The organism is Rugamonas sp. FW305-51 (genome assembly GCF_058786935.1).
In genome coordinates this window covers 1-230,686 of the sequence record NZ_JBYSZG010000001.1, presented here as the reverse complement: position 1 = coordinate 230,686, position 230,686 = coordinate 1, and the positions used below count along the sequence as shown (strand labels likewise).

The 230,686-nt window shown below is 65.3% G+C and carries 193 protein-coding genes and 1 tRNA gene (1 of these 194 cut by a window edge); 119 read left to right on the top strand and 75 right to left on the bottom strand.

The window, feature by feature from the left end; translation table 11 throughout:
* From AC3WOS_RS00970 to AC3WOS_RS00870, 21 genes are all read left to right on the top strand, one after another.
* On the top strand, positions 1 to 258 hold the end of the coding sequence (locus tag AC3WOS_RS00970; protein WP_492713941.1) for a carboxyl transferase domain-containing protein. The gene continues 1,350 nt to the left of window position 1, outside the view; only the last 258 of its 1,608 coding nucleotides appear in the window; its start codon lies off the left edge, out of view; its stop codon occupies positions 256 to 258.
* A gap of 39 nt (positions 259 to 297) precedes the next feature.
* The gene (gene bioF, locus AC3WOS_RS00965; RefSeq protein ID WP_492713939.1) at positions 298 to 1,542 is read left to right on the top strand and encodes an 8-amino-7-oxononanoate synthase; all 1,245 of its coding nucleotides are present in this window, start codon (positions 298 to 300) and stop codon (positions 1,540 to 1,542) included.
* Between the two features lie 4 nt (positions 1,543 to 1,546).
* Positions 1,547 to 2,563, top strand: a complete 1,017-nt coding sequence (gene bioB, locus AC3WOS_RS00960) for a biotin synthase BioB (RefSeq protein WP_492713937.1) — start codon at positions 1,547 to 1,549, stop codon at positions 2,561 to 2,563.
* A gap of 23 nt (positions 2,564 to 2,586) precedes the next feature.
* Positions 2,587 to 4,602, top strand: a complete 2,016-nt coding sequence (locus AC3WOS_RS00955) for an acetyl/propionyl/methylcrotonyl-CoA carboxylase subunit alpha (RefSeq protein WP_492713935.1) — start codon at positions 2,587 to 2,589, stop codon at positions 4,600 to 4,602.
* A 14-nt stretch (positions 4,603 to 4,616) separates the two neighbouring features.
* Positions 4,617 to 5,522, top strand: a complete 906-nt coding sequence (locus AC3WOS_RS00950; protein ID WP_492713933.1) for a hydroxymethylglutaryl-CoA lyase — start codon at positions 4,617 to 4,619, stop codon at positions 5,520 to 5,522.
* Positions 5,523 to 5,564: 42 nt separating this feature from the next.
* Positions 5,565 to 7,178, top strand: a complete 1,614-nt coding sequence (locus AC3WOS_RS00945) for a class I adenylate-forming enzyme family protein (protein ID WP_492713931.1) — start codon at positions 5,565 to 5,567, stop codon at positions 7,176 to 7,178.
* 248 nt (positions 7,179 to 7,426) lie between these two features.
* Positions 7,427 to 8,266 carry a helix-turn-helix transcriptional regulator gene (locus AC3WOS_RS00940; protein ID WP_492713929.1) on the top strand — a complete coding sequence of 280 codons (840 nt, stop codon included), beginning with the start codon at positions 7,427 to 7,429 and terminating at the stop codon, positions 8,264 to 8,266.
* 2 nt (positions 8,267 to 8,268) lie between these two features.
* A complete protein-coding gene (locus AC3WOS_RS00935) occupies positions 8,269 to 8,916 on the top strand; it encodes a TetR/AcrR family transcriptional regulator (RefSeq protein ID WP_492713927.1) in 648 nt (215 codons plus the stop codon).
* Between the two features lie 155 nt (positions 8,917 to 9,071).
* The gene (locus AC3WOS_RS00930) at positions 9,072 to 10,256 is read left to right on the top strand and encodes an acetyl-CoA C-acyltransferase (protein WP_492713925.1); all 1,185 of its coding nucleotides are present in this window, start codon (positions 9,072 to 9,074) and stop codon (positions 10,254 to 10,256) included.
* A gap of 38 nt (positions 10,257 to 10,294) precedes the next feature.
* A complete protein-coding gene (locus AC3WOS_RS00925) occupies positions 10,295 to 11,851 on the top strand; it encodes a long-chain-fatty-acid--CoA ligase (protein ID WP_492713923.1) in 1,557 nt (518 codons plus the stop codon).
* An 84-nt stretch (positions 11,852 to 11,935) separates the two neighbouring features.
* Positions 11,936 to 12,760 carry a TIGR03084 family metal-binding protein gene (locus tag AC3WOS_RS00920; protein ID WP_492713921.1) on the top strand — a complete coding sequence of 275 codons (825 nt, stop codon included), beginning with the start codon at positions 11,936 to 11,938 and terminating at the stop codon, positions 12,758 to 12,760.
* A 24-nt stretch (positions 12,761 to 12,784) separates the two neighbouring features.
* Positions 12,785 to 13,642, top strand: a complete 858-nt coding sequence (locus AC3WOS_RS00915; protein WP_492713919.1) for a phosphatidylglycerol lysyltransferase domain-containing protein — start codon at positions 12,785 to 12,787, stop codon at positions 13,640 to 13,642.
* Positions 13,643 to 13,786: 144 nt separating this feature from the next.
* Positions 13,787 to 15,406, top strand: coding sequence for an acyl-CoA carboxylase subunit beta (locus AC3WOS_RS00910; RefSeq protein WP_492713917.1), 1,620 nt, complete (start codon positions 13,787 to 13,789; stop codon positions 15,404 to 15,406).
* 29 nt (positions 15,407 to 15,435) lie between these two features.
* Positions 15,436 to 16,590 carry an acyl-CoA dehydrogenase family protein gene (locus tag AC3WOS_RS00905; protein ID WP_492713915.1) on the top strand — a complete coding sequence of 385 codons (1,155 nt, stop codon included), beginning with the start codon at positions 15,436 to 15,438 and terminating at the stop codon, positions 16,588 to 16,590.
* Positions 16,591 to 16,620: 30 nt separating this feature from the next.
* The gene (locus AC3WOS_RS00900; RefSeq protein WP_492713913.1) at positions 16,621 to 18,618 is read left to right on the top strand and encodes an acetyl/propionyl/methylcrotonyl-CoA carboxylase subunit alpha; all 1,998 of its coding nucleotides are present in this window, start codon (positions 16,621 to 16,623) and stop codon (positions 18,616 to 18,618) included.
* Positions 18,619 to 18,651: 33 nt separating this feature from the next.
* Positions 18,652 to 19,428 carry an enoyl-CoA hydratase/isomerase family protein gene (locus tag AC3WOS_RS00895; RefSeq protein WP_492713911.1) on the top strand — a complete coding sequence of 259 codons (777 nt, stop codon included), beginning with the start codon at positions 18,652 to 18,654 and terminating at the stop codon, positions 19,426 to 19,428.
* Positions 19,429 to 19,439: 11 nt separating this feature from the next.
* Positions 19,440 to 21,245 (top strand): acyclic terpene utilization AtuA family protein, encoded by a 1,806-nt coding sequence (locus AC3WOS_RS00890; RefSeq protein ID WP_492713909.1) that lies wholly within the window; start codon positions 19,440 to 19,442, stop codon positions 21,243 to 21,245.
* A 33-nt stretch (positions 21,246 to 21,278) separates the two neighbouring features.
* Entirely contained in the window at positions 21,279 to 22,106 is an 828-nt protein-coding gene (locus AC3WOS_RS00885) for an SDR family oxidoreductase (protein ID WP_492713907.1), read from the top strand.
* A 1-nt stretch (position 22,107) separates the two neighbouring features.
* Positions 22,108 to 22,857, top strand: a complete 750-nt coding sequence (locus AC3WOS_RS00880) for an electron transfer flavoprotein subunit beta/FixA family protein (protein WP_492713905.1) — start codon at positions 22,108 to 22,110, stop codon at positions 22,855 to 22,857.
* Between the two features lie 51 nt (positions 22,858 to 22,908).
* Positions 22,909 to 23,085 carry a hypothetical protein gene (locus tag AC3WOS_RS00875; RefSeq protein WP_492713903.1) on the top strand — a complete coding sequence of 59 codons (177 nt, stop codon included), beginning with the start codon at positions 22,909 to 22,911 and terminating at the stop codon, positions 23,083 to 23,085.
* Positions 23,086 to 23,119: 34 nt separating this feature from the next.
* Positions 23,120 to 24,049 carry an electron transfer flavoprotein subunit alpha/FixB family protein gene (locus AC3WOS_RS00870; protein ID WP_492713901.1) on the top strand — a complete coding sequence of 310 codons (930 nt, stop codon included), beginning with the start codon at positions 23,120 to 23,122 and terminating at the stop codon, positions 24,047 to 24,049.
* 172 nt (positions 24,050 to 24,221) lie between these two features.
* On the opposite strand, the gene AC3WOS_RS00865 is transcribed toward AC3WOS_RS00870, so the two are convergent.
* Positions 24,222 to 24,518 (bottom strand): cache domain-containing protein, encoded by a 297-nt coding sequence (locus AC3WOS_RS00865; RefSeq protein WP_492713900.1) that lies wholly within the window; start codon positions 24,516 to 24,518, stop codon positions 24,222 to 24,224.
* A gap of 50 nt (positions 24,519 to 24,568) precedes the next feature.
* Between AC3WOS_RS00865 and AC3WOS_RS00860 the strand changes: the two genes are divergently transcribed.
* Positions 24,569 to 25,912, top strand: a complete 1,344-nt coding sequence (locus AC3WOS_RS00860) for a 3-hydroxyacyl-CoA dehydrogenase (protein WP_492713899.1) — start codon at positions 24,569 to 24,571, stop codon at positions 25,910 to 25,912.
* Between the two features lie 256 nt (positions 25,913 to 26,168).
* Positions 26,169 to 27,377 (top strand): porin, encoded by a 1,209-nt coding sequence (locus tag AC3WOS_RS00855; protein ID WP_492713898.1) that lies wholly within the window; start codon positions 26,169 to 26,171, stop codon positions 27,375 to 27,377.
* A gap of 221 nt (positions 27,378 to 27,598) precedes the next feature.
* Here the strand turns inward: AC3WOS_RS00855 and AC3WOS_RS00850 are convergent, their stop codons facing one another.
* Positions 27,599 to 28,504, bottom strand: coding sequence for a LysR family transcriptional regulator (locus AC3WOS_RS00850; protein ID WP_492713897.1), 906 nt, complete (start codon positions 28,502 to 28,504; stop codon positions 27,599 to 27,601).
* Positions 28,505 to 28,779: 275 nt separating this feature from the next.
* Between AC3WOS_RS00850 and AC3WOS_RS00845 the strand changes: the two genes are divergently transcribed.
* The 7 genes from AC3WOS_RS00845 (at position 28,780) to AC3WOS_RS00815 (ending at position 35,465) form a co-directional block, all read left to right on the top strand.
* Complete coding sequence (locus tag AC3WOS_RS00845) at positions 28,780 to 29,970, top strand: CaiB/BaiF CoA transferase family protein (RefSeq protein ID WP_492713896.1); 1,191 nt, start codon at positions 28,780 to 28,782, stop codon at positions 29,968 to 29,970.
* A gap of 13 nt (positions 29,971 to 29,983) precedes the next feature.
* A complete protein-coding gene (locus AC3WOS_RS00840; protein WP_492713895.1) occupies positions 29,984 to 30,937 on the top strand; it encodes a hydroxymethylglutaryl-CoA lyase in 954 nt (317 codons plus the stop codon).
* Between the two features lie 10 nt (positions 30,938 to 30,947).
* The gene (locus AC3WOS_RS00835) at positions 30,948 to 31,334 is read left to right on the top strand and encodes a VOC family protein (protein WP_492713893.1); all 387 of its coding nucleotides are present in this window, start codon (positions 30,948 to 30,950) and stop codon (positions 31,332 to 31,334) included.
* Positions 31,335 to 31,383: 49 nt separating this feature from the next.
* Positions 31,384 to 32,706: a C4-dicarboxylate transporter DctA gene (dctA, locus tag AC3WOS_RS00830; RefSeq protein WP_492713892.1), complete on the top strand. Its 1,323-nt coding sequence runs from the start codon at positions 31,384 to 31,386 to the stop codon at positions 32,704 to 32,706.
* Positions 32,707 to 32,744: 38 nt separating this feature from the next.
* Positions 32,745 to 33,662 (top strand): NAD(P)-dependent oxidoreductase, encoded by a 918-nt coding sequence (locus tag AC3WOS_RS00825; protein ID WP_492713891.1) that lies wholly within the window; start codon positions 32,745 to 32,747, stop codon positions 33,660 to 33,662.
* 20 nt (positions 33,663 to 33,682) lie between these two features.
* On the top strand, positions 33,683 to 34,876 hold the full coding sequence (locus tag AC3WOS_RS00820) for a glycerate kinase (RefSeq protein WP_492713890.1): 1,194 nt from the start codon (positions 33,683 to 33,685) through the stop codon (positions 34,874 to 34,876).
* Between the two features lie 208 nt (positions 34,877 to 35,084).
* Positions 35,085 to 35,465, top strand: a complete 381-nt coding sequence (locus AC3WOS_RS00815; protein WP_492714006.1) for a VOC family protein — start codon at positions 35,085 to 35,087, stop codon at positions 35,463 to 35,465.
* Between the two features lie 433 nt (positions 35,466 to 35,898).
* Here the strand turns inward: AC3WOS_RS00815 and AC3WOS_RS00810 are convergent, their stop codons facing one another.
* The 10 genes from AC3WOS_RS00810 to AC3WOS_RS00765 form a co-directional block, all read right to left on the bottom strand.
* Positions 35,899 to 37,062 (bottom strand): MFS transporter, encoded by a 1,164-nt coding sequence (locus AC3WOS_RS00810; RefSeq protein WP_492713889.1) that lies wholly within the window; start codon positions 37,060 to 37,062, stop codon positions 35,899 to 35,901.
* Positions 37,063 to 37,184: 122 nt separating this feature from the next.
* Complete coding sequence (locus AC3WOS_RS00805; protein ID WP_492713888.1) at positions 37,185 to 38,363, bottom strand: CaiB/BaiF CoA transferase family protein; 1,179 nt, start codon at positions 38,361 to 38,363, stop codon at positions 37,185 to 37,187.
* A gap of 10 nt (positions 38,364 to 38,373) precedes the next feature.
* The gene (locus AC3WOS_RS00800) at positions 38,374 to 39,531 is read right to left on the bottom strand and encodes an acyl-CoA dehydrogenase family protein (RefSeq protein ID WP_492713886.1); all 1,158 of its coding nucleotides are present in this window, start codon (positions 39,529 to 39,531) and stop codon (positions 38,374 to 38,376) included.
* A 4-nt stretch (positions 39,532 to 39,535) separates the two neighbouring features.
* Complete coding sequence (locus AC3WOS_RS00795) at positions 39,536 to 40,396, bottom strand: HTD2 family dehydratase (protein WP_492713885.1); 861 nt, start codon at positions 40,394 to 40,396, stop codon at positions 39,536 to 39,538.
* 21 nt (positions 40,397 to 40,417) lie between these two features.
* Positions 40,418 to 41,245: an HpcH/HpaI aldolase/citrate lyase family protein gene (locus tag AC3WOS_RS00790; protein WP_492713883.1), complete on the bottom strand. Its 828-nt coding sequence runs from the start codon at positions 41,243 to 41,245 to the stop codon at positions 40,418 to 40,420.
* Between the two features lie 11 nt (positions 41,246 to 41,256).
* Positions 41,257 to 42,189, bottom strand: a complete 933-nt coding sequence (locus tag AC3WOS_RS00785; RefSeq protein ID WP_492713881.1) for an electron transfer flavoprotein subunit alpha/FixB family protein — start codon at positions 42,187 to 42,189, stop codon at positions 41,257 to 41,259.
* A complete protein-coding gene (locus AC3WOS_RS00780; protein ID WP_492713879.1) occupies positions 42,186 to 42,938 on the bottom strand; it encodes an electron transfer flavoprotein subunit beta/FixA family protein in 753 nt (250 codons plus the stop codon). The genes AC3WOS_RS00785 and AC3WOS_RS00780 overlap by 4 nt, the downstream gene beginning before the upstream one ends.
* A 15-nt stretch (positions 42,939 to 42,953) precedes the next feature.
* Positions 42,954 to 44,420: an aldehyde dehydrogenase gene (locus AC3WOS_RS00775; protein WP_492713877.1), complete on the bottom strand. Its 1,467-nt coding sequence runs from the start codon at positions 44,418 to 44,420 to the stop codon at positions 42,954 to 42,956.
* Between the two features lie 17 nt (positions 44,421 to 44,437).
* A complete protein-coding gene (locus AC3WOS_RS00770) occupies positions 44,438 to 45,037 on the bottom strand; it encodes a thiamine pyrophosphate-dependent enzyme (protein WP_492713875.1) in 600 nt (199 codons plus the stop codon).
* A complete protein-coding gene (locus AC3WOS_RS00765; RefSeq protein ID WP_492713873.1) occupies positions 45,022 to 45,552 on the bottom strand; it encodes a phosphonopyruvate decarboxylase in 531 nt (176 codons plus the stop codon). The genes AC3WOS_RS00770 and AC3WOS_RS00765 overlap by 16 nt, the downstream gene beginning before the upstream one ends.
* Positions 45,553 to 45,701: 149 nt before the next feature.
* Between AC3WOS_RS00765 and AC3WOS_RS00760 the strand changes: the two genes are divergently transcribed.
* The 4 genes from AC3WOS_RS00760 to mug all read left to right on the top strand — a co-directional run bounded on the left by AC3WOS_RS00760 (position 45,702) and on the right by mug (position 49,519).
* Positions 45,702 to 46,631, top strand: coding sequence for a LysR family transcriptional regulator (locus tag AC3WOS_RS00760; RefSeq protein ID WP_492713871.1), 930 nt, complete (start codon positions 45,702 to 45,704; stop codon positions 46,629 to 46,631).
* A 117-nt stretch (positions 46,632 to 46,748) separates the two neighbouring features.
* On the top strand, positions 46,749 to 48,098 hold the full coding sequence (locus tag AC3WOS_RS00755; RefSeq protein WP_492713869.1) for an MFS family transporter: 1,350 nt from the start codon (positions 46,749 to 46,751) through the stop codon (positions 48,096 to 48,098).
* A gap of 230 nt (positions 48,099 to 48,328) precedes the next feature.
* Positions 48,329 to 48,769 (top strand): FKBP-type peptidyl-prolyl cis-trans isomerase, encoded by a 441-nt coding sequence (locus AC3WOS_RS00750; protein WP_492713867.1) that lies wholly within the window; start codon positions 48,329 to 48,331, stop codon positions 48,767 to 48,769.
* A 237-nt stretch (positions 48,770 to 49,006) separates the two neighbouring features.
* Positions 49,007 to 49,519, top strand: coding sequence for a G/U mismatch-specific DNA glycosylase (mug, locus tag AC3WOS_RS00745; RefSeq protein WP_492713865.1), 513 nt, complete (start codon positions 49,007 to 49,009; stop codon positions 49,517 to 49,519).
* Here mug and AC3WOS_RS00740 read toward each other — a convergent pair.
* Positions 49,491 to 50,417 (bottom strand): LysR family transcriptional regulator, encoded by a 927-nt coding sequence (locus AC3WOS_RS00740; RefSeq protein WP_492713863.1) that lies wholly within the window; start codon positions 50,415 to 50,417, stop codon positions 49,491 to 49,493. The two genes, mug and AC3WOS_RS00740, sit on opposite strands and share 29 nt — an antisense overlap.
* A 101-nt stretch (positions 50,418 to 50,518) precedes the next feature.
* Between AC3WOS_RS00740 and AC3WOS_RS00735 the strand changes: the two genes are divergently transcribed.
* The 3 genes from AC3WOS_RS00735 (at position 50,519) to AC3WOS_RS00725 (ending at position 54,709) form a co-directional block, all read left to right on the top strand.
* The gene (locus AC3WOS_RS00735) at positions 50,519 to 51,724 is read left to right on the top strand and encodes an MFS transporter (protein ID WP_492713861.1); all 1,206 of its coding nucleotides are present in this window, start codon (positions 50,519 to 50,521) and stop codon (positions 51,722 to 51,724) included.
* Positions 51,725 to 51,746: 22 nt separating this feature from the next.
* Positions 51,747 to 52,757 (top strand): GlxA family transcriptional regulator, encoded by a 1,011-nt coding sequence (locus tag AC3WOS_RS00730; protein WP_492713859.1) that lies wholly within the window; start codon positions 51,747 to 51,749, stop codon positions 52,755 to 52,757.
* Positions 52,758 to 53,047: 290 nt separating this feature from the next.
* On the top strand, positions 53,048 to 54,709 hold the full coding sequence (locus AC3WOS_RS00725) for a methyl-accepting chemotaxis protein (protein ID WP_492713858.1): 1,662 nt from the start codon (positions 53,048 to 53,050) through the stop codon (positions 54,707 to 54,709).
* Here the strand turns inward: AC3WOS_RS00725 and AC3WOS_RS00720 are convergent.
* From AC3WOS_RS00720 to AC3WOS_RS00695, 6 genes are all read right to left on the bottom strand, one after another.
* A complete protein-coding gene (locus AC3WOS_RS00720; RefSeq protein WP_492713856.1) occupies positions 54,681 to 55,598 on the bottom strand; it encodes a LysR family transcriptional regulator in 918 nt (305 codons plus the stop codon). The genes AC3WOS_RS00725 and AC3WOS_RS00720 overlap by 29 nt on opposite strands.
* A gap of 106 nt (positions 55,599 to 55,704) precedes the next feature.
* Positions 55,705 to 56,214 (bottom strand): cupin domain-containing protein, encoded by a 510-nt coding sequence (locus AC3WOS_RS00715; RefSeq protein WP_492713855.1) that lies wholly within the window; start codon positions 56,212 to 56,214, stop codon positions 55,705 to 55,707.
* Between the two features lie 160 nt (positions 56,215 to 56,374).
* Positions 56,375 to 56,767, bottom strand: a complete 393-nt coding sequence (locus tag AC3WOS_RS00710; RefSeq protein WP_492713853.1) for a cupin domain-containing protein — start codon at positions 56,765 to 56,767, stop codon at positions 56,375 to 56,377.
* 248 nt (positions 56,768 to 57,015) lie between these two features.
* Positions 57,016 to 58,905: a TRAP transporter large permease gene (locus AC3WOS_RS00705; protein ID WP_492713852.1), complete on the bottom strand. Its 1,890-nt coding sequence runs from the start codon at positions 58,903 to 58,905 to the stop codon at positions 57,016 to 57,018.
* A 38-nt stretch (positions 58,906 to 58,943) separates the two neighbouring features.
* Positions 58,944 to 59,963: a TRAP transporter substrate-binding protein gene (locus tag AC3WOS_RS00700; RefSeq protein ID WP_492713850.1), complete on the bottom strand. Its 1,020-nt coding sequence runs from the start codon at positions 59,961 to 59,963 to the stop codon at positions 58,944 to 58,946.
* A 22-nt stretch (positions 59,964 to 59,985) separates the two neighbouring features.
* Complete coding sequence (locus AC3WOS_RS00695) at positions 59,986 to 61,089, bottom strand: mandelate racemase/muconate lactonizing enzyme family protein (protein WP_492713848.1); 1,104 nt, start codon at positions 61,087 to 61,089, stop codon at positions 59,986 to 59,988.
* Positions 61,090 to 61,299: 210 nt separating this feature from the next.
* Here AC3WOS_RS00695 and AC3WOS_RS00690 point away from each other — a divergent pair, with 210 nt between their 5' ends.
* Positions 61,300 to 62,031, top strand: coding sequence for a FadR/GntR family transcriptional regulator (locus AC3WOS_RS00690; RefSeq protein WP_492713847.1), 732 nt, complete (start codon positions 61,300 to 61,302; stop codon positions 62,029 to 62,031).
* Positions 62,032 to 62,042: 11 nt separating this feature from the next.
* On the opposite strand, the gene AC3WOS_RS00685 is transcribed toward AC3WOS_RS00690, so the two are convergent.
* The 4 genes from AC3WOS_RS00685 to AC3WOS_RS00670 all read right to left on the bottom strand — a co-directional run bounded on the left by AC3WOS_RS00685 (position 62,043) and on the right by AC3WOS_RS00670 (position 64,731).
* Positions 62,043 to 62,783 carry a DsbA family protein gene (locus AC3WOS_RS00685; protein ID WP_492713845.1) on the bottom strand — a complete coding sequence of 247 codons (741 nt, stop codon included), beginning with the start codon at positions 62,781 to 62,783 and terminating at the stop codon, positions 62,043 to 62,045.
* Positions 62,780 to 63,007, bottom strand: a complete 228-nt coding sequence (locus AC3WOS_RS00680) for a tautomerase family protein (RefSeq protein WP_492713843.1) — start codon at positions 63,005 to 63,007, stop codon at positions 62,780 to 62,782. The genes AC3WOS_RS00685 and AC3WOS_RS00680 overlap by 4 nt, the downstream gene beginning before the upstream one ends.
* Positions 63,008 to 63,047: 40 nt before the next feature.
* On the bottom strand, positions 63,048 to 63,908 hold the full coding sequence (locus AC3WOS_RS00675) for an oxidoreductase (RefSeq protein WP_492713842.1): 861 nt from the start codon (positions 63,906 to 63,908) through the stop codon (positions 63,048 to 63,050).
* 94 nt (positions 63,909 to 64,002) lie between these two features.
* Positions 64,003 to 64,731, bottom strand: a complete 729-nt coding sequence (locus AC3WOS_RS00670; protein ID WP_492713841.1) for an SDR family NAD(P)-dependent oxidoreductase — start codon at positions 64,729 to 64,731, stop codon at positions 64,003 to 64,005.
* Positions 64,732 to 65,039: 308 nt separating this feature from the next.
* Between AC3WOS_RS00670 and AC3WOS_RS00665 the strand changes: the two genes are divergently transcribed.
* From AC3WOS_RS00665 to AC3WOS_RS00640, 6 genes are all read left to right on the top strand, one after another.
* Positions 65,040 to 65,867: a substrate-binding periplasmic protein gene (locus tag AC3WOS_RS00665; protein ID WP_492713839.1), complete on the top strand. Its 828-nt coding sequence runs from the start codon at positions 65,040 to 65,042 to the stop codon at positions 65,865 to 65,867.
* A gap of 335 nt (positions 65,868 to 66,202) precedes the next feature.
* On the top strand, positions 66,203 to 67,549 hold the full coding sequence (gene gudD, locus AC3WOS_RS00660) for a glucarate dehydratase (RefSeq protein ID WP_492714005.1): 1,347 nt from the start codon (positions 66,203 to 66,205) through the stop codon (positions 67,547 to 67,549).
* 32 nt (positions 67,550 to 67,581) lie between these two features.
* On the top strand, positions 67,582 to 68,370 hold the full coding sequence (locus AC3WOS_RS00655; protein WP_492713837.1) for an aldolase/citrate lyase family protein: 789 nt from the start codon (positions 67,582 to 67,584) through the stop codon (positions 68,368 to 68,370).
* Positions 68,367 to 69,263, top strand: a complete 897-nt coding sequence (gene glxR / locus AC3WOS_RS00650) for a 2-hydroxy-3-oxopropionate reductase (protein WP_492713835.1) — start codon at positions 68,367 to 68,369, stop codon at positions 69,261 to 69,263. The genes AC3WOS_RS00655 and glxR overlap by 4 nt, the downstream gene beginning before the upstream one ends.
* Before the next feature lie 13 nt (positions 69,264 to 69,276).
* Positions 69,277 to 70,605 carry a glycerate kinase type-2 family protein gene (locus tag AC3WOS_RS00645; protein ID WP_492713834.1) on the top strand — a complete coding sequence of 443 codons (1,329 nt, stop codon included), beginning with the start codon at positions 69,277 to 69,279 and terminating at the stop codon, positions 70,603 to 70,605.
* 172 nt (positions 70,606 to 70,777) lie between these two features.
* Complete coding sequence (locus AC3WOS_RS00640; RefSeq protein WP_492713831.1) at positions 70,778 to 72,460, top strand: diguanylate cyclase domain-containing protein; 1,683 nt, start codon at positions 70,778 to 70,780, stop codon at positions 72,458 to 72,460.
* A 24-nt stretch (positions 72,461 to 72,484) separates the two neighbouring features.
* Here the strand turns inward: AC3WOS_RS00640 and AC3WOS_RS00635 are convergent, their stop codons facing one another.
* Positions 72,485 to 74,665, bottom strand: a complete 2,181-nt coding sequence (locus AC3WOS_RS00635; protein WP_492713829.1) for an O-linked N-acetylglucosamine transferase, SPINDLY family protein — start codon at positions 74,663 to 74,665, stop codon at positions 72,485 to 72,487.
* Positions 74,666 to 74,922: 257 nt separating this feature from the next.
* On the opposite strand from AC3WOS_RS00635, the gene AC3WOS_RS00630 reads away from it, so the two are divergent.
* Positions 74,923 to 75,507, top strand: a complete 585-nt coding sequence (locus tag AC3WOS_RS00630; protein ID WP_492713827.1) for a TetR/AcrR family transcriptional regulator — start codon at positions 74,923 to 74,925, stop codon at positions 75,505 to 75,507.
* A 62-nt stretch (positions 75,508 to 75,569) separates the two neighbouring features.
* Positions 75,570 to 76,853 carry an MFS transporter gene (locus AC3WOS_RS00625; protein ID WP_492713826.1) on the top strand — a complete coding sequence of 428 codons (1,284 nt, stop codon included), beginning with the start codon at positions 75,570 to 75,572 and terminating at the stop codon, positions 76,851 to 76,853.
* Positions 76,854 to 76,923: 70 nt separating this feature from the next.
* On the opposite strand, the gene AC3WOS_RS00620 is transcribed toward AC3WOS_RS00625, so the two are convergent.
* Positions 76,924 to 77,838 (bottom strand): LysR family transcriptional regulator, encoded by a 915-nt coding sequence (locus AC3WOS_RS00620; RefSeq protein ID WP_492713824.1) that lies wholly within the window; start codon positions 77,836 to 77,838, stop codon positions 76,924 to 76,926.
* Between the two features lie 114 nt (positions 77,839 to 77,952).
* Here AC3WOS_RS00620 and AC3WOS_RS00615 point away from each other — a divergent pair, with 114 nt between their 5' ends.
* The 6 genes from AC3WOS_RS00615 (at position 77,953) to AC3WOS_RS00590 (ending at position 86,107) form a co-directional block, all read left to right on the top strand.
* Complete coding sequence (locus tag AC3WOS_RS00615) at positions 77,953 to 79,041, top strand: tartrate dehydrogenase (protein ID WP_492713822.1); 1,089 nt, start codon at positions 77,953 to 77,955, stop codon at positions 79,039 to 79,041.
* Positions 79,042 to 79,151: 110 nt separating this feature from the next.
* The gene (dctA, locus tag AC3WOS_RS00610; protein ID WP_492713820.1) at positions 79,152 to 80,501 is read left to right on the top strand and encodes a C4-dicarboxylate transporter DctA; all 1,350 of its coding nucleotides are present in this window, start codon (positions 79,152 to 79,154) and stop codon (positions 80,499 to 80,501) included.
* A gap of 23 nt (positions 80,502 to 80,524) precedes the next feature.
* Positions 80,525 to 81,823, top strand: a complete 1,299-nt coding sequence (locus tag AC3WOS_RS00605; protein ID WP_492713819.1) for a glycerate kinase type-2 family protein — start codon at positions 80,525 to 80,527, stop codon at positions 81,821 to 81,823.
* A 26-nt stretch (positions 81,824 to 81,849) separates the two neighbouring features.
* Complete coding sequence (gene pyk, locus AC3WOS_RS00600) at positions 81,850 to 83,268, top strand: pyruvate kinase (RefSeq protein WP_492713818.1); 1,419 nt, start codon at positions 81,850 to 81,852, stop codon at positions 83,266 to 83,268.
* A gap of 73 nt (positions 83,269 to 83,341) precedes the next feature.
* Positions 83,342 to 84,421: a porin gene (locus AC3WOS_RS00595; RefSeq protein ID WP_492713817.1), complete on the top strand. Its 1,080-nt coding sequence runs from the start codon at positions 83,342 to 83,344 to the stop codon at positions 84,419 to 84,421.
* 75 nt (positions 84,422 to 84,496) lie between these two features.
* A complete protein-coding gene (locus AC3WOS_RS00590) occupies positions 84,497 to 86,107 on the top strand; it encodes a methyl-accepting chemotaxis protein (protein WP_492713815.1) in 1,611 nt (536 codons plus the stop codon).
* A 94-nt stretch (positions 86,108 to 86,201) separates the two neighbouring features.
* Here the strand turns inward: AC3WOS_RS00590 and AC3WOS_RS00585 are convergent, their stop codons facing one another.
* Both AC3WOS_RS00585 and AC3WOS_RS00580 read right to left on the bottom strand, forming a co-directional pair.
* Positions 86,202 to 86,339, bottom strand: coding sequence for a hypothetical protein (locus AC3WOS_RS00585; protein ID WP_492713814.1), 138 nt, complete (start codon positions 86,337 to 86,339; stop codon positions 86,202 to 86,204).
* A gap of 189 nt (positions 86,340 to 86,528) precedes the next feature.
* A complete protein-coding gene (locus AC3WOS_RS00580) occupies positions 86,529 to 86,933 on the bottom strand; it encodes a hypothetical protein (RefSeq protein WP_492713813.1) in 405 nt (134 codons plus the stop codon).
* Position 86,934: 1 nt separating this feature from the next.
* On the opposite strand from AC3WOS_RS00580, the gene AC3WOS_RS00575 reads away from it, so the two are divergent.
* Positions 86,935 to 87,114 carry a hypothetical protein gene (locus tag AC3WOS_RS00575; protein ID WP_492713811.1) on the top strand — a complete coding sequence of 60 codons (180 nt, stop codon included), beginning with the start codon at positions 86,935 to 86,937 and terminating at the stop codon, positions 87,112 to 87,114.
* 331 nt (positions 87,115 to 87,445) lie between these two features.
* Positions 87,446 to 90,001 carry an EAL domain-containing protein gene (locus AC3WOS_RS00570; protein ID WP_492713810.1) on the top strand — a complete coding sequence of 852 codons (2,556 nt, stop codon included), beginning with the start codon at positions 87,446 to 87,448 and terminating at the stop codon, positions 89,999 to 90,001.
* A gap of 31 nt (positions 90,002 to 90,032) precedes the next feature.
* Here the strand turns inward: AC3WOS_RS00570 and AC3WOS_RS00565 are convergent, their stop codons facing one another.
* Positions 90,033 to 91,274: a CaiB/BaiF CoA transferase family protein gene (locus tag AC3WOS_RS00565; protein WP_492713809.1), complete on the bottom strand. Its 1,242-nt coding sequence runs from the start codon at positions 91,272 to 91,274 to the stop codon at positions 90,033 to 90,035.
* A gap of 4 nt (positions 91,275 to 91,278) precedes the next feature.
* Entirely contained in the window at positions 91,279 to 92,457 is a 1,179-nt protein-coding gene (locus AC3WOS_RS00560) for an acyl-CoA dehydrogenase (RefSeq protein ID WP_492713807.1), read from the bottom strand.
* Between the two features lie 187 nt (positions 92,458 to 92,644).
* On the opposite strand from AC3WOS_RS00560, the gene AC3WOS_RS00555 reads away from it, so the two are divergent.
* Positions 92,645 to 93,550 (top strand): LysR substrate-binding domain-containing protein, encoded by a 906-nt coding sequence (locus AC3WOS_RS00555; RefSeq protein WP_492713806.1) that lies wholly within the window; start codon positions 92,645 to 92,647, stop codon positions 93,548 to 93,550.
* Positions 93,551 to 93,664: 114 nt separating this feature from the next.
* On the opposite strand, the gene AC3WOS_RS00550 is transcribed toward AC3WOS_RS00555, so the two are convergent.
* A complete protein-coding gene (locus AC3WOS_RS00550) occupies positions 93,665 to 94,696 on the bottom strand; it encodes a DUF2145 domain-containing protein (protein WP_492714004.1) in 1,032 nt (343 codons plus the stop codon).
* Positions 94,693 to 95,148 (bottom strand): hypothetical protein, encoded by a 456-nt coding sequence (locus tag AC3WOS_RS00545; RefSeq protein ID WP_492713804.1) that lies wholly within the window; start codon positions 95,146 to 95,148, stop codon positions 94,693 to 94,695. The genes AC3WOS_RS00550 and AC3WOS_RS00545 overlap by 4 nt, the downstream gene beginning before the upstream one ends.
* 256 nt (positions 95,149 to 95,404) lie before the next feature.
* Between AC3WOS_RS00545 and AC3WOS_RS00540 the strand changes: the two genes are divergently transcribed.
* From AC3WOS_RS00540 to AC3WOS_RS00495, 10 genes are all read left to right on the top strand, one after another.
* On the top strand, positions 95,405 to 96,211 hold the full coding sequence (locus AC3WOS_RS00540) for a ferritin-like domain-containing protein (RefSeq protein ID WP_492713802.1): 807 nt from the start codon (positions 95,405 to 95,407) through the stop codon (positions 96,209 to 96,211).
* Positions 96,212 to 96,422: 211 nt separating this feature from the next.
* Positions 96,423 to 96,980: an FxDxF family PEP-CTERM protein gene (locus AC3WOS_RS00535; RefSeq protein WP_492713800.1), complete on the top strand. Its 558-nt coding sequence runs from the start codon at positions 96,423 to 96,425 to the stop codon at positions 96,978 to 96,980.
* Between the two features lie 76 nt (positions 96,981 to 97,056).
* Complete coding sequence (locus tag AC3WOS_RS00530; RefSeq protein ID WP_492713798.1) at positions 97,057 to 97,635, top strand: FxDxF family PEP-CTERM protein; 579 nt, start codon at positions 97,057 to 97,059, stop codon at positions 97,633 to 97,635.
* Positions 97,636 to 97,941: 306 nt separating this feature from the next.
* Entirely contained in the window at positions 97,942 to 99,342 is a 1,401-nt protein-coding gene (gene bcaP / locus AC3WOS_RS00525) for a branched-chain amino acid transporter BcaP (RefSeq protein WP_492713796.1), read from the top strand.
* Positions 99,343 to 99,570: 228 nt separating this feature from the next.
* Positions 99,571 to 101,157 (top strand): putative bifunctional diguanylate cyclase/phosphodiesterase, encoded by a 1,587-nt coding sequence (locus tag AC3WOS_RS00520; protein WP_492713794.1) that lies wholly within the window; start codon positions 99,571 to 99,573, stop codon positions 101,155 to 101,157.
* 177 nt (positions 101,158 to 101,334) lie between these two features.
* Complete coding sequence (locus AC3WOS_RS00515; protein ID WP_492713792.1) at positions 101,335 to 101,865, top strand: PRC-barrel domain-containing protein; 531 nt, start codon at positions 101,335 to 101,337, stop codon at positions 101,863 to 101,865.
* Between the two features lie 75 nt (positions 101,866 to 101,940).
* On the top strand, positions 101,941 to 102,312 hold the full coding sequence (locus tag AC3WOS_RS00510) for a collagen-like protein (protein WP_492713791.1): 372 nt from the start codon (positions 101,941 to 101,943) through the stop codon (positions 102,310 to 102,312).
* Between the two features lie 252 nt (positions 102,313 to 102,564).
* On the top strand, positions 102,565 to 103,593 hold the full coding sequence (locus tag AC3WOS_RS00505; protein WP_492713789.1) for a sensor histidine kinase: 1,029 nt from the start codon (positions 102,565 to 102,567) through the stop codon (positions 103,591 to 103,593).
* Positions 103,590 to 104,009: a hypothetical protein gene (locus AC3WOS_RS00500; protein WP_492713787.1), complete on the top strand. Its 420-nt coding sequence runs from the start codon at positions 103,590 to 103,592 to the stop codon at positions 104,007 to 104,009. Before AC3WOS_RS00505 ends, AC3WOS_RS00500 begins: the two co-directional genes overlap by 4 nt.
* Positions 104,006 to 105,460 carry a DUF7125 family protein gene (locus tag AC3WOS_RS00495; protein WP_492713785.1) on the top strand — a complete coding sequence of 485 codons (1,455 nt, stop codon included), beginning with the start codon at positions 104,006 to 104,008 and terminating at the stop codon, positions 105,458 to 105,460. The genes AC3WOS_RS00500 and AC3WOS_RS00495 overlap by 4 nt, the downstream gene beginning before the upstream one ends.
* Before the next feature lie 96 nt (positions 105,461 to 105,556).
* Here AC3WOS_RS00495 and AC3WOS_RS00490 read toward each other — a convergent pair whose 3' ends face one another.
* From AC3WOS_RS00490 to AC3WOS_RS00465, 6 genes are all read right to left on the bottom strand, one after another.
* Positions 105,557 to 106,048 (bottom strand): FxDxF family PEP-CTERM protein, encoded by a 492-nt coding sequence (locus AC3WOS_RS00490; RefSeq protein ID WP_492713783.1) that lies wholly within the window; start codon positions 106,046 to 106,048, stop codon positions 105,557 to 105,559.
* A 424-nt stretch (positions 106,049 to 106,472) separates the two neighbouring features.
* Positions 106,473 to 107,243, bottom strand: coding sequence for a flagellar regulator YcgR PilZN domain-containing protein (locus AC3WOS_RS00485; protein ID WP_492713782.1), 771 nt, complete (start codon positions 107,241 to 107,243; stop codon positions 106,473 to 106,475).
* Between the two features lie 125 nt (positions 107,244 to 107,368).
* Positions 107,369 to 108,763: a multicopper oxidase family protein gene (locus AC3WOS_RS00480; RefSeq protein ID WP_492713780.1), complete on the bottom strand. Its 1,395-nt coding sequence runs from the start codon at positions 108,761 to 108,763 to the stop codon at positions 107,369 to 107,371.
* A 34-nt stretch (positions 108,764 to 108,797) separates the two neighbouring features.
* Positions 108,798 to 110,174 (bottom strand): TolC family protein, encoded by a 1,377-nt coding sequence (locus tag AC3WOS_RS00475; protein ID WP_492713778.1) that lies wholly within the window; start codon positions 110,172 to 110,174, stop codon positions 108,798 to 108,800.
* A 115-nt stretch (positions 110,175 to 110,289) separates the two neighbouring features.
* Complete coding sequence (locus AC3WOS_RS00470; protein WP_492713776.1) at positions 110,290 to 110,613, bottom strand: hypothetical protein; 324 nt, start codon at positions 110,611 to 110,613, stop codon at positions 110,290 to 110,292.
* Between the two features lie 137 nt (positions 110,614 to 110,750).
* A complete protein-coding gene (locus tag AC3WOS_RS00465; RefSeq protein WP_492713774.1) occupies positions 110,751 to 112,130 on the bottom strand; it encodes a helix-turn-helix domain-containing protein in 1,380 nt (459 codons plus the stop codon).
* A 341-nt stretch (positions 112,131 to 112,471) separates the two neighbouring features.
* Here AC3WOS_RS00465 and AC3WOS_RS00460 point away from each other — a divergent pair, with 341 nt between their 5' ends.
* A complete protein-coding gene (locus tag AC3WOS_RS00460; protein ID WP_492713772.1) occupies positions 112,472 to 115,336 on the top strand; it encodes a TonB-dependent receptor in 2,865 nt (954 codons plus the stop codon).
* A 164-nt stretch (positions 115,337 to 115,500) separates the two neighbouring features.
* Here the strand turns inward: AC3WOS_RS00460 and AC3WOS_RS00455 are convergent, their stop codons facing one another.
* Both AC3WOS_RS00455 and AC3WOS_RS00450 read right to left on the bottom strand, forming a co-directional pair.
* Positions 115,501 to 117,900 carry a TonB-dependent receptor plug domain-containing protein gene (locus tag AC3WOS_RS00455; RefSeq protein ID WP_492713770.1) on the bottom strand — a complete coding sequence of 800 codons (2,400 nt, stop codon included), beginning with the start codon at positions 117,898 to 117,900 and terminating at the stop codon, positions 115,501 to 115,503.
* A 342-nt stretch (positions 117,901 to 118,242) separates the two neighbouring features.
* Entirely contained in the window at positions 118,243 to 119,154 is a 912-nt protein-coding gene (locus AC3WOS_RS00450) for a LysR family transcriptional regulator (protein ID WP_492713768.1), read from the bottom strand.
* Positions 119,155 to 119,421: 267 nt separating this feature from the next.
* On the opposite strand from AC3WOS_RS00450, the gene AC3WOS_RS00445 reads away from it, so the two are divergent.
* The 5 genes from AC3WOS_RS00445 (at position 119,422) to AC3WOS_RS00425 (ending at position 128,886) form a co-directional block, all read left to right on the top strand.
* Positions 119,422 to 120,477 carry a DUF1338 domain-containing protein gene (locus AC3WOS_RS00445; RefSeq protein WP_492713766.1) on the top strand — a complete coding sequence of 352 codons (1,056 nt, stop codon included), beginning with the start codon at positions 119,422 to 119,424 and terminating at the stop codon, positions 120,475 to 120,477.
* On the top strand, positions 120,474 to 121,880 hold the full coding sequence (locus AC3WOS_RS00440; RefSeq protein ID WP_492713764.1) for an FAD-binding oxidoreductase: 1,407 nt from the start codon (positions 120,474 to 120,476) through the stop codon (positions 121,878 to 121,880). The genes AC3WOS_RS00445 and AC3WOS_RS00440 overlap by 4 nt, the downstream gene beginning before the upstream one ends.
* A gap of 75 nt (positions 121,881 to 121,955) precedes the next feature.
* Positions 121,956 to 123,437 carry an APC family permease gene (locus AC3WOS_RS00435; RefSeq protein ID WP_492713763.1) on the top strand — a complete coding sequence of 494 codons (1,482 nt, stop codon included), beginning with the start codon at positions 121,956 to 121,958 and terminating at the stop codon, positions 123,435 to 123,437.
* Positions 123,438 to 123,710: 273 nt separating this feature from the next.
* Positions 123,711 to 128,408, top strand: a complete 4,698-nt coding sequence (locus AC3WOS_RS00430; protein WP_492713761.1) for a CHASE domain-containing protein — start codon at positions 123,711 to 123,713, stop codon at positions 128,406 to 128,408.
* 49 nt (positions 128,409 to 128,457) lie between these two features.
* Entirely contained in the window at positions 128,458 to 128,886 is a 429-nt protein-coding gene (locus tag AC3WOS_RS00425; RefSeq protein WP_492713759.1) for a response regulator, read from the top strand.
* 6 nt (positions 128,887 to 128,892) lie between these two features.
* Here the strand turns inward: AC3WOS_RS00425 and AC3WOS_RS00420 are convergent, their stop codons facing one another.
* A complete protein-coding gene (locus AC3WOS_RS00420; protein ID WP_492713757.1) occupies positions 128,893 to 129,633 on the bottom strand; it encodes a DJ-1/PfpI family protein in 741 nt (246 codons plus the stop codon).
* A gap of 184 nt (positions 129,634 to 129,817) precedes the next feature.
* Here AC3WOS_RS00420 and AC3WOS_RS00415 point away from each other — a divergent pair, with 184 nt between their 5' ends.
* Genes AC3WOS_RS00415 through AC3WOS_RS00405 form a run of 3 tightly spaced genes read left to right on the top strand, consistent with a single transcriptional unit; the run spans position 129,818 to position 132,563 of the window.
* Positions 129,818 to 131,455 (top strand): tyrosinase family protein, encoded by a 1,638-nt coding sequence (locus AC3WOS_RS00415; protein WP_492713755.1) that lies wholly within the window; start codon positions 129,818 to 129,820, stop codon positions 131,453 to 131,455.
* Positions 131,456 to 131,511: 56 nt separating this feature from the next.
* Positions 131,512 to 131,934 (top strand): hypothetical protein, encoded by a 423-nt coding sequence (locus tag AC3WOS_RS00410; RefSeq protein ID WP_492713753.1) that lies wholly within the window; start codon positions 131,512 to 131,514, stop codon positions 131,932 to 131,934.
* A gap of 44 nt (positions 131,935 to 131,978) precedes the next feature.
* The gene (locus AC3WOS_RS00405) at positions 131,979 to 132,563 is read left to right on the top strand and encodes a hypothetical protein (protein WP_492713751.1); all 585 of its coding nucleotides are present in this window, start codon (positions 131,979 to 131,981) and stop codon (positions 132,561 to 132,563) included.
* 29 nt (positions 132,564 to 132,592) lie between these two features.
* Here the strand turns inward: AC3WOS_RS00405 and AC3WOS_RS00400 are convergent, their stop codons facing one another.
* Together AC3WOS_RS00400 and AC3WOS_RS00395 are read right to left on the bottom strand one after the other, a co-directional pair.
* A complete protein-coding gene (locus AC3WOS_RS00400; RefSeq protein WP_492713749.1) occupies positions 132,593 to 132,784 on the bottom strand; it encodes a hypothetical protein in 192 nt (63 codons plus the stop codon).
* A 194-nt stretch (positions 132,785 to 132,978) separates the two neighbouring features.
* Positions 132,979 to 134,553 (bottom strand): hypothetical protein, encoded by a 1,575-nt coding sequence (locus AC3WOS_RS00395; RefSeq protein ID WP_492713747.1) that lies wholly within the window; start codon positions 134,551 to 134,553, stop codon positions 132,979 to 132,981.
* A 274-nt stretch (positions 134,554 to 134,827) separates the two neighbouring features.
* Between AC3WOS_RS00395 and AC3WOS_RS00390 the strand changes: the two genes are divergently transcribed.
* Positions 134,828 to 134,914: transfer RNA gene (locus AC3WOS_RS00390), tRNA-Leu, on the top strand.
* A gap of 342 nt (positions 134,915 to 135,256) precedes the next feature.
* Complete coding sequence (locus AC3WOS_RS00385; RefSeq protein ID WP_492713745.1) at positions 135,257 to 135,829, top strand: FxDxF family PEP-CTERM protein; 573 nt, start codon at positions 135,257 to 135,259, stop codon at positions 135,827 to 135,829.
* A gap of 96 nt (positions 135,830 to 135,925) precedes the next feature.
* On the opposite strand, the gene AC3WOS_RS00380 is transcribed toward AC3WOS_RS00385, so the two are convergent.
* Together AC3WOS_RS00380 and AC3WOS_RS00375 are read right to left on the bottom strand one after the other, a co-directional pair.
* Complete coding sequence (locus AC3WOS_RS00380; protein ID WP_492713744.1) at positions 135,926 to 137,326, bottom strand: DUF1501 domain-containing protein; 1,401 nt, start codon at positions 137,324 to 137,326, stop codon at positions 135,926 to 135,928.
* Between the two features lie 9 nt (positions 137,327 to 137,335).
* Entirely contained in the window at positions 137,336 to 139,093 is a 1,758-nt protein-coding gene (locus AC3WOS_RS00375; protein ID WP_492713742.1) for a DUF1800 domain-containing protein, read from the bottom strand.
* A 314-nt stretch (positions 139,094 to 139,407) separates the two neighbouring features.
* Here AC3WOS_RS00375 and AC3WOS_RS00370 point away from each other — a divergent pair, with 314 nt between their 5' ends.
* Positions 139,408 to 139,920 (top strand): DUF2306 domain-containing protein, encoded by a 513-nt coding sequence (locus AC3WOS_RS00370; protein WP_492713740.1) that lies wholly within the window; start codon positions 139,408 to 139,410, stop codon positions 139,918 to 139,920.
* Positions 139,921 to 139,954: 34 nt separating this feature from the next.
* On the opposite strand, the gene AC3WOS_RS00365 is transcribed toward AC3WOS_RS00370, so the two are convergent.
* Positions 139,955 to 140,146: a hypothetical protein gene (locus tag AC3WOS_RS00365; protein WP_492713738.1), complete on the bottom strand. Its 192-nt coding sequence runs from the start codon at positions 140,144 to 140,146 to the stop codon at positions 139,955 to 139,957.
* 134 nt (positions 140,147 to 140,280) lie between these two features.
* A complete protein-coding gene (locus AC3WOS_RS00360; RefSeq protein ID WP_492713736.1) occupies positions 140,281 to 141,357 on the bottom strand; it encodes a serine endopeptidase in 1,077 nt (358 codons plus the stop codon).
* Between the two features lie 159 nt (positions 141,358 to 141,516).
* Here AC3WOS_RS00360 and AC3WOS_RS00355 point away from each other — a divergent pair, with 159 nt between their 5' ends.
* From AC3WOS_RS00355 to AC3WOS_RS00325, 7 genes are all read left to right on the top strand, one after another.
* The gene (locus tag AC3WOS_RS00355; protein WP_492713734.1) at positions 141,517 to 142,338 is read left to right on the top strand and encodes a substrate-binding periplasmic protein; all 822 of its coding nucleotides are present in this window, start codon (positions 141,517 to 141,519) and stop codon (positions 142,336 to 142,338) included.
* A 94-nt stretch (positions 142,339 to 142,432) separates the two neighbouring features.
* Positions 142,433 to 143,797 (top strand): prephenate-dependent tRNA uridine(34) hydroxylase TrhP, encoded by a 1,365-nt coding sequence (gene trhP / locus AC3WOS_RS00350; RefSeq protein WP_492713732.1) that lies wholly within the window; start codon positions 142,433 to 142,435, stop codon positions 143,795 to 143,797.
* 310 nt (positions 143,798 to 144,107) lie between these two features.
* A complete protein-coding gene (locus AC3WOS_RS00345; protein WP_492713730.1) occupies positions 144,108 to 145,784 on the top strand; it encodes a PAS domain S-box protein in 1,677 nt (558 codons plus the stop codon).
* Positions 145,784 to 147,109: a sensor histidine kinase gene (locus tag AC3WOS_RS00340; RefSeq protein ID WP_492713728.1), complete on the top strand. Its 1,326-nt coding sequence runs from the start codon at positions 145,784 to 145,786 to the stop codon at positions 147,107 to 147,109. The genes AC3WOS_RS00345 and AC3WOS_RS00340 overlap by 1 nt, the downstream gene beginning before the upstream one ends.
* A 3-nt stretch (positions 147,110 to 147,112) precedes the next feature.
* Complete coding sequence (locus AC3WOS_RS00335) at positions 147,113 to 148,672, top strand: sensor histidine kinase (RefSeq protein ID WP_492713726.1); 1,560 nt, start codon at positions 147,113 to 147,115, stop codon at positions 148,670 to 148,672.
* Positions 148,673 to 148,719: 47 nt separating this feature from the next.
* A complete protein-coding gene (locus tag AC3WOS_RS00330) occupies positions 148,720 to 149,697 on the top strand; it encodes a diguanylate cyclase domain-containing protein (protein WP_492713724.1) in 978 nt (325 codons plus the stop codon).
* Entirely contained in the window at positions 149,694 to 153,245 is a 3,552-nt protein-coding gene (locus AC3WOS_RS00325) for an EAL domain-containing protein (RefSeq protein WP_492713722.1), read from the top strand. Before AC3WOS_RS00330 ends, AC3WOS_RS00325 begins: the two co-directional genes overlap by 4 nt.
* A 55-nt stretch (positions 153,246 to 153,300) precedes the next feature.
* Here the strand turns inward: AC3WOS_RS00325 and AC3WOS_RS00320 are convergent, their stop codons facing one another.
* On the bottom strand, positions 153,301 to 154,218 hold the full coding sequence (locus tag AC3WOS_RS00320) for a collagen-binding domain-containing protein (protein WP_492713720.1): 918 nt from the start codon (positions 154,216 to 154,218) through the stop codon (positions 153,301 to 153,303).
* A gap of 271 nt (positions 154,219 to 154,489) precedes the next feature.
* Here AC3WOS_RS00320 and AC3WOS_RS00315 point away from each other — a divergent pair, with 271 nt between their 5' ends.
* The 3 genes from AC3WOS_RS00315 to AC3WOS_RS00305 are packed head-to-tail and all read left to right on the top strand — an operon-like array spanning position 154,490 to position 158,036.
* Positions 154,490 to 155,308 carry a hypothetical protein gene (locus AC3WOS_RS00315; RefSeq protein ID WP_492713718.1) on the top strand — a complete coding sequence of 273 codons (819 nt, stop codon included), beginning with the start codon at positions 154,490 to 154,492 and terminating at the stop codon, positions 155,306 to 155,308.
* 34 nt (positions 155,309 to 155,342) lie between these two features.
* On the top strand, positions 155,343 to 157,547 hold the full coding sequence (locus AC3WOS_RS00310; RefSeq protein WP_492713716.1) for a penicillin acylase family protein: 2,205 nt from the start codon (positions 155,343 to 155,345) through the stop codon (positions 157,545 to 157,547).
* A 24-nt stretch (positions 157,548 to 157,571) separates the two neighbouring features.
* The gene (locus tag AC3WOS_RS00305) at positions 157,572 to 158,036 is read left to right on the top strand and encodes a YbaK/EbsC family protein (protein ID WP_492713714.1); all 465 of its coding nucleotides are present in this window, start codon (positions 157,572 to 157,574) and stop codon (positions 158,034 to 158,036) included.
* A 248-nt stretch (positions 158,037 to 158,284) separates the two neighbouring features.
* Here AC3WOS_RS00305 and AC3WOS_RS00300 read toward each other — a convergent pair whose 3' ends face one another.
* Positions 158,285 to 159,472 carry a trans-sulfuration enzyme family protein gene (locus AC3WOS_RS00300; RefSeq protein ID WP_492713712.1) on the bottom strand — a complete coding sequence of 396 codons (1,188 nt, stop codon included), beginning with the start codon at positions 159,470 to 159,472 and terminating at the stop codon, positions 158,285 to 158,287.
* Positions 159,469 to 160,836 carry a pyridoxal-phosphate dependent enzyme gene (locus AC3WOS_RS00295; RefSeq protein ID WP_492713710.1) on the bottom strand — a complete coding sequence of 456 codons (1,368 nt, stop codon included), beginning with the start codon at positions 160,834 to 160,836 and terminating at the stop codon, positions 159,469 to 159,471. The genes AC3WOS_RS00300 and AC3WOS_RS00295 overlap by 4 nt, the downstream gene beginning before the upstream one ends.
* Positions 160,837 to 161,100: 264 nt before the next feature.
* On the opposite strand from AC3WOS_RS00295, the gene AC3WOS_RS00290 reads away from it, so the two are divergent.
* The 3 genes from AC3WOS_RS00290 (at position 161,101) to AC3WOS_RS00280 (ending at position 164,663) form a co-directional block, all read left to right on the top strand.
* A complete protein-coding gene (locus AC3WOS_RS00290; protein ID WP_492713708.1) occupies positions 161,101 to 161,652 on the top strand; it encodes a thymidine kinase in 552 nt (183 codons plus the stop codon).
* A gap of 37 nt (positions 161,653 to 161,689) precedes the next feature.
* Positions 161,690 to 162,226, top strand: coding sequence for a hypothetical protein (locus AC3WOS_RS00285; protein WP_492713706.1), 537 nt, complete (start codon positions 161,690 to 161,692; stop codon positions 162,224 to 162,226).
* 184 nt (positions 162,227 to 162,410) lie between these two features.
* Positions 162,411 to 164,663, top strand: coding sequence for a carboxy terminal-processing peptidase (locus AC3WOS_RS00280; RefSeq protein ID WP_492713704.1), 2,253 nt, complete (start codon positions 162,411 to 162,413; stop codon positions 164,661 to 164,663).
* Positions 164,664 to 164,862: 199 nt separating this feature from the next.
* On the opposite strand, the gene AC3WOS_RS00275 is transcribed toward AC3WOS_RS00280, so the two are convergent.
* Both AC3WOS_RS00275 and AC3WOS_RS00270 read right to left on the bottom strand, forming a co-directional pair.
* Entirely contained in the window at positions 164,863 to 167,181 is a 2,319-nt protein-coding gene (locus tag AC3WOS_RS00275) for a PAS domain S-box protein (protein ID WP_492713702.1), read from the bottom strand.
* A gap of 193 nt (positions 167,182 to 167,374) precedes the next feature.
* Positions 167,375 to 168,277 carry a LysR substrate-binding domain-containing protein gene (locus tag AC3WOS_RS00270; protein ID WP_492713700.1) on the bottom strand — a complete coding sequence of 301 codons (903 nt, stop codon included), beginning with the start codon at positions 168,275 to 168,277 and terminating at the stop codon, positions 167,375 to 167,377.
* Between the two features lie 299 nt (positions 168,278 to 168,576).
* Between AC3WOS_RS00270 and AC3WOS_RS00265 the strand changes: the two genes are divergently transcribed.
* The 5 genes from AC3WOS_RS00265 (at position 168,577) to AC3WOS_RS00245 (ending at position 177,200) form a co-directional block, all read left to right on the top strand.
* The gene (locus tag AC3WOS_RS00265) at positions 168,577 to 170,262 is read left to right on the top strand and encodes a DUF1302 domain-containing protein (protein ID WP_492713699.1); all 1,686 of its coding nucleotides are present in this window, start codon (positions 168,577 to 168,579) and stop codon (positions 170,260 to 170,262) included.
* Between the two features lie 20 nt (positions 170,263 to 170,282).
* Complete coding sequence (locus AC3WOS_RS00260; protein ID WP_492713697.1) at positions 170,283 to 171,641, top strand: DUF1329 domain-containing protein; 1,359 nt, start codon at positions 170,283 to 170,285, stop codon at positions 171,639 to 171,641.
* 259 nt (positions 171,642 to 171,900) lie between these two features.
* Complete coding sequence (locus AC3WOS_RS00255; RefSeq protein WP_492713696.1) at positions 171,901 to 173,037, top strand: WD40/YVTN/BNR-like repeat-containing protein; 1,137 nt, start codon at positions 171,901 to 171,903, stop codon at positions 173,035 to 173,037.
* The gene (locus tag AC3WOS_RS00250) at positions 173,034 to 175,460 is read left to right on the top strand and encodes an efflux RND transporter permease subunit (protein ID WP_492713694.1); all 2,427 of its coding nucleotides are present in this window, start codon (positions 173,034 to 173,036) and stop codon (positions 175,458 to 175,460) included. Before AC3WOS_RS00255 ends, AC3WOS_RS00250 begins: the two co-directional genes overlap by 4 nt.
* Positions 175,461 to 175,532: 72 nt before the next feature.
* Positions 175,533 to 177,200: a sigma 54-interacting transcriptional regulator gene (locus AC3WOS_RS00245; RefSeq protein ID WP_492713693.1), complete on the top strand. Its 1,668-nt coding sequence runs from the start codon at positions 175,533 to 175,535 to the stop codon at positions 177,198 to 177,200.
* Between the two features lie 144 nt (positions 177,201 to 177,344).
* On the opposite strand, the gene AC3WOS_RS00240 is transcribed toward AC3WOS_RS00245, so the two are convergent.
* The 7 genes from AC3WOS_RS00240 to AC3WOS_RS00210 form a co-directional block, all read right to left on the bottom strand.
* On the bottom strand, positions 177,345 to 177,980 hold the full coding sequence (locus AC3WOS_RS00240; protein ID WP_492713691.1) for a hypothetical protein: 636 nt from the start codon (positions 177,978 to 177,980) through the stop codon (positions 177,345 to 177,347).
* Positions 177,981 to 178,077: 97 nt separating this feature from the next.
* On the bottom strand, positions 178,078 to 178,518 hold the full coding sequence (locus AC3WOS_RS00235; RefSeq protein ID WP_492713689.1) for a hypothetical protein: 441 nt from the start codon (positions 178,516 to 178,518) through the stop codon (positions 178,078 to 178,080).
* Between the two features lie 490 nt (positions 178,519 to 179,008).
* Positions 179,009 to 179,818, bottom strand: coding sequence for a DUF5677 domain-containing protein (locus tag AC3WOS_RS00230; RefSeq protein WP_492713687.1), 810 nt, complete (start codon positions 179,816 to 179,818; stop codon positions 179,009 to 179,011).
* Positions 179,819 to 180,134: 316 nt separating this feature from the next.
* Complete coding sequence (locus AC3WOS_RS00225) at positions 180,135 to 180,389, bottom strand: hypothetical protein (RefSeq protein ID WP_492713685.1); 255 nt, start codon at positions 180,387 to 180,389, stop codon at positions 180,135 to 180,137.
* 53 nt (positions 180,390 to 180,442) lie between these two features.
* Entirely contained in the window at positions 180,443 to 180,982 is a 540-nt protein-coding gene (locus tag AC3WOS_RS00220) for a hypothetical protein (protein WP_492713683.1), read from the bottom strand.
* Between the two features lie 121 nt (positions 180,983 to 181,103).
* On the bottom strand, positions 181,104 to 182,126 hold the full coding sequence (locus AC3WOS_RS00215; RefSeq protein ID WP_492713681.1) for a hypothetical protein: 1,023 nt from the start codon (positions 182,124 to 182,126) through the stop codon (positions 181,104 to 181,106).
* Between the two features lie 433 nt (positions 182,127 to 182,559).
* Positions 182,560 to 183,737, bottom strand: a protein-coding gene (locus AC3WOS_RS00210; RefSeq protein WP_492713679.1) for an IS3 family transposase whose coding sequence is annotated in 2 segments (ribosomal slippage) — positions 182,560 to 183,491 and positions 183,491 to 183,737 — 1,179 coding nt in all. Because the reading frame shifts where the segments join, the coding sequence is not laid out codon by codon here.
* Positions 183,738 to 184,102: 365 nt separating this feature from the next.
* Between AC3WOS_RS00210 and AC3WOS_RS00205 the strand changes: the two genes are divergently transcribed.
* Complete coding sequence (locus AC3WOS_RS00205) at positions 184,103 to 185,152, top strand: threonine ammonia-lyase (protein WP_492713677.1); 1,050 nt, start codon at positions 184,103 to 184,105, stop codon at positions 185,150 to 185,152.
* A 103-nt stretch (positions 185,153 to 185,255) separates the two neighbouring features.
* On the opposite strand, the gene AC3WOS_RS00200 is transcribed toward AC3WOS_RS00205, so the two are convergent.
* The 3 genes from AC3WOS_RS00200 to AC3WOS_RS00190 form a co-directional block, all read right to left on the bottom strand.
* On the bottom strand, positions 185,256 to 185,534 hold the full coding sequence (locus AC3WOS_RS00200) for a hypothetical protein (RefSeq protein WP_492713675.1): 279 nt from the start codon (positions 185,532 to 185,534) through the stop codon (positions 185,256 to 185,258).
* A 177-nt stretch (positions 185,535 to 185,711) separates the two neighbouring features.
* Positions 185,712 to 186,464, bottom strand: coding sequence for a hypothetical protein (locus tag AC3WOS_RS00195; protein WP_492713673.1), 753 nt, complete (start codon positions 186,462 to 186,464; stop codon positions 185,712 to 185,714).
* A gap of 126 nt (positions 186,465 to 186,590) precedes the next feature.
* Positions 186,591 to 187,082, bottom strand: a complete 492-nt coding sequence (locus tag AC3WOS_RS00190; RefSeq protein ID WP_492713671.1) for a VOC family protein — start codon at positions 187,080 to 187,082, stop codon at positions 186,591 to 186,593.
* 325 nt (positions 187,083 to 187,407) lie between these two features.
* Here AC3WOS_RS00190 and AC3WOS_RS00185 point away from each other — a divergent pair, with 325 nt between their 5' ends.
* The 23 genes from AC3WOS_RS00185 (at position 187,408) to AC3WOS_RS00075 (ending at position 212,638) form a co-directional block, all read left to right on the top strand.
* Positions 187,408 to 187,542 carry a hypothetical protein gene (locus AC3WOS_RS00185; RefSeq protein WP_492713669.1) on the top strand — a complete coding sequence of 45 codons (135 nt, stop codon included), beginning with the start codon at positions 187,408 to 187,410 and terminating at the stop codon, positions 187,540 to 187,542.
* A 22-nt stretch (positions 187,543 to 187,564) separates the two neighbouring features.
* Complete coding sequence (locus tag AC3WOS_RS00180) at positions 187,565 to 187,885, top strand: 2Fe-2S iron-sulfur cluster binding domain-containing protein (protein ID WP_492714003.1); 321 nt, start codon at positions 187,565 to 187,567, stop codon at positions 187,883 to 187,885.
* Positions 187,886 to 187,919: 34 nt separating this feature from the next.
* Positions 187,920 to 188,855 carry a catechol 2,3-dioxygenase gene (locus AC3WOS_RS00175; RefSeq protein ID WP_492713667.1) on the top strand — a complete coding sequence of 312 codons (936 nt, stop codon included), beginning with the start codon at positions 187,920 to 187,922 and terminating at the stop codon, positions 188,853 to 188,855.
* Between the two features lie 10 nt (positions 188,856 to 188,865).
* Positions 188,866 to 189,153: a phenol hydroxylase subunit gene (locus AC3WOS_RS00170; protein WP_492713665.1), complete on the top strand. Its 288-nt coding sequence runs from the start codon at positions 188,866 to 188,868 to the stop codon at positions 189,151 to 189,153.
* Positions 189,154 to 189,174: 21 nt separating this feature from the next.
* A complete protein-coding gene (locus tag AC3WOS_RS00165) occupies positions 189,175 to 190,167 on the top strand; it encodes an aromatic/alkene monooxygenase hydroxylase subunit beta (RefSeq protein WP_492713663.1) in 993 nt (330 codons plus the stop codon).
* A 9-nt stretch (positions 190,168 to 190,176) separates the two neighbouring features.
* Positions 190,177 to 190,446, top strand: a complete 270-nt coding sequence (locus AC3WOS_RS00160; protein ID WP_492713661.1) for an MmoB/DmpM family protein — start codon at positions 190,177 to 190,179, stop codon at positions 190,444 to 190,446.
* Between the two features lie 11 nt (positions 190,447 to 190,457).
* Positions 190,458 to 191,975, top strand: coding sequence for a YHS domain-containing protein (locus tag AC3WOS_RS00155; protein ID WP_492713659.1), 1,518 nt, complete (start codon positions 190,458 to 190,460; stop codon positions 191,973 to 191,975).
* 79 nt (positions 191,976 to 192,054) lie between these two features.
* The gene (locus AC3WOS_RS00150) at positions 192,055 to 192,411 is read left to right on the top strand and encodes a phenol hydroxylase subunit P4 (RefSeq protein WP_492713658.1); all 357 of its coding nucleotides are present in this window, start codon (positions 192,055 to 192,057) and stop codon (positions 192,409 to 192,411) included.
* Between the two features lie 9 nt (positions 192,412 to 192,420).
* On the top strand, positions 192,421 to 193,479 hold the full coding sequence (locus AC3WOS_RS00145) for an NADH:ubiquinone reductase (Na(+)-transporting) subunit F (protein ID WP_492713656.1): 1,059 nt from the start codon (positions 192,421 to 192,423) through the stop codon (positions 193,477 to 193,479).
* Positions 193,480 to 193,659: 180 nt separating this feature from the next.
* A complete protein-coding gene (locus AC3WOS_RS00140; RefSeq protein ID WP_492713654.1) occupies positions 193,660 to 195,120 on the top strand; it encodes a 2-hydroxymuconic semialdehyde dehydrogenase in 1,461 nt (486 codons plus the stop codon).
* Positions 195,121 to 195,127: 7 nt separating this feature from the next.
* The gene (dmpE, locus tag AC3WOS_RS00135; RefSeq protein ID WP_492713652.1) at positions 195,128 to 195,925 is read left to right on the top strand and encodes a 2-oxopent-4-enoate hydratase; all 798 of its coding nucleotides are present in this window, start codon (positions 195,128 to 195,130) and stop codon (positions 195,923 to 195,925) included.
* Positions 195,922 to 196,725, top strand: coding sequence for a 2-oxo-3-hexenedioate decarboxylase (dmpH, locus tag AC3WOS_RS00130; protein ID WP_492713651.1), 804 nt, complete (start codon positions 195,922 to 195,924; stop codon positions 196,723 to 196,725). Before dmpE ends, dmpH begins: the two co-directional genes overlap by 4 nt.
* A gap of 28 nt (positions 196,726 to 196,753) precedes the next feature.
* The gene (locus AC3WOS_RS00125) at positions 196,754 to 196,954 is read left to right on the top strand and encodes a tautomerase family protein (protein WP_492713650.1); all 201 of its coding nucleotides are present in this window, start codon (positions 196,754 to 196,756) and stop codon (positions 196,952 to 196,954) included.
* Entirely contained in the window at positions 196,951 to 197,865 is a 915-nt protein-coding gene (locus AC3WOS_RS00120; RefSeq protein WP_492713649.1) for an acetaldehyde dehydrogenase (acetylating), read from the top strand. The genes AC3WOS_RS00125 and AC3WOS_RS00120 overlap by 4 nt, the downstream gene beginning before the upstream one ends.
* The gene (gene dmpG / locus AC3WOS_RS00115) at positions 197,865 to 198,920 is read left to right on the top strand and encodes a 4-hydroxy-2-oxovalerate aldolase (protein WP_492713648.1); all 1,056 of its coding nucleotides are present in this window, start codon (positions 197,865 to 197,867) and stop codon (positions 198,918 to 198,920) included. The genes AC3WOS_RS00120 and dmpG overlap by 1 nt, the downstream gene beginning before the upstream one ends.
* Before the next feature lie 150 nt (positions 198,921 to 199,070).
* Positions 199,071 to 200,729, top strand: coding sequence for a methyl-accepting chemotaxis protein (locus tag AC3WOS_RS00110; protein ID WP_492713647.1), 1,659 nt, complete (start codon positions 199,071 to 199,073; stop codon positions 200,727 to 200,729).
* 374 nt (positions 200,730 to 201,103) lie between these two features.
* Complete coding sequence (ppc, locus tag AC3WOS_RS00105; protein ID WP_492713646.1) at positions 201,104 to 203,854, top strand: phosphoenolpyruvate carboxylase; 2,751 nt, start codon at positions 201,104 to 201,106, stop codon at positions 203,852 to 203,854.
* Between the two features lie 68 nt (positions 203,855 to 203,922).
* Positions 203,923 to 204,939, top strand: coding sequence for a type I glyceraldehyde-3-phosphate dehydrogenase (gene gap / locus AC3WOS_RS00100; RefSeq protein WP_492713644.1), 1,017 nt, complete (start codon positions 203,923 to 203,925; stop codon positions 204,937 to 204,939).
* Between the two features lie 35 nt (positions 204,940 to 204,974).
* Positions 204,975 to 206,438 (top strand): pyruvate kinase, encoded by a 1,464-nt coding sequence (pyk, locus tag AC3WOS_RS00095; protein ID WP_492713643.1) that lies wholly within the window; start codon positions 204,975 to 204,977, stop codon positions 206,436 to 206,438.
* A 14-nt stretch (positions 206,439 to 206,452) separates the two neighbouring features.
* The gene (gene eno / locus AC3WOS_RS00090) at positions 206,453 to 207,736 is read left to right on the top strand and encodes a phosphopyruvate hydratase (RefSeq protein ID WP_492713642.1); all 1,284 of its coding nucleotides are present in this window, start codon (positions 206,453 to 206,455) and stop codon (positions 207,734 to 207,736) included.
* 150 nt (positions 207,737 to 207,886) lie between these two features.
* Positions 207,887 to 210,025: a gluconolaconase gene (locus tag AC3WOS_RS00085; protein ID WP_492713641.1), complete on the top strand. Its 2,139-nt coding sequence runs from the start codon at positions 207,887 to 207,889 to the stop codon at positions 210,023 to 210,025.
* Between the two features lie 272 nt (positions 210,026 to 210,297).
* On the top strand, positions 210,298 to 211,488 hold the full coding sequence (locus AC3WOS_RS00080) for an acyl-CoA dehydrogenase family protein (RefSeq protein WP_492713640.1): 1,191 nt from the start codon (positions 210,298 to 210,300) through the stop codon (positions 211,486 to 211,488).
* Between the two features lie 10 nt (positions 211,489 to 211,498).
* Entirely contained in the window at positions 211,499 to 212,638 is a 1,140-nt protein-coding gene (locus AC3WOS_RS00075; RefSeq protein ID WP_492713639.1) for an acyl-CoA dehydrogenase family protein, read from the top strand.
* A 69-nt stretch (positions 212,639 to 212,707) separates the two neighbouring features.
* Here the strand turns inward: AC3WOS_RS00075 and AC3WOS_RS00070 are convergent, their stop codons facing one another.
* The 14 genes from AC3WOS_RS00070 to AC3WOS_RS00005 form a co-directional block, all read right to left on the bottom strand.
* The gene (locus tag AC3WOS_RS00070) at positions 212,708 to 213,655 is read right to left on the bottom strand and encodes a diguanylate cyclase domain-containing protein (protein WP_492713638.1); all 948 of its coding nucleotides are present in this window, start codon (positions 213,653 to 213,655) and stop codon (positions 212,708 to 212,710) included.
* Positions 213,652 to 218,187, bottom strand: coding sequence for a PAS domain-containing protein (locus tag AC3WOS_RS00065; RefSeq protein WP_492713637.1), 4,536 nt, complete (start codon positions 218,185 to 218,187; stop codon positions 213,652 to 213,654). Before AC3WOS_RS00065 ends, AC3WOS_RS00070 begins: the two co-directional genes overlap by 4 nt.
* 223 nt (positions 218,188 to 218,410) lie before the next feature.
* Entirely contained in the window at positions 218,411 to 219,481 is a 1,071-nt protein-coding gene (locus tag AC3WOS_RS00060) for a phosphotransferase (protein WP_492713636.1), read from the bottom strand.
* Between the two features lie 107 nt (positions 219,482 to 219,588).
* On the bottom strand, positions 219,589 to 220,158 hold the full coding sequence (locus tag AC3WOS_RS00055; RefSeq protein ID WP_492713635.1) for a prepilin-type N-terminal cleavage/methylation domain-containing protein: 570 nt from the start codon (positions 220,156 to 220,158) through the stop codon (positions 219,589 to 219,591).
* A 1,196-nt stretch (positions 220,159 to 221,354) separates the two neighbouring features.
* Positions 221,355 to 222,059 carry a hypothetical protein gene (locus AC3WOS_RS00050; RefSeq protein WP_492713634.1) on the bottom strand — a complete coding sequence of 235 codons (705 nt, stop codon included), beginning with the start codon at positions 222,057 to 222,059 and terminating at the stop codon, positions 221,355 to 221,357.
* A complete protein-coding gene (locus AC3WOS_RS00045; RefSeq protein ID WP_492714002.1) occupies positions 222,059 to 222,814 on the bottom strand; it encodes an ABC transporter permease in 756 nt (251 codons plus the stop codon). The genes AC3WOS_RS00050 and AC3WOS_RS00045 overlap by 1 nt, the downstream gene beginning before the upstream one ends.
* Positions 222,815 to 222,816: 2 nt before the next feature.
* Complete coding sequence (locus AC3WOS_RS00040) at positions 222,817 to 223,518, bottom strand: prepilin-type N-terminal cleavage/methylation domain-containing protein (protein ID WP_492713633.1); 702 nt, start codon at positions 223,516 to 223,518, stop codon at positions 222,817 to 222,819.
* Positions 223,519 to 223,522: 4 nt separating this feature from the next.
* A complete protein-coding gene (locus AC3WOS_RS00035; RefSeq protein WP_492713632.1) occupies positions 223,523 to 224,254 on the bottom strand; it encodes a hypothetical protein in 732 nt (243 codons plus the stop codon).
* A complete protein-coding gene (locus tag AC3WOS_RS00030) occupies positions 224,223 to 224,669 on the bottom strand; it encodes a hypothetical protein (RefSeq protein ID WP_492713631.1) in 447 nt (148 codons plus the stop codon). The genes AC3WOS_RS00035 and AC3WOS_RS00030 overlap by 32 nt, the downstream gene beginning before the upstream one ends.
* Entirely contained in the window at positions 224,666 to 225,346 is a 681-nt protein-coding gene (locus AC3WOS_RS00025; protein ID WP_492713630.1) for a hypothetical protein, read from the bottom strand. The genes AC3WOS_RS00030 and AC3WOS_RS00025 overlap by 4 nt, the downstream gene beginning before the upstream one ends.
* Complete coding sequence (locus AC3WOS_RS00020) at positions 225,346 to 226,911, bottom strand: hypothetical protein (RefSeq protein ID WP_492713629.1); 1,566 nt, start codon at positions 226,909 to 226,911, stop codon at positions 225,346 to 225,348. The genes AC3WOS_RS00025 and AC3WOS_RS00020 overlap by 1 nt, the downstream gene beginning before the upstream one ends.
* A 7-nt stretch (positions 226,912 to 226,918) precedes the next feature.
* Positions 226,919 to 228,121 (bottom strand): type II secretion system F family protein, encoded by a 1,203-nt coding sequence (locus tag AC3WOS_RS00015; protein WP_492713628.1) that lies wholly within the window; start codon positions 228,119 to 228,121, stop codon positions 226,919 to 226,921.
* On the bottom strand, positions 228,121 to 229,842 hold the full coding sequence (locus AC3WOS_RS00010; protein ID WP_492713627.1) for a GspE/PulE family protein: 1,722 nt from the start codon (positions 229,840 to 229,842) through the stop codon (positions 228,121 to 228,123). Before AC3WOS_RS00010 ends, AC3WOS_RS00015 begins: the two co-directional genes overlap by 1 nt.
* A gap of 39 nt (positions 229,843 to 229,881) precedes the next feature.
* The coding region (locus AC3WOS_RS00005) for a tetratricopeptide repeat protein (protein ID WP_492713626.1) at positions 229,882 to 230,686 on the bottom strand (805 nt) is incomplete at its 5' end.

Below are 230,686 nucleotides of genomic sequence, written 5' to 3'. Positions count from 1 at the left end.
GCCGGCGTGCTGGCGACGGTCAAGCGCGACGGCATCGAGGGGCGCGGCGGCAACTGGTCGGCGCAGGAGGAGGAGGCGTTCAAGGCGCCGATCCGGGCCCAGTATGAGCATCAGGGCCATCCGTATTACGCTTCCGCGCGGTTGTGGGACGACGGTGTGATCGACCCGGCCGATACCCGCATGGTGCTGGGACTGGGCTTGAGCGCCACGCTGAACGCGGTGGTCCCGGAGACGAAATTCGGCGTCTTCAGGATGTGATGTTGCCACGCGCCAGTGCATATGAGGAGGACCGGTACCATGAATCTGCTAGATGGAGTGGAACGTGAATTGCACGCGATCGATGCGCGCGGGCTGCGCCGCCAACGCCGCATCGCGGAAACGCCATGCGGACCGCATGTCACGGTGAGCGGCGGCGCGGGCGGGCATGGCGCCGGGAACGGCGGCCTCGACCTGCTGGCCTTCTGCAGCAACGACTATCTGGGCCTGGCCGATCATCCGCGCGTGGTGGCTGCGCTGCTCGAAGGAGCGCAACTGTACGGGGCCGGCAGTGGTGCGTCGGCATTGGTCAGCGGGCACTACCGGTCGCACGCGGCGCTCGAGGAGCGATTGGCCGCGTTCCTGGCGCCCCACCTGTGCGCGCCGCGTGCGCTGACCTTTTGCAGCGGCTACATGGCCAATCTGGCGGTGCTGTCGACGCTGGGCGGCAGCGACGCCGCCATCTTTTCGGAGGCGCTGAACCACGCGTCGCTGATCGACGGCACGCGCCTGGCGCGCGCCCGCGTCCAGGTCTATCCGCACGCCGATACGGACGCGCTGGAAAAACTGCTGGCGGCCAGCACGGCGGAACGCAAGATCGTGGTGACCGACAGTGTCTTCTCGATGGATGGCGACATCGCGCCGCTGCGGCAATTGCTGGCATTGTGCGAACAGCATGGCGTCTGGCTGGTGGTCGACGACGCGCATGGCTTTGGCGTGCTGGGTGCACATGGCCGGGGGGCGCTCGAACATTTCGCGCTGCGCTCGCCCAACCTGGTGTATATGGGAACCTTGTCCAAAGCAGCCGGCGTGGCGGGCGCTTTCGTGGCCGCGCACGAGAGCGTGATCGAATTGCTGCTGCAGCGCGCGCGCACCTACATTTTTACGACCGGCGCACCACCGGCGCTGGCCCACGCGCTGCTGGCCAGCCTTGCCATCATCGAAGGCGAGGAAGGGGCCGCGCGGCGCGCCCAGTTGCAGGCGCTGGTGCGGCAATTGCAGGATGGCTTGCGCCTGCAAGGCTGGCAGCACAAGAGTTCGCAGACCGCCATACAGCCGCTCGTCATCGGCGCAAACCATGACGCGTTGGCCGTGTCGGCGGCACTGTATGAGCACGGACTATGGGTTCCCGCGATCCGTCCGCCGACGGTGCCTGCGGGTACCGCACGGTTGCGCGTGACCTTGTCGGCCGCGCACACCACCGGTGATGTGGCGCGGCTGGTCCAGGCTTTGAACATGCTCAACAACACCGCCGCCGTCACCGGCACCCAACCCACGAGAGGATAGTTCCATGTCGCCGCAAACCGTTACCTTCCATACCATTTCGCGCCTCGCGCCGGGCCGGTCGGATCCATGGCCGCTCGATGACGTCGCCGCGCTGCTGGATTTGCCGTTCACGGAGCTGCTGTTCCGGGCGCAACAGGTGCATCGTGCACACTTCGATCCGCAAGAGGTCGAGCTGGCCACGCTCATGTCGATCAAGACCGGCGGTTGCCCCGAAGACTGCGCCTATTGCCCGCAGGCGGCGCGTTACGACACCGGCGTCGAAGCGCAAAAGATCTTGCCGCTTCATACCGTGCTGGCCGCGGCGCAAGCGGCCAAGGCCAGCGGCGCGACGCGCTTTTGCATGGGCGCGGCCTGGCGCGCACCCAAGGACCGTGATCTCGATCTGGTGGAGACCATGGTGCGCGAAGTGAAGGCGCTGGGCCTGGAGACCTGCGTGACGCTCGGCATGCTGGCCGAGGGCCAGGCGGAACGGCTCAAGCATGCCGGCCTCGATTACTACAACCATAACCTCGATACGGCGCCCGATCACTATAACAACATCATCACCACGCGCGATTACCAGCACCGTCTCGATACGCTCGATCGCGTGCGCAAAGCCGGCATCAAGGTGTGCAGCGGCGGCATCGTCGGCATGGGGGAATCGCGCCGCCAGCGCGCCGCCCTGATCGCCCAGCTGGCCAATATGGATCCCTATCCGGATTCGGTGCCGGTCAATAACCTGGTGCAGGTCGAGGGTACGCCATTGTATGGCGCCGAACCGATCGATCCGCTGGAATTCGTGCGCACCATCGCCGTGGCGCGCATCACGATGCCAAAGGCCCGCGTGCGCTTGTCGGCCGGCCGCCGCGAGATGGGCGAGGCGGTGCAGGCGATGTGCTTTGCCGCCGGCGCCAATTCGATCTTTTACGGCGATAAGCTGCTGACCACGGGCAATCCGGAAGTTGAAGCAGACCGGACGCTGCTGGAAAAGCTGGGCATGCGCACCCGCCACACGGTACAGCACGCGAAGTGCGAGCCTTAAGTTCAATTCAACAAGGAGTCAAATTGTTCACCAAGATTTTGATTGCAAACCGGGGCGAGATCGCGTGCCGTGTCGCCGCCACCGCCCGCCGCATGGGCGTCAAGACTGTCGCGGTCTATTCGGAGGCGGACGCCGGCGCCAGGCATGTCGCCGTCTGTGACGAGGCCGTTCTGATCGGGCCCGCGCCGGCCAAGGAAAGCTATCTGCGGGCCGATAAGATCATCGAAGTCGCGCTGGCGACGGGCGCGCAGGCGATCCATCCCGGCTATGGTTTCCTGTCTGAAAACGCGGACTTCGCCGAGGCGTGTGCCGCCGCCGGGCTGGTCTTCATTGGCCCGCCGGCGTCGGCGATCCGCGCCATGGGGTCGAAGTCGGCCGCCAAGTCCTTGATGGAAGGCGCCGGGGTGCCGCTGGTGCCCGGCTACCACGGTGCGGTCCAGGACGCCGGCTTTCTGCAGGAGCAGGCCGACGCCATCGGCTATCCGGTGCTGTTGAAGGCCAGCGCCGGCGGTGGCGGCAAGGGCATGCGCATTGTCGAGCGCAGCGGCGATTTCAAGGCCGCGCTGGCATCGTGCAAGCGCGAAGCGATCAACAGCTTTGGCGACGACAAGGTGCTGGTCGAAAAATACCTGACCCGCCCGCGTCATATCGAGATCCAGGTGTTTGCCGACACGACGGGCGCATGCGTGTACCTGTTCGAACGCGACTGTTCGGTACAGCGCCGCCATCAGAAAGTGCTGGAAGAGGCGCCGGCGCCGGGCATGACGGAAGAGCGCCGTGGCGCCATGGGTGCGGCGGCGGTGGCCGCCGCCAAGGCGGTCGGCTACGTCGGCGCCGGCACGGTGGAATTCATTGCCAACCAGGATGGTTCGTTCTATTTCATGGAAATGAATACGCGCCTGCAGGTGGAGCATCCGGTAACGGAAATGATCGCCGGGGTTGATCTGGTCGAGTGGCAATTGCGGGTGGCGGGGGGCGAAGCCTTGCCCTGCCGCCAGGAAGCGCTGGCAATCCATGGCCACGCGCTCGAAGCGCGCATTTACGCGGAAAATCCGGAAAAGGGCTTTCTGCCGTCGATCGGCACGCTGCGCCATCTGCACACGCCGGCGGCCGTCAGTTTTGAGCTTGGCCAGCATGATGCAAACGGCGAGCCGGCTGCGGTGCGTATCGATTCCGGCGTGCGTGAAGGCGACGAGATTTCGCCGTTCTACGACCCCATGATCGCCAAGCTGATCGTCTGGGGCCGCGACCGGCACGAAGCGCTGGCACGGATGGCGCAGGCCTTGTCGGAATTCCAGGTGGTCGGCCTTGCCACCAACATCGCCTTCCTGCAGCGCCTGGTCGGCAGCAAGCCGTTCAGCCAGGCCGAGCTCGATACGGGCTTGATCGAACGCCATCATGCCGCCCTGTTTCCGCCCGTTCCGCCGCCGCCCTTGCCGGTGCTGGGGCTGGCCGCTGCCGCGTTGCTGCAGGCCGAGCAGGCAGCGGCGGGCAGCGACGACGATCCCTGGAGCGCCACCGATGGTTGGCGCCTGAATGGCGCGCTGCTGCGCAAGCTGGAATACGCCGATGACACGGGCGCGCACGCCGTCACGGTGGGCTACCTCGAGCACGGCTGGTCGGTGGCGAGCGGCGGATTGACGGCCACGATGGCCCTGATTGAACGCGGCAGCAAGCACATCGCGCTGAAATTGGATGGCGCAACGGCGCGCGGCACAGTCATCCGCGATGGCGACATGTTCCACGTTTTCGCCGATGGCGCCCATTACCCGCTGCGCTACAACGATCCGCTGGCCCATGCCGGCGATGCGGAAACCGAAGGCGGCCGTCTGACGGCGCCGATGCCGGGCAAGATCGTCGCCATCCTGGTCGGCAAGGGAAGTACCGTGGAGCGGGGCGCGCCGCTGTTGATCATGGAGGCGATGAAGATGGAACACACCATCGCCGCGCCCGCCAACGGCACCGTGGAAGAGTTGCTGTACGAAATCGGCGACCAGGTGGGCGAGGGTGCGCAGATGCTCGCCTTCAAAGCGGCTTGAACGGGGAGTACGGCATGGGATTGCCCGACAAGGTCAGCATCGTGGAAGTGGGCCCGCGCGACGGCTTGCAGAACGAGCAACAATTGATACCCGCCGCGCTCAAGATCGCGCTGGTCGAGCGGCTGGTCGAGGCGGGCGTCCGCCATATCGAGGCGGCGTCGTTTGTCTCGCCGCGCTGGGTGCCGCAAATGGCCACTTCGGCCGAAGTCATGGCCGGCATCCGGCGCAAGGCTGGCGTGGTGTACTCGGCGTTGACGCCCAACATGCAGGGCTACCAGGACGCGGTGGCGGCAAACTGTCAGGAGGTGGTGATTTTCGGCTCGGCCTCGGAAGCTTTTTCGCAAAAGAACATCAACTGTTCGATCGCCGAATCCATCGAGCGCTTCCGTGACGTGGCCGAGGCGGCCCGGCGCGACCACATCCGTCTGCGCGGCAGTATCAGTTGCGCCTTCGGTTGTCCGTATCAGGGGGCGGTGACGGCGCAGGACGTTGCCGACGTGGTGCGCCGTCTGGCCGAGCTTGGCTGTGACGACATCGATATCGCAGACACGATAGGTGCCGGCACGCCGCGCCACGTGCAGCAAGTGATGGATGTTGTCGCGCGCGCCTTCCCGATCGCGCACCTGTCCGGCCATTTCCATGACACCTATGGCCAGGCGCTGGCCAATATTTATGCGGCGATGGAGGTAGGCGTCACGGTGTTCCACGCGTCGGTGGCGGGCCTGGGCGGCTGTCCCTACGCCAAAGGCGCCACCGGCAATGTCGCCACCGAGGACGTGCTATACATGATGCAAGGGCTGGGCGTGGAAACAGGAATCGACCTCGGGCAGGTAGTCGATGCGGGCCGCTTCATCTCGCAACATCTGGGGCGCGAGGTGGGGAGCCGCGCAGGAAGGGCCATCGCCGCCAAGCGGATCTAAACGCACGCCAGGAACTAGCCATAAATCGAACAGGAGACTTGAATGATGAATAATAAAAATCCGCCACCGGAGCTGCCAGGCGCAAGCGACGCCGCCATTCCGGCCGATACCGTTGGCCAGTTACTGTCGGCGGCAGCGTCCCGGCATGGCGAGCGCACCGCGTACATCGACCAAGGCCAGGCTTACTCCTTCCGCGACGTCGAAGCGGCCGCGGACGCGTTCGCGGCCCGGCTCACCGGCCTGGGCGTGAAAAAAGGCGAGCGCCTGGCCGTGATCGCATTGAACCAGATCGAATGGGTGGTCGCGTTCTTCGCCGCTGCGCGTGTCGGGGCCGTCATTGTCGGATTGAACGTGCGCTACCGGGAAACCGAGCTTGATCACATGCTGGGGGACAGCAAGGCAAGCGTGATGATTTCTCTGGCCGACTATGGCGGCTTCGATTATCAGGCCTACTTCGCGGGCCGCCGCGACAAATTGCCGCAGCTGCGCCACCATGTGCTGGTCGGCGCCCCGGGGGAAGAGGGGCGCCCGGCGTTCCGCGCCGGCGAGGGCTGCGGGGCGGCATGGTCCGCGGCGTCTCCGGCGCCCGCGTCCGGCGCTGCCGTCGCACCGGACGACATGTTGATGATCATCTATACGTCCGGAACGACCGGCTTGCCCAAGGGGGTAGGGCTGTCGCACCGCTCCGCGCTGCAGGCGTCCCGGGCGCAGGCGCGCCACATCGGCGCCGTGCCGGACGACCTGATTCAGCTGGCCAATCCACTCAACCATGTCGGCGGCATCACCTGTGGCATCCTGACGTTCCTGATCGGCGGCGGATGTTGCGAACTGGTCCCCGTGTTCAAATCCGACACGGTCATCGAGATGATGTCGCGCCATCCGCCGACCGTCATCAGCGGCGTTCCCACCATGTTGACACTGCTGATGATGCATCCTCGCATCGGGACCGTGGACCTGCAACGGGTCCGGCTCATCTTCACCGGTGGCGCCAACGCGGACGAAGCGCTGTTGGGGCGACTCGGCGAGATGGTCCCCAATGCGCGGCTGATGAACCTGTACGGCTTGACGGAATCGTCGGGCGCCATCGTCATGACGCCCTGGGACGCGCAGCAGGAGGAATTGCTGCATTCCATCGGCAAGCCGCTGGAGGGCGCCGAGGTCAGAATCGCGCTGGCCGATGGGCGTCCTGCCCAAGCCGGCGAACCGGGCGAACTTTGGCTGCGCGGCCTGGGCGTGGTCGGCTGCTATCTCGATGCGGGTCGGGACGGCGGCACCTTCGACTGCGATGGCTGGCTGCATACGGGCGATCTGGGCTATGTCGATGGGCGTGGCTATGTCTACTTGCTCGGGCGATCCAAGGACATGTACATCCAGGGGGGATTCAATGTCTACCCAGCGGAGACGGAAGGCGTGATTTGCAACTATCCCGGCGTGGTGCAGGTGGCCGGCATCGGCGTGCCCGACCCGGTGCTGGGCGAAATCGGGCGGTATTACGTGGTGCGAAAACCAGGCGGTACCTGCTCGGAGCAGGACATCATCGATTACTGCAAGCAGCGCCTGGCCGACTACAAGGTGCCGCGGCAGGTCGTGTTCCGGGACGCGTTGCCGCAGACGCCCGCCGGCAAGGTGCAGAAATCCGTCCTGCGCGGGGAGTAGCGCCGATACCACATGGAACCTATCAAGCACTTGCTTGATATAGGCCTTGTATATTATCTATGCCGTACTGGCGAGTGATAAGATATTTCAATCTACCAAGCACTTGCTTAGTAATTGAGCCTGTGTCAATCTGTTTGATAGGCACTGGGAACCTGGCAATTTGCGGCGGGCAAATTGGCCAGGATAAAAAGCGGAGACAAGTCGCGACGGTGGGCAGGGCGCCACGGCGCGATGGCAAGGAGAACGACATGATGCAGGGAGAGCGGCTGAAAAGCGCGCAAACAATGGCAATATCTGCTGAGCAGGCGGAACGGATGATGCTGATCACGTGCGGGCGCGTCGCCTACATCGGCCTGCTGGGGCGCCCGCAAGTGCGGGAGTTCGGGGCGTTGACGGTGTACGTCTCGCTGAGCGCGCCATTCCAGATCCAGGTTGGCGAGCGCCCCTGGGAGAGCGCCGAAATGTATGTGGTGGCGCCCGATACGCCCCATCGCATCACCACCAGCGACCGTCTCATCGGCCTGATCCTGGTGGAAACAGAGACCATCGCGCTTGCCTCCTTGCCCGCGTGGCTGCAGCCCAGTGGCGATGCAAGCCAATGCTTGCCGGGCCTGGCACAGGTGCGCAACGCCTTTCATCGATTGTGCAACAAGCAAGTGCACATCGCCACGATCCAGGAAGATTTCGACGGCTATTTCTTCGGCCAGCAATTCGTGGCCCGCAAGCTCGACGCGCGCATGGCGGTGGTGGTCGATCGCATCAGGCACGATCCCTGCGGATTGATCGGCGCGGAAGAATGCGCAAAACTGGTGGACCTGTCGTTTTCCCGCTTCCTGCACCTGTTCAGGGAGGAGGTCGGCACCACGTTCCGTAGTTTCCGGGCCTGGAAGCGGGCCCGTAGCTTCCTGTGGTACGTCAATACCGCTGCCAGCCTGACGGACGTCGCGCTCGATATCGGCTATCCCGATTCGTCGCACTTCAGCCATACAGTGCGCCGGTACTGGGGCTTGACGCCCAAGGATATCCTGGCTGGCTCGCGCCGCCTGGCCGTCATCCACCATAATTTTGAGCCGGTCGTCGCGGCGTGAGCATGAAAAGCGACTACACGACGGACGGGCCGGAAGCGACGCCTGCAAGCGGGCCCACCACCCGGCGCGGGCGCGGCAAGCGGGCGTCGGACACGACGATTCCGCGCGATCGCATCCTGCATGCCGCGGCCCGGTTGTTCCACGAGCGCGGTTACCAGGGCACCAAGGTGCGCGATATCGCGGAAGCGGTCGGTATCCTGTCCGGCAGCCTGTTCTATCACTTCCGCTCCAAGGATGAGATGCTGTTCGAGATCATGCGCGAAACGGCCCTCAGCCTGTGCCTGCGCGCGGAGGATGTCGTGCAGCGGACCGGGGATCCGGCCGGCCGCCTGCAACAGATCATCGATATGGAACTCGAGTGGATGGTCAGTGACGTCAAGAAGGATTATCTTGCCGTGCTGGTATTCGAATGGCGCGAAGTGCCGGAACCGCTGAAGGCGGAATTCACCCGCCTGCGGACGCGCTACAACGGGATTTGGCTGGACGCGCTGTCGGACTATGCCCGCCTGTGTCCCTTGCGTATTCCCGTCGATGCGGCCGCGCGCATCCTGCACGGTGCGCTGATGGGCGCCATGACCTGGTTCCGCGCCTCGGGCCGTTACAGCGCGCCGGAATTTCGCGACATGCTGCTCAAGCTCATCGTGGCGTGATCGGCAGCGGGTGCGTCCGGTGCGGCGGCACCATTGAGCCCGCGGCGCAGCTAATTGGCACAAGATTGTCGCTTCCTCAGCTGTTAACCTGATGCATGAACGTGCTTGTCAGCGCGCTAGTCATAACGATCAGGTCTAATAGAGGAGTCAACAACATGAATGAAGCCGTCATTGTCGCCACGGCGCGTACCCCCATCGGCCGCGCTTTCCGCGGCGCGCTGAACAATACAAAGTCCCCGACCTTGCTGGGGCATGCGATTCAGCATGCGGTCAAGCGGGCCGGCATCGACGGTGCCGACGTCGATGACCTGGTGATGGGCACCGTGTTGGCGGCGGGCACCGCCGGCATGAACCTGGCCCGCTACGCCGGTATCGCGGCGGGCCTGCCGCTAAGCGTGCCCGGACAAACCATGGACCGCCAGTGCTCGTCCGGTCTGATGGCCATTGCGACGGCGGCGAAACAGATCATTGTCGATGGCATGCGGATTGTGGTCGCGGGCGGCCATGAGAACATCTCGGCGGTGCAGGGCCGCTATATGGAATGGGCCGCCGCGGAAGCCGATCCTATGGTCCTGCGACAAGCCGTGCATGCCTACATGCCGATGTTGCAGACGGCCGAATTTGTCGCGAAAAAATACGGCATTTCCCGCGAAGCGCAGGACGCGTACGCGCTCGCCTCGCAACAGCGCACGGCGCTGGCGCAGCAACTCGGCCGGTTTGACGATGAAATCGTGCCGATCACCACCGACATGGCCATCCAGGACAAGGAAACCAAGGCGTTGTCGTACCAGACGGTGACGTTGGCGCGGGACGAAGGGAACCGTCCCGAGACGACGCTGGCCAGCTTGCTGGCATTGAAACCGGTCATCGAAGGCGGTTCTGTCACCGGCGGCAATGCCAGCCAGTTGTCCGACGGCGCGTCGGCCTGCGTGATGATGGATCGCCGCACGGCCGAGCGCAAGGGCCTCAATCCGCTGGGTATCTACCGTGGCATGGCGGTGGCCGGCTGCGCGCCGGAGGAAATGGGTATCGGCCCGATTTATGCGATTCCGAAACTGCTCAAGCAGCACGGATTGACGGTGGACGACATCGGCCTGTGGGAATTGAACGAAGCCTTCGCATGCCAGGCCTTGTATTGCCGCGACCAGCTCGGCATCGACCCGGAAAAGTACAACGTCAATGGTGGCGGTATCTCGATCGGCCATCCCTACGGCATGACGGGCGCGCGCCTGGTGGGCCATGTGCTGCTCGAGGGCAAGCGCCGGAACGTGAAGTACGCGGTGGTCGCCATGTGCGTGGGCGGCGGCATGGGTGCCGCCGGACTGTTCGAGATCGTCTGAGCGCGAAAGTCGGGGAGAAAATGATGAATTTCACAACATTGAACGATATCCTGCCCTATCACGTTGCCACTCGGCCCGATGCGACGGCAATCGGCACCGACGACCGTCATGTCAGCTTTCGCGCGCTGGAGCAGTGCGTCAACCGCATCGGCAATCGCTTGCGGGAACTGGGGGTGCGGCCCGGCGACCGCGTCGCCTGCCTGACCAAGCATCACACCGAGTGCCTGATGCTGTTGCTGGCGGCATGCAAGATCGGCGCGGTCTGCATGCCCGTAAACTGGCGCCTGTCAGCGCCGGAAGTCGAATATGTCGTCAATAACGGCGAAGCGCGCTTCCTGATGGTGGACGCGGCCTTCCTGCCGGTGGTCGGGCAAGCGCAATTGCCGGGCGTGCTGCAAACAGTCTGTACCGAGCAGGACGCGAGCGGCCTGCCAGGCTTTGCATCCTGGTATGGCGGGGCCGATGCCAGCCTGGAGGCGGTGCCGGCCGAGCCCGGCGAAACGGCGTTGCAACTCTATTCCTCGGGCACGACGGGTTTTCCGAAGGGGGTGGAGTTATCGCATCGCGCGCTGCTATCGACCTGCCGCACCTGCGCCGACGCGTGGCAGTTCGACGGCGCCGGTATCTTCGGCAATCCCTTGCCTACCTTCCATGTCGCCGGCATCGCCATGCTGTTGCTGCCCTTGTATGCCGGCGGGCGCACCGTGGCTTTTGCGGAATTCGATCCGTCCGCCTTCATCGCCAGTATCGGACGCCACGGTATCAGCCATACATTCGTGGTGCCGGCCATGTTGCAGTTCATGTTGAACGCCCCCAACGTGGCCGAAGGCAAGTTCGAGGGCTTGCGCCAGATCGCTTACGGCGGTTCGCCCATCAGTGAACGGCTGCTGCAGGACGCGATGCGGGTATTTCAGTGCGGCTTCCTGCAAGTCTATGGCCTGACCGAAGTGGCGGGGCCGGCCACCTTCCTGCGGTCGGAAGACCACGAGCCGGGCGGGCCGCGCGCCTATCTGTTGCGTTCGGCCGGCCAAGCGGTCGGGGGCGGACAGTTGCGTATCGTCGACCCGGCCACGCTGGCCGATGCACCGGATGGCGAGGTGGGGGAGATCTGGATCCAGTCCATCCGCAACTTCAACGGCTATTGGCGCAACCCGGAAGCGACGGCCGAAGCGTTCCCGCATGGGCGCGACGCGGCGGGAGGATGGTTCCGCTCGGGCGATATCGGTTACCTGAAGGACGGTTACCTGTTCATCCATGACCGGGTCAAGGACATGATCATCTCCGGTGGGGAAAATATCTATCCGGCCGAAGTCGAGAACATCATCATGCAACATCCGGCCGTGGCCGATTGCGCGGTGTTCGCCGTCCCTGACGACAAATGGGGCGAGGCCGTCAAAGCGGCCGTGGTCGTGCGTGCGGGGCAAGCACTGGAGGCGCAGGAATTGATTGCCTTCGTGCGGGAGCGGATGGCCCATTACAAATGTCCGAAAACCGTGGACTTCGCCGAGACCCTGCCGCGCAACCCGACCGGGAAGCTGCTGAAGCGGGTGTTGCGCCAGCCCTATTGGGAGGGGCGCGACAAGCTTGTCAGCTGAGGCTGTCGAGCCGCCGTCTCCAGGGCAGTCGCGCTCGACGCGATGCGATTGCCCTCTTTTTTGATTACCGACCCGAGGAACGACATGCAAGACGTATGTGCTGATCTGCTAGAGGAATACCAGGGACTGGACGCGCTGGCGGCCCGATTGACGTCGCAGCAATGGCAAACCAGGACCGCCTTCCACGACTGGACGCCGTGGGATGAAATCGCTCACTTGTGCCTGTTCGATGAAACCGGTTTGCTGGCCGCCACCGATGGCAATGCATTTGCCGCCGATGCGCGCGCGCTGACGGCAGCGCTCGCGAACGGCCGGCAGTTCAGCGAGCTGGCCCGGGAAAAATATCAGGCGCTGGATGGACCGGCCCTGCTGGCGCACTGGCGCGGCCGCTACACGGCGCTGGTGGCGACGCTGGCGGCGTTGGATACGCGCGCGCGCTTGCCCTGGTATGGACCGACCATGAGCGCCCGTTCGTTTGCTACCGCCCGCATGATGGAAACCTGGGCCCACGGGCAGGATGTGTTTGACGCCATGGGCGTGCGGCGCCAGCCATCGCACCGGCTGAAACACATCGCCCATATCGGCGTGACGACGTTTGGCTGGACCTTTGTCAACCGCAAGCTCGCCGTGCCGGAGCCGGCGCCATACGTGGAACTGAGCGCGCCCGGCGACGAGACCTGGACCTGGAACGAGCCATCGACGGCCAATGCCGTGCGCGGCAGTGCGGAAGATTTCTGCCTGGTCGTGACGCAGCGTCGCAACGCCCTTGACACGGCGCTGCAGGTCAGCGGTGACGCGGCCGCGCAATGGCTGGCCATCGCCCAATGTTTCGCCGGGCCGCCGGCCACGCCGCCCGCGCCGGGTACGCGTGGCGTGCGCTGCGAGGGCGCAAATGCCAATGCGGTATAGGCGGCGGCCATGAGCGACGAAGGCTTGCCGCTGACGCTGGCGTTGTGCGGGGAAATCGAGCCCCGTTTGCGCGCGCTGCGCGCCGCCTGCGGCGACCAGGCGCTGTCGGACTATGCATTTTCCAACCTGTATCTGTTCCGGCATGCGCACGCCTACCGCTATCTGCCCGGCGCGCTGCCTTGCATCAAGGGCATCACCTATGACGGCGCCAGCCACCTGTTGCCGCTGTTCGATCCGGGGCAGGCGACGGCGGACCAGCTGGCCGAGCTCCTTTGCGGGCATGACTGCCTGTTCCCCGTCGCGGAACCGCTGCTCGCCTGCCTGGACCCTGGCCGCTTCTGCTGGAGCGATCTGGCCGCCGACGCGGACTACGTCTATCCGGCCGAGAATTTCCGCAGCTATCGCGGGGAGCTGCTGCGCAAGAAGCGCAACCTGATGCGGCAATTGTTGGCGACCAGCACTATCGTTGCGCGGCCGATGACGGACGACACCGTCGGGGACGCGCTGGCGGTGCTGGACGCCTGGCTGCGCGACAAGGACAAACACGCCGGCGACGCCGACGACAGCGCCTGCCGGGAAGCGCTCCGGCAGCATGCTCAGCATGGCCTGGAGGGCCAGGTCTATTATGCGGATGGGGTGCCGGCCGGATTTTTCCTGGCACAGCCATTCTCGCCGGCCGTTGCCGTGATGCGCTTTGCCAAGGGCAACGACGCCTACAAGGGCATCTACCAGTACATGTTCCATCACTATTGCATCAGCCGCCCCGGGCTGCAATGGCTGAACTTCGAACAAGACCTCGGCATGGCGAATTTCCGTCAAACCAAGCGCTCCTACCAGCCTTCGGCCATGTTGCGCAAATTCCGCGTCCGCTTGCGCGCCTGATTGCCGCCCCGGGCAAGCTACCAGCCACTTTACGCAAGACGCCCGGCGTCCCCGCGAGTAACTTACACCTACACCGCAAAACACCGCGCGACGCGCCTTGCGTGTAGCGCATTTGCGTTCCGGCCCACTTACATCAGATAAAACATGGCTATCATAGAAACCAATATTGCCACCGGTAGCGAGACCTTCCAGTCCAACCGTAGCGGCATGCTGTCCCTGCTGGGAAAAGTTCGTGAGCTCGAAGAGCGCACGCGTCAGGCTTCGGCGGCGTCGAAAGCACGCTTTGAAAAGCGCGCACAATTGCTCCCCCGCGAGCGCTTGTCACTGCTGCTGGACCATGGAACGCCGTTCCTGGAATTGTCGACCTTGGCCGGCTATTGCATGGACAACGCGGATCCCGATAAGAGCGTGGCCGGCGGCGGCGTGATCGCGGGCATCGGTTATGTCTCCGGTGTGCGCTGCATGGTGTGCGCTTCCGATTCCGGCATCGAGGCCGGCGCCTTGCAGCCCAAGGGCCTCGATAAGCAGTTGCGCGCCCAGGAGCTGGCGCTGGACAACAAGCTGCCCTATATCCAGCTGGTCGAAAGCGCGGGCGCCAACCTGATGGCGTACCGGGTCGAAGAGTTCGTGCGTGGCGGCAACCTGTTCCGCAACCTTGCCCGTCTGTCCGCCGCCGGCCTGCCGGTGGTGACGGTGACGCACGGTTCGTCCACCGCGGGCGGCGCCTACCAGACTGGCTTGTCGGACTACATCATCATGGTGCGGGGCCGCTCGCGGGCCTTCCTGGCCGGGCCGCCGCTGCTGCGCGCCGCGACGGGCGAGATTGCCACCGAAGAGGAGCTGGGCGGGGCGGAGATGCATACCGGGATTTCCGGCCTGGGCGACTACCTTGCCGAGGACGATCGCGATGCCTTGCGCATCGCGCGCGAGATCATGGCGAAAATCGAGTGGAACCGCGGTGTGCCGCAGGCCACGCCGCCGGCCATCAAGCCGCCGCGCTACGCCGCCGAAGAACTGCTCGGTGTGATGGCCATGGACCACAGGCGTCCGGCCGATATGAAGGAAGTGATCGCCCGTATCGTCGACGACTCCGATTTCCTGGAATTCGGCGAGCGCTATGGCTCGGCCACGGTGTGCGGCCATGCCATGCTGGACGGCCACCCGATCGGTATCATCACCAACAATGGGCCGATCAACCCGGCCGGCGCGGCCAAGGCCACCCACTTCATCCAGGCCTGCTGCCAGGCCCAGGTGCCCATCCTGTACCTGAACAATACCACCGGCTTCATGGTCGGCCGCAGCTACGAGGAAGCGGGCAGCATCAAGCACGGTTCCAAGATGATACAGGCGGTCACCAATGCCACCGTGCCGCAGATCACGATCTATTGCGGGGCCTCGTTCGGTGCCGGCAACTACGGCATGTGCGGCCGCGGCTTCCATCCACGCTTCTGCTTCTCCTGGCCCAATGCCAAGACGGCCGTGATGGGCGGCGAGCAGGCGGCGCAGACCATGTTGATCGTCACGGAAGCGGCGATGAAACGCAAGGGCGAAGTCGACCACGACAAGCTCGAATCGCTGCGGCGCAAGATCGTGGACAATTTCGACCGCCAGATGGACGTGTTCACCACCAGCGCCCATGTGCTCGATGACGGCGTCATCGATCCGCGCGACACGCGTTCTATCCTGTCCTACGTGTTGTCGATCTGCCGCGAGGCGAAAGCGCGCGAACCTCACGCGATGCAGTTCTCCGTCGCCCGTCCCTGAGTTGCGGCGCCCTACAGGAGTTCATTCAGATGAAACTTACTCAGGAACATGAGGAAATTCGCCGCACCCTGCAGCGCTTCATCGCCCAGGAAGTCAATCCCTACGTGGACGAGTGGGAGCAGGCCGAGCTCTTTCCCGCGCACCGGCTGTTCAAGAAAATGGGCGATCTGGGCCTGCTCGGATTGACCAAGCCGGTCGAATTCGGCGGCATGGGCCTGGACTTGTCCTATGGCGCCGTGCTGGCCGAGACGCTGGGGGAAGTCGATTGCGCCGGCATCCCGCTGGCCATCGGCGTGCAGACGGACATGGCGACTCCTGCCCTGGCCGAGCGCGGCTCCGACGCGTTGCGCCGGGAATTCCTGATGCCGGCCATCGCCGGGGACATGGTCGCTTGCCTCGGCGTGTCGGAAACCGGTAGCGGTTCGGACGTGGCATCGCTGAAGACCACGGCGCGCAAGGATGGCGGCGATTACATCATCAGCGGCGGAAAGATGTGGATCACCAACGGCACGCAGGCCGATTTCTGCGTGGTGCTGGCCAATACGTCCGACGGCGCCCCGCATCGCAACAAGTCGCTGATCGTGGTGCCGATGCGGACGCGCGGCGTCGAGGTGGCCGGCAAAATCCGCAAGATCGGCATGCATGCCTCCGATACCGCGCAACTGTTCTTTGACGAAGTCCGGGTACCGCAGCGCTACCGCATAGGCGAAGAAGGCAAGGGATTCATCTATCAGATGGAACAGTTCCAGGCCGAGCGGATCTGGGGCGCCATGAATGCCGTCGGCGTGCTGTCCCAGGTGATCGAGCGGACCATAACCTATGCCCGCGAACGCAAGGCCTTTGGCCGCTCTATCCTCGATAACCAGTGGGTGCAGTTCAAGCTGGCCGAATACAAGACGGAAGTGGAGGCGTTACGCGCGCTATCGCACCGCGCAATCGGGATGGTCACGCAAGGGCAGGATGCCACCGAACTGGCTTCCATGGCCAAGCTCAAGGCGGGGCGTCTGATGCGCGAGGTCACCGACGGCTGCCTGCAGTTCTGGGGCGGAATGGGATTTGCCTGGGAGAGCCGCGTCTCGCGCGCCTATCGCGATGGCCGTCTGCCTTCCATCGGCGGCGGCGCGGACGAAATAATGATGCAGATTATTTCCAAGTCGATGGGCACTTTTCCCAAAAATAACTGACGTATCACTAGGAAGCTGAACAACTACACCATGACTACCACTTCCCAATACCACAAGATCCTGATCGCCAACCGCGGCGAAATCGCGCTGCGCATCATGCGCACGGCCAAATCCATGGGATACCGCACCGTCGCCGTGTTTTCGGCCGCCGACCGGACCAGCCGCCACGTGCGCGAAGCCGACCAGGCGGTCTATATCGGCGAGGCGCTGCCGGCGCAGTCTTACCTGAACATTCCTGCCATTATCGAGGCCGCGCGCGTCAGCGGCGCCGACGCGGTCCATCCCGGCTACGGTTTCCTGGCCGAGAATGAAGACTTCGCCATGGCTTGCCGCGATGCCGGCCTGGTCTTTATCGGCCCTACGCCGGAAGCCATCGTCGCCATGGGCAACAAGGCTGGCGCCAAGAACCTGATGATCGAGGCCGGCGTGCCATGTATTCCAGGCTACCAGGGCGACGACCAGGGCGAGGAGCGCCTGTGCGCCGAGGCCGGAAAGACCGGCTACCCTGTCATGATCAAGGCCACCGCCGGCGGCGGCGGGCGCGGCATGCGCCTGGTCTCCCGGGCGGAAGACTTCCTGGCGGCCCTGCGCAGTGCGAAATCCGAAGCGCAAAGCGCATTCGGCAACGCGGAAGTGATCCTTGAGCGCGCCATCATCAATCCGCGCCATATCGAGATCCAGGTGTTCGCCGACCGCTTCGGCAATGCCATCCACCTTGGCGAACGGGACTGTTCTGTCCAGCGCCGCCATCAAAAGGTGGTGGAAGAAGCGCCGTCGCCCGCGGTCGATGCCGGCCTGCGAGCGCGCATGGGGGCCACCGCGGTCAACGCCGTCAAGGCGATACGCTACGAAGGCGCCGGCACGCTGGAATTCCTGCTCGACACGGACGGCAATTACTATTTCATGGAAATGAATACCCGCCTGCAGGTTGAACACCCCGTGACGGAAGCCATTACCGGCCTCGATCTGGTCGAACTTCAGCTCCGCGTGGCGGCCGGTGAAGCGCTGCCGCTGGCGCAGGAGGATGTGCGCCTGCGCGGCCATGCGATCGAGGTGCGCCTGTGCGCGGAAGATGCCGGCGCGGGCTTCATGCCGCAGAGCGGCACCATGAGCCTGTGGCGGATGCCGGCCACCATCCGGGCCGAGCATGGCCTGGAATCCGGCTCCGAGATTTCCCCTTACTACGATTCCATGATCGCCAAGCTGATCAGCTTTGGCGGTTCGCGCGACGAGGCGCGCCGCAAACTGCTGGCGGCACTGGAAGACACCGTGGCGCTCGGTGTGAAGACCAATCAGAAATTCCTCGCCAGCTGCCTGGCACACCCGGTATTTGCGGCCGGGGGGGCGACCACCGCCTTCATCGGCGACCATGGCGCCGCCTTGCTGCAGCCCGATGCAGCGCAGGATGCGCGCGCCCACGCGCTGGCCGTGGCCCTGCTGTACGCCACCGCCAGCGCGCCCGAGGGCACGCGCGCCAGCGACATTGCGCACCGCCTGCCGATCGCGTTCCGCCTGCAGACCGGGGCTGGCGACTGTGTCGCCAGCCTGCGCAACCTGGGCGAGCTGTGCTACGCGGTGGACATGGGCGAGCACCGCTTCGAATTGCAGATCGTGGCGCTGGACGCCGCGCATGCCCGCATCGCGTGCAATGGTCTGGTGGAGGGGATGGTATTCAAGCGCCTGGGCAACGAGTTGCTGCTGCAATACCAGGGTGCGGCCTATCGCGTCCAGGACACCACCCACGTGGCGCAAGCGCGCCAGGGCGAAGGCGGCGGCGACGGCAAGATACGCGCCGCGATGAATGGCCGCGTGGTGGCGGTGCACGTCGCCGAAGGCGAGATGGTCAAGGCCGGGCAGCCGGTGGTCACGCTGGACGCCATGAAAATGGAACACGTCCACGCGGCGCCCGTGGCCGGCTGCATCAAGGCCTTGCACGTCGTCATGGGCGACCAAGTGACGGCTTACCGCGTGGTGGCGGAAGTCGAAGTCGAGGTCGAAGCGGCCCAGCCCTCGGTAGCGAACGGCTGAGCTATGAATATCGAATCAGTAAAGGAGAGACAAATGGACAACCCGGCAGTGCTGCTGGAAAAACGGGGATCGGCATACTGGATCACCCTGAACCGGCCAGACAAGCGCAATGCGATCAACCAGGATGTCATCGACGGCGTCTGCGCCGGCCTGAGCCAGGCCCACGGGGATCCGGAAGTGCGGGTCATCGTGTTGACCGGCAACGGCGAGAAGGCCTTCTGCGCGGGCGCGGACCTGCAGCCGGGCAAGGGCTTCGCGTTCGATTATGCCAGGCCGACCACCCCGTACGCGGACCTGCTGCGGCAGGCGAAGAACGCAACGCTGCCGATCGTGGCCCGCATCAACGGCGCCTGCCTGGCCGGCGGCATGGGCTTGCTGTGCATCGCCGACATGGCGGTGGCCGCCGACACGGCCATGTTCGGCTTGCCCGAGGTCAAGGTCGGGGTGTTTCCCATGCAGGTGCTGAGCTTGCTGCAAGACCTGGCGCCCCAGCGCATCGTCAGGGAGTGGTGCATCACCGGCGAACCGTTCGACGCGGCCACCGCGCTGGCGCACGGACTGGTCAACCATGTTGTGCCGGCAGCCGAACTCGATGCCCGGACCAACTGGTTGCTCGATCGCATACTGGACAAATCGCCGACGGCTATCCGCCGCGGCAAGTACGCGATGCGGGCACTGGCGGCCATGTCGTTCGACGAGGGCATCGCCTTTACGGAAAGCCAGATTGCGCTGCTGCCGCAGACCGAGGATGGCAGGGAAGGACTGGCCGCCTTTAATGAAAAACGCAAGCCGGTATGGACCGGCCGCTAAGGGGAGCGACAATGACTAATGCAATCGACAAGGTAGTCCGGATCGGCGGGGCGTCCGGCTTCTGGGGCGACAGTTCGGTCGGCGCACCGCAACTGGTGCAGGGCGCGGACATCGATTACCTGGTGTTCGACTACCTGGCCGAACTGACCATGGCCATTCTTGCTTCGGCGCGCAGCAAAAAGCCCGAACTGGGCTACGCGACCGATTTCGTCGACGTCGCCATGAAGAATGTGCTGGCCGAGGTGGCGGCACGGGGTATCAAGGTGGTCACCAACGCGGGCGGCATCAACCCTCAAGGCTGCGCGGACGCGCTGGCCCGTCTGGCCCAGGAAATGGACGTGAAATTGAAGATCGCCGTGGTCGAAGGCGACGATGTGAGCGCGCTGCTGCCGGCCCTGCGCGAGGCCGGCCAGACCGATATGTTCACCGGCGAGGCGCTGCCAGCGCGCATCCTGAGCGCCAACGCCTATCTGGGCGCTTTCCCGGTGGCGCAAGCGCTGGCCGCGGGCGCGGACGTGGTCATTACCGGACGCTGCGTCGACAGCGCGGTGACGCTGGGCCCGTTGATCCATGAATTCGGCTGGCGCGAAACTGACTACGACCTGCTGGCGGCGGGCAGCCTGGCCGGCCATATCATCGAGTGCGGCTGCCAGGCCACCGGCGGCCTGCATACCGACTGGGAAGCGGTGCCCGACTGGGCCAATATCGGCTATCCAGTGATTGAATGTAGCGCCGATGGCAGCGTGGTGGTCACCAAACCGAAAGGAACCGGCGGCAGGGTGATCGAGGCGGCCGTTGCGGAACAGATCCTGTACGAGATCGGCGATCCCGGCGCCTACGTCCTGCCGGACGTCGTGTGCGACTTCCGCCAGGTGCGGGTCACCCAGCAAGGGGAAGACCGCGTGGCGGTGTCGGGCGCCCGTGGCTTCGCGCCGACCAGCTCGTACAAGGTGTCGGCCACGTACATGGACGGCTACCGCAGCAACGGCACCATGGTCATCGTCGGCATCGACGCCGTCGCCAAGGCCAGGCGCACCGGGCAAGCCATCATCGAACGCACCCGGGCCATGTTCGAGAAGGCCGGCCTGTCGGACTACAGCGCCACGCACGTCGAAGTGATCGGGGCGGAAAGCCTGTATGGCCCGCACGCGCGCACGACCAAGGCGCGCGAAGTGATGATGCGGGTCGCGGTCAACCATCCAATGAAGCCGGCGCTGGAGATCTTTGCGCGGGAAATCGCGCCGGCCGGCACGTCGTGGGCACCGGGAACCACCGGGCCCGCGCTGTCCCGCCCATCGGCCTCGCCGCTGATCAAGCAGTTTGCCTTTACGCTGCTCAAATACAAGGTTCCCGTCAACATCGTCATGGACGGTGAAACGCGGCCGGTGCGCATCGCGGTGGAGGGCGGCTACCAGCCGCAGGCCATGGGGGCGGATGCGGAGCCGACGCCGGCCGCACCGGCGCCGGCCGTGCCGGACGCCGTGCTGGTGCCCCTGATTAAGCTGGCCTATGCGCGCAGCGGCGACAAGGGCAACATCTCCAATATCGGCGTCATCGCGCGCAAGCCGGAATACCTGCCCTTGATCCTGGACCAGGTGACGCCAGCGGTGGTCGGCCAATACTTTGCCCACCTGGTGTCGGGCAAGGTGCTGCGCTATCTCGTTCCGGGTCTCAATGCCTGCAATTTCATGCTGTACGAGGCATTGGACGGTGGTGGAACCGCATCGATGCGCATGGACCCGCTGGGCAAGGGCATGGGGCAGATGTTGCTCGATCTGCCGGTGCCGGTGCCCCGTAGCTTGGCCGCGACACTCTGAAACACACGATAACGATGAAATTGGGAGAGAACTGTGCAACTTGATTTTGACTTCGCCGGCAAGCACGTGGTGGTGTTCGGCGGAACCACCGGCATCAACTTCGGCATCGCCCAGGCGTTCGCCAGGCAGGGCGCCGCCGTCACGGTGGCGAGCCGCAAGCAGGAAAACGTGGATGCGGCTTGTGCCGAACTGCGCAAATTCGGCGCGCCCGTCTTCGGCGCCAGCGCCGACGTGCGCGATTTCGAGGCCGTCGGCCAGGCCCTGGACGAGGCCGTGCAGCGGCTGGGGCCCATCGATGTGCTGGTGTCGGGCGCGGCCGGCAACTTCCTGTGTGAAGCGAAAGACATGTCGGCCAACGGTTTTCGCGTGGTCATCGACATCGACCTGGTGGGCTCGTTCCACGTCTTGCGCCAGGCCTACCGCCACCTGCGTAAGCCGGGAGCTGCGGTCATCAACATCACGGCGCCGCAATCGTTTATCCCGATGCGTTACCAGGCGCATGCGGGCGCGGCGAAAGCGGGGATAGACCAGCTGACCCGCACACTGGCGCTGGAGTGGGGCATCGACGGCATTCGGATCAATTCGATTTCGCCCGGGCCGATCGATGGCACCGAGGGCTTCCGTAAATTGATGGCCAACGATGCCCAGCAGCGCGAGCGCGCGGTGGAGGCGGTCCCGTTGAAGCGCATCGGTACGCTCGACGATATTGCCAACCTGGCGCTGTTCCTCGGTTCGCCTTATGCCGGCTATATCTCCGGCGCCCTGATTCCGTGCGATGGCGGGGGCGCGCTGGAAAGCGTGAAGCCGCCGCTGGAAGCGGCCGGCGCGGCGCTGGCGCGCCAGGCCAGGGGGGAGGCTTGAGATGAAGATCATGGTCCCTGTCAAACGCGTCGTCGATTTCAACGTCAAGCTACGGGTGAAAGCCGACGGCACCGGGGTGGAACTGGCCAACATCAAGATGGCGATCAACCCATTCGATGAGATTGCAGTGGAGGAAGCCACCCGCCTCAAAGAGCGCGGCGCGGCGGCCGAAGTGGTGGCGGTGTCCTGTGGCGTGGCGCAGTGCCAGGAAACGCTGCGCACGGCGATGGCGATCGGTGCCGACCGCGGCATCCTGGTCGAGAGCGACGCCGAGCTGCAACCGCTGGCCGTGGCCAAGCTGCTGAAGGCAGTGGCGGCCAAGGAACAGCCGCAACTGATTATCCTCGGCAAGCAAGCCGTCGACGACGATTGCAATCAGACCGGACAGATGTTGGCGGCGCTGCTGGGCTGGCCGCAGGCCACCTTTGCATCGCAGTTGTCCATCGAAGGGGACAAGGCGCTCGTCACGCGCGAGGTCGATGGCGGCCTCGAGACCGTGTCGCTCACCTTGCCGGCCGTGATCACCACGGACCTGCGGCTGAACGAGCCGCGCTATGTGACGCTGCCGAACATCATGAAGGCGAAGAAGAAGGCGCTGGAAACCGTCACGCCGGCCATGCTCGGCGTCGACGTGGCGGCGCGCATCCAGACCCTCAAGGTGAGCGAGCCGCCAGCCCGCGCCGCCGGGATCAGGGTGCCCGATGTCCCCGCCTTGCTCGACAAGCTCAGGAACGATGCCAAGGTCATTTAAACCACCAGCGTAGCCGCATCGGGCGACCGGCATCCGGCTCAGGAGTCCACCATGGATAAGCAACGCATCCGTCAACTCATACGTGCCTGGATGGCGCAGCGCAGGGACCATCCCGAACCGCTGCCGTCGCTGGAGCAAATCCGTCGCGCCGTGGGCTGGGCTGAAGAGGACCGGCCCGAAGATTGTACGGCCGAGTCCCCGATTGCCCTGGCACCGGTCGCGGCTTGAATCTCCCGCTCAACCTGAACCTTTATTTCACGTCATGAAAACACTCGTAATTGCAGAACACGACAACGCCTCCCTGAAAGGCTGCACGCTCAATACCGTCACCGCCGCGACCCAGTGTGGCGCGGAGGTCCATGTGCTGGTGGCCGGCCATCATGCCGGCACCGTCGCCGAGGCCGCCTCGCGCATCACCGGCGTGGCCAAAGTCCTGGTGGCCGATGCGGCCCACCTGGCCGACGGCATGGCTGAAAACATGGCGGCGCAAATCGTCGCCATCGCCGGCCATTACTCGCACATCCTGGCGCCTGCCACCGCCTACGGCAAGAATTTCCTGCCGCGGGTGGCCGCCTTGCTCGACGTCGGGCAAGTGTCCGACATCACCCGGGTGGTGAGCGCCGATACGTTTGAACGGCCGATATACGCCGGCAATGCGATCGCCACCGTTCGCTCGGCCGAGTCCGTCAAGGTCATCACGGTCCGCACGACCGGCTTCGATGCCGCGTCCGAAGACGGCAAGGCGACGGTGGAGGCGATCGCCGCGGTGCCGGACTGCGGCGGAGCGGCGCTGACGTCGCGGCAATTGACACGCTCCGAGCGTCCCGAACTGAGCGCCGCCAAGACGATCGTCGCCGGCGGACGCGGCATGGGTTCCGGCGACGCTTTCAAGATCCTCGAGCCGTTGGCGGACAAGTTGGGCGCCGCGATGGGGGCGTCCCGGGCCGCGGTCGATGCGGGTTTCGTGCCGAACGACTGGCAGGTTGGACAGACCGGCAAGATCGTGGCGCCACAGCTGTACATCGCGGTGGGCATTTCCGGCGCGATCCAGCATTTGGCCGGGATGAAGGATTCGAAGACCATCGTGGCGATCAACAAAGATCCAGAAGCCCCCATTTTTGCGGTGGCCGACTACGGTATCGTCGGCGACCTGTTCGACATTGTGCCGCAATTGGCGGCCGCTTTACCTTGAATCGCAGGGAACTGAAAACATGACTATCGTCGCGCACTTTTTATTTTGCACCGCAACGCAGAAATGGCCACCGCCGGTGCTGCAAGCCGTACTGCCATCGGACCTGATCGGGGACGAGATCTAGCACTTGCCCCCACCGCTGCCCGTGGTCCGCGATGGCGGGCCACGGTCATCAGATCTGCTGGCAGACGCCACACAGGACGATCAAGTCGCCGGCCTTTTCGAAGTAGCTTGCCTTGTGCTCGATGGCCGATGAAACCGGATCCACCCATTTGTAGTTGACCCATCCCTTACCCTTGGCATTGGCCAGCGCGTAGATTTCCTGGACGAAGTACCTGCCGGCCGCATCCCGTATATTCATCATGGCTTTGCCCACGATTCCAGGGTTGCCGCCGTGGGCCAGCATATTGCCTTCGAATTCGCCTGCGATGCGTCGCCATGCAGCCAGTAGACGCAAGCTGCGCACCACCCGGACTGCTATCTTGAGCGCCTTTGACCTAGCGGAAAGGATGAGCAAAGATGAGCGATATCGTGACATTTGCGACACAAGACGCGGTTGCCGCGCAAAACGGTGAGGCGGCCAATTTACCCGATGCGTTGGGCGCAGTACCCTTGCGGCCGATCCGCAAGGTCGGCGTCCTCGGGGCCGGTACCATGGGCGGCGGCATTGCCATGAACTTCGCCAATGCCGGCATACCCGTCATCATTGTCGATATGACAGCGCAGGCGCTCGAGCGCGGCCTCGCCATCGTCAGCAAGAACTATGACGCCAGCGTGAGCAAGGGCAAGCTGAGCCGGGAGGAGGCTGACGCCCGCATGGCGCTTCTGACGGGCTCGCTCGATGACCAGGAACTGGGCCACTGCGACCTGGTCATCGAAGCTGTCTATGAACATCTCGACATCAAGAAGCAGGTGGTGCGCCGCCTGGGGACGATTTGCCGGCCTGGCGCGATCTTGGCCAGCAACACGTCCACACTGGACATCGATGTGCTGGCCGAGGAAAGCGGGCGCGCCGCCGATTTCGTCGGCATGCATTTTTTCAGCCCGGCCAATGTCATGCGCCTGCTGGAGATTGTGCGCGGCGCGCGCACTGCGCCGGAGGTGCTGGCCACCGTGGTCGGCGTGGCCGGCACCATCGGCAAGGTGCCAGTGGTGTCCGGCGTTTGCTACGGCTTCATCGGCAACCGCATGCTGGAATCGTATTTGCGCGAATCGGAATTCCTGATGCTGGAGGGGATCAGTCCCGCCCGGATCGACAAGGCGATCGAGTCGCTCGGCTTGCCCATGGGGCCATGTCGCATGCTGGACTTGGCCGGTCTGGACGTGGCGGCCAAGGTGTTGATTGAGCGGGGCAAGGCTGGCGGCCTGCCGGCCGATCCGGCCTATCGGGTGGTCGTGCAGGAAATGATGCGGCTTGGCCGCTTTGGCCAGAAAACCGGCGCCGGCTATTACCGCTACGATGGTCGCACAGCGGTGAGCGATCCGGAAGTCGAGCGGATCTGCACTGCGCTGGCCGAGCAGCACGGCGTGGCGCGCCGCGCCGACATCACGGACAAGGAAATTATCGAACGCTGCCTGTACCCCTTGATCAACGAGGGGGCCAGGATACTGGAAGAGGGGATCGCCTATGGCCCTGACGATATCGATCTGGTCTGGGTAAATGGTTACGGTTTCCCGGCGCACCGTGGGGGACCTATGCGGTTGGCCGACACCGTCGGCGTCGCGAACATTGCCGATCGCCTCCGTCATTACGGCCATCTGCGTGGCGACCGCTACGGTTACTGGAGCCTGTCGCCGTTGCTGGTGGCGCTCGCGGCGCGCGGCCAAGGCTTCCGCGACTGGCAAGCTACGCCGGTGCGCTGAGTCGATCAAGGCCAGCGTTGCGCCGGCCGCATGGGGAGCGATGGCACGCCGCTCTCCAAATGCGGCGCAGCGCGGCGACCGGCGGCGCAAGATAGCTGGTTGACGCAAGACCTGGCCAGCGTGCTGCGCAAAAATGGTTGGCACCGCAGAGATTTCTTTGCTGGGTGCCATACCTTGCTGACGGCGCCGGGCTGCCGCCCGATGCACGACAGAGGTAGCAAACGTCAATCAGACATATAAAAAATTGGAGACAAAGATGAAAAAGCAATTGTTGGCCGTGTTGATCGCGGCGTCCTGCGCAACGCCGGTCTTGGCGCAATCGAATGTCGCGATCTACGGGCTGGCCGATGCAGGCTTGCAGGTGTCCAACTTTGGCAACGGTCGGAAAGTCAATCTGACCAGCGGCACGGAAGGGGGCTCGCGCCTGGGCTTCAGGGGTAAGGAAGATCTGGGCGACGGCTACCACGCATTATTTACGCTGGAGGCCCGCGTTGAGCTCGACACGGGTGCACAGTCCAACGGCCTGCTGTCCACCGGCGTAAATGAAAACATCACGGCGGGGATGAGCGCGGCCGGTGCGGCGGCGGTCCGGAGCCATACGCCGACCACCATCGTCAATTCCGCCGGCGCCTTGTTCGACCGCCAGTCGTTCGCTGGCCTGGATACGCCGTACGGCATGATCCTGCTCGGCCGCCAATACACGCCCGGTGTGGAGGTGTTCGCCCTTAGTGACGTGTTCGATCTGGGCACCACCGGCACCTGGCTCAATCTGGTGATGGGCGATGCGGGCGTGTTCGCGCCAGGTATCGCGCTGCGTGCCAACCAGGCGTTGCAATATCGCCTGCAATTGCCAAGCGGCGTAGGCGTGTCGGCCATGTATGGATTCAACAACACGGGATCGCTCAATTTGGCCAAGCGCTTTGCCGGCGGCAATGTGCGCTACCGCGCCAATGGTATCGACGCCGGTATCGGCTACAACCGGGAGCAGGATCAGGTCGGCAATCAGGCGCTGACGTCGCTGACGGCGGGTGGGTCATACGTCGCGGGCGATGCGAAATTCTTCGCCGGTTATCACCGCATGAAGAGCGACCACAGCGCGTTCGGCCGGGCCTTGGCGCCACTGCTGACCACGCCGGGCGACGCTGCTGCGCTGTTTTCGAACCTGAAGCTCGATGGGTCGCTCTATACCATCGGCATGCACTACCGGATTGGCGTCGACCGTGTCATGGTGGGCATCAACCATCTCAACGACAAGCTGTCGACCAACGGCGACGCGACATTATTCGCCGTGGGCTACGATCATTTCCTGTCCAAGCGCACGAATCTGTACGCGGTGGTGGCCCATGTCAGCAACCATGGCGCGGCCCAGTATGCCCTCGGTGGTGGCGGTTACTTCGGCGGCTCCACCTCGAAACGGGGACAGGATGGCAACGCGTTGCAACTGGGGATGCGGCACCAGTTTTAAGCCGGGTGAGTGGCATTTCCCTGCGCGGTGCGAGGAACAACTGGCTTCGTCCGCCGCTTGCTTTTACTCCTGATGATCAGCGGCTCGGCCTCGATGGGGGGCTGTGCCGGTGACTCTGAAACAGCAGCAGGGAGTCGGAATGCGGTTCGCGTCGACGGCCGGGCCGTGCCGGACACGTGATGTTTGAGAACTGCACGGTCAATGTGCTGAGTTGCAACGATTCAGTCGGAACCGGCCTTGCGCAAGTGTGTCAATAATTTACCGGCTTCCGGCAAAAGTGCCGGTTCGGATTTAACGCCCAGCCAAAGTGCGCGGGAAGCCCAGGCGTCACGCAGCGGAATGGCACGCAATCCGGCGCTCAGCATCTCCGGTCGCACGGCGCCGTCTGGCAGCACGCCAATGCCCAAGCCCGCCTCTATCATGCGGAAAATGCCGTCAAAGCTGCTGACCTGGATGCGCAAGCGGAGCGGCTTGTCGTGAACGAGTGATGCGTCGATCAATCGCTGGAGGAGCGAACTACCCTGGTTAAGACCAACAAAGTCGTAATCAAGCGCTTCGGCAAAATGCAGTTCGGGCAGGGCTGCCAGCGGATGATCCGCACGCATCAGGAGCACCAGCTTGTCTCGGCGGTAGAGAAATTTTTCCAGGCCCCGGGTCGGCACGTTGTCCGCAAAAATGCCAAGATCGGCTTCGCCGGTGATGACCGCGTTGACGATCTGATCGCTGAGTTTCTCCTCCAGGCCGATGCGTATCAACGGTTGCTCGCGCAAGAACGCGGCAAGATCGTAAGGGAGGAATTGAATAATGGCTGAAGTGTTGGCCCAAATTCTCACGTGACCGCGCACCCCGATCGCGAAGTCCTCCATTTCACCGGCCATCCGATTCACCGTGTCGAGCACGCTGCGCGCGTGCTGCGCCAGTTGCTGGCCAGCCGACGTCAATTCGAGTCCACGCGGCATGCGCAGGAACAAGGGGCAATCGACAATACGCTCCAGTTCGGCAATCCGCTTGCTCAGCGCCGATAAAGTCATGTGCGTCTTATCTGTCGCCTTGGTCAGGCTGCCTGTTTGTGCGACCAGCAGAAAGATGCGCAGCGATTGCAGATCGAAATGGTTGGGGTTGATCACGGCATCAGTCAAAGGAGGGGGGCCGAACTGGGCAGTCGGTATGGGCCGAGGTTAGTAGACGGGGTTGGTTTTGTCAAACGATGGCAACCGCTGTGTCGACGGCGTAGGCTAGTCAGCACGATCCATGAGCGTCCGTAAGGCATGGAAGCGAAGTTCGATCTGTGAATTCTTTGGTTTTCCTGGCGGGAAAGGCGGGTTGAGGAAACAGCGATTATCAGGGAATGCCTTTGCTTCTAAGATGCTTTCAGAACAGCATGACTTATGAGGAGACGTTCATGATAAAACCGTTGGAAGGCTTGCGCGTGATCGAGCTGGGCCAGTTGATCGCAGGGCCGTTCGCCGCCAAGATGCTGGCCGAGTTCGGTGCAGAGGTCATCAAGATCGAGCCGCCCGGCACCGGTGATCCACTGCGCAAATGGCGCCTGCTGCATGAAGGGACTTCCGTCTGGTGGGCAGCGCAATCGCGCAACAAGCAATCCGTGACGCTCGACCTGCGCTCGGAGGAAGGGCAGGAGGTGATCCGTACGCTGGTCCGGGAAAGTGATGTCCTGATCGAAAATTTCCGCCCCGGCACGATGGAAGGATGGGGACTGGGCTGGGATGCGCTGCACGCGCTCAACCCGCGCCTGGTCATGTTGCGGGTGTCGGGCTATGGCCAGGACGGTCCGTATCGCGACCGCCCCGGCTTCGGGGTGGTGGGCGAGGCGATGGGCGGCTTGCGTCATCTGAGTGGTGAGCCTGGCCGCACGCCGGTGCGGGTCGGCGTCTCCATCGGTGACTCGCTGTCGGCCCTGCATGGCGTGATCGGCGTCCTGCTGGCGTTGCGCCACCGCGACCAGCATGGTGGCCAAGGCCAGATGATCGATGTGGCCCTGTACGAGTCGGTCTTCAACATGATGGAAAGCTTGTTGCCGGAATATTCGGTGTTTGGTGCGGTACGTGCACCGGCCGGCAGCAGCTTGCCGGGCATCGCCCCGACCAATGCCTATCAGTGCGCGGATGGCAAGTATGCCCTGATTGCAGGCAATGGCGATGGCATATTCCGGCGCTTGATGGATGTGATCGAGCGCCCCGATCTGCGTGACGAGCCTACGCTGGCCAGCAACGACGGGCGTGTCCAGCATGTCGCGCGGCTCGATGCCGCCATCGGCGCCTGGACCGCGCAGCGCGGCCTGGACGAGACACTCGCGGCGTTGAATGGCGCCGGCATTCCGGCCGGCCGCATCTACGACATCGCCGACATCGCGGCCGATCCCCACTACCGGGCCCGCGACATGATCTTGGACGCCCAACTGGACGACGGCACGCCGGTGCAACTGCCCGGCATCCTGCCCAAACTGAGTGCGACGCCGGGCAGCGTGCGCCGGCCGGCGCCGCGGCTGGGCCAGCATACCGACGAGGTACTGGCCGGTATCGGTATCGATAGCTCCACCCGCGCGGCATGGCGCCAGCGCGGCATCATCTGAACAGGAAACCATTATGAGCAAGCAGCGTTTATACATACAGGAAGTGGCCACGCGCGACGGTTTTCAGAACGAGGCGGCCTATGTCGACACCGATGCCAAGATCGCCCTGATCGACCATCTGAGCGGCTGCGGCTATGCCAAGATCGAGGTGACGTCGTTTACGTCGCCCAGGGCCATTCCGGCACTGCGCGATGCGGAGGCGGTGATGCACCAGATCCAGCGCCGCGAGGGTGTCATCTATACCGTGCTGGTGCCAAACATCCGTGGCGCCGAGCGGGCCTTGTCCTGCAATGTCGACGAGGTCAATCTGGTGATGTCGGTCAGTGAAAGCCATAACCGCACCAATTTGCGGATGACACGCGAACAGTCGTTCGCGCAGCTGCGCGAGGTCATCGGCGTCGTGCGCACCAGTCCCGTGGCGATCAACGTGTCGCTGTCGACGGCGATGGGATGCCCGATGGAAGGCGACATTCCGGCGGCGACCGTGCTGGAGTGGATGCAACGCTTCGCCGACCTCGGCGTCGACGGCGTGACCTTGTGCGACACCACCGGCATGGCCTATCCGGCGCAAGTCGCCGCCCTCAGTGCAGCGGCCCGTGCGCGCTTTCCCCAGCTTCAGCTGACCCAGCATTTCCACAATACGCGCGGCCTCGCACTGGCCAATACGCAGGCAGCGCTGGCCGCCGGTATCGACCGCTTCGACGCGTCGCTCGGCGGTCTCGGTGGTTGTCCTTACGCCCCGGGGGCGACCGGCAACGTTTGCACCGAGGAGCTGGTGCACATGCTGGAACTGGAGGGCTATGACACCGGCATTGACCTGGGCGGTATTCTGGCTGCGGCGGCGCACTTGCCGGAACTGATCGGCCACGATGTGCCCAGCCAGTTGTTGAAAGCGGGAACCCGCCTGAGCTTGCATCCCATGCCGCAGGGCGACGCCGGCATGCCGGTGCAACAGGCATTCAACTAAGGGGGACAAGATGGCCTTCATCGATAGTCTGGATCACCTGGTCCTTACTTGCGTGGACCAGGACGCCACCTTGCGCTTCTACACGGAGGTGTTGCAAATGCAGCTGGAGACTTTCGGCAACGGCCGCATGGCCTTTCGCTTTGGAAACCAGAAAATCAACCTGCATCATCGGGGCAGCGAATTCGAACCGAAGGCGCATCTGCCCGTGCCGGGCGCACTGGATTTGTGTTTCATCGCCGCCGTGCCGCTCGATGCCGTGATCTCGCATCTGCGCGATTGCCGCTGGCCCATCATCGAGGGACCGGTTGAACGGACCGGCGCCACCGGCAAGATCCGCTCGGTCTATGTGCGTGATCCGGACCTGAACCTGATCGAGATAGCGGAGCGCATGCCGTAGCAAATAGTGTCGGTCGTGAAATTCATAACAATTTTTGGAGACAAGTCAAATGAACAGCATTGCACAAATTGGCGAGCCGCCGGTGCCACCGGTCATCGCAGCAAAGCGCAAGAAATGGTGGCAGCAACTTTATATTCAGGTCGTTGCCGCGGTCATCCTGGGCATCTTGCTGGGCCATTTCTATCCCTCGACGGCGGCGGCGATGAAGCCGCTTGGCGATAATTTCCTCAAGCTCGTCAAATTGATGGTCGCCCCGTTGATTTTCTGCACGGTGGTGCATGGCATTGCCAGCATGACCGACATCAAGGCCGTCGGGCGTATCGGGCTGAAGTCGCTGATCTATTTTGAAGTGATGACGACATTTGCGTTGATCATCGGCTTATTGATGGTCAATTTGCTCCAGCCCGGCAGCGCCATGCACATCAATCCGGCCACGTTGGATGCCACCGCGATTGAAGGTTTCACCAAGGCGGCCCATGACCAGACCGTGGTGGGCTTCCTGTCGCATGTTATTCCGAAGACGGTGTTTGGCGCGTTCGCCGAGGGGGACCTGCTGCAGGTGCTGTTCATTTCCATCATCTTCGCGTTCGGTCTGCAGATGTTGGGCGAGGCGGGCAAACCGATGTTGAAGGTGATCGACGTCGGTGCCCAGACCTTCTTCAACATGGTGCGCATGGTCATGGTGGTATCGCCCATCGGCGCGTTCGGCGCGATCGCCTTCACGATAGGCCAGTACGGCGTCGGTTCGCTGGCCTCGTACGGCAGGCTGCTGGGTACCTATTACATCACGGCGATCTTGTTTGTCGTCATCATTTTGGGCCTGACTTGCCGGCTCGCGGGCTTTAGCCTGCTCAAACTGCTGAAGTACATCCGTGACGAGTTGCTGATCGTGCTGGGTACATCCTCTTCCGAATCGGTGTTGCCGCGGATTATGGCGAAACTGGAACGTCTGGGCTGCGACAAATCCGCCGTAGGCCTGGTGGTCCCGGCCGGATACTCCTTCAACCTCGACGGCAGTTGCATCAACATGACGGTGCTGGCCATTTTCATTGCCCAGGCCACCGATACCGTCCTCTCATTTGGACAACAGGTGACGCTGCTGCTGGTGCTGCTGCTCGCCTCCAAGGGCGCGGCCAGCGTCAGCGGCGGGGCGTTCGTCGTGCTGGCGGCCACCCTTGGTTCCGTGCCCGGCTTCCCTGTGGCAGGCCTGGTGCTGGTGCTCGGCGTCTATCGCTTCATTTCCGAAGGGGGCGCCATCGTCAACGTCATCGGCAATACCGTTGCCACCATCGTGATCTCGAAATGGGAAGGCGTGTTGGACGAAGCGACGTTCCGTCGAGAACTCGACAAGGCGCCAGTCGCGGTGGCCTGATCGTATTGCATTGTAAATTTTTGAAAGCGTGAACTCCCATGAAAGTCGTATTTCTTGACGCGGGCACCTTGCCCAATCCATTGTCGTTTCCGGCCGACACCGTCGACTACATCGCCTATCCGGCCACCCACGCCACGGAAGTGGGCGAGCGCATCAGCGGAGCTGCCGTGGTCATCACCAATAAGGTGCGCCTGACCGCGGCGCAGATGCAGGCCGCGCCACAATTGCGCCTGATCGTGGTGGCGGCGGCCGGCACCGACAACATCGACTTGCCCGCCGCCGCCGCACAGGGGATCAATGTGCATAACGTTCCCGACTACGGGTCCGATTCGGTGGCCGAACACGTCATCGCCACGCTGTTTGCCCTGCGGCGTAACTTGATGACCTATGCGGCCGCCGCGATCGACGGGCGCTGGTCCGCGGCCCCCCAGTTTTGCTGGAACGGTCCGCGTATCCGGGACGTCGGCGGCAGCGTGTTCGGCGTCGTTGGCCGGGGCCGTATCGGCCAGGCGGCGGCCCGGCTGGCGCAGGGATTGGGGATGAAAGTCGTGTTCGCCCAGACCCCGGGCAAGGCGTGCCGGACCGACGAATTGCCGCTTGACGAGCTGATCGGGCGCGCGGACGTGTTGACGCTGCACGTGCCCTTGACCGATGCAACACGGGGATTAATCGATCGCGCCACCTTGGCGCGCATGAAGCCCGAGGCGGTGCTGATCAACACCGGCAGAGGCGCTTTGGTCGATCCCGTCGCACTGGCTTGGGCGCTGCGCAACGGGGTGATCGCCGGGGCCGCGATCGATGTGCTCGAGGTGGAGCCGCCGCCGCCGGATCACCCGCTGCTGGCGGGCGACATCCCGGGTCTGTTGTGCACGCCGCACGTGGCATGGGCCAGCGAGCGCGCGCAAGCCCGGCTGGCGGCGACCATTATGCAACTGGTCCAGCACGAGCTGCGGTGAGTGGCGCGATGGAGGATGCGATGACCAATGCGATGTGCCCCGACCGGCAACGGGGCGCCGGACCGCTGCGCGTGCTGGTCGCACCGGACTCGTTCAAAGGCAGCCTGGGGGCGGTGGAGGTAGCCGCACGGATCGCGGCGGGGGTGCGCAGCGCCGTGCCCGACAGTATCGTGACCGAAGCGCCCATGGCCGATGGTGGCGAGGGCACCGCGCTGGCCGTCGCCAGGGCATTGGACGGCGTCTGGGACACGGTCGCGGCCATTGATGCCAACGGCGTGTTGATCGACGTGCCGTTCGCCGTCTGCACCAGTGCTCACCTGGGCGCGTTCGCCATTTTTGATGTGGCCGAGATCGTGGGATTGCATGCGGCCACCAACCCGCCCGGGCTGCGTTCCACCCGCGGCGTAGGTCAGGCCATCCGCGCGATACGGAGCCTGGGGCACAAGCGCATCGTGCTGGGACTGGGCGGCTCGTCCACCAACGATGGCGGCGCGGGCATGCTGGCCGAGCTGCTCTTCAATTTTGTCGACACGGCCGGGGCGCGCGTCGTGCCGGTCTTTAACAACCTGGCACGCATCGACGCGGTTGAATTCCGGGATGACAGGCATTGGCTGTCCGAGCTCGAGTTGATGGGATTGACGGACGTAGGCAGTCCACTGACCGGTCCGTGCGGGGCCAGCATGGTGTTTGGCGCCCAGAAGGGTTTTGCCGACCTCGAGCAGGCGGACCGACTGCTGCAGGGGCTGGCGCAGCGCTGCGACGCGCTCGTCGCCACCGCCTACGCCGACGTCGAGGGGGCGGGTGCTGCCGGCGGCTTGGGGTATGGCATATGCCTGCTGGGCGGAAAATTGTCGTCTGGTGCGCGCTTTGTGCTGGATGCGCTCCGCCTGACCGATGGCAACGTCAACTATGACTGGATCATCACCGGCGAGGGGCGTTCGGACCGGCAGACCCTGTTGGGCAAGGCGCCCGCGCTGGTCGCGCAGCTGGCAAGAAGCGCCAAGATTCCCGTGACCTTGCTGTCGGGCGCGGTCGATTATGACGCCGCGCTGGAAGAAGCGTTCGATGGTTGCTTTTCCGTGCAATCGGGCCCGGTGACGCTGGAGTATGCGATGAACCATGCCGCTCCCTTGCTGGAAGCGGCGAGCCGGCAACTGAGCACACTGTTCGTGCGGACCGGTCTGCGCCATTTGGGCGACGGGGCCGCGCAATAACACAAAAAGATCATGCACCTGCATGTTTGGCACTGTTGATAACTGCTGTAGACACTAAAAGGAGACTAACATGTCTGAACCCTGTTTTAATGCCGGCCGTCGCGCCACCCTGGAAACCTTAGGCTTGGGCGTGGCCACGCTGGCCGCGGCGGGTATCGCCAGTCCGGCTCGGGCCGACGATACGGCCCCATCATCGCACGGCGCCGTGGTGCTTGACCGCCTGGACCACGTCGTACTCACCGTCGCGGACATCGACAAGACTTGCGAATTCTATGCGCGCGCCGTGGGCATGCAGATCCAGACTTTCGGCGCCGGACGGAAGGCGCTGGTATTTGGCAGGCAGAAATTCAATCTGCATCAGCTGGGGCATGAGTTCAATCCCAAGGCCAAGCGGCCCACCCCAGGCGCCATCGACCTGTGCCTGATTGCCGTGACGCCGGTGGAGGCGGTCATCGCCCACCTGAAATCCGTTGGCGTTGCGATAGAAGAGGGACCGGTGATGCGCACCGGTGCGATGGGACCAATCAAATCGGTCTATTTCCGCGATCCGGATGACAATCTGATTGAGATTTCCAATTACGTGTCCTGACGCACCAGCGAGTTCGGGTAGCTGAGCATCTTAGCGGGTGCTCAGCGGTTTGAAGTGCCAGGCGCCCAGTTCGTTGTCGGCACTGCTCAATTAAACGAGAAGGCCCCCCATGCGTGGAGCCGACCTTCTTTATTTTCAGAAGAGTGGGAATCCACGCGAGCAGCACACGCGAGATTGAAGGCTGAAATGAATGGGGCCGATCACAGGAACAGGCAAAGAAACGTGATCAAACGTGGCCATCTCTTTCGGCCCAGACAGGATTTTCATGGTTTGGGTAGCTCATGCTTCCCGCGGCAGGCATGAGCATGCTGCGGGCAGGGAGCGTCGAGGATATTTCTGGCTTTCCTTATGGGAAGGTGTTGTAGAGGAAATGGAAATTGTCAGCATATGGTTTCCGTGCTCCTGCCTTCGGCAAGTTCAGCCTGTGCGCTCGTTATTTCGCCCTCCTGAGGTGCATCAGCAGCGCTGATACCAGGGCGAGGCTAAGAATGGCCAGCCCTAGCGTGGCCACAAGGGTGCCCCGTGCGCCAAGGTATGCCAGGCTATAGCTGCCCATCAACGGCGTGGCCGCTTGGCCGATCAGGGCAGGGCGCGCCAGCCGGCCCATCACGGCGCTGTACTGATTGGAAGGAAATACCGCTAACGGCAGGGTTCCCCGCACTACTGCGCGCAAGCCGTTTCCCGCGCCGAAAATCAGGATGGCAATCAGGCCGGCCGCCGGCGCGACGCAGAGCAACGCGACGCCCGTGGCGACCAGCAGGCAGGACGCAAACGTGGTCCAGGCCGGATGCATGTTTTTTGCAAAGACTTCGACTATGCGGGCGATAACCTGCGCGGGACCCAGCATGGAACTCAAGGCGATGGCACCCACCATCGAGTAGCCGACGCCTTTCAGGATGGGGATAAGATGGATGGACATCATGGTCATGGTCACGGAAGCCAGGACAAAAACCAGGCTGACCAGCATGTAGGTCGTGGCGTCGATGGTGCCGGCGCCTGCCTGGGCCGGCGCCGCCGCCGGAGGAACGCCGTTGGGCGTTACTGCGTTCTGCGCGAAGGCGTGGCGATACATCAGCGGCACCGCCAGCAGCAGGATTGCGGCGTATGCCGCACATGTGCCGCGCCAGCCGAGCCAGGAGAGCAGGAAGGCCAGTAGGGGAAAAGTAATCGTGGTGCAAAAACCGGACACCAGCGTGATGTGCACAATCGCAGCGCGCGCGTCCGTTCGATAGATGTTGCCCAGCGCGGCAAACAAGGCATCATAGAGCCCGCCGGCCATACCCATGCCTATCAACGTCCAGGCCAGGATGTAGACCGGCAGGCAGGTGCTGGTCGCCATCACCAGCAGGCCCGCCGCGATGAACGCCGTGCCCAGCACCAGCACCCGCAGTTCGCCCCATTTTTGCAGCCGCGCCATCACGAATGGCGAAGCCAGGCCGGCTATCAGCACCCCCAGTGAGAGTGCCGCAAGGACCGCTTGGCGGGACCAGCCGGTATCGCTGATGATGGGATCAGCCAGCACCGCCAGGAGAAAAAAGGAGCCACCCCATGCAAGGATCTGGGCCGTCCCCAACAGGAAGGTTGACCTGAATGTCATTGCATGGCCGTCAACTCGACGGTCTTGGGCCTGAAACGGAGAATGTGATCCTGGCGTAACGGTACGCGATAGTTCCCCCGGCATGGGTATCGTTGTGTCACGGCGATGGGATGGCGGCATGCTCAGATCGCGTGCGCTTCGCGCAAGCTGGCGATGGCCTGGTCACCGTAGCCCAGTTCGCGGAGTATGGCGCCTGTATGCTGCCCCAGCGCCGGCACGGCATCCATCCTGGGCGTGACGCCTTCGGGTATGCCGGGCGGCAGCAGTGCCGGGACCGGGCCGCCGGCCGTCTCCACCTCGGTCCAGCGCCCGCGCGCCTTCAGTTGCGGATGGGCCCACACGTCGTGCATGTCATTGACCTGGGCGTTGGCGATGCGGGTTTCTTCCAGGCGCGCCAGCACCTGTTCCGCGGTCAGCCCGGCGAAGGCGGCCAGGATCAACGCCTTGAGCTCGTCGCGCGCGGCCACGCGGCGCGCATTCGAGCAAAAGCGCTCGTCCCCTGCCAGCTCGGGCGCCAGCAATACCTGTTCGCAGAACAGCGCCCATTCCCGTTCGTTCTGGATGCCCAGCATGACCGACTTGCCGTCGCCGGCCGCGAACGGACCGTAGGGATAGATGGTGGCGTGCGCGGAGGCAGTACGCGGTGGCGGCGCGGCGCCGTCGTAAGCGTAGTACAGCGGATAGTTCATCCATTCCACCATGCTCTCCAGCATGGACACGTCGATGCGGCAACCCTTGCCAGTGCGGCCGCGCTGCAGCAGCGCGGCCAGGATGTTGGTGTAGGCGTACATGCCGGCCGCGATGTCGGCGATCGAGCAGCCGGCCTTGGACGGCTCGTCTGGCGTGCCGGTGATGGACAGGAAGCCCGATTCGCTCTGGATCAGCAGGTCGTACGCCTTGCGGTCCCGGTAAGGTCCGTCGGCGCCGTAGCCCGAGATGTCGCACACGATCAGGCGCGGATGGCGTTCCTTGAGCGTTTCGTACGACAGTCCAAGGCGCTCCGCCGCGCCCGGCGCGAGGTTCTGCACCAGCACGTCGGCGCTTTCCAGTAACTGCGCCAGCACGCCGGCGGCGGCTTCGTGTTTCACGTCCAGCGTCAGGCTCTCCTTGGAACGGTTGGTCCATACGAAGTGCGACGCCAGGCCGTTCACGCGGCTGTCGTAGGCGCGCGCGAAGTCGCCCACGCCTGGCCGCTCGACCTTGATCACCCGCGCCCCCAGGTCCGCCAGCTGGCGGGTGCAGAAGGGCGCGGCGATCGCGTGTTCCAGCGTGACGACGGTAATGCCATCGAGTGGTCGCATGGTGGCCTCTTCAGAACGAGCGTGGCAGGCCAAGCACGTGTTCCGCCACGTGCGCCAGGATCAGGTTGGTCGAAATCGGCGCCACCTGGTACAGGCGCGTCTCGCGGAACTTGCGCTCGACGTCGTACTCGGCGGCAAAGCCGAAGCCGCCATGGAATTGCAGGCAGGCGTTGGCTGCCTCCCACGAGGCTTCCGCCGCCAGCATCTTGGCCATGTTGGCTTCCGCACCGCAGGGCTGATGCGCGTCGAACTTCGCGCACGCCTTGAAACGCATCAGGTTGGCCGCCTCGACATTGATGAAGGCGCGGGCGATGGGGAACTGCACGCCCTGGTTCTGGCCGATCGGGCGGCCGAACACTTCGCGCTCCTTCACGTACTTGCTGACCTTGTCGATGAACCAGTAGCCGTCGCCGATACATTCGGCCGCGATCAGGGTGCGTTCGGCGTTCAGGCCATCGAGGATGTACTTGAAGCCTTTGCCCTCCTGGCCAATCAGGTTCTCGGCCGGGATTTCCAGGTTCTCGAAGAACAGTTCATTGGTTTCGTGGTTGACCATGTTGGCGATGGGCTGCACCACCAGGCCCTTGCCGATCGCCTCGCGCAGGTCGACCACGAAAATGGACATGCCTTCGGACTTCCTGGTGACCTCGGCCAGCGGCGTGGTGCGCGCCAGCAGTATCATCAGGTCCGAGTGCTGTACCCGGGAGATCCACACCTTCTGGCCGTTGATCACGTAGCGGTCGCCCTTCTTGACGGCCGTGGTCTTGATCTTGGTGGTGTCGGTGCCGGTGGTGGGTTCGGTCACGGCCATCGATTGCAGGCGCAATTCGCCGCTGGCGATCTTGGGCAGGTACAAGCGCTTTTGCGCTTCCGAGCCATGGCGCAGCAGGGTGCCCATGTTGTACATCTGGCCGTGGCAGGCGCCGGAGTTGCCGCCGGAGCGGTTGATCTCTTCCATGATCACGGACGCTTCGGTCAGACCGAGTCCTGAACCGCCGTATTCCTGGGGGATCAGGGCGGCCAGCCAGCCCGCCCGGGTCAGCGCGTCCACGAATTTTTCGGGGTAGCCGCGCTGTTCGTCGACCTTGCGGAAGTATTCGGCCGGGAATTCGGCGCATAGGTCGCGGACGGCGTCGCGGATGTCCTGGAAATCGTTCTGGATGGTCATGCTCTTACTCCTCGTTGTTTGCTTTATTTAAGATGGCTTCGGCGCGCATACTCAGGTGTCCTTGCTCGTTCCTGGCCCACAGGCTGACTGTCTTGCCGTCGGCGTGCACGCGCCCGCAGACCTGGAACGGCTTGTCGTGGAACAGCGGCTGCATGGCGCGGAAGGAATATTCGGCCACTTCGGCGCCCGGCCAATTGCGGTGCAGCAGGTCCAGCAGCAGCGTGGCGATCAGGGGGCCGTGCACCACCAGGCCCGGATAGCCCTCCACCTGCGTCGCATAAGGCAGGTCGTAGTGGATGCGGTGGCCGTTGAAGGTCAGGGCGGAATAGCGAAACAGGAGCACGGGATCGGGCACGATGTCGCGCATCCAGTGCCAGTCATTGTCCGCCTGCACCGGCTCCGCGACGGGATCAGCCGGCAGCGGGTGGTTGCGGTAGACGATGTCGTGTTCCTCGGTGATGGCCAGGCCTCGATCGTTGCGGATTTCATGTCGCACCTGTACGAAGGCCAGTTTGCCGCTGCGGCCCTCTTTTTTCGAAACGTCGGTGATTCTGGAGACGCGCAGTACGGCGTCACCGATGCGCAACGGGCGCAGGAATTTCAAACGGCCGCCGGCCCACATGCGGCGCGGCAGGTCGACCGGGGGCAGGAAGCCGCCCCGTGCCGGGTGGCCATCGGCGCCGATGACCGCCTGCCGGTGCATGGGCAGGAAATACAGCCAGTGCCAAAGCGGCGGCAATGCCTCGCCAGGCAGCGCCGTGGCGTCGTCGTGGTCCAGGGTGGCGGCCAGGGCGCGCACCGGGGCGGGGGTGATCAGGTCCAGGCGCTCTTCGGCGCGGCCTATCCATTCGTTCAAATCAGTCATGCTGGTCTCCTCCTTCGGCTGCTACGCATTGACTGCGTGGGCGGCCTCTTTCAATATTTGCTGCGCCTTGAGAATGACCGGCCGATCGACCATGCGTCCATCGAGCGCCACGGCGGCGCCGTTGGCCGCGTCGGCCGCGGCGACGACGCGCCTGGCCCACGCGGTTTCCTCGTCGCTGGGCAGGAAGGTGCGGTGCACCGTTTCCAGCTGGCGCGGATGGATGCATAGCTTGGCGCCGAAGCCGAGGCGGCGGCTGCGCAGCGTGTCGCAATGCAGCAGTGTTTCGTCGTCCAGCGCCACCGTCACGCCGTCGACCGGCGCCGGCAGACCGGCCAGGCGCGACGCCAGCACCAGTTGTGAACGGAAGTACAGGAGCTCTTCGTGATCGCCTTCGATGCCCAGGTCCAGCTTGAAGTCAATCGAGCCGAACACCAGGCGCTGCACCTGCGGCGCGCGGGCCAGCGCGGCGGCGTTGGCCATGCCCAGCGCGGTTTCAATCAGCGGCAGGATGGCCAGCGTGTCGATGGCGCCGGCCAGCTGCGCCAGGTCTTCCACACGCTCTGCCTTGGGCAATACCACGCCGGCTACGCCGGGCAGGGCGCACAGCTTCAAGTCGTCGCCGAACCATTCGGTCTGTGCACCGTTGATGCGGATGAGGACAGGGCAGGGCGGATGCGCGGCGCCCAGCGCGAGGGCGATGGCGTCGCGCGCCGCAGCCTTCTCGTCGGCCGGCACGGCGTCCTCCAGGTCGAGGATGACCGAATGGGCGCCGCTGGCGAAGGCGCGGGCAAAACGTTCTGGCCGGTTTCCCGGCACGAACAGGTAGGAGCGGGGTGGGGTGTTGCGCATGATTGCTCTCCTCAACCCAGTGCGGTGGCCAACTGGGGCACCAGTTCGAACAAGTCGCCAACCAGGCCGAAGTCCGCCACTTGAAAAATGGGCGCCTCCTCATCCTTGTTGATGGCGACGATCACGCGCGAGCCCTTCATGCCCGCCAGGTGCTGGATGGCGCCGGAAATGCCGACCGCCAGGTACAGCTCGGGGGCGACGACCTGCCCGGTCTGGCCCACTTGCCGGTCGTTGGGCGCGTAGCCGGCGTCCACCGCGGCGCGCGAGGCGCCCAGTGCCGCGTTGAGCTTGTCGGCCAGCGGCGCCAGCAGCGCTTCGTATTGCTCGGCGCTGCCCAGGCCGCGCCCGCCGGACACCACCACGCGCGCCGCCCCCAGTTCCGGCCGCGTCGACTGGACGATCTGGCGCCCCACCACGCGTACCGCGTCCGACACTGGGCCGGGCGGAACGGCCTCGATGGAGCAGGTGGCCTGCTCCTCCGCCGCGGCGAAGGCCGAGGTGCGCACCGTCAGCACCTTGATGCGGTCGGACGAGCGCAGCGTGGCCAGCACGTTGCCGGCGTACTGCGGGCTCACGAACAGGTCGGGCCCCATCACGGCCACCACGTCCGACACCTGCGCCACGTCAAGCAGCGCGGCGATGCGCGGCGCGAGGTTCTTGCCTGCCGAGGTGGCGGCCAGTACCACATGGGTATAGGCGCCGGCCAGCGCGGCGGCCAGCGGCGCTACGTTTTCCGGCAACTGGTCCAGGTAGTGCCGGCCGGTCACATGCAGCACGGTGGCGACACCGGCCACACGGGCCGCCTGCGCCACCGCGCCTTCGCAGCCGTGGCCGGCGACCAGCACGTGCACATCGCCGCCCAGCTTGCGCGCTGCGTCCACAGCATGGCGGGTGGCCGCTTTCAGGACGGTGTGGCCATGTTCCGCGATAACCAAAGTCTTCATGCGAGCACCTTTGCTTCGTTCTTCAATCTGGCGATCAATTCCTGTACGTCCGCCACGCGCACGCCTGGACTCCGGGCGGCCGGTTCGGCCGCGGTCACCAGGGTCAGGCGCGGCGCCAGGTCCAGCCCCAGTTCAGCGCAGTCCAGCACCGCCAGCGGCTTTTTCTTGGCCTTCATCAGGTTGGGCAGGGTGACGTAGCGCGGTTCGTTCAGGCGCAGGTCGGTCGTGATGACGGCGGGCAGGCGCAGTTCCAGCGTTTCCAGCCCGCCGTCGATTTCACGGGTGACCGTGGCGCGGCCGGCGGCGATCTCCACCTTCGAGGCGAACGTGGCCTGGCCCCAGTCGGCCAGGGCGGCGAACATCTGGCCGGTCTGGCAGGCGTCGCTGTCGATGGCCTGCTTGCCGAAGATGACCAGGTCCGGTTGCTCGCGCTCGGCCACGGCCTTGACGATCTTGGCCACGGCCAGCGGCTGCAGCGCCGCGTCGGTCTGAACGTGAATGGCGCGGTCGGCGCCGATGGCCAGTGCATTGCGCAACGTTTCCTGGCATGTGGCGCCGCCGCAGGACAGTGCCACCACCTCAGCTTGCGGGTGCTTTTCCTTCAGCCGCACGGCTTCCTCGACGGCGATCTCGTCGAAGGGGTTCATGGCCATCTTGACGTTGGCCAGCTCCACGCCCGAACCGTCCGCCTTTACGCGCGGCGTGACGTTATAGTCCGCCACGCGCTTGATCGGTACCAGTATTTTCATAGTCGGTCTCCTCGTTCAGCGCATGGTGAAGGGGTTGCCCGTGGGGGCGCCCTTGTTGATCCATATGCTCTTGGTTTGCAGGTAGGCGTAGATGGCGTCGATGCCGTTTTCGCGCCCCAGCCCGGAATCCTTGTAGCCGCCGAAGGGCGACATATAGCTCACCGCGCGATAGGTGTTGACCCAGACCGTGCCGGCCTGAATCTGTTCCGACACGCGGAAGGCCCGGCCGATATCGCCGGTCCACACGCCGGCGCCCAGGCCATAGCAACTGTCGTTGGCGATGCGCACGGCGTCCTGCTCGTCGCCGAAGCGCAGCACCGACAGCACCGGCCCGAACACTTCCTCGCGCGCGATGCGCATGCCACTGGTCACATCCGAGAACACGGTCGGCTCCACGAACCAGCCGCCGCAGGCTGCCGCCTTGCCTCCCAGACGCAGCGTCGCACCTTCCACCCGGGCGATGCCGATGTAGGACAGTACCTTGTCATACTGCTGGCGCGTGGTGATCGGCCCGACCTGGGTGCCGGGGTCCATGGGGTTGCCCAGCCTCGCGGTGCGCGCCAGTGCCAGCAGCTTGTCGAGGAACGCATCGTGGATGTCGTCCTGCAGCAGCAGGCGCGAGCCGGCGATGCAGGTCTGGCCGCTGGCGGCGAAGATGCCGGAGACGGCCCCGTTGACCGCATCGTCGAGGTTGGCGTCGTTGAAGACGATGTTGGGCGACTTGCCCCCCAGCTCCAGGCTCACATGCTTGAAGTGGCGCGCGGCCTGCTCGTTGATGGCGCGGCCGGTGGCATCCGAACCGGTGAAGGTGATCTTGCTCACCAGCGGGTGGGCGACCAGCGGCGCGCCCACGTCGGCGCCGAACCCGGTGACGACGTTGAATACGCCTGGCGGGAAGCCCGCTTCCTGGAACAGCTTGGCCAACTCCAGCGCGGAGACGGACGTGAATTCCGAAGGTTTGAGCACCACCGTGCAGCCGGCGGCGAGCGCCGGCGCGATCTTCCATGCCGTCAGCATCAACGGCGAGTTCCATGGTGTAATGGCGGCGACCACACCCAGCGCTTCATGGCGTGTGAAGTTGAAGTATCCCGCCTTGTCGAGCGGGATCACGGCCCCTTGCACCTTGTCCGCCAGGCCGCCGTAGTAGTAGAACCAGTTGGGCAGGTAAGCCATCTGGGCGCTCATTTCGGCGTATAACTTGCCGTTGTCGAGCACCTCGGTGGCCGCCAGTTTGGCGGCGTCACGGGCGATCAGGTCGCCCAGCTTGCGCAGCAGTGCGCCGCGCGCGCTGGCGCTCATGGCGGACCATGGACCGGCGCTGAACGCGGCGTGTGCCGCCCGCACGGCGCGGTCCACGTCCGCCGCGCCGCCGCGGGCCACCTGCGCCCACGGCTGGCCGGTGTAGGGATTTTCGGTATTGAACCACTCGCCGGCGCTGGCGTCGGCGAACGATCCATCGATAAACAACTGGTAGCGGTGCATGGCGCAGTTCTCCGGCGTCACATCGGCGCGAAGCCGAGGTGGGCGCGGAAGCGGTTCTTCACATACACGCCGTCGCGGGGTGGCAGGGCCCGCTGGTGCTCCTCGGCATCGATGAACACTTGGGCGAAGGTGGTGCCGTTGCCGTTGCCGATCAATTCGACCAGCTGGTCCAGTTGTTCCACGTGGCGGAGCTCGATGGTGTTCGCGATGCCGCTCGCCTTGGCCACGCCGGCCAGGCTGGTACCGAGGCTGGTGTGGCTCGGCTGCATGCCGGTTTCGCCGAAATGGCCGTTGTCCAGCGCGACCAGCGCCAGGTTGGCTGGCTGCTGGGCCGCGGCCGTGGCCAGGCTACCTATGCCCATCAGCTGCTCGCCGTCGCCGGTGATGGCGATCACCTGGCGCTCCGGCTGCGCGAGGGCCAGGCCCAGCGCGACCGAGGTGGAACCGCCCATCGCGCCCCACAGATAGAAGTTTCCGGGCCGATCACCTGCGGCGAACACATCATAGGAGGGGGAGCCGAGGCCGGTGACCACTAGCGCGTCCGGAAACCTGGCCAGCAAGGCCTTGACGAATTCGCGGCGATTGATTTTCTTGGTGTTGGTCATTTGCGCACCCATTTTTTACGTCCGATCAGGCTTTGGGAAAGAAGGATGGCCACACGCTGGCCCGCGTCGAAGGCTTGCACCAGGCCGGCGTCGACCAGGTCGGCGACGTCTTCGGGACGCTCGGCGCGGTAGACGGTAATGCCCATCAGTTCCAGCGCGCCCTGGGTGCGCTGGCCCATCGGGTTTTGCCAGGGATTGAACTCGGCATATTCGCCGCGCATGGTGATGATGGTGAACAGCGGGAAGCGGCACGCTTCCAGCAGCGAGAACATGTTGACGCAGTTGCCCACGCCGCTGCTTTGCATCAGCAGCGCCGCGCGCTGCCCGCCCAGCCAGGCGCCGCTGGCTACCGCCACGCCTTCTTCCTCGGTGGTGAGGACCACGTCCTTGATGTCCGGATCGGCCTGGGCGCTGCGGATGACGTGTGAGTGGCCGGCATCCGGCACGTACACCAGTTGGCGTACGTCGTGCTGCTTGAGCAGGGCGAAGATCTCCTCTTGCCAGGGAAGTGCAGTTGTCGTTGTCATTGTGTAGTCTCTATCTAAGGTGGTGAAGACAAGGCCATCATAGAATTCAATAGTGACGATGGTGAAATAGAAAAACGTGATTCCTCCATCACGTAATGGTATAGATGGTGGCAATGTATTGCGACAAGTGATGGGATAGAATGGGCGCCATGGACATTAAACAGATACGTACGTTGATCGCGATCGCCGAAACCGGCAGTGCCACCAAGGCGGGCGAGTTGCTGCACCTGGTGCAGCCGGCCGTGTCGCGCCATATCCGCTTGCTGGAGGAGGAGTGCGGCGTGCACCTGTTCGAGCGTGAACGGCACGGCATGGTCCTCACGGACGCCGGCAAGACCCTGGCCGAATACGGCCGCCGGGCGCTGCGCGAACTGGACAAGGCCAAGGCGGAACTGGCCCCGGCCACCAACGCCGTCTCCGGCCGCCTGGCCATCGGCCTGCTCGCCAGTACCAGCCGGATGGTTGCCGACGAGCTGGTGGTGCGCATGCGTGCCAAATATCCGTCGGTGACGGTCTGCGTCAATGTCGGTTATGCGGGCAACGTGATGCAGTGGCTGGAGTCCGGCGAAGTGGAGCTGGCGCTGCTGTACGACACCCGTTCCTCGAGCGGCATGCAGGTGGAGGCGTTGCTCGATGAGCGGCTCTACGTCGTGGGGCCGCCCGGCGCGATAGGCGCGGATGCACCTTTCCAGCTGAAACGTCTGCAGGGGAGCGACATGGTGCTGCCGAATGCACCGCACGGACTGCGCAGCATCATCGAGCACGCGCTGGCGGTGGCTGGGATCGAGATCAACATCGTGGCCGAGACCAATGCGCTCGATCTGCAGAAGTCCCTGGTGGCCAAGGGCTACGGCTATACCATCCTGCCCAGTTCCGCGGTCTCCGCCGAGCTGGAGGCGGGAACGCTGTCGGGCGCGCCGGTGTGTACGCCCGACTTGTCGCGGCGCGTGGTGCTCGCCCGCGCGGCCGCGCGTCGGCCTTCTCCGGCCAGCGTCGCCGCCGCGCCAGAACTGGTGGGACTGATGAAGGAATTGGTGCTGCGGGACGCGTGGCCCGGCGCGGTGTGGATAGGGCGCTAGCCATACCCAAGCTTGATGGTGGCATCATGAAATGCTATTTCATCCAGCGTTCTATTACGTCTTAGGATGGGGGTAATAACAAGTGGTCAAGCCACATAACCCTAACCTGGAGACAACATGTTCAACCCCGCATCCGCACCGGCGCACCCCGGCGCCACTCCCCATCGCATCCGCGGCATCATCGGCGCCTGCGCCGGCAACCTGGTCGAGTGGTTTGACTTTTTCGTGTACGCCTACACGGCCATCTACTTCGCCAGCGCCTTTTTTCCGAAGGGTGACCAATCCAGCCAGTTGCTGGCCACGGCCGGGGTATTCGCTGTCGGTTTCTTCATGCGCCCGTTGGGCGGCTGGCTGTTTGGCTGGATCGCCGATACACGGGGGCGCAAGCTGTCGATGATGATTGCGGTATGCATGATGTGCGCCGGATCGCTGATGATCGCGCTCCTGCCCACCTACGAGCACATCGGCTTTGCCGCGCCTGTGCTGCTGCTCGTGGCGCGCTTGATCCAGGGCCTGTCGGTGGGCGCGGAATACGGCACCGGCGCCACCTACCTGAGCGAAGCGGCCACCGCCGGGCGGCGCGGCTTCTTCGGTTCCTTCCAGTATTTCACTATCGTCGCGGGACAACTGCTCGCGCTGCTGACGGTGACGCTGCTGCAGCACACGCTGGCGCCGGAGGAACTGAAGGCCTGGGGCTGGCGCATTCCCTTCTTCATCGGGGCCGTCAGCTCGATCGTGGTGGTGTACCTGCGCCGCTCGATGCTCGAGACGGCGTCCGGCAAGGCCATGAAGCACAAGGACGCCGGTTCCATCAAGGGGCTGCTCAAGCATAAGCGCGCGGTGCTGCTGGTGCTGGCCTTCACGGCGGGCGGCTCGCTGTACTTCTACACCTTTACGACGTATATGCAGAAATTCCTGGTGGTGTCGGTGGGCCTGCCGGTCGACACGGTGAGCTTCGTGATGACGGCGGCGCTGGTGTGCTTCATGCTGTTCCAGCCGGTATTCGGCGCGCTGTCGGACCGTCTCGGCGTCAAGGCCCACATGCTGCTGTTCACCGGCCTGGCGACCGTGCTGGTGGCGCCCATCCTGTTCGCCCTGAAAACCACGACCAGCCCGGTGGCGGCCTTCGCGCTGGTGCTGAGCGGTTTGCTGATCGCTTGCTTCTATACCCCGGTGGCGGGGCTGGTGAAGGCGGACATGTTCCCGGCCGGGGTGCGTGCGCTGGGCGTCGGACTGCCCTATGCGATCGCCAACGCCATGTGCGGCGGCTCGGCGGAATACACGGCGCTGGCGCTGCGCTCGGCGGGCGTCGAGACTTACTTCTTCTACTACGTGGCCGGCATGGCCGCCATCGCCTTCATCGCCTCGGCCGCCATGCCGGACCTGGCGCGCCACGGCTACCTCGATGGCGATGGCGAGGTGGAGGCCAACAGCGGCTTCCGCCGCCGCGTTCTTGTGTCTGCGTAGGGACGACGCCGGCATGTGGACTGTGCTGTAATTTGCTCGCTATAAGCGACTGATTCTTAAAGAAAAACTGATGGCCGTTGATGATTCGAGCATGGATCATCAACGGCCTTTATAATTTGCGGCCATGAGTTGCCTGCGATTCGCGCTTGATCATCGCATTGATGCACCCGCCCGTAGCAGGGCAGACCATGTGCAGCCCCTTTTTCCGCCGCCGTCCACGAAAGAACACCATGAAACAACTGCTTGCCTCCTGCGTTATTGGCCTCACCCTGACCCTGGGTTTGGCCGGCTGCGACCGCGCCAAGGCGCCGGCGCCGGCCGCGGCCAACGCCATCCCTTTGCAAAAGATCGACTCCCTGGCAGGCACCGGCAAGGAGGCGGTCGCCGGTGCGACCGCCGTGGTCAACTACACCGGCTGGCTGTACGAGCCGAAAGCGCCCTTGCAGCATGGCGCGCAGTTCGACTCCTCGGTCGGACGCGAGCCCTTCAGCTTCCCGCTCGGCGCCGGACGCGTCATCCAGGGCTGGGACGAAGGCGTGCAGGGCATGAAGGTCGGCGGCAAGCGCACGCTGATCGTGCCCGCGAGCATGGGCTACGGCGCAAGCGGCGCGGGCCCGATCCCGCCGAACGCCAACCTGATCTTCGAGGTCGAACTGCTGGAGGTGCGCTGAGTCATCCACTGACAGGCGCCATACCTATCCAGGAATTACAAAGCGGTGGAATTCCAGGCTTGCCATATCCGGGCAAGCACTTTGTCCGGGGCGGGCACTGCGGGCTGCCCGAGTGCTTGCCGGTCGCGCGCGGCCGCTGGCCTATGTTGAACGTTTTGGGGACAACCGCAGGTGCAGGGATTGCATGGCGGCGAGGGCAGGGGCATGCTTCACATTTTGTATGCACGGAATTTAAAAATGCCTGAGCTCGCCGACATTCTTGCGCACGACTTGCGGGTGGTTTTTTGCGGCATCAACCCCGGTGCGGATGCCGCCAGCGCCGGCCACCATTTCCTTGGACGCGGTAACCGGTTCTGGCCGGTACTGCATCTGGCCGGTTTTACGCCGCATCAGATTGCGCCGCGCGACGACTCCAGCGTGCTCGCTTATGGGCTGGGGCTGACCGTGGCGGTGGCGCGGCCCACGCGGCGCGCGGACGAAGTCGCGGGCGCGGAATTTACGCGCGCGGCGTCAGCCTTGTTGCGCAAACTGGCGCGCTATCGGCCGCGCTGCATCGCCTTCCTGGGCAAGGCGGCCTATCTCGGCATCACCGGCAAGCGCGAAGCATGCTGGGGCGAACAGGCGGAACCGCTGGGCGGGACGCGGGTGTGGATCTTGCCCAATCCAAGTGGGCTCAACCGCAGCTTCAGCAGGGACCAGTTGGTGACCGCATATGCCGCCCTCAACCAGGCGCTGGCGGAAACGCGCTGAGCGCGTGCGCGGTGCGGACGCGCAGGCGCGGCGCGACGAAGTCCAGGAAGGCCCGCAATTTCAGCGGCAGCGGTACTTGTCCCTTATGTACCAGGCTGACCGGGAACGGCGCCAGCTCGAAGGACGGCAGCACCACGCTGAGGGCCTGGTCGCGTATGGCGTCCGCCACCTGATAGGACAGCACGCGCACCAGGCCCACGCCCAACATCGCCGCCGCAATGGCCGCCTCCGCCGTGTTGACCGCCAGCCGTGACACGACGGGCACCGACAGCTCCGACTTGCCGGTGCCGAACACCCAGGCCCGTTTCGATTCCAGCACCTCGAAACTGATGCAGTTGTGCGCGGCCAGGTCCTGCGGCCGGGCCGGCGCGCCATGTTTGGCCAGGTAGGCAGGACTGCCACACACCACCCGGCGCACCATGCCGACGCGCGTTGCCATCATGGTGCTGTCTGGCAGCTCGCCGATGCGCACGGCGATGTCGATCTGCTCGTCCATCAGGTGCACCACGCGGTCGGTCAGCACCAGCCGGATGTCGATCTCCGGATACTGCGCCAGGAATTCCGCCACCACGGGCACGATGTGCAGCCGGCCGAACACCACCGGCGCCGTCACCACCAGCTCGCCCTTGGGCGCGGCATACTCGCCGGTGGCGATGCGCTCGGCCTCGCCAATTTCCTCCAGGATGCGCCGGCAGGCGGCCACGTAAGTCGCGCCCGTTTCCGTCAGCGACAGTTGCCGCGTCGTGCGATGCAGCAGGCGCGTGTTCAGGTGCGTTTCCAGCTCGCTGACCTTGCGGCTGACCGTCGGCAGCGGCATGCCAAGGCGACGCGCCGCCGCCGACAGGCTGCCGGCGTCCACCACCGATAGCAGGATGGACATGGATTCGACAAGGTTCATAGACTGTACCAATTTTTGGAAGAATGATTCTCAATATTAGGTGATTCTCTTTGTGGGTGCAATTGCCTAGACTCCCTGCATCAACATAAAGGGAACCTCCCATGAACAGCATTGCCATACCACCCGCCGGCCCGCCCATGGCGTCGCGCGGCAAGATTGTGATGATGGCGGTGATCGCCGGCGCGGTCATCACCAATATTTACTGCACCCAGCCCATCCTGCCGCTGATCGCGGCCGGCATGCAGGTGGGGCTGACGACGGTCGATCTGGTGGCCGGTGCGGCGCTGCTGGGCTTTGCCACCGGCCTGGCCCTGCTGCTGCCGCTGGGCGACCGGTTTGACCGGCGCAAGCTGGTGCTGGCGCAGATCGGGCTGGCCTGTGCCTTTGCCCTGGCCGCGGCGTGCGCGCCCGGCATCTGGGCGTTGATCGCGGTGTCCTTCGGCCTGGGCGTGGTCAGCTGCGTGCCGCAACAGCTGGTGCCGTTTGCGGCCGTGATGTCGGCGCCCAGCGAGCGCGGACGTTCAGTCGGCACGGTGGTCAGCGGCATCATGGTCGGCATCCTGCTTGGCCGCACCGTCAGCGGGGTGGTGGGCGCGGCTTGGGGCTGGCGTGCCGTCTACGCGGTCGAAGCGGCTTTCATGGTCCCGGTCTGGATCGCGGCGGCGGCCTTGCTGCCACGGGGCGTGCCGACCAGTAAACTGAGCTACGGCCGGCTGCTGGCCTCGCTCTGGCCGCTGGCGCGCGACCATCGCCCTATCCGCGAATCGATGATGGTGCAGGCCTTGCTGTGGGCCTGTTTCAATGCCTTCTGGGTCAACCTGGCCACCTTGCTGGCGGAGGGGCCATGGCATCTGGGCAGCGCCTGGGCGGGCGGCTTCGGCATCATCGGCGCGGCCGGCGCGCTGGCCGCTTCCTACGGCGGCCGGGCCAGCGACCGCCTGGGATCGCGCGCCGTCATCGGCGCCAGCATCGGAATCGTCACGCTGTCCTACCTGATACTGGCCGGGGCCGAGTTCTCGCTGTTGTTGCTGGTGATCGGCGTCATTGTGCTCGACATCGGCGTACAGGCCGGGCTGGTGGCGAATCAAACCCGCGCCTTTGCGGTCGACCCGGCGGCGCAGGGTCGTATCAACAGCCTCTACATGACGGCGACGTTTTCCGGCGGCGCGTTGGGCGTGGCGGCGAGCGGCTGGCTGATGACAAGGCTGGGCTGGAGCGGTATCGCCGTCTTCGGTATCGTGCTCGGCTGCCTCGCCGGCGCCATCCACTGGCGCGGCAGTGCGCGCCTGGTGGCCGAAGCAAGTTGACACGCCATCCAGGAGCGACGTGATGAAGCTGACACTGGTTGTGCTGGATGGGGTGCAGGCGCTCGATGTGGCCGGTCCGCTGGATGTGTTCGCCGAGGCGAATCGCCACCTGGCGCCGCAGGACCGCTATGACGTGACCATCGTGGGGGCGCATCCGGGCAGCGTGCAAAGCTCCAGCGGCCTGGAATTGAACGTCCATTGCGACTATCCGCGCTTCGACGGCGAGAGCGAACTGCTGCTGGTTGCCGGCGGATCGTGTTGTCCCGAGCACCCGCCGGAGCCGGCCTTCGTGGCCTGGCTGCGCGGGCAGGCGCAAGGCGCGGCCCGCTATGGCGCCGTTTGCAATGGCGTCTTTTTACTGGGACAGGCCGGGTTGCTGGAGGGCCGGACCATCACCACGCATTGGGGTTCTGCCGAGCGGCTGGCGAGGCAGTTCCCCGGCGCCACCGTCGAGCCCGACAAAATCTTTGTACGGGACGGCAAGCTGTTTACGAGCGGCGGCGTGAGCGCGGGCATCGACCTGTGCCTGGCGCTGGTCGCCGAGGACTGGGGCGCGGCCATGGCGCTGGAAGTGGCGCAACGCCTGATCTTGACCATGCGCCGCGACGGCGGCCAATCGCAATACAGCCCCTATCTCGCGGTGGAGCCCGAACAGGAGACGCTGGTGTCCAGGGTGTTGAAGTACGTCAGCGACAACATCAGCGATGCGCTCAGCATCGAGCAGATTGCCGATGCCGTCGGGGTCAGCCGGCGCACGTTTTCGCGTGCGTTCGCCAGGCACGCGCGGGTCACGCCATCGGTGTTTGTCGAGCAGATCCGTGTCGATTATGCCCGCAAGCTGCTGGAGGAAACCCGGCTGCCGATGAAGACCGTGGCCTTCCGCAGCGGCTTTCACAACGCGACGCAAATGCGGATGACTTTTTCGCGCCAGTTGAACACGACCCCTGCCTTGTACCGCGAGGGGGCGTCGATGCCCGCCGCTGCGCCCCGCGTGGCCCGCGCCGGCCAGGAACGGCGCGGCATCGCGGCTTGATTCATTACGCTGGGGAACAACAGTAATGCCGGCCGGTGGGGTCTATTGCATCAGGCTCCCAAGGTAACATCAATCTCCAGGCAACGCCGTACCAGCACGGCAATATCGGCGGCCAGACTTGCCGGGCACATGAAGGCTAGTCCGAAGAACGGCTCTGCGGCGCAGGCGTATGGCCGGTGCCGTGCCGGTCCTGGCGCCGTTGCCTGGCGTTCAAGTTGCCTGTAGTCGCAGCAGGGTGCGCGCCATCTCGCGCTGTTCCCCTTCCTCTTTACCTTATCCAAGGATCCATGATGTGGTTTTCGAATTTAAAAATAGGCACGCGCCTGCGCTTGGGCTTCGCCCTGATGCTGGCCATGGTGGCCGCCGTTGCCGGCCTGGGCCTGGCGTCCATGGGCCGCGTCGATGCGCGCATTGCGCAGATCGTCGACGACCATAACGTCAAAATATTCTCGGCTGGCGTGATGGGCGAAAACTTTCGCAACGTCTTGCTGGCCACCGCCAGCATCGTCCTGGTGACCGATCCGGGCGACGTCAAGGACCAGGTGGGCAAGTTGGCCGTTGCGCGCGCGCGCTACGGGGCGGCGAAGAAGACGCTGCTCGCCACCCAGCTGAACGACAGCGACAAACGGCTGCTGGCCAAACTGGATCAGGCGATCGCGTTTTCCCGGCCGAAGATCGATCAGGCCGTCGCGCTGGGCATCGCTGGCGCCCGCGACGCAGCTACCAGCTACATGCTGAAGGAATCGATACCGTCGGCGCTGGTGGCGATCGGCGTGATCGATGAAATCGTCGAGTTCGAGAAGCAACAGGCCCGCGATGCGGCCGACGACGCCAAGGCCCAATACCACCATGCCAACCTGTTGCTGCTGTCGATAGGCGTGCTGGCCATGCTGGCCGGCGGGGCTGTCGCCTGGATCACCACGCGCTCTATCGTCGGTCCGATCCGCGCCGCGGTGGTGCTGGCCGAGAAGGTCGCCGGCGGCGACTTGAGCAGTGTCATCAAGGTCGAGAGCCGCGACGAAACGGGGCAGCTGATGGCGGCGTTGCGGCACATGAACGAGAGCCTGCGCCAGGTGGTCGGCGAAGTGCGCGGCGGCACCGATGCGATCACGGCCGCTTCGAGCGAAATCGCGGGCGGTAACCGCGATCTGTCGTCGCGTACCGAGCAGCAGGCCGGCTCACTGGCGGCGACCGCCTCGTCGATGGAGGAATTGACCAGTACCGTGAAGCAGAACGCCGACCATGCGCGCCAGGCGAACCGCCTGGCGATCTCGGCCTCGGCAGTGGCCATCAAGGGCGGGGCGGTGGTGTCGCAAGTGGTCGACACCATGGGCTCCATCCATGGTTCGGCCAGGAAGGTGGTCGACATCATCGCCGTGATCGACGGCATCGCTTTCCAGACCAATATCCTGGCGCTCAACGCCGCGGTGGAGGCGGCGCGGGCCGGCGAGCAGGGCCGGGGCTTTGCCGTGGTCGCGACCGAGGTGCGCAATCTGGCCCAGCGTTCGGCAGCGGCCGCCAGGGAAATCAAGACCTTGATCGGGGATTCGGTCGAGGAAGTCGATGCCGGCATCGCCTTGGTCAATCAGGCCAGTTCGACCATGCAGGCCGTGGTCGAGAGCATCAAGAGCGTGACCGACATCATGGACGACATCACCGCGGCCAGCCAGAAGCAGGCCAGCGGTATCGAGCAGGTCAACCAGGCCATCAGCCAGATCGACAGCGTCACGCAGCAAAATGCGGCGCTGGTGGAAGAAGCGGCCGCTGCCGCCCAGTCGCTGCAAGACCAGGCCGGCAGCCTGTCGCAAGTGGTCAGTGTGTTCAAGCTCGACGCGACGCCTGCGGCCCTGGGCACGCCGGCAAACAGGGCAGGGCCAGCCTTGCCGGTGACGGCGGCGCGGCGCGCCCAGTCGCAGCGCCACATCAGCTATGCGGGCTCAGCTTCTCAATGAGGAAGTCGATGAAGGTGCGCACGCGCAACGGCAAATGCCGCGCGTGCGGATAGAGCAGGAAGAAGGGGCGGGAGGCGCCCCCGAACTGGGGCAACAGTTCAACCAGGCCGCCTTCGGCAAGGTCGCGCTCGACGATGTAGCGGTAGGTCTGCACCAGGCCGGCGCCGTTGCGCGCCAGGGTGACGATGCCCAGCACATCGTCCGCGCACGAATAGCCGCCACTGGTGATGACGTCGATCTGCTCACCGGCCTGACGGAACAGCCAGGCGATCTTGCGTCCCGTGCTAGGCAGCTCGAACTGGATGCAGTCATGCTGTTGCAGATCGTCGAGCGACGATGGGGTGCCGGCCCGCCGCAAATAGGACGGCGCCGCCACCAGCACCAGTTCGGCGTCCTCAAGTTTGCGCGCGACGAGCGTGGAGTCGGCCGGGTTGCGCCCGCGTATCACCATGTCGTAGCGCTCGTCCGAAAAGTCGATATTGCGATTGCTGACGTGGACGGCGACTGTCAGCTCCGGATACAGCCGGCGAAACTGCGGCAGCAACGGCAGCAGGCGGTAGTGGCCATATGAGGTCGGTACGCTGATCCGCAGCGCGCCCGCCGGCGTCGCCTGCGACCCGGTCACCTCGCGCTCGGCTTCCATCAGCTGCTGCAGTACCTGGCGACATTGTTCGAAGTAGCGCAGGCCGCCGTCCGTCAGCCGGATCTGGCGGGTGGTACGTACGAAAAGACGTACGCCCAGCCGCTCTTCCAGCCGGGCGACCGAGCGGCTGACGGCCGCCGGGGTGACGCCGGCCACGTTGGCCGCCGCCGTAAAGCTGCCCAGCTCGGCCGCCTGGCAGAACAGTTTGATGGTTCCCAGCTGCATCTCGTCAAAATTGCGCGTCATGCCCATCTCCCGGTTAAGCCGGCCGTCGCCCGGCATGCGGCGGGCCGGTTGGGGCCGGCCCCGCGCCGCCACGACCGGCTCCCAACGAAGCAACCTTCGTCCCGACTCAATGCAGCCGCGGGTCGTCCGCGTCGCGGATATATTTCATGCCCAGCGGCCCGACGCCGGCCACCTGCGTCATGTAGTCGCCCGATTTCGCCCAATGGAAGTGGGGCGTGTTGGCAGGTAACACGACGACCGAACCCGGCGCATAGGCCTGCAACTTGTCGGGGTCGAAGGTGGTGCCGATGCCGATATAGAACACGCCGGACACCACCGTGTAGATGCGGTCTTCCGGATGGGTATGCGGCATCAGCTTCACCCCGGCCGGCAATTTGACCCGCACGACGTAGGGCCCCGCCTTGGACGGGTCTCCTACCACGATCGACAGGCGCGCCTCCGGCGGGAAGGCCGGGAACGCTTGCCATGTGAGGTTTTCCGCGAGGACGGAGCCGAATTGCTTGACCGGCAGGCCGTGCGGCGCCGCGCTTGCAGGCTGGTCCGCGGTTTGCGCGCCGGCCGTGCCGAGGAATGCGATGGCGACCGTGAATGGAACGAGTTTCTTGAGGGATAGCATTTGGATACTCCAGTGGTTGTCTGATGAAAATTGCCTGGCAAGCCGCCCGCCGCCTTCATTGCATGGCGTCGCAGCGTGCGCCGTGTTGCTGACCCGGCCCGGCACAAACGGCGCCCTGCAATCGCCATGACTGGAGGGCTCCGCCGCGCTCAGGCGACCGTCATGGCGTCCGCATGACCAGGGGCTTGCCCGTCTCGACGATGTAGTGGGCGAGCGCCTTGAAGTGGACATGGCCGACGTTGCAGACGTTATGCATCTGGCCCGGGGCGAATTGCAGCGGTTGACCGGCCTTGGCGGGCAGGTCCGGCTTGCCATCGATTTGTGCGACAACCTCTCCCTCCAGAATATACGCGCTTTCGGCGCCGGGATGAGCGTGGCGGCCCGTGCACTGGCCCGGTTCAAGCTCGGCAATGACACTCAGGATCTGGTGGCCCGCCGGGTAATCGATGGTTTGCAGCACCGTGCGCTGCTGGGCTGTTGCATGGCCTGCCAGGGCTGCAAGCAGGAGGGTGGCGCTCGACAATGCCGCCGCGTTTCGTTTGCTGAAAAACATGCTGATTCTCCTCGTTGTTAACTCTCATAAGACTCGGCCGCTTGGTGCCGAGATGGGGGTGCAGGACCTGCCTAGGGGAAGCTTGTGGCTTCCCCAGGCAGGTCGGACGTGCGCTGGTTGGCGTTGCCCACAACGGGCCGCGCCGGGAAAAACGGCTGTCTGCGCAGCCTTGGAACCGAGCCTGCCGGGCGGACATCCGGATCGTGTCCGGGCCCGCCTGCGGCCGTCTCGATGAGGGGGCCTGCTGGTTACAGGAACCCGGTGGAGAGCCACGGCAGCGCCGCGATGGCTACCAGGGCCAGCAACAAGGCGCCCAGGTAGGGCCAGATGCGCGCCATGGCCTTCTCCGGCGCCACCTTGCCGATCGCGCAGGCGGCGTAGAAGCCGACCCCGAACGGCGGAGCGAACAGGCCCAGGCCCATGGCAAACACGGCCACCATGGCGTAGTGCACTTCGTGGATGCCGGCCGCGCGCGCGATGGGAAACAGCAGGGGCCCGAACAGGACGATGGCGGGTATCCCTTCAAGAAAGCTGCCCAGTACGACGAAGGCGACTACCGAGACGCACATGAAGCCGGCCGCGCCTCCGGGCAGCGCCGCCATCGCGTTGGCCAGCAGGGTGGAAAAGCCGGACTGGGTCAGCGCCCAGGCCATGGCGGTGGCGCAGCCGATGATGAGCAGGATGGCGCCGGACAGCGAAGCCGTATCGAGCAGGATCGGATACAGCCGTTTCCAGTCGAAGCGGCGGTACACGGTCGTGCCGACGAGGAAGGTGTAGGCGACCCCGATGGTGGCCACTTCGGTCGCCGTGGCCACGCCTTCGACCACGGCGGTGCGGATCAGGAACGGCAGTACGATCGCAGGCAATGCATAGACGAAGGCGCGGCCCACTTCGCGGCCCGAGGCGCGCCGCAGCTGGGTGGGCACGCGGCGGCGGTTCTTGAACCACACCACCAGCGCCATCGCGGCCGCACCGACCAGCGCCGGCACGAAGCCGCCGGTGAACAGTGCGGCGATGGAGATGCCGGTCACCGAGCCGATGGTGATCAACACCAGGCTGGGCGGGATGGTTTCGGACATCGCACCGGACGCGCTGAGCATGGCGACCAACTCGCCTTCGTCTTCGCCGCGTTCGCGCATTTCCGGGAACAGTGCCGGCGCCACGGCCGCCATGTCGGCCGCCTTCGATCCCGAGATGCCGGACACGAGGTACATGGCCCCGATCAGCACATATGACAGACCGCCGCGCACGTGCCCGATCAGCGACGCCAGCACGCCGATCATGGCAGCGGCCATGCCCATCGCCTCGATCAAGGCGCCGAGAAACACGAACAGGGGCACCGACAGCAGGATCAGGCCAGACATGCCCTCATCTATCCTGCCCACGGCGACGATGGCGGGAATCTCGGTCACGCTGGCCAGGTAGGCCAGGGTGGACAAGCCGAAGGCGGTCATGATGGGCACGCCAATCATGACCATCGCGCTCACCCCGAGGACGAAAAACAGCAGCAGGCTGGCACCGCCCATGCCGACCAGCGCCGGCCTGGCAAGCAGCAGCAGGGCGGCGATGCCGCCTGCAATCAGGAGCGACAGGCCAAGGTGGCGCAGGCGGGCCTGCGCCATCAGGCGCGACAGCGCGATGGCCAGCATCAGGGTGAACCCGGTGGCGACGGCGGCCACCCGGAACGCGTGGGGGATGCCAAGTGCGGGCATCGTGATGTCCCATTCTTCCTGGACGTATTCCCAGCCCGGCGCGACCAGCAGCAGCATGAAGATCACCACCAGCAGGCTGGCAAAGGTATCGAAGAAGGAGCGGGCCGGCGGCGCCATCTTTTCCAGGAACGTCGTCAGGCGCATATGTTCGCCGCGGCGCAAGGCAATCACGGCGCCGAACATCGCCAGCCAGATGAACAGCAGCGACGCCAGTTCGTCACCCCAGGGCAGCGGATCGCGCAGGGCATAGCGGTAGATCACGTTGGCCAGCAGCAGCAACACTTCGATCACGACCAGCGCGGCGGCCGGGATCTCGGTCAGGTATTTGATGGCCGATTCCAGCACGCGGCCACAGGCCACGATGCGGGAACTGTCGCGCGACCATGGGGGCGCGGCCATTACGGCGGAGTGAACGGGAGTGTGCATGGCGGTCTTCCTTCGTCTCGAGATAATGTGGGCCTGGCTCAGGCCACGTCCGGTGCGTACCTGGTCAGCACGGCCCAGCTTTCTTCGCCAAATTTCTTGCGCCACTCAGCGTAGAAGCCGGCCTTGCGCAAGGCATCGCGGAAGGGCTTGGGGTCGGCATGGTTGACGATCATGCCTTTCTTGGCCAGCGTCTGTTCCAGCGAGGGGTTGAGGCGCGCCACGTCGGCCCGCAGGTCCATGGCCGATTGGTTCATATTCTTGCGCACGATGGCCTGGATGGCCGGCGGCAGCGTATTCCAGCGCCGCGGATTCATCAGCAGCCAATAGCCGTTCCACACGTGGTTGGTGATGGAACAGTATTTCTGCACCTCGTAATACTTGGCCGTGTCTATCGTCACCAGCGGGTTTTCCTGCCCCTCCACGATGCGGGTCTGCAGGGCCGAATACAGTTCGCTCAGGTTAAGCGCCGTGGGACCCGCGCCGAACGCCTTGAACATCGACACCCACAGCGGCGCGACCGGCACCCGCACCTTGAACCCCTGCAGGTCGGCCGGGGTGCGGATCGGATGCGAAGCGCTGGTCAGCTGGCGGAAACCGTTCTCCCAGATGTTCTCCATCACGGCCAGGCCGGACTTGCTGATGCCGGCCCGGATATGGGCGCCCAGGTCGCCGTCCATGGCGGCATGCGCGCCCTTGTCGTCGTTGAAGGCAAAGCCGACGCCATTGATCGAGGCCAGCGGCACCAGGGTGCCCAGGATCACATCGGGCATCAGGCTCATCTCCAGGCCGCCCGAACGGGTCTGGCCCAGCATGTCGGTGTCGCCGCCGAGCTGATTGTTGCCATAGATCTGCAGGTCGAAGCGGCCCTGGGTCTCGGCCTTGATTCTTTGCGCCGCTTCGAGCAGGCGCAGGTGCACCGGGTGGGTGGCCGGCAGGTCGTGTCCGCACTTGAAGCTGAATTCCGCGGCGCGGGCGATGGTGGGCATCGCCGCGAGCACGGGAAGGGCGATGGCGGCTGCACTGCCTTGCAGGAAGGTACGTCGGGTCATGTCGTTCATGTCTCTCTCCAGGAAAAAATCGTTATGCCAGCCGGTAGTCGCGGATCACATCGAGATCCGGTTCGAGACCCAGTCCGGGTGCTTGCGGAACGGCGATCGCGCCGTTTTTGGGAATGATGGCGTCGCCATACAACTGCGCCTCCAGGTCGAAATAGCGCCATTCGACGATGGCGTTGGCACCGCCCAGCGCGGCGCTGGCGTGCACGCTGGCCAGCAGGCCGGGGCCGTCGTAGAAGGTATGGACCATGACGGTGGTGTTGTGCGCCTTGGCCAGCGCATAGACTTTCTGCAGCTCAGTGATGCCGCCCATCTTGGCCGGGCTGGGCTGGATGAAATCGACGGCGCCCGCTTCCAGCATGTGCTGGAAGTCCATCAGCGTGGAGGCGTTCTCGCCGGCCGCCACGGGAATGCCACCCTGTTGGCGGACCGTGGCCAGGCCGGGGTAGTTCTCCGGCGGCCATACCGGCTCTTCCAGCCAGCGCAGGTTGAACGGGCGCAGCTGTTCGGCCATGTCGAGCGCTTCGCGCACGCTCCACGGGCAGTTGACGTCCAGCGTGATTTCGATGTCCGGGCCGGCCGCTTCGCGCGCCGCACGGACGCAGGCGACATCGATTTCGTGCAGCTTCAGGTATTTATAGCCGGCGTCGACGGCGCGCCGCACATTGCGCCGCACCAGCTCCGGTTCGCCATAACGGATCAGGCTGGCGTAAGCGGACAGCGAGGTCGCGTCGCTGCCGCCCAGCAGTTGGTAGATGGGCTGGCTGGCGCGCTTGCCGGCGATGTCCCACAGCGCGATGTCGATCGCCGAGAGGCCGTAGATAAAGGCGCCGCTGCGGCCGAAGATATGCCATTTCTTCTGCAGCTCGGCCATCAGCTTTTCACGCTGGGTGACGTCGCGCCCGATCACCTCGGGCGCCAGGATGGTGTCGATCACCAGCTTGACCGCCGGGATGGCGGTGAAGCCGAACGTCTCGCCCCAGCCCACGGTGCCGTCATCGGCGGTCACTTTGACGAGCAGCGAATCGACGACCTGCAGATCCTTGCTGCCCCAGACGCCGCCGGCCGACTGGCCGCCCGAGGTAAAGGGGATGCGCAGCGCGATGGCTTCAATGTTGGCGATTTTCATGTGTACTCCTCCGTGTGTGACGTGGGCCCCGGCGCTGTTTTCCGCGGGAGCGGTGTTGTGTATGGTTGTATGATAGGAGACATTCGGTTGTCCTGCAAGAGAATAACTTGTTCTTTTTTTGCGCAGCGAGCAGTGATACTATGGGCGGGGCAGGGTGGACTGTTGTTATCCTGATGTAGAATAAGATGACAGCGAAAAGGAACCATACATATGAACGAAATGAACGTCCGGCGGGTCGAGCGCAGGCCCCATCTGGCCGAGCACCTGGTCGCCGCGTTGAGCGAGGAGATCGCTTCGGGGCGCCTGCGGCATGGGGACCGCCTGCCGACGGAGCAATTCCTGGCGCAGAATTTCGGCGTCAGCCGCAATGTCGTGCGCGAAGCCATCGCCAGCTTGCGCAGCCAGGGCCTGGTCCAGTCGCGCCAGGGGATAGGCGCCTTTGTGTCCGTGACGGCGCAGGCGGCGGAGCCGCTGGGCCAGGTTGACGCACAGTTGCTGGAAGGGGACAACACCATCCGCAATATGTTCGAGGTGCGCGCCGCGCTGGAAGGCCAGGCCGCCGCGCTGGCCGCCGCATCCATGACCCCGCGCAAGCTCAAAGGCATCCGCGACGCGGTCGAGCGCATGCGCTTCGAGGGCGCGCCGACCGCCGCCACCGTCAACGCCGACCTCGACTTTCACCGGGCCGTGGCTGCCGCCTCGGGCAACGATTACCTGGAGGCGATGATACGCACCGTGCTCGAACCGATGCGGCCGCTCATCGCGGCCAACTTCGCGCGCCACGGGCCGATGTTCGGCAACATTCCGCACGCGGCGCGGGACGAGCATGAAGCGCTGGTGCAAGCCTTCATCGACAAGGATGCGGGGCTGGCGCGCCGGCTGATGGGGGAACACATCGTCAGCGCGGCGTCCCGCTTCGGTTATGAAATCGCCCATTACTGACCCTAATGCCGTTAAGTTAAAGGACCGCTAAGCCGGCTTCGCGGACAAAAATGGGGACGTACCCCTTTTCTTGGAAATGGGGACGTACCCCTTTTTTTGCGGCCATGGCGCTCCGCCAGTGCCGCCTGCGCGTCCTGGAGTTGCTGCTCGAGCTGCTCCACATGGGCGTAGCCCAGGCTGATGGCGACGCGTTGTTCCCCGGCCTCGAGCAACAAGGCCGGGAAACTGCGGATGCCGATGGCCCGCACCAGCGCGAACTCCGCGGCCGCGGCGGCAATCGTCGCCGGATCTGACCACGCCAGCTGGAAGGCGGCGGCGTCGGCCATGATGCCCTGCGCCTGCAGTCCGGCGACCGCGGTCCGGGCCAGCACCGCGCCATCGGTGGTATCGAGACCATCGACATAGAACGCCACCTGCAGGGCGCGGAACAGCGCCAGCTGGTCGGCCGCGGGGGCCACGCGCCGTGCCGTCACCACCGCGCGGCATATCGGTTCCGTATCGTAGACGAAGTTCTTGCGCGCCATCAGGGCCTTGCGGTTGAACGGCAGTCCGCTGGCCTCTTCGACGCGGGCCCAATGGGTGAGGCGGAACTGCTTGCCGTTCTCGTCGAGCACATCGGTGGCGCCAGCCCGCAAGCCGCCCACCAAGATCTCGACGGGCAATTCGGGGTGACGTTCGGCCAGGGCAGTCATTTCCTTGGCGAAGCCGTAGCACCATGAACACATGGGGTCGGCGACAAAGATCAGTTTCATGGCTGCCCCCCGGCCTTGGCGGCAGCCTGGCGGGCACGCTGGGCCGTCGCGCTCTCGCGATTGCCGCCCCAGTTGTCGGTCTCGACCTCGTCGATGATGACGAAGGTGGTAGCCGGGTTCTTGTTCAGCACGCGCACGAGCAGGTCGGTGACGCCCTCGATCAGGGCCAGTTTTTGCCCGGCTGTGGCGCCGTCTTTGGTGATGCGGATATTTACGTATGGCATGGTGATACTCCAGTGGTGAGTGTTATGAACGTTATGCAAATCAGCCGTAGTCCGTCGAGCGTGAAACGGGGTCCCATTGCTCCAGCTCGGCCGCCATCGCTTCCTGACGGTTGCGGACCAGATCCAACGCGTCGCTGCCGAGCAGCAAATGGCGTGGCGCCTGCTTCAACGCCAGTATGTCGAGCAAGACCTGGGCGGCCCGTTCAGGCGCGCCAGCCTGGGTCCCGCTCTTGGCCTTGCGGGCATCGCGGATCGGATCGAATATGTCGTCGTAGTCGGCGATGTGGCGATGCGCGCGCACCATCGAGCGTCCCGCCCAATCGGTGCGGAAGGAACCCGGCGCGAATGCGCTGACACTGACGCCGAATGGCGCGACTTCCTGCGCCAGCGACGCCGTGATCCCCTCCAGCGCGAACTTGCTGCCGCTGTAGAAAGACAGGCCCGGCAACGCGACCCGGCCTGCCATGGACGTGATGTTGACGATGTGCCCCGTGCGGCGCCGGCGCATTTGCGGCAAGACTGCCTTGATCATCGCCACGGTGCCGAAGACGTTGACGTCGAACTGGCGCCGCAAATGATCCAGGGGCGACTCCTCGAGCGTGCCTTCGTGGCCGTAGCCGGCGTTGTTGACCAGCACATCGATCGGGCCCACCGTCCGCATCATCTGCATCACGGCGGGTGCGATCGCGGCAAAGTCGCTGATGTCGAGCACGACCGCATGGGCCCGGCCGTCGCCCAGTTGTTCGAATTTCGCGCGATCGGCCAGCTGGCGTACGGTGCCGATGACACTATCGCCAGCGGCCAGCGCGGCCCGGGCAAACGCCAGGCCCAGGCCGGAACTGACGCCGGTGATCAACCAGACGCGGTGCGGTCTCTCTTCCATTGCCGTGCTGTGTTCCATGTACATCTCCTTTCAAGTGCAGGAAATAGCGCGCGTAGCCACTGTTCCCGTCCGGCGCGCTGGCGCGCCGGACGGGACAGAGCGGCCCGCCGCCTTACCACTTACCGTTGTGCGCGCCGCCGTCGACCCGCAGCACTTCGCCGGTCACTTGTTTTGCTTCGGTCAGGTACACCACGGCATCGGCGATGTCGGCCACGCTGGAAATCGTACCCATCGGGTGCAGGGACTTGAGGAAGTCAACGGGCACGTCCTTCAACAGCGGGGTATCGACCGAGCCAGGCGCCACCACGTTGACGCGGATGCCCTGTTTGGCAAACTCCGAAGCCAGGCTGCGGCTGGCCGCTTCGATGCCGCCTTTGGTAATCATCGGCACGGCGGCCGTCAGCGCGGCATTGGGCGCGATGGCCAGGGTGCTGCTGATGCCGACGATGCTGCCGCCACGGCCCTGCGCCAGCATCTGCTTGATCACCAGCTGGCTGATGTACAGAAAGCCTTCCAGGTTGGTGTGGACCAGCGCGTGAAAATCGTCCTGGCTATACTCGAGGAAGGGCTTGGCGATGAAGATGCCGGCGTTATTGACCAGACCGTCAATGGCGCCGAATTTGCTGATCGCGGTATCGACGATCTTTTGTGCGGTGGCCGGTTCGGCGATGTTGCCATCGACCAGCGCCAACCGGTCGGAGGGGGTAAAGGCGGCGCTCTTGCTGATGCTGCGCGAATTGCCGACGACGTTGTAGCCGCGTGCCAGGAAGGCGTTGACGACGCCTGCGCCTATGCCCTGCGATGCGCCGGTCACGATAATGGTTTGATTTTGCTGGTTCATGGTGAGCCCTTAGTGGATGGTCGGTTGATCCGATCGGTGTTGATCGGGTGAAGCCACTGTACGCGGCAGGGGGCAGCGGATAAATGGGCTGAGGGGATAATGAGTAGTTACACCATGTCATCAATGGCGCGGTTTTCTTGCGTATGGCGCCGGTAAGATGAAGCCAAGGCGCGCGGACAAGGGGGCCGCTTTCGCTACCTGCACGTCACGCGTAGTGCCCAGCCGGCGGCGGATTTTGCCCGGTACGGCGGCGAGCACCATGCCTGGCCAACGGGTGGGCAGACGCACGCAACATGGAGGAGATCGCTATGCGTTCGACAGCAGGAGCAGTGATCCGGCAGTTCGCCCTGGTAGCGCTGAGTTTGGTCTTGTCGCTGCCCATGGCGGCATCGGTCGGCGCGGCGCCGCCGGCACAGGAACTGCAGCTACTGGCCACGGAATATCCTCCAGTGGTCTTCAGTGAGGAAGGCAGGGCGAGCGGACTTGGCAGTGACGTCGTGAACGAGATACAGAGGCGCCTCGGGACCCGCGCGGTGATACAGGTGCTGCCCTGGACCCGGGCGTACCGCATGGCCGTAAAGGGGCCGAACGTTGTCCTGTTTCCCACCATGCGTACCAAGGCACGCGAATCGCAGTTCAAGTGGGTGGGGCCGTTGATGACGGCGCAAACGGGCTTTTATTCCTTGTCGGGAACCGGACCGGCCATCGCAAGTCTGGCCGAAGCAAGGACGGTGAGCAGTGTGCTGGTGCCGCGTGGATTCTTTTCGCAGCAAATCCTGCAAAATGCCGGTTTCGATAATCTCAAAGAAGTGAGCACGCCGGAAACGATGGTGCGCATGCTGATACGCGGTCGCGCGCCGCTGATGGTTTCCGATAACATTACTCTCGGCACATTGTTAGGCAAGGTTGGCGGCGCCAGGTCAGACGTCAAGCTGCAATTCACTTTTTTGAAAACGCAAGGCTATATCGCGTTTTCTCGCGATGTGCCCGACGCACTCATACAAGAATGGCAGCACAGCCTCGATGAAATGAAACGCGACGGGACGTTCGCCCGGCTTTATCAAAAATGGCTGCCAGGGGAGACTCCACCGGGCTTCAAACCAGGTGCCATCTGGGACTCGACGAGCTACAGGTGAATTTATGATTGGCATCAATGTTCGCCGGTTGAGGCCTGGCCCGCTGCCACATGAATCGTGTTTCCCAGCGATAATTTCCACTCACATCGTACGACATCGTACCTCATGACGATTCGTTAAAGCTACTGGTCACACTTCTTCTCACCTGATGGGACGTGCGCGCGGGAAGCAGCCGTCCGGACATGGGAATGTTGCCGGTTCCGGGCAGGGCGCCACCCGGCACCGCACCGCCGCAATCAAATTCATTAAAGTGTTGTTGCAAATTGAGGCCGGCAATCCTATACTTTAGTTGTACGACGACTGATATCGAATAGGAGATGCAAGCCATGACAAATATGTACGCCCAGCAAGCCGCTGGGAAGACGCCGGTCATCACCGGCATGCGGGTCATTCCCGTCGCGGGCCGGGACAGCATGCTGCTGAACCTGAGCGGCGCCCACGGTCCTTACTTCACGCGCAACATCGTGATCCTGACGGACAGCGCCGGCAATACGGGACTGGGCGAAGTTCCCGGTGGCGAGCCGATCCGCAAGACGCTGGAGGATGCCCGCCAGCTGGTCATCGGCCAGCCCATCGGCAAGTACCAGGGCATACTCAACCAGGTGCGCGAAACGTTCCGCGATCGCGATGCGGGCGGCCGCGGCCTGCAGACCTTCGACCTGCGCGTCACCATCCATGCCGTGACGGCACTGGAGGCGGCGTTGCTGGACTTGCTGGGCAAGTTCCTGGACGTGCCGGTATGTGCCTTGCTCGGCAACGGCCAGCAACGTGCCGAAGTCGAGATGCTCGGCTACCTGTTCTACGTGGGCGACCGCGCCGCCACCACGCTGGAATACGACAGCGACCCCGACGCGGCCGATGCCTGGTCGCGTCTGCGCCATGAAAAGGCCATGACGCCGGAGGCGATTGTGCGCCTGGCCGAAGCGGCCCAGGCACGCTACGGTTTCAATGACTTCAAGCTCAAGGGCGGCGTGCTGCGCGGTGACGAGGAGATGGAGGCCGTGACGGCGCTGGCGGAACGTTTTCCCGATGCCCGTATCACGCTCGATCCCAACGGCGCCTGGTCGCTCAAGGAGGCGATACGCCTGTGCCGCGGCAAGGGCGACGTGCTGGCCTATGCGGAAGACCCGTGCGGCGCCGAGCAGGGCTATTCGGGCCGCGAAGTGATGGCCGAGTTCAGGCGCGCCACCGGCCTGCGCACGGCCACCAACATGATCGCCACCGACTGGCGCGAGATGGGGCACGCCATCCTGCTGCAGTCGGTCGACATTCCACTGGCCGACCCGCACTTCTGGACCATGCAGGGCTCCGTGCGCGTGGCGCAGATGTGCCACGAATGGGGCCTGACCTGGGGCTCGCATTCGAACAACCACTTCGACATTTCGCTGGCCATGTTTACGCAGGTCGGGGCGGCCGCACCCGGGGCCATCACGGCGCTCGATACGCACTGGATCTGGCAGGATGGCCAGCGCCTGACCGTTGAGCCGATGCAGATCGTTGGCGGCAAGATCGCCGTGCCGGCCAAGCCTGGCCTGGGCGTGGAGGCCGACATGGATGCGATCGAAGCGGCCCACCAGCTGTACCTGCGCAAGGGGCTGGGTGTACGCGACGATGCGGTGGCGATGCAGTTCTTCTTCCCCGGCTGGAAGTTCGACAACAAGCGTCCCAGCTTCGACCGCTGAGGGATGGATAACGAGATTACGGAGTCCGGATCATGAATCTGCCTGTCAATCAATTCAAGCACGCCATCGCCCATGGCCAGTTGCAGATCGGCTTGTGGTCCGGCCTGTCGAACAACGTCACCGTCGAGGTGCTGGCCAATGCGGGTTTCGACTGGCTGCTGCTCGACACCGAGCATTCGCCCAACGAGCTGCCGATGGTGCATTCGCAATTGCAGGCGGCCGCCCAGGGGCGCACGCATCCCATCGTGCGCCCGCCCTGGAACGATACCGTCACCATCAAGCGCTATCTCGATATCGGCGTGCAAACGCTCTTGATTCCGTTCGTCCAGGACGAGCACGAGGCGCGCAGCGCGGTGGCGGCCACGCGCTATCCGCCGTTGGGCGTGCGCGGCTATTCGGCCGCGGCGCGCGCCTCCGACTATGGCCGTGTGCAGGATTATCCGACCCGGTGCGAAGCGCAGCTGTGCGTGCTGGTCCAGGTGGAAACGCCGTTCGCGCTGGCCAATATCGAAAAGATCGCGGCGGTTGACGGCGTGGACGGCATCTTCATCGGGCCCGGCGACCTGTCGGCCGCGATGGGCCATATCGGCAATCCCAAACACCCCGAGGTGGTGGCGGCAATCGCCGACGCGATCGCGCGGATACGCGCCTGCGGCAAGGCCGCCGGCATCCTTACCGGTGACGAGGCTCTGGCCCGTCATTACATCGAGCTTGGCTGCACTTTCGTTGCCGTGGGCAGCGACATCAGCATCCTGGCGCGCGGCGCGGAAGCGCTGGCCGCCAGATTCAAGCCGTCAGCGAACCAGGGAGTAACAGCATGAGCAACATAGGATTTATCGGTCTCGGCATCATGGGCACGCCCATGGCGCTCAATATACTCAAGGGCGGCCATCGCCTGTACGCATATAGCCGCCAGCCCCTCAAGGCGGAACTGGCCGAGCAGGGCGCGATCGCCTGTCGCTCGGGCCAGGAAGTGGCGCAGAATGCCGACATCATCATCATCATGGTGCCGGACACGCCGGATGTCGAACAGGTGCTGTTTGCCGAAGGCGGCGTGGGGCAAGGCCTTGCCGCCGGCAAGATCGTGGTGGACATGAGCTCGATCTCACCGATCGAGACCAAGCGCTTCGCCGCCCGCATCAACGCGCTCGGTTGCGCTTACCTCGACGCGCCGGTGTCGGGCGGCGAAGTGGGCGCCAAGGCGGCCAGCCTGACCATCATGGTGGGCGGGCCGGAGCAGGCATTTGAGGCGGTGCGGCCCGTCTTCGAACTGATGGGCAAGAACATCACGCTGGTGGGCGGCAATGGCGACGGCCAGACCACCAAGGTGGCCAACCAGATCATTGTGGCGCTCAACATTGAAGCCGTGGGCGAGGCGTTGCTGTTCGCCTCGCGCATGGGGGCGGACCCGGGCAAGGTGAGACAGGCGCTGATGGGCGGATTTGCCGCCTCGCGCATACTCGAGGTGCATGGCGAGCGCATGATCAAGCGCACCTTCGCGCCGGGCTTCCGGGTCGAACTGCACCAGAAGGACTTGAACCTGGCGCTCGGCTGCGCGCGCCAGCTCGGCCTCAGCCTGCCCAACACGGCCACCGCCCAGGAGTTGTTCAACGCCTGCGCCGCCCACGGCGGCAAGGGGCTGGACCATTCGTCGCTGGTGCGCGCACTGGAGATCATGGCCAATTTCGAGATCGGCGCGGGAGCCGCGCAATGAAGGGATTGTCGCCATGACCGATCCCCGTCAATTGCTGCGGCGGATGTTCGATGCGGCCGTCGATGCGGCGCAGCCTTCCCATTGCCTGGCCGCACATCTGCCGCCGCCGCCGCGCGGGCGCACGCTCGTGATCGGCGCCGGCAAGGCGTCGGCCGAAATGGCGCGGGTGCTGGAGCAGCATTGGCCCGGCGAACTGTCGGGAATGGTGGTGACGCGCTACGGGTATGCGGTGCCATGCGAGCGGATCGAAGTGCTCGAAGCGGCACACCCGGTGCCGGACCAGGCGGGCATGGATGCCGCCCGGCGCATCCTCGACAGCGTGGCCGGCCTGTCGGCCGACGACCTCGTGATCTGCCTGATTTCGGGCGGCGGTTCGGCCTTGCTGGCGTTGCCGGGGGAAGGGCTGGCGCTGGCCGACAAGCAGGCCATCAACAAGGCCTTGCTGGCCAGCGGCGCCACCATCAGCGAAATGAACTGCGTGCGCCGCCACCTGTCCGCCATCAAGGGCGGGCGGCTGGCGGCCGCCTGCCACCCCGCTCGGGTGGTGACACTGCTCATCTCCGACGTGCCGGGCGACGATCCTGCCGACATTGCCAGCGGCCCGACGGCGGCGGACCGCAGCACCTGCGGCGAGGCGCTGGCGATCCTGCAGCGCTACGGCATCGCGCCCGCTGCCGCGGTGCGCCAGCTGCTCGAAAGCGGCGCCGGTGAAACGGTCAAGCCTGGCGACCCGCGCCTGGCCGGCGCGCAGCTGCGCATGATCGCCACGCCGCAGATGGCGCTGCAAGCGGCGGCGGCGGTGGCTGCCGCCGCCGGCGTGCCGGCGCATATCCTGGGCGACAGCATCGAGGGGGAGGCGCGCGACGTCGGCAAGGTCATGGCCGGCATCGCCAGCCAGGTGGCAGCGCACGGCCAGCCGTTCACCGCGCCCTGCGTGCTGCTGTCGGGAGGCGAAACCACGGTCACCGTGCGCGGCAGCGGCCGGGGTGGCCGCAACGTGGAGTTCCTGCTGGCGCTGGGCATCGCGCTGGACGGCAAGCCCGGCATCCATGCGATGGCCTGCGATACCGATGGGGTGGACGGCCAGGAGGACATTGCCGGCGCCTACCTGTCGCCTGACTCGCTGGCGCGCGCCTGGGCGCGGGGTATCAATCCCCGCGCCAGCCTGGCCAGCAATGACGGCCACGGATTCTTCCAGGCGCTGGGCGACTCGGTCGTCAGCGGTCCGACCCTCACCAACGTCAACGACTTCCGGGCCGTCTATATCGGGCCGGGCAGCGCAACCAGGACAGCATCGCGCGCCGCAGGGCGGCAGGTTGTTGTTGCGAATAGGAAAGAGTGAGAATGTGTGTATTTTGGCTGTTCGGCAAGCTGCTATCCTAAGATTGCTCGCAGATAGTCTCCAGGGCCGTCCCCCCATCCTGTTCCAGCACGCCTGTAGCGGGGCGACGCGCGCCCGCGTGGATGCCCCTGCCGGCATGGAGGACACGCTACGTCATTGAGAAAGCGACCAGATGGCCGAATCCCTGCACATCGAAGCGGCATCCGCCGGCGACATGAAGAGCCGCCGCCTGATCCTGATCGCCTGGCTGTTCTCCGCCATCATCGTGCTGGTGCTGGCCTTCACCTACTACGGCATCGGCCTGCTGTCGGCCGGACGCGCTTATGTCGGCGGCGAGGGCCTGTGGTCCAAGGCCCAGAAGGATGCCGTGTACGCGCTGGCGCGTTATGCGCGCTACCAGCAGGCGGCCGATTTTCAATCCTACGAGCAGGCGCTGGACGTGATCCTGGGCGACCGCCAGGCGCGGCTCGAACTCGAGCGCGCAGAGCCCGACCTGGCACTGGCGCGCGCCGGCTTCCTGCGCGGGCGCAACCACCCCGACGACATCGACGGCATGATAGGCCTGTTCCGCCACTTCCGGCACATACCCGACATCGACGAGGCGATAGCCATCTGGACCCGGGCCGACGCCGAGATCGACCGGCTGATGACCCTGGCGCAGGAAATCCGTCTGGCCGTGCGCGCGGGCCGGACAGGGGAGGACGCCATGCTGCCCTACCTGGGCCGGCTGTCGCTCATCAACCAGCGCCTGAAGCCGCTCGAGGATGCCTTCTCCTCGACCCTGGGCCAGGCGGCGCGCCTGACCAAGACCATCTTGCTGGTGGTGTTGTTCGTGGGCGTATCGCTGCTGCTGGGCGCGGCGCTGCTGTTTTCGCTGCGCATGGTGCGCCATACCGAGAGCGTGGAGCGGATGCTGCGCCATGGCGAACGCCAGTTGCGGGCCTTGCTGCGCTTCGCTCCGCTGCCCATCGTCATCGTCAGGCTGCGTGACGAGGCCATCGTGTTCGCCAACGAACATGCCTTGAAACAGTTCAAGCTGGCCGCCGGCGGGCTGCAACAGGCCCGCCCCGGTGACTTCTATGTGCGCCCGGACGACCGCGAGGCACTGCTGGCGCAGCTGCGCCAGCACCGCAGCGTCGAGGACTGGGAAGTGCGGCTGCGCGATACGCGCGGCGTCCTGTTCTGGGCCAGCCTGTCGTCGCAGTGCATACAGTATGACGGCGAGGAATGCGTGCTCACGGCGGTCAACAACATCGAGCTGCGCAAGCGCCACCAGCAGGAGCTGCAGCGCCGCGCCTTCTACGACGAGCTGACGGGACTGCCCAACCGGGCCATGTTCATGGATGCGCTCGACGACCTGCTGACCAGGAAGGAACTGGAGGAGGGCAGCTTCGCCCTGATGTTCATCGACGTCGACCGCTTCAAGATCATCAACGACGAGCTGGGACATGACGCGGGCGACAAGCTGCTGCAGGAAGTGGCCGGCCGGCTGACCGCCAGCGTGCGCCCGTCCGACGTCGTGGCCCGCCTGGGCGGCGACGAGTTCGTGGTGCTGACGACGGAGCCGATGGATGCCGACAGCGTCAGCCAGACCGCCAGGCAGATCATGGATGCCATGGCGCCGGCCTTCGCGCTGGGGCAGCGCGACATCAGCGTCACCATCAGCATCGGCATCAGCAGCTATCCGCACGACGGCACGGACCTCACGAGCATGATGAAAAGCGCCGATGTGGCCATGTACCGCGCCAAGGAGCGGGGCCGCAACAACTACCAGTGGTACGGGCCGGCCAGGCCGGACCATGGCCAGCCGCACCCGCACCCTCAGCCGAGGGCGGACGCCTGCCAGGACGAGTGAGGCCGGCGGCCCGGCGCCGTCCCGTCAGCCGGCGACGAGCGTGGCCAGGTAGTCCTCGAGGGCCCGTACCGGCGTCCGGTCGTGGTACAGCACATCGCGCCGGGCCGTGATGGCCTCGCGCACCGTGGCGCGCAGGGCGGCGTCGCCGGCCAGGCTGGCGGCCAGCGCCACGTAGCCGTCGCCGTCGGCCTGCACCAGGTGGTCCAGCCCCATGCGGCGCAGGATGGCGCTGCCGAAGCGGCCACGCATGTAGCGGCCTTCCACCGTCACCACCGGCAGCGCGCAGTCCACCGCCTGCATGGCCGTGTTAAAGCCCGAGAAGCCTATCGTATCGAGGAACACGTCGGCCTGGCGCAGGATGCTGTAGAAGCGGGCGGGCGGTTGCCACGGGATGCTCACCAGGTAGTCTTGCGGCGCCAGTCCGGCCTGCGCGAACGCCTGCGCCAGGCGCGCCTGCAACAGCGCCGTCAGGTGGCTGGCCTGGACGTTGGAGAAGAACAGGAACTGGCAGGGGCCGCAGCGCTGGGCGATCTGCACCAGCACGTCGTCGTATTCGGGCGCGTACTTGAACGGCGAACCGGGGCAGATGAACAGCGGCACGCCGGCGCGCACGCCCAGCGCCGCCAGGTCCACCTCGGCCGGCGGCACGGCGGCCGGTGCGTAGCAGCAGCCCAGGTTGGGCAGGCGCACCAGCTGTTCCGCGTAATGGTCCTGCGCCTGCTCGTCCTCCAGCCCGGCGGCCGACAGGTAGGCGTCGATGGTGGGCAGGCCCGTCGTCTCGGGATGGCCCCAGGTGGCCAGCTGGCGCGGCGCCAGGCGCAGCGCGGCCAGGCGGGGCGCCATGGCATCCATGCCCAGCTCGGGATAGATCAGCACATCGACGTTGGCGCCGGCGATCAGCCTGGCCCATTCCAGTTCGGAGCGCGCGCCCTGGTGCATGACGGCGGCGCGGCTGCGGGCGTAGGCCGTCTCGCCGTCCTCCTGGCTGCCCAGGTAGAACAGGTGCAGCTCGAAACGGTCGCGATCGAGTTCGCTGAACCAGCCGCGCACGATGGCGCGCCACACGGGATGCTCGACGATGTGGGCCGACACCACGCCGACCCGGATAGTCCCCGGGCCGGCCTTGCGGGCGGCGGGGACGGCGGGCAGGCCGCGCTGGGCGGCCCACTGGCCCATCAGCCGGCTGCAGATGGCGCCGTACTGCGACAGCAGCGCGCGGTTGTCCAGCTCGTGATAGCTGAGGTAGAACGGATGGCAGCCGCCCACCACGGCCAGCGGATTGGGCACGGGGTCGGACGGGCCGCGCTGCGCCAGCCAGGCCTCGAAGTCGGCCAGGTCGCGGGCGAAGCCGGCGCGCACCGCCGCCAGGTCGTCGCCGGCCGGGCGGATGATGGGCAGCTTGACGACCGCTTGCTTGAGCCGGATGTCGGCCGCCTGCGGCGCCAGCCGGGCCGCTTCGTCCAGCGCGACCAGGGCCGCCTCGCGCCGTCCCATCAGGTACAGGGCGCCGGCCTTGTGGTTCCACGCGTTGAGGTGGGTGGGATCGAGCTGCAATGCCTGCTCGAAGCAGAGCAGGGCTTCGTCGCGCCGGTGCAGCGTTTGCAGCACGGTGCCGCGCGCGTTGTGCAGCTCGGGCGTCGCCTGCAGCGCCAGCGCGCGGTCGATGGCGGCCAGCGCTTCCCCGGTCCGGCCCAGGCGGTTGAGCACGTCGGCGCGGGCGGCCAGGGCCAGCGCGAAGCGGGGCCGCAAGGCCAGCGCGCCGTCGTAGTCGGCCAGCGCATCGTCGAAGCGGTTCAGGTCGCGGTACACATTGCCGCGGTTGTTGAGGGCGTCCGGATGGCGCGGGTTGAGCGCCAGCGCCCGCGCGTAGCTGTCGAGCGCCAGCTGATGGCGGCCGTTGCCGTGCAGGGCCAGCCCCAGGTTGGAATGGGCTTCGGGGTCGTTCTTGTTGAGGTTGATGGCCTTCTTGATCAGGTCCACGGCCTCCTGGTGCCGTCCCTGCTGGTACTTGATGACGCCCAGGTAGTGCAGGCATTCTGGCTGTTTGGCGTGGCGCGCCAGGATGGCCGTGTACAGGCTTGCGGCCGCATCGAGCTGGCCTTGCTGGTGCAGGCCCAGGGCGCGCTGCACCTGCAGCTGCAGGGGGACGCCGGGCTGGAAGCCGGCCGCCGCTTGATACGTTTGATTCTGGTTGCTGCTCAACATCGCTGTTCGTCTCCCGGGAGCGGCTTGCCAGCGCCGCACGCCGGACGGCATCCGGGGCCTGGAACTTGCCATAAATGCATGAATCTGGAGCGGCGATTGTATGCGATTCACGGCGGGCACAGGTTGCTGCCTGTCCCCTTAGAGCCTTTCCTCTAGCCCGGAGATTTCAGCGCGCCCTCGCACTCTCATTAATGATACTTGACATCTATTTTATTTATGACTACCATCATTTATTATCAGATGAAAAGGAGCCCGCCATGCCACGCGTATCGCGCCAGCAAACCGAAACGAACCGCGCCGCCATCGAGCAGGCGGCGGCGCGCCTGTTCCGCGAACAGGGCTTCAAGGCCGTCAGCGTGAATGACCTGATGGGCGCTGCCGGCCTCACGCACGGCGGATTCTACGGCCATTTCGCGTCCAAGGATGCCCTGCTGGCGGCCGCCTGCGAGAAGACCTTCGCCGAGTCGACGGCACGCTGGTCGGCGCGCTGCGACAGCGGCGCCGGCAAGCAGGCCGCCTTCGATGCGCTGGTGTCGAACTACCTGTCGGCCCGTAGCCGCGACAACGCGGGTGCGGGTTGCCCGGTGGCGGCGCTGGCGTCCGACGTCGCGCGCGAGGATGCCGATGCGCCCGTGCGCGCGTCATACGTGGCCGGCACCAAGCAGCTGCTGGCGCAACTGGCGCGCATGGCCGACGGCGATGACGCCGCGGCGCGCGAGCAGCACGCCATGCAGGCGCTCGCCATGATGGTGGGCGCGCTGACGCTGGCACGCGCCACCGATGGCGACCCCGTTTCCGACGCCATCCTCACCGCCGCGCTGGCCGCGCTGCACACGCACTGAGGCTGGCCGCCGATTCCGCCAGCTCCGACAACGCCACCAATACCGCTCCACAGGACCCGCTCATGCTCTCCCAACCTTTCTCCGCCTGGCTCGGCCGGCGCGGCATCCACTACGCCTGGGTCGTCGCCGCGATCACCTTCCTGACCGCGCTGACCTCGTCGGCGGCACTGGGCCTGCCCGGCGCGCTGATGCAGCCGTTGAGCCACGAATTCGGCTGGAACGCTGAACAGATCTCGTCGGCGCTGGCCGTGCGCTTCGTGCTGTTCGGCCTCATGGGGCCGTTCGCCGCTATCCTCATGGAGCGTTTCGGGCTGCGCCGCGTCGTCTGCACGGCGCTCGCGCTGATCACCTCGGGCATGCTGCTGGCCACGCGCATGACGGCGTTCTGGCAGCTCGTGGCGCTGTTTGGCATCATGCTTGGCGTGGGCTCGGGGATGACGGCGCTGGTGCTCTCGGCCGTCGTGGCCAACCGCTGGTTCGACGCGCGCCGCGGCCTCGTCATCGGCCTGCTGACGGCCAGTTCGGCCACGGGGCAGTTGCTGTTCCTGCCCGCGGGCGCCTGGCTCATCGAGCATTTCGGCTGGCGCACGGCGCTGTTCCCCGTGCTCACCAGCTGCGCCATCGTGGCCGTGCTGGCGTTGCTGTTCATGCGCGACCGTCCGCGTGACATGGGCCTGGCCGCGTACGGCGCCGACCCCGCCACGGCGCTCGCGCCTGCGCCCGCGCCCATGCGCGTGACCTTCGCCACGCCGTTCCGGGTGCTCGCCAGCGTGGCGCCAAATCGCACGTTCTGGGCGCTGTTCGGCACCTTCTTCATCTGCGGCCTGAGCACCAACGGCCTGATCCAGACCCACTTCATTTCCTTGTGCGGCGACGCCGGCCTGAGCGCCGTGCCGGCCGCCTCCGTGCTGGCGATGATGGGCGCGTTCGACCTCGTCGGCACCATCAGCTCGGGCTGGCTGTCGGACCGCTACGACAACCGCAAGCTGCTGTTCTGGTACTACGGCTTGCGCGGGCTGTCGCTGTTCTGGCTGCCGTATTCGGAATTCACGCTCTACGGCCTGTCGATGTTCGCGCTGTTCTACGGCCTTGACTGGATCGCCACCGTGCCGCCGACCGTGCGCCTGGTGGGCGCCACCTTCGGCAAGGAGCGCGCGGGCATGGTGTTCGGCTGGATCTTCGCCGGCCACCAGCTGGGCGCGGCCGTGGCCGCCTACGGTGCGGGCCGCATCCGCACGCTCATGCTCACCTATAACCCGGCGCTGTTCGCCGCCGGCGCGGCCTGCCTGGTGGCCGCCGGCATCGTGATGACGATACGGCGCCAGCACGCGCCGGCGGCGGCCTAGCGGGCAGCTGCCCGGCGCGGCGGGCGAGTACCTCTCCTGATCAAATATCCTGGCCAGTGCGCCGGCCCGCTCAGTCGAACCGTTCAAACGCCTCCGTCAGGAACTCGACGAAGGTGCGGATGCGGGCCGACAGCTGGTGCCGCTGCGGATAGACGGCATAGATGTCGGCATCGGGCGTGCGGTACTGGGGCAGGACCTGGACCAGGCGCCCCGTCTCCAGGTAGCGCTCGATATCCCACTCGGCCCGCATCAGGATGCCGTGCCCGTCCAGCGCCCAGTTGACGGCGATCTCGCCATCGTTTGTCGTCAAGTTGCCGCGCACCTTGACGGCATCCCCATCGTGCCCGGCGCCGCGCCCGGAAGACAGGCGCCACAGGCCATACGCTTCGTCACCTTGCCGGATGCAGATGCAGTTGTGGCGGCCCAGTTCGGCCGGCGACTTGGGCTCGCCGCGCCGGGCCAGGTACTTGGGCGAGGCGCACAGCAGGCGCCGGTTGGCCGCCAGGCGCTTGGCCACCACGCGCGTGTCGGCCGGCGCGCCGAAGCGGATGCAGACGTCGAACTGGTCGTCCGTCAACGGCGGCGGGTCGACCGACAGCTGCAGCTGCACATCCACCTCCGGATAGCGCAGCACGTATTTCGAAATGGCGGGCGCGATATGGAGCCGGCCGAACCCCAGCGTCGCGTTGACCCGCAACTGGCCCTTGGGCACACCCTTGGAGCTGGTCAGCAGCTGGTCCAGTTCGGCGATCTCGTCGAGGATACGGCGCGCATGCTCCAGCAGGACTTCCCCTTCCGGCGTCAGGCTCATGCGCCTGGTGGTGCGGTTCACCAGCGGCACGCCCAGCCGCGCCTCGATCTGGCTCAGCCGCTTGCTGACGGCCGAGGTGGTGATGCCCAGCTCGCGCGCCGCCCCGCTCAGGCTGCCGCAATTGGACAACGACACGATAAAGCTCAATTCGGCAGGCTGGAATCCGTTGCTCATGGTTGATTGTTGAGTCCTGGGTTAACAATGGATTGAGTTTAGGCCAGTTATGCGGGGCCGTCCACTCGCTACAGTGGCTGCACATCCCGCCACCTCAATCACAGGAGACCGTAAATGAAGACCTACCAGATCGCAACCATCCCCGGCGACGGCATCGGCAAGGAAGTCGTGCCAGCCGGCCAGCAAGTACTGGCGGCCTTGGCCGCCACCAGCAACACCTTCCAGTTCGCGTTCGAGGACTTCGACTGGGGCGGCGACTACTATCGCCAGCATGGCGTGATGATGCCGGCCGACGGCCTGGACGCGCTGCGCAACAAGGACGCCATCCTGTTCGGTTCCGCCGGCGATCCGGACATCCCCGACCACATCACGCTGTGGGGCCTGCGCCTGAAGATCTGCCAGGGCTTCGACCAGTACGCCAACGTGCGTCCCACCCGCATCCTGCCCGGCATCGACGGCCCCCTCAAGCGCTGCAGGCAGGAAGACCTGAACTGGGTGATCGTGCGCGAAAATTCGGAAGGCGAATACTCGGGCGTGGGCGGGCGCGTGCACCAGGGCCACCCGATCGAGGCCGCTACCGACGTCTGCATGATGACGCGCGTGGGCGTCGAGCGCATCCTGCGCTACGCCTTCAAGCTGGCCCAGTCGCGGCCGCGCAAGCAGCTCACCGTCATCACCAAGAGCAACGCCCAGCGCCACGCGATGGTGATGTGGGACGAGATCGCGCTGGAAGTGTCGCGCGATTTCCCCGATGTGAAATGGGACAAGGAGCTGGTGGACGCCGCCACCGCGCGCATGGTCAACCGTCCGGCCACCCTGGACACCATCGTCGCCACCAACCTGCACGCCGACATCCTGAGCGACCTGGCGGCGGCGCTGGCCGGCAGCCTCGGTATCGCCCCCACCGGCAACATCGATCCCGAGCGCCGCTATCCGTCCATGTTCGAGCCGATTCACGGTTCGGCCTTCGACATCATGGGCAAGGGCCTGGCCAATCCGGTCGGCACCTTCTGGTCCGTCGTCATGCTGCTGGAGCACCTGGGCGAACACGAGGCGGCCCGGCGCGTGATGCAGGCCATCGAGCGCGTCACGGCCAATCCCCAGTTGCACACGCGCGACCTGGGCGGCATGGCCACCACGGCCGACGTGACCCGCGCCGTGTGCGATGACCTGCAGGCCGGCCTGCAGCGCCAGGCCGCATAAGGGCCCGTGTTCCAGGCGCCGGGATCGCCGGCGCCGGTCCGTCCCCACCGGCCGCGCAAGAGCAGGGCGGGACGGCATCCAGGCAAGACTACATTTCAGGAGACAGCATCATGTCCAGGCGTTTTTATTCCAAACTCTATGTGCAGGTATTGATCGGCGTACTCGCCGGCGGCCTGCTCGGTTATTTCTATCCCAAGCTCGGCACGGACGTCAAGCCGCTGGGCGATGCCTTCATCCGGCTCATCAAGATGGTGTTCGCCCCCGTCATTTTCGCCATGGTGGTGCTGGGCATCGCCAAGATGGAGAGCATGAAGGAACTGGGCCGCGTGGGCATGCGGGCCCTGATCTATTTCGAAGTGATGTCCACCTTCGCCTTGCTGCTGGGACTGGTCGTGGTCAACGTGGCCCAGCCTGGCGCCGGCATGAATGTGGACGTCCATACCCTTGATACCTCAAGTATCTCCAGCTACACGGCGGCCGCGGCCAAGTCCGGCGGCTTCATGGAATTCCTGCTGGGGATGATACCGACCAGCGTGGTCGAATCGCTGGCCAAGAACGACATCCTGCAGATCCTGGTGTTCGCCACCATGTTCGGCATGGCGCTGTCGCACATGGGGCGCCGGGCCAAGCCGGTGGTCGACTTCCTGGAAGCGTTCAGCAACGGCATGTTCATCGTGGTCGGCATGATCATGCGGGTCGCGCCCATTGCCGCCTTCGGCGCCATCGCCTTCACGGTGGGCAAATACGGCGTCGCCTCGCTGCTGTCGCTGGGCCAGCTGATGGGCTGCATGTACCTGACCTGCATCGTGTTCGTGGTCGTCGTGCTGGGCCTGGTGGCGCGCCTGTCCGGCTTCAGCCTGTTCAAGTTCCTGCGCTACATCAAGGAAGAGATCTTCACGGTGCTGGGCACCAGCTCGTCCGAGTCGGTGGTGCCGCAGTTGATGCGCAAGCTGGAACATGTGGGCGTGTCCAAGCCCGTGGTCGGCCTGGTCATTCCGGCCGGCGTCACCTTCAACCCGGACGGCCAGTGCATCTACTACACCATGGCCGCCATCTTCATCGCCCAGGCCACCAACACGCCGCTCACCATCACCGACCAGCTGGTCGTGATGGGCGTGCTGATGCTGACCTCCAAGGGTTCGGCCGGCGTGACGGGGTCCGGCTTCATCACCCTGGCTGCGACGCTCGCCTCGATGGGCAAGATCCCCGTGGCCGGCATGGTGCTGCTGCTGGGGGTGGACCGCTTCATGTCCGAAGCGCGCGCCATCACCAACACCATCGGCAACGCCGTCGGCACCATGGCCATCGCCCAGTGGGTGGGAGCCTTGGATCGCCAGCGCATGGAGCGCGTGCTCGACGGCGCATCCACGCCGGAGGAAATGCGGTCCCTGTATGCGCCCGACGACGTGGCCGACCAGCCGCCGGCCGCACTGGCGAGCGTGCAAAAAGTCTCCGCCTGACCATGCCACCAGTGGAGAACACGATGAACCTGAAATCCCAAAGCGACACGGGGCCGGGCGGGCAGGCCCGGCGCCTGCTGCAAAGCCTGTTCGAGGCGGCCATCGCGGCCGCGCAACCGGCCCTGTGCGTGCCACCCGCGCTACCCGAGGCGCCCAAAGGCCGGCTGATCGTGATCGGCGCCGGCAAGGCGTCGGCCGAGATGGCGCGCGCCGTGGAAGCGAACTGGCCCGGTCCGCTGACCGGCCTGGTGGTCACGCGCTACGGCTACGGCGTGCCATGCCAGCGCATCGAGATCGTCGAGGCGGCCCATCCCGTGCCCGACGCCGCCGGCCTGGCGGCCGCGCGCCGGATACTGGACCGCGTCCTGGGCCTGAGCGCGGACGATACGGTGCTGTGCCTGATCTCGGGCGGCGGTTCGGCGCTGCTGCCGCTGCCGGCCGAGGGCATCAGCCTGCAGGACAAGCAGCAGGTGAACGCGGCGCTGCTGGCCTGCGGGGCCACCATCAGCGAAATGAATTGCGTGCGGCGGCACCTGTCGGCCATCAAGGGCGGCCGCCTGGCCGCCGCCTGCCACCCGGCCAGGGTGGTGACGCTGCTGATCTCCGACGTGCCCGGCGACGATCCGCGCGACATCGCCTCCGGCCCAACGGTGGCCGATGCCAGCACCTGCGCCGACGCGCTGGCCATCATCGCCCGCTACGGCATCGCCTTGCCGCAGCATGTGCTCGACGTGCTGCGCAGCGGCCGGGGCGAGTCCGTCAAGCCGGGCGACCCGCGGCTGGCGCGCAGCGAGGTGCGCATGGTGGCCACGCCCCAGATGGCGCTGGAAGCGGCGGCCAGGGTGGCCGCCACCGCGGGCCTGCCGGCTCACATCCTGGGCGACAGCCTGGAAGGCGAGGCGCGTGACGTGGGCAAGGTGATGGCGGGCATGGCCATGCAGGTGGCGCGGCGCGGCCAGCCGTTCCAGGCGCCGTGCGTGCTGCTGTCGGGCGGCGAAACCACCGTCACCGTGCGCGGCAACGGCCGGGGCGGGCGCAACGTGGAGTTCCTGCTGGCCTGCGCGGCCGCCTTGCAGGGCGAGCCCGGCGTGTACGGCCTGGCCGGCGACACCGACGGCGTGGATGGGCAGGAGGAAATCGCCGGCGCCTGCATCGCGCCCGACACGCTGGAGCGCGCCTGGGCCGCCGGCCTGCGCCCGAACGACAGCCTCGATAACAACGACGGCCACGGCTTCTTCCAGGCCCTGGGCGACAGCGTGATCACCGGCCCCACACTGACCAACGTCAACGACTTCCGCGCCATCCTGGTCACGCGCCAGTAAGCGACTACTCCAACAGGAACACCATCATGCACCGCAACCGTAACGCCAAGATCGTCGCCACCCTGGGACCTGCCAGCAGCGACAGGGACACGATACAGGCCTTGTTCGCCGCCGGGGTCGACGTCTTCCGCCTCAACTTCAGCCACGGCGAGCATGCCGACCACAAGCGGCGGCTGGACATCATCCGCGCCATCGAAAGCGACAGCGGCCGCCCGATCGGCATCCTGCTCGACCTGCAAGGGCCCAAGCTGCGCCTCGGTACTTTTGGCGACGGCCCCGTCATGCTGGAGGCGGGCGCCGCCTTCCGGCTCGACATGGAGCGCGACGTGCCGGGCGACCGGCATCGGGCCGCATTGCCCCACGTGGAAATCTACCGCGCGCTGGAAACGGGCACCGAACTGCTGATCGATGACGGCCGGGTGCGGCTGCGGGTCGAGTCCTTCGGCCCCGATTACGCCGAGACCCGCGTCATCGTCGGCGGCCGCGTGTCCGACCGCAAGGGCGTCAACGTGCCCGGCGTCGTGCTGCCGCTGTCGGCCATGACGGACAAGGACCGGGCCGACCTCGATTACGGCTTGAGCCTGGGCGTGGACTGGGTGGCGCTGTCGTTCGTCCAGCGGCCCGAGGATATCGCGGAAATCAAGGCCATCGTCCAGGACCGGGCCGGCATCGTCGCCAAGCTGGAAAAGCCGGCCGCCATCCACAGCCTGGAGGCGATCGTCGCCGCCAGCGACGCCGTCATGGTGGCGCGCGGCGACCTGGGCGTGGAAATGCCGCCGGAGCAGGTGCCGGCGATCCAGAAGCGCATCGTGCGCGCCTGCCGCCGGGCCGGCAAGCCCGTCATCGTCGCCACCCAGATGCTCGAATCGATGGTGACGGCGCCCGTGCCCACCCGCGCCGAAGCGTCCGACGTGGCCACCGCCATCTACGACGGCGCCGACGCCGTCATGCTGTCGGCCGAATCGGCCTCGGGCCAGTATCCGCTCGACGCAGTGCGCATCATGGATTCCATCATCGCCCAGACGGAAGCGGACCCATATTATTTGCAGACGGTGGCGGCGGACCACGACGGCGCCGCCACCCTGGCCTCGGACGGCATCGGCGTGGCAGTGCGCAGCGTGACGCAGGCGCTCAGCGTCGCGGCCGTGGTGGCCTACACCAGTTCCGGCTATTCGGCCATGCGCATGGCGCGCGAACGCCCGCGCGCCCCCATCGTCGGCATGACGCCGCGCGCCGCCATCGCCCGCCGCCTGGCGCTGGCGTGGGGCGTCTATCCGGTGCTGTGCCACGAGGTGGTCGATGTGCTGGAAATGAGCACGTGGGCCTGCCAGACCGTCAAGCGCGAAGGCATTGCGCAAGCGGGGGGCACCATCGTCATCTCGGCCGGGATACCGTTCGGTACGCCCGGCACCACCAACCTGTTGCGCATCGCGCACATAGCCTGAACCGCGGCCCCGCGCCGCATCTTCCGCCATACCAACAATGGGCTGACAACCCAAACACAAAGGATAGACAACGATGAGCAAGACACTGATCGCCGCCACCCTCGCACTGGCCTACGCCAACCTGGCCTCGGCACAAACTTCCGTCAGCCTGTACGGCGTGGCCGATGCCGCGCTGGTGCGCGAAAGCGGCGGCGCGGCCGGCACCCTGAACAAGCTGACCAGCGGCGCCGCCTCGGCTTCGCGCATCGGTTTCAAGGGCAGCGAGGACCTGGGGGGCGGCTGGTCGGCCGTGATGACGCTCGAAACAGGCTACAAGCTCGACACGGGCGAGGTGGACGCGGCCGGCACCATCTTCAACCGCCAGGCATTCGTGGGCCTGCAAGGCGCCGCCGGTACGTTCACGCTGGGGCGGCAGTACACGCCATGGCACAACGCCCTGGCCGGGGTGGGCGACCCGTTCGCGACCGGCATGGCGGGCGGCGCCAAGAACCTGTTCCCCGATTCCGGCGCCAATGTCCGCAGCAGCAACACGGTGCGCTACGCTTCCCCGGCGCTGCATGGCGTCTCCGGCGAACTGGCCTACAGCGCCGGCGAGCAGGCAGGCAGCGCCGCCGGCCGCCAGTTCGGCGCCGCCATCGGCTACGCGGCCGGCGCGCTCACGGTGCGGCTCGCGTACAACAACAAGAACGGCGACGTGGCAGCAGCCCCCGGCGTGACGGTAGTCAGCCGCGATAATGGCCGCAACGCCCTGGTCGCGGCCAATTACGACTTCGGCCCGGTCAAGGCCTATTTCGCCTACGGCAGCGACAAGGGCTACAACAGCGCGCCGCTGGGGAATTCAGCCAACCCCTATGGCGGCGTCAAACCCACCGCATCGACGAACGGCAATGACATGCTGCTGGGCCTGAGCGCGCCGCTGGCCCGCGGCACCGTACTGGCGTCGTACATGCGCAAGAACGACAAGACAGCGCTGGACCAGGACGCGCACGCCTGGGGCCTCGGTTACCTGTATCCCTGGTCCAAGCGCACCACCATGTACAGCTCCTATGCCATGATCGGCAACCGGCACGGCGCCGGCTACACGGTGGCCAACAATAGCGAATCGGGCGCGGGCAACCACGGCTTGAACCTCGGTTTGCGCCATACGTTCTGAACCTGACCCGGCGTGCGGCCCATAGCGGCCGCACGCTGTCGTTGGGCGTCCGTCCACCGCGAACCCCGGAACTCCATGAAGATACTCGCCAATTGCAGCATCGCTGGGCGCCTGGGCGCCGCGTTCACCATCCTGATCGTGGTCTCCGTCGTTTCCACCGCTTGTGCCCTGGTCTGCGCCAGGAACAATGTGTCTGCCGTCGAGCAGATGATGCAGGAACCGCTGGCCAAGGAACGTATCGCGGGCGACTGGTATGCCCATGTCTACGCCGCCGTCATGCGGACCTCCATGATCGCCAGGAGCAGCGATGGCCAGCTCGCCGCCGCGTTTGCCGACGACATCCGGCTCGACGCGGAGCAGGGTACGGCGCTGGGTCAACAGATGGGGCGCCTGTTGCGCGGCGACGAGGAACAGGCCATCTACAGCGCAGCGATGGCCAGGCGCGCCGCCTATCTCGATGCCAAGAACCGCATCCTGGCGGCCAGGAAGGACGGCGCCATGGCCCTGGCCGGACAGACTTTCCAGCTGAAGTTCCTGCCCGCGTCCCAGGCTTACCTGGCGCAGATGCGCGCACTGCGCCAGTTTGAACGCACCACCATAGACCGCATGCGCGCGGACATACGGCTGGCGACGGAGCGCGGCGCCAGGCTGGTGCTGGTGCTGAGCGCACTGACGGTGCTGCTGGCGACGGTGTTTGCGTGGCTGGCGGCGCGCAGCGTCACCGTACCGTTGACGGCGGCGCTCGCCGCGGCCCATGCGGTCGCGGCCGGCGACCTGGGTGCCCGCGCCGTGCCGGTGCGGCGCGACGAGATCGGCAGCCTGTTGTGCGCGCTCGACGTCATGCGCTGCGAGTTGGCCAGGATGGTGCGGGAAGTGCAGGGCGGAGCGCAATCGGTGGCCGCCGTCTCTGCCCAGATTGCGGACGGTAACGCCGACCTGTCGCGCCGGACTGCCGAACAGGCCGTCGCGCTGGAGCAGACTGCCGCCTCGGTGGAACAGCTGGCCGCCAGTGTCGGTGGCACGGCGGCCAGCGCCGCGCAGGCGAACCGCTACGCGCAGGGCGCATCGGCCACCACGGCCAGGGGCAGCGTCGTGGTGGGCGAGGTGGTCGAACGGATGGGCAGGATAGAACACTCGTCGCGGCGCATTGCCGCGATCGTGGACGTGATCGAAGGGATCGCGTTCCAGACCAATTTGCTGGCCTTGAATGCGGCGGTGGAAGCGGCCCGCGCCGGCGAGCATGGCAAGGGTTTCGCCGTTGTCGCCGCCGAGGTCCGGGGGCTGGCGCAGCGCGCGGCCGGGGCCGGCAGGCAAATCAATCAGCTGATAGCCGAATCGAGCGACCATGTGGCCGCGGGTAGCCGTCTGGTGGCCTCGGCCGGCACGGCCATGGACGAAGTGGTCGACCATATGGGCCGGCTGACGGAAATGATAGGCGTGATTACATTGTCGAGTCAGCAGCAAAGCGCGGCGATCGCCCAGATCAATCAGGCCGTGCTGCAGATCGACCAGGCCACCCAGGGGAATGCGGCCTGCGCCGACGATGCGCTGGAAAAGACGGCCACCTTGCAGCGCCGGGCCGACAAGATGACAAGGCTGGTGTCGGCGTTCAGGTTGGGCGTGGACGCGCCGGCCGGGGTGCCGCGGCCGGCAAGGGATGGATCGGCCAGGCCCGTTCTTGCCTGAGCGGGCCCCGGAACCCCGAGCTCGTCGTTATGGGGGGCGTCCCCGTCCCGTGCCACGGCCTGCCGGCCTCGCGGCTGTGGCGGCACGCCTGCCATTAGCGGCTGGGCTGGCGAGCGCAGGCCACGTCGTATTGCGACACGCTGACCGGATTTCTCGAGTTCTGCGGCTGCTCGCCGGCATAGAAGGTGCCGGCGGTGCCGTCGGGGTTGAAGGCCGATCCCGGCGCGTCCATTGAGCGGCCCGGCGTGCTGGGGGCGGTCACGCTGCCGCAGCTCTGGTTAGGCTGGCCCGTGTGGGCCGGGCCGGTGGGGGCGGCTGGTGCGGCCGGCGTGTGGCGGTTGGCAAGGGCCGGCGCCGGCAGCTGGGCCGGTCAGGCCGGCTGTCCGACGGCCTGCATGCCGCCAGGCCGCCGGGTGGATGGTTACATGATGGTGCAGCAGCTGCGACCGCTCGTTTCCGGTTTTGCGGAGGCAGCCGCGTGCTGGTGCAACAAGTGCAACACGGCGATAACACGGTTGCCCCAGACCCGGTGCAGGCGAAGTCTTTGCTCCGCAGAGCAATTGCAACAACGTAACCAGCCTTGCAGATACCACTCGTAGGGGTTGGGCGCAGGCGGTTCGCCCACCATGTCGTTGATGAAATTCATCGGTCCCCCTTTTGCCCGGTCGTGGCTGATAAACAAGCTGTCCGTGGCGATGGCAGCGAACCGTTGGCTCGCGTCTTGCAATGTTTGCTGGCGCTGCGCGATGGCCGCCCCTTGCTCCTGCGCGTGCTCATACATGCCGGGATCGGCCAGCCGCCGATAGAACACCTTCAGGGCCGGCATCATGAGCTCCCAATCGTTCTGCAGGCTGAACGCAATTCTCGCCGCACGACCCGGTGGCAGAGGGGGCGGCCCCGATGAGGACGATGACGACGAGGAAGAGGACGACGAAGACGACGAGGAAGAGGACGAGGACGAGGACGAGGACGAGGACGACGCGCCGGCGGGTGCCTCCTGTGCGTAGGCTTCGTCCCTTGCCGCATCGGCAATTCTCATGAATAAAGCGAGTATTTCGTTCAATGTCATAAAACCCCCAGGTTGAGCCAGCTTGATTGCCATGCAATGGGTGGTACCGGTGCAAGTGTAAAATTTTTATATTTAAGACAAGTTACAGTGTATCCGTTCGTGATGGCGGAAAATACACGTTTTGTCACCACGGCCAGCAGCGAGCTGGCTGGCGGCCGGCCGCTGAATAATTGCCGTGTGGCTACACACTTGATCTAGCGCATGGAAATTTCCGCGGGGATGAATCATACTCGCGGGAAACTTTCTGGGCGCCTGCCGGGCGCAAGGCCATGCTCCTCAGTTGTGAATTCCCCATCAAGCGGCTCGTGACGCGCGATTTGCTCGCGTGCGCGCCCGACACGCCCCTGCTCGACGTGGCCAAGCTCATGGCGGCGCGCCGTTGCAGCTCCATCCTCGTGCTCGACGGCGACACGGCCGTGGGCATCTTCACCGAGAGCGACGTGCTGGCCTTCGACCTGGCCAATCCGCTGCTGGCCACGCTGCCCGTGTCGACGGCCATGAAAGGGCCGGTGCAGACCATCCACGGCGAGCTGCTGGTGGGCGAGGCGGCCGTGCAGTTCAAGCGCAACGGCATCCGCCACCTGCTGGTGGTGGACGACCGCGGCCACCGGCTGGGCATGCTGTCGCAAAGCGACGTGGTGCTCAACCAGGGCGCCGAATTTTTCCTGCGCATGCGCGCCGTCAGTTCCATTCCCTGCCAGGCGCCGCTGGTGCTGGCGGCCGGCCAGGCGCTGGACGCGGCCGTGGCCGAGATGCGCAGCGCGGGCCGCGACGCCGCCATCGTCGCCTATGGGGACGGCGGCTACGGCATCTTCACCCAGCGCGACATCGTGCGCCTGATCGCGGCCGGCGGCGCCGCCACGGGGACCGTGGGCGAGCATGCCAGCCGGCCCCTGCGCAGCGTGCAGTCCGGGCAAAGCCTGTACCTGGCGCGCAAGATGCTGGCCCAGAACAAGATCCGCCACCTGGGCGTGCTCGACGAGCAGGAACGGCTGGTGGGCCTGCTCAGCTTCGACGACATCCTCAGCAGCATCGAGGATGAATATGTGTCCGAGCTGGGCGCGGCCCTGCGCGAGCGCGACCAGGCGCTGTGGGAATCGCGCTACCACCTGCGGCTGGCCGACCGCGTGTTCGAGTCCACCCTGGAAGGGGTGATGGTGACCCGGGCCGACGGCACCATCGAGCGCGTCAACCCGGCCTTCGAGACGCTCACCGGCTACAGCGCCGAGGAGGCCATCGGCCGCAACGCCAACATGCTCAGCTCCAAGCGCCAGACGCCCGAGTTCTACCAGCAGATGTGGCAGCAGCTGGCCGAGACGGGCTGCTGGCAGGGCGAGATCTGGAACCGGCGCCGCGACGGCGAGCTGTATCTGGAGCACCTGACCATCTCCAGCATCTGCGACGACGCCGGCGTGTGCACCCATTACGCGGCCATCTTCGCCGACATCACCCAGCGCCGGCTGGCCGAGGAACGGCTGAACTACCTGGCCACCCACGACGCCCTGACGGGCTTGCCGAACCGCTCGCTGTTTGGCGAACGGCTCGAGCATGCCTTGCGCCTCGCCCAGCGCGCCCAGCACCGCATCGCCGTGCTGTTCCTCGACCTGGACCGCTTCAAGCTGGTCAACGACAGCCTGGGCCACGGCGTGGGCGACGAGCTGCTCAAGATGGTGGGCGAGCGCCTGCGCGCGGCCGTGCGCGAGACCGACACGGTGGCGCGCCTGGGCGGCGACGAGTTCACGCTGCTGCTGGAGGACGTGGGCGACGCGCGCCACGTGGCCCACATCGCGCAGAAGCTGCTGGAGGCGATCGGCGCCCCGTTCCCCATCAGCGGCGAGGAAATCTACGTCACGCCCAGCATCGGCGTGAGCATGTATCCGGACGATGGCGAGGATGCGCAGACGCTGGTGCTGCACGCGGACCGCGCCATGTACGAGGCCAAGGGCGCCGGCAAGAACAACTTCCAGTTCTTCATCGGCCAGATGAACACCGACACCAACGAGCAGCTGCAGATCGAGAACGACCTGCGCCAGGCGCTCGAGCGCGACGAGCTGGTGCTGCACTACCAGCCCAAGGTGGACCTGGCCGACGGCGCCGTGGTGGGGCTGGAGGCGCTGGTGCGCTGGCAGCATCCGCAACTGGGCCTGCTGGCGCCGGGGCGTTTCATTCCCATCGCCGAGGAGACGGCCCTCATCATCCCGCTGGGCCAGGCCGTGCTGCGCGAAGCGTGCCGCCAGGGCCGGGCCTGGCTCGACGAGGGCTATGTGTTTGGCACCATGGCCGTCAACCTGTCGCTGCGCCAGCTGCGCTGGGAAGGCTTCCTGCACGACGTGGACACGATCCTGGCCGAGACCGGCTTCCCGGCCGAATACCTGCAGCTGGAGCTGATCGAGAGCCAGGCCATCGACGGCTGCGAACAGTGCGAAGGCGTGCTCCATGCCTTGGCCGGGCGCGGCATCTCGCTGGCGATCGACGATTTCGGGGTCGGCTATTCATCCTTCGTCTACCTCAAGTCGCTGCCGTTCGATACGCTCAAGGTGGACCGCTCGCTGCTGGCCGGCACTGGCCACAACCGGCGCGACGTGGCCGTGCTGCGCGCCATCCTGGCGATGGCCGACGCGCTCGACATGACGGTGGTGATGGAAGGGGTGGAAACGGAGGAGGAGGCGGCCATGCTGCGCGGCATAGGCTGCCCCCAGGTGCAGGGCTGGCTGTTCGGGCGCGCGCAGGGCGCGCACGAGGTGGCGCAGCGGCTGGCGCGCTGCACCGCGGCCCACTACGGGACGCCGGCCGCGCGCTTGCGTGCGCCGTCGCTGGCCCGCTAGCGCGTCATGCCGGCCGCCGGCCGGGCCGGGGTCACAGCACGGCGCGCTGGCGCAGCCCGTCCAGTTGCGCGTCGTCCAGCTGCAGCCATTCGCGCAGCACCTGGTCGGTGTGCTGGCCCAGCGTGGGCGGCGCCAGCCGGTAGGCGACGGGCGAGGCGGACAGGCGCATGGGGTTGGCCACCAGCGGTACGGCGCCCAGCGCCGGATGCTCCACTTCGATGCGCAGGCCGCGCGCCTGCACGTGGGGATCGGCGAACACCTGGTCGATGCGGTTGATGGGACCGCACGGCACGCCGGCCGCCTCCAGCGCCGCGATCCAGGCGGCCGTGTCGCGCGTGATGGTCACCTGGCGCAGCTGCCGTATCAGCACGGCGCGGTTGGCCACGCGCTGCGGATTGGTGGCGAAGCGGGCGTCGTCCGACCATTCCGGATGGCCGGCCACGGCGCAGAAGCGGGCGAACTGGCCGTCGTTGCCGATGGCGAGGATCATGTCGCCGTCGGCCGTGGGGAAGTCCTGGTAGGGCACGATGTTGGGATGGCTGTTGCCCATGCGGGTAGGCAGCACGCCGCCGGCCAGGTAGTTCGAGGCCTGGTTGGCCAGGCCGGCGATCTGCACGTCCAGCAGCGCCAGGTCGACGTGCTGGCCCAGGCCGGAGCGCTCGCGCTCGGCCAGCGCGGCCTGGATGGCAATGGCCGCGTACAGCCCCGTCATCACGTCCGTCAGCGCCACGCCCACCTTTTGCGGGCCGGCGCCCGGTTCGCCCTCGGCCCCGCCCGTGATGCTCATCAAACCGCCCATGCCCTGGATCAGGAAGTCATAGCCGGCCCGCGCCGCATACGGCCCGTCCTGGCCGAAGCCGGTGATGGAGCAGTACACCAGGCGCGGGTTCAGGGCCAGCAGGCTGGCCGCGTCCAGGCCGTAGCGGGCCAGGCCGCCCAGCTTGAAGTTCTCCAGCACCACGTCCGCCTCCATGGCCAGGCGCCGCACCAGGGCCTGGCCTTCCGGCTGGCCCATGTCGATGGTGACGGAGCGCTTGTTGCGGTTGGCGCACAGGAAGTAGGCGGCCGCGTCCGGATGCTCGCCGGCCGCGTTCTTCAGGTAGGGCGGGCCCCAGGAGCGGGTGTCGTCGCCCTGGCCGGGCCGTTCCACCTTGACCACGTCGGCGCCCAGGTCGCCCAGCACCTGGCCTGCCAGCGGGCCGGCCAGCACGCGCGACAGGTCCAGCACCTTGATGCCGCTCAGCGCGGCGCTCCGTTGTGCGGTCGCTGCCATGGGCTTACGAGAACGCGGCCAGGCCGGTGATGGCGCGCCCGATGATGAGGGCGTGCACGTCGTGCGTGCCTTCGTAGGTGTTGACCACCTCCAGGTTGACCAGATGACGGATCACGCCGAATTCGTCGCTGATGCCGTTCCCGCCCATCATGTCGCGTGCCATGCGGGCGATGTCGAGCGCCTTGCCGCAGCTGTTGCGCTTCATGACGGAAGTCAGTTCGACGGCGGCCGTGCCTTCATCCTTCATGCGGCCCAGGCGCAGGCACGATTGCAGGCCGAGCGCGATTTCGGTCAGCATGTCGGCCAGCTTTTTCTGGATCAGCTGGTTGGCCGCCAGCGGCCGGCCGAACTGGCTGCGGTCCATGGTGTACTGGCGGGCCCGTTCGAAGCAATCCTCGGCCGCGCCCAGCGCGCCCCAGGCGATGCCGTAGCGGGCCGAGTTCAGGCAGGTGAACGGGCCTTTCAGGCCGCGCACGTCGGGGAAGGCATTTTCCTCGGGGCAGAACACGCCATCCATCACGATCTCGCCCGTGATGCTGGCGCGCAGGCCCATCTTGCCGTGGATGGCGGGCGCGGAGAGGCCCTTCCAGCCTTTTTCCAGCACGAAGCCGCGGATGGCGCCTTCATCATCCTTGGCCCACACGACGAACACGTCGGCGATCGGGCTGTTGGTGATCCACATCTTGGAACCGGTCAGCTCGTAGCCGCCGGCCACCTTGCGGGCGCGCGTGATCATGCTGCCGGGGTCGGAGCCGTGGTTCGGTTCCGTCAGGCCGAAGCAGCCTATCGATTCGCCGCGGGCCAGCTTGGGCAGGTATTTCTGTTTGGTCGCCTCGGAGCCGAATTCATGGATAGGCACCATCACCAGCGAGGACTGCACGCTCATCATGGAGCGGTAGCCGGAATCGATGCGCTCCACTTCGCGTGCCACCAGGCCGTAGCACACATAGTTCAGGCCCGCGCCGCCGTAGGCTTCCGGAATGGTGGCGCCCAGCAGGCCCAGGTCGCCCATTTCGCGGAAGATGGCGGGGTCCGTCTTCTCGTTGCGGAACGCCTCCAGGATACGGGGCGCCAGCCGGCCCTGGCTGTATTCGCGGGCCGCGTCGCGCACGGCGCGTTCGTCGGCGGTCAGCTGGTCGTCCAGCAGGAACGGGGAATCCCAGTGAAAGGCGGCTTTGCTCATGCTTGTCTCCAGTGTGTGTGCAAGGCGCCGGCGGTCGGCCGGCATGGAATCGGATGAGGCAATCTTAATCTTGGCCACGGCCCGGCGCAAACGATTTATTCGCACTCAGATATGCATGTTGCTCATATCTTGCGGCATACTGTTGGCGTGTTCACCCTGCCTTTTGACCCAACTATTCTGGCCAGTCATGACAAGAAAAATCCCCATGCTGCAATCGCTGACCTGTTTCGAGGCCGCCGCGCGCCACGAGAGCTACACCCACGCGGCGCGCGAACTGGCGCTGACCCAGGGCGCCGTGTCGCGCCAGGTGGCCAGCCTGGAAAGCTTTCTCGGTGTGCGCCTATTCCAGCGCACCCGCCATGGCGTGGCCCTGACCCCGGCCGGCGCCGCCTATGCCCGCCAGGTGGCCCTGCGCCTGGCCGGGCTGGAACGCGACACGCTCGACACCATGGCGCGCCAGGGCAGCGGCGGGGTGGTGCGGCTGGCATCGGTGCCCACTTTCGCCACCCGCTGGCTGCTGCCGCGGCTGCAGGACATGCAACGGCAGCATCCCGACATCACGGTCCACATCGACGCCCAGACCCGCCCCTTTATGTTCACGGAGGCGGAATACGACGCGGCCCTGTATGCCGGCAGCGCCGAGCAGATCGCCAACTGGCCGGGCACCCGTTCCGTGCTGTTGATGCACGAGACGGTGGTGCCGGTGGCCAGCCCGCGCCTGCTCGCCGGGCGTAAGCGGTGGACCCCGCGCGACATCGCCGCCTTGCCGCTGCTGCAGCAAAGTACCCGGCCGGAAGCGTGGCGCCAGTGGTTCGAGGCGATGGAGGTGAACGCGGAGCAGGCCATGCAGGGGCCGCGCTACGAACTGTTCTCGATGCTGGCGACGGCGGCCAGCCATGGCCTGGGCGTGGCGCTGCTGCCGGCCATGCTGGTGGAATCGGAACTGGAACGGGGCGAGTTGCAGGTGGTGTGCGACCGGCCACTGGGCGGTGCGCGTGCCTACTATCTGATCACGCCGGCCAGCGCGCATGAGAAACCGCACGTCGAGCAGTTCCGCCGCTGGCTGCTGGCTCATGCCGGGCAGGAAGGATAAGCGGGGCAGGCCGGGCAAGTTGCGCCGGCGGGCGACAAAGCGGGTATCCGGCGCGGCGCTCTTGCGGCCGAACGGGGCGGCCAACGCCGGGCCGGGCGCTGCCGGCGCGCCGCGTTAGTCGAAAGGGATGACCCGGTCGTCCGCGCCCGGCACGCAGCCTTCGGCCACGGCGCTCCAGCCATGGTGCACGACGATCCGCCGGTCGTCGTGGCAGATTTCCACCCGCTCGCTGCCGGGCAGGCGCTGGCGCATGAACGTTTCGATCGCCGCGGGCAGGCTGACCTGCAGCTGCATGGCCGCGCGGTCCGCTTCCGGATGGTCGTCCAGGTTGAGCAAGGGGATGAAGTAAGGCGCCAGCATCAGCCAGCGCGAACCCACATCCACCGGGTCCGGCGCGTAGCCTTGCGCGCGCAGCCAGTCCTGGGCGCGGGCGCGCAGGTCATCAGCGTCCGCCATGCCGGCCCAGGCCACGGCCAGCAGCTCCACCAGCCACTGGTTGCAGTTCTGGTAGGCCAGGCCGTAGGCATAGGCGTTGGCGCTGTAGTGCCCGGCCAGCAGGTGCAGCACGCGCGGCGTGTCGAGCAGGGCGGCCTGCAGGGGCGGGGTGGCTGCGGCGGGCAGGCGCAGCAGCGAGATGTAGCCGAGGGCGGGATCGTCCGTGCCCATGGCGAAACCGGCCAGGCCCTGGTCGTAGATGCGGGGCCGGCTTTCGTCGCAGGCGTAGTACAGCTGGCGGGCGGACCAGCCGGCGTTACCTGCTTTGCCGGCCTTGGCCGCATCGGCCGCATCGGTTGCCGGGTTTGTGTTGGCCGCGCTATCAGCACTATCGGCGGCACTGGTGGCGGCAGCGCCGGCGTCGGTAGCGCGCCACGCCAGCGCCGCATGGGAATAGCGGATGCCAAAGCGCGACAGGTCCAGGCCGGAGCGGCTGATCAGGGCCACGCTGCCGGCGCTGGCGTCCAGTTCTTCCCGCACCACGGCGGCAAAGCGCAGCAGGCGGTCCTGCTCCGTCGCGTCCAGTTCATGGGCGCTGTCGCAAAAGCGCGAGGCGCCGGACAGGCCGGCGCCCTGGGCGGCGCCGCTGAAGGTGCAGGCCGTCGCCGCACAGGCCGCCAGCAGCAGCGTGAGCGCGCGGCGCAAGGTCAGATGCCAACGGGGCGGGCGGCCAGTTCGCCGTACCAGTCGTCGGCCAGCACCAGGTAGAACGCCTGGCGCGTGTCGTTGCGGGCGAAGGCGATGCCGTAGGCGCGGTTTTGCGCGTAGACCAGGTCGCCCTTGTCCAGGTGCTGCTGGTCGAAGGTCTTCTGCGGCAGGTCGAGCACGATGTGCTGCCCTGGCAGCTCGCCCTGCATGGTCACGCGGGCCATGCCGTCACGGGCCGGGGTGTGGGCGATGTCGATGATGCGGTAGGCGCCGTCGGCCGTCTTGTGGCCGCCGGTGGAGCTGTTGCTGGAGTCGCCCAGCGAAGTCGAGATGCTGCCGCTGGAGGCGGAACCGGCGCTGGAGGCCGAGGAAGCGAAGCTTTCCGCGTGGGCGTTCAGGCCCAGTGCCAGCGCGCCGGCCAGCCATGCGAGACGAAGAGAGGTAGTTATTTGCACAACAATATCCTTGATGATTAAACGGTGCGTTACCGGCGCCGGCCTGGCCTGGGGGTGTCTCATGCTCTACGGCAACTTGGGTCGGCGTGACATGATAACGCATGGCGGCCCCGCCCGGCGGCGCGATTGGCGCCGGCGCGCCAAGGGAAATTGCTACACAGGGGAATTTGCTACGCAAGGGAATAAACTACGCAAGGGAATAAGCTACGCAAGGGAATTTGCTACACTGCGCCCTTTTTCCGGATCGGGACCGACCATGGCATTGCCAACTGAACTACGTGCCTGGGCGCTGCAATGCCTGCTTGAACGCGACCCGCAGGCCAAGGTGGCCGCCGTGGCCGCGATGGCGGCCGCCTTTGCCGACGGCGATTGCGCGCTGGACGCCGATGCCGATCCCGCGCCGTGCGCCCCGGCCGGCATCCCCGGCCGCCCGGACCGTCCGGAACTGGTGCTGCCGCGCCTCGTGGGCCGGCGCTCGATGGTGACGGTGGAAGGGCGCGCCATGCTGGTCCACGCGCTGGCCCACATCGAATTCAATGCCGTCAACCTGGCGCTGGACGCGCTGTGGCGCTTCCCCGGCCTGCCGGCCCAGTACTACACGGACTGGCTGCGGGTGGCGCGCGAGGAAGCGATCCATTTCTCGCTGCTGGCGGCGCATTTGCAGGTGCTGGGCCATGCCTATGGCGATTTTGCCGCCCACGCCAGCCTGTGGGAGATGGTGGAAAAGACCTGCGGCGACGTGCTGGCGCGCATGGCGCTGGTGCCGCGCACGCTGGAGGCGCGCGGGCTGGATGCGATCCCGCCGTTGCGGGCCAAGCTGGCGCAGGCCGGCGACCTGGCGGCGGCGCAGATCCTGGACATCATCCTGCGCGACGAAATCGGCCACGTCGAAATCGGCAACCGCTGGTATGGCTACCTGTGCCGGCAGCGCGGCCTGGAGCCGGGCGCCACCTACGCCGAGCTGACGGTGCGCTACCAGGCGCCGCCCGTGCGCGGCCCGTTCAACCTGGAGGCGCGGCGCCAGGCCGGCTTCACGGAAGGGGAACTGAGTGCATTGTCGTGACGTGAAGGTGGGGGCGAGGGCAACGGTTTGCCACGCCCGGGTTCACGCATTGCCTGGCTGCGATGATTTGATGGCTTGCTGCTAATAAAGCATGACAAAATTCCATGCCTTATGGTATTCTTCGCGCCGGTGACTTTAGTGCAACTAAAATTCCAATTAATTAACATGGCAGGCGGAGCAAGTGCGCCTCATATCGAAAGCTAGGGAATACATGAATAAGCAGATCCGTGCGTTGGCGATGACCGTGGCTTGTGTGGCCGCCGCGACGCTGGCGCAGAGCGCCCAGGCCGGCGTGGTCGACATCAGTTCCGCACCCGCCGCCATTGCGCTGGCGCCTAACGGCTCGGTGCATTTCGGCGACAAGTTCAAGAACAATCTGAAGGATGACGTGTTCGGCGACATGTTCACCTTCACCACCACCGGTGCCAGCAAGGTCGACCTGATCCTGACCTCGACCAGCACCAGCGCCCTGAATGGCCTCAACATCACCGGTTTTAGCCTGTACACGGCCGGCGGCGCGCTGGCCATGGCCGGCAGCCAGCTGTCGTCGGGCGCCACCGACAAGTGGACGTTGACGGACGCCAACCTGGCCGCCGGTTCCTACTACCTCAAAGTGAGCGGCAACGTGGTCTCCAACGCCGGCGGCGCCTTCGCCGCCAACGGCGCTATCAGCGCCGTGCCGGAGCCGGAAGGCTACGCCATGCTGTTCGTCGGCCTGGGCCTGATCGGCCTGGTCAAACAGCGCCGCAAGAGCGCGCGCTTCGCCTGAACGGCCTGTGCCGCCCGCGTCCACGGGACGCCGGCGGTGCATGTATCCTTCCCACCTCATTTATTCGCTGACTACCATGCACAACATCACTCAACGTCTGCTTGCCACCGTCGTCCTGGCCACCTCCTGCTTCGCTGCGCAGGCCGCTACCGACCTGAGCCAGGCACCGATCGACATCACCCAGGACCTGGCCGACTACTCGAGCTCGGACTTCGGCCATACCTTTACGCTGGGTCTGGGTCAGCAGGCCGGCGCGGCCAATAACTTCTTCGCCGACAAGTACAGTTTCGCCGTGTCGGGCCTGAACGACGTGGTGGGCCTGATCACCTCGCTCAAGGCTTCGGCCAACGATGGCCTGACCATCACCGGTTTCGACCTGCGCAACGTGGGCGGCGTCGTGTTCCACGGCACCCAGGACGTGACCAACTACCTGCCGGGCGACCAGGCCTGGAGTTTCGCCTCCGGCCTGCATCCTCTGGCCGCCGGCAACTACTTCCTGGAAGTGGACGGCTACGTCGCCTCGCCCAACGGTGGCAGCTACAGCGGCAACATCGCCGTGGCCGCGGCCGTGCCGGAACCGGAAACCTACGGCATGCTGCTGGCCGGCCTGGGCCTGCTGGGCCTGATCGCGCGCCGCCGCAACCACGCCAAGTAAATCAAGCACGCGCTTCCCGCGCCTGCCGCCGCACACCGCGGCACCCCCGTCCGCCTGCGGCGCCGTTCCGGTCCGCAGGCGGCGTCGCATCCGGGCCCCGTTCGCGCATCCGCGGGCGGCGCCGGCCGGTCTTCGGGCCGTCCGCACAGGCGCCAGCGCGACTTGCCTATTACTCAATAATTTGTGCCGAAATAGCCGAACTGCCTGTGAAAACAGTGTAGACTGCGCAGCCATACCTGCCTGTGCCAGCGATGGCGGGCGAAGGGTAAAAAAACAAATCAAATCAACAGTAATGGAGATAGTTACTTGAGCCTTTTCCGAACCAAGAACCTGGACCACATGATGGCGCAAGGTCGCGCCGAAGGCGGTCTGAAGAAAGTACTGGGACCGCTGGACCTGGTCCTGATGGGGATAGGTGCCATCGTCGGCACCGGTATTTTTGTGCTGACGGGTACCGGCGCGCTGACGGCCGGCCCGGCCCTCACGCTGTCGTTTGTCATCGCGGCGCTGGCCTGCGGTTTCGCCGCCCTGTGCTACGCGGAATTCGCTTCCACCGTGCCGGTGGCCGGCTCCATCTACACCTACAGCTACGCCACCATGGGCGAGCTGGTGGCGTGGATGATAGGCTGGGACCTGATGCTCGAATATGGCCTGGCCACCTCGGCCGTGTCGGTCGGCTGGTCCGGCTACTTCCAGTCGCTCATCGGCGGCCTGGGCGTGCACCTGCCGGCGGCCTTGACGGCGGCGCCCGGCTCCGTGCCCGGCGTGCATACCCTGATCAATTTGCCGGCCTTCCTGATCATGATGTTCCTGACGGCCATGCTGTCGTGGGGCGTGCGTGAGTCGGCCCGTGTCAACAGCATCATGGTGGCCATCAAGATCGCCGTCGTGCTGCTGTTCATTGCCGTCGGCGCGCGCCACGTGGAGCCGGCCAACTGGAAGCCGTTCATGCCGTTCGGCATGGGCGGCACCATGAGCGCGGCGGCGCTGGTGTTCTTCGCCTTCATCGGCTTCGACGCCGTGACCTCGGCCGCGGAAGAGGTCAAGCGCCCCGAGCGCGACCTGCCGATCGGCATCATCGGCTCGCTGGTCGTGTGCACAGTGCTGTACGTGGTGGTGTCGGCCATCATGACGGGCATCGTGCCGTTCCAGAAGTTCGCCGGCATCGACCATCCCGTCTCGCTGGCCCTGCAGTACGCCAACGAGAACTGGGTGGCCGGCTTTGTCGACCTGGGCGCCATCCTGGGCATGACCACCGTGATCCTCGTGATGAGCTATGGCCAGACCCGCGTGGTGTTCGCCATGTCGCGCGACGGCTTGCTGCCCGCGCGCCTGTCGACCCTGCATCCGAAGTTCGGCACGCCGTTCTTTGCCACCTGGGTGGTGGGCATCGTGTTCGGCCTGATCGCGGCCGTGGTGCCGCTGGACGTGCTGGCCGAGCTGATCAACATCGGTACGCTGGCCGCGTTCTGCCTGGTGTCGGTCGCCGTCGTCGTGCTGCGCAAGAAACGTCCGGACTTGCACCGCGCCTTCCGCTGCCCCGGCGTGCCGGTGGTCCCGGCGCTGGCCGTGCTGTTCTGCCTGGCCCTGATGACCTTCCTGAGCCGCACCACCTGGATCGCGTTCACCATCTGGCTGGTGATCGGTCTGGTCATCTACTTCGGCTATTCGCGCCGCAACGCGGTGCTGCATCCCAAGCACACGTAACGGCAGGCCTCGCTAAGGCGCTCCACGCGCCGCCGCTCCACAGAACCCCTGATGCGTCAGGGGTTCTTTTTTTTACAAGTCCGGCTCCGGTGTGTGGTGACGCACGGTCCCGGCCGCGCAAAAGCGGCATTGTGCATACAGCACTGGCATCGTCGTCAGGCGAAAGGGCTGTTTATGCGGGCAAGACAGAAGTTCAACGGCAGACTTTTGCCGTTCGCCAGGCGGCGTTTGCCCGTCAAGCTGCGCCAGGCGACGTTGGGCCGGCAAGACCTGTCGCGCTGTAGCATCCGCGAGCAAGTGTTGCTGGTGCGCGAACGGCTGGTGCGGGCGCGCGAACTGGCGATGAGCGTGCGCGAAAAGTGCGGCGGCCACCGGCACCCCGTCAGTGTTGCGTTTGCCAGCCATATCGCGATGTTGCGCCAGGCTAATGCCCACCTGGTGGTGGCGTCGATGGAGGCCGTCGAGCTGGCCGAACAGGTCCAGCAGGCCAAGCTTGAACTCGATAGGCTGGCCCATCATGACGTGTTGACCAACCTGCCCAACCGAGTCCTGTTGGGCGACCGGCTGGACCAGGCGATCGAGCGGGCGCGCCGCCGTCACGGCCAGCTGGCCGTCATGTTCCTCGACCTTGATCGCTTCAAGCATATCAACGATTCCCTGGGCCACGCCGTGGGCGACCAGTTGCTGCAGGCCGTCGCGCGTTGCCTGGTGCGCTGCGTGCGCGGCTCCGACACGGTGTGCCGTCAGGGCGGCGACGAGTTCATCCTGCTGCTGCCGGACATCGAGCACGCCGAGGACGCGGCGGCGATCGCGCAAAAGATCCTGCAGGCCATGGCGCGCTCGCACCGGGTCGACCACCACGCGCTGCACATCGGCCTGAGCATAGGCGTGAGCCTGTTTCCGGACGACGGCCAGGATGCTGCCACGCTGCTGCGCAATGCGGACATTGCCATGTACCATGCCAAGGAGAGTGGACGCAATAATTGCACCTTCTTCCAGCCGGCCATGAATGCCCGCGCCGTCCTGCGCCAGTCGACCGAGGCCGGGTTGCGCCTGGCGCTCGAGCGCAACGAATTCGTGCTGCACTACCAGCCCAAGATCGACCTCGTGAGCGGACGGCTGGTGGGGGCGGAGGCGCTGGTGCGCTGGCAGCACCCGCAGCGGGGCCTGTTGTTGCCGCAGCACTTCATCGCCATCGCGGAAGAGTGCGGCCTGATCGTGCCGCTGGGACGTTGGGTGCTGCGCCAGGCGTGCGAGCAGGCGCAGGCCTGGCGCCGCCAGGGTTTGCCGCCGCTGCTGATGGCGGTCAACACATCGCCGCTGGAGTTTCGCGGCGCCGGCTTCCTGCCGTTCCTGCGCCAGACGCTGGCCGAGACGGGACTGTGGCCCGGCAGCCTCGAACTGGAACTGACGGAGAGCATGCTGATGCACGATGCCCAGGCATCGGACCGGCTGCTGAAGGACATTGCCAGGCTGGGGGTCAAGCTGGCCATCGACGACTTCGGCACCGGCTATTCCAGCCTCAGCTATCTGACCCAGTTTCCCATTCATACGCTCAAGATCGACCAATCCTTCGTCAGCCAGATGACGGGCAGCCGGGCCGACGCGACCGTTGTCAGCGCGGTGATCAGCATGGGCAAGAGCTTGCACAAGCAGGTGATCGCGGAAGGGGTGGAAACGCGGCAGCAGTGCGCGTTCCTGGCGGCGCAAGGGTGCGACGAGGGGCAGGGCTATTATTTCAGCCGGGCGCTGGACGCGCCTGCCTTCGCGCGCCTGCGCAGCCAGTCGCCCTTTGTGGCGGGGAGTCGCAGTTGAGCGCGCCGCGCCGGCCAGCGGCCTCCGCCGTTGCCTTCTCCTACGCCGACACTGCGCGTACTCCTACCCGATCGGCATACCCGTGCGCGCATGATGGGTCTGGCCAGCCGACAGCTTTTCAACGCCGCGCGGCGACCGTTAACGCGGCGGCATCTCGTCAACCCACAGGAGAACACCATGAGTTATCTGGATCGTGACACTTACGGCATCTATCACAATATCACCGACACCGGCGCCGGGCCGCGCCTGATGGGGGCCGACACCCTGCTCGGGGAGGAAGTCTACAATCCCCAGGACGAGAGCCTGGGCGAAATCAAGGAAATCATGCTGGACACGCAGACCGGCCACATCGCTTACGCCGTGCTGGCCTATGGCGGCTGGCTGGGCATGGGCGGCAAGCTGTTCGCCGTGCCCTGGCACAGCCTGACGCTCGATACCAGCCAGCACCGCTTCATCCTCGATTGCTCGAAGGAGCAACTGCAAAGCGCGCCGGGCTTCGACAAGCATCATTGGCCCGACATGGCCAGTACCGCCTTCGCGACGGAGATCCACAGCTTTTATCACTCAAAGCAAGTGCCGGCCGGCCAACGCACTGCCAGCGGCAGCGTGATGGGCGCCGCCACCGACACCATGCAAAGCGGGACCGCCGGCAGCATGGGGCAAGACGACACCCAGTCCGGCTCCGGCCGCGGCAGGGACGAGCGCTGAGGTTGGCGCGACCTTGGACCCCGTTGCCGGCGTCGTGCCGGCCGCGGGGTCATTCTTTCACTTAAAGGAAATATCATGAACCGCATCCTGATAATCGGCATGCTTGGCGCCGCCGCAGCGTTGAGCGCATGCCAGCGTGAATCGCCACCTCCCGTGGTCCAGGTGGTCGCAGGTCCGGCCGGTGCCACCGGCGCGACCGGGGCCACCGGGCCCAGCGCCATGAACGGCGCGACGGGAGCGACGGGCGCAGCCGGTGTCGATGCCGCCCCCGGCGCACCGGGTGCCACCGGCGCTACGGGCGCCACGGGCCAGACCGGCCAGACCGGTGCCGGCGGCGCCGCTGGTGCCGAGGGCGCAAAAGGGCAGGCTGGTGACGTAGGCGCAACAGGCGATACCGGCGCCAGGGGCAAGACGGGCGACACGGTACTGGTGGTGCCAGCCCGTTGAGCTGGCACATCGGCGCCGTGCCGGGAAGGGCGTAACGGGCCGTTGCCCGCATGGCGACGTGCGCCCCATAGCTTGCATAAACGATTGTTGAAAATTCTATTTGAATTTATAAGCTTACGCCGATAACCATTTCAGGTAAGGTGAAGGACGCTTCAACTCTGTGTGCGGCCGCCAGGCTGCCGTGCTCGCTGGTAGTACGACCATCCGCGCGCGTAGAGGCTCAAGGATAGGCCGCAAGGCCAACGGGATATCATGCATAAAGCAGCACCCGATCGGCCACCACCTGCGGTCGCCACGGCAGCAGCACCCGGCGCGGCCGCACACTCGGCCGCGGAGCAGGCGGACTGGCAGGCGTTCCGCCAGCTGGAAGTGCGCCAGTTGCGCCGCACGATACGCGATCTGCTGCAGCTGACGGAACAACACGATGCCTTGAAAAAGCGCCATGACTCCTGTGCCAAGCTGGTACCCCAATTGCAGGCGGCCAACGAACAACTGATATTGGCCACCTTCGGCGCGCGCGACCTGCAGCGGGCGGCCGAGGCCGTGAACCGGCAACAGATGGAGTTCTTCGCCATGCTGGCCCACGAATTGCGCAGTCCCCTGCATCCCATCATCATGGCCAACCACCTGATCGGCGACATCGCCAGTCACCACCCCGATCTGACGATATTGCATGACATTATCGAGCGCCAGGTGGCGCTGCTGGTGCGGCTGGTCGACGACCTGATGGATGCCTCGCGCGCCAGCATGGACAAGATCACCGTCACCCCTTGCCGCGTGTCGCTGATGGATGCCGTCCATGGCGCGGTCGAGACCGGCCAGTCGCTGTTGAGCGAGCGCGGCCAGCAATTGCTGCTGGAGGGGCCTGCGGAGCCCCTGTATGTGGACGGCGATCTGGAACGCCTGACGCAGGCACTGTCCAACCTGCTGCTCAACGCCAGCAAGTTCACGCCGCAACACGGCCACATCGCCATTCGCGTGGGCACGGAAGGCAGCAATGCCATCGTCACCGTCAGCGATGACGGCGCTGGTATCCCGCCCGAGCTGCAGCCGCTGATCTTCGATTTATTTACCCAGGGCCCGCGGCCGTTGCATCGGGCCGTTGGCGGCCTGGGCATTGGATTGTCGCTGGTGCGCCGGATCGTGGAGTTGCATGGCGGGTCGGTCACCGTGTGCAGCGAGGGCAACGGCAAGGGCAGCGCGTTCAGCATGTGTCTGCCGCTGGCACTGGTGGATGCCACCGGCACGCGTACCGCGGTATCGAACAAATTAACGGGATGATGGCCTTGATCGACAAGCACTGGCACAGAATGATCGAGCGCGCGGTATTGCGCGATCCGGCGCGCGTGCCCGAAGCCAGCGCGGCGCTGTGGCGCGACCTGGCCCATCATCTCATCGCCATCATCGGTGAGCGCGGTTTTGATGCGTTGTACGCGCGCTGCCTGCACCAGGTCGGTGGTGCCTATCCATGGCTGGCCGAATCGGACCAGGACTTGCCGCCAGCGGCCGTCTCGCTTTTGCAGCAACGCTTGCAGGCGCAAGCCATGCCCGCCGCGGGCCAGGCCAGCATCGCGCTGCTGTGCACTTTCATCGACACTTTAACCCTACTCATCGGCGAACTCGTCACGTCCAGCATCCTGCGTGCGGCTTGGGGGGATGACACGGTAAACCCCGCTGTATCGGAGCCAAAAGAATGAAAAAAGTCGACATACGACGCCTGCCCACTGGCGTGCCCGGCATGGACGCCTTGCTGGGCGGTGGCATTCCCGAATACTCCTTCAACCTGCTGGCGGGAACGCCGGGCAGCGGCAAGACGACGATGGCGCACCAGATCATGTTCTCGCTGGCCCGCCCCGACCGCCGTGCGCTGTTCTTTACCGTGCTGGGCGAACCGCCGCTGAAGATGCTGCGCTACCAGCAGCAGTTCCCGTTCTTTGATGCCGGCAAGATCAACCAGTCCATCAAGTTCGTCAACCTGGCCAGCGAGCTGTTGAACGGCGACTTCGACCGGGTACTGGCGCGCATTACGGCGGAAGTGCAAGCCTTCAGCCCCAGCCTGGTGTTCGTCGATTCGTTCCGTTCCGTGGTGCAGTCGGGCGCGCCCGATGCCCGGCCCGATGGCCTGCAACGCTTCGTGCAGCAACTGGGCATGCAGATGACCAGCTGGCTGGCCACCACCTTCCTGATCGGCGAATACCTGGCGCCGGAGGCCGAGTCCAGTCCCGTGTTTACCGTGGCCGACGGCATCCTGTGGCTTTCCCAGCAGGTGCATCGCGACGCCATGGTGCGCAAGATCCAGGTGGTGAAGATGCGCGGCCAGGCCCAGAGCCTGGGGGTGCACACCTTCCGCATCGGCGACAGCGGCATCGAGATCTTCCCGCGCGCCGTCGTCAAGACCGGCGAAGAGCCCAGCATCGGCGGCGAAACCCGCTTGTCGACCGGGGTGCCGGTGCTGGACGAGATGTTGGGCGGCGGCCTGCCGGCCGGCTATTCGATGCTGGTGGTGGGGCCGTCCGGCTCCGGCAAGACCGTGATGGCGACCCAGTTCCTGGCCGAAGGCGCGCGCCTCGGTGAACGGGGCGTGATCGCCGCCTTCGAGAAGAGCCCGAACCAGTTGCTGAGCCGGCAGCTCAGCGCGCTGGTGGCCAGCGGCATGGTGGGCGTGATCAACACCCGCACCCTCGATCTGTCGCTCGATGAAATCCTGAGCGACCTGGTCAGCCTGATCGAGCGCACGCAGGCCAAGCGTGTGGTGATCGATTCGCTGGCCGGTTTCGAGCTGACGCTGGCGTCCGTGTTCCGGGAAGACTTCCGCGAATCGCTGTACCGTCTGGTGGCGGTGCTGACCGGCATGGGCGTGACCGTGCTGATGACGGCTGAACTCGAGGACCAGTATTCGGCGCTGCGCTTCAGCACCTACGGCAACGCCTTCCTGGCGGACGCCATCGTCATGCATCGCTATGTGGAGCTGGAGGGACAGCTCAAGCGTGTCATCTCCGTGGTCAAGGTGCGGGGCAGCGACCACAGCAAGGATATCCGTTTCTTCGACATCGGCACGGACCAGATCACCATCGGCGCCACGCTCAGTGATTACCAGGGGATATTGTCGGGCCAGCCGGAAATGGGGCCGCAGGGAATTCGGAACTGATCCGCTACGCCAGGGAGCGAGGCGGGGGCCAGGCGCGGCGCGCCATGGCGCGCGTCCGGTTGGGCAGCCAGATGTATTCTCGCTGCCCGTTTTTATTTATTCGAACTTCGGCTTGGCCGGTTTGCGGGAGATGGTCAGACCCAGTACGCCCAGGCCCAGCATCATCAGCAGGTAGCCGGAGGGCTCCGGTACGGCCGAGATGGTGATATGGCCGGAATAGGCCGCCAGCGGTGACACGCCGGCAACGCCATTCAGCGTCAGCGTAAAGGGCGACTGGCCGATGATGTCGAAGCTGCCCAGGCTGGTCTTGGTCCCGGCAAGCAGCGCGCTCGGCGCCATGCCGTTCAGCGAGGCGGACGTGATGTTCACGTAGTTGGCACTGTAGGACAGCACGGCTTCATAAGTGCCGGCAGCAACGCCGCCAAACGTGATCACGTCGGAGCCGCCCGACAGCAAGCCATCGCCGGCCAGGGCCAGGCCGTTGAAGTCAAATGTGACGCCGGGGACGATGGTAAACGACTGGTTGGCCGCGTTGGCGCCGACCGCTGCGAAGGCGAGCACACTTGCTGCAATGAATTTCAGTTTCATGACATACCCCTAAGAGAATATTTTTATGCTTACGGCTGTAAGCAAAGTTGTTGAGTTCGCCAGTAAGGCAAATTCAGCTTATCGAAATAAAAAATATTCTTTTTTGCTAAGATGGCATGTGTGCGATGCAATTATGATTGGGGTCTAGAAATCTATTCTCCGTCACTAACATCTGAACGCCAGTGCCGTGAAAGTCTGATGTATTCGGTAACATTTATGGCCGTGGTGCGCGGTGTCGGCACATGTCGCCGGTCGAATTCACAATTGACGCGTCCAACTATTTTTTCGGCGCGGCGAAAAGAGCTGGCACAAATGCACACTCGGGTGCTGGGCGGCGCCACCGCCCGCAGCGGGGCGGCAAGCGGCGCGGCGCTGAACTGCTACGGAGGGCGCGGGGCGACGTGCCGGGACGACGGGCCCGCCGCTAGCGGGCAGCGTGCTTGAGCGCTTCGAGGACATGCTTGAGCTTGCTTTCCTCCTCCGGCGCCAGGCTCGTGATCATGCAGCCGAGGTGGATCTGTTCGCCCAGCAGGAAGGAACGGAACGGGCGCGTGTAGCGCACTTCCAGTTCGGCCACCTCGACGGTTTCGTCGCCCAGTTCCAGCAAGATGTCCTGCAGCTTGCGGCCCTTGATCAGCCCCTTGGCGTTGAGCTTGGCGCAGTGCAGGCTGAGCCCGCCCAGCGAGATATCGTAGATCGGCAGCTCGTACTCGGTGGTGTTGTGCATCACGAACGAGGCCATGCAGCTGATGCCGAGCGGCGTTTCAATGCGCTCGAAGGCGCGCCGGTTCAGCACCGCGCACGTTTCCGGGAACGTCATCGGGACGTGCTGCGGCTGGCCGGGCAGGGCGTTCCACTCCTGGCTGGACAGGCGAAACTGCAGCTTCGCGGAGCGCAGGCAGGTAACGAAGGTGACCTTGCCAGGCTGCAGGCTCATCCCTTCGTTCAACTCCATCACGAAATGCGGCAACTCGGGATCGACCGACAAGATCCGTCCCAGCACCACCTCGCGGCTGCCGGGGACGTACATCGAGATCGCGTCGCCGCTGGCGGCCAACTCGGTCAGCATGTCGCCGATCTCGTCTTCGCTCGTCATGTCATACGAGTTGGCCGCGGCCGGAATCTGGGTGATCGCGTCTTGTGGGCGTGGCGGTCCTTTGCGGACCGGGACGGCGTGGTGTTCGTTGAGTGGCATGGTGTGATGAATGAAATGTGAGACATGGTTTGGGTCTGTACATGAATTCATCATAGGCCGCATTTTGCCTAATGGCAATTTATTTCGGATTATGGAAAGGCCGCCTCCATCGGCGGCCTGTCCCCTCAATCGTGGCGGTGATGGCCTCCCTTGGTGACCTTGAACATGGGCGCTTCCGGCCCCCCCGACGTGGATGCGCCGGCGGGCGCCTGCGGCGCGGCCGGCATGGCCGCCGCGTCGCCCTGGAATTCGTAGGCCAGGGTGCCGGACGGATGGCGGTACCAGCCGGGATCGCGGTAGTCGTGCCGCCCCAGTCCCTTGCGCACCTTGACGGTGGTGAACATGCCGCCCATGCCGATGGCGCCGAACGGCCCGGTGCCCGTCATCATGGGCAGGGTGTTGTCGGGCAGGGGCATGGCCATCTGGCCCATGTCGGCCATGCCCTTGTCGCCCATGGCCATGTAGTCCGGCACCAGCCGGTTGATCTTTTCCAGCACGTCGCCCTGGTCCACGCCCAGCATGGTGGGCACGTCGTGGCCCATGGCGTTCATGGTGTGGTGCGACTTGTGGCAGTGGAAGGCCCAGTCGCCGGCATCGGTGGCGTCGAACTCGATGGCGCGCATCTGGCCGACGGCGATGTCGGTGGTCACCTCCGGCCAGCGTGCCGATGGCGGCACCCAGCCGCCGTCCGTCCCGGTGACGGTGAATTCATGGCCGTGCATGTGGATAGGGTGGTTGGTCATGGTCAGGTTGCCGACCCGGATCCGGACCCGGTCGCCCTGCGCCACGACCATGGGATCGACGCCGGGGAAGGCGCGGCTGTTGAAGGTCCACAGGTTAAAGTCAAGCATGGTGTTGACCTTGGGCGTGGCGCTGCCCGGCTCGATGTCGTAGGCGTTGAGCAGCAGGCAGAAGTCGCGGTCCACCGCCATGAAGCGCGGGTCCTTGGGGTGGGTGATCCACAGGCCCATCATGCCCATCGCCATCTGCGTCATTTCGTCCGCGTGCGGGTGGTACATGAAGGTGCCGGCCCGGCGCGCGACGAATTCGTAGACGTAGGTCTTGCCGGGCGCGATGCCGGGCTGGGTCAGGCCCGTCACGCCGTCCATGCCGTTGGGCAGGCGCTGGCCGTGCCAGTGGATGCTGGTGTGCTCGGGCAGCTTGTTGGTGACGAAGATGCGCACCCGGTCGCCTTCGACCACCTCGATCGTCGGTCCCGGCGACTGGCCATTGTAGCCCCACAGCTGCGCCTTCATGCCGGGCGCGATCTCGCGCACCACGGGCTCGGCGACCAGGTGGAATTCCTTGACGTTGTCCTTCATCCGCCACGGCAGGGTCCAGCCGTTGAGGGTGACGACCGGATTGTAGGGGCGGCCGTTGGGCGGCAGCAGGGGCGGCTGGGTGGCGGCGCTGCCCATGCTGGCTGCCTCGGGCAGCGCGGCGGCGCCGACCCGGCTCACCACGGCCGTGCTGACGGCTGCGGCGCCCGCGCCGCGGAAAAAGTCTCTGCGTGTAATCATTTCCGTGTTCCTTGTTCGGTGGTGGTGGCGGTCATCAACGGCTGGCGCGCGGGCTGTCGCCGTCGGCGCCGCCCGTCATCGCTGCCTGCAGGGCCGCATCGGCCAGCCAGAAATTGCGTTGCGCCTCGATCGCGGCGTTCACGCTCAGCACTTGTTCGCGGGCGTCGGCCAGCAGTTCGAACACGCTGGTGAGCATGCCGTTGTAGCGCAACAGCTGTTCGTCGGCGATGCGCTTGCGCAGCGGGACGATCTCGTCGCGGTAGTGGCGCGCCAGCGCATAGGCGTTGCGGTAGGCCGACCAGCTTTCGCGCACCTGCGAGCGGGCGTCGATGGCGCCTTGCGCCGTGCGGTGCAGCGCCTGCATGTACGCCGCTTCGGCGCGGGCCACGCGCGCGCTGCCCCAGTCGAACAGGGGCAGTTGCCATTCGATCTCGTAGCCGCGCGCGTGGCCGCCGTCGGCGCCCGTGTTGCGCTGGTAGCCCGCGTCGAGCACGTTGATGAAGCGGGTGCCGCGGGTCAGGCCCAGCGAATCGGCCAGCCCGGCCAGTTCTTTTTGCGCCATCAGGATGTCGACCCGGTTGGCCAGCGCCTGCGCTTCCGCGTCGCCCATCTCGCGCGGCGCGGCCGGCAGGTCGGGCAGGCGCTCGGGCAGCGTGAACGTGGCGCCCTGGCCGGACAGGCCCAGCAGCCGGACCAGCTGCTCGCGGGCGGCCACTTCCCCCTGGCGCGCCGCCGCCAGCTGGGCCACGGCGTCGGCCAGGAACACTTGCTCGCGGGCTTCGCGCAGCTTGCTCCAGTTGCCGGCGGCGGCCATGCGGCGCGCCAGTTCGGCGCTCGCCTCGGCCGCGCCGTTGACCTGTTCCAGATAGCCGGCCGACTGGCGCGCGGCCACGGCACCGTAATAGGCGCGCCGGGTCTGGTCGGCGATGCGCAGCACGTCGCCGGCCACGGCCAGCTGCGTTTGCTCGTAGCGGCGGCGCTCGATGCCGCGCGCGGCCGGCATGGTGAGGATGGCCATCACGGGCAGCATCAGCTTGCGCTCGATGTCTATGCCCTGGCCATCCGTCAGGCGCGAAAAGGTGAGGGTGGGGTTGGGCAGGCGGCCGGCCTGCACCAGGTCCGCTTCGGCGATGCCCAGTTCGGCGTAGCTGGCCTGCAGCTTGCGGTTGTTGAGCAGGGCGATGGCCACGGCGCTGTCGGCCGTCAGCGGCGTGGCGAGCAGGGTGGCGACCCGTTGGGCGGCGCTGCCGTCCGGCGTGGCGGCCATGCGCGCCAGTGGCTGGCCGGTGGCCGGCAGGGTGATCGCCTGTACGGCATCGAGGCCGCCATCGGGCGAGAAGGTGGCGCAGCCGCCCAGGGCGAGGGCCAGTGCGGCCGCTGTGGCGCGGCGCAAACCGGTGGAACAATGCATGGTGACTCCTAGTGCATGGGCGCAGGCCGGCAATCGGCCTGCGTGGCGGGAATGCGGCGGCGCGGGCGCCACGACCAGCCGGCAGGGCTGCCATGTGCGCCGGCCACGCGCGAACTCAGGCGGGGAGCGGGTGGGGCGGCCGTTCTAGGCCGCCGGGGATGTGCGCCGTGACGTGCATGACGCGGTAGGGGATGGCTTCGGAACCGAGCGGACGCACGCTGGCCAGCGCGCTCACCGGCACCGTGATGGCGAGACCGACGCAGCACGCTGCGCAGCTGCTGCATTTGGTGTTGCCGGCGTCTGTCTTGCATGGGCTCTGGCCGGAACCGGCGTGCATCGCGCAGCGGCCGTCGGGCGATTCCTGCGCTGCGGTGGCGGCAGGGTGCTGCGCCTTGCCGGCCGCGTGCTGGTGGGGCGCGGCGGTGATTGTCGCGGGCATGGTTGGGCCGGCGTGGCACATGAACATGGACACCGCCGCGTATCCCTGCAAAGGGAGCGCGGCCAGCAATAGCCAGAGCAGCAGTGTCTTGAGGTGGTTCATGGTGCGGCGAGTGTAGCACAGGGGCCAGGCGCACGTCATCCGGCGGCCGGCTCCGGGGCCGCTTCGCGCGCGCGGGCGTGCGTGGCCTCGCGCTTGTCCGTTTGCGCATGTTGTGCGCGCCATTGCGAGGGCGCCATGCCGCTGGCGTTCTTGAACGCCGCATTGAACGTGGACTTGCTGTTGAAGCCGGCCGCATGGGCCAGTTCCAGCAAGGTGTTGCCGGCATAGGCGGGGACGCGCATCATTTTCTGCACTTCGGCGATGCGCAAGCCGTTGATGTAGTCGAAAAAGCTCAGCCCCAGTATGTGGTTCAGGTATTGCGACAACAACTGGGGCGTGGTGCCTATCCGTTCGGCCAGCTCCGTCAGCCGCAAGTCGCTCTCGAGGTAATCGCGCTGCTGCGCCATGCGCCGTTGCAGCCGTTCGCCGATCAGGCGCCGGGCCGCGTCCGTCATGCCGGAGCGGGCGTATTTTTCCCGTTCCGCCGCCTCGGGCGATGCCATCTCTTCCACCGCCGGCGTGTCGGCGCGGGCAGCCGTCGGTGCGTGCACCGCAGTGGCCGGGGTGGGGGGCGGCTCGGCCGTCGCCCGGTTCGCGTCGTCGGTCGGCGGCGCAGGCGGCTGCGCGTGTGGCGGCGCGGCGCCGGCGGCGACCGTTGCATCCCCCGCCGCCGGCGCGTTTGCCTCCGCCGTCACTATGGCCGTTGCCGCCACCGGCAGCGGCGCCGCCGCAGCAGCAGCCGGCGCCGCGACCGGCACAAACACGGCGGACTGACGCAAGCCATACCAGCCTACAAAGTAGAAGGTGGCCAGCCGGCCCACGACGAACCACGTGGTCCAATCGCCATGCAACCGTACGGCCAATACCCAGCTGACCCACAATACCGCCAGCACGTAGGACAGCGTGGTCAGCCAGCGCAGGTCGTCCTGTCCGGCCGGCGCGCCGCTGCGCCGCAGCCGCAGCCGGTACTGGCGCAGGCGGTACAACACGGCAACCAGGTAAAACGCGCCCAGCACCTGGTAAGTGGTGGCCGATAAGGCGCCGTGCTCCCAGCGGGCGAAGGCCGGCGCGAGCGGGCTGCCCGGCGCCAGCGACAGCAGGGCGGCGCTCAGGTACAGGCCGGTGGGCACGAAATGGATGGACTGGAAGCGGCCGTTGCCCAGGCCGGTGAGGCTGCGCACGTAGCAGTAGTAGAAGGCATCCACACAGATGTTGGGCCAGTACATGCCATCGATCCATGGCATGCGCTGGTAGTGCAGGTAGTCCTCCAGCGAGGCGCAGGCGATGGTCAGCGCGTACAGCGCCAGCCACAGGTTGGCCGGCCGCCGGCGCCGCATCGCGATCAGCGGGATCACCAGGAACAGTCCCAGCACCCCGGCGCATAGTGACACGTTCTCGAGCAAAATGAGGTTCATTTGGCTACTTTCGTTAATAAGCCTGCAACTTCAAGCAACAGCACGCCATCAGGCGTCGTCCGTCTCGTTATGCGCCACGTCCGCGCCGATCCGTTCGGACGCGGCACCGATACCCCCTGTGGCGCCTTAACCTCAACCCGGGTACGCGCCGATCCGCTGGGACGAGCCAAACCGGAACCTCATACCAGACTGGTGTGGCGGATGCAGGCGTCATTGCCGGCGTTGGCCCGGGGAGGTTCCAAAACAGTCAGCAATCTTAGCATGATGCTATGTCTGATTGAATGGCAACACTAAATAGCAACACTAAATAGCAACACTTAATACTACTGGAGGAGCATTTGATGAGGTTAAGAATGAAATCGATCCCGTTGGCCGTGGCCCATATCCTGGCCACTGGCGCACTGACGGCGCTGTCGGCCCAAACGGCCCAGGCGCAGGAGGCAGCGGGCGACCAGGCCATCAAACGCGTGGTGGTGACCGGCTCCTACATCAGCCGTGCGGACCAGGAGACCCCTAGTCCGGTGCAGGTGATGACGGCGGCCGATCTGAAGAAATCCGGCTACACTACCGTATCGGAAGCGCTGCGCGACATCACGGCCAACGGCCAGGGCACCCTGAGCCAGGGCTTTAACGGCGCGTTCGCGGCCGGCGCCAGCGGCGTGTCGCTGCGCGGCCTGACCGTGGGCGCCACGCTGGTGCTGATCGACGGCCACCGCATGGCTCCTTATCCGCTGTCGGACGACGGCCAGCGGCCCTTCGTCGACATCACCTCCATTCCCATGGACGCGGTGGAACGCATCGAGATCCTGAAAGATGGCGCCTCGGCCGTGTACGGCTCGGACGCGATCGCCGGCGTGGTCAACGTGATCCTGAAAAAATCATTCCAGGGCACCAGCATCACGGCCGAAACGGGCACCACCCAGCACGGCGGCGGCGCCACCCACCACCTGGCCCTGATGCGCGGCTTTGACCTGTCGGAAAACACCAACGGCTATGTGGCCCTGGAATACCGCCACCAGGACCAGATCCGCCTGAACCAGCGCGATGGCGCGTGGACCCGCATGGACTGGTCGGCTGATCCGGGTGGGCGCGACCTGCGCCCCGGCGCCAGGAACAGCATCGTCTCCAACCCCGTTACCCGCACCCCGTATCTGCAGGATCCGGCGTTGGGCAGCACGGCCGGCGCCTACGCCTTCCTCGATAGTGGCTGCGACTTCGCCCGGCGCAATGCCAACCAGTGCGTGTTTACCAACACCTGGTCGCAGCTGCAGCCGACCTCGGAAAACCTGGACTTGCTGGCCAGCCTGACCAGCCGCCTGAACAGCGACTGGACGCTGGGCGTGAAAGCGTCGTACTTCGACAGCAAGAGCCAGCAGACCATACGGCCCAGCAACGTGCCGGTGGGCAGCTTTGCCGGCGTGACGGCCATCGGCCCCTACCGGGAACCGGCCATCGTCGGCGCCATCGACCCGGGTCTCTACACGGTACCGGCCACATATCCTGGTAACCCGTTCGGCCATGCCGTCAACGTGCGTGCCATCGTGCCCGACTCGCCGTTCCGGCGCACCGACGTCGATACCAAGTCCTATCGCGCCGTGGCCGATCTGAACGGCACGGTGGCTGGCTGGGATATCGCCGCCTCGCTGGGCCTGACCAGGGTCGAGACCAAGTCCACCTACCGCGGTTACATCAATCCGACCGCGCTGCTGCAGGCGCTCAACAACACGGCCAACCCGCTCAAGCTCACCGGCGGCAATAGCGCGGACGTGATGGCGTTGGTCACGCCCACGGTGTCGGGCAAGGCGACCGATGAACTGAACTTCATCGAACTGCGCGGCTCACGCGAGCTGGCCAAGCTCGATGGCGGTCCGCTCAGCCTGGGCACGGGCTTGAGCTTCGTACACAAGTCGCTGAACGCGCCCGATCCGGTCGAAGCGCAGAACGGCAGCGTGCTCTCCTTGCCTGCCGCCTATGCGATCGGCAAGGAGAACAATGCGGCGCTGTATGCCGAGCTGGCGGCGCCGGTGCTGAAGTCGCTGGAACTGGATGCGGCCGTGCGTGCCGACCACTACGATACCTACGGCCACTCGTACACGCCCAAGGTGGGATTCAAGTTCACGCCATCGTCCATGTTCTCGCTGCGTGGCACCGCGTCGCGTGGTTTCCGCGCGCCGTCGGCCACGGAGAACGGCATAGCCGGATCCCTGTTTGCGTTCAACACGATCCGCGACCCGGTCCTGTGCCCGGTGTCGAATGCCGATGGCAGCCCGAACACGGATTCGCCCCAGAACGTGCCGGCCCAATGCGAACTGAGCCCGACCTACCTGCAGACCACCAACAAGAATCTGCAACCGGAAAAATCGAAGTCCTACACCCTGGGCGTAATCATCGAGCCGATCAAGAACTGGTCGACCACCCTGGACTACTACAAGATCACGGTGGATAACCAGATCATCTCGATGTCCGCGCTGGCCAGTTTCGACCCGCTGCAATTTGCCACGCGCGGCGGGCCCGAGACGGTCACGTTTGGCGACGGCAGCACCGGCACCTCGTCGGTCGGCACCATCCAGTATATCTCCACGCCATATGTGAACGGCCAGACCACCTCCACCGCCGGCGCCGAGTTCGAATCGCGCTACCGCTTCAAGCTCAACGAAGCGGCCAAGATGACGATCGGCCTGCAGTGGACGCACATGTTCAACTACAACATGACCCTGAACGGCAAGACCTACAACCTGGCCGGCACCCACGGCCCGGCCATCGTCTCGGGCGACACCGGCAATCCGAAGGACCGCGCGCAGTTCACGCTGTCCTTCGACCAGGGACCGTTGACGGTCAGCGCCACGACCAACTACATCAGCGGCTTTGATGTGACCGATCCGTCCAACGGCTTGACCGATTGCGACAGCAGCCTGCAGGCGAACAATTCGCGCTGGAAGGCGGGCCAGTCGCCGGCGCAGTACTGCAAGGTGCCGTCGTTCACCTACACCAACCTGTCGATGTCGTATCAGTTCAACAAGGCGTGGACGCTGAACGGTTCGATCACCAACCTGTTCGACAAGGCGCCTCCGATCGACGCGCAAACCTATGGCGGCACCGGTATCAATGGCAGCAGCAACGGCACCGGCCTGGCCTACAACCCGTCGCTGCACCAGACGGGCGCGGTCGGCCGCTTCTACAGCGTGGGCCTGAACTACAAGTTCTAACCCAGCCTAAGCCGGCGCGCGCGTAACGGCGCCGGCAAAACAGAACGGCGCCCCTGCGTTTGCAAGGGGCGCCGTTTTTTTCATCAAAATGGGGTACGTCCCCATTGTTTTTAATCGCCGCCCCGTTTTCGATTAACGAAAACCGGGGACGTAACACGGTTTATTTAGAACTTGTGCCACAGGCGGGCGAAGTACGAGGCGCCGTTCAGGCCGAACTGCACGCTGTCGTACACGAAGCCGTTGTCCGTCTCGTCCGGATTCTGGCGCGTAGGCTTGACGTTGAAGATGTTGGCGCCGCCCACCGTCAGCTTGGTGTTCTCGCTGAAGGCGTAGGTGAAGGCCAGGTCGGCCGAAGTCTTGGCTTCGTAGTGGGCGTTGGGTACGCCGGCCGCCGTGCCGGAGAAGGTGCCCAGCGTCTGCGGACCGAAGTGGATGATCTTGAAGTCCGTGTCGACCTTGCCCAGCAGGTAGTCGAAGCCCAGCGTGGCCTTGCGGCGCGGGCCGCCCTGTTCGATGAACAGGCGCTCGCGCTCGGACAGCAGCACGTCCTCGTAGCCCTTGAGCGAGGCAGGCGCCTTGATACCCGTCACTTCCGTCTTGCTGAAGTTGGCGGCCAGGAAGGTGGTCAGCTTGCCGGCGCCCACGTTGGTCTTGTTGGACACGGTCAGGTCCAGGCCTTGGGTACGGGTGTTGATGGAGTTGACGAAGAACTGGGCCTGGCCCACGCCCAGGTTGGACAGGATGGCGCCCAGGGCAGGGTAGTTGTCGGCGTCGAAGCGGCCCGACAGCACGATGCGGTCGTCGATCTTGATGCGGTACAGGTCGGCCGTCACCGAGGTGTTTTTGGTCGGGGTCCAGGTCGTGCCCAGCGTGTAACTCTTCGACTTTTCCTCCTTCAGGGGCGGGATGCCGGCGGCGTTGGCCACCGTGCCGCCGTTCGGTGCCAGCACCACGTCCTTCGGCTGGCCGCTGATGAAGTCGGTGAAGGTGGACGAGAAATACATCTGCTGCAGCGACGGCGCGCGGAAGCCGGTGGAGGCCGAGCCGCGCAGCAGCACGTCATTGCTGACGCTGAAGGCACCGGCCAGCTTGCCGGTGGTGGTGGAGCCGAAGTCGCTGAACTTCTCGTAGCGCAGCGCCGTCTGCAGTTTCAGGCGGTCCGTCACGTCGGCCTCGACGTCGAGGTAGGCGGCCATGCTGTGGCGGCGCTTGTCGGTGGCGTCGCCGGGCTGGAAGCCGGGGAAGCCCTGGCTGCCGGCGTTGCCGCCGAAGCCCACGCCGTCGGCGTCGATGTAGGAGCCCGGTTCGCCGGCGAAGATCTTGTAGGTCTCGGTGCGGTATTCGGCGCCGAAGGCCAGGTTCAGGCCGTGCATGATGCCGTCGTACAGGCGGCTGAAGTCCAGGTTGGTGGTCTGCTGCAGGAAGGAGAAGCCGCCCGCCTTGAAGTTGTCGGGGCTGATGCCCTTGCCGCCGGCCAGCAGGTCCTTGTACGCGATGGAGGCATTCAGCGTGTGGCTGATGTCGTACATCATCTTGTTGTAGCCGGCCGTCTGCGACAGGTCGGCGTTCCACTCGCCGAAGCGGGTGCGGTAGCCCAGCGTGCCGTACTGGTCGTCGATGGTGGCGTTGATGAAGGGGACGAAGCCGTCCGGGTACATGGCGGCCGAATTGCGGGTCGGAATATCGTCCGTGCCGTTGCGGGCCCAGGCTGCGCTGGAGGCGTCGCGGGTCTGGGCGCCGGCCGTGAAATACAGGTGGCCGTCGCCGCCCATCGGCAAATCGCCGTTGGCGTACAGGGTCTTGTTGCGGGCCTTGGTGTCGCCGATGATGCGCGGGTTGCCCGGTTCGGCGCGGTTGGAGCGGCCCCGGTCCAGGTATTCGCCCGTGATGCCGACCACGCCCTTGTCACCCACCTGCAGGCCGCAATAGGCCGAGGTCATATAGTTCTTGCCGTCGCCCACCGAGTATTCGCTGAAGCCGGCCACCGCTTCGCAGCCCACATTGCGTTTCAGGTCGATGTTGATCACGCCGGCGATGGCATCCGAGCCGTATTGGGCGGCGGCGCCGTCGCGCAGCACCTGCACGTTCTTGATGGCCAGCAGGGGAATGGCGTTCATGTCCGTGCCCGTGTTGCCGCGGTTGCGGGCGCCGAACAGGTTGACCAGGGCCGTCGTGTGGCGGCGCTTGCCGTTCACCAGCACCAGGGTTTGGTCGGAACCGAGGCCGCGCAGGGCGGCCGAGTCGACCAGGTCGGCGCCGTCGGCACCGGTCTGGCGGGTCGAGTTGAACGAGGGCGACACATAGGTCAGCGACTGGGCCAGGTCGAACTGGGCGCCCTGTTCGGCGGCCTTGGTCATGGGGATGAAGTCGACCGGCAGCGCCGTTTCCGTGGCCGAGGCGTTGGCGCGGCGGGTGCCGACCACGTTCACGGTCTGCACGGTGTCGTCCTGCTTGGCGGCCGGGGCGGTGGTCTGGGCATAGGCGGCCGGGGCCAGGCTGGCCAGGGCTGCGCTGCCATACAGACTGATCAGCACTGCGCGCCGCAAGAGGGTGGGGGTAAGCATGGTGTCTCCGTATTGTCGTAGGCATGAGCCGGGGCATGCGTATGGTGCCGGCTGGCCGGGCCCGGTGCCGGCGGCAAATTTGCCACGGTTTCCGGTGCTTCGGTCAGTTGATTATTCGGCACGCATTGCGCGGCATCAATGGAAATGTTTTCCGCGCTATATTCCGGATTGGAATATTAGAGGAGGGCGGCAGGACAAGGGGGCGTGCGCGGGCGCGGCTTGGCCCTGCGTCCGGACTCGCTTGTAGGAAAGTAGCAACAAGAAACGAGGCGTATCGCCGTGCGACTGCTGCATGCGCTGCCCGGCGGCGGTACGGCGGCGGCCGGCGTCCCGGCCCCGTCGTCAGTCGGCGGCGGCGGCCCGCTCGCGCTCGTGCTGCTCGAGCAGCCAGCGCTTGAAGGTGATCACGCCCGGCAGTATCGCCTTGCGCTTGGGGTAGATCAGGTAGTAGGCGCTGTCGGACTGCTGCTCCGGCGGGAACAGCTCGACCAGGGCCTGGCGCTTGATCTCGTCGGCCACGAACATGGCCGGCAGCAGGCCGATGCCCAGGCCGGCCTTGGCCGCTTCCACCGCCATCGAGAACAGCTCGAAGTGCAAACCCTGCTCCTTGGGCGGGGCGGCGATGCCGTGGGCGTCGAACCAGTTGGGCCAGCTGTCCGAGCGCGAGGTCTGGTGCAGCAGGGTGTAGGCCGTGAGGCCGGCCATGTCGGCCGGGCGGCCGTGGCGCGCGATGAAGCCGGGACTGCACACGGGCACCAGCGTCTCGCTCGACAGCCGGTGATGTTCGCACTGGGGCCAGCCGGGGCGGCCGAACACGATGCCGGCGTCGATGCCCGTGCCGCCGAAGTCCACCCGGCTCAGCTGGATCTTCAGGTTCAGGGTCAGGCCCGGATGGGCTTCGTACAACAGCGGCAGGCGCGGCACCAGCCACTTGGTGGCGAAGGTGGGGAACACGGCCAGGTTGAGCACGCCGCCGCCGTCGCGCGAGCCCAGCACTTCCTGCATCACCCCTTCCAGCTCGTCCAGGCAGGGCGGCAGGCGGGCCCACAGCAGCTCGGCGGCGGCCGTCGGCACCAGCCCGCTGGCCTGGCGCTCGAACAGGGGCTGCTCGAAATACGCTTCCAGCGCCAGGATCTTCTTGCTCACGGCGCTCTGGGTCAGGGCCAGCGCGTTGGCGGCGGCGCTGATGTTTTGCAGCTTGTACACCATTTCGAAGGCGTGCAGGGCGGACAGGGAGGGCAGGTTGAGGCGCATGGCGGTGGACTGACAGTGGTCGGACGGTGGGCGAACTTGGCGTGAATTTGGGGCGAATCTGGCCTGGAATCTGGCTTCGAATCAGGCTTCGAATCAGACCTGAAAACGGTGCTAAAACGATCTCAGCCGCCATTGTCCCGCATCCGGGCCAAAAAAGGTATTCTCAAATGGAATAGGGGGTCGAAATCATTTCGCTTGTGGCCGGTCGGGACGGTAAAGAATAATCGGCTCAACTTCAACGTATGCGGCAGTGCTGCTTTTTTGACCATGACCACACTCGACTACCTCCTGACCTCCTGCATCGGCGCCGCCGCTACCGCCCGCATGACCCGTTTGATGCACGTGCCGGCCGAATTGAGCGACGCGCCCGGCAACGGCGACGCCACCCTGGCCGTGACCCGCGCCGAAATCGCCTACGCCATGAACGTGCTGCTGTTCCGCGACCTGCTCGAGCGCGTCCCGGAAGGCAAGGCCTACACGGAAGACGCCGTGGCCAGCGGCCGCCGGGTGTTCTTCGACCACGGCGCCGTGCGCTCGGTGAAGATCGCCGCCAACGGCCAGCTGCCGTGCGGCGAAGCGGCCATTACCCGCTTCCTGGCGCCGCTCGGCTATCGCCTCAACGAAAACTACCCGCTGCCGCGCCTGAAGATGATGGGCCGCGCCTACGTGCACGCCGACCTGCCGGAAGACATACCCCAGTTCTTCGTCAGCGAACTGGAAGTGGAGCGCTTCTCGCCCGAATTCCAGGCCGCCGTGGGCCGCGTGGTGGCCAGCTCGGTCGATCCGCTCGATGCGCGCGAGCTGGCCCTGCTCAAGGAACTGGAAGCTGAACGCAGCCTGCCGCTGGCCGACGCCGTGGCCCTGCTGCAGTCGCTGGTGCGCTGCTTCGGCCGCCAGCACGACGTGCCGGCCCTGGACGACTACGAACTGCTGCTCAAGGAATCGCAGGAAATGGCATGGATCGCCACCGAAGGCAACGCCTTCAACCACGTGACGGACCGCGTGCCCGATCTGTACGCGCTGTCGGCCGAGCAGCAGCAACTGGGCCGCTCGATCAAGCCCGCCATCGAGGAAGCGGCGCGCGGCACCATGCGCCAGACGGCCTACCGCGCGGCCCAGGTGGACCGCGTGTTTCGCACCGCGAACGGCTGCGTGGTGCGCCGCGTGCCCGGCTCGTTCTACGAATTCATCTCGCGCGACCGCGTGCGCAACGCCGACGGCGAGGACGTGCTGGACCTGGGCTTCGACAGCAGCAACGCCACTGCCATCTTCAAGATGACGTCGGCCGACGGCGCGGCGCCAACCATGGCCAAGGCGGCATGAGCGGCCCGCTGCTCGCCCAGCTGGACGGCCTGCTGGGACAGACCGGCATGCTGACGGCCAGCGCCGACTGCGCGCCCTACGTGCAGGGCGCCCGCTACGGCCAGGGCGTGGCCGTGGCCGTGCTGCGGCCGGCCACGCCGGAGCAGGCCGAAGCGGCGCTGTCGCTGCTGCATGCGCACGGCGCGCCGTTCGTGCTGCAGGGCGCCAACACGGGCCTGGTGGCGGCGGCCACGCCGGACGCCAGCGGCCGGCAATTCGTCTTCAGCCTGGACCGGCTCAAGGACAACATCACCATCGACGCCGACGAGCGCACGGCCACCGTGGGCGCCGGCGTGCGCCTGTCGGAACTGAACGAGGCGGCGGCCGCCATGGGCCTGTGCTTCCCCATCGACCTGTCGGCCGACCCCACCATCGGCGGCATGATCGCCTCCAACACGGGCGGTGCGCGGCTCATCAAGTACGGCGACGTGCGCGCCAACCTGTGCGCGGTGGATGCCTGGCTGCCGGAACGGGGCGGCATGCTGCGCTTTGGCAGCGCGCTGCGCAAGAACAATACCGGGGTCGATTTCAAGCAGCTGCTGTGCGGTACGGGCGGCGCCTTCGGCGTGATCCTGCGCGCCACCGTGCGCCTGCATCCGCTGCCGGCGCAGCGTGCCACGGCGCTGGTGGTGCCATCCTCCAGCGCGGCCGTGATGCCGCTGCTGGCCGCGCTGGAACGGGATCTGCCGGAGTTTATCGCTTCCGTCGAAGGCATGTCGCAGCAGGCCATGCAGGCCGTGTTCCGCAACGTGCCGTCGGTGCGTAATCCCTTCCCCGGCGGGCAGGTGCCGCCGTACGCGCTGCTGGTCGAGCTGAGCACCTCGCTGCCGGCCCGCGTGCTGGCGCTGGACGAAGTGCTGCAGAACGCATTGGGCGCATTGATGGAGCAGGACTTGCTGGCCGACGCCCTGTTCGGCGACCAGGACATGTTGTGGAGCCTGCGGCACGGCATCAGCGACGCGCTGCGCCATGAAGGCCGCGTGATCGCGTTCGACATCGCGCTGCCGCGCAAGCACTGGGCGCCGTTCCGCGCCTGGGGCCAGGAGTGGCTGGCAGCGTCCTACCCGGGCGTGCGCATCTGCGACTTCGGCCACGTGGCCGACGGCGGTCTGCACTACAACCTGGTGGCGCCCAAGACGGGGCCGCAGGCGCTGGACGACGACGCCATCGCCGCGCTGCGCACCACGCTGCTGGACGCGGTGGTGCAGCGCTACGAGGGCAGTTTCAGCGCCGAACATGGCATCGGCCCGTACAACCGGGCCTATTACCAGCGCTACACGCCGGCGCCCGTGCGGCGCCTGGCCGGTGAGCTGCAGGCGGCCATGATGCCGGCGCTGCAGTGGCGTAACGTGCATTTCGACTGACGGGATAAGTCAGGGTAGCAGGCGCGTGGCCGCCCGGCCGCGCGCCAATTCGATTCCTTCGAGACAGGACGATGAATGATGCAAGCGTTTGCCCGACAACTGTGCCGCACCAAGCCCGTCGCCGCCGATAGCGGGGCGGGCCCGGAACGCTCGGCCCACGGCCTGGGCCGCACGCTGGGCCTGTTCCCGCTGACCATGATAGGGGTGGGCGCCACCATCGGCACCGGCATCTTCTTCACCCTGGTCGAAGCGGTGCCCAAGGCGGGACCGTCCGTCATCCTGGCCTTCCTGCTGGCCGCGCTGACGGCGGGGCTGACGGCCCTGTGCTATGCGGAGCTGTCGTTCCGCATTCCGGCCGCCGGCTCGTCCTATTCCTTCGCCTACGCCACCGTGGGCGAATTTGCCGCCTTCATCATGGCCGCCTGCCTGCTGCTCGAATACGGGCTGGCGGCCAGCGCCACGGCCATCGGCTGGTCCGACTACCTGAACAACTTCCTCGTCAACGCCTGCGGCTGGCATATTCCGGCCGCGCTGCGCTCGCCCATGTTTGCCTCCGGCCCGCACGGCACGGAGTTCCATCCGGGCGCCATCAACCTGCCGCCCATGCTGCTGGTGGTGATGTGCGGCTACCTGCTGTTGCGGGGCACGAAGGAGTCGGCCACGGCCAACGCGGTGCTGGTGCTGATCAAGCTGGCCATCATCATCTTCTTCGTCGTGATCGCGTTCTCCGGCTTCGACGCGGCCAATTTCCATCCGTTCTTTAACAGCGATAACAGCAAGGGCTACGCCGGCATGGCCGGCGTGACGGCGGCTGCCGGCACCGTGTTCTTTTCGTTCATCGGCATCGACACCATCGCCACGGCGGGCGAGGAGGTGAAAAATCCCAAGCGTAACGTCCCCGTCGGCATCCTGGCCGCGCTGGTGATCGTCACCGTGTTCTACCTGCTGGTGGCGGTGGCCGCCGTGGGCGCCCAGCCGGCCCGCATGTTCGACGGCCAGGAAGCAGGGCTGGCCGTCATCGTGCAGAACGTTACGGGCAAGGCGTGGCCGGCGCTGGTGCTGTCGGCCGGCGCCGTGGTGTCGGTGTTCTCCGTGACGCTGGTGACCATCTACGGCCAGACCCGCATCCTGTTCGCCATCTCCTGCGACGGGCTGATACCGAAGGTGTTCCAGCAGGTCCATCCGCGCACGCTGGCGCCGGTCAACAACACGCTGATCGTGTGCCTGGCCGTGGGGCTGACGGCGGGCCTGGTGGACGCCACCTTCCTGTGGGACATGGTGAGCATGGGCACGCTGACGGCCTTCATCGTGGTGGCCATCGCCGTACCGGTGATGCGCCACAAGGGCATAGGCGCCGACGTGGACGGCTTCCGCGTGCCGTTCGGCCCCTACCTGGTGCCGGCGCTGAGCATCGTAGCCTGCCTGTTCATCATGAAGGACTTGTCGGCCGCCACATTCCACGTGTTTTTCGTGTGGATGGGGATTGCCGTGGCCGCCTATTTCGCCTACGGCTTGCGTAACTCGCGCCTGAACCCGCCGCTGCGGCCGGCGGCCTGAGCGGCGTGAGCGGCCTGAGCGGCCCGAGCGGCCCGAGCGGCCCGAGCGGTCGGCGCGGCCAGCGCACGGCCATCCTGCGCCGCCGCGCCCGCCCGGAGTCGCCTGCCATGTAGGGGCGCGCCCTGGCGGGCGGCATGGCGTCAAGGTCGCAGCTGATATAACAACGACCGCTATCCAGCCGGGGGCACAATGTTGTACTGTGGCGTAGTGACAGCCACGCGCGCCCGGCATTGCCCGATTGCCTCTGGCCGGCCCGGACCCTGGAGGAGAGCATTGAACATCAAGCTGACGTGGCGTGCCTTCCTGCTGTCGGCGGGACTGGGGCTGGCCTATTACGCCGCGGCCCGGCTCGGCCTGGCGCTGGCCTTTGCCCATACCAATGCGTCGCCCGTGTGGCCGCCGTCGGGCCTGGCCCTGGCCGCCATGTTGCTGCTGGGATCGGGGTGCTGGCCCGGCGTGCTGGCCGGCGCCCTGGTGGCCAATCTGGTCGAGTTCACGGCCAATGGCGCGCTCAGCGGTGTGACCGCCGTCACCGTGTCGGCCGTCATTGCGGCCGGCAACACGCTGGAAGCGCTGGCCGGCGCGTGGTTGCTGCGCCGTATCGCCGGCCCGGCGCCAACGCTGGACCGGCCCACCATGGTGTATGCCTTTGCGGCCGTGGCGGCGGGGGTGGCACTGATCGGCGCCACCATCGGCGTCTCCAGCCTGGGGCTGGCCCATGTGGTGCCGGCGGCGGCGATCCGCAAGGTGGCCTGGATCTGGTGGCTGGGCGACACGGCCGGCATGATGGTCATTACCCCGTTGTGCCTGGCCTGGCTGCGTCCCGGGCGGGGCTGGCGCTGGGACGGCCGGACGGTGCTGATCACGGTGGCCGGCCTGGGCGTGCTGGGCTTGACGCTCAATCTGTTGTTCGGGCGCCACTATAACGTCGACCTGTCCTATCGCGCGCTGGCCTTCCTGCTGCTGCCCACGCTCAGCTGGACTTCCTATCGCTATGGCATGCGTGGCATTACGCTGTTGTTGCTGCTGGTGTCGGGAGCGGCCGTGGTGGGCACCACCAAGGGGCTGGGGCCGTTTTCGGCCGGCACGCTGGACGACGCCCTGTTCGGACTGGAGATCTTTATCGGCCTGTGCAGCATGGTGGGCATGGTGCTGGCGTCGGACCGGCACATGCATGGCCGGCCTGCCGGCCACGGCGCGGGTGGCCAGGGCCGGGGCGGCCTGCTCTACATGCTGCACTGGACGGTGTTGCTGGTGTGCCTGGCACTGACCATCCTGGTCTGGCAATTTGTGGTGGCCAGCACGGAGCAGCGCGCCAATGAGCTGTTTCAGGCCCATCTGGCCGATATCCGCAACCGGGTCGGCGAACGGATGGGAACCTACGCCCAGGCCCTGACCGGCGGGCGGGCATTGTTCCGAGCTTCGACCAAGGTCACCCTGGCGGACTGGCAGGACTACACGGGCAGCCTGGAACTGGAGAAAAAATATCCGGGCATCCAGGTGCTGGGGATGGCCGAGCATACCCGCGACAAGGGTACGCTCGAGCGTGCCGTGCGGGCGCAGGGGGAGAGTGCATTTCGCATCTGGCCCGACGGCCAACGTGACGAATATGTGCCGGTGGTCTATCTCGCGCCCAAGGACGGGGGCAACCAGCGCGCCCTCGGTTACGACCTGATGTCCGAACCGGTGCGTCGCGCCGCGCTGGTGCGGGCCATCGAAACGGGCACGCTGACCACCTCGGGCAAGGTGACGCTGGTGCTCGATATGGAGCGCGGGCAGCAGCCGGGGTTTCTGATGTTCGTCCCCATCTTCCGCAAGGGGGCGCCGCAGGGCACCTGGGAGGAGCGGCATGAGGCGCTGGAACGCTACGTGTATGCCGCGTTCCGGATGGAGGACCTGATGCGCGGCATCTACAGCCGGCCCGATATGACGGTGCGGCTGGAAGTGTTCGACGGCCAGTCCACCTCGCCCGAAGCCTTGCTGTACGCCGGCGCCCGCGCGCCCGGCGCGGATGAGGCCCAGTATCCCAATCCCTACACGGGCACGGCCACGCTGCAGGTGGGCGATGCCTTCTGGACCTTGCGGCTGACGTCGCTGCCAGCGTTCGAGCGGGCCATCGACCGCGACAAGGGCCTGATCGTGCTGATCTCGGGTATGTTGATCAGCCTGTTGTTCTTCAGCGTGGTGCGGGCGCTGACGGCAAACCGGGCCGAGGCGCTGGCGCTGGTCATGGCCAGCACCAGCGCGCTGCGCCAGTCAGAGAACAAGTTCGGCGCGCTGGTCGAATCGGCGATCGGCTTTTCCATTATCTCGACCGACCTGGACGGCATCATCCAGGTGTTCAGCCCCGGCGCCGAGCGCATGCTGGGCTACACGGCCGGCGAGATGGTGGGCCGGCAGAGTCCGGCCATATTGCACGTGGCCGACGAGGTGGCGCGGCGCGGCGGCGAGCTGACGCAGCAATATGGCCGCATCATCGCCGGCTTCGACGTATTCGTGACGCTGGCCAGGATGGGCTTGCCGGAAACACGGGAATGGACCTATGTGCGCAAGGATGGTTCGACCTTGCCCGTGTTGCTGACCGTGACGGCCATCACGGGCGAGGGCGGCGCCGTGACCGGCTTTCTCGGCATCGCCAACGACATCACCGAGCAAAAGCAGACCGAAGCGGCCCTGCTGGCGGCCAAGCTGCGGGCCGACGCGGCCAGCGACGCCAAGAGCGAATTCGTGGCCAACATGAGCCACGAATTGCGCACCCCGCTGAACGCCGTGCTGGGCCTGGCCGAACTGCTGGCGCAGACGCCGCTCAACGGCGAGCAGCACAAGGACCTGGGCATGCTGCGCAGGTCGGGCAAGACGCTGCTGGGGATACTGAACGACATCCTCGACTTTTCCAAGATCGAGGCTGGCCACATGGAGCTGTCGCTGGCCCCGTTCGCCGTCGATGAACTGCTGGCGACGGTGGCCATGATGATGGGCGCCAGCGCCGGCGGCAACGATATCGAACTGGCCGTCGACGTCGATCCGGCCACGCCGGCGCTGCTGGTGGGCGACGCCTTGCGGCTGCAGCAGGTGCTCGTCAACCTGGCTGGCAATGCCATCAAGTTCACGCCCAGCGGCAGCGTGACGGTGGCGCTGCACAGCACGGTGTTGCCCGATGGCCTGGTAGCGCTGCGCTTCGTCGTGCGCGACACGGGCATCGGCATGTCGGACGAACAGGTGGGACGGCTGTTCATGCCCTTTACCCAAGCCGACTCGTCGATGACGCGCCGCTTCGGCGGCACCGGCCTGGGGCTAGCCATCTCGCGCCGCCTGGTCGAGCTGATGGGAGGCACCATCACGGTGGCCAGCCGTCCGGGCGAGGGCAGCGTGTTCATGGTCGCGTTGACGCTGCCGCAGGCGGTCCAGGCAGTGCAGGCGATACAGGCAGTGCAGGCGGCCCCGGGCGATGCCGGCCCCGGACGCGAGGTACTGCTGATCGCGCCGCAGTCGCTGTCGCGCCAGGCCCTGCACCACGCGGTGCGGCGCGCCGGTTGGCATGTCGGTGATGGTGATGATGGCGGCGATGACGGAGCCGCGGCGCTGGCCTGGCTGCGCGGGGACGGACCGCCGCCGCCGCTGCCGCCGCTGGATGTGGTGGTGCTGGACTGGCGCGTCTGTGCCGGCGGCACGGCGGCGGCGATGGTGCAACGCTTGCGCGGGCAGGGCGCGGTACTGGTGATCCTGCTGGTCAGTTGCCCGCAGCGGGCGCGGATGGGGGGCGATGCCTGGCAGCTCGGTTTCGACGGTGTGCTCGACGAGCCGGCCACCACGGCCAGCCTGGTGGCCTGCGTGCAGGAGGCCGACCGGCGGCGGGCGGCGGCCGGCCAGGCAGAACAGGCCATGGCGGCAGGCGCGCAGTTCCAGGGCCACGTGCTGCTGGTGGAAGATAACGACACCAACCAATACATCGCCCGCGCCATGCTGGCTGGACTGGGGTTGACGGTGGAATGCGCCGACAATGGCCGCCAGGCCGTCGAACTGCTGCGGGCACGGCCCGCCGATTTCCAGCTGGTGTTGATGGATGTGCAGATGCCGGTGATGGACGGGTTCGCGGCCACCGGTGCCATACGCAAGGAACTGGGGCTGCGGTTGCCTGTGATCGCCATGACGGCCGGGGTGATGGCGACCGAGCGTGACCGCTGCACGGCGGCGGGCATGGACGATTTCATCGGCAAACCGGTGGAGTCGGAACTGCTGCGCACGGTGCTGGCGCGCTATCTGGCGCCCAAGGATGGCGTGGCGACGGGGCCTGGGACTGGCGTCGCTGGCGTGGCCGAACCGGGGGATGGCGTGTTCGACCTCCAGCCCCTGCTGGACGTCATCGGCAACTACCCCGGCCACCTGGAAACGATGCGCCAGCTGGTGGGCCAGTTTGTCGAAGCCGGCACGGCCGCCATCGATGGCGCGCAGCTGGCGTGGCAGGACGGTCATCGTGCCGAGGCCGCCGCCACACTGCACACGGCGCGCGGCTCGGTCGGCTCGCTGGGGGCCCGACGCTTCGTCAGCGCCTGCCTGGCGCTGGAGGCGGCCCTGCGCGAGGGCGATGACGGCCAGGCCGCTACCCTGTTTGCGCCCGTGAAAACGGAACTGCAGGCGACGCTTGCCGCCGCCGCCGCGTGGCTGGCCGGCGGCGGGCAGGCGGCCGGCAATGCGGATGGCGCGCCGACGGCAGGTAATGTGGATGGAAAACCGGCCGCCGGCAGCGCGGATGGTGCGCCAGCGGCCGGCGGCACGGAAGGCGCGCCGGCGGACGACACGCTGGCCCTGTTCAAGCAGCGCCTGGCCGAGCGCAACATGGCGGCGATGGCGATTTACGACACGCTGCGGCCATCGCTGTCGCAAACGCTGGGTGTGGCGCGCGCCGAGGCGTTGGACGCGGCCTTGAACCAATTTGATTTCGATGCGGCTTTGCTCTTGCTAGCGGCTTGATCTTTCGTTATGTTGAAAACTGGATGTCAACCTTACAGAGGATAAAGCGATGGCCACTGAAAAGCGCGCGACGGTGTTGATCATCGATGACAATGAATTGACCCGCACCGTGCTGCGTATGATTTTGCAGGGCAACGGCTTTGACGTGGCTGGAGAAGCGTCCACGGCCGACGCCGGCCTGCGGCAGGCCAAGCGCCTGCAGCCGGACATCATCTGCCTGGACATCCAGATGCCGGACCGCGACGGCCTCGACCTGTTGCAGATCCTGGTCGAGCTGCTGCCCGACACGACCGTGCTGATGGTGACGGCCCACAATGACGCGGCCACCGTGCGCAAGGCCGTGGAACGGGGCGCCAAGGGCTTCATCATCAAACCATTCAACAGCGGCACCGTGCTCGACACCGTGAAAGCGGTGCTGGCGCAGCGCCAGTCGGGGCCGGCGGCCGCCCAGTTTGCGCCGCGGGTCGGTCCCGCATAGGCGCACTCAGGTGGCCCGGTAGCCGGCCGTCCTGCGCCGCAACAGGCGGTCTATGGCCAGGCTCAGGCCGTCGTCGCAAGGGGGCGGCGACGTGACCGGCGGCACGGCAACGCTGGGATCGCCATCCCGGAACGGCGGGCTGGGGTTGTACTGCACGGTCAGCTGTACCTGGCGCGCCAGCGCTTCCCCGCCCAGCAGGGCGATCACTTGCAGCGCCTCATCCATGCCCGACGAAATGCCGCCGCCCGTGATACGCCGGCGGTCTACCACATAGCGTGGATAGCCGGCCGCCACCTCCACCGCATGGAACTTGCGCAGGCAGCCGAGGAAGGCCCAGTGGGTGGTGGCGCGGTGACCATCCAGCAGGCCGGCCGCCGCCAGCAGTAAGGCGCCCTCGCAGACCGACACCATGTAGTCGGCCGTTTCGCTTTGCTGGTGCAGGTACAGCATGAAATTGAGATCGGCCATCAATTCGGCCAGGCGGGCGGGGGCGCCGCCCGGCACCCACAGCAAGTCCACCGGGCCGGCCTGCGCCAGCGTGGGCAGCGCCTCGCCCAGCGGCAAGCCGTCGCGCGTGGTGACGCGCGGGCCATCGACGGAAATCAGCCGGACCTGGCGCGGCACGCCGCCGGGCGGATTGGCCTCCAGTGTTGCCATCCAGTTAAATAATTCGTAGGGAACAGCCACGTCGAGCAGGTCGGCCTGGTTATAGGCCAGTATGCCGATAATATACGGTTTTACTTGCATGACAATATCCCGTTAAAAGGCAAAAAATATAAGAAATGCTATCAGCTTAATTTGCCTTGAAAATACGCAAATCCTCTCAACAACAAAAAATTATAATATTGACATGCATCAAATAAAGTCTTATTTTTTATCGGCTGGCGATGAGAGAGACGTTTCTATTACTTAAGTTTTGAAAGGAATTAAAATGCCGACTCAAAATAAGATGAAGGTAAGACAGTCCATCCAAACCCTGCAGGAAGAGTACGAAAAAGGGAACAAAAAGCCGCTGGAAGATCTGGTGCGGGCCTGGAAGGGTATTAAGGAGCTACCGGCCGATCACCCCCATTCCTTCTTCACGCTGGCCGGCTATCATGGCGAACCCTTCCAGTACCGCAAGGCCGTCGACCAGCTGCCACCCGAGGATGCCTATGCCTATTGGGGCGGTTATTGCAATCACGGCAATGTATTATTCCCCACCTGGCACCGGGTTTATGTGCTGAAGGTGGAGGAGGCATTACAAAGTATTGTGCCGGAAGTGACCCTGCCTTATTGGGATGAATCGGACCTCTATACACTGAAGCACGGCATACCGGCCGCCCTGACGCAAGAGAAATTTGAATTGGACGGCAAGCAGATCGATAATCCGCTGCGTTCATTTATACTACCCGCCGCATTGAGCGATTTCCTGCCCGGCGACCAGCGCGTCTATGAAAAGCCGAAAGGCTATGAAACCGTGCGCTATCCGCTGTCGGGCCTGGTGGGCACGCCGGAAGCCCAGCACATCACGGCCCTGCACAACGCCAAGTACCCGAACTGGCAGGAGAACGTGGGCTTGCTGAACAAGAACGTGCGGGCCTGGCTGCGTGGCTCGCCCCCCACCGTGACCGACCCCAATCCCAGCACCAACGGCGTCTACGCCAAGCTGCAGGAATGCCTGGCGGCGCCCAACTACACGGTGTTTTCCAACACCACCTCGGCCGGCCAGTGGAACCTCATCAACCCCGGCAAGGTGACGCCGCTGGAAAGCCCGCACAACTCCATCCACCTGGCGGTGGGCGGCTTCGATTTTCCCGGCCAGGGCCAGTACGGCCAGATCGCCGGCGCCAACGGCGACATGGGCGAGAACAACACGGCCGGCATGGACCCCATTTTCTTCTTCCATCACTGCAATATCGACCGCATGTTCTGGCTGTGGCAGAAGCGGCACAACATGCGCGACAAGCTCGACATCATCCAGGGTTTTGCCGGCACCTCGGCCAGCGATTCCCAGGGGCCCACGCCCGGCTTCGCGCCCGGCCAGACGCTGGACATGACGACGCCGCTGCGCCCGTTCAAGAAAGCGGACGGCAGCACGTACAGCTCCAACGACTGCGTCAACATCGAAAAGCAGCTGGGCTTTACGTATGCTCCCGGCTCGCTCGATGAAGACCTGGCGGCGCCGCTGGCGCCGGCCCTGAGTGCGCGCATGGCCAGCCAGAAGCTGCACGTGAGCGGCGTCAGCCGGACGTCAGTGCAGGGCTCGTTCGTGCTCAGCGCCTACGCGCTGGTCAAGGGCGGCGACGGCAAGACGGTGCGCCACGACCTGGGCCACAGCGCCATCCTGAGCCGCTACAACGTGGCCAAGTGCGCCAACTGCCTGACCCATGTGGACGTGATGACCTTCTTCCCGCTGGATGGGCTGAGCCAGGCCGAGCGCACGCAGGCCGACTATCACGTGGAATTGCATTCGCGGGCAGGGGTCGTGTCGCTCACGCCGGGCCAGTCGATGGCGCCGCAGAGCGCGTTTGCCGCCGTCATGCCGGCGCAACCGGCCAAGCCGGTGGCGTTGCGCATCATCGACTAGCGGCGCCACGGTGGCGGCCATCCCGGCCCCCACCACCGACAGGGGAGGGCTTCAAGATGAGTTTCGCACCTGAAATACACAGCCTGGCCGGCATCTGGACTTACCGCAGCTTCCGCAACAGCGCCAACCTGGACGAACCGTTCGACCAGCTGGAATTTGGCCGGGCCCACATCGAGATCAGGAAAGCGCCGATGGGCGTGTTGAGCGGCCGCATCTACGATACCGGCTGGGAGCTGGAGCTGAACGGCAGCATTTCCTACGGCGCCCCGTTCGCCGTCCGTTTCCAGGGCAGGGGCATGGTGTCGGGCGAGGAGTGGATCTACGATTACACGGGCTTTTTGAGCCCGGCCTGGCCGAACGGCATCGAGCAGCGGCCGGCGCTGGCCGGTTCCATCGTGCGCACCGTGCCTCATTCGGGCGGCAAGGCGCCGGCCGGCGTGGTGTGCTCGTGGTACGCGGTGCTGGACAAACCGGCCTGAGCGCAATGGCGCCGGGCGGGCCTGTGGCCGCGAAGCGGTTTGCCGTGCGGAGCCGGCCGGTGGCGCCGCGCGGGCTGGTGGCGTTGTGGACGGCGCTGGCCTACGCGGTGGTGGCTGCGGCCGCTGTCGTGCTGCCGGGCTGGTTGCACGGGACGCGGCCGGACGCGGCCTGGGCCGGGCTGGCCGCGCTCGCCGCGGCTGCCGGCAGCGCCATGCCCGTGGGCCGGCAGTGGCTGCGTTGCCTGTGTGTGGTCGGCATCGGACTGGCGGCCGATTTCGCGCGCGTGCCGCCCATGGCGCTGGCCACCTTGTGCGGCGACGCCAGCGCCGACATGCTGGGGGCGCTGGTGGAGCATGTTCAGCTGTTTCCCGTCACCTCGGCCGCGATGCTGCTGATGGTGGTGCCGGGGCGGCAGGGGCGGTCATCGTCCGTGTGGCTGACGCTGGCGCTGGGGGAGGGCATGGCCATGCTGCTGCTCATGCCGCTGGCCATGCGCTGCATGCGGGCGGTGGCGCCATCGCTGGCGCTGGCCTGGAGTCCGGAAGCGTGGTCATGCGCGATGGCGCTGGCCATGGTCGTACTCTCCGGTCTGCACCGGCCCAGGCTCAGGATGGCGGGTGGGACGTGACGGCTGGCCGCCCACGCCGCAGCGCAGCGTCAATCGCGGCTGGCTGCGCGGCGGCGCCATGCCGGCTCGCACAGCACGCGTGCGATGACGGCGTCCGGCACGCCCAGTTTGGCCATGAATTCAGCCGCGGCGCGCATGCCGGACACTTCTTTGAGGGCAACACCTGCATCGACCACCTTGTCGATGTTGTGTTTGGGAATATCTGGTTTTTGCGTGGACATACCGGTCCTCCACTACGAACTATTGTAGTGGAACTGACCGTTCTTTGCGCTGGTGCAAACCAAACGTGCGAGACCATGGCATCTGTTTGCGCTGGTCGGATAGGGCTGCTGGCCGTGCCGTCGCGGCGGCGGCGGGCGCAGCGTGCAACGCGCGCGCCGTCCAGCCTAAGCCAGGCGCGCACCCGGCATGGGCTTCACTGGCAACCAGGCATTTTGAACGAGCCGATCCAGGTGCTCCAGTTGAAGGTGCCGCTGGCCTTCAGATACTCGTTGGTGTACCAGAAAGTGCAATCGTCGGCGGGATCGATCGCCAGCGAAGAGTAGTCGCCCCAGCGCGCCAGGTTCGGTAGTTGCGAGCCGCCGCCATCCTTGAAGATGTTCTCGGCCTGCATGGTGCCCGCGGGATCGGTGGGCACACGGCCCGTGTAGCGCAGCGAGGGGTACACCGTTGCACTCGATGCGCTGTAACCCATCGCGATATTGCCGACCTTATCCATGGCTATGCTGCCCATCCAGCGGCTGGTGTTGTCGGGCGAGTAGGTTCCCTGCTGGAACACCACCGGCGCTTGCGGGTTGCGGATCTCGTACCAGCGCACCCCGGTCACCTGGGAGTGCCGGTTGCCCGCCACCTTGACGGAATGGTTGACCAGCAAGGACTCGGTGCCACCGCGATTGCGATAGGCCAGGCGATACATGAGACGGTCGGCGAGCGAGTCCAGTTGCTGGCTGGTGCCAGGCTGGGCGATGCAACTGCCTCCGCCGCACGCTGGCGTGAAGGCGGCCACGGCGAGAGTGGTGGGCCCCGTCAGGGTGGAATTGGCCGGCGTGGCAAAATCGACATGGAACTTCCACAGCCTGAGTGAATTCGACCCGAAATTCATGAAGTAGTTCGGTGATCCCCCTGGCGGCGCGGTAGTGCCGTCCAGGTCCGCTGGCAGCAGGCCGCCGTACGACGATGACAGCTGGAAGCAAACTTGCGTCGCCGCAGTGCCGGCCCGCATGTTGGCCGCGTCATAGGCGCAGACTTTGGAGCCCGCGAACGTCGTCCCATTGTTGAAAATGTTGAACGATATGTAGTAGGCATCGGGCCAGACACCCAGTTTGGGGTAGTCGGGGAATTGGGTGTTGCCGTAATTGAAGGCGTAGCGGTTGTAGGCGCCGGTCGCGTCGGACGTGGTCGACACGGCCACGCATTGCAGATAGGGCGTGGTTGAGACCGAGAATTGCGTCAGGATCCAGCGGCCATTGGCTTTGTCGTACTGCACCAGCGGGTCGCCGTCGTTGTTGGCCTCGCAGCCGCCCCCGAAACCCTTCCATACGCTGTTGCCTGCCTTGGGGAAACCGGCGGCGATATGGCCGCTCTTGTCAAACACGGCGAACGATTCATTGACCCATTGGACGATCTGGGTGGCGCCCACCGCCAGGTTGGGATCGGGCGGCGCGGCGTTGGGGACGAAGCCGTAATCGCCTTTGCCCACGCCGGCAAAGCCGATGCCGCCCGTCGTGGCCAGCGAGCCGCCGGCACTCGATTGCAGCACGGGATCGTACTGCAGCGGCAACGATGGCATCGGAATCGGGCCGATCGCACGTGCGAAGATGCCACCGGCGCGCGGCGAGGACGGGATGTCGCGCAGCGGAGGCGAGACGTCATGGTGACTGGCAAAAGCGTGTTCGGCGGCAGTGGCCGGCAACTGCTGGCCGCTCGCTGCAGGCGCAAGCGACGCGCCGGAAACCAGGCCTATGACCCATGTGATTGTGCGCAGATCCATGTCATTCCCCACGTTGATGCCGGTTGAAAGCGGCAATAGTTGCGGATTGAAGGTAGCCGTTCCCGACCAGGTGCCAGTTCGTATAGGTGTGCGATCTACGCGCGACGGGTCGTCTTTTAAAGATAGGTCGGATGCGGACGACTGTCAATTTCCAAACGGGAGTCGCCGGCCTTGCGCAGGGCAGTGTCATGCTTGCCCTGATTTACGGGCCTTGCCGATTCAGCCCGGGAAACTGGTGATTTTGATCACTGCTGTGCTAAAATCTCGCCTCGCTGCCCGGATGGTGAAACTGGTAGACACTGGAGACTTAAAATCTCCCGCTCGTAAGGGCGTGCCGGTTCGATTCCGGCTCCGGGCACCAGAAACACGAACAAGCTTGACCAAGTTGCTCAAGAAGCTCCTAAGTAATCAATGACTTAGGGGCTTTTTTTGTTCTTCAAGGATAGGCGGGAACGCCTTGGGTCGACAGCATGACGTCACTGGCTGCCTTGCCCACTTTCGCTCCGTCCACGTGTCCGTGCTCGGGACGGTTGCTATGTTGCTGCTGGGTCTAGTGTTTTAATTTAGTTGCAATAGTTTACGATGTATTGCGGTTATGGTAAGATTCTTAAATGGCATTAAGAATACAAGGACTGCGCAAGGCGCCGGCAACTCCAAAGCGCGTTTCTGCAGACAATCTGTAGTGATTACGATGGGAGTATCAATGACTGTTTCGATGAAAAAATACCTGAGCCTGGCCACGTTCGTCATGGGCGCGGCGCTGGCAAGCTGCGCTTATGCCAAGCCTTCCAACTCCACCCCGGTATGGACGGTGGAAACGCCGACCATCAATGCCGGTATCGGCAGCATCACCCTGGGCGGCCATACCTTCACCTTTACCGACAGCCTGGCTGCGCCAGTGCAACTGGCGTACTACAACAGCAACCCAGGTTCGAACAGCCCGGCCGCCATCGGTTCGTTTATCAAGAACAGCCATCTGTTCGGCCTGACCAGCACCACGCCGCTGACCTTCAGTGCTTCTGTTGACACCATTCACGGTTCCACGACGATAGCCCCACAGGCCAATCCTTACGATTACCTGGCCGTGCACGTGGGCGGTGGCGAGCTGCTGTTCCACTGGAGCTCGAAAGTGACGACGGCGTTCTCCATCACTGGCGATAATCTGAGCAACTACCGCGCCTACATTTCGCCGGTGCCGGAACCGGAAACCTACGCGATGCTGCTGGCCGGCCTCGGCGTGCTCGGTTTCATGGCCCGTCGCCGCAAGCAGCAATAATCGGGCGCGCGGGCGATACTGCCGCCCGCTCCCGAGCAGATAACAAAAGCCCCATATGCCTGGCATGTGGGGCTTTTTACATGGTGCCGCCGCGCGTCAGACGAAGCCGAGGTTGCGCATGGGCTGCTGATAGTTCTTCAGGTTGGGCAGCACACTCAGCAGGTCGCTGGCGGCCACCCCCATCCAGCTGCCCAGCGTGGCCGCATACTGGTCCACCGACGTGGTTGGCAGCAGGCGGCCCTGGCCCACGTCGTCCGGCCCGTCGCTGGCCACGGCCGGCGGCACGCCGTAGTAGCGCTGGCCGTTGACGGCGCCGCCCAGCACGAAATGCATGCTGCCCCAGCCGTGGTCGGAACCGTCGTTGTTGACCGTCAGCGTGCGGCCGAAGTCGGAGGCGGTGAAGGCCGTCACGTTGGCGGCTACGCCCAGTTCCACCGTGGCGGCGTAGAAGGCGGCCATGGCGTCGGCCACGCTGGTGAGCAGGCCGGGATGGGCCGTGCCCAGGCCGTCGTGGTTGTCGAACCCGCCCAGGGAGACGAAGAACACCTGGCGCCGGGCGCCGATCGCGGGCGCGCTGGCGATCATCCTGGCCACCATGTGCAGCTGGCTGGCCAGGCTATTGTTGGTGGGGAAGGGCGTGTTGATGGCCGGTCCGCTGGCCAGGGCGGCGCTGAGGATGCTATTGGCGTCCAGCGCGCGCTGGGTCACGCGCGTGTATTCCTGCTCGAACAAATGGGTGCGGGGCTGGGTCACCAGCGATTGCAGGGCGGCGCTGGCCGCCGCCGAGCCATACAGGGGCTTTTGCAGCGCGTTCAGTGGAACCGGGCCGTTGGCCGTGATCTGGTACTGCACGGCCGTATTGCCCGACATGAAAACGGCATTGCCGGACACGTTGACGCAGGTGAAGGTGGCGTTGCCATTGCCGGATACGAACAGGTCGCCCATGCGCCCGCCCCAGCCCGACATGGCCCCTTCCGGCGCCGACGCCTGCCAGAACGATTGCTGGTCGTTGTGCGAGAACAGCTTGGGCGGCAGCGGCACGGACTTGTTGGTGTACTGCAGCTTGGTGGTTGGCTGCACCAGCGTGCCCACGTTGAGCAGCACGCCCAGCTTACCCGTGTTAAACAGCGGCAGCAGCGGCGCCAGTTCCGGTGCCAGCGCGTACTGGCGCTGGAAGCCGGCCGCATCGACGGGCGCCGTCGCCGGCACCAGCACGGTGCCGCCCAGGCTGGTGCGGCTGTAGGCAAGGTTGGGGCGCAGGCTGGCATAGGCGTTGTAATTGCCGCTGTCGTAGGGCACCAGGGTGTTGCCGTAGTCGTTGCCGCCATACAGGAAGACGCAGACGATGGCCTTGTAGTCGCTGGCCGTGGCGGCCGATGCCTCGGCCATGGCGGCCAGGTTGAGCAGCCACGGCGTGGCGGCGCCCGCCGCGGACAGGGCCGAGGCCCGCTGCAGGAAGGCGCGGCGGGAGGCGTTCGGATGTTTTGCGCTGGTCATGGCGGCCTCCTATTTCAATACCAGGAATTCGGGGGCGGCCAGCACCAGCAGCACGGCCGTACGCACGCGGTTCAGCCGTCTGGCGTCGGTGCCGGACGGCATGGCGTTCAGGGCGCCCACGATCAGCGTCTGGGTGCTGCTGCCGAGCTGGCCTGCGGCCAGCACGGTGTTCAGTTCGGCCAGCAGGGCGGTGCCGTTGTCGGCCAGCGGCAGCCAGGCGCTGTAGTCGGGCAGCACGTCGCCCACGCCCGTCGCCACCACCCGCTGCATGAAGTTGATGTAGCCGATCACGGACGATTCATTGGCGATCTGGAATTCGGGCGCCACCAGGCCGGCGGCGGCGATGCCGCTGTTGGGCGGCACATAGCCGGGCCGGAAGAAATTGAACACGGAGGGCGAACGCAGCGGGCTTTGTCCCAGTCGCGTGGCCGGGTCCGACGTGTTGCCGATGGCCCAGGCGTCGGTGGCGGAGCTGGCCTTGGCGGCGCGGGCCCAGCCGGTAAAGCGCAATATCGGTTCGCGCAGCTTGCCTTCGCCGGTGGCGCTGGCAGGGACGGCGGCGCGGGCCTCGGGGTCGAGCAGGATGGCCTTGAGCACGGCCCGCAGGTTGCCCTTGACGTGCTGGCCGTCGTCGTTGAACACGGCTGCCACCCGCGCCACGTAGGCCGGGCTGGGGTTGCTGGTGACCAGGCGCTGGATCAGCTGGCGCCCGATGAAGGGCGCCACGTTGGGGTGGGCGTAGATGATGTCGAGCGCGGCTTGCAGGGCGTCGGCGCCGCCCAGGCCGGAGGGCACCGTGTGGCCGAGGAAAGTCGAGGCGCCCGTCTCGTGGCGGGCCGGGTACTGGCGCATGGGGCGGCGTATGAAGTCCGGGGTGGCGGTGGTGGTGCCGCTCAGGTCCACGTCCCAGCCCGTGAAGATGCGGGCCAGGCCGCTCACATCGTCCGGGCCGTAGGTGTAGACGGGGGCGCCGTTGGACAGCTTGGGCGTGCCGTCGCCGTTCAGCTGTACCAGGCCGATGGTAAACAGCTGCATCAGCTCGCGCGCGTAATTCTCGTCGGGATGGGAGCCGGTGGTGGGGTTGGCCTTGGCGTTGCCGCGGAAGGTGAGGAACTGGCCCATGGCCACGCTGGTGGAGACGGCGCCCAGCAGGGTGCGGTAGTTGCCGAACGCATGGGCTTCCAGCAGGTCGAGCCAGGCGGCGGCCGAGAAGCTGCGCCAGCCGAGGCCGACCAGGCCGTCGATGGCGACCACGATGATTTCGGACAGGGCCAGCGTGACGCGCTGGCGCAGCGTGTCAGGTGCCGTGATCAGCTTGCGCCAGGCGGCGGCGTCGAAGCCGGCCTCCGAATTCTTGTAGGTGGCCGCGTCGTAGCCTTTGGCCACCAGCCAGTCCCAGCGCGTGCCGGACGCGGGCAGGGCGAACTGGGCGTCGAGCCAGCCTTGATAGCCCAGGCTTTGCACGGCGGCGATCTGCTGGCGCTCGCATCCCATGGCGGCCTGGGCCAGGAAGCGGGCCGACTCGGCGTCGCTCACGGCATCGGCCCGGACGACGGTGGCCAGCACGGTGGCCTGGGCTGTGGTCGTGCCGCCGGGACTGGCGCCGCCGCAGGCGGTCAGCAGCGCTGCGGCAGCGACGGCGCTGGCCGCGGTGGCGGGAAAGTCGGCAGTGGCCGCGGTTGCGGCAGCGGCGGTCGTGGTGGCGCCGGGCTGGTCCGCCGCAGATGGCGGCCGGACGGGAACAGCGTTTGCGGAAGTAGCTAGCATGGCAGGTCCTGAAGGGGGGATGAACGGGACTGGGCGGCAACGCTGAAGCGATTTCTAGTCAGAAATATATACCTGTTTTTTGGGCGAGCTGGACGGTGTTACACCCCTGTTACACATTGCTTGAGCAGGCTCCAGCGCGGCGGATGCTCGGTGTAGCTCGCAAGCAACATGTCAGCGGTGTGGCGGAGCCGGCGGTGCTATACAGAAAGGCCCGCTGGCGTTAATCTGTTTGAAACATTCGGCGCCTGGCGGCAAGTGGCGGGCAGACCGGCCAGCAACGGCAAAGTCGGACAAACGGCGAGGAGACGGGCGGTATGGTATTTCACTTCGGTGCGATGGGCTGGCTGCATACCGTCGCGTCCCTGTATGCGTTGGGCGCGGGGGCGTTGGTGCTGTCCCAGCCCAAGGGGGACGGCGCCCACAAGCGGGCAGGGCGCCAGTATCTGTACGGCGCGGCGCTGGCCGATCTGAGTGCGCTGGGCATCCAGAAAATAGGCGCGTTCCACCTGTTCCACGTATTTGCCATCGTCTCGCTGGCTTGCCTGGCGCTGGGCTTCTGTTGCGCCAGATGGCAGGCGCCGCGCCGCCACTGGCTCCGTATCCACCTGAGCGCCATGCTGTTCAGTTACTACCAGGTGGTGGCGTCCCTGATCCATGAAGTGTTCACGCGCGTGCACGTGCTGGAGACGCGCCACATTCCCCTGGTCTACACGCAAGGACTGACGCTGCTGGTGTTCTTGATGACGGTGGCGTATTTCTGGGGCAGGACGGCGGCCAGTATGCCGTCGTCGAGGATATACGATCAGCAGCCGACGACGCTGCAATAGATCGGCAAGCGGCCGCGCTGGTGGCGCGCCGCGTTCAGTTGGGACGGTTGGCGCTGCGGCGCTGGGCCGGCATGCCCAGCACGCGCTTGACGACCGTCAGCGGCACCTGTGCCGTTTCCATGAACACCCAGGCGTTGGCCGCACCCATGCGGGCGTCGAGCGCGATGGCCTGGTCCACGATGCTGGCCATTTCGGTATTGCGGCGGGGCGGGTGTGCGGTGTCCATGATGGCCTCGGTGGGTCGTGCGCGATGAAAGAGGCTGTCATTTTACTACGTTGCGCCCGGCAATGTTAACAATGCAACAGAATTAGTGACATATTCGCACTATTTCGCGACAGTGGCCGTCCCAGCCGGCCGCTCTATGGCGGGGCGGGGCTGGCGGCGGCCGGGGGCGTATCCGCTGCCCGGGCCGCGGTGCCGCACAGCTGGCAATAGTTGAGGAAGGCGCCCTTGCGCACCTTGCAGCGTCCGCAATGGTCGAACAGGCCGATGCCGCAGTGGGGGCAGTAGTCGAGTGTCGTGTCCTTCAAGTCCACGCTGCGTTCGCAGCCCGGACACAGGCCGTGGCCCAGCCGTTTCAGGGCCAGCTCGTAGTTGAGCGTGGCGCGCCGCTGCAGTTCCGGCAGCGCTTCCTGCTGTTGCTGGCGGGCCAGGTAGCGCTGCAGGCCGACGATGGCCTGGCGCCCGATCAGCACCGTCAGCGCGATGCCCACCAGGTAGCGCACATAGCCGCCGTAGCTGGGCAGGTAGGGCACCAGTTCGACAAAGAAGGCAAAGCCGGCGAAGAAGATGAAGCCCCACACGAAGGGCCAGTAGGCGCTTTTGCGCTGTTTCGCATACAGCCAGCCGGCTACGGCCAGCAGCGGCGCCGTCAGCATCAGCCGGTACAGGAAGATGCGCAGTTCGCGGCCCCGGACGGCCCGCTCCAGCGCCTCCAGCGCCGGTTTTTCCAGCTCGGCCCGGCGCCGGTTGGCGTGCTCGCGCCGCTGCTGGGCGTCCAGCAGCACCTGCTGTTGTTCCTGCACGGCGGCCAGGGCGCGCCGTTCGGCGGCCTTGAGCGTGTCGAGCTCGCGGGTGCGCGCGATCAGGTCCGGGTCCTGCTCGGGACGGGCCGTCGCGTGGCGGGTGGACAGCCAGTTGCTGAAAGTCTCGGCCGCAGCGCGCGTGTTGGCCTGCGCCACCTGGTGCTGCTGGCGGGCCTGGGCCAGCGCGTCGTTGGCGGCGGCGATCACCCGATCCGCCTGGTCCTGGGTGGCGCGCACCTGGGCCGCCTGCCCCTGGTCGATGAACTGGTCCAGCGTCGGCATGGGCTCGGCGCTGCCGAGGTTGTTGACCAGCTTGCCGCCCAGCCCGATGAGGAACCAGGCGAAGGCGAAGGCGACCAGCCACAAGGCGCGCTGGAACCAGGTCTGTGAACGGCGCAAGGTCTTGCTCATGAATTCTCCCGTGACGGCATGGGTCAATAGTAGCATTTTGGAAACGCCAGCGTGGCAATTTGTGGACAGCCGGCCGGGCCGCTTGCTCCCGCCGTGGGCCGGTGGCATGATGGTTTGTTGGTTGCCGGTACACGGTGGCGGTGCCGGAAGGAGGGGCGGATGCGGTGGTGGACCTGTACCATGGCCGGCGCGCTGGCGCTGGCTTGCACGATGCCGGCCCGGGCCGCGGCGCCGCTGCGCATCGCCTCGGACGACTGGTGCCCCTACATTTGCGTGGGCGGCGACGGTCGCACCATCACCTCCGGTTTCCTGGTCGACGCCACGGCCCGCGCGCTGGAGCTGGCCGGGCTGCAGGTGGAGCCCCAGCTGATGCCGCTCAACCGCGCGCTGGCCTTCACGCTGGGCGGGCAGGTGGAGGGGCTGTACGCGCCCGCCATCGACAAGCGCCTTGTCATGAGCGCGCCCGTGATCCGCTCGCGCGCCTGTTTCTACACCCGCGCCGTCAGTTCGTGGCGCTACCAGGGGCCGGCTTCGCTGGCCCAGCAGCAGCTGGGCGTGATCGCCGACTACGGCTACGACAACGGTCCCATGGACGCCTACCTGGCCCGGGAACAGCACAACCGCAACCTGGTGGAATTCAATTACGGCGAGGATGTGGGGGTGAAGAACATCCGCAAGCTGCTCTACGGCCGCTACGACGTCATACTTGAGCACGAAACGGTGATGCACCATCTGCTGATCCAGCTGGGCGAGAAGAATGGCGTGCGCCAGAGCGGTTGCCTGGAGAATTACCTGCCGCTGGTGGTCGGCTTCTCGGCCCGATACGCGGACGCGCGCGACGTGGTGCGCAAGCTCGATGCGGGCCTGGCGCAGATGAAGGCGTCCGGCGACTATGGCCGGCTGCTGCAGCGCTACGAGATCAACGATCCGGACCCGGCGCCGGCCGTCATCCGGCGTCCGCCGCCATTGCATATGCAATAACAAACTGCGCCACATCAAGACGGTGCCACTCTGCCGGCCACGGCGCGCCCGGCAGTCCTAGAATGCTGGCTTTTTTCCGTTTTTGAAAGCCATTATGCTTCGCGCTCCAGAATTACTCCTGCCCGCCGGTTCGCTGGCCAAGATGCACGCCGCCTTCGATTTCGGCGCCGACGCCGTGTACGCGGGCCAGCCGCGCTACAGCCTGCGGGTGCGCAACAACGAATTCTCGCGCCCGGAAGCGCTGGCGCTGGGCATCGAACAAGCCCACGCGCGCGGCAAGCAGTTCTTCGTCGCCAGCAATATCTTCGCCCACAACGCCAAGCTGAAAACCTATCTGCGCGACATGGAACCGGTGCTGGCCATGAAGCCCGACGCCCTCATCATGGCCGACCCGGGCCTGATCATGATGGTGCGCGACCAGTGGCCCGACATGCCCATCCACCTGTCGGTGCAGGCCAACGCCGTGAACTGGGCCGACGTCAAGTTCTGGCATCGCATGGGCCTCACGCGCGTGATCCTGTCGCGCGAACTGTCGCTCGACGAGATCGAGGAAATCCGCCAGCGCTGCCCGGAGATGGAGCTGGAAGTGTTCGTGCACGGCGCCCTGTGCATCGCCTACTCGGGCCGCTGCCTGCTGTCGGGCTATTTCAACCACCGCGATTCCAACCAGGGCAGCTGCACCAATTCCTGCCGCTGGGACTACAAGGTGATGAACGCAGGCGAGGACGCCAGCGGCGACCTGGCCCGCATCCCCGTCGAGAGCATCAGCCTCAATTATCGCCAGGCGCTGGACGAAGCCAACGCCTCGTTCTCGGCCATGGGCGACCTGGAACGCCACCCGCTGGCCGACCGGCCCTACATGATCGAGGAGGCCGAGCGCCCCGGCCAGCTGATGCCCATCCTGGAAGACGAGCATGGCACCTACATCATGAACTCCAAGGATTTGCGGGCCGTGGAGCACGTGGAGCGACTGGTCAAGATCGGCGTCGATTCGCTCAAGATCGAAGGACGCACCAAGTCGCTGTACTACGCGGCTCGCACGGCCCAGGTGTACCGCACGGCCATCGATGACGCCGTGGCCGGCCGCCCCTTTAATATGGACCTGCTGGGCCAGCTGCAAGGGCTGGCCAACCGCGGCTACACGGACGGCTTCTATCAGCGCCACCACACCCAGGAGCACCAGAACTACATGGCCGGCGCCTCCGAACTGCACCGCAGCCAGTACGTGGGCGACGTGCAGGGCATCGAGGATGGCTGGGCCGAGGTGGACGTCAAGAACCGCTTCGCCGTGGGCGACCAGCTGGAAGTGCTGCACCCGGGCGGTAACACCCTGGTCACGGTGCAGCAGATGCGCGCGCTCGATGGCGCGGCGCTGGAAGTGGCGCCCGGCAGCGGCCACCGGGTGCGCATCGCGCTCGACCAGCGTTACGACAAGGCGCTGCTGGCGCGCATGCTGTAGCGCTGTGACGCCGGGTGGGCCGTCACGCCGCCGCGGGGCGCGTGCGCGGCGGTGGCGGCGCGCTTGACAGCGGGGAGCACCGCACCTGGTCGTGACTTGCAAATCGCATGTCATTGTAACTGGCGGTGACCGGCGCTGCCGCGCGCCGCCGCCGGTCGCGTTTCAAGGTGCGCCATACGCCGTCAGGTCAAGTCAGGTGCAATTTGCCACCTTCTATATTGTTGGTTACTACTGGACGGTCCAGGTCAATGCTCATATAGTGGACTGACGGTTGTCCTTTCCGGACGCCTTTCGCCACGAAGGAGTGGGTATGTCCTTGCACAGCAGTCTGGTTTCAAGCGATCAATCTCCGGCGTCGGCGGCCAACGAACAATCTGAATTCTTGCAAAACATCCTGGAGTCGTCGACCGAATACTCCATCATCGGCAAGGACGTGAACGGCAATATCCTCTTGTGGAACGCGGGGGCGCGCCGGATCTACGGTTATGAGCCGGAAGATGTCATCGGCAAGGCCAACTCGGCCATGCTGCACACGCCCGAGGATATCGCGGCGGGGCGTCCCGAACAGGTCATGGCGGCGGCCAAGGAAAAGGGTAAATGGGAAGGCACGCTGACGCGCGTGCGCAAGAACGGTAGCCGTTTCACGGCGCGGGTGGTGATCACGCCGCGCCGCGACAGTACGGGAAAAGTCATAGGCTTCCTCCTCATTTCCAAGGATATTTCCGATGAAATCCGGCTGACCGAGGAGTTGAAAGCCACCCAGTTCTACGCCCGCAGCCTGATCGAGGCGTCGCTCGACCCCCTGGTCACGATCAGCCCGGAAGGCAAGATCACCGACGTCAACGAGGGTTCCATCAAGGTCACCGGCGTGCCGCGCGAGAAGTTGATCGGCGCCGACTTCTCCGACTATTTCACGGAGCCGGACAAGGCCCGCGAAGGTTATCAGCAAGTGTTTTCGCGCGGTGCCGTCACCGACTATCCACTCACCATCCGCCACAAGGATGGCCGCCTGACCGACGTGCTGTACAACGCCTCCGTCTACAAGGACGCGCACGGCAGTGTGCTGGGGGTGTTTGCCGCCGCGCGCGATGTCACGGCGCAGAAGCAGGCGTCGCAATATGCCCGCAGCCTGATCGAGGCGTCGCTCGACCCCTTGGTGACCATCAGCCCGGAGGGCAAGATCACCGACGTCAACGAGGGTTCGATCAAGGTCACCGGCGTGCCGCGCGGGAAGCTGATCGGCACCGACTTCTCCGACTATTTCACGGAACCGGGCAAGGCCCGCGAAGGTTACGAGCAAGTGTTCGCGGAAGGCTACGTGACCGACTACCCGCTGACCATCCGGGGCAAGGATGGCGGCCTGACCGACGTGCTCTACAACGCTTCCGTCTACAAGGATGCGCGCGGCAACGTGCTGGGCGTGTTCGCCGCCGCGCGCGACGTGACGGCGCAAAAACAGGCCTCGCAGTACGCGCGCAGCCTGATCGAGGCCTCGCTCGACCCGCTGGTCACCATCAGCGCCGAAGGCAAGATCACCGACGTCAACGCGGCCTCGGCCCAGGTGACCGGCTTGCAGCGCGAAAAGTTGATCGGCACCGATTTCTCCGACTACTTCACCGAGCCGGAAAAGGCGCGCGAAGGCTACAAGCAAGTGTTCGAAAAGGGCATGGTGTCGAATTATCCGCTGACCATACGCCATCGCGACAGCAAGCTGACCGACGTGCTGTATAACGCCTCCGTCTACAAGGATACCCGCGGCAACGTGCTGGGCGTGTTCGCCGCCGCCCGCGACGTGACGGCGCAAAAGAAGGCCGAGGCCGAGGTCGCCGACCAGCGCAACAAGGAACTGGAGCGCCTGGCCGAACTGGAACGCTTCCAGCGGCTGACCGTGGGACGGGAACTGAAGATGATCGAGCTGAAGAAGGATATCGAGGAAAACAAAAAGCTCATTGAGGAACTGAGGGCGTCCGCGGCAAGGGCGGTTTGATGTCGGCGCGCGCGCCGGCCGGCTGGGAAGGGGGACAGGAGTTCACCCAGTCCGACTATGTGCGGGCCGTGCTCAACATCCTCGAGGATGCGGCGTCGGAGCGGGAGCAATTGCACGATACCCAGCGCGCCGTGCTCAACATCCTGGAAGATGGCGCCCAGGAGCGCGCGTTGCTGCAGCTGACGCAAAAGGCCGTGCTCAATATCCTGGACGATTCCGGCGACGAGAAAGTCCGGCTCGAGCAGATGCAAAAGGCGGTGTTGAATATCCTGGACGACCTGGCCGGGGAGATGGCCGAGCGCAGCCGGCTGGAGGAACGCTTCCGTTCGTTGCTGGAAACGGCGCCGGACGCCATCGTCATCATCGGCGAAGGTGGCCAGATCGTGCTGGTGAACGCCCAGACGGAAAAGCTGTTCGGCTATGCCCGCCAGGAACTGCTGGGGCAGAAGGTGGAGTTGCTGCTGCCCGAACGTTACCGCGACCAGCATCGGCTGCACCGTCGCGGCTATGCGGCCGAGGCTCGGGTGCGTCCCATGGGCAGCGACCTGGAATTGTTTGGCCGGCGCAAGGATGGCAGCGAGTTCCCCACCGAAATCCTGTTAAGTCCGGTCACCACGGATGAGGGCACCCTGATGTCGGCCGCCATCCGCGACGTCACCCGGGCCAAGGAGATCGAACACCAGATCCGCGCCTCCCTCAACGAAAAGGAGGCGCTGCTGCAGGAGATCCACCACCGGGTCAAGAACAACCTGCAGATCATCGCCAGCCTGTTGTCGCTGCAGTCGGGCTACATCACCGACCCGCAAACCCTGACCAAGTTCCAGGAGAGCCAGGGCCGCATCCACTCGATGGCGCTGATCCACGAAAAGCTGTACCAGTCCGAAACGCTGGCGGCGGTCGACCTGGCCGACTATGTGCGCTCGCTGACGGGCATCCTGATGCGCTCCTATTCGGCCAACGCCCAGGTCAAACTCGAGTGCACGACCGACCCGGCCATGGTCAGCATCGACACCGCCGTGCCGCTGGGCCTGATCCTCAACGAACTGGTGACCAACGCCCTGAAGTATGCCTTCCCGGACGGGCGGACGGGGTGCCTGACGGTGGCGCTGGGGGCGGCGGACGGCGGCCGCTTCTCGCTGCTGGTGCAGGACGACGGCGTCGGCATGCCGCCCGATCTGCAACTGGAACAAGTGAGTACGCTGGGCTTGCGGCTGGTGCGGATGTTCTCCAAACAACTGCGGGCCGCCACCGAGATGCAATCGGCGCCCGGCGGTACCCGGTTCTTCATTCAATTTACGGAAACAGCGAGCAAATCGCTGCCTTAAACCATGGAACTGATGCCACACAAGATACGCGTACTGGTGGTGGAAGACGAAATCGTCGTCTCGGAAGACATCCAGCAGCGCTTGCGCAAGCAGGGCTACGAGGTGGTGGGGGCGGCCGACACGGCGGCCGACGCCATCCGGCTGGCCACGCTCACCCAGCCCGACGTGGCGCTGATGGACATCATGCTGCACGGCCGGCCGGAGGGGATAGACGCGGCCGAACATCTGCGGGCTCAATTGGACATACCCATCGTCTACCTGACGGCCCACAGCGACGCGGCCACCCTGCAGCGGGCCCGCCTGACCGACCCGGCCGGCTATATTGTCAAACCGTTCGATGACACGCAGCTGCGCGTGGCGCTGGACATGGCGCCGGTACGCCATGAGATGGAGCGCAAGGCGCGCCACGTGGCGCGCTGGCTCACGGCCACCCTGACCAGCATTGGCGACGCCGTGATCGCCACTAATACCCGGGCCGAGGTCCTGATCCTCAATCCGGCGGCGGAAAAAATGACGGGCTGGAGCCAGGAGGATGCCACCGGCAAGCCGTTCGCCGAGGTGGTGCGCCTGGTCGACCAGACCAGCCGGCAAGCGCTGGAAGATCCCGCCACGCGCGCGCTGCGCCAGGGCTTGACCATCCGCATCGAGCCGAATACGCTGCTGTTGACGCGCGCGGGCGAGGAGCGCTTTGTGGACGACAGCGCATCGCCCATTTGCGACGAAGGCGGCAAGGTGCTGGGGGCTGTGGTGGTGCTGGTCGACAAGACGGACCGCTTGGCCGTGCAGGGCCGGGTGCATGCGCTGGCGCGCCAGGTGAGCGAGCTGGTGGCCGAGCAGGAGCGCAGCCTGACGGCCCGCGCCGACCTCGAAGCTTTCGCGGCCGCCGTCAGTCACGACTTGCGCGGGCCGCTGAACGCGATCGCCGGTTTTTCCTATCTGCTGGCCACCCAGCACCGTGACTGTCTTGATGCATCGGGCCAGCTGTTTCTCGATCACGTGCAAAGAAGCGCGCGGGAAATGATCGGCATGACGGAGGATTACCTGCGTTTCCTTGGCTTGAGCCGCGGGCAGGTGCTGACGCTGGAGCCGGTCAATATGCGGCTGCTGGCGCAGGAAGTGTTCCGCAGCCTGACCGGCCTGCCCGGCAGCAATCCGGTGCAGTTCACCTGCGGGCCGTTGCCGACGGTGCTGGCGGACCAGGCGCTGGTGCGGCAAGCGTTCATCAATTTGCTGGGCAACGCCATCAAGTTTTCCGCCGGGGCCGAGCCGCCGCAAGTGGAGATCGGTGTGTGCGCGCCGGCGGAGGACGGGGCGAGCACGCCGGTATTTTTCGTGCGCGATAACGGCGCCGGTTTCGATGCGGCCGGCGCGCAGCGCCTGTTCGAGCCGTTCCAGCGCTTTCACCACGCGGGCGCGTTCCCCGGCACCGGGGTGGGGCTTTCTATCGTCAAGCGCATCGTCGAACACCACGGCGGTGCGCTGTGGGCCGACAGCGCGCCCGGCCGCGGCGCGACGTTCTATTTCACGCTGGCGGGCCGGCAGGCAGAGGAGGGCCAGCCATGAGCGCCACCGAGGATCACATTACGCTGCTGATCGTGGAAGACTAGGCGGTGGTCGCCGCCGATCTGGAGGACAGTCTGGTTCGCTGCGGTTACCGGGTGTGCGGCCTGGCGGCGTCCGGCGAGGAGGCGCTGGCGCTGGCCCGCCACCACCGGCCGGACTTGGCCCTGATGGATATCCGGCTGCAGGGGGACATGGACGGGATAGCGACGGCCGAGCTGCTGCGCCAGCAACTGGGCGTGCCCGTCATCTTCCTGTCCGCCCATACCGACGAAGCCACCATGCAGCGCGCCAAACGGGCGGCGCCTATCGGTTTCCTGGTCAAGCCGTTCGATGCGCGCGGGCTGCAAATCAGCGTGGAGATGGCGCTGGAACAGCACCGCGGCGCGTGCCAGCTGCTGGCCGCCAACCAGGAAATGCATGAGCTTAACATCACGCTGGAGCAGAAGATGGCCGAGCGCACCAGCAAGCTGGCGTCGGCCCTGCATCGTTTGCGGCGGGTCGAACACGATGCCTACCACGATAGCCTGACGGGCCTGGCCAACCGGGGCCTGTTTCTGGAACAACTGGACCGTCAGCTGGCAATCTGTGCCCGCAACGATGACGTGCTGGCGCTGCTGTACCTGGACCTGGACGGCTTCAAGGAGGTCAACGATACGCTGGGCCACGGGGCCGGCGACGCGCTGCTGCGCGCCGTCGCCGTGCGCATCGAGGGTGCCATCCGGCGCGCCGACGTCGCCGCCCGGCTAGGCGGCGACGAGTTCGCCGTGCTGCTGCTGCAGTCCGGGGCGGCCGATGGGATGGCCGTGGCCGATAAACTGGTGACGACCTTGTCGCAGCCATACCGCGCGGGCCGGCACGACGTGACGGTATCGGTCAGCATCGGCGTCGCCGCCTACCCGGAGACGGGCGATTGCGGCGACCGTCTGCTGGAACGGGCCGACGCGGCCTTGTACGCGGCCAAGCGCGCTGGCAAGGGGCGTGCCGTGGCGGCCACGCCGGTCCATGCGGACGGGAGCGCAGCATGATCTTGACATCCCTGCTGATCGTGGAAGACCAGGCCGTCATCGCCGCCGACCTGGAGGAAAAACTGACGAAAAGCGGCTATCAGGTGTGCGGCATTGCGGCCTCGGGCGAGGAAGCGCTGGAACTGGCGCGCGCCCGCCATCCGGGCCTGGCCCTGATGGACATTCGGCTGCAAGGGACGATGGACGGCATCGAGACGGCCGAGATCCTGCGGCGCGAACTGGACGTGCCCGTGATCTTTCTCAGCGCCTACTCCGACGAGACCACGCTGCAGCGCGCCAAGGCGGTCAGTCCCTACGCCTTCCTCATCAAGCCGTACGACGAACGGGAACTGCACTTCAATATCGAGATGGCGGTCCGCAAGCACGCCTCCGAACCGCGGCTGAAGGCGGCCGACCAGAAGATTAACCTGCTGGTGGTGGAGGATGAGGCGGTGATCGCCGAAGACCTGGCCGGCGACCTGGTCAAGCGGGGCTATCTGGTGTGCGGCATGGCGGCCAGCGCCGAGGAAGCGCTGGGGCTGGCGCGCCAGCATCAGCCGGACCTGGTGTTGATGGACATCCGGCTGCAAGGGGTCATGGATGGCATCGAGGCGGCCGACATACTGCGGCGCGAACTGGACATTCCCGTCATTTTTCTGAGCGCCCATTCCGACAATGTGACCTTGCAACGGGCCACGGAAAGCATGCCCTACGCCTTTCTGCTGAAACCGTATGACGACCGCGAACTGCAACTGAACATCGAGGTGGCCGTCCACAAGCACGCGGGCGAACGGCAGCTGGCGATCGCCCATCAGGAAATTCGCCGCCTCAACGCGGGCCTGGAGCAGCGCGTGACCGAGCGCACGGCGGCGCTGGAGCGGGCGCTGGCCGAGATCGCGCTGGAGGGTGTGGAGCGCATGCGCATGCTGGAAGACTTGCAGAAGAGCGAAGCCCGGTTCCGCCAGCTGGCCGACAACATCGAGCAGGTGTTCTTCCTGACCGATGCGCATGAGAGCCGGATGTTCTATGTCAGTCCCACCTATGAATCGCTGTGGGGCCGCAGTTGCGCCAGTCTATATGCGCAGCCGGCCTCGTGGATGGACGCGATCCACCCGGCCGACCTGGTGGCGGTGCAGGCTGGCGCGCCGCAACGCCAGGTCAGCGGGCGCTATGACCACAGCTTCCGCATCGTGCGGCCGGACGGCGCCGTGCGCTGGATACGGGCGCGCGGCTTTCCCATCCTGGACAACGATGGCGCGCTGGCGCGCATCGCCGGCATTGCCGACGACATCACCGTGCATATGGAGCAGGAGCGCAAGATCGCGCGGCTGGGCCGGGTCACGCTCGTTTTGTCCAGTATCAATTCGGCCATCGTGCGCTTGCGCGAACGTGATGCCCTGTTTGAGGAAGTGTGCCGCGTGGCGGTGGAAGAGGGCGGCTACAGCCTGGCCTGTATCGGCCTGATCGATCCCGTTACCCAGGACGGCAGGGTGGTCGCCTGGCGTGGTGGCCGGGCCGGTGCGGCCGACCAGATCCGGTTGACGGCCCGGGCCGGCACGCCCGACAGCGAACGCCCGGGCAGTGTGGCGGTGCGTGAGCGGCGGGCCGTCATTTGCAACGATATCCGCACCGATGCCGCGGTGGCGCCGTTGCGCGAGATGTTGCTGGGCTGCGGCCACTTGTCGCTGGCCGCCCTGCCGTTGCTATTGGGTCAACGGGCCGCCGGCGTGCTGTTGCTGTTTGGCGGCGAGGCGAACCGCTTCGATGCCGACGAGCTCAAGCTGCTCGATGAAGTGGCGGGTGACATCGCCTTCGGCATGGATTCGATCGCCAAGACCGAGCAGCTGAGCTATGTGGCCTACCACGACCTGCTGACTGGCCTGCCCAACAAGACGCTGTTCTACGAGCGTCTCGGGCAATGCCTGGGCGAGGGCGGGGCCGGTGCGGCGCACGTGGCCGTCATCCTCGTCGACCTGGTCCGGTTTTCCAGTCTGAACGATGTCTACGGGCGCCATGGCGGCGACGCCATCCTGCGCGAGCTGGCCGGCCGGCTGCAGGCATCGTTGGGTGAGTCCGGCAGGCTGGCGCGCACTGCGGGCGATACGTTCGCGCTCTTTGTCCCTGAGTTGCACAACGTGGCCGACAGCGTGGAGCTGTTGGAACGGCAGATTTTCGCGGTACTGGAGCAACCGTTGAGCATGCAGGACCAGATGGTGGACTTGTCGGCGCGCGCCGGGCTGGCCATTTATCCGCAGGATGGCAGCGATGCCGAAACCTTGTTCAAGCACGCGGAATTCGCCTTGAAACGGGCAAAATCGACCAACGAACGCTACCTATTCTATTCCGCGCCGATGAACGCGAGCATCGCCTTGCGCTTGCGGCTGGAACACGAATTGCGCGCGGCCGTCAGCGGGCGGCAGTTCGAAGTCTATTATCAGCCGCGGGTGGATTTGGTCAGCGGGCGCATCGTCAGCGCGGAGGCGCTGATCCGCTGGCAACATCCGCAACGAGGGCTGGTCTGCCCGGCCGAATTCATCCCGCTGGCCGAAGAGACGACATTGATACTGCCCATCGGCGCCTGGGTGATCGACGCCGTATGCGAGCAGCAGGCGGCCTGGCGCGCGCAACAGGTCAAAATCGTGCCGGTGGCGGTCAACCTGTCCGCCATCCAGTTCAAGAAGCGGCAGGCGTTGGACACCATCCGCGACGCGCTCGCGCGCTGGGCGCTGGAGCCGGCCTATCTCGAATTCGAACTGACCGAGTCTATCCTGATGGACGATCCGGCGACGGCCGCGGTGAGCCTGCTGGCCTTGAAGGAGATCGGCGGGGCGCTCGCCCTGGACGACTTTGGCACCGGTTATTCCTCGCTGGCCTATCTCAAGCGGTTTCCGTTCGATATCGTGAAGATAGACCGGGCCTTTGTCACCGACATCACGCGCAGCCGGGAGGACGCGGCCATCGCCACGGCCGTCATCACCATGGCCCACAGCCTCAATATGCGGGTGGTGGCCGAAGGCGTGGAGACGGAGGCCCAGTTGCGCTACCTGCGCCGGCTGCGCTGCGACGAACTGCAGGGCTATTATTTCAGTCCGCCCGTGCCGGCGGCGGCGTTCGAGAGGATGTTGCGTGACGAGCGTCGTTTGAGCCTGGAGCGGGAAAGCGGCGGGCGAGCCGACACCGTGTTGCTGGTCGATGACGAACCCCATATCCTGGCCGCGCTGAAACGCGTGCTGCGCCAGGACGGCTATTACATCCTGACGGCCGGCAGCGCCCAGGAAGGCCTGGAACTGCTGGCGCTCAACGCGGTGCAGGTGGTGGTGACGGACCAGCGCATGGCTGGCATGTCCGGTACGGAATTCCTATCCATCGCAAAGAACCTGTACCCCGACACGGTGCGCCTGATACTGAGCGGCTATACGGATCTGGCCACGGTGACGGAGAGCGTCAACGAAGGGGCGGTGTTCAAATTCCTCGCCAAGCCCTGGGATGACGATGAGTTGCGCGGCAATATCCGCGACGCCTTCCGCCATTACCGGCCGCCGCACCACACTGGCGTTGGCAGTCCTTAGCCGTGCCGCACTTGCTGGCCGGCGGCGACGGCCGGCGGCAAGGCATGGTTGACGCTTACGCGGCGGTCCGGAACGGCGCCGCGCGGTGCCGGCGGCCCGCCAGCACGATGCCGGCCAGGCCCAGGCCCAGCATGGCGTAGCCCGACGGTTCCGGCACCGGGGAGGTTGGCAGCACGCCGTCGAAGCGATAGTCGTGCAGTTCGCCGTTGCCCGTGAAGTCCTTCGCATACAGGAAGCCCTGCAGCGGCGAGCCGGTGGCCACGCTGGCGTTGCCGGCCAGGATGGCGCCGTTCCAGCTGCGGAAGCGCAGGTCGGTCGCGTCGGCGAAGTTCCAGATCAGGTGATTCTTCAGGTTGCCATTGTCGTTGAAGTTGGCGTTGCTGTTGTAGCTGGCGCCCGTCACGTTGATGATGATGGTGTTGGCGCTGCCGACGAAATTGAGGTTGGCCGCCGTCGACAGCTGGGCCGCCGTCAGGCTGAACACGGCCGTGCCGCCGGCGTCCGCGTGGACGTTGAAGCTGAACTTGTTCGGATCGGTCGCGTTGACGGTGCTGTTGGCCGCCATGCCCGACAGCTGGGCCGACAGGGCGTTGAGCGGGGCGGTGAAGTCCGACATGGCGAAGGTGGGCGTATGCGAGATGGTGCCGCCGCCGTTCAGGTTGAAATGGGCCGCGTTGCTGGTCTGGTAATCCACGGAGCCGCCATTGTTGACGTTGCCCGTGAAGCTGCCGATGTGGATGGCGTTGACGGCGCCAAACGCGGAGGCCGTGCCGCGCGGATTGTTGTAGAACGTGGCGCCCTGGTTCAGGTTGGTGGTGACGAGGCGGCCTTCCACGTCGCTGGCGGTGGCAAAGTTTTCGCTCACGACGGCGTTGAACTGGCCCAGGATCTGGCTGCTGGTCAACGGCGCGGCAAGGGCGGTGGTGGCGCTCAGCGCGGCGGCGGCGGTGGCCAGGGTTTTCAGGATATGCATGTCGGATTTCAAGGGAAAGGTTGAACATGGCCGATGTTGACGCCTGTTGCCGGCCGATCGAATGATGATATTTCGCTATTTTAACCTGAAAGACAAGAATAGTGCGTCTTTGAAATTTTAATGGTTGATTTGATATGCTTGACCCGCCGGCGGCCGCTCGGGCGCCAGACGGGGCGGCGCTTGGGCGCGCCCGCCGGATGGTGTAGCATGCTGGACGGCGTTGGGGCCGGCGCAGCATGGCGCCGCCGCGCCGGTAATGCGAGGACAGAGTATGCAAATCAAAATCAACGACGTGTTGCGCAGCTATATAGACCCGCTGAGCGAGGCCGAATTTACGGCGCTCGAGCGCAGCATCCTGGTCGAAGGCTGCCGCGACGCCCTGGTGCTGTGGGGCGACGTGCTGGTGGACGGCCATAACCGCTACCAGATCTGCCAGCAGCACGGCATTCCGTTCAAGGTGACGGAAAACACCAGCTTCAAGAGCCTGGACGACGTCAAGCTGTGGATGATCGATAACCACCTGGGGCGGCGCAGCGTGTCGGACTTCCAGCGCGGCGTGCTGGCGCTGCGCAAGAAGGAAATCGTGGCCGCGCGCGCGGCCGAACTGGCGTCCGTGGCGCAGGCCGAGGACGCGGCCATCGCGCCGCCCGCATCGGACGAGGCGCCGGCCAAACCGGCCGCCATGCCGCTCAGCTCGCGCGAGGACATCGCCCGCGCCGCGCGCCTGAGCAGCAATACCATCAGCCAGATCGAAAAGATCCAGAAGACGGCCACGCCGGAACTGGTGGAGGCGGTCCGTTCCGGCACCATTTCCATCAACGCCGCCGCCACCGTGGCCTCGCTGCCGGAAGCGCAACAGGTGGCGGCCGTGGCCGGCGGCAAGAAGCAGCTGCAGCAGGCCGCCAAGGAAGTGCGCGAGCTGCGCGCGGCCATGCGTCCGCCCAAGGAGCCGAAGGAGGGCGAGGAGCCGCTGTCGGAAGTGGAGCAGCTGCGGGCCGAAGTGGCTAGCCTCAAGCAGCGCAACGCGTCCCTGAAGGCGGAGAACGCGGCGCTGCAGGAACGCATCGCAGCGCTGATCGACGCTTCCTGATCCGATACCACCCATCCCACCCCGGAGCCCATCCATGCTCAAGTCACCATCCCTGTTCGCCCTGACGTGTGCCGTGACGATGGGCAGCGCCCTGGCGGCGCCGCCGCCTGCCGCCACGGCAACGGCGGTGGCCGCCGATGCGGCCCGTTGGCAGGCCATGGCGGGCCGGGTCGATATCCTGCGCGACAAGTGGGGCATCCCGCACGTGTATGGCAGGACGGACGCGGACGCCGTGTTCGGCCTGATGTACGCCCAGGCCGAGGACGACTTCAAACGGGTGGAGCTGAACTTCATCAACGCCATGGGCCGGCTGGCCGAAGTGCAGGGCGAGGCGGAGCTGTACCGCGACCTGCGCATGAAGCTGTTCATCAATCCTCAGCAGTTGAAGGCGCAGTACGCGGCCAGTCCAGCCTGGCTGAAAAAGCTGATGAACGCCTGGGCCGACGGCCTTAATTTTTATTTGTTCACCCATCCCCAGGTGCGGCCGCTGCTGCTCACGCGCTTCGAGCCGTGGATGGCGCTCAGCTTCAGCGAAGGCAGCATCGGCGGCGACATCGAAGACGTGGACCTGACGGAGCTGGAACGTTTTTACGGCAAGCGCGCCTTCGTGCCCGTCGCGCGCGCGGGCAGCGATCTCGATATGGAACCGAGCGGCTCGAACGGCTTTGCCATCGCGCCCCGGCTGACGCGCGACGGCCATGCGCTGTTGCTGATTAATCCGCACACCTCGTTCTACTTCCGGCCCGAGGTGCACGTCAACAGCGGGGAAGGGCTCAATGCCTACGGCGCCGTGACATGGGGCCAGTTCTTTATCTACCAGGGCTTCAACGACCGGCTGGGCTGGATGCACACCTCCGGCGGCGGCGACGTGATCGACGAATACCTGGAGACGGTGACGGAACAGGATGGCCATTACTACTACCAGTACGGCAAGGAGCGGCGCCCGCTGAAGGCGGTCGATATCACGCTGCCCTACAGGACGGCGGACGGGATGGCGCAGAAGGTCGTCACCGTCTACTACAGCCACCACGGCCCCATCGTGCGCGAGGCCAACGGCAAGTGGGTAGCGGTGCGCCTGATGAACGATCCGATGCGGGCGCTGACCCAGTCCTACAGCCGCACCAAGGCCCGCAACTACGCCGCCTTCTACAAGGTGATGGAGCTGCGCACCAATTCGTCCAACAACACCGTGTATGCGGACGCGGACGGCAATATCGCCTACTTCCACGGCAATTTCATCCCCGTGCGCGACCGGCGCTTCGACTTCACCCATCCCGTGGACGGCAGCGACCCGGCCACTGACTGGAAGGGACTGCACCAGGTCAAGGACACCATCCACCTGCTCAATCCGCGCAATGGCTGGATACAGAACACCAACAACTGGCCGTTCACGGCGGCCGGTCCGTACAGCCCGCGCCAGCAGGATTATCCGGCCTATATGTCGGTCAATCCCGAGAATCCGCGCGGCATCCATGCGGTGCGCGTGCTGCAGGATGCCAGCGACCTGACCATAGCCAGCCTGATCGCCAAGGCCTACGACAGCCAGCTGACGGCCTTCGAGCCGCTGTTGCCCAAGCTGTTCCAGGATTACGACGGCCTGGCCGCGGACGATCCGCAAAAGGCCGCGCTGGCGCCACAGATCGCCGCGCTGCGGGGCTGGGACATGCGCTACGGGCTGGACTCGGTGCCCACGTCGCTGGCCATTTTCTGGGCGCAGAACCTGGCCGACACCTTCGGCCCGGCCGCGCGCGCGAAGGAAGTGCTGGTGCTCGACTACATCGCCACCGCCATCGCGCCGCAGGACCGGTTGGCGGCGCTGGCCCGCGCTTCGGACAAGCTGGCCGCCGACTTCGGCCGCTGGCAGACGCCGTGGGGCGAGATCAACCGCTTCCAGCGCCTGACGGGCGACATCGTCCAGCCGTTCGACGACAGCAAGCCCAGTTTGCCGGTGGCATACACCTCGTCCAACTGGGGCGCGCTGGCCGCGTTCGGCATGACTTCCAAGCCGGGCACCAAGCGCATCTACGGCGAGCGTGGCAACAGCTTTGTGGCGGCGGTGGAGTTCGGGCCCCGCATCAAGGCGCGCAGCATCCTGGCCGGGGGCGAGAGCGGCGATCCGGCGTCGCCGCACTTCAGCGACCAGGCGGCCATGTACGCGCGCGGCGAATTCAAGGACGTGCTGTTCTACAAGGAAGACGTGGAGAAGAACCTGGAGCGGCGCTACCATCCGGGACAGTGATATTTGATTGATAAGGTAAAGCTTATGAGTTTGGAATCCGTACGCGCATTTTTCGCGGCGCGGCAGCTCGATCTGCCCATTATCGAGCTGGACGTGCCGACGGCGACGGTGGCGCTGGCGGCCGAAGCGCACGGCGTGGAACCGGGCCGCATCGCCAAGACGCTGGCATTCCGGCTGGGCGACGGTCGCGCCATCGTGCTGGTGGCGGCGGGCGACGCGCGCATCGACAACAAGAAATTCAAGACCGCGCTAGGCAAAGGCAAGATGCTGCCGGCCGAGGAAGTGATGGAACTGACGGGTCATCCGGTAGGCGGCGTCTGCCCGTTCGGCCTGGCGCAGCCGTTACCGGTCTACCTCGACACCTCGCTGCGCGAATACGACGAAGTGATGCCAGCCGCTGGCGCCGTGCACAGCGCCGTGCGTATCGCCCCCCAGCAGCTGGCCGACATCACAGCCGGCGCCTGGGTCGACGTGTGCCAGGCCAAATAAGCTAATCGGAAAATGGTGGCGGAAAATTGAGAGGAAATGGGGAAGGAAATGGGGACGTACCCCATTTCGGAACGTGGGCGGAAAATAGGGACGTACCCCTTTTTCGGAAAATAGGGACGTACCCCTTTTTCAAGGATATGCCCCATTTCAGCAAATCGAAAAAAAGGGGTAAGAAGAAGGGGTAGAAAAAGGGGTACGTCCCCATTTCCGAAAATGGGGACGTACCCCATTTTCGCCCCCATTTTAGGTTAGATGGCGTCGAGCGCGGTGCGCAGGTCGCGCCGCAGGTCGTCCACGTCTTCGATGCCGACGGATAGCCGGATCAGGCTGTCGCCTATGCCCAGCGCCGTGCGCTGCGCCAGCGGGATGGTGGCGTGCGTCATCAGGGCCGGGTGCTCGATCAGGCTTTCTACGCCGCCCAGGCTCTCGGCCAACGCGAACAGCTTGCAGCATTCGAGGAAACGGCGCGCGCCGGCCAGGTCCGTCTTCAGGTCGATCGAGATGATGCCGCCAAAGCCTGCCATCTGCCGCCGCGCCAGTTCATGCTGCGGGTGCGATGCCAGGCCCGGATAGTACACGCGCCGTACTTCCGGCTGCGCTTCCAGCCAGCGCGCCAGCTCCAGCGCATTGGCACAGTGCCGTTCCATGCGCAGGGCCAGCGTCTTTACACCGCGCAGCGCCAGGAAGCTGTCGAACGGGCCGGCGATGGCGCCTACCGCGTTCTGCAGGAAGGTCAGTTGTTCGCGCCATGCATGCTGGTGCGCTTCGCCCGCCACCACGGCCATGCCGCCGATGATGTCGGAGTGGCCGTTCAGGTACTTGGTGGTGGAGTGGACCACGATGTCGAAGCCGAATTCCAGCGGCCGTTGGACGATGGGACTGGCGAAGGTGTTGTCGGCCACGGCGATGATGCCGCGCACGCGGCAGATTTCGGCCACCGTCTGCAAGTCGGCCAGCTTGAGCATGGGATTGGTGGGCGTTTCCACCCACACCATGCGGGTGTTGGGCCGCAGCGCGGCCAGCAGGCTTTCCGGCCGGGTCAGGTCGACGTAGCTGAATGCGTGGCCGGCGCTGCGCCGCCGCACTTTTTCGAACAGGCGGTAGGTGCCGCCGTACATGTCGTCGCCGGCCACGATGTGGGCGCCGGCGTCGGCCAGTTCCAGTACGGTGGAGATGGCGGCCAGGCCGGAGGCAAAGGCGTAGCCTTGCACGCCGCCTTCCAGGTCGGCCACGCAGCGCTCCAGCGCCCAGCGCGTGGGGTTGTGCGAGCGGCCGTAGTCCAGCCCCTTGTGCACGCCGGGGCTGTCCTGCACGTAGGTGGAGGTGGCGTAGATGGGCGGCATGATGGCGCCCGTGGACGGGTCGGGCGCCTGGCCGGCGTGGATCACGCGCGTGGCCAGGGCCGCTTTCGGTGGAGTGTGGTCGGGCTGGCTCACGATAGTTTCCTGCGCAAGTGGTTGAGGAGGTCGAAGCGCGTGATCAGGCCGTAGAAGATGTCGCCATCGGCCACCACGGCCGTCAGCCCGCGGTCCAGCGTGGCCCGCACGGCGTGCAGGCCGGCCTTGGGCGACAGCGTTTCCAGCCGCGCGCTCATGGTGGCGCCCACCGCGGTGGCGAAGTGCTCGGGATCGTCGTCCACTTTCAGCAACAGGTCCGATTCGTCGATGATGCCCACCAGCCGGCCCTGGTCGATCACGGGCAGTTGCGCCAGGTCGGCGCTGCGCATGCGGTTGAAGGCCACCAGCAGGCTGTCGTCCGGCGCCACGCTGACCACTTCGTCCTCGTCGTAGCGGCGCCCGATCAGGTCGCGCAGGTCGTGGGTGGCGGGACGCGGCAGCAGGCCCTGGTCGTGCATCCAGCCGTCGTTATACAGCTTGGACAGATAGCGCGTGCCCGTGTCGCACACGAAGCTGACCACCCGCTTGGGCCGCGTCTGTGCGCGGCAGTAGCGCAGCGCGGCGGCGAACAGGGTGCCGGTGGACGAACCGCCCAAAATGCCCTCGGCCCGCAGCAGGGTGCGCGCGCTGGCGAAGCTTTCCTGGTCGTCTATCGTGTAGGCCTGGCGCACGGCGCTCATGTCGGCGATGGCGGGCACGAAGTCTTCGCCTATGCCTTCCACCGCCCACGAGCCGGCCGTGTCGGCCACGCGGCCGGTGCGCACGTACTCGGCCAGGATAGAGCCCGCCGGATCGGCCAGCACGAATTCCACCTGCGGATGGACGCGCTTGAAGTAGCGCGTGAGCCCCGTCAGCGTGCCGGACGAGCCCACGCCGACGACGATGGCGTCCACTTCATGGCCCATCTGTTTCCAGATCTCGGGCCCGGTGGTGGTCTCGTGCGCGCGCGGGTTGGCGGGATTGTTGAACTGGTCCGCGTACCAGGCGCCGGGCAGTTCGCGCGCCAGCCGGGCCGCGTAGTCCTGGTAGTAGTCGGGGTGGCCCTTGGCCACGTCGGAGCGGGTGGTGCGCACGTCGGCGCCCAGCGCCTTCAGGTGCAGCACTTTTTCCGGTGACATCTTGTCGGGCACCACCAGCAGTACGCGATAACCCTTGAGCCGGCCCACCAGGGCCAGGCCCAGGCCCGTGTTGCCGGCCGTCGCTTCGACGATGGTGCCGCCGGGGCGCAGCCGGCCGTCTTCCTCGGCCGCCTGCACCATGGCCAGGCCGATGCGGTCCTTGATCGAGCCGCCGGGGTTTTGCGATTCCAGCTTGAGAAACAGCTGGCAGGGTCCGGTATCGAGCCGGGTGATCTGGATCAGCGGGGTATTGCCGATCAGTTTGAAGAGTGCGGGCGTTTGCATAGGAGCTCCTGGCGGCGAGGCAGGGAGGGCGCTCGTGGCGTTCTCCGCTGTCCGTGACGGGGAGGCCATCGTAGGCCAGCCCCGTCACGCTGGGAAGGAATGATTCCGTGTTTGCTTATGCAGTTTGCTTGGTTTGCGGGCGTGCCGGTACGACAAGTATGCGCTTTTTTGCTTTGGGGCGGTTTATAATCGGCCAGCCGGCAAGGCCTGGCCGCCTGGCATCATCCGGCATGATCAGAAAACCATCAGGGACAGAAAGCAGCAGTGGCAAAACTTTATTTCCGGTACTCTGCGATGAACGCAGGCAAATCCACGGCAATGTTGCAAGTGGCGCATAACTACGAGGAGCAGGGCCAAGCCGTGAAGCTCTACACGGCGGCCATCGACGACCGCTACGGCGTGGGCCGGGTCACGTCGCGCCTGGGGCCGCAGCGGGAAGTGGATGTGTTCAACGGGGACACGGACTTCCTGGCCGAGATTCCCAAGGTGGCCTGCCTGCTGATCGATGAGTCGCAGTTCCTCACGGCCCGCCAGGCCCAGCAGCTGCACCAGCTGGCCCAGACCCGCGGCGTGCCCGTGATCTGCTACGGCTTGCGCACGGATTTCCGGGGCGAACCGTTCCCCGGCTCGGCCTACCTGCTGGCGCTGGCCGACGATATCGAAGAACTGAAGAACATCTGCACTTGCGGCAAGAAAGCGACCATGAATATCCGCGTCGACCAGCATGGCAAGCGCATCAAGGATGGCGAGCAGATCAGCATTGGCGGCAATGAAAGTTACCGCCAGGCTTGCGGCCGCTGTTTCTACTCGGAATAAGCGATGACGCCCCGCCAGCGCTCCGCCCACGGCCGCCATGGCTAGCCTGCTCAGCTGCAGCGCGCTGGCGCCGGCCTGGCTGTGCCGGCATGGCGACATGCTGCTGTATCTGGCCCCGTCGCTGCTGCTGGCGTTGCTGATCCGCTCGCTGTCGGCCCGCCACCCCTTCTTTTTCCTGTTCACGGCGGCCGGGACGGCCTGCCATGAACTGGCCCATTTCAGTGTCGGACTGCTGACGGGGGCCCGTCCCGGGGCGTTGACCATCATCCCGCGCCGGGTGGGGCAGGGCTGGGAGCTCGGCTCCGTGCTGCTGACCCGGGTGCGCTGGTACAACGCGGCGCCGGCCGCGCTGGCGCCGTTCCTGATCGTGCTGCTGCCGTTTTTCGTGGCGGCCTGGCGCACCCGGCCCGGCTGGCATTTCCAGTGGCTGGACCTGGCGCTGGCGTTCGCCGTGGCGCCCCAATTTCTTGCCTTTTGGCCATCCAAAGTCGACTGGAAGATTGCGCTGCGCTCCTGGCCCTACCTGCTCATTTCGGGCGCACTGTGGCTGGCCTGGCGTCAGTGGGGCGGCTGAGGGCGCGCCCGGTAGGGCGGTCTTCAGCGCCCCTTAAGCTTGACCGGGGAAACTGTGCTGCCACGAGTGGTGCGGCAGCTGCTATCCTGTAGAATTGAAGCCGGGAAAACGCAGTCCCGCTCCCGTAGTTCCATGCGCGCAGTTGCAGGCACGCAGTTCACACATCACAGTTCGGAGTAAGCCGATGAAGAAGCACATGTTGTTGGTCGCGCTGGCCATGTCCGTATCGCTGAGCGCCGTGTCGGCGCAAACGGAAAAGCTGGGCGATACCCAGCTGAAACCCCTGCCGCAGCAGACCCAGGCTGCGCTGTGGGCTTCGCGCGTGCTGTCGCGCTACCACTACAAGGCTGTCCCGCTGGACGATGCCATGTCGGAAAAGATCTTCGACCGCTATTTCAAGTCGCTGGACGCGGAAAAGCTGTTCTTCGTGCAGACCGACCTGGACCAGTACGCCAGCGCCCGCAGCCGGCTCGACGACGCCATCAACGGAGAGAACCTGGGCGTGCCGTTCGCCATCTACAACTTGTACCAGCAGCGCTTCAACGAGCGCATCGCCTACGCCCGCGAATTGCTCAAGACCAAGTTCGATTTCAACGTCGATGAAAGCTACCAGTACGACCGGGAAAAGGCGGACTGGGTCAAGACCGATGCCGACATCAAGGAACTGTGGCGCAAGCGCGTAAAGAACGACTGGCTGCGCCTGAAACTGGCCGGCAAGGACGACAAGGCCATCCGCGAGACGCTCGACAAGCGCTACGAGAACTACCTGAGCCGCTCCCGTAAGCTCAACAATGAAGACGTGTTCCAGATCTTCATGAACGCCTACGCCATGTCGATCGAGCCGCACACCAACTACCTGGGCCCGCGCGCGTCGGAAAACTTCGACATCGCCATGCGCCTGTCGCTGGAAGGCATCGGTTGCGTGCTGCAGACGCGCGACGAATACACGGTGGTGCGCGAAGTGGTGCCGGGCAGCCCGGCCGGCCTGTCGGGCAAGATCAAGGTGGGCGACCGCATCCTGGCCGTGGCCAAGGATGACAGCTCGCCCATGACGGACGTGCTGGGCTGGCGCATCGACGACGTGGTGGCCCTGATCCGCGGTCCCAAGGATTCCACCGTGCGGCTGGACGTGCTGCCCGTCGACGCGGGGCCGGACGGCAAGCATGTGACGCTGTCGCTGGTGCGCAAGAAGATCAGCATGGAAGAGCAGTCGGCCAAGAAATCCATCCTGGAAGTGCGCGAAGGCACGGCCAAGCGCCGGGTGGGTGTGATTGCGTTGCCCACCTTCTACCAGGACTTCGAGGCGCGCCGCAAGGGTGACCCCAACTTCAAGAGCGCCACGCGCGACGTGGCCCGCCTGCTGGGCGAGCTGAAGAAGGAAAAAGTGGACAATGTGCTCATCGACCTGCGCAACAACGGCGGCGGCTCGCTGAACGAGGCGGTGGAACTGACCGGCCTGTTCATCGACAAGGGCCCCGTGGTGCAGCAGCGCAATGCCGAAGGGCGCATCGAGGTGGAAAGCGACAACAATCCCGGCCTGGCCTGGGATGGCCCGGTGGGCGTGCTGATCAACCGCGGCTCGGCCTCGGCGTCCGAGATTTTCGCGGCCGCCATCCAGGATTACGGCCGTGGCCTCATCATCGGCGAACCGAGCTTCGGCAAGGGCACCGTGCAGCAGCTGATCAACCTGGACCGCTTCGCCCAGGGCGACAAGGCCCGGCTGGGCGAACTGAAGATGACGGTGGCGCAGTTCTTCCGCATCAACGGCGGCACCACCCAGCTGCGCGGCGTCACGCCCGACATCAAGCTGCCCGTGATGGCCGATTCGGAGAGCTTCGGCGAGTCCAGCTACGACAACGCCTTGCCATGGACGTCGATCCGTCCGGCCACCTACATCCCGGCCGGCGAATTGAAGGAAATCGTGCCCTTGCTGGATAAAAAACACGAGGCGCGCGTGGCCAAGGACAAGGATTACCAGTACTTGCTCGAGGACATCAACCTGGTCAAGAAGCAGCGCAAGGACAACCTGATTTCGCTCAACGAGACGGCACGCCGCAAGGAACGCGACGCCCAGGAAGCCCGCGCCAAGCTGCGCGAAGCGCGTCTGGCGGTGGTGGCCGTGCCGGGTGGCGACGATCCGGTGCTGGTGCCCGATCCCAAGGAGTTGCTCAAGCAACAATCCATGCTGAAGTCGGCCGGCGCCAAGGCCGGCGCCAAGGTGGCGGCCGTGAAGGGCGCGCTGCGTACGGATGACGGCCTGCAGGCGGACGAACGGGCCCTGTCGGCCGAGCTGGACGCGGAAAAAGCGGCCAAGTCCGCCAAGGACGTGCTGCTGAACGAAGCGGTGCACATCCTGGCCGACGAAGTGGGCCTGCTGAAGACGGATACCCGCATGGCCTCGCGCGTGCTGCCATATGCCGTGGAGGCCAACAAGTAAGGCCCGCTGGTTTTTTGCCAATCGGTCAGGAGTTATGCGTTTAGGCAATTTCTCTCATCACGACAAACAATTGGATTTTGTTTCTGCAATGCAGCATCATTCACCTGTCTCCTCTATTCTCCTCCAAGGAAATAGATTCAGCCCGCTCCTGTAGCGGGCTTTTTTTTGCTTCGAAAAATGGGGACGTACCCCTTTTTTGCTAATACGGCGGTCCATCCTTTGAGGCCGCGAGCGCGTCGTTGATCGTTTCCAGCAGCAAGTTGAGGTCGATCGGTTTGGTCAGGTATCGGAAGAAGCCGGTGGCCATGCCCTGTTTGACGTCGCGCTGCATCGCGTTGGCGGTCAGGGCGATGACGGGGATATGCGCCGTCCTCGCGTCCGCCCGCAAGATCCGCTTGGCCTCTATGCCGCTGATGCCCGGCAGGTTGATGTCCATCAGGATCACGTCGGGCTGGCGGGTCTGCGCCAGCGCAATGCCTTCGGTCGCATTGGATGCGGCCAACAACTCCAGCTCGGGATGGAACCCGACGATCTGCTCGACCAGTTGCAGGCTGGCTGGATTGTCCTCGATATACAGTATCGTCGTTGGCCGTGACGCCACCGGCGTGTCCGGCACGACCACGTCCACGTCGGGCTCGGCCGCCACGGCTACCGTGGGCGCCGTCTCCAGCACGTCCAGTTCGATCCAGAAGATGCAGCCGGCGCCCTGGGTGCTGCTCACGCCCAGGCTGCCATCCATCAGCTCGACCAGCCGCTTGGTGACCACCAGTCCGATACCAGTGCCTTCCTCGGCGCCGCCTTCCTGGCCCAGCCGGTTGAACGGTTGGAACAGCGCCGTGAGCTGCTCCTGGCTCAGGCCGTTGCCGGTATCCTGCACCGAGATCCGCACCCGGCCCGCGGCGCCGGGCACGACATCGAGCACCACGGCGCCGCCCTTGTGGTTGTATTTGATGGCGTTCGAGAGCAGGTTCAGGACGATTTGCTTGAGCCTGGTATGGTCGGCCCGCACGGCAATCGCTGTGCTTTCCGGGTAGAGCATGCGGATACTGCGTCGCGCTGCCTGTTCCTTGACCATGGCCGCCACATCGGCCAGCAATGGCGTCAGCAGTACCGGTTCGAGCGACAGGCTCATGCTGCCCGACTCGATCTTGGCCAAATCGAGGATCTCGTCGATCAGGGCCAGCAGGTGGCGGCCGGCCGACACGATGTTGTGCACGAAGATATGTTTCTGCTCGACGGTAGACGGCAGCGCTTCATTGGCCAGTAGTTGCGAAAAGCCGAGTATGGCATTCAGCGGCGTGCGCAGCTCATGCGACATGCTGGTAAGGAAGCGGTCCTTGGCCTGATTGGCCCGTTCCAGTTCCAGCTTTTGTCGCTCCAGCGCATGCCTTTGTTCGTGGATGGCCAGTTCGGTCCGCTTGCGGTCGCTGATGTCGCGGATGGCCGATGAGACCAGCACGCCGTCTTCGGTTTCCAGCGGCGACAGGCTGATTTCGACCGGGAACTCGGAGCCGTCCCGGCGCAAGCCAAACAGTTCCAGGCCGGCGCCCATGGAACGGGGCCGGGGCTGGTCGAAGAAGCCGCGGCGGAATTGTGGGTGCTTGGTGTGGAAGCGGGCCGGGATCAGGACTTCGATCTTCTTGCCAAGTAACTCGGTGCGCGGGTGGCCGAACAGGATCTCGGTCTGCGAATTGACCAACACGATTTCGCCAGCCTGGTTGACGATGACGATCGCATCGGGCGCCGACTCGAGCAGCCCGCGGAATTTCTGCTCGGCCTTCTTGCGCTCGCTGACGTCGCGGATGGCGCTGATAACGAAGGCGCCGGCCTCGGTCTGGATCGGCGACAGACTGATCTCGACCGGGAATTCGGCGCGATCCTTGCGCCTGCCGTGCAGCTCCAGTCCGGCGCCCATGGTGCGCGTGCGCGGCTGGTCGAAATAGCGCGAGCGGTGGCCCACGTGCGCGTGCTGGAACCGCTCCGGCAGCAGGATCTCGATACGCTGTCCGTCCAGTTCGCGCGGCGCATAGCCGAACAGGCGCTCGGCCTGGGCGTTGGCCAGCACGATGGTGCCGGTGGGGTTGGTGACGATGATGCTGTCGGGCGTGGACTCGAATACGCTGCGGAATTTCACGTCCATCAGCTGGGCGTCGCGCGCCGCTTTCAGCTGCGTCATATCCTTGGTGCTGGAGATGATATGCGATATCCGGCGCTCGGCATCGACGGTGGTGGCGCTGGACGCATCGACGTAAATCAAGCCGCCATCCTTCTTCCTGCGCAGCATTTCGTAGTCGCAGGAACCGCTCGCCATGAGTTTGCGATCAATCTCCCTGTCCGCTTCGACCTGGTCGGGCAGGGAAATCAAGCTGCGCAAGTCGTTGCCGACAGCCTCCTCGCTGCTGTAGCCGAAGATGCGTTCCGCACCGTTGGTCCAGCGCACCACGACAAAGTCCGGCGTGGTGACGATCACCCCGCCGGGCGCATTGGTCAGGATGAGTTGATCGAGGTCTGCTCCCATACGGTCTCCACGAGTACCGATTCCGCGCCAATACGCGAGGATCGCTGGCCCCAAAAAGTTACTTTAGGCCTTAAAGGTGGGGGCGTCAACGCGGCCGGAAAATGGACTGCAAGCCCGGGAATAAAAGGCCACGCGCTACGCACGCATGCAAGTTGCGTGGCAGAACCCGTTGGTGGGAGCGCACCTTTTCCGCTTATTTTTGGTATCCGGCGTGCTCGCCATGCGTGCGCACGATCGCCAGGAAGGCCGCCAGGATCGGCGACACGTCGTCCTGCCGGTAAATGCAGCTGAGATCGACCACGGCGTGCGGCGCGTTTTGCAACGGCCGGTAGACCACGCCCGGCAGGTGCAGGCTGGTGGCCGACGCCGGCACCAGGGCCAGCCCGAAGCCACTGGCCACCAGGGCCACGCCGGTGACGGAGTCGCCCGCTTCCTGGGAAACGTTGGGCAGGAAGCCTTCCTGGCGGCACAGTTCCATCACCCGGTCGCTGAAATTGGGCTTCACACCGGTGGGGAACAGGACCATCGGGTGGTCCTTCAGCGCCGCCAGCGCGATGGCTTGTTGCGCCGCCATGGCATGGCCTTCCGGCATCGCCACCAGCAGGGGCTCGGTCTGGACCAGTTCGATGCGCAGGTCGGCCACAGGCTCCAGCATGCGGTTGAAACCGATGGTGATGCGGTGTTGGCGCAGGGCCTCGATCTGCTCCGTCTTGTTCAGGGTGTGCAGCACGATATTGACGTCCGGGTAGGCCGTCCGGAACCGCAGCAGCAGTTTCGGGATCGTATCGAGGATGCCGGAACCGAAGATGCCCACGTCGATCCGCCCCAGCTTGCCCTGGCCGGCGCGCTGGGTGCGTTCGACGGCCTGTTCCACCAGCGACTGGATGTTCAGCGATTCCTGCAGCAGCAATTCCCCCGCCTGGGTCAGCGTGACGCCCTTGGCCGTGCGCTCGAACAGGGGGGCGCCGATTTCCTCTTCCAATTGCTGGATCTGGCGCGTCAACGGCGGTTGCGAAATGTTCAATGCCAGCGCGGCACGGCCGAAGTTCAGTTCCTGGGCGACGGCGATGAAATATTTGATTTGACGAAAATTCACTTCAACCTCGGCAAGTGTAGGGCAGGGCGTGCGTGGCTGCGCAGCGACGGGGGGACCTTGCACGCCGACCGCGCCGCGCTGCCGCGACCCGCCATTTTATGCGCATTTAAGAATGACGGGCAGTGAGTCATACCTTTTTCGTATTGAGTTGACGCCGAGAAGGCATTGGACGCTCATTTTCGTGCGTCTTACCATGCAAAAAGTCCTGAAGTTTCGGGCCGGCACAGGCGCTTCCCGCGCCGCGTGCCGGGGCTGCGAATGCATTTGGGAACGATAAAAAAGACTTTAACGGAGACGACATGAGCAACAGAAACGCAGTATCTGCGGGCGGCGTCGCAGTCATGACGAGCATCGCCATCATGATGCAGATGGGCCAGGCGCGCGCGGCAACCATCGAAACGGGGCAACCGGACCTGAAGGTACGCTGGGATAACACCTTCAAGTATTCCGCCGCCTTCCGCGTAAAGGACGCCAGCCAGGACGTGGCCGCCTCATATGCCAATCCCAACGTGGATGCTGGCGACCTGAGCCTGGACAAGGGGCTGATCAACAACCGCGTGGACTGGCTGACGGAACTCGATGTCTCCTACCAGGGCCTGGGCGCCCGCGTGTCGGCCGCCGCCTGGTACGACACGGTCTACAACAAGAGCAGCAACGACTTTCCCACCACGATCCCGTTCCCCAACACGGCCGGCGCGCTGGCGGGCGGCCCCAACAATGTGTACACCCCGGCGGCCAAGCGGCTCATGGGCCGCAAGGCGGAACTGGCCGACGCCTTCATTTACGGCAGCACCGATATCGGCGACAGCATGGGTTTGAGCGGCCGCATCGGCCGCCACACCCAGCTCTACGGCGAAACCCTGTTCCTGGGCGCGAACGGCATCGCCTACGCCCAAGGGCCGGTGGACCTGATCAAGCTGTACTCGCTGCCTGGCGTGCAGTTCAAGGAGATTGCACTGCCGGTGGGCCAGGTCTCGGGCAACCTGCAGATCAATTCCGACCTGTCCATCGGTGCCTACTACCAGTACCAGTGGCGCCCGCTGCGCCTGCCGGCCGCCGGCAGCTTTTTCAGTCCCGCCGATTTCGTCGGCGACGGCGCCGACCTGTTGCTCACGCCCGTGGGCGGCGCGGCCAGCCGTGCGCCCGACCTCAAGGGCCGCGATTCGGGCCAGTTTGGCGCCCGCATCAAGTTCAAGGTGCCGGGCAGCGACGTCGAATACGGCGTGTACGCGGCAAAGTATGACGACAAGGCGCCCATTCCCGTGCTGACCGTGACCGATCCGGGCGCCTACAAGGGCGGCAGCTATCGCCTGATGTATGCGCAAAACGTGAAGGTGTACGGCGCCAGCTTCTCGACGCTGGTGGGCGAAACCAACGTGGGCGGCGAAATGTCGACCCGGCGCGATACGCCGCTGGCGCCGCTGGGCGACCTGGTCATCAATTTCGACCCTACTGCCGACAACAAGCGCAATTCGCCTTACGCGGTCGGCAACAGCCTGCACGCCAACCTGTCCGCCATCACCGTGCTGCCTGCCAGCGCGATATGGGACGCCGGCAGCTTCGTGGGCGAGCTGGCGTTCAACCGTTTGCTGAGCGTGACGCGCAACCCGGTCAATCCCATGTTCGCCAACGGCGTGCTGAATACCACCCACACCCGCGACGCCTGGGCCATGCGCATGGTGTTCCAGCCTGAATACTTCCAGGTCGTGTCGGGCCTGGATCTGCAGGTGCCGCTTGGTATCGGCTATGGCATCGCCGGCCGTTCGGCCGTGTTCCAGGTCGCGCCGGAGCATGGCGGCGACCTCAGCGTTGGCATCAACCTGGACTACAAGAAGACCTGGCGCGCCGGCCTGCAGTACACCCACTACATCGGCGCGGCGGGACCGGCGCCGTCGCTGAACGCGGCCACCAACACCCAGGCCAGCTACCAGCAGTACTACAAGGACCGGGACTTCGTGACCCTGTCGGTACAGCGCACCTTCTAATTATCTAGCCGGAGACACACATGCATACCCAACCCAAGCTGCTCGCCATGGTCGCCATGGTCACCATCCTTGCCGCCGGCAAGCCGGCGCTGGCCGCCGTGCCCGCCGATGAAGCGGCCAAACTGAACACGGTCCTGACGCCGCTGGGCGCCGAGAAGGCCGCCAACAAAGACGGCACCATCCCCGCCTGGACGGGCGGCCTGACCAAGGCGCCGGCCGGCGCCATGCACGGCGACCTGCCGGTCGATCTGTTCCCGGGCGAGAAGCCGCTGCTGCAGGTGACGGTGAAAAACGCCGCCCAGTACACCGCCAAGCTGAGCGAAGGCACCCGCGCGCTGCTGGCCAAATACCCGGACAGCTTCCGGCTCGACGTCTATCCCACCCACCGCACGGCCGCCGCGCCGCAACTGGTGTATGAGCGCACGCTGAAAAACGCCTCCAGCTGCAAGCTGGCCGAGGGCGGCGGTACGGTCGAAGGCTGCTTCGGCGGCATTCCCTTCCCGGTGCCCAAGAGCGGCGCGGAAGTGATCTGGAACTACCTGCTGCGGGTGGAGCCGGAATCGGTGGCCTACGCCTTCCGCAACGTGGTGGGCTCGGCCGACGGTTCGGTGACGCTGGCCACGCGCAACGACATCTGGTTCCAGTATCCCTACTATCAGAAAGACGGCAGCGCGGACAAGTGGTCGGGCGAATACTTCCTGCAGCGCTTCATCACGACGGCGCCGCCGTTCAAGGCCGGCGAATCGCTGGTGCTGCGCGACTCCATCAACGCCAAGGAACCGCGCCAGGCGTGGCAGTACCTGGTGGGCCAGCGCCGCGTGCGCCGTGCGCCGACGGTGGGTTACGACACGCCCGATTTCGTGGCCTCCGGCGCCAACTATTTCGACGAAGTGCAGGGCTTCTTCGGCCAGCCCGACCGCTTCCAGTGGAAGCTGATCGGCAAGCAGGAGCTGTACATCCCCTACAACAATAACAACCTGGTCAACGCCAAGCTGGACGATGCGCTGGGCAAGCACCACTACAACCCGGACAAGCTGCGCTGGGAGCTGCACCGCGTGTGGGTGGTGGAGGCGACTGTCGCGCCGGGCAAGCGTCACGCCGTGCCCAAGCGCCGCTACTACTTCGATGAAGACAGCTGGCTGCTGGCGCTGGTGGACGGCTTTGACGCGGAAGGCAAACTGTGGCGCACCTCGCAGATGACGCCGTTCGCGGCGCCGTCCGTGCCGGCCAACCTGGTCAAGCCGGTGCTGGTGTTCAACCTGCAGGCGGGCACCATGAGCGGCGTCCAGCTGCTTAACGACGAAGCGTTCCATATCGTGCCACGCAAGCCGGAGAAGTTCTTCACCGGCGACGCCGTCGCGGCGGAAGCGGCGCGCTGAGCATACCGGCGGCCTGGCTGCGGGGCTGCGATGAGCGGTCCCGCGCCGTTCCCCGCTACTGAATTTGGCTCTGTCACGGTGAAGTGCTGACGCCAGCACGTCGTTCCCTTCACAGGGAGTTTGCCTGGCTGCGTCCGCATGGGTTCCCGCCTGTGCGGGGACGACGAGTTTCTGTTCGCACCGAGCGGTGACATTGCCTGAGTTTTAGCCGCAGCGCTGGCCTTCCGGCCGGCTGCGGTTCATCGGATTGAGTACCATCATGTCATATAGTCGAAATCACAGTATCGCCGCGGCCTGCCTTGCCTGCGGCCTCCTGGCTGCCGTTGCAGCCGTTACCGCCGCCACCGCCGCCACCGCCACTGCCGCCGCCACGGCGCCCACCGGCGTCGATCTGCTGGCGCGGGCGGCGGTTATCAAACAACATCCCGAATCGTCTGTCATGCTGGGCGTTGCCAGCGCAGGCGGACATCTGGTTGCCGTCGGCGAGCGCGGCATCATCCTGCTGTCGGATGACCAGGGCAACAGCTGGCGCCAGGCGCCGGTGCCGGTCAGCGTCGCGCTGACGGCGGTGCACTTCCCCGATCCACAGCATGGCTGGGCCGTGGGCCACGGCGGTGTCGTGCTGGCCACCAGCGATGGTGGCGCCACCTGGCGCAAACAGCTGGACGGCTTGCAGGCGGCGCAGATCGAACTGGCCAGCGCGCGCGAGCGCGCCGCGCAGGACGGCGAGGCGGGCAGCGCGCGCCTGCACGATGCGGAACGCCTGCTGGCGGAAGGCGCGGACAAGCCCCTGCTGGACGTCTATTTCAGCGACGCGCAGCACGGCATGGCGGTCGGCGCCTACGGCATGGCCTTCGCCACCGCCGACGGCGGCGCCACCTGGACCTCGCTGCGGGGCCAGATCGACAATGCGCGCGGCCATCACCTGTACCGGATTTATGCCGAGGGCAGGGCGCTTTACCTGGCCGGCGAACAGGGCGCGCTGTATCGCTCCGACGACGGCATCGGAGCCTTCCACGAAATCAAGACGCCCTACGCGGGCAGCTACTTCGGCATGGTGGCCGGCCGCCACGGCGAGCTGATGGCGTTCGGCCTGCGCGGCAACGCCTATCGCTCGACCGACCGCGGCGTCAACTGGCAGAAGGTCGAAACCGGCCTGCCGATCACGCTGACGGCAGGCCAGCGCCTCGCCTCCGGCCAGATCGTGCTAGTGGACGAGACGGGACGGGTATTGAAAAGCCAGGACGACGGGGCGAGCTTTACCCCCGTGCCGCTCGCACAGCGGGCCGCATTCACTGGCGTCGCGCAGTCCGCCGACGGCAGCCTGGTGTTATCGGGCATGCGGGGCATGGTACGCATCGCGGCCGCAACTGTTACTGGAGAAGGTAAAAAATGAGCCACGGTCCTATATCCAACGACGAACCGGTGATCCGGGACTTGCGCGACTTTGATGCGCGCTCCGGCACGCTGGTGGAACGCTTGCTGTTCAATAACCGGCTGGCGATTGCCGTGCTGTGCCTGATCGTGACGGCGCTGCTGGGCTACCAGGCGCTGGGCTTGACGCTCAATGCCGCCTTCGAAAAGATGATACCGACGCGCCATCCCTACATCGTCAACTACCTTGCCAACAAGGCCCAGATCGCGGGCCTGGGCAATTCGCTGCGGATCGCGGTCGAAGTGGACAAGGGCACCATCTTCGATGCCGACTATCTGGAAACGGTGCGCAAGATCACGGACGAAGTGTTTCTCTATCCCGGTGTCGACCGGCCGTACATGAAGTCGCTGTGGACGCCGTCCGTGCGCTGGACGGGTGTGACGGAGGACGGCCTCGATGGCGGCCCCGTCATCCCCGATACCTATGACGGTTCGCCCGGTAGCCTGGACCAGGTGCGGGTCAACGTCGAGCGGTCGGGCGAAATCGGCTTGCTGGTGGCCGCCAACTACCGTTCCAGCATCATCCTGCTGCCGCTGCAGGAGAAGGTGGCGGAGACGGGCAAGGCGATCGACTATCACGACCTGTCGGGCCGGCTGGAACAGCTGCGCGCCAAGTACGAGACGCGCAACATCCACATCCACATCACGGGCTTTGCCAAGGTGGTAGGCGACCTGCTCGACGGCATGCGCGAAGTGCTGGCGTTCTTCGCCATCGCCATCGCCATCTGCGCCGGCGTGCTGTACTGGCATACCCGTTGCGCCCGCAGCACGCTGCTGGTTGTGCTGTGCTCGCTGGTGGCCGTCATCTGGCTGCTGGGCCTGCTGCCTACGCTGGGCCTGGGGCTCGATCCGTATTCCGTGCTGGTGCCGTTCCTCGTGTTTGCCATCGGCATGAGCCATGGCGCCCAGAAGATGAACGGCATCATGCAGGATATCGGCCGCGGCACGCACAAACTGATTGCGGCGCGCTACACCTTCCGCCGCCTGTTCCTGGCCGGCATGACGGCGCTGCTGGCCGATGCGGTGGGCTTCGCCGTGCTGCTGGTGATCGATATCCAGGTCATCAAGGAACTGGCCCTTGCCGCCAGCCTGGGCGTGGCCGTGCTGATCTTCACCAACCTCGTGCTGCTGCCCATCCTGCTGTCGTTCACCGGCGTGAGCGCCACGGCGGCCAGCCGCAGCCTCGTGGCCGAACAGAGCGACGAAGCGGACAAGCATCCGTTCTGGGTGTTTCTCGACCTGTTCACGCAGCGCAAGTGGGCCGGCATTGCCATCGCGGCCAGTGTGGTGCTGGGCGGGGCGGGCTTCCTGGTCAGCACCCAGCTGAAGATAGGCGACACCGACCCCGGCGCGCCGGAATTGCGCCCCGACTCGCGCTACAACCGCGACAACGCGTTCATGGTGTCCAACTATGCCGCCAGCAGCGACACCTACGTGGTCATGGTCAAGACGCCGCAATTCTACTGCGCCCACTACGACACCCTGCAGCTGGTGGACGACCTGGAGTCGCGCCTGCAGCAGCTGCCGGGCGTGGAGGCCACCAATTCCCTGGCCGCGCTGGCCAAGCAGGCGGCGGCCGGCATGAACGAGGGCAGCATGAAGTGGTACGAGATTCCCCGTTCGCAGAACATGCTGAACTCGATCATCACCCGCGCCCCGCGCGAGCTGTTCAACCAGAACTGCGACCTGCTGACGGTCTACGTATATCTGAAAGACCACAAGGCCGATACCCTGAGCCGCGTGGTCGACAGCGTGGAGGCGTTTGCGCGGACCCATGACAATGGCCAGATCCGCTTCCTGTCCGCCGCCGGCAACGCGGGGATCGAGGCGGCCACCAACATCGTCGTCAAGCGCGCCAATTCGCAGATCCTGCTGCTGGTGTATGCGGCTGTGATCGTGCTGTCGTTCGTCACCTTCCGCTCCTGGCGCGCCGTGGTGTGCGCCGTGCTGCCGCTGATGTTGACCTCTGTGCTGTGCGAGGCGCTGATGGTGGCCCTGCATATCGGCGTCAAGGTGGCGACCTTGCCTGTGATCGCGCTGGGTGTCGGCATCGGCGTCGACTACGCACTGTACGTGATGACCGTGACGCTGGGACAGATGCGCACCGGCATGAGCCTGTCGCAAGCCTACTACCGCGCGCTGCTGTTCACGGGCAAGGTGGTGGTGCTGACGGGCGTAACGCTGGGCATCGCCGTGGCGACCTGGGCCTTTTCCCCCATCAAGTTCCAGGCCGACATGGGCATCTTGCTGGCGTTCATGTTTGTCTGGAATATGCTGGGTACGCTGATCCTGCTGCCGGCGCTGGCGCACTACCTGTTGCGTCCCGCAAAGCTGGCAACACAAGCTGTGCCGGCGGCGCAACGGCCGGCCCCGGCGGTGGCCTGAGTCCGGTGGAACATGGCAAGAAAGCGGTTTTCTGCGTTAAAGTAGGGTAACTATTAAACCAGAATGCGAGACATGGGAAAAGACAAGGCGCTCAGCGAGGTGTTCCACCTCCGATCGCGCCTGCGGTTCGATACCGCCAACGGCAATATCTGGCTCGACGAGAGCCGGATGATGCTGCTGCACACGCGTGCCTTCGGCGCCCTGCGCAAGGAATTGTTCGATTCGCTGGGCGTGGAACGGGCGCGCGGCCTGCTGGTGCGGATGGGCTTTGTGGCCGGGCAGCAGGATGGCGAACTGGCCAAGAAAATGGCCGGCGACCGTCCGCTGGCCGACATCTTCCTGCTAGGGCCGGAACTGCACGGGCTGGAAGGGGTGGTCAAGACCCGGACCGTGCGCTGCGACCTGGATTTCGAGCATGGTAATTTCTACGGCGAATTCACGCTCGATAATTCCTGGGAGGCCGAATCTCACCTGCAGACCTTTGGCGTGGACAAGGAACATGCGTGCTGGAGCGTCATCGGCTATGCGTCCGGTTACGTGACGGCGTTCATGAACAGGCTGATCGTCTTCCGCGAGACGGCCTGCCACGCCTGCGGCGAAGCGCGATGCTACATGGTGGGCAAGAATGCCGAGGAATGGGACGAGGATTACCTGCGCTACTTCCATCCCGAGAACATTGCCGAACAGATGATAGAGCTGCAGCAGCAAGTAACGCAGCTGCGCGCCACCCTGTGTTCGGCACGGGGAACGGACAGCCTGGTGGGCGATTCCGCCGCGTTCAAGGCGGCCTTCTCGCTGTTGCAGAAAGCGGCGCAGAGCCCGATCAACGTGCTGCTGCTGGGCGAGACGGGCGTGGGCAAGGAGCGCTTCGCCCGCTGGCTGCATGAGAATGGGCCGCGGGCCGACAAGCCTTTTATCGCCGTCAACTGTGCCGCCATACCGCATGATTTGATCGAGGCGGAACTGTTCGGCGTGACCAAGGGTGCGTACACGGGCGCCGAGCAGTCACGTCCCGGACGGTTTGAACGAGCCCATGGCGGCACCTTGTTCCTGGACGAGATCGGCGACCTGGCGCCGGCCGCGCAAGTCAAACTGCTGCGCGTGCTGCAGACGGGCGAAGTGGAGCGGCTGGGCGACGACCATGCGCGCAAGGTCGACGTGCGGCTGGTGTCGGCCACCAACGTCAACCTGCAGCAGGCCATCAGTACCGGCAAGTTCCGGGCCGACCTCTATTATCGGCTGGCGACGTATCCCGTCACCATACCGCCGTTGCGGGAACGGCCGACCGACCTGCCGCTGCTGGTCGCCTCGTTTATCGACAAGTTCAGCGCGCTTTATCCCAAGAAGGTGCTGGGCGTGACGGAGCGTGCGATGCAGATGCTGAGCCAGTATGCGTGGCCAGGCAATATCCGCGAACTGGAAAACGTCATCGAACGGGGCGTGTTGCTGGTGCCGCCGGGCGGGCGCATCGAAGCGAGCCATCTGTTTGCCGAGCAGCAGCAGTTCGTGCAGGAGGGGGAGGGGATAGACCTGGAGGGGCACTTGCCGGAGCGCAGTGCCGCCAGGGAGCAGGGTCTTTGCGAGGAGTTGCTGGGGCCGGACTTCAACCTTATCGCCCATGAAAACGCGCTGGTCGATCTCGCCGTCAAGAAAGCCAATGGCAACCTGAGCCAGGCTGCGCGGCTGCTGGGTATTACACGGCGGCAGCTTGCCTATAAGTTCAATCGCAGCGGGGATTGATCTGAGGTACTGCTAACTTGAACCGGTGCATGGTATCAGGTTACAGGCTGTTTCCGCCCCATTGCAGAACTAACGTATTCATTGAAATGTTCAACGTAACTACTCGTCGGCGCCGTAAGGCGTCCGTTGTAATTGATGGAGCAGTTAAGAACAGTGCGCGGAGAAAATGAGAAGTATTTTGCAGCCCTCGTAAAAATGTAGTCTCATTTTGCACTGTTCCCTTGTGCCGATAACTTGATAGGTGAAAACCTTTGAGTTCGCGCCATAAAAGGGAATGTCATTGAACTCAAGATGAGTCTCTTCGATGGCGGCAAGGCGAAGGGGTTCAGCGTCACGATCTTGATCGGTCACTCGTGAAAGAAACTCAGGGAACCATCCCAGGTCTCCACGCCATTTGGTTCCAAAATGGGCAAAATACAAGCCATGCGCGAGATGTCCGACGAATAAATCCAGGCGATCAATTTCCACCATGAAGCCGAGTCGATCATTAATCTCAATAGCGCAATCGCCGAACCTGCGAAGCATGCTTGGATTTCGCGCGTTTTGCCGCCTTATCTGTCTTCTAAAATGTTCCCTTCCGATTTCATTGATTTGATCACAGCCAGCCAAGACGTTCAAAAAGTACTGATCCTCAGTTGATTTTTCGGAGTTATGATTTATGCAGGACGGAACTGTTATCAGGTCTTTTCGATAGTCGACTCCAGCAGGCAGATCTTTCTTCTTTGGGAAGATGCACCTCGGCGGCACGTGCTCGTCACTAACGGCGATTTGGTCACACATGTAGCACTTTGTCTCAGTTTTCATCGAATCGTTCATTTGGCCCAACGTTCAAGCTCACTGGCGGCCAGCGGTGGTCAGTGGAGCGAATCACTAGCCATTATGGCTTAGCAAACCCTTTGATGTCCGGGCGTAAAACTGGGCGACAAAAACCAACAAGCGCCTCCCGCTCAATTAACGCGGCTGGTGCATGCCATGTCTCAGGCTTAGAATCAAGGTGGTTTTCAAAAATGGCCTGTACTTGCTTGACATCGAACTTTGACAAACAATCTCCGAGCCAGCTGTCATAACTCCGATGGTTGTAGTAGTCCGGGGACTCTGCTAGCATTTCGGACCTAAGCAAAACTCCGGAAACGCCAAACGACTCAGCCATAATCCCATCCAATGATCCTACAAACCAAAGTTCGCGCTGTTCAGTAGACATACTTCTGTACTTTGTTCCTGTCACAACACCAAGTAATACGCCGTCGCCTGCATTTGATGGAGTGGATATGAGCATTGCCGCGAGTAGTCCGACAATCGATATCAATGGAAATTTCATAGATTTCCGCATGAACTTGCCTTTATTCAGATGATTGGCGTTTGAATTCACTGCTCTGCGCGGCTTTTCGCGCAGACCCGGCCGAACGAGAGGTTAGGAATTTTTCGAATATGCCGCAGATGTTTTCATGGTCTATAACCGTTACAGTGTCTGCTTCGGTAAAAATGAGGTGTGGAAGTGCTGCCAGGTCGGAAAAATAGTTGTGCACACCTCGAAAACTACAGCGTGCGGAAACGAACTTAATATCTTCATCATTAATGTATCCGTATCGATCAAGGTCTCGCCCGCATTGTAACTGCGGACGACTCTACGAATAGCAAAGATATCAACTTCCGGAGCTGGCATAGATTCGCACCCAACGTGTTGCAGACACCCAAAAGGTGTAATTTATCTTGCCGAGCCGCTGAATTTTATCATGTGAGTGCCTCATTTGGTATTAGGTATCATTGACATAGCGAACTCCAGCATACACTAACACTCCAATGTGAGGCTATTTTAAATTTGGCTCACTCAAACCATTAGATTCAAACAGCTGCACCAATTTCAAGAACGTAACCTGGTAAGAGTCGTCGTTGCTTCCCAGCATTTTCCTCACTTCCGCCAAAAAATCCCACAAGGCGCTTCTCCACCTAAAGGAGCTGTGGTTCAAAGCATCCTGTAGAATCATCGACGACGCCAATATAGTATTTGTAATGACCGAGATATTTGATGGGAAATTGTGTGCGGGCTCCAACTTTGTTATGGTGTAGAAATCCTCCTCTCCGTCATTCGCCATTGGGTGTACGTGCATTGATGCGTAGTCATACGCATATTTGTATAAAAAGTCCATCCCCATGTCCTTAGCAACGGATTCAGCCTTTGGTCGCTTCCAAGTTGGTTTATTCTTTTCTAGTTCCCTAATCCGCTTCTTCTGTTCATCGCTAAGCTCATATATCCAGCCAACAGCCTGATGCTTGAATAAATCGTCGCTTTTGACTCGATTTTGCGCTTTGTACTGTTCAAAGAATGACCAATCATCAAATTTGGAGAACTCGTCATTAACACCGAGGCTATGGATGTGAAACATCCTGTCTATTAAGGCGCGATGCACAACCCACGCATTTTGGAAGTCGCTAACATCCCAAAGTGCGAAGACGCCTCTCAGGGTAATGGCGGAACGAGCGACAAAGTTTCTGATAATGATATTTTTTGTGTCGCAGTGGTACCGCGCAAACGAAAATAGTACCATACCACTTACTGCATACAATGCATCTGCAGCTTCCCTATAGGCCTCTAGAGTTCGGTGGGATTGTTTGGGCATGCCTTTTTGATTACCCTACGCGATATAAATTGAAGATTGGAAATATAGCATGAGAAGATTGCGATATACTAATCTTCCAGCCAGTAAAGCCATAGTTTCCCCTATGAGGAAGCATGGTTCTACTTTCTAGAAAGTTAGTAGCACTGGCCTATTTGGTAGTAAGTCTCACTCCATCGCTGCCTTTGCTATCTCATTATGCGTACACTCAGCATTAACAAACCGACAAACCCCGCGTACCGCCAGCCCCAAGCATTGGGAAACCTGGTTAAGTTTGAATGGCTGCTTCTAGCCGGATCGAGTCGTTCGCCTCAATTCCCTATTCATTGACATGCCGAACGACGTTGACTGATATGCCAACTTCAGCATCCGGGTTTGAATTTCCAAAGTCGATACTTACATCCAATGGCAAATTGCTGGCTTGCGCGATTTCCAGCTCAGCCGCTGCCTTCAACAAAAATTCACCGATAGCACGCAGCTCTTCAGGTGTCCCCTGAAGGTCTACGTCAACGATAGTCACCGGAAGAATTCCACCATCTTCGTCGGGTTCTTCTGGCCAGCCAACGATACGCATTCGATTTCCTGATTAGTGCAACGACTGCTACTGGCCGGATTCTGCCTGTGGTATCAAGCGTGAAGCTTACCAACAGGTTGGGGCTCTTGCCGCAAGATGTCGGAGTCGACCTCCCTGTTAGATGCATATTTCTTCGTGCTGGTCTTCAGCAGGTCCGGAAATCTTTTCTGAATGGAGCGCTCGGCGTTCTCAAAATCGGCCACCGTTAGGCTGACACATGCAATGGTCTTGCCCGCCAGCGATGCGTACGTTGAGAGCCGAATCGCACCGGTTTTCGTCGGATCGTATAAGTGCTGGTGTGGACGCGCACCCAATTGCTTGTCTTTGCCCCAATAGATGGGGTACAGATCGCCCTCGATTGGTCGGAAGTCGTTTAACTCTTGAATGCGATTCAATCGCCGGCCCTTCGCTTCCTCGAAGAGTTTATGCCTCTCTTCGTCGGTAAGTCGAGCGGCAAATCCGTAGACAGCGCCGGGAAACAGCACAGTATTATTTTCCAGAAGCGTGAACTCACCGGCGGCCGGGACTTCGGCGATCCCTGTTTCCTGGAGAACTTGGCGCATTGCGTTGAGTAAGCGAACGTGGCTGTTCATATAGTCTAATGTGTTACTTATCGAGAATTTCCAATATAACATGACCGGCTGTGGTACGGGATTAGCCCACCATCAAAGCAAGCCCTTATACCACCTTGTCCAACGAAATCGCCATCACAGGTTAAGTCACTTTCACCGCCCGTTGTTCAGCAGCGGCCGCGCGGAGCCAATTAACAGCGCAGATTCGATACAACCTTAAAAGAGTCCGATGCTGTTCGCGTTCTTCAAAGTTATCCCACGATCCAACAGTAGGACTATATAAGTCGTCGTGCATCAACTTCCCTTTATGCAATAAGGCGGAACGTGTGCTGTAAATTTTGTTAAAGACTTTCTTATACTCGCTAAGAAGCTGCTTAGGGTTGCCGGCTCCGTATTGAAGGCAGAACTCTAAGAATTTTCTTACTACGCGATAGCGTTCTTGACCGCATGCCTCGCATCGCTCAGTTTTATGTCCCCTGTGGTTGTAGTCGATTAATGTCTCAAGTGCCGACACGGCCGAAGCAAACGAAAGACTCGAGTAGTATTGCCAAAGATCATTCGCCTGACGGAACAATAAGCAGGCCGAGAGAAATGCCTTTGATGCTTCAGCGTTAAGCGAAATAGCATCCGCCAGCAGGTCGTTTATCAAATCCGGCAAGTCCAACTCATGTCCAGCCATCAATCCAAGACGTGCATAATACTCGCGGAAGTTCGTAAGCTGAATACCTTGGAGCTTGGATTGAGAGAATGCGTCAATGCTAGGGCCGATCTCGCGCAGAATGTATGATTCCATCCCCCATTGCGGCAGTGGGAACGGATCCTCGAGTCGATCGCTTTCTGGCCAAAACCATGTGGATCGTTGTTTTGGCAACACCAATTTAAAGGTGGTCAATGTGGTAAGCCACAGAAGCACGTGATTGATCCGATCGACTCGACGCTTTTGATTGATCCAGTCCGACTCGATATAGCCAGCCTCCACATAGCTTCCCAGATCGGTCGCTGTGTACTTCACCTCTATGATGAATGGATAGGTTGCCTCAATATGATTTGTTGTCGGCGATCCTGCCGGAACTGGAAAGATTTGAAACTCGTTATCAAATCTAAATATACCAGTTACAGGTGCGGAGGACAATGCGATCGCCCGCGCGTAGGCTGGGTACTCCATAATTCGCTTCCCCATAGGAGGTGTTTTCTCAGGACAGCAGTCCTACTCAACTTAGAAATCCGTGTGTTGCCCCACAAACGAAATCCGAGGCACTCAGGCACAATAGCCTCTCCATTCAAACTGACTGCTGTTGACCGAACTCAGCCGACGGCGTTCAGGATAGCAGCTCGCTCATCTGCAAAACTCACGAAATCCCACACTCCAGGCGGAAGCCGCCCCAAAGCCGCCATTAATACCGGCTCATCCAACTCCTTGGCGCGCAATTCGATGGTTATAAAGATGCCGGCACGGAGACGATCCATCCCGTCGAAAGAACCGCGCAGGCATGGGCCAAACGCCCTATGAAGATGTCCGGAACATCATTATTGTCCACGTGCTCTATTTGTCGCGCACCTCGCCCATCTTGGAGTTTTTGATTGAAGGATTGCGGTGGTCAAGTAAATTCGGACACAACAATAGGTTCGTTTTCTGCCATTTTCCGTTCATAGACGGCGGGCGGCAAATTGCCCAATGCTGAATTGATGCGCTTGCAGTTGTAGAAGCCAACAATGTAGTCGGTGATGTCCGCTTTGGCCTCAGCATGGTTGGCGTATTGGCGTTGCCAAACACGTTCCATCTTGAGGTTCAGGAAGAAGCGCTCGGCGACAGCGTTATCCCAGCAGTTTCCTTTGCGGCTCATGCTGCAAACGAAACCGTGTTGTTTGAGCAGATCCTGGTACAGCTCGCTGGCGTACTGGCTGCCGCGATCTGAATGGACAATCAACCCTGGCGCTGGCCGACGGTGCGTGATTGCCATCTTCAAAGCGTCACAAACGAGCTTGGCGGGCATGCTCGGCGCCATGGCCCAGCCGATCACTTTGCGGGCATAGAGGTCCAGCACGATGGCGAGATATAGCCATCCGGCCCCGGTGCGAATGTAGGTGATGTCGGTGACATACGCGATGTTCGGCGCGGTCGGATTGAAGCGCCGATCGAGCACGTTGGCAGCGACTGGCATGTCGTGCTTGCTGTCGGTGGTATGGACGAATTTTCGCTTCCAGACCGGCTTCAAAGCGGCCTTGCGCATCAGGCCGCGCACCTTGTGGCGCCCGATGGCAAAGCCCGCGTCGGCCATGGCCGTCACCAGCCGCCGGCAGCCGTAGCTCTGCTGGCTTGCCAGGAAAGCGGCCTTCAAATGAACGCTGGCTTTGCATACCGACGGCTTGGCAGAACGCCGCTGCGCCTCGTAATAACCGGATCGGCTGACGGCGAGGACGCGACAACTATGCTTGACCGGGATGGCCTCCTTTTGCCGTTGACGAACCAGCTGGTAGCTCATTTCATTTCGCGGGCAAAGAAGGACGAAGCTTTTTTTAAGATGGTGACATCCCGTCGGAGTTGCTGGTTTTCCAGCTCCAATTGACGGATGCGCTGCTGGTCCGCCGTCAGCGGCTTGCCGATGCCGGGCTGGCCGTTCTGCTCAGCGCTGTACTGGGCCAGCCAGCGGCGGATCGCCGTCGGGCCAATGCTCATGCTCTCGCTGACGTTCTGGACGCTCAGGCCTTGTTCTGTGACCATCCGAACAACTTCCAGCTTCAGACTGGGATCGAATGTTTTACGCTTTCTTGTCATGCACTTCTCCTCGGGTGGTGAATTTTCCACCTATCGAGGTGTCCGGGCAAATTAGACCACAGCATACAGCGCTTGGTGCTATCGCACTACTTACGCATCGAAACACTTGCCACGTAGCTGCTTTTTTGGCATGATTGAACGCATGAATTTGCACATGCCCTCCGTTTCGAACCGCAGCAGCGTCGCTTCCGGCGTTGGCGCTGCCCCGTTCGCCGGTGGCGCCAAGCCTGCTTTCCGCCTTCCCGCCGTCTCCATTATCCGAATTATTCAGGGTCGCTGAGCTGCGGCGCTGCCGGTGCTCGGCGCCCCCAGACTCCGACGCGACCCCGGTCGCATCCCTTTGTCTATTCAATGGAGAAATACCCATGCCTACCCATACGCCGAGCGCACCATCCCACGCCTATCCATCGCTGGGCCAGATCCACGCCACCGCCGACCGTCTGGCCGGGAAAATCCTGCACACGCCGGTCTGGCGCTGGCAAACCGGCATCATCGAAGAAGAATTCAAGGGCGCCGGCGAAGTCTGGCTCAAGCTTGAGTTGTTTCAAAAGACAGGAACCTTCAAATTACGCGGCGCCCTCAACTGCATCGAGGCGCTCGACGCGGCGGCGCGGCGGCGCGGCGTGGTCGCCGTCAGCGCAGGCAACCATGCGATCGCCGTGGCCTACACCGCGCGCCTGGCCGGTTGCAGCGCCAAGGTCGTTATGCCACGGCACGCCAGCCCGGCGCGCATCGCCGCCTGCCGCGCGCTGGGCGCGGACGTGGTGTTGATGCCCGATGTGCACCAGGCTTTCGCGCGCGGACGCGAGATCGAACGCGACGAGGCACGCAGCATGCTGCATCCGTTTGACGGGCCACTGACCGCGCAAGGCACCGCGACCGTCGGACTGGAGCTAATGGCACAGGTGCCGGGGCTGGACGCGGTGGTGGTGCCGGTCGGCGGCGGCGGCCTGTGCGCCGGCATCGCCGCCGCCGTCAAGCAGATCAACCCCGCCTGTGCCGTCTACGGTGTGGAACCGTTCGGTGCCGACGCGCTGTACCGCAGTTTCCAGTCGGGCGCGCCGGAAACATTGGAGCGGGTCGACACTGTCGCCGACAGCCTGGGCGCGCCATACGCGATGGCCTACAGCTTTGGCGTGTGCCGGCGCTTCGTCGACGACGTGGTGCGGGTGACGGACGACGAGATTTGTCGCGCGATGCTGACTTTGTTCCGCGACGCCAAGCTGGTGACGGAGCCGGCCGCGGCGGTGGCGACAGCGGCGTTGTTTGGGCCGCTGCGCGACAGGCTGGCGGGCAAGCGGGTCGCGTTGATCGTGTGCGGCTCGAATATCGATGCGACGCGTTTCGCTGAACTACTGTGCCGGGGCGCCCACGTGCGTGATCAAGAGAAATCAGTGCTCCAAATCGAGGCGTGACGGACGCCCACTGGCGCGCCGGCGCCGGTGGCTGGCGAAATCCACGCAATATCACAAGCGGCACAGGGCCATCATGTAACCACCGCCGAGGACAAAGGCTGTCCTAATGCCCGCGAGTTCGCTTGTTGTGGGGATCTGCGATAGCTGGTTTGGGCTCTGCGGGAGGGTGGCGAACCACGACAACGGACTCGTCCGGCTCGAACCAGAATTCACCGTGGGGGCCTTCGAGATGGCCGGTAATCAGCTGAATCAGTCCATCCACCGAATTGATTTGGGTGATAGCTTCCCAGGCGTAGGTTGGGTGTTTGCCGGTGCCAAGGCCGTTGTAGATAATATCGCCGATCCTGGCGTTGCCAGCGGCTACAGTAATTCTGGTTGTCATGCCGAATTCACTCCTAAACCGTCCGCAGCCCGATTGCGGCCCTTACTTAGATCATGCGCCCCTTCGATCATTCCCGCTACGGTATTTCGCTCCGTCCGTTCCTGACCGTTACCGGATGCGAGGTGATGGGCGCGGATGGGATCACGTTCAGCTTGTTGATTTTGCCTGGGACGTTCATTAGTGTTCCCGCACGTCCATTAGTATCGTTGCTGGCGGTGGCGGCATGAGTGGCACGCCATCCGGCCCCAGCCCGACCGGATCGGCCGGCGGCTCATTCAATCGGGCCGGGATCGACTTGGGCAACGACGCCGCCAAGGCAAAAAGCTGCGCCCGTTTCTTTTCAAGTTCGACGTTCGCATCTAGCCAGATTTCATAGTAGCGCCGGCCTTCGTTCCAGCTCAGTACCGAGACGGCCTTGTCCTGGCCCGCTTGCAGTACCACCAGGCGGGCTGGCAAGTCATTGACGCGTTCAGGTTCATCCTTGGGTAGCCGATAAGAATGCGTGCCGTCGGCGGACATGTCATGTTCAAAGAGCGTTACCGTATGGCCGTCGGGCATACGGAAACTTCGATAGAGCCGCGATTGTTTGTTCGATACGGCTTCGGCCAGTGCCCCCATACTCGTGAAGGAACTGAACGGTGTTCCGGCCAACTCAACGGGACGGAATTCAAGTCCGGCGGTTGCCGCATCCAGTGATCGCAGCTGTGAGCTGACGTCGTAACGTGCAAGGTTGCTTTCGCAGACCGTCAGATAACCGGTACGCGCGACCTCTTCAGCCTGCTGGGCTTCAAACTTGGCGAACATGGGCGAGCCGGGAGGCGGCCCGAGTCCGCATGCCGGCCCGTTGGTCGACTGCGCGGTGGAAAGCAAGGCATAGCCGCAGGCTGCAATCGCAATGGCGCCTGCCCACATCAATCGTTTATATCGCATAGCCGATCCAATTGAATTTAAATTTGGTCACTATTGCGTATATTATAACTTTTGTGCGCTCCGAGTCGAGCTGCGGCGATGCACACACGTTCAACGACCGGGCGGTCGAAATGCCATTGCTTGAATTTAGCCGGCCTTGGCCTCGCCGCGCACTGCCGCTTCTATCCTCGCGACGTCGATTTTCTGCATCTTCATCATCGCGTCGAAGGCGCGCTTGGCCACTTCACCGCCCTGTGTCATGGCGTCGGTCAGCACGCGCGGCGTGATCTGCCACGACAAGCCCCATTTGTCCTTGCACCAGCCGCACGCGCTCGCCGCGCCGCCGTTGTTGATGATCGCGTCCCAGTAACGGTCGGTTTCCGCCTGGTCATCGGTCGCGATCTGGAATGAGAACGCCTCGTTGTGCTTGAAGATGCTCCCGCCATTGAGGCCCAGGCACGGTATGCCAATCACCGTGAATTCGACCGTCAGAATGTTACCCGCCTTACCGCCCGGGAAATCGGACGGCGCCCGGTGTATCGCCCCGACCGAGCTGTCGGGGAAGGTGCGTGCATAAAAATGTGCGGCTTCTTCCGCATCGTGGTCGTACCACAGGCAGATTGTATTCTTCGCCATCATTGCTCTCCTTTGTCGTTTGCCTAGCAAGGGAAATGCCGCGCTCCGCGGCTCGAAATCCAACTAAAACAGCCGTCGGCCATAGCTTACTCCTGTTGGCTTTTAGGCAGCATTCCCTTTGAACGGGTTTGACAAATTTGTCCAATGCCGGTTTTTCGTTTGACCAAATTGTCGAGTACGGCCAGGGCCGTTTCAGGTGCTGGTATTGTGTTCTCCTTTTAAATCAATGGCTTAGATTGTGGCATGGGGCTTGCTATATAGCTTGAAAAAGACATGCGATCTTTTTCTGCCGGCAGCAGCCGGCAACCCGATATCACAGGAGACAGCCATGAAACAAGCAGCCCATCTGCGGCCTGGCAGCACCGCGCCAGCCTTGTCCAGCACGCCCCATGCCGGCTACGGCCAGGCGGCGTCATCCACTCCATCGTCCCGGCGCCGGCCGCGCTCACCCACCCCTATCTGACGGCAGGGAGGCGATCGTGACGATGTTCAACATCACGGTATCTGAAACCCGGGAAGTCTTTTCCTGCCCCGACGACAAGTCGGTGCTGGAAGGGATGGTCCGGCTGGGCCGGCGCGGGATTCCGCTCGGCTGCCGCGGCGGCGCTTGCGGTGTATGCAAGGTGGAGGTGCTGTCCGGCCGCTACGTGCAAAAGCCGATGAGCCGCTGCCACGTCGATGCGGACGACGAACGCGAGGGCAGGGTGCTCGCATGCCGCATTTCCCCCAGTACCGACCTCGAAATCCGCGTGGTCGGCAACATGAAGCGCGCAGTACTGAGTCAGGCCGCCCCCAAGCAGGCTTGACCCGGCAATTCTTATTACAACCAGGAGATTTTAAATGGCAATGACAGGTGTTTTGCGTCCAGGGCATGTACAAATTCGCGTACTCGATCTGGATGAAGGTGTGCGCCACTATCGCGACGTGATGGGCCTGGAGGAAACGGGCCGCGATGCCCAGGGCCGCGTCTATCTCAAGTGCTGGGACGAAATTGACCACAGCAGCGTGGTGTTGCGCCAGTCCGACCGCGCCGGCCTCGATTTCATCGGCTTCAAGGTGCTCAACAAGGCGACCCTGGACCAGCTGGAGGCGGACCTGCAAGCTTACGGCGTCAAGACGGAACGCATCGAAGCGGGCGACATGCTGGAGACGGGCGAGCGCGTGCGCTTCGTCGTCGCCACCGGCCACACCATCGAGCTGTATGCGGAGAAGAAGGCTTACGGCAACGGCTGCGGTCCCGTCAACCCGACGCCGTGGTCCCCGCAGTCCGAGCGGGGCATCGCGCCGCGCCGCCTCGACCATGCGCTGCTGTACGGTCCCAACATCGAGGAAGTGCGCAAGCTGTTCGTGGACGTGCTGGGCTTCACGCTGGTCGAACACATCCTCACGCCGGACGGCAAGGCCAATCAGGTGGTGTTCCTCAGCTGCTCGATCAAGTCGCACGACATCGCGTTCGGCGAGTATCCGGAGCCGGGCAAGCTGCACCACTGCTCGTTCCTGATGGACAGCTGGGACCACGTGCTGCGCGCCGGCGACATCATGTCGATGCACAAGGTGCCAGTCGATATCGGCCCCACCCGCCATGGCGTCACGCGCGGCTGCACCATCTACGCCTTCGACCCTTCGGGCAACCGCTTCGAGACGTTCAAGGAAGACCGCACTCCCTATCCGGACCACGCGCCGCTGACCTGGACTTTCGACGGCCTGATCGTCGAAGGTGGCCTGGACTACGTACAGCGCAAGCTGCACGAATCCTTCCTGACCGTGGTCAGCTGAGAGGACGGCCATGCGATCCACCCTGGACACGGCCGGCGCGCCCGGCCCGCTCGACACCACGCGCCGCTTCGTGCGTCCGCGCGGCGCACGCGGCAAGGGCTTCATCGAATTCGAGTTCGCCATCGGCGAGCCGGAACTGTTCGTCGAGCTGATACTCACCCCGGACGCTTACGCGGAATTCTGCGAGGCCAACCAGGTGGAGGTGCTGCCGGCGTCCGCCCCGTCCGACACGCCCGACGACTGGGACTGGCGCCTGTCCGATGCGACCGCGCACCCGTTCAAGTCCACCGATGCTTAACCATCTAATTTGAGAACCACCATGCAAATCGATCTGCAAACACTCAGCATCCAGCCCTTGCGGCAAACCTTCGACCACCTGGCGCGCCGCTTTGGCGACAAGCCGGCCTCACGCTACCAGGAGGGCAGCTACGATATCCAGGCCGCCGAGAACCTGCATTATCGCCCCACCTGGGACCCGAGCCAGGAACTGTACGACGCCTCCATCACCAAGATCGTGATGGCCGACTGGTACGCGCTGAAAGACCCGCGCCAGTTCTACTACAACACCTACACGCTGGCCCGCGCCCGCCAGCAGGACACGACCGAGGCCAATTTCAGCTTCGTGGAATCGCGCGGCCTGGCCGACGCGCTGCCGGACAGTCTGAAGGACGCGGCCCTGCGCGTGCTGGTGCCGCTGCGTCACGCGGCCTATGGCGCCAATTTGAACAACACCTTCATCTGCGGCTATGGCTACAGCACCATCTTCACCCAGCCGTGCATGTACCACGCGATGGACAACCTGGGCATCGCGCAGTACCTGTCGCGCCTTGGCCTGCTGCTGGACGGCACGGAGGCGCTGGCCGAGGGCAAGCGCGCCTGGCTGGGGGACGATACGTGGCAGCCGCTGCGCCGCTACATCGAGGATTGCCTGGTGCTGCGCGATCCGTTCGAACTGTTCGTGGCGCAGAACGCGGCGCTGGACGGCCTGCTGTACCCGCTGATCTACGAGCGCGTGGTGGACGACACCTGGTCCACGGCCGGCGGTTCGGCCGTCGCCATGCTCACCCAGTTCATGAATGACTGGTTCGACGAAACCCGCAAGTGGGTCGATGCCGTGCTGCGCACGGCGGCGGCGGAATCGTCGCATAACCGCGCCGTGCTGCAGGACTGGACGCAGAAATGGAGCAACCGCGCGGCGGCCGCCTTGCTGCCCGTAGCCAGCCTGGCGCTGGGCGTGGAGGCCGACGAGGTGCTCGGCGAGGAAGTGGCGGCCTTCAAGGCGCGTATGAACAAAATCGGCATCGAAGTCTGAGGAGACACCATGTCCACTGTATTTATCGCACTGCAAGCGAACGAAGCGACCCGTCCCATCATCGACGCCATCCTGGCCGACAACCCGGAAGCCACCATCAAGCGCGATCCGGCCATGGTCAAGATCAACGCCCCTGGCCATCTGGTGATCCGCCGCAGCTCCATCGAGGAGCAGACCGGCGCCCATTTTGACCTGCAGGAATTGCAGGTCAACCTGATCACGCTCAGCGGCAACGTCGACGAGACGGAAGACGAACTGACGCTCCACTGGAACAATTAAGGAAACACGACATGGATACCAAAGTGACCAAGCCCAAGCTGGGCCTGAAGGAAAAATACCGTTTGCTCACCCGCGACCTGGCGTGGGAAACCAGCTACCAGCCGCAGGAGGAAGTGTTCCCGTACGCGCGCTACGAGGGCATCAAGATCCACGACTGGGAAAAATGGGAAGACCCATTCCGCCTGACCATGGACTCGTACTGGAAATACCAGGCCGAGAAGGAGCGCAAGTTCTACGCCGTGATCGACGCCCATGCCCAGAACAACGGCCACCTCAACATCACCGACGCCCGCTACCTGAGCGCGCTAAAAATCTTCCTGCAGGCGATCAGCCCAGGCGAATACGCGGCGCACAAGGGCTTTTCCCGCGCCGGCCGCGAGTTCCCCGGCGTGGGCACCCAGGTGGCATGCCAGATGCAGGCCATCGACGAGATCCGCCACGCGCAGACCCAGATCCATGCGCTGTCGAACTACAACAAGTACTACAACGGCTTCCACGCCTTCGCCGACCAGCGTGACCGCATCTGGTACACCTCGGTGGCCCGTTCCTTCTTCGACGATGCGATGTCGGCCGGCCCGTTCGAATTCATGATCGCCATCGGCTTCTCGTTCGAGTATGTGCTGACCAACCTGCTGTTCGTGCCCTTCATGTCCGGCGCCGCCTACAACGGCGACATGGCCACCGTCACCTTCGGCTTCTCGGCCCAGTCGGACGAAGCACGCCACATGACGCTGGGCCTGGAGTGCATCAAGTTCATGCTGGAGCAGGACCCGGCCAACCTGCCCATCGTGCAGGGCTGGATTGACAAGTGGTTCTGGCGCGGCTTTCGCGTGCTGGGCCTGGTCAGCACCATGATGGACTACATGCTGCCCAAGCGCGTCATGTCGTGGCGCGAGGCGTGGGAAATCTACGGCGAGGAAAACGGCGGCGCGCTGTTCCGCGACCTGGCCCGCTACGGCATCCGTCCGCCCAAGGGCTGGGCCGATGCAGGCGAAGCGATTGACCACATGTCGCACCAGTTCATGCTGGGCCTGTACCAGTGGAGCTTCGGCACCGCGTTCCACAGCTGGATTCCGTCCGAGGACGACATGGAATGGCTGTCGGCCAAGTACCCGACCACGTTCGACAAGTACTACCGGCCGCGCTGGAAGCACATCAAGAAGCTGTCCGACGCCGGTACGCCGTTCAAGAACTTCGGCCTGGCCAAGCTGTGCCAGTGCTGCCAGCTGCCGGCCGTGTTCAGCGAACCGGGCGACCCGACCCTGAGCTGCCACCGTGAGGCCGAGTACAAGGGCGAGAAGTATCACTTCTGCTCGGACCATTGCCAGCACATCTTCGAGAACGAGCCGGAGAAGTACATCCAGGCCTGGCTGCCGATGCCGGCCCTGTTCCAGGAGCTGGGCGGCGACGTGGGCGCGTGGATGGACTGGGTCAGCCTGAAGGATGGCGTGGACAACGGCGATTTCGTCGGCTCCCAGGACGAGGCCAACTTCGACCGCTGGCGCGGCATGGCCAAGGCCAACAAGTAAGCGCCGCTTATGGCGCCGCCGGCCGATGACGGAGGGCGGGGCGGCGCCGCAATGACAAATACATGCGAGGAGAATCATCATGGCTGTAACTTCAATCAAGGAATACGTGGGCGTGCCGCGCGATGCGGTGGCCAACTTCAAGGGCAAGCAGCTGTTGTACGCGAGCTGGGACCGGCACTCGCTGTTCGCGTCGCCGTTCCTGCTGTGCGTCACGCCGGACATGAAGCTGGGTGACGTGCGCGACACCATGCTGGTGCCGCTGCTGCAGGCGGACCCCGACGCCGGCGCGATCGACTGGAACCAGGTCGAGTGGCTGAAATCGAACCAGCCGTGGACGCCGGACTTTTCCAAAAGCGTGGCCGACAACGGCATCGTCCACAAGGACCAGATCCGCTTCCGCACGCCGGGACTGAATACGCTGTGCGGCGTTGCCTGAGGTGTTGAAATGAGCTATCAACTGACCATCGAACCGCTGGGCCAGACGATCGAAGTGGAGGAGGGCCAGACCATCCTCGACGCCGCCCTGCGGGCCGGCATCTACTTGCCCCACGCCTGCTGCCACGGCCTGTGCGCCACCTGCAAGGTGCAGGTAGTGGACGGCGAGGTGGAGCACGGCGCCGCCTCGTCGTTCGCCCTGATGGACTTCGAGCGCGACGAGCAGAAGTGCCTGGCGTGCTGCGCCACGCCGCAAAGCGACCTGGTAATCGAGGCGGAAATCGACGAGGACGTGGATGCGCGCAACCTGCCGGTGTCCGACTTTGCCGGCACCGTCAGCCGGATCGAGTCCCTCACGCCCACCATCAAGGGCGTCTGGATCAAGCTCGACGACCCGGCCGGCATAGCCTTCCAGGCCGGCCAGTACGTCAACCTGCACGTCCCGGACGATATCGGCAGCCGCGCCTTTTCGCTGGCCAGCCCGCCCGGCGGCGACGAGGTGGAGCTCAACATCCGCGCCGTGCCGGGCGGCCGTGCCACCGGCTACGTGCACGAGCAGATGCGGGTGGGCGACCGGCTGCGCCTGTCCGGGCCGTACGGGCGCTTCTTCGTCAAGAAGTCGGCCGCCGTGCCCACCATCTTCATGGCGGGCGGCTCCGGCCTGTCCAGTCCCCGTTCCATGATCCTGGATTTGCTGGCCGAAGGCAGCACGCTGCCCATCACCCTGGTCTACGGCCAGCGCACGCTCGCGGAGCTGTACTACCACGAAGAGTTCCTGGCGCTGGCCCGCCAGCACACTAACTTCCACTACGTGCCGGCCCTGTCGGGCGAGCCGGAAGGCAGCGCGTGGCAGGGCTTCCGCGGCTATGTGCACGAGGCGGCGAAGCACCACTTCGATAACGACTTCCGCGGCCACAAGGCCTACTTGTGCGGGCCGCCGCTGATGATCGATGCCTGTATCAGCACGCTGATGCAGGGCCGCCTGTTCGAGCGCGACATCTATACCGAGAAGTTCATATCCGCTGCCGATGCGCAGCAGGTGAGAAGCCCCCTGTTCCGCTCGATCTGAGCGCTGCCGGGGGGATGGCCGCTCGCTCCAATCCTGATACTAAATAGGTATCAGGCTTTCTGGAAGAAGGTATTGGACGGTATGAAGTGGCCACCCTAAACTGACTTTCAGCCGGCGATGCTGGACCGGCGCACAAATTATCCAAGCTTTCGTTAGGCGAAAGCCTTGTAAGGAGTTGGCATGCAAATAGTGAAGAATTTTATTGACGGCGAGTTTGTCGACGCTGCCGAAGGCAAGACCTTCGACAAGCGTTCGCCGTTGGACGACAGCGTCATCGCGCGCGTCGCCGAAGCCGGGCAGGCGGACGTGGACCGCGCCGTGCGCGCTGCCCGCGCCGCCCGCAACGGCCCGTGGGGCGCGATGACGACGGAGCAGCGGGTCGAGCTGCTGTACGCCGTGGCCGACGAAATCACGCGCCGTTTCGAGGACTTCGTGGCCGCCGAAATGGCCGACACGGGTCAACCCCGCCATGTAATGACCCACGTGTTCATCCCGCGCGGCGCCGCCAATTTCAAGGTGTTCGCGGACGTGATCAAGAACGTGCCGTCGGAGTCGTTCCAGATGGCCACGCCCGATGGCCGCGGTGCGCTGAACTACGGCATCCGCGTGCCGAAAGGCGTGGTCGGCGTCATCTCGCCATGGAACGCGCCGTTCCTGCTGATGACGTGGAAGGTGGCCCCGGCCCTGGCCTGCGGTAACACCGTGGTGGTCAAGCCGTCGGAAGCGTCGCCCCTGACGGCGGCCCTGCTGGGCGAAGTGATGAACAAGGTCGGCATCCCGAAAGGGGTCTACAACGTCGTCAACGGCTTCGGCCCCGATTCGGCCGGCGAGTTCCTGACCCGCCATCCCGGCGTGGACGCCATCACCTTCACCGGCGAGACGCGCACCGGCACCGCCATCATGCAGGCCGCCGCCGTGGGCATGCGCGACGTGTCGTTTGAACTGGGCGGCAAGAACGCCGGCATCGTGTTCGCGGACGCCGAGTTTGATGCGGCCGTGGATGGCATCTTCCGTTCCGCCTTCCTCAATTCCGGCCAGGTGTGCCTGGGCACGGAGCGGGTCTATGTGGAGCGGCCCATCTTCGAGCGCTTCGTGGCGGCGCTCAAGCAGAAGGCGGAAGCCGTCAAGTTCGGCCGCCCCGACGATCCGGAGGCCAACTACGGTCCCCTGATCAGCGACGAGCATCGCCACAAGGTGCTGTCCTACTACGCCAAGGCGGTGGAGGAGGGCGCGACCGTGGTCACGGGCGGCGGCGTGCCGGCCATGCCGGCCGCGCTGGAGCAGGGGTACTGGGTGCAGCCCACCATCTGGACCGGCCTGCCGGAGACGGCGTCCGTGGTGCGCGAGGAAGTGTTCGGCCCGTGCTGCCACATCCGTCCTTTCGATACGGAGGACGAAGTGGTCAACATGGCCAACGCCAACGACTACGGCCTGTCGACGACGATATGGACCACCAACCTGGCGCGCGCCCACCGCATGGCGGCCCGGGTGGAGGTGGGCATCACCTGGATCAACAGCTGGTTCCTGCGCGACCTGCGCACGGCCTTTGGCGGCTCCAAGCAGTCGGGCATCGGCCGCGAAGGCGGCGTCCACTCGCTGGAGTTTTATACCGAAACGCGCAACGTTTGCGTCAAGCTTTGAGGAATGTATGGACGACACCACCATCACGCAATACGGCGACGAGCTTTATGACTCCTTCGTCGCCCGCACGACCGTGCCGCCGCTGACGGCGCGCACGCCCGCCATATCGCTGGCCGACGCCTACCGCATCCAGTCGCGCATGATCGCGCGCCGCCTGCAGGCCGGCGAAACCATCGTCGGCAAGAAGATCGGCGTCACCAGCAAGCCGGTGCAGGATTTCCTGGGCGTGTTCCAGCCCGACTTTGGCCAGCTGACTTCCGGCATGATCTACCAGGAAGGCGACACCATCGACCTGGACCACCTGATCCAGCCCAAGGCGGAAGCGGAACTGGCCTTCGTGCTCAAGGAAGACCTGAACGGCCCGGGCATAACGGCCATGGACGTGATCCGCGCCACCGACTACGTGGTGCCGTGCTTCGAAATCGTCGATTCGCGCATCACGGACTGGAAGATCAAGATCCAGGACACCGTGGCCGACAACGCATCCTGCGGCGTCTTCGTACTCGGCAAGACCAAGGGCGACCCGCGCAAGCTCGATATCACGCTGGCCGGCATGGTGCTTGAGAAGAACGGCGAAGTATTTTCGACCGGCTGCGGCGCGGCGGTGCAGGGCTCGCCCGCCAATGCGGTGGCCTGGCTGGCCAATACCCTCGGCGCGCTGGGCATTCCATTCAAGGCCGGCGAGATCATCCTGTCCGGTTCGCAATCGGCACTGGTGCCGGTGACGGGCGGCGATGAGCTGGTCTGCACGGTGGGCGGCCTCGGTAGCTGCCAGGTCAAATTCTCGGGAAGGAGTGCAGTATGAGCCGCAATATCACTTTGACGCCGGAAGACGTCGTGCGCCTGTGCGAACGCATCGAGGGCGCCCAGCTGCGGGCCCTGGCCATCCCCAAGCTGACGGACGAATATCCGCGGATGACCAGCGACGACGGCTACGCCGTGCAGCATGCGCTGCGCCACCGCTGGATGGCAGCCGGCAAGCGCCTGGTGGGCTGGAAGGCGGGCTTGACGTCGCGCGCCAAGATGATCCAGATGGGCGTGAACGCGCCGTCGATCGGCTTCCTCACGGCCGACATGGCGCGCCCCGAAAGCTCGGCCATTAAGACTTCGGACATGGTGCATCCGCGCGTGGAATGCGAGGTGGCCTTCGTCACCAAGGCGCTGCTGCAGGGGCCGGGCTGCACCCGCCAGGACGTGCTGGACGCGACCGACTACGTGCTGCCGGCAGTGGAAATCATCGACTCGCGCTTCTCGGGCTTCAAGTTCGACATGCCCAGCGTGATCGCCGACAACGGCTCCTCGGCGCGCTACGTGGCCGGCGGGCGTGCCCGTTATCCGGCCGACCTGGACCTGCGCACGCTGGGCGTGGTGATGGAAAAGAACGGCGAGATCGTGGCCACGGGCGCATCGGCCGCCGTGCTGGGCCATCCGGCCGAAGCCATCGCCATGCTGGTCAACATCCTGGCGGAGCAGGGCGAAGTGCTGCCAGCCGGTAGCTTCGTCATGAGCGGCGGGATCACGGAAGCGATCCCCGTCAAGCCAGGTGACAGCATCGTGGCGCGCTTCCAGGAGCTGGGCAGCGTGTCCATGCGCTTCATCGAATAACGAATTATCAACCATTGGAGGCATCACCATGCCAATTATCGAAATGCACCTGCTGGCCGGACGCAGCACGGAAAAGAAACGCAATGCGGTCGCCGCCATCACCGTGGCCCTGGTGGACACGCTGGGCGTAGGACCGGAACAAGTGCGGGTATTGATTACCGAGCACACGGAAGAGAACTTTGCCGTTGGCGGCAGGACCATAGGCCAGCGCAAGCAGGAGGCGTCATGAAGAAGATACGATGTGCATTGATCGGCTCGGGCAATATCGGCACGGACCTGATCTACAAGCTGCAGCGCAGCCCCTTGCTGGAGCCGGTGTGGATGGTGGGTATCGACCCGCAATCCGAAGGCCTGGCCCGCGCCGCCCAGATGGGGCTCAAGACGACGGCGGACGGCGTTGACGGCCTGCTGCCGCACGTCCTCGAGGACAATATCCAGATCGCCTTCGACGCCACCTCGGCCTACGTCCACGCGGAAAACTCGCGCAAGCTCAATGAGCTGGGCGTGATGATGATCGACCTGACGCCGGCCGCCATCGGCCCCCTGTGCGTGCCGCCCGTGAACCTGCGCGCGCTGACCGAGCGCGTGGTCATGAACGTCAACATGATCTCCTGTGCCGGCCAGGCGACGATTCCCATCGTGTCCGCCATCTCCAGCGTGCAGGGCGTGGCTTACGGCGAAATCGTGGCCAGCCTGGCGTCGCACTCGGTGGGGCCGGGCACCCGCGCCAACCTCGATGAATTCACCTACACCACCTCCAACGCCATCTGCGCCATCGGCGGTGCGCGCAAGGGCAAGGCGCTGTGCATCATCAACCCGGCCGAGCCGCCCATGTTGATGCGCAATACGATCTCCTGCCTGACCGATGAGGTGCCGGACCAGGCCCGCATCACGGCCTCCGTGCTGGCCATGATCGAACAGGTGCAGAAGTATGTGCCCGGCTACCGCCTGGTGAACGGTCCCATTTTCGACGATAAGCGGGTGACGGTGTTCATGGAAGTGGCGGGCCTGGGCGACTACCTGCCGCGTTACGCGGGCAACCTGGACATCATGACGGCGGCCGCCACGCGCACCGCCGAAATGTTTGCCGAAGAAATCCTGGCCGGCACCATCCAGCTCACTCCCCTGGAGCTTGCATAATGAACGAGACGAACAACCTGAAAGGCCGCAAGGTCGTCATTCACGACATGTGCCTGCGCGACGGCATGCACGCCAAGCGTGAGCAGATGACGATAGCCGACATGGTGGCCGTCGCCACCGCGCTCGACGACGCCGGCGTGCCGCTGATCCAGGTCACCCACGGCGGTGGCCTGGGCGGCAACTCGCTGCAGCACGGCTTCGCCCTGCACAGCAACGAGGAATACCTGCAGGCCGTGGTGCCCAAGATGAAACAGGCCAAGGTCTCGGTGCTGCTGATCCCCGGCCTGGGCACGATGAAGGAGCTGCAATCGGCCTATGACTGCGGCGCGCGCAGCGTACACGTGGCCACCCATTGCACCGAGGCGGACACCTCGCCCCAGCACATCGCCTTTGCGCGCAAGCTGGGCATGGATACCACGGGCTTCCTGATGATGGCCCACCTGAGCGAGCCCGATGCGCTGGCCAAGCAGGGCAAGCTGATGGAATCGTACGGCGCGCAGACCGTCTACATCACCGATTCGGCTGGCTTCATGCTGCCGGAGCACGTCAAGGCGCGCATCGCCGCGCTGCGCGCTGTGCTCAAGCCGGAGACGGAAATCGGCTTCCACGGCCACCACAACCTGGGCATGGGCATCGCCAATTCGATCGCGGCGATCGAGGCGGGGGCGAGCCGGATCGACGGTTCCGTCGGCGGACTGGGCGCGGGCGCCGGCAACACGCCGCTGGAAGTGTTTGTCGCCGTGTGCGAGCGCATGGGCATCGAGACGGGCTGCGACCTGTTCAAGCTGATGGACGTGGCCGAAGACATCGTGGTGCCACTGATGGACCATATGGTGCGCGTCGACCGCGATTCGCTGACGCTCGGTTATGCGGGCGTCTACTCGACCTTCCTGCTGCATGCCAAGCGCGCCGCCGAGCGCTTCGGCGTGCCGGCGCGCGACATCCTGATCGAACTTGGCCGCAAGAAGATGATCGGCGGCCAGGAAGACATGATCGTCGATACGGCCATGACGATGGCGCGCGAGCGCGGCATCTTGCTGGCTGAAGCGGCCTGACCACCAGGCCGGGTGGGGCGGGGCATCCTCCGGTGAGCGCCCGGCGACGGGCCGCGTGTCCGGAGGGGCGTGCGCCCGAAGTCGGCGCGCGCCTGCCTCCACGCTTGCCTCCGCCCTTGCCGGCCGACGATATCACTACAGGATGAATTCATGACCTACCCGGTTTCCACCACGACCGCCGCAGCCAGGCCGGCCCACCGCGGCGGCGAATATGTGCTCAGCGATTCGGAAATGATCATTTCGAAGACGGACATCAAGGGCCACTTCACCTACGTCAACCCGGACTGCGTCCATATCAGCGGCTATTCGGCCGCGGAGCTGATCGGCGCCCATCAAAGCATCATGCGCCATCCCGACATGCCCAAGGCGGTGGGCGAGGACTTCTGGCGCACGCTCAGCAGCGGCAAGACCTGGGTCGGCATGATGAAGAACAAGACCAAGAGCGGCGGCTACTACTGGGTGGAGACCAACGCGGCGCCGATACTGGAAGACGGCAAGGTGGTCGGCTACATTTCGATCCGCATCAAGCCGACTGCGGACCAGGTCCGCGCCGCCGACCTGGCCTACCGGGCCGTGAACGGCGGCAGCGGGCGCATCGAGATCCGCGAGGGCAAGGCTGTCATCCACACCTGGTCCGGGCAGCTCAATCCATTCCGCAAGTTGACGATCAAGGCCAGGCTGATGGCGGCCGGCGGCGGGCTGGCCGTGCTGTCGTTCATCAGCGCGGCCTGTTCCTGGCGGGCCGCCGGGGCTGCCGGGACGATGGACGGGACGATGGCGTCCTGGGCCAGCCTGACATCGGTAATCTGTGCGCTGACGGCATTGGCGCTGATACCGTTGCTGTATCGCGGCATACTGCTGCCGCTGCAGCAAGCCAAGACGGCGATCGAGCGCATGAGCGCGGGCGACCTGTCCGGCAAGATCGAGGCCGACGGCTACGACGAACTGGCCGCCGTGATGCAGGCCCTGCGCATCCTGCAGACCAATATCAAGCTGCTGGTGGGGCAGATCAAGGAAGCCACTGTCCTCGTCAACGAAGGGGCGAGCGACATCGCGGCGGGCAATGCCGACCTTTCCGCCCGCACGGAAGCGCAAGCAAGTTCGCTGGAACAGACGGCCGCCGTGATGGAGCAGTTCACCCAGACCGTGCGCCAGAACGCGGACCACGCGCGCGACGCCAACAAGCTGGTGGTGCTGGCATGCGACAGCGCGGCGCAGGGCGGCGCCGCCGTCGGCCAGGTGGTGAATATGATGGGACAGATCAAGGACAGCTCGCGCCAGATTACCGACATCATCGGCGTCATCGACAGCATCGCCTTCCAGACCAACATCCTGGCCTTGAATGCGGCCGTGGATGCGGCGCGCGCGGGCGAGCAGGGGCGCGGCTTTGCCGTCGTCGCCTCGGAAGTGCGCAACCTGGCCCAGCGCTCGGCGGCGGCGGCCCAGCAGATCAAGTCGCTGATCGGCGAATCGGTCGAGAAGGTCAACCGGGGCAGCCAGCTGGCGGACGAGGCGGGCGAAACCATGGGCAAGATCGTCCAGTCCATCGAACGGGCGGCCTGCATCATGGGCGAGATCAGCGTGGCCAGCCAGGAGCAGAGCAAGGGCATCGCCCAGGTGAACCAGGCGGTGGTGCAGCTCGACGCCATGACCCAGCAGAATGCCGCCATGGTCAAACAGGCCTCCAGCGCGGCGGAAAACATGCGCCAGCAGGCCGTCCGGCTGGGGCATCTGGTGAACGTGTTCCGGGTGGTGGGGCGCTTTGCCCCGCCTGTGGCCCGCGCCGCCATCGCGGGGGATGCCGCTTAGCGGCGGCTGGCACAGGACCGGTTGGGGTGGCGTGCCCATTGTGCAATGCAATGGGCTTATCCGTTGAACTTATCGTTCGCCGAGATGACCAGCCGCCGCCGCGCGCCGTCCTGGCGTGGGCATCGATCGGCGCATAGTTTCTTCGAGGTAATTTATTGAATGGCAGAGCAGGCGACCATGGTGTCGCCTGCCTGCCGTTCTGCTTTTCACTGGCGTAAATGTAGCGTCAGTTTCTCAATATGTGTAGTAAAATTTCATTTTATTGTGCGCTGCATTGAAATTTCAAACTTTAATCAGTAGAATATTCTGCAAATTCCGGAAAATTATGCTGTTTGGAAATCCTCTTCGTAAATTCACTACATCTCGGCGGGCACATGGACGGTTCAAATGCACTGTATGACAAAGACGAATTGCTGGGCCGGGATATCCGCCAGCTGGGGCGGCTGCTAGGCGATGCGATCCGCTCGCTGCACGGCCAGGAAGTGTTCGAGTCGATAGAAACGATACGCCAGACCTCGATCGGTCTGCGCCAGCGGCCCTCGCAGCAGACGCGCGAAGCGCTGGAAGCGCAGCTGCGCGCCCTGAGCCCGGTCGATACCAAACAGCTGATCCGCGCCTTCAGCTACTTCTCGCTGCTGGCCAACATCGCGGAAGACCAGCACCACACCCGCCGCAGCCGCGCCCACCTGATCGCCGGCACGGCGCCGCGCAACGGCAGCCTGGCGCAGGCGCTGAAGAACATCGTCGATGACGGCCATTCCGACCAGCTGCAGGACGTGCTGGCCGAAGCGTGCATCAATCCCGTCTTCACGGCCCACCCCACGGAAGTGCAGCGCAAGAGCATCCTGAACTGCCAGATGGCCATCGCCCGCCTGCTCGACGAGCGCGACCGCATCCAGATGACGCCGGAAGAAGAGGAAGCGAACGAGGAAGCGCTGGCGCGCGGCATCGCCACCCTGTGGCAGACCCGTTTGCTGCGCACCTCCAAGCTGTCGGTGCTGGACGAGGTGGAGAACGGCCTGTCCTTCTTCGACCGTACCATCCTGACCACCTTGCCGCAGCTGTACGGCAGCATGCAGGACATGCTGGGCAAGCTGGACCCGGCCTGGCAGGGACGTGAGCTGCCCACCTTCATGCGCATCGGCAGCTGGATCGGCGGCGACCGCGACGGCAATCCTTTCGTGACGGCGGACGTGCTGCGGGCGACCTTGCAGCGCCAGGCCAACGTGGCGCTGAACCACTACCTGACGGAATTGCACAAGCTGGCGTCGCAGTTCTCGCTGGCGCAAGCGCTGAGCGGCAGTTCCGAGCAGCTGCGCCGCCTGGCCGACGAAGCGACGGACGGCTCGCCGCACCAGGTGGACGAGCCATACCGCCGCGCCCTGCACGGCATGCACGCCAAGCTGTCGGCCACCCGCGCGCTGCTGACCGGCGCCGCCGACGACGCCGTGGCGCAACCCCATTACGCCAGCGCGCAAGCCCTGCGCGACGATCTGGACATCCTGCACCATTCGCTGCTGGCCCATGGCGCCGGCGCGCTGGCCAAGGGCCGTTTGCGCCAGCTGCGGCGCGCCGTACAGGTATTCGGCTTCAGCCTGGCGCCCATCGACCTGCGCCAGAATTCGGACGTGCACGAGCGCGTGGTGGGCGAACTGCTGGCCCACGTCCGTCCCGGCAGCGACTACCTGGCGCTGGACGAGGCCCAGCGCTGCGCCATGCTGCGCGAGGAACTGGCTTCGCCGCGCCTGCTGGTGAGCCCATACCAGGCCTATTCCGAAGCGACGGCCGGCGAGCTGGCCATCTTCGCCCAGCTGAAACAGGCACACGACACCTATGGCCAGGCCTCGGTCTGCAACTACATCATCTCCAAGGCGGCCAGCCTGTCGGACCTGCTGGAAGTGGCCGTGCTGCTCAAGGAATTCGGCCTGCTGCGCCGCGAGGCGGGCACGCTGGCGGTCAACATCATTCCCCTGTTCGAAACCATCGAGGACCTGCGCGCCGGTCCCGCCATCATGGAGCAGGCCTTCGCGGTGCCGGAGTACATGCGCTTGCTGCAATCGCGCGGCATGCTGCAGGAAGTGATGCTGGGCTATTCCGACAGTAACAAGGACGGCGGCTTCCTCACCTCCGGCTGGGAACTCTACAAGGCCGAGATCGAGCTGGTGCAGGTGTTCGCGCGCCACGGCGTCAAGCTGCAGCTGTTCCATGGCCGCGGCGGTTCCGTCGGCCGCGGCGGCGGCCCGGCCTATGAAGCCATCATCGCCCAGCCCAAGGGCGCGGTGCAGGGCCGTATCCGCGTCACGGAGCAGGGCGAAGTGATCACGGCCAAATACGCCAACGCCGAAGTGGGGCGCCGCAACCTGGAAGTGATGGTCGCGGCCACGCTCAAGGCGACCTTGCTGGGCGACCGCCAGTTCCAGCCGGCGCCAGCGCAACTGGCCGTGATGGAAGCCTTGTCGGCGTCGGCCATGCAGGCCTACCGTTCGCTGGTGTACGAGACGGAAGGCTTCGAAACCTATTTCTGGCAATCGACGGTGATCTCGGAGATCGCCTCGCTCAATATCGGCAGCCGTCCCACCTCGCGCAAGCCGGCGGGCGCTATCGAGGACCTGCGCGCCATTCCGTGGGTGCTGAGCTGGTCGCAATGCCGTTTGATGCTGCCGGGCTGGTACGGCTTCGGTTCCGCCGTCGAAGCCTTCCTGGCCGGCGACCGCGAGCCGCGCCTGGCCGTGCTGCGCCAGATGTACCAGGACTGGCCGTTCTTCCATTCCCTGCTGAGCAATATGGACATGGTGCTGGCCAAGAGCGATATCGCCATCGCCGGCCGCTACGCGGAGCTGGTGTCGGATGAAGCGCTGCGCACCGCCATCTTCGGCCGCATCCAGGCCGAACATGTCCGCACGGTCGATGCGGTCAAGCAGATCACGGGGCAGCGCGAGCTGCAGGACCACAACCCGCTGCTGCAACGCTCGATCCGTAACCGCTTCCCGTATGTGGACTTGCTGAACCACGTGCAAGTTGAACTGCTGCGCCGTTATCGCGACAACAGCGCGGACGCCGACACCCGCGTCGGCCTGCACCTGTCGATCAACGGCATCGCGGCCGGCCTGCGCAACAGCGGCTGATACGGATCAGGCCATGAAAGTGGCCACCCAACGTTATTTCCTTGTACCCCAAACCTGAGGAGTTGAGCATGACGATCAAAGTAGCAATCAATGGTTATGGCCGCATCGGCCGCAATGTACTGCGCGCCTTTTACGAAGGCGGCAAGCAGCAGGACATCCAGATCGTGGCCATCAACGACCTCGGTGATGCCAAGTCCAATGCCCACCTGACCCGCTACGACACGGTACACGGCAAGTTCCCCGGCACCGTGGAAGTGGACGGCGACAACATGATCGTGAACGGCGACGTGATCCGCGTATTCGCGCAGCGTAATCCGGCCGAAATCCCATGGGGCTCGCTGGGCGTGGACGTGGTGCTCGAGTGCACCGGCTTCTTCACCACCAAGGAAAAGGCATCGGCCCACCTGAAGGGCGGCGCCAAGAAGGTCATCATCTCGGCACCGGGCGGCAAGGACGTGGACGCGACCGTCGTCTTCGGCGTCAACCAGGATGTGCTGAAGGCCTCCGACATCGTGATCTCGAACGCCTCGTGCACCACCAACTGCCTGGCGCCGCTGGTCAAGCCCCTGCACGACGCCATCGGCGTGGAAACGGGCCTGATGACCACCATCCACTCCTACACCAACGACCAGGTGCTGAGCGACGTGATGCACGAAGACCTGCGCCGCGCCCGTTCCGCCACCATGAGCATGATCCCGACCAAGACCGGCGCCGCCGCCGCCGTGGGCCTGGTGCTGCCTGAACTGAACGGCAAGCTGGACGGCTTCGCTATCCGCGTGCCGACCATCAACGTGTCGCTGGTCGACCTGTCGTTCATCGCCAAGCGCGACACGACGGTGGACGAAGTGAACGCGCTGATGAAGGCCGCCGCCGAAGGCCCGCTGAAAGGCGTGCTGACCTACCAGACCGAACCGCTGGTGTCGATCGACTTCAACCACAACCCGGCGTCGTCCAACTTCGACTCGACCCTGACCAAGGTGTCGGGCCGGCTGGTCAAGGTGTCGTCGTGGTACGACAACGAGTGGGGCTTCTCGAACCGCATGCTGGACACCACCGTGGCGCTGATGGCCGCAACCAAACAATAAAACGCCGCAATTTCATTCCTGATAGGGAGACAGCCGTGCCCAATACCGTTACACACCGCGCTACCAAGATCGTATCCACCATCGGCCCCGCTTCCAACGACCTGGCCACGCTGATCAAGATGTTCAAGGCCGGCGTCGACGTCGTGCGGCTCAATTTCTCGCACGGCCGCGCGCAGGACCACGTGGACCGCGCGCGCATGGTGCGCGAGGCGGCCCGCGAATGCGGTCGCGAAGTGGCCATCATGGCCGACCTGCAGGGCCCGAAAATCCGCGTCGGCAAATTCGAGAATGGCAAGACGGAGCTGGTGGCCGGCGCCAAGTTCGTGCTCGACGCGGCCTGCGAAATGGGTAACGACGAGCGCGTGGGCCTGGACTACAAGGACCTGCCGCGCGACCTGAAACCGGACGACGTGCTGCTGCTGAACGATGGCCTGATCGTGCTGGTGGTCGACAGTGTGGTCGGCAGCGCCATCCACACCACGGTGCGCATCGGCGGCGAGCTGTCCAACAACAAGGGCATCAACCGCCAGGGCGGCGGCCTGTCCGCGCCGGCGCTGACGGCCAAGGACATGGAAGATATCAAGACGGCCATGAGCTTCCAGGCCGATTACCTGGCCGTGTCCTTCCCCAAGAACGCGACCGACATGGAAATGGCGCGCCAGCTGGCCAACATCGCCGGCGAGCCGTTCGGCCACAAGCCGTTCATGATCGCCAAGATCGAGCGGGCCGAAGCCATTCCGGCGCTGCAGGAAATCCTGGACGCATCGGACGGCATCATGGTGGCGCGCGGCGACCTGGCCGTGGAAGTGGGCAACGCGGCCGTGCCGGCGCTGCAAAAGCGCATGATCAAGATGGCGCGCGCGTCCAATAAGCTGGCCATCACCGCCACCCAGATGATGGAATCGATGATCGTCAATGCCGTGCCGACCCGCGCCGAAGTGTCCGACGTGGCCAACGCGGTACTGGACGGAACCGACGCCGTGATGACGTCGGCCGAAACGGCATCGGGCCGCTACCCGGTCGAGACGGTGGAAGCCATGGCCGCCATCTGCCTGGACGCGGAAAAGTGGGATACCTGCCAGCTGGACGTGGACCTGTCCAACGCTTCGTTCAGCCGCATCGACCAGTCCATCGCCTACGGCGCGCTGTTCACGGCGCACCACCTGCGGGTGAAAGCCATCGCCGCGCTGACCGAGTCCGGCTCGACGGCGCTGTGGATGAGCCGTAACAACATCGACATTCCCATCCTGGCGTTGACGCCCAGCCTGGCCACGCAGCGCAAGCTGGCCCTGTACCGCAACGTGACGGCGCTGGAGCTGAAAGTCCCCGGCGGCAAGGAGGAGGCGTTCCGCGCCGTGGAAGACTTGCTGGTCAAGCGCGGTGCCGTCAAGGCCGGCGACAACGTGGTGCTGACCTGGGGCGAGCCCATGGGCGTGGCCGGCGGCACCAACGCCCTGAAGATCCTGAAAATCGGCGCAGCCGCGCTGAACGACAACTGACTGGAGCAGTAGCTATGAGTGCAATCATCAATGTGACAGGCCGCGAGATCATCGACTCGCGCGGCAACCCGACCGTGGAATGCGAAGTGCTGCTGGAGTCGGGCGCCAAGGGCCGCGCCGCCGTGCCGTCGGGCGCGTCGACCGGTTCGCGCGAAGCGATCGAGCTGCGCGACGGCGATCCCAAGCGCTACTTCGGCAAGGGCGTGCTGCAGGCCTGCGAGAACATCAACACGGAAATCGCCGACGCCATCATGGGCCTGGAGGCCAATGAACAGGCCTTCCTGGACCACATCCTGATCGACCTGGATGGTACGGAAAACAAGGCCCGCCTGGGCGCCAACGCCTTGCTGGCCGTGTCGATGGCCGTGGCCAAGGCCGCCGCCGAGGAAGCGGGCCTGCCACTGTACCGCTACTTCGGTGGCTCCAGCGCCATGCAGCTGCCGGTGCCGATGATGAACGTGATTAACGGCGGCGCGCACGCCGACAACAACCTGGATATCCAGGAATTCATGATCATCCCCGTGGGCGCACCGTCGTTCCGCGAAGCGATCCGCTACGGCGCCGAAGTGTTCCACACGCTGAAGAAGATCCTGCACAAGAAGGGCCTGACCACCGCCGTGGGCGACGAGGGCGGCTTCGCACCATCCGTGGCCAACCACGAAGAAGCGATCAAGCTGATTATCCAGGCCATCGAGGAAGCCGGCTACACGCCAGGCACCCAGATCGCGCTGGGCCTGGACTGCGCCGCGTCCGAGTTCTACAAGGACGGCAAGTACCAGCTGGAAGGCGAGGGCCTGAGCCTGACGGCCACCGAGTTCACCAAGCTGCTGGCCACCTGGTGCGACAAGTACCCCATCATCTCGATCGAAGACGCAATGGCTGAAGGCGACTGGGACGGCTGGGCTATCCTGACCAAGGAACTGGGCAAGAAAGTCCAGCTGGTGGGCGACGACCTGTACGTCACCAACACCAAGATCCTGAAGGAAGGCATCCAGAAGGGCATCGCCAACTCGATCCTGATCAAGATCAACCAGATCGGCACCCTGACCGAGACCTTCGCCGCCATCGAAATGGCCAAGCGCGCCGGCTACACGGCCGTGATCTCGCACCGTTCGGGCGAGACGGAAGATTCGACCATCGCCGACATCGCCGTGGGCCTGAACGCGCTGCAGATCAAGACCGGCTCCATGTCCCGTTCGGACCGCGTGGCCAAGTACAACCAGCTGCTGCGGATCGAGGAAGACCTGGGCGATGTCGCTTCCTACCCTGGCCGCGATGCGTTCTACAATCTGAAGTAAGGCCATCAGGCCAGAACACGCGCGGCAAGCCGGCGCGGGCCGGGGGGCGGTGCTGCGGGGCGACCCGTGGCCCGCCCCCCGTTCGCATTGTTCAAGCCCGGCACTTCGGGTAAGCTGCTTCTTCTTGCTTATCGTGAAAGGTTGCCGCGCGTGTCTCCCCAACAAATCAAACTGGCCATGGCCGGCGTGGCGCTGCTGGGCGCGACGGTCGGCGGCGTGGCCGCCTATGCCGTGGTCCAGCATACCCGGCCGGCCATTGTGCCGGCCGAGCGGCCGGCGGCCACCTTGCCCAACTGGCCCGCACGGGTAAGTACGGTGGCCGGCGACGGCCTGCCCGGCGCCACGGACGGCCGCGGCCAGCGGGTGCGCTTCGCCGATCCGTTCGGCGTGGCGCGCGACGGGGCCGGCAACCTGTATGTGGCCGACGGCGGCGACAATAACAGCATCCGCAAGATCGCGCCCGACGGCAGCAGCAGCACGCTGGCCGGCGGCATCGAAGGCTATGCCGAGGGCAGCGGCACGGCGGCCGCTTTCAACACCCCTTCCGGCGTGGCGCTGGACGCCGACGGCAACCTGTACGTGGCCGATACGGGCAACAACGCCATCCGCAAGGTCACGCCGCAGGGCCTGGTGTCCACGCTGGCCGGCGACGGCATGGCCGGCTACCGGGACGGCAAGGGCGCGGGCGCGCAGTTCAACGGTCCGCTGGCCGTGGCCGTGGCGCCCGACGGCGCCGTCTACGTGGCCGATACCTATAACGATCGCATCCGCCGCATCGCGCCGGACGGCACGGTGACCACGGTGGCCGGCACCGGTGTGCCCGGCCTGGCCGACGGCGCCGCCGCCGCGGCCCGCTTCGACACGCCGGCCGGCCTGGCGATGACGGCCGGCGGCGAGCTGCTGATCGCCGACCTGGCCAACGACGCCATCCGCAAACTGGGCAAGGACGGCCAGGTCAGCACCGTGGCCGTGGCGCCGGAAAAGGAGCGCAGCGCGCCACTGCGGGCCCCGCTGGGGCTGGCCGTGACGCCGGACGGTTATATCTACGTGGCCAGCGCCCGCCATGGCCGGGTCAGCCAGATTTCGCCTGCCGGCGAGGTGACGCCCCTGGTCGATGTCGACCATCCACCCCAGCCCGGCTATGGCGCCGATGGCAGCGTGCGCCTGTACGGGCCGCGCGGCATGGCGCTGGCGCCCGATGGCTCGCTGTTCGTGACGGACGCCGCCACGTTCCGCCTGCACCATATCGCGCCGCCCCAGCCGGGCCAGCCGGCGCCGGCCGCGCGGGGGCCGTTGCCTTTGCCCGCCCATGGGGCCACCATGCTGTGGCCGTTCAAGCCCCAGCAGCAGCCGCACGAAGTGGTGGGCCTGATGGGCGAGGTGCGCGGCAACGTCGATGGCGACAGCCGCGACCACTTCCACGCCGGGCTCGACGTGCAGGGCGCGCCCGGCACGCCGGTGCTGGCCGTCGCGCCCGCCAAGGTCAGCGATCCGCTGCCCAACTGGGGCTATGGCGAGCTGTCGGAAGGCTTCGGCCTGGCCGACCTGGTCTACATCCACATGCGGGTGGGGCGCGGGCCCAAGGATGGCCCGCTCGATGGCCGCTTCCAGCTGATCGCGGACGAGCATGGCAAGCCGGAACGCATCCGCATCAAGCGCGGCACCCGTTTCGATGCCGGCGACACGCTGGGCACGGTCAACCGCATGGCCCATGTGCACCTGGACTACGCGCCCAACGGCGGCGCGCTCAATCCGCTCAGCCTGCCGTTCATGGGCTTGCGCGACACGGTGCCGCCCCAGATCGTCAGCATCGCGCTGGTCGATGGCGGCGGTCAGCGCCTGCAGGCGCGGCAGGGCGGCCGGCTGCTGCTGCCACGCACGCTGGGCGAGGTCGGCATCGCCGTCGACGCCTTCGACCAGATGGATGGCAACCAGGCCCGGCGCCGGCTCGGCATCTACAAGCTGGGCTATCAGCTGCTGCAGGCCGACGGCACGCCCGTGGCCGGCTATGAGCAGCCCGTCGTCACCCAGGTCTACGACCGCCTGCCGCGCAACCGGGAGGCCGTCAAGCTGGCCTATGCGGAGGCCAGCGGCATCACCGTCTATGGCAGCGCCAGCACGCGCTTCGTGTACGCGCTCAACAACAAGCTGATCGACGGCCAAGTCACGCCCGGCACATGGCGGGTGGCGGACCTGGCGCCCGGCGACTACACCTTGCGCATCCTGGCGGCCGACTATGCCGGCAACGTGGCCACCAAAGGACGGGACCTGGCATTGACCGTGCAATAGAACGACGGTTTCCGGCATCCTGGGCCGGCCTGCGGGCTGGCCTTTTCATTTCAGGAGTCACCAGGAAACACAGGGGACGATGACCGGCCCTAAAACCGTCTTACGTCCCCATTTTTGAAAAAAGGGGTACGTCCCCATTTTTGTCTCCATTTTGCCGGTATTTTCAGGGCGGGCGAGGAGGTGGCGAAAAAATGCCGTTGGCGCGGCGTCCTTATGCGTTACAATTATTTGGAACGGTCGTGCTTTTTTATCGCCGCACATAAGGAGACAGCATGGATTTGAACTATACGGCCGAGGACCTGGCGTTTCGCGACACGGTGCGCGCCTTCCTCGAAGCGAACTTGCCCAGTGATCTGCAGCAGAAGGTGCGCAACCATTTGCGCCTGCAAAAGGACGATTACGTGCGCTGGCACCGCATCGCCGCCCAACAGGGTTGGGCCGCGCCGGCCTGGCCCGTGGAATTCGGCGGCCCCGGCTGGAACGCCACCCAGCGCCACATCTACGAGGAAGAGTGCGCCCGCGCCGGCACGCCGCCCATCCTGCCGTTCGGTGTCAACATGGTGGCGCCTGTCATCATGGCCTTCGGTAACGCGGAACAAAAAGCGTATTACCTGCCACGCATCCTGTCCTGCGAGGACTGGTGGTGCCAGGGCTATTCGGAACCCGGCTCCGGCTCCGACCTGGCGTCGCTGAAGACGACGGCCGAGCGCGTGGGCGACCATTACGTCGTCAACGGCCAGAAGACGTGGACCACGCTGGGCCAGCACGCCGACATGATCTTCTGCCTGGTGCGTACCGATCCCAACGTGCGCAAGCAGGAGGGCATTTCCTTCCTGCTGATCGACATGAAGACGCCCGGCATCACGGTGCGCCCCATCATCATGCTCGACGAAGACCATGAGGTGAACGAAGTCTTCTTCGACAACGTCAAGGTGCCGGTCGAGAACCTGATCGGCAAGGAAAACAAGGGCTGGACCTACGCCAAGTATTTGCTGGGCCACGAGCGCACCGGCATCGCGGCCGTGGGCCGTTCCAAGCGCGAGCTGCTGTTCCTGAAGAAGGTGGCCACCGAGCACCTCAAGCACGGCAAGCCGCTGCTGCAGGACCCGCTGTTCGCGGCCAAGGTGGCCAGCGTGGAAATCGAGCTGATGGCGCTCGAGACCACCGTGCTGCGCGTGATCTCGCAGGAAGCCCATGCGCCGGGACCGGAGGCGTCCATGCTCAAGGTGCGCGGTTCGGAAATCCAGCAGTTGCTGACGGAACTGATGGTCGAGGCCCTGGGCCCGGATGCGCTGCCGTTCGATACGGACTACCTGGAAGGCAAGGCCGAGCATAGCTTCACGGGCGATGACGCGGCCGCGCCGCTGGCGGGCTACTACTTCAATTTCCGCAAGACGTCGATCTACGGCGGCTCGAACGAGATTCAGAAAAATATCATTACCCAGATGATTCTGGGTCTGTGAGGGGACAGCGATGGATTTTACTTTCAAAGAAGAGCAGCAACAGTTCGCCGACGCCCTGCGCCGCTGGGTCGACAAGGACTACGGTTTCGCTGCGCGCCACCAGATCATCCATTCGCCGGCCGGCGTGTCCGACGCGGCCTGGGCCACGCTGACGGAGCTGGGCATGCTGGCCCTGCCCGTGCCGGAAGCGCAGGGTGGCTTTGACGGCACGGCCGTCGACCTGCTGCTGGTGATGCAGGAGCTGGGCCGCGGCCTGGTGGTCGAGCCTTATTTCGCCACCGTGCTGGGGACCCAGTTCCTCAAGCTGGCCGGCGGCCAGGAGGCGCTGCTGGAGCGGGTGGCCGGCGGCGAGCTGAAACTGGCGTGCGCGCTCGGTGAACAGCATGCCCGCCACGACCTGCACGACATCAGCACCACGGCCCGCGCCGGCGGCGACGGCTACCTGATCGAAGGCAGCAAGACCGTCGTCATCCACGGCGGGCAGGCCGGCGCCTTCATCGTCTCGGCGCGCAGCGCCGGCGGCCAGCGCGACACGGCCGGCATCTCGCTGTTCGTGGTGGCGGCCGACGCGCCCGGCGTGACGGTGCGCGATTACCGCACCATCGACGGCCAGCGCGCCGCCACCGTCAGCTTCAGCAACGTGGCCGTGCCGGCGACGGCATTGTTGGGCCAGGCGGATGCCGGCTGGGATATCCTGGATGCGGCCGCCGATTACGGCGCAACGCTGCTGTGCGCGGAGGCGGTGGGGGCGATGGATGCCATCTTCGCCGCCACGCTGGACTACCTGAAGACGCGCTCGCAGTTCGGCGCGCCCATCGGCAAGTTCCAGGCCCTGCAGCACCGCATGGCCGACATGTTCATCCACCTCGAGCAGGCCCGCTCCATGGCCATGCTGGCCGCCGCCAAGGTCGGTTCGGATGATGTGGAGGAGCGGCGCCGCACGGTGTCGGCCGCCAAGGCCCGCATCGGCCAGGCCGCCAAGTTCGTCGGCCAGCAGGCGGTCCAGCTGCACGGCGGCATGGGCGTGACGGACGAACTGCCGGCGGCCCACCACTTCAAGCGCCTGACCATGATAGCCCTGACGCTGGGGGACGCCGAACACCACCTGGAACGTTTCATCGCCCAGCCGGGTTTCCGGCAGCACGCCTGAGGAAGGCGGGGCCTGGCGGCCGGCGATCGTCGGTCCGGCAGGCCCTACCGATTCTTCCGTTACAGGCCGCTAGGGCGTGGCGCCGGCCGCCACCTCGCCGGTGCCGGCCAGGCAGTAGCGGTTGCGGCCGTGCTGCTTGGCCCGGTACAGCTGTTCGTCGGCGCTGCGTATCAGGTTGCTGGTGTCGCCGGCCTCGCCCGGCTGCACCGTGGCCACCCCCATGCTGACGGAGACGACGGAACTGGTGGGCGAGGCTTCATGGGGCAGCGCCAGCAGGTCGACCTCGTCGAGGATGCGGCGCGCCACGGCCGTGGCGCCGGCCAGGCTCTCCTGGGGCAGCAGCAGGATGAATTCCTCGCCGCCGTAGCGCGCCAGCAGGTCCTGCGGGCGGGCGGCGCAGCGCTTCATGGCCGCCGCCACCTTCTGCAGGCACAGGTCGCCGGCCTGGTGGCCGTAGGCGTCGTTGTAGCGCTTGAAGTGGTCGATGTCGATCATGATGGCCGACAGCGGCAGGCCGCTGCGGGCGCAACGCCGCCATTCCAGTTCCAGCGTGTCGTTGAAGTGGCGCCGGTTGGCCACGCCCGTCAGGGCGTCGGTCAGGGTCAGTTCGCGCATGGCGTCGGCCTGGCGCTTGACGGTGAGCTGGGTGCGCACCCGGGCCCGCACCACGGCCACGTTGAACGGCTTGCTGATGAAATCGACGGCGCCCGCTTCCAGCGCCCGCGTCTCGTCCTCCGGCTGGCTCAGGGCCGTCACGAAGATGATGGGGATGTCCTGCACTTCCGGCGTGGCGCGCAGGGCCGCGCAGACGGCGTAGCCGTCCATGCCGGGCATGACGGCGTCGAGCAGGATCAGGTCCGGCATCTGCTGGCGCGCGATGTCGATCGCCGTCGGGCCGTCCAGGGCGAACAGCACTTCATGCTCGTCGCGCAGGGCCTGGTACAGCACCTGGACGTTTTCCATCGCGTCGTCGACGATCAGGATGCGGCCGTTGGTAGCAAGGTCGGTCCAGCTCATGCGATTTCCTTATTTTGCAACAGCGTACGGACCAGTTGTTCGGCTGCCCGGAACTGCAGCGTCTCCACGGCCTCGGCCAGCGCGGCGCCGGCGGCGCCGTCGATAGCCTCGAGCCGCGGGCGTAAGGTCTGGAACAGGGCCAAGGCTTTCAAGTTGTTATTCTGTAGTAAATCTTGCAGTTGCGCCAGTGTTGCCATCAAAGTTGTGGCACTGGCGTCGTCGATCTCGGTCGGTCCCGGGCCGGCCACCGGCGCCGGCAGCCGGTGGGCGCCGGCCGCCACCGTGGCCAGGGCGTCGTCCAGGGCCGCCAGCCGCGCGGCGAGCTGGTCGGAATGGCCCTCCAGCAGGGCCGCCTCCACCTGGGCCGTCAATTGGGCCACTGCGCCCGCGCCCAGGTTGGCGGCCACGCCGCGCAGCCGGTGCAGCGCCTGGCCCGCCTGCTGCTGCAGGCCGGCCGCCAGCAATTCGCGCACTTCGGCCACGGCGTCGCCCTGGGACTGGATGAAACGGCGCAGCAGGCTGGCCAGCGCGGCGAAGTCGCCGCCCATGCGCGGCAGGGCCGCCGCCAGGTCGATGCCGGGCAGCTCGGGCAGGTCCGGCGGCGCGGGCGGGGCGGACTGGCCGGACTGCCTGGACTGGTTGGGCTGAGAGGCGGCGGCGCCGGCCGGCGCGGCGCCGGTTCCGTGGCCGGCGATGGCATGGGGCGCTAGCCGGATCAGGGTGCTCAGCAGCTGTTCGATGTCGATCGGCTTGGCCACGTGGGCGTCCATGCCGGCCTCGGCGGCACGGCGCAAGTCGTCCTCCATCACGTTGGCGGTCATGGCGATGATGGGCAGGCGCAGCCCCAGGCGGCGCGCGCCGGCGCTGGCGTCGTAGCCGTTCATGACGGGCATCTGGATATCCATCAGCACCGCGTCGTAGCGTTCGGGCGCCTGCTGCAGCAGTTCCAGCGCCTGTTCGCCGTTGCCGGCCAGCGTCACCTGGGCGCCGGCATGGGTGAGCAGGTACTGGGCCACTTCCTGGTTGATGGGGTTGTCCTCCACCAGCAGCAGGCGCATGCCGGCCAGGCGGCCGTGCAGGGCGTGGGACGGCAGCGCCGCCAGCGGCGCGGCCGGCTGGCGCACGGCCGTCACGGCCGCCAGCAGGCGCGCCGGCGTGGCCGGCTTGGACAGCACGCCAGCCGCGCCCAGGGCGGCGCATTCGTGGGTCAGGTTGGCGCTGTCGTGCTCGGGCACCATCAGCAGCACGGGCGGCAGGGCCAGGCCGGCGATGGCGCGCGCCTGGCACAGCAGGCCGTCGTTGCCGGCGCCCAGGGAGTCGTAGTCCAGCAGCAGCAGGTCGAACGGGGCGGTTCGGTCGCCGGCCAGGACGGCCAGCGCGGCCGGCACGGTGGCCACGCACACGGCCTCCCAGCCGAAGCTGTCGCATGCGTGACGCAGGGCGTCGCGCACGCTGGCGTTGTCGTCAGCCACCAGCAGCCGCAGGCCGCGCACGGCGTCGCTGGCGGGCAGCACGCCATGGTCGTCCGGAGCGGCGCGCCGCAGCGCACAGACGGCGCGGAAGGCGGCGCCCTGGCCGGGGTGGCTCTCGACCGTCAGCGTGCCGCCCTTGAGCTGGACGATGCGGCGGCAGATGGCCAGGCCCAGCCCGGCCCCGCCGTATTTGCGGCTGGTGCTGCTGTCGCCCTGCGAGAAGGCGTCGAAGATGTGTTCCTGCTGTTCGGGCGTGATGCCGATGCCCGTGTCGCGCACGACGATCTCGAGCGTCACCGCCGCCTCGGTGTCGGCCAGCACGCCCACCGCCAGCACCACCTCGCCCTGGGGCGTGAACTTGATGGCGTTACTGATCAGGTTGAGCAGCAGCTGCTGCAGCCGCATGGGGTCGCCCACCAGCTCGCGCGGCACGCGCGGGTCGATGGCGTACACCAGTTCCACTCCCTTGTCCCAGGCGCTGGCGGCCACCATCACGCTCACGCTGTTGAGCACATGTTCGAACTGGAAGCGCACCGATTCGAGCACCAGCTGGCCCGACTCGATGCGCGAGATGTCGAGCACGTCGTTGACCAGGGCCAGCAGCGACTGGGTGGCCAGCTGGATCTTGTCCAGGTAGCTGCGCTCGCGCTGGGCCAGTGGCGCGTCCTGCAGCAGGCGCGCCAGGCCGATGATGGCGTTCATGGGGGTGCGGATCTCGTGGCTCATGTTGGCCACGAACGCGCTCTTGGCCCGGCTGGCCGCCTCGGCCTTGTCGCGCGCCAGCCGCAGTTCCTCGTTCAGCTGCTGCAGGTGCAGTTCCGTCTCCTTCAGTTCCGTGACGTCCGACTCGAGCACGAAGAAGCCGCGCACCCCGTGTTCCGGGTCGTGATCGGGAATGAAGTTGACCCAGGTGTAGCTGATGGCGCCGGACGGCCAGGCCAGCCGGCTCTCGAAACCTTGCGGCCGGCCGCCCAGGGCGTCGGCCACATGGGGCGCGCACAGGGCGTAGCGGGCGCTGTCGAGCACTTCCGTCATGCGGGCGCCGATGATCTGGCCGGCGTCGCGGCTGTGCCATTCGAGGAAGTAGCGGTTGGCGAAGCGGCACTGCAGGTTGGCGTCCCAGTAGGCCACCATGCCGGGCAGGTTGTCCGTCACGGCGCGCAGGAACTGTTCGCTCTGGGCCAGCCGTTCGGCCGTGGAATGGAGCACGGCCTCGGCCTGGCGCCGCTCCGTGATGTCGAGCGCGATGCCCAGCAGGTGGGTCACGTGGCCGCCCTCGTCGCGCAGCGCCACCTTGCGCGTGGTCAGGTAGTGGGGCGGGCCGCCGTCGGCCGTCACCAGTTCCTGTTCCACTTCGCTCACCTGGCCGGAGGCCAGGGCGCGGCGGTCGTCGGCGCCGAAGGCCTCGGCCTGGGCCGGCGGCATGATGTCGTAGTCGGTCTTGCCCAGCACGTCGGCCCGTTGCAGGCCCAGCAGCGCTTCGCCGTAGCGGTTGAACATCTCATAGCGCAAGTCGGAAGCGCGCTTGACGAAGATGGTGGCCGGCATGTACTCGACCACGGACTGGAACATCTGGCGCGACTGGCGCAGCGCCGCTTCCGTGCGTTTCAGTTCGCTGATGTCGAGCAGCAGGCTGGTGATGCCGGCGATGGCGCCGTCGGCGTCGAATTGCGGGTAGTAGCTGACGATCCAGTAGCTGGTGCGTCCGGGCGCGGCCGCGCTCACGCCGGAGCGTTCTATGCCCACCAGCGGCTTGCCGGTCTGGAGCACCGTGCCGTAGTCGTGCAGCACGCTGCGCCGTATCTGCGGATCGCCGATCATGGACGCCAGCGGCTGGCCCAGGTGGGCCGCCACGGGCCGCGCGTTGTAGGCGGCCAGGTAGTCGTTGATGCGCACCACGCGCAGCTCCGGGTCCACATAACTGAGGCCCACGGGGGCGGTGGCGTACAGCGTTTCGAGCTGGGCCCGTTCCCGCTCCAGCTGGGCGGTGCGCTCGGCCACCAGGGCCGACAACTCGTTGCGGTGGCGTTGCAAGTCGGCCTCCAGCGAGCGCAGGGCCAGCGCCACGGCCTGGGCCTCGCTGAACGTCATGCGTTCGAGCGTGAACGGGGCGCCGCTGGCCAGCGCCTGGGCCGGCTTGAGCAGGGCCCGCACGGTGTGGCTGATGCGGCCGCCCACCGCCCACGCCAGCGTGAAGCCGGCCGCCAGCAGCAGCGCCAGTGCCAGCGACACCGTGCTGACGGTGGCCAGCAGCTTGTCGTTGGCCAGGGCGCGCGGCGCGGCCACGGCCACGGCCAGGCCGCTGGCCGGGGCCCGGTTCAGGCCCAGGTAGATGGGGGTGCCGTCGGCCGCCTTGGTATCGAGCAGCGCTTCGTGGCCCAGGCCCAGCTCGACCCGCAGCGCGGCCGGCGCCAACTGGCCGACGACGTTGCCGCCGCTGCCGTAATGGGCCACCAGCACGCCGTCGCGGTTGTACAGGGCCACGCCGTGGCTGCTCGTCACCCGTTCGTCGAGCAGGGTGCGGGCCAGCCGGTCCGGCTTGAGCAGCACCGTCAGCGCGTAGCGCGTCTTGCCGTTGTAGCGCACCGGCACATCGACGGCCAGCAGGGCCGTGTCGTGGTCGTAGACGACGGACACGGTGGGGTGGGGCGGGGCGTCGTCGGCCAGCAGGGCCCGCAGCCGGGCCGCGTTGCGGCGCGCGCCGAAGGCGCTGGCTACCGTCTCGTCGGGCGCCGGCAGCAGTTCGCCGCGGTTATCGCTGAGCAGGAAACGGGAGCCGGGAAACTGGGGCACGAGCAGGCTGGCGGCCTGTTCGCGAAAGCTGGTCAGGTCGCCGCTTTGCAGGCTGGGCGAGGTGGCCAGGGCCTGGGCCGCGCTGGCGCTCTGGGCCAGGTCGCGGTCGATGGCGGCAGCCACGATGCGTGCCAGCTGGCGCGTATCGTCGCGCAGGGCCGCATGTTCGCGGCCGTAGAGCTGGCCCACGAGGGCGCCGAAACTGATCACGGTGGGCAGCGCGCAGGCCAATACCAGCAGCGCGATCTGCGAGCGTATCGACGGCAAGGATGGACTGGCCTGGTCTGGCAATGCGTGGACCCCAAGTGAGCCGGCGCCGGTTGTAGCGCCCCAAGGCGGACAGCGAAAGCGCTGGCAGCACGATAGTAGCCCAGCCGGCCGTTTTGAGAAAGCGGCAAATGTAGCGGAGCGGGGCCGGCGCGACACAGTCGGCCCGGCCGGACCGGCCATGTAAGGGACGAAGCGGGCCGGAGCTGCCCGCCGTCTCAGCTCAAACGCTCTTGCGGGCGCAGGCGTAGTCCCAGGCCAGTTCGGCCATCGGGCGCGCCATCTTGCCCGATTCCAGGGCCTGGGCGCTGGCGGCCGTGCCGTCCACATAGCGCTTCATGATGCCTTGCATGATGCTGGCCAGGCGGAACATATTGAACGCCAGGTAGAAATTGAAGTCCTCCAGCCGTATCGTCTTGCCGGTGCGCTCGGCGTAGCGGGCGATGTACTCCTGCTGGGACGGGATGCCCAGCGCCGCCAGGTCCAGCCCGGCGATGCCGCGGAACTGGCCCGGTTCGATGTGCCAGCTCATGCAGTGGTAGGAGAAGTCGGCGAACGGATGGCCCAGGGTCGACAGTTCCCAGTCCAGCACGGCCAGGATGCGTGGTTCCGTCGGATGGAACAGCAGGTTGTCGAGGCGGAAGTCGCCGTGCACGATGGCCGTGTCCTCGCCGGGCGGGATGTGGTGCGGCAGCCACGCGATCAGCTGGTCCATGGCGTCTATCGTCTCGGTCTGCGACGCCACATACTGCTTGCTCCACCGCTCGATCTGGCGCGCGAAGTAGTTGCCCGGCTTGCCGTAGTCGGCCAGGCCGATGGCGGCGTAGTCTATCGTGTGCAGCTGGGCCATCACGCGGTTCATCTCGTCGTAGATGGCGGCCCGTTCGGCCGGCGTCATGCCGGGCAGGGCCTGGTCCCACAGCACGCGGCCGGCGACGAACTCCATCAGGTAGAAGGCGCGCCCGATCACGCTCTCGTCCGTGCACAGCACGTACTGGCGGGCGGCCGGGAAGCCGGCCCGCTGCAGCGCGTCCATCACCCGGTATTCGCGCTCGATGGCGTGGGCCGACGGCAGCAGCTTGGCGGCCGGGGCCGGCTTGGTGCGCAGCACGTAATGCTGGCCGGCGATGCTGAGCTTGAAGGTGGGGTTGGACTGGCCACCCTTGAACTGCTCGACCGTCAGGGTGCCGGCCGGGTAGCCGGCCACGTGCTGGCGCAAATAGGCGTCCAGCGCCGCCACGTCGAACTGGTGGCGTGCCGACACGGCCTTGGTACCGATGAATTCTTCGAACATGCTGTCTCCCGCATTGATAGGTGGACCTATTTTAGCCGAGAAAAAGAACGGGCGTGCTATTTATTTGTGAGTCTTGTTGCGTGCGTCCCCCGGCGGGGACGGCGGACTCAGAAGAACAGGGCGGTGCGGGTGATGATGGTGCCGTTGTTGGTGTAATTGCCGGTGGCGCGCACGGAGCCGGTGTTGAACTTGCCGTCGTCGAGCTTGCTGTCTATCTGCTCGGCGAACGAGTCGGGCAAGTTGTCGAAGCGGATGCCGTTGCCGCCGCGCCCGGCCACGATGTCGTTGTAGATGTAGACGGCGCCGCCCTGGGCGCTGGTCATGAAGTCGGTGCTGCCGTTGTAGGAGCCGGTGATGAAGCCGGCCAGGGCCAGGTGCTGGGGCGCCAGCTGGTATTCGGCGATCTGGCCGTCGCCGTTGCCGTTGCCGGTGGCGCCGGGGGCGTGGATGGTGGCTTGGACGTCGTCGCCGGGCAGGGCGCGGAACTTGTCCTGGTAGGCGTTGACGGCGGCCGACAGCGAGTTCGACTGTTGGATGATGTTCTTGACCTTGGCGCTGTCGATCAAGCCCTGGCCTTTCAGCACGCCGCCCAGCAGCAGGCCGATGATGACGAGGACGATGGCGATTTCTACCAGGGTGAAGCCGGCTTGGCCTGACGCGCGGGCGGGATGGGACATGGGGTGTTCCTTTCGATACATGGTGCTATATTACAATTCTTGCACAGATCACGCACTAGCTACCGCACTGTTTCCTGGTGAAATGGCGCGGAAAGCGGGATCGCCATTCAAAATTTTCCTGTCGTCAACACGAAATCATGGCAGGCGTGACCCGCTCAAGCTTGCCTGATGATCGTCACCGTATGCTTCCGACATGCGCTGGAACGGTGAAAGCGTTGTTCAGACCCGCCGGGAATGTCGCGGGTTCCAACTGCACAGGAGAGTTGATGCCTGACTTCTACGATTATTTTAGCGAGAACAAGGAATGAAGGATGGGCCGGTCTTGTTGTTCATGGCACTGGCTTGCGCCTTGTTTGCCTGGGCATTCTGGCATTACCTCGGCCGGTACGCGGTCGACGTGTTGCTGTTGGTGACACTGGTAGCTAGCATCGTCGATAATTTTCGCCTACGTCGCAAGTTGCGCGACAAGGACGCCGAGCACAACACGGGCTCAAGGTGGCCCTGACACTTGAATCCTGCCTTAGCCGGCAATATGACGACGGCAAGCGCTACCGCTTCCCCGCAAGGACGGGGATACCGTGTAGAAAACAAAGGTTCTACACATATTAGCGGGAACGCCTGAAGGGAGACATGTCGGGGGGCGTTCCCGATTTGCCCTATGGTCTATTTCGGTCCAATTCGAGCCGGTTGCGGCTAATTCAGCCTGAAATTTCCAAGCGCCAGTCCAAAGCTGTCTACGAAATCTGGGCACCGAGTCTAATCTGGTCGCCTTTTTTGACGCGAAAGTCTAAAGTGAACCAGCTTCCGATGCCGCTGCCCAATTTGTAGACTGATTAAAGTGGACGGGAAACGTGGACGTCAGGCAAGCTGATTCCGCGCCGCCATTTGCAGGATGTGATTTGACGAAAGACTACGCAGGCTATAACTTGCCGTTATCTCACCACACCGGTCTAAGCCGAAGGGCCGGAAAGTCTAAACCGGTCCCGGTGTTGCTTTGCGGAGGCGATTGCGGTCTATAGAATATGGCGCACTGGATATTCTGGACCGCATTAGCCAGGATTTGCATATTTTCGACCGAATTAGACAAAGGGGAAAAAAACGAAGACCGGTACCCCAAGCCCGGGGGAGTTTCTCACTAATCCGTGAAGAATCAAGAAAAAAAATCCCCGTCGAGATTCGTGCTTGCCACGTTGGATTCAACGCCGGGATCGATTCAGCGCGTCCAGCCGTTGCGACAGGAAGCGCAGCTCGTTGGGGTCGGTGATGCTGCCGTCGTGCAGCAAGCCGCCGATCAGGGCGCGGGCGCTGTCGAGCTCGTTCATGTCTTCCAGCACGAACGCTTCCAGTTCACGGGCCCAGGGCGGCACCTGCGGCCCCGTGGCCTGCAGCCGGATGGCCTGTGCGTAGCGGCGCGCCAGCGGCAGGTCGTGCAGCCGGTGGCGGGCGATGATGGCCCCCTGGGCCAGCCACGGCCAGCGCCGGTCGGGGTCTTCGCCAAAGCGCGCGTAGACGAAATCGAGCATGCGGCGCACCCGCACCGGGTCGTCCACGGCCGTGTACAGGGTGCTGGCGGCCAGCAGCGGATACTGGCTGCGGGGATCGAGGTCGAGCGCGCGGCCCAGCCACTGGACCAGGCGGTCATAGTCGAGCACCCGCCACGACAGGCTCACGCCGGGCTGGTCGTCCCAGCCCTGCACATACAGCATCAGTACGCGCGACAGGGCGGCCTGCTCGCCCAGGCTGGCCAGCTGCAGCGTGGCCAGCGCCGGCGCCGGCGGCAGCGGCTGGGCGCCCGGCGGCGCCGGCCGGTGGCCGGCCTGCCAGGCCAGCTGGGCCGCCAGTGCCAGCGCCAGCAGGACCGGCACGGCACGGGGCACGCGGCGCAGCGGACGGCTCGCCATCACAGCTCCTTGCGGTACAGGTCGAACAGGGCGGCGGCCGTCAGCAGCGTCACGTAGATGGCGCTCTGGATGGCGATGGCGGCCAGCTCGGCCGCCGTGCCGCCGTGGTACAGCAGCCAGTCGCTGCGGGCATAGGCGTCCAGGTTCGGCAGCAGCACGGCCAGCACGTCCACGGCCCGCGCCAGCAGGGCGTCGGCCTGGCCCGGCCCGTGCGCCAGCAGCTGCAGCGCGACCGCCGTGCGGGCCAGCAGGTAGAAGGCGAAGGCGGCCGCCAGGGCCGGCAGCACCTGGTGCAGGGTCAGCATGCACAGCAGGCTGAAGGCGGCCACGATCCACAGTTCGGCCAGCAGCGACAAGCCCCACAGGGCAGCCTGGCCGGGCGGCGCGAACAGCAGGGCCAGGGCGCTGAACAGGGCGGCCGGCAGCACGGCCAGGGCGCCGAAGCCGGCCAGCTTGCCCAGCAGGTAGACGGCGCGCGGCAGGGGCAGGGCCAGCAGCAGTTCCTGGCCCTTGTCGTTCGCCTCGCGCACCATGCTGGTGACGACGAAGGTGGCCACCAGGAACACGGCGGCCAGCCGCAGCAGGGCCGCCAGCAGGGCCGCCTGCAGCTGGCGGCTTTCCGTCAGGGCCACTTCATGCAGCAGGCCGCTGGCGGCGATGGCGCCGCAGGCGGCCAGCAACAGCAGCCACAGCAGGCGATTGCGCAGCGCTTCGAGCAGCGTGTAGCGGGCGATGGTGAGGGCCGGCGCGACCATCTTCACGGCAGGCGCTGGGCCGCGACCATGCGGTTGAACAGCACATAGGGCGAGACCCAGGCCACCAGGTCGTCGTATTCGCCGCCCGGCGCGGCCGGGTTGTCGCTCGCGTCGCGCGCGATGAAGGCGGTGGCCGAACTGGCGTTGATTTTCTCGTCCACGTTGGTGGCCGACGTGTCGGCCACCAGCGTGCCCTGGTCGGTGCTGGCGCCAAAGCCGTTCTTGCCGTGCGAGACGATCACGGCCGGGATGTCGTTGGCCAGCGTGGCCGGCACCAGGTTGCCGCTGCCATCGCGGGTGGCGATGCTGATGTCGCGTCCGGTCTGGAAGCTGAAATGGGCGCCGCTGTCGCTGAAGCCGGGCGAGACGCTGTAGCGGAACAGCCGGTTCCAGCTGTCGAGCTTGCTCAAGCCCAGCGTGGCCCACGGCAGGTAGCCGACCCGGCGCTCGCCGCGGCAGCGGTTTTCGGTGCGGTCTTCCAGGCCGTCGCTGGCCGACACGGCCGGGCAGGGCAGGTAGCCGTTGCGCAGCGCGAAGCCGACCAGCGCTTCGCGCGCGTCGTCCAGCGCCTTTTGCGTGTCGCCCACGCGGCGCTGCTCGAGCTGGGCGCTCAGCGGTGTGATCAGGCCGCCTATCATGAGGCCGACGATGACCAGCACGATGGCGATCTCGACCAGGGTAAAGCCGTGTTCTCTGCGCTTCATGTCCTTACGGCAGCTTGCGCGCCGCTCCCATCTGTTTGTATAAAAAATCCAGCGGCACGAACGCCACCAGGTCGTCGAACACGCCGCCGGGCACGCTGCCATCGGTGGTGGCGGGGCGGCTGATGAAATGGACGCTGCCCTGGTCGTTGAGCTGTTCGTCCACGTTGCCGCTGGCCGTGTTCGGCTGCACGATGCCCAGCACGGTGCTGCCGAAATTGTCGCGCCCCTGCGACAGCAGCACCAGCGGGACGCACTGGGCGCCCAGCTCGCAGCTGCCCTGGCCGGCCAGATAGGCCAGGGCGCCGCTGCCATAGCGGGTCTGGACGGTCTTGGTGGCGACGGTCGAGATGCGCAGCACGGGCGCCACCGTGTAGGCCGGCGTGACGCTGTAGCGCAGGCGCTTGCCCCACGCGTCCGCCCCCTCCACGCCCAGCGTGACCCAGGGCAGGAAGCCGGTGCAACTGGCTTCCGACGTGCACGGCGCGGGCCGTTCGCGCCCGTCCGTGGCCGACACGGCCGGGCGCGGCAGGCGGCCCTGGGCCGTGGCGTAACCGACCAGGGCATCATTGGCGGCGGCCAGGCGCTGCAGCGTCTGCCGGTTGTGGCGCGCTTCCCGGTCGCCGCCGCTGAAGGCCGTGATCAGCAGGCTGGCCGCGCCCACGCCCATCAGGGCCAGCAGCAGCAGCAGGGCGGCGCCGCGCTCGCTAGCGCCCAGTCGTTTCTTGGATCGTGCCATCGGCGGGATTGAAACTCTGGCCTGGCTTGAGTACCAGCGCCCGTCCGGACGACAGGCGCAGCGTGACGGACTGGTCCGGTCGCAGCTGGGCATTGCTGTCCGCATGGGGCACCTGGTTGAGCCAGACGGTGGATTTACCGCTGCTGCGCCGCACGACACCGTTCAGCTGCACCGGTTCCGACGCGGGCGCGGCCGGCGCCGGTTCGGCCGGCTGGCCGGACGATGGTGTCGGCGCCGGGTTCGCGCCCCCGGCCACGGGCTGGCTGGCGGCGCGCCGCACGTCGAGCGCGATCCGCTGTTCGGGCGTGGTGAACAGGCGGCCCAAGCCCAGCGTCTGGGCCGACGCCGGCGGCGCGGTGCCGGCCAGCGCGGCCAGCGCGGCCAGCATGGCCAACGGGCGGGCGCCGGGCGTCATGATTTCCCCTTGGCCGGCGCGGCGGCCGGGGCGCCCGGCATCAGCGTGAGCCAGTTGAGCGTGCAGTCGGCCGACAGCCCGGGGGCGTCCGGCTGGCTGGCCGCGTTGGCCAGGCGTTTGAGCGCGCAGTCCTGCACGGCGAAATAGCCGCGCGCCCGCAAGTCTTCCAGGAAGTTGAACAGATCGAGCTCGTGCATCATGTCCATGTGCAGCGCCATGCGGCTGGCGCGCAGCTGGTAGTCGCCCGTCACCATGCGCGCATCGGCCGTCACGGGCTGCTGGGGCGACACCTCGTAGCTGATCGGCAGCAGGCTGCGCTCCTCCTGGATGCGGCGGATCGCGTCGAGCCAGGCCAGGCGGTTTTCCTCGCCCACCAGGCCCCGCTCGCGCAAGGCGATGAACTGGGGCTGGAAGGTGCGGATCTCGCGCTTTTCATTGTCCGCGTAGGCGTAGCGGGCGTAGGCCGCATCACGCACCTGCTGCACGTGGGTGCGGGTGGCGCTGGCGTCGCGCAGCTCGGCGTTGCTGAACAGGACGGCGGCCACGCCGACGGCCACGCTGGCCGCCAGCGCGGCCACGCCCCAGCGGATCAGGGCGAACTCGCGCAGCCAGTAGGGCACGGCGATGGCGACGGCCGGTTTCTTTTTCTTGCCGGGGACGGTGGCGGCAGCGTTCATCACGGATTCCACATCAGGTTCAAGGCAAATTTCGGCCGGTCTTCGGCCGGGTTGCCGGCCACCAGGCCGGCCTTGCCGCTCAGCTTGACACTGGGCCGGGTGTCGAGCGGCTGGGATTCGATTTCCACCGTCAGGTGGGGCTGGGCCGCCAGGCGCTGGGCGAACTGGCGCATCGCTTCCAGCGCAGCCCGGTAGTCGTCCTGGGGACCGCCGATTTCCGCCTCCACATGCAAGGCCTGGGGCGGCGCCGACGGCAGGCCCAGCAGCTGGGACGGGACGGGCGTGGCCGGGCTGCTGTCGGCCGGCCCTTGCATGGCGGCCGGGGCCGGTGCCGCGCCGGGCAGGTTGACGCGCCAGTCGATCCGGTTGAGCTTGATGAGGGGCGCCTGGTCCAGTGCCTCGCTCAGCATGCGCACCATGGGCAGCGGCACGGGGCCCTGTTCGGCCAGCATGCGTTCGATGGCGACGGCCGCCTTCATGTTGCCGGTCTTGTCCACGGCCGGCGGCATGTCCGACATCACGTTCTGGTACTGGCTGTCGTAGCGGGCTGACTCGGCCCGCATGCGCAGCGCGGCATTGTCCGCCTCGCCGGCCCGCCACAGGCTGACGGCGGCCCACATCAGGGTGCACGACAGGATGGCGGCGCTGGCGCCGTACATGGCCACCCGCGCCCACCACAGCTGGTAATAGCGGCGCGCCGCGCCCAGCGTGTAGTGGCTGCGCGGCAGTTCGGACCCCAACAGCTTGAGCAGCACGGTGTCGGCCAGGCGCGGCGCGCCGGGCAGGCCCACGCTGGCGGCCGCCGTCGCCATGGGGATGAAGTGGTAGGTCGTCTCCGGCCCGTTGCGGCACAGCTGCGACAGCCGCTCGATCTGGCCGGCCGCGGTGACGATGGCCGTGTGCAGCATGTCGCCCCGTTCCACCAGGTGGATGCTGGTGAGGAACTGCAGCGTCTTGCCCGTCTCGGCGGCCACGTTGACGGGCACGCCGTCCCGGTCGACGGCCAGCGTCAGGCGCGAGAACTTGAGCTGGCCGGCCCGGAAATAGCTCTGGCGCAGGCCGCCGGACTGCTCCGTCACCAGCAGCAGGTGCTCGTGGCGCAGGCCCAGCTTGCGCCGCAGCAGGTCGCTCAGCAGGGTGGTCGTGTACAGGCCTGCCAGCGGCGCCTTGAGCGCTTCCAGTGCCGCGACCCAGGGCTGGACGATGGCGGGGTTGGTCAGGCCGCTGAGCAGGGCGATGTCGTCGCGCCGCCCTTCCGGCTCGCGGCCCTGGATGCTCACGTGGCGGTACGGGGTTTCCCGGTACTGCTGGCCGAGCCGGCGCTGCAGCATCTGGCGCCCGGCCTTGCCGTTCACGTGGGGCAGGGTGACACGCTGGAAATCCTCCTCGATCAGGTCGGTGAGCAGCCAGCACGGCCCGCCCGGCGCGGCGTCGATGTAGTCCATGAAGGCGTCGATGCCGTCCTGGTCCGGCGCGAAGCAGGGCCCGGCCGTGAGCTTGCCCAGGCGCCAGTGGTAGACGCACAACTGGTCGCTGGTCAGGTAGAGTAGATGGTTGCGGAACACGGCGGCCTCAGGTCTTGATCTTGCTGATCGTGTCGTAAATCGGGCCCAGCACCGACAGCATGATCCAGCCCAGCAGCAGGCCCAGCACCACGGTGATGGCCGGTTCTATCATCGCCTGCACCTTCTCGATCATTTCCTTCACTTCGCGGTTGTAGAAATAGGCCACGTTGCGCAGCGCGCCGTCCAGCGCGCCCGTCGCCTCGCCCACCTTGAGCATGCGGATCACCAGCGGCGGGAAGATGCCCGTGTTCTGGAACGCGGCCGTCACGCCCTGGCCCTCGGAAATGAGGCGGGCCGCCTGCCGCAGGCCGGCCGCCACCACGCGGTTGCCGACGATGCCTTCGGACAGGCGGATGCATTCCAGGATGGTGATGCCGGAAGCATACATGAGGGCGAAGAAGGTGGCAAAGCGGGCCAGGATCACCTTGTGCAGCACGGGCCCCACCAGCCAGAGGCGCAGCTGCAGGGCGTCGTAGCGGTAGCGCGCCGTCTCGCTGCGGGCCAGCCAGGCGCGGGCGCCGAACCAGATGGCCACGGGCAGGGCCAGCAGCACATACCAGTAGTGGATGAAGATGTTGGACACGAAGATCAGCACCCGCGTGTGCAGCGGCAGCGTGTTACCCATGTTCTTGATGAAGGCCGTCAGCTGGGGCACCAGGTAGATCATCAGGAAAAACGTCACGCCCGTCACCACCACGCCCACCACGGCCGGGTACATGATCATCTTCTTGGTCTGGGCCGCCAGCTCGTCCTGCCATTTCAGGCTCTCGGACAGGTTCTTGAACACTTCGGCCAGCTTGCCGCTGTGTTCGCCGGCCGTGATCAGGCTGGTAAAGGTCACGTCGAACACGTCCGGATAGGCCGCCAGCGCCGTCGACAGCTGCAGGCCGCCCTCGATGCTCTCGATCAGGTCGGTGATCACTTCGCGGAAACGGGGGTGGTCCATGCTCTCGCGCAAGTCGTTCAAGCCTTCGAGGATGGGCACGCCGGCCCCCGTCAGCTGCTCCATGTGGAAGCAGAAATTGATCAAATCCTTGCGCGTGATGACGCGCTTGATGGCCACCACCTTCTGGCGCGTGACCTTGCAGTCGACCAGGTCCAGGCCCATGCGGCTCAGGCGCAGCTCCAGGTCCGGTTCGTTGGCGGCGTCCATATTGCCCGGCAATAGCTGGCCGCCGGCATCCATGGCGCGGTAGATGTATTGGGGCATCAGCTCAGCCTGTCGGTCAGGTCCACCACGCGCGCCACTTCCTCCAGCGTCGTCACGCCTTCGAGCACGCGGCGCACGCCGTCGTCCACCAGCGAATGGAAGCCGCCGGCCGTGGCCGCCGTCTTCAGTTCGCGCGAGGAGGCGCGCCGCGCGATCAGTTCATCGAGTTCGCCCGTCATCTTGAGCAATTCCATGATGGCGATGCGGCCCTTGTAGCCCTGGTGGGCGCAGCGTTCGCAACCGACGGCGCGGTAGATGGTCTGGCGCGGGGCCGGCTGTTGTTCCGTGCCGGCCGGCAGGCCCAGCAGGCGGCGCTCGAGCAGGTCGGCCTCGAACGGCTCGCGGCAATGCAGGCACAGCTTGCGCACCAGGCGCTGGGCCACGATGCCGATGATGTTGCCGGCCATGATGTCGGGCAGGATGCCGATGTCGAGCAAGCGGGTGACGGAACCGATGGCCGAGTTGGTGTGCAGCGTGGAATAGACCTGGTGGCCCGTCATGGCGGCGGCGAACGCCATCTCGGCCGTTTCCTGGTCGCGGATCTCGCCCACCAGGATGATGTCGGGGTCTTGCCGCATCATGGAGCGGATGCCGTCGGCAAAGCCCATCTTGGCCGACTCGTTGACCGAGGTCTGGCGGATCATGTTCATCGGGTACTCGACCGGGTCTTCCAGCGTCATGATGTTGACGCTTTCCGTGTTGATGTGGTTGAGGATCGAATACAGGGTGGTGGTCTTGCCCGAACCGGTGGGACCGGTGACGAGGATCACGCCGTCGGGACGGGCGATCATCAGCTTGAGCAGATTCAGTTCCGTCTCGCCCAGGCCCAGGCCGTCCAGCGGCACGATGCCTTTTTGCCGGTCCAGCACGCGCAGCACCACGTTCTCGCCGTGGGTGGTGGGCTGGGCCGAAGCGCGGAAGTCGATCTGGCGCCCGGAAAACTTGATCGAGATGCGGCCGTCCTGGGGCGCCCGGGTCTCGGCGATGTTCATGTTCGAGATCACCTTCAGGCGCACCGCCATGGCCGGCCAGTACGACTTGTGCAGGCTGCGGATCTGGCGCAGGATGCCGTCGATGCGGTAGCGGATGCGCAGGAACGATTGCTCGGGCTCGAAGTGGATGTCGGAGGCGCCGTTCTGCACGGCGTCGGCCAAGAGGGCGTCGATCAGGCGCACCATGGGCTGGCTGTACTCGTCCGAGGTGGTGCCGCCGATGCTGGCGTAGTTCACTTCCCCGGTCTCGATCTCGTGCAGGATGCCGTCGATCGACAGCTCGAAGCCGTAGTACTGGTCGATGGCGCGCTGGATATCCGATTCGCCGGCCAAGAGCGGCGTGATGGTGATGCCCTTGACCAGCATGGCGCTGATCTGGTCCAGCGCCACGATGTTGCTGGTGTCGGACATGGCCAGGATCAGGTTGTCGCTGTGGCGCTCGTAGACGATGGGGAACACCCGGTAGCGCTTGGCCACGTCCTTGGGGATCAGCTTGAGGGCGATGGCGTCCACCACCAGGCTGTTCAGGTCGGCGCTTTGCTGGTTCAGGTTCTTCGACAGCGCCTCGCGCACCGTGGCCTCGGTCACGAAGCCCAGTGTGATGAGCAGTTTGCCCAGCGGCTCCTGGCTGCGCTTTTGCTCGATCAGGGCGATGCGCAGCTGGTCCTCGCTGATCACGCCTTTCTGGATCAGCAGCTTGCCGAGCGGGATTTTAGGTTGTTCTGCCATGGTGTTCCGTGTCTGGCGGCGCGTTGCCGCGCCGCGCGCTCATTGCTGGCCCGGGTTGGCCAGCTGGTGCATCCGCTGGCGCAGCACGGCGCGGTCGAAGCCGACCGGCCCGTCCTGGGCCAGCGCCAGCGCCTTCTGGTAATAGGTCAGGGCCAGCTTGCCCTGGTTCAGCCGGTCCAGGCCGATGGCCAGGTTGTAGGCGTAGTCGGCATTGCCGGGCGCGGCCGACCAGGCCCGGAAATAGGCTTGCTGGGCTTCCGGCCAGCGGCCCTGGCGCGCGTACAGGTTGCCCAGCGCGAACTGGACGGGGGCCGCGTCCGGTGTGCGGTTGAGGATGGTCTTCAGGCGCAGCTCGGCCTGGGCAGCGTCGCCCTGGCGCAGGCCCATCAGGCCGGCCAGCGCGTCGGCATCGTTCGGGTCCAGGTCCAGCAGCCGGTTGTAGAGGGCGGCGGCCTGTTGTTGCTGGTGCTGGCGCAGGGCCACGGCCGCTGTGCCCAGCAGGGCATCGCGGTTGTTGGGATCGCTGCGCAGGGCGGTTTCATACTGTTGCTGGGCGCGTGCCAGGTCGCCGCTGTTGAAGGCCTGGTAGCCGTTTTGCAGGGCGGGATCGGCCTGGGTGGGGACGTTGCTGCGCGCCACCTTGATCTCGCTGTTGTCCGGCGCGGCCAGCGGCGCCAGGGTATCGGGCCCGCCTGCGGCGCGCGCCGGCTGGTCGGGGACGGTGGCGCCCGGCGCGGGCGGGGCGCCGCCCCGGTCCTGCTGCGCGATCAGCGTCTCACGCTGCTGCATCCGGCGCTCATACTCTTCGCGGCTGGACAGGGGCGCCGCCGCGCTGGCGCCGAGG

Excerpts from the sequence above, each read along its gene's own strand:
- AC3WOS_RS00640 (WP_492713831.1), top strand. The coding sequence starts at position 70,778 with ATGGCCGAATCCCTGCACATCGAAGCGGCATCCGCCGGCGACATGAAG.
- AC3WOS_RS00260 (WP_492713697.1), top strand. The coding sequence starts at position 170,283 with ATGCATACCCAACCCAAGCTGCTCGCCATGGTCGCCATGGTCACCATC.
- AC3WOS_RS00740 (WP_492713863.1), bottom strand. The coding sequence starts at position 50,417 with ATGAACCTTGTCGAATCCATGTCCATCCTGCTATCGGTGGTGGACGCC.
- AC3WOS_RS00500 (WP_492713787.1), top strand. The coding sequence starts at position 103,590 with ATGATGGCCTTGATCGACAAGCACTGGCACAGAATGATCGAGCGCGCG.
- AC3WOS_RS00080 (WP_492713640.1), top strand. The coding sequence starts at position 210,298 with ATGGATTTGAACTATACGGCCGAGGACCTGGCGTTTCGCGACACGGTG.
- AC3WOS_RS00345 (WP_492713730.1), top strand. The coding sequence starts at position 144,108 with ATGTCCTTGCACAGCAGTCTGGTTTCAAGCGATCAATCTCCGGCGTCG.
- gap (WP_492713644.1), top strand. The coding sequence starts at position 203,923 with ATGACGATCAAAGTAGCAATCAATGGTTATGGCCGCATCGGCCGCAAT.
- AC3WOS_RS00680 (WP_492713843.1), bottom strand. The coding sequence starts at position 63,007 with ATGCCATACGTAAATATCCGCATCACCAAAGACGGCGCCACAGCCGGG.
- AC3WOS_RS00760 (WP_492713871.1), top strand. The coding sequence starts at position 45,702 with ATGGACATTAAACAGATACGTACGTTGATCGCGATCGCCGAAACCGGC.
- AC3WOS_RS00890 (WP_492713909.1), top strand. The coding sequence starts at position 19,440 with ATGACTAATGCAATCGACAAGGTAGTCCGGATCGGCGGGGCGTCCGGC.
- AC3WOS_RS00685 (WP_492713845.1), bottom strand. The coding sequence starts at position 62,783 with ATGAAACTGATCTTTGTCGCCGACCCCATGTGTTCATGGTGCTACGGC.
- AC3WOS_RS00795 (WP_492713885.1), bottom strand. The coding sequence starts at position 40,396 with ATGACTGATTTGAACGAATGGATAGGCCGCGCCGAAGAGCGCCTGGAC.
- AC3WOS_RS00805 (WP_492713888.1), bottom strand. The coding sequence starts at position 38,363 with ATGCGACCACTCGATGGCATTACCGTCGTCACGCTGGAACACGCGATC.
- AC3WOS_RS00035 (WP_492713632.1), bottom strand. The coding sequence starts at position 224,254 with ATGGCACGATCCAAGAAACGACTGGGCGCTAGCGAGCGCGGCGCCGCC.
- gudD (WP_492714005.1), top strand. The coding sequence starts at position 66,203 with ATGTACGCCCAGCAAGCCGCTGGGAAGACGCCGGTCATCACCGGCATG.
- AC3WOS_RS00695 (WP_492713848.1), bottom strand. The coding sequence starts at position 61,089 with ATGAAAATCGCCAACATTGAAGCCATCGCGCTGCGCATCCCCTTTACC.
- AC3WOS_RS00945 (WP_492713931.1), top strand. The coding sequence starts at position 5,565 with ATGATGAATAATAAAAATCCGCCACCGGAGCTGCCAGGCGCAAGCGAC.
- AC3WOS_RS00145 (WP_492713656.1), top strand. The coding sequence starts at position 192,421 with ATGAGCTATCAACTGACCATCGAACCGCTGGGCCAGACGATCGAAGTG.
- AC3WOS_RS00160 (WP_492713661.1), top strand. The coding sequence starts at position 190,177 with ATGTCCACTGTATTTATCGCACTGCAAGCGAACGAAGCGACCCGTCCC.
- AC3WOS_RS00580 (WP_492713813.1), bottom strand. The coding sequence starts at position 86,933 with ATGCCGGCCCTGAAGGTGTTCTATCGGCGGCTGGCCGATCCCGGCATG.
- AC3WOS_RS00930 (WP_492713925.1), top strand. The coding sequence starts at position 9,072 with ATGAATGAAGCCGTCATTGTCGCCACGGCGCGTACCCCCATCGGCCGC.
- AC3WOS_RS00470 (WP_492713776.1), bottom strand. The coding sequence starts at position 110,613 with ATGCCCGCGACAATCACCGCCGCGCCCCACCAGCACGCGGCCGGCAAG.
- AC3WOS_RS00385 (WP_492713745.1), top strand. The coding sequence starts at position 135,257 with ATGACTGTTTCGATGAAAAAATACCTGAGCCTGGCCACGTTCGTCATG.
- AC3WOS_RS00420 (WP_492713757.1), bottom strand. The coding sequence starts at position 129,633 with ATGCAAGTAAAACCGTATATTATCGGCATACTGGCCTATAACCAGGCC.
- AC3WOS_RS00845 (WP_492713896.1), top strand. The coding sequence starts at position 28,780 with ATGATAAAACCGTTGGAAGGCTTGCGCGTGATCGAGCTGGGCCAGTTG.
- AC3WOS_RS00190 (WP_492713671.1), bottom strand. The coding sequence starts at position 187,082 with ATGATGGCGAAGAATACAATCTGCCTGTGGTACGACCACGATGCGGAA.
- AC3WOS_RS00555 (WP_492713806.1), top strand. The coding sequence starts at position 92,645 with ATGACAAGAAAAATCCCCATGCTGCAATCGCTGACCTGTTTCGAGGCC.
- AC3WOS_RS00940 (WP_492713929.1), top strand. The coding sequence starts at position 7,427 with ATGATGCAGGGAGAGCGGCTGAAAAGCGCGCAAACAATGGCAATATCT.
- AC3WOS_RS00715 (WP_492713855.1), bottom strand. The coding sequence starts at position 56,214 with ATGCTATCCCTCAAGAAACTCGTTCCATTCACGGTCGCCATCGCATTC.
- AC3WOS_RS00435 (WP_492713763.1), top strand. The coding sequence starts at position 121,956 with ATGATGCAAGCGTTTGCCCGACAACTGTGCCGCACCAAGCCCGTCGCC.
- AC3WOS_RS00310 (WP_492713716.1), top strand. The coding sequence starts at position 155,343 with ATGCTCAAGTCACCATCCCTGTTCGCCCTGACGTGTGCCGTGACGATG.
- AC3WOS_RS00690 (WP_492713847.1), top strand. The coding sequence starts at position 61,300 with ATGAACGAAATGAACGTCCGGCGGGTCGAGCGCAGGCCCCATCTGGCC.
- AC3WOS_RS00245 (WP_492713693.1), top strand. The coding sequence starts at position 175,533 with ATGGGAAAAGACAAGGCGCTCAGCGAGGTGTTCCACCTCCGATCGCGC.
- AC3WOS_RS00410 (WP_492713753.1), top strand. The coding sequence starts at position 131,512 with ATGAGTTTCGCACCTGAAATACACAGCCTGGCCGGCATCTGGACTTAC.
- AC3WOS_RS00790 (WP_492713883.1), bottom strand. The coding sequence starts at position 41,245 with ATGCGCAACACCCCACCCCGCTCCTACCTGTTCGTGCCGGGAAACCGG.
- AC3WOS_RS00710 (WP_492713853.1), bottom strand. The coding sequence starts at position 56,767 with ATGTTTTTCAGCAAACGAAACGCGGCGGCATTGTCGAGCGCCACCCTC.
- AC3WOS_RS00920 (WP_492713921.1), top strand. The coding sequence starts at position 11,936 with ATGCAAGACGTATGTGCTGATCTGCTAGAGGAATACCAGGGACTGGAC.
- dctA (WP_492713892.1), top strand. The coding sequence starts at position 31,384 with ATGAACAGCATTGCACAAATTGGCGAGCCGCCGGTGCCACCGGTCATC.
- AC3WOS_RS00225 (WP_492713685.1), bottom strand. The coding sequence starts at position 180,389 with ATGCGTATCGTTGGCTGGCCAGAAGAACCCGACGAAGATGGTGGAATT.
- AC3WOS_RS00750 (WP_492713867.1), top strand. The coding sequence starts at position 48,329 with ATGAAACAACTGCTTGCCTCCTGCGTTATTGGCCTCACCCTGACCCTG.
- AC3WOS_RS00820 (WP_492713890.1), top strand. The coding sequence starts at position 33,683 with ATGACCAATGCGATGTGCCCCGACCGGCAACGGGGCGCCGGACCGCTG.
- AC3WOS_RS00155 (WP_492713659.1), top strand. The coding sequence starts at position 190,458 with ATGGATACCAAAGTGACCAAGCCCAAGCTGGGCCTGAAGGAAAAATAC.
- AC3WOS_RS00880 (WP_492713905.1), top strand. The coding sequence starts at position 22,108 with ATGAAGATCATGGTCCCTGTCAAACGCGTCGTCGATTTCAACGTCAAG.
- AC3WOS_RS00180 (WP_492714003.1), top strand. The coding sequence starts at position 187,565 with ATGTTCAACATCACGGTATCTGAAACCCGGGAAGTCTTTTCCTGCCCC.
- AC3WOS_RS00060 (WP_492713636.1), bottom strand. The coding sequence starts at position 219,481 with ATGTTCGAAGAATTCATCGGTACCAAGGCCGTGTCGGCACGCCACCAG.
- AC3WOS_RS00275 (WP_492713702.1), bottom strand. The coding sequence starts at position 167,181 with ATGGGAGCAGACCTCGATCAACTCATCCTGACCAATGCGCCCGGCGGG.
- AC3WOS_RS00445 (WP_492713766.1), top strand. The coding sequence starts at position 119,422 with ATGACCACACTCGACTACCTCCTGACCTCCTGCATCGGCGCCGCCGCT.
- AC3WOS_RS00165 (WP_492713663.1), top strand. The coding sequence starts at position 189,175 with ATGCAAATCGATCTGCAAACACTCAGCATCCAGCCCTTGCGGCAAACC.
- AC3WOS_RS00150 (WP_492713658.1), top strand. The coding sequence starts at position 192,055 with ATGGCTGTAACTTCAATCAAGGAATACGTGGGCGTGCCGCGCGATGCG.
- AC3WOS_RS00455 (WP_492713770.1), bottom strand. The coding sequence starts at position 117,900 with ATGCTTACCCCCACCCTCTTGCGGCGCGCAGTGCTGATCAGTCTGTAT.
- AC3WOS_RS00905 (WP_492713915.1), top strand. The coding sequence starts at position 15,436 with ATGAAACTTACTCAGGAACATGAGGAAATTCGCCGCACCCTGCAGCGC.
- AC3WOS_RS00255 (WP_492713696.1), top strand. The coding sequence starts at position 171,901 with ATGTCATATAGTCGAAATCACAGTATCGCCGCGGCCTGCCTTGCCTGC.
- dmpH (WP_492713651.1), top strand. The coding sequence starts at position 195,922 with ATGAGCCGCAATATCACTTTGACGCCGGAAGACGTCGTGCGCCTGTGC.
- AC3WOS_RS00370 (WP_492713740.1), top strand. The coding sequence starts at position 139,408 with ATGGTATTTCACTTCGGTGCGATGGGCTGGCTGCATACCGTCGCGTCC.
- dmpG (WP_492713648.1), top strand. The coding sequence starts at position 197,865 with ATGAACGAGACGAACAACCTGAAAGGCCGCAAGGTCGTCATTCACGAC.
- AC3WOS_RS00785 (WP_492713881.1), bottom strand. The coding sequence starts at position 42,189 with ATGAAGACTTTGGTTATCGCGGAACATGGCCACACCGTCCTGAAAGCG.
- AC3WOS_RS00045 (WP_492714002.1), bottom strand. The coding sequence starts at position 222,814 with ATGGTCGCGCCGGCCCTCACCATCGCCCGCTACACGCTGCTCGAAGCG.
- AC3WOS_RS00395 (WP_492713747.1), bottom strand. The coding sequence starts at position 134,553 with ATGGATCTGCGCACAATCACATGGGTCATAGGCCTGGTTTCCGGCGCG.
- AC3WOS_RS00315 (WP_492713718.1), top strand. The coding sequence starts at position 154,490 with ATGCAAATCAAAATCAACGACGTGTTGCGCAGCTATATAGACCCGCTG.
- AC3WOS_RS00540 (WP_492713802.1), top strand. The coding sequence starts at position 95,405 with ATGGCATTGCCAACTGAACTACGTGCCTGGGCGCTGCAATGCCTGCTT.
- AC3WOS_RS00025 (WP_492713630.1), bottom strand. The coding sequence starts at position 225,346 with ATGAACGCTGCCGCCACCGTCCCCGGCAAGAAAAAGAAACCGGCCGTC.
- AC3WOS_RS00645 (WP_492713834.1), top strand. The coding sequence starts at position 69,277 with ATGACCGATCCCCGTCAATTGCTGCGGCGGATGTTCGATGCGGCCGTC.
- AC3WOS_RS00015 (WP_492713628.1), bottom strand. The coding sequence starts at position 228,121 with ATGCCCCAATACATCTACCGCGCCATGGATGCCGGCGGCCAGCTATTG.
- AC3WOS_RS00575 (WP_492713811.1), top strand. The coding sequence starts at position 86,935 with ATGAGCTCCCAATCGTTCTGCAGGCTGAACGCAATTCTCGCCGCACGA.
- AC3WOS_RS00340 (WP_492713728.1), top strand. The coding sequence starts at position 145,784 with ATGTCGGCGCGCGCGCCGGCCGGCTGGGAAGGGGGACAGGAGTTCACC.
- AC3WOS_RS00380 (WP_492713744.1), bottom strand. The coding sequence starts at position 137,326 with ATGACCAGCGCAAAACATCCGAACGCCTCCCGCCGCGCCTTCCTGCAG.
- AC3WOS_RS00505 (WP_492713789.1), top strand. The coding sequence starts at position 102,565 with ATGCATAAAGCAGCACCCGATCGGCCACCACCTGCGGTCGCCACGGCA.
- AC3WOS_RS00235 (WP_492713689.1), bottom strand. The coding sequence starts at position 178,518 with ATGAAATTTCCATTGATATCGATTGTCGGACTACTCGCGGCAATGCTC.
- AC3WOS_RS00030 (WP_492713631.1), bottom strand. The coding sequence starts at position 224,669 with ATGACGCCCGGCGCCCGCCCGTTGGCCATGCTGGCCGCGCTGGCCGCG.
- AC3WOS_RS00860 (WP_492713899.1), top strand. The coding sequence starts at position 24,569 with ATGAGCGATATCGTGACATTTGCGACACAAGACGCGGTTGCCGCGCAA.
- AC3WOS_RS00325 (WP_492713722.1), top strand. The coding sequence starts at position 149,694 with ATGATCTTGACATCCCTGCTGATCGTGGAAGACCAGGCCGTCATCGCC.
- AC3WOS_RS00490 (WP_492713783.1), bottom strand. The coding sequence starts at position 106,048 with ATGAAACTGAAATTCATTGCAGCAAGTGTGCTCGCCTTCGCAGCGGTC.
- AC3WOS_RS00400 (WP_492713749.1), bottom strand. The coding sequence starts at position 132,784 with ATGTCCACGCAAAAACCAGATATTCCCAAACACAACATCGACAAGGTG.
- AC3WOS_RS00175 (WP_492713667.1), top strand. The coding sequence starts at position 187,920 with ATGGCAATGACAGGTGTTTTGCGTCCAGGGCATGTACAAATTCGCGTA.
- AC3WOS_RS00835 (WP_492713893.1), top strand. The coding sequence starts at position 30,948 with ATGGCCTTCATCGATAGTCTGGATCACCTGGTCCTTACTTGCGTGGAC.
- AC3WOS_RS00700 (WP_492713850.1), bottom strand. The coding sequence starts at position 59,963 with ATGAACGACATGACCCGACGTACCTTCCTGCAAGGCAGTGCAGCCGCC.
- AC3WOS_RS00605 (WP_492713819.1), top strand. The coding sequence starts at position 80,525 with ATGAACCTGAAATCCCAAAGCGACACGGGGCCGGGCGGGCAGGCCCGG.
- AC3WOS_RS00475 (WP_492713778.1), bottom strand. The coding sequence starts at position 110,174 with ATGCATTGTTCCACCGGTTTGCGCCGCGCCACAGCGGCCGCACTGGCC.
- AC3WOS_RS00450 (WP_492713768.1), bottom strand. The coding sequence starts at position 119,154 with ATGCGCCTCAACCTGCCCTCCCTGTCCGCCCTGCACGCCTTCGAAATG.
- AC3WOS_RS00670 (WP_492713841.1), bottom strand. The coding sequence starts at position 64,731 with ATGAACCAGCAAAATCAAACCATTATCGTGACCGGCGCATCGCAGGGC.
- AC3WOS_RS00900 (WP_492713913.1), top strand. The coding sequence starts at position 16,621 with ATGACTACCACTTCCCAATACCACAAGATCCTGATCGCCAACCGCGGC.
- AC3WOS_RS00195 (WP_492713673.1), bottom strand. The coding sequence starts at position 186,464 with ATGCGATATAAACGATTGATGTGGGCAGGCGCCATTGCGATTGCAGCC.
- AC3WOS_RS00425 (WP_492713759.1), top strand. The coding sequence starts at position 128,458 with ATGGCCACTGAAAAGCGCGCGACGGTGTTGATCATCGATGACAATGAA.
- AC3WOS_RS00560 (WP_492713807.1), bottom strand. The coding sequence starts at position 92,457 with ATGAGCAAAGCCGCCTTTCACTGGGATTCCCCGTTCCTGCTGGACGAC.
- AC3WOS_RS00140 (WP_492713654.1), top strand. The coding sequence starts at position 193,660 with ATGCAAATAGTGAAGAATTTTATTGACGGCGAGTTTGTCGACGCTGCC.
- AC3WOS_RS00855 (WP_492713898.1), top strand. The coding sequence starts at position 26,169 with ATGAAAAAGCAATTGTTGGCCGTGTTGATCGCGGCGTCCTGCGCAACG.
- AC3WOS_RS00515 (WP_492713792.1), top strand. The coding sequence starts at position 101,335 with ATGAGTTATCTGGATCGTGACACTTACGGCATCTATCACAATATCACC.
- AC3WOS_RS00735 (WP_492713861.1), top strand. The coding sequence starts at position 50,519 with ATGAACAGCATTGCCATACCACCCGCCGGCCCGCCCATGGCGTCGCGC.
- AC3WOS_RS00770 (WP_492713875.1), bottom strand. The coding sequence starts at position 45,037 with ATGGGTGCGCAAATGACCAACACCAAGAAAATCAATCGCCGCGAATTC.
- AC3WOS_RS00230 (WP_492713687.1), bottom strand. The coding sequence starts at position 179,818 with ATGCCCAAACAATCCCACCGAACTCTAGAGGCCTATAGGGAAGCTGCA.
- AC3WOS_RS00185 (WP_492713669.1), top strand. The coding sequence starts at position 187,408 with ATGAAACAAGCAGCCCATCTGCGGCCTGGCAGCACCGCGCCAGCCTTG.
- AC3WOS_RS00655 (WP_492713837.1), top strand. The coding sequence starts at position 67,582 with ATGAATCTGCCTGTCAATCAATTCAAGCACGCCATCGCCCATGGCCAG.
- trhP (WP_492713732.1), top strand. The coding sequence starts at position 142,433 with ATGCTTCGCGCTCCAGAATTACTCCTGCCCGCCGGTTCGCTGGCCAAG.
- AC3WOS_RS00360 (WP_492713736.1), bottom strand. The coding sequence starts at position 141,357 with ATGAGCAAGACCTTGCGCCGTTCACAGACCTGGTTCCAGCGCGCCTTG.
- AC3WOS_RS00665 (WP_492713839.1), top strand. The coding sequence starts at position 65,040 with ATGCGTTCGACAGCAGGAGCAGTGATCCGGCAGTTCGCCCTGGTAGCG.
- mug (WP_492713865.1), top strand. The coding sequence starts at position 49,007 with ATGCCTGAGCTCGCCGACATTCTTGCGCACGACTTGCGGGTGGTTTTT.
- AC3WOS_RS00250 (WP_492713694.1), top strand. The coding sequence starts at position 173,034 with ATGAGCCACGGTCCTATATCCAACGACGAACCGGTGATCCGGGACTTG.
- AC3WOS_RS00495 (WP_492713785.1), top strand. The coding sequence starts at position 104,006 with ATGAAAAAAGTCGACATACGACGCCTGCCCACTGGCGTGCCCGGCATG.
- AC3WOS_RS00725 (WP_492713858.1), top strand. The coding sequence starts at position 53,048 with ATGTGGTTTTCGAATTTAAAAATAGGCACGCGCCTGCGCTTGGGCTTC.
- dmpE (WP_492713652.1), top strand. The coding sequence starts at position 195,128 with ATGGACGACACCACCATCACGCAATACGGCGACGAGCTTTATGACTCC.
- AC3WOS_RS00070 (WP_492713638.1), bottom strand. The coding sequence starts at position 213,655 with ATGAGCTGGACCGACCTTGCTACCAACGGCCGCATCCTGATCGTCGAC.
- AC3WOS_RS00170 (WP_492713665.1), top strand. The coding sequence starts at position 188,866 with ATGCGATCCACCCTGGACACGGCCGGCGCGCCCGGCCCGCTCGACACC.
- bioF (WP_492713939.1), top strand. The coding sequence starts at position 298 with ATGAATCTGCTAGATGGAGTGGAACGTGAATTGCACGCGATCGATGCG.
- AC3WOS_RS00355 (WP_492713734.1), top strand. The coding sequence starts at position 141,517 with ATGCGGTGGTGGACCTGTACCATGGCCGGCGCGCTGGCGCTGGCTTGC.
- AC3WOS_RS00010 (WP_492713627.1), bottom strand. The coding sequence starts at position 229,842 with ATGGCAGAACAACCTAAAATCCCGCTCGGCAAGCTGCTGATCCAGAAA.
- AC3WOS_RS00335 (WP_492713726.1), top strand. The coding sequence starts at position 147,113 with ATGGAACTGATGCCACACAAGATACGCGTACTGGTGGTGGAAGACGAA.
- AC3WOS_RS00910 (WP_492713917.1), top strand. The coding sequence starts at position 13,787 with ATGGCTATCATAGAAACCAATATTGCCACCGGTAGCGAGACCTTCCAG.
- AC3WOS_RS00935 (WP_492713927.1), top strand. The coding sequence starts at position 8,269 with ATGAAAAGCGACTACACGACGGACGGGCCGGAAGCGACGCCTGCAAGC.
- AC3WOS_RS00305 (WP_492713714.1), top strand. The coding sequence starts at position 157,572 with ATGAGTTTGGAATCCGTACGCGCATTTTTCGCGGCGCGGCAGCTCGAT.
- AC3WOS_RS00125 (WP_492713650.1), top strand. The coding sequence starts at position 196,754 with ATGCCAATTATCGAAATGCACCTGCTGGCCGGACGCAGCACGGAAAAG.
- AC3WOS_RS00120 (WP_492713649.1), top strand. The coding sequence starts at position 196,951 with ATGAAGAAGATACGATGTGCATTGATCGGCTCGGGCAATATCGGCACG.
- AC3WOS_RS00950 (WP_492713933.1), top strand. The coding sequence starts at position 4,617 with ATGGGATTGCCCGACAAGGTCAGCATCGTGGAAGTGGGCCCGCGCGAC.
- AC3WOS_RS00320 (WP_492713720.1), bottom strand. The coding sequence starts at position 154,218 with ATGCATATCCTGAAAACCCTGGCCACCGCCGCCGCCGCGCTGAGCGCC.
- glxR (WP_492713835.1), top strand. The coding sequence starts at position 68,367 with ATGAGCAACATAGGATTTATCGGTCTCGGCATCATGGGCACGCCCATG.
- AC3WOS_RS00285 (WP_492713706.1), top strand. The coding sequence starts at position 161,690 with ATGGCTAGCCTGCTCAGCTGCAGCGCGCTGGCGCCGGCCTGGCTGTGC.
- eno (WP_492713642.1), top strand. The coding sequence starts at position 206,453 with ATGAGTGCAATCATCAATGTGACAGGCCGCGAGATCATCGACTCGCGC.
- AC3WOS_RS00870 (WP_492713901.1), top strand. The coding sequence starts at position 23,120 with ATGAAAACACTCGTAATTGCAGAACACGACAACGCCTCCCTGAAAGGC.
- AC3WOS_RS00875 (WP_492713903.1), top strand. The coding sequence starts at position 22,909 with ATGGATAAGCAACGCATCCGTCAACTCATACGTGCCTGGATGGCGCAG.
- AC3WOS_RS00465 (WP_492713774.1), bottom strand. The coding sequence starts at position 112,130 with ATGAACCTCATTTTGCTCGAGAACGTGTCACTATGCGCCGGGGTGCTG.
- AC3WOS_RS00895 (WP_492713911.1), top strand. The coding sequence starts at position 18,652 with ATGGACAACCCGGCAGTGCTGCTGGAAAAACGGGGATCGGCATACTGG.
- AC3WOS_RS00675 (WP_492713842.1), bottom strand. The coding sequence starts at position 63,908 with ATGGAACACAGCACGGCAATGGAAGAGAGACCGCACCGCGTCTGGTTG.
- AC3WOS_RS00040 (WP_492713633.1), bottom strand. The coding sequence starts at position 223,518 with ATGAAGCGCAGAGAACACGGCTTTACCCTGGTCGAGATCGCCATCGTG.
- AC3WOS_RS00415 (WP_492713755.1), top strand. The coding sequence starts at position 129,818 with ATGCCGACTCAAAATAAGATGAAGGTAAGACAGTCCATCCAAACCCTG.
- AC3WOS_RS00050 (WP_492713634.1), bottom strand. The coding sequence starts at position 222,059 with ATGGCGAGCCGTCCGCTGCGCCGCGTGCCCCGTGCCGTGCCGGTCCTG.
- AC3WOS_RS00215 (WP_492713681.1), bottom strand. The coding sequence starts at position 182,126 with ATGGAGTACCCAGCCTACGCGCGGGCGATCGCATTGTCCTCCGCACCT.
- AC3WOS_RS00535 (WP_492713800.1), top strand. The coding sequence starts at position 96,423 with ATGAATAAGCAGATCCGTGCGTTGGCGATGACCGTGGCTTGTGTGGCC.
- AC3WOS_RS00810 (WP_492713889.1), bottom strand. The coding sequence starts at position 37,062 with ATGACATTCAGGTCAACCTTCCTGTTGGGGACGGCCCAGATCCTTGCA.
- ppc (WP_492713646.1), top strand. The coding sequence starts at position 201,104 with ATGGACGGTTCAAATGCACTGTATGACAAAGACGAATTGCTGGGCCGG.
- AC3WOS_RS00460 (WP_492713772.1), top strand. The coding sequence starts at position 112,472 with ATGAGGTTAAGAATGAAATCGATCCCGTTGGCCGTGGCCCATATCCTG.
- dctA (WP_492713820.1), top strand. The coding sequence starts at position 79,152 with ATGTCCAGGCGTTTTTATTCCAAACTCTATGTGCAGGTATTGATCGGC.
- AC3WOS_RS00840 (WP_492713895.1), top strand. The coding sequence starts at position 29,984 with ATGAGCAAGCAGCGTTTATACATACAGGAAGTGGCCACGCGCGACGGT.
- AC3WOS_RS00570 (WP_492713810.1), top strand. The coding sequence starts at position 87,446 with ATGCTCCTCAGTTGTGAATTCCCCATCAAGCGGCTCGTGACGCGCGAT.
- AC3WOS_RS00530 (WP_492713798.1), top strand. The coding sequence starts at position 97,057 with ATGCACAACATCACTCAACGTCTGCTTGCCACCGTCGTCCTGGCCACC.
- AC3WOS_RS00635 (WP_492713829.1), bottom strand. The coding sequence starts at position 74,665 with ATGTTGAGCAGCAACCAGAATCAAACGTATCAAGCGGCGGCCGGCTTC.
- AC3WOS_RS00055 (WP_492713635.1), bottom strand. The coding sequence starts at position 220,158 with ATGTCCCATCCCGCCCGCGCGTCAGGCCAAGCCGGCTTCACCCTGGTA.
- AC3WOS_RS00565 (WP_492713809.1), bottom strand. The coding sequence starts at position 91,274 with ATGGCAGCGACCGCACAACGGAGCGCCGCGCTGAGCGGCATCAAGGTG.
- AC3WOS_RS00620 (WP_492713824.1), bottom strand. The coding sequence starts at position 77,838 with ATGAGCAACGGATTCCAGCCTGCCGAATTGAGCTTTATCGTGTCGTTG.
- pyk (WP_492713818.1), top strand. The coding sequence starts at position 81,850 with ATGCACCGCAACCGTAACGCCAAGATCGTCGCCACCCTGGGACCTGCC.
- AC3WOS_RS00800 (WP_492713886.1), bottom strand. The coding sequence starts at position 39,531 with ATGACCATCCAGAACGATTTCCAGGACATCCGCGACGCCGTCCGCGAC.
- AC3WOS_RS00205 (WP_492713677.1), top strand. The coding sequence starts at position 184,103 with ATGCCTACCCATACGCCGAGCGCACCATCCCACGCCTATCCATCGCTG.
- AC3WOS_RS00825 (WP_492713891.1), top strand. The coding sequence starts at position 32,745 with ATGAAAGTCGTATTTCTTGACGCGGGCACCTTGCCCAATCCATTGTCG.
- AC3WOS_RS00730 (WP_492713859.1), top strand. The coding sequence starts at position 51,747 with ATGAAGCTGACACTGGTTGTGCTGGATGGGGTGCAGGCGCTCGATGTG.
- AC3WOS_RS00625 (WP_492713826.1), top strand. The coding sequence starts at position 75,570 with ATGCTCTCCCAACCTTTCTCCGCCTGGCTCGGCCGGCGCGGCATCCAC.
- AC3WOS_RS00295 (WP_492713710.1), bottom strand. The coding sequence starts at position 160,836 with ATGCAAACGCCCGCACTCTTCAAACTGATCGGCAATACCCCGCTGATC.
- AC3WOS_RS00280 (WP_492713704.1), top strand. The coding sequence starts at position 162,411 with ATGAAGAAGCACATGTTGTTGGTCGCGCTGGCCATGTCCGTATCGCTG.
- AC3WOS_RS00110 (WP_492713647.1), top strand. The coding sequence starts at position 199,071 with ATGACCTACCCGGTTTCCACCACGACCGCCGCAGCCAGGCCGGCCCAC.
- AC3WOS_RS00075 (WP_492713639.1), top strand. The coding sequence starts at position 211,499 with ATGGATTTTACTTTCAAAGAAGAGCAGCAACAGTTCGCCGACGCCCTG.
- AC3WOS_RS00200 (WP_492713675.1), bottom strand. The coding sequence starts at position 185,534 with ATGACAACCAGAATTACTGTAGCCGCTGGCAACGCCAGGATCGGCGAT.
- AC3WOS_RS00720 (WP_492713856.1), bottom strand. The coding sequence starts at position 55,598 with ATGACGCGCAATTTTGACGAGATGCAGCTGGGAACCATCAAACTGTTC.
- AC3WOS_RS00615 (WP_492713822.1), top strand. The coding sequence starts at position 77,953 with ATGAAGACCTACCAGATCGCAACCATCCCCGGCGACGGCATCGGCAAG.
- AC3WOS_RS00265 (WP_492713699.1), top strand. The coding sequence starts at position 168,577 with ATGAGCAACAGAAACGCAGTATCTGCGGGCGGCGTCGCAGTCATGACG.
- AC3WOS_RS00480 (WP_492713780.1), bottom strand. The coding sequence starts at position 108,763 with ATGATTACACGCAGAGACTTTTTCCGCGGCGCGGGCGCCGCAGCCGTC.
- AC3WOS_RS00485 (WP_492713782.1), bottom strand. The coding sequence starts at position 107,243 with ATGCCACTCAACGAACACCACGCCGTCCCGGTCCGCAAAGGACCGCCA.
- AC3WOS_RS00630 (WP_492713827.1), top strand. The coding sequence starts at position 74,923 with ATGCCACGCGTATCGCGCCAGCAAACCGAAACGAACCGCGCCGCCATC.
- AC3WOS_RS00240 (WP_492713691.1), bottom strand. The coding sequence starts at position 177,980 with ATGTGTGACCAAATCGCCGTTAGTGACGAGCACGTGCCGCCGAGGTGC.
- AC3WOS_RS00590 (WP_492713815.1), top strand. The coding sequence starts at position 84,497 with ATGAAGATACTCGCCAATTGCAGCATCGCTGGGCGCCTGGGCGCCGCG.
- AC3WOS_RS00375 (WP_492713742.1), bottom strand. The coding sequence starts at position 139,093 with ATGCTAGCTACTTCCGCAAACGCTGTTCCCGTCCGGCCGCCATCTGCG.
- AC3WOS_RS00440 (WP_492713764.1), top strand. The coding sequence starts at position 120,474 with ATGAGCGGCCCGCTGCTCGCCCAGCTGGACGGCCTGCTGGGACAGACC.
- AC3WOS_RS00585 (WP_492713814.1), bottom strand. The coding sequence starts at position 86,339 with ATGGACGCGCCGGGATCGGCCTTCAACCCCGACGGCACCGCCGGCACC.
- AC3WOS_RS00755 (WP_492713869.1), top strand. The coding sequence starts at position 46,749 with ATGTTCAACCCCGCATCCGCACCGGCGCACCCCGGCGCCACTCCCCAT.
- bioB (WP_492713937.1), top strand. The coding sequence starts at position 1,547 with ATGTCGCCGCAAACCGTTACCTTCCATACCATTTCGCGCCTCGCGCCG.
- AC3WOS_RS00705 (WP_492713852.1), bottom strand. The coding sequence starts at position 58,905 with ATGCACACTCCCGTTCACTCCGCCGTAATGGCCGCGCCCCCATGGTCG.
- AC3WOS_RS00510 (WP_492713791.1), top strand. The coding sequence starts at position 101,941 with ATGAACCGCATCCTGATAATCGGCATGCTTGGCGCCGCCGCAGCGTTG.
- AC3WOS_RS00765 (WP_492713873.1), bottom strand. The coding sequence starts at position 45,552 with ATGACAACGACAACTGCACTTCCCTGGCAAGAGGAGATCTTCGCCCTG.
- AC3WOS_RS00595 (WP_492713817.1), top strand. The coding sequence starts at position 83,342 with ATGAGCAAGACACTGATCGCCGCCACCCTCGCACTGGCCTACGCCAAC.
- AC3WOS_RS00365 (WP_492713738.1), bottom strand. The coding sequence starts at position 140,146 with ATGGACACCGCACACCCGCCCCGCCGCAATACCGAAATGGCCAGCATC.
- AC3WOS_RS00220 (WP_492713683.1), bottom strand. The coding sequence starts at position 180,982 with ATGAACAGCCACGTTCGCTTACTCAACGCAATGCGCCAAGTTCTCCAG.
- AC3WOS_RS00775 (WP_492713877.1), bottom strand. The coding sequence starts at position 44,420 with ATGCACCGCTACCAGTTGTTTATCGATGGATCGTTCGCCGACGCCAGC.
- AC3WOS_RS00780 (WP_492713879.1), bottom strand. The coding sequence starts at position 42,938 with ATGAAAATACTGGTACCGATCAAGCGCGTGGCGGACTATAACGTCACG.